The following is a 224,626-nucleotide window of genomic DNA, read 5'->3' as shown; positions in this document are numbered from 1 at the left end:
CCGTGCCGGACGAAGTCCACCGCCAGCCGGGATGCGTCCCGGTCCAGGGTCCGCACCGTGTAGGTGCGCACCCGCTCACGCTGGCCCGGCGCGAAGCTCCAGCGTCCGTCCACCTTCACGGGCAGGTCCAGCTCCGCGCCCGGAACCGGGAAATACAGCTTGATGTTCGGTACGTGCGGTCCCGCCGCCACATAGGAGGCGACGCCGGGGCCCGCGAAGACCACGCGCCGCATGCCGGGGGTGAGGTCCTCGACCGATTCGACGACCAGTCGGTGCCCGCCCTGGGCTGACCGGCTCCGCTCTCCCTCGTCCCGGCCCTCGGTGCCGGCCGATGCCGCTGCTCCGCCCGGCGCGCTCATGTCGGCGCCCCGGCTGCGGTGACCTGTGCGCCGGAGCCGGCTGCCGCCGTCGCGCCCGCCGACCGTGGCCTTGAGTCCTGTTCCAGCGGCACCACCAGCGGCCCGCCGGTGCCCGGGTCCTCGATCACCACGGCGTCGATCCCGTAGATCTCCTTCATCAGTTCCGGGGTGGCAATCTGCTCCGGCGGGCCCTGCGCCACGATCCGCCCGTCCTTCATGGCAATGACATGGTCGGCGAACCGGAACGCCAGTGACAGCTCGTGCAGCACGGTGACCAGCGTGTAGTTGCCGGATTCATGCAGCCGCCGGCACAGCCGCAGCACCTCCAACTGGTGGGCGATGTCCAGGAAGGTGGTGGGCTCGTCCAGCAGCAGCACCGGGGTGTCCTGGGCCAGCACCAGCGCCAGCCAGACCCGCTGCCGCTGCCCGCCGGAGAGCTCGTCCACGGTGCGTCCGGCCAGGTCGGCGACGCCGGTGGCGGCCATCGCGGCGTCGACCGCCGCCTGGTCGGCGTCGGACCACTGCCGCAGCAGCGACTGGTGCGGGAACCGGCCGCGGGCCACCAGGTCCGCGACGGTGATGCCGTCCGGGGCGGCGGAGGACTGCGGCAGCAGCGCCAGCCGGCGCGCGACGTCGCGGGTGGAGTACCGGCCGATCTCCCGCCCCTGCAGGAACACCTGCCCGGTCTGCGGCTTCAGCAGCCGGGACAGGGCCCGCAGCAGTGTGGACTTGCCGCACGCGTTGGGCCCGATGATCGCGGTGAAGGACCCCGGCGGGATCACCACGTCCAGGTTCTCGCTGATCGTGTGCCCGTCGTAGCCGAGGGTCAGGGCCTCGGCGGAGAGGACGTCGGACATGGATGCCTCCTTGGGAGCGGAATGCCGGGAGTCAGGGCTGCGGGTCACGGTTACACCTGCCGGGACCGGGTCAGCAGCCACAGCAGGTAGATGCCGCCGACCAGGCCGGTCATCAGCCCGATGGGCACGGCGGCCTGGATCGGCAGGTGCTGGGTGAGCAGATCGGAGCCCACCATCAGCACCGCGCCCATCAGCGCGCCGGTGCCGATGGGCACGCCGGGGGAGCGGGTGAGCCGGGCGGCCAGCTGCGGGGCGGCCAGCGCCACGAACGCGATCGGGCCGGCGGCGGCGGTGGCCAGGGCGGTGAGCCCGACGGCGGCGGCCATCGCGGTGATCCGCACCCGTTCAGTGCGGATGCCCAGGGCGCGCGCGGCGTCCTCGCCCATTTCCATCAGCGACAGCTTCCGGCCCAGGCCCAGCAGCAGCGGCAGCAGAAGCCCGACGGCGGCCAGCACCGGCAGCGCGTGCGCCCAGGTGCGCGCGGCGAGGGAGCCGGAGAGCCACAGATGCGCCTGCGCGGCCAGATCCGAGTCACCCTTGGCGAGCAGCACCGTGTTGAGGGCGCTGAGCATGGCGCCGACGCCGATGCCGATGAGCACCAGCCGGTACCCGCCGGTGACGCCGCCGCGCAGCGAGAGCAGGTACACCGCAGCGGCGGCGGCCAGCCCGCCGCCGACCGCCCACCCGGCGGTGGCCAGCGGGCCGCCGTTGAACAGGACGATCTGCGCCACCGCGCCGGTGGCGGCGCCGGTGGTGAAGCCGATGATGTCGGGGGAGCCCAGGGCGTTGCGGGAGATGGACTGGAAGGTGGCGCCGGCGGCGCCCAGGCAGGCGCCCACGGCCAGGGCAGTCACGGTGCGCGGCAGCCGGATGCGCTGCACCACGGCCTGGGTGCGCGGCTCCCCGTTGTCGAACACGGCCGCGAGGACGTCAGCGAAGGCCAGGGCCAGGGTGCCGGTCTGCATGGACAGCACCGCCAGCAGCGCCGCGGCGGCGGCCAGGGCGAAGCCGACGACGGCGGTGCGGGCCGAGACCCGCAGCCGCACCGGCCCGAGGGCCAGGACGCGCGGGGAGACGATCGGGGAGGGGCCGGCGTCGGGAGCGGCATCGGGGGCGGTGCCTGTCCGCCGCGGCGACGTTCCGATGCTCACAGTTTCACCAGCTTCCGGCGGCGGGCCAGGGCAATGAAGAACGGGGCGCCGACCAGGGCGCTCATGACACCGGCCCCGATTTCGGCGGGCGCGGCGACGGTGCGGCCGAGGATATCGGCGACCAGTAGCAGCAGCGCGCCGAGCAGCATGGAGAAGGGCAGCAGCCGGCGGTGGTTCGGTCCGGTGACCAGACGGGCGATGTGCGGGGCGGCCAGGCCGAGGAAGCTGATGGGCCCGGCGGCGGCGGTCGCGGCGCCGGCGAGCAGCAGTATGGCGCCGGTGCCGGTGAGCCAGGTGGTGCGCATCTTGACGCCGAGGGTTTGCCCCAGGTCCCGGCCGAGGGAGAGCGAGTCGAGGCTGGGCGCGGTGGGCAGGGCGGCGGCGATCGCCAGCACGCAGGCGCCGGCCACCCAGGGCAGCACGTCCCAGCCGCGGCCCTGCAGGGAGCCGGTGGCCCAGGCGGCGTAGGCGGTGAGGTTCTCTTCGGTGCCGGCGATGAGCAGGATCGAGGTGGCTGCGCCGAGCATCACCGACAGTCCCGCGCCGGCGAGGACCAGGCGCACCGGGTTGGTCCCGGCGTCGTGCGCCCGGCCCAGCAGGTAGACGACCACGGAGGCGGCGGCGGCGCCGGCGAACCCGAACCACATGTACTGCATCGGTGCGTTCGCGCCGAAGAACCCCAGGCCCACGGCGACGGCGAACGCGGCGCCGGAGTTCACGCCGAGGATGCCCGGCTCGGCCAGCGGGTTGCGGGTCAGCGCCTGCATCAGGGCTCCGGCCAGGCCGAGGGCCGCGCCGACGCAGATCGCCAGGACGGTCCGCGGCAGCCGCAGTTCGCGGACCAGCAGATGCGCGTTCCGGGTGGGATCGAAGGCGGTCAGGGCGGCCCAGGTCTCGGCGGGCGCAATGGGGCGGGAGCCGACGGCGAGGCTCACCAGCGCCAGCAGCACCAGCAGGGCCAGGCCGGAGATCCAGCCGAGGCCCTGCCGGTGCCGGCGGCGCGTTTTCTGCAGCACGAGGGAACGGTCCTTGCGGTACCTGCTACTTGGCGAAGGTGTCGCCGAACCAGGTCACGATGTCGGCGGCTGAGTACGGGTCCATCCGGAAGGAGGCCAGGCCCAGTGCGAAGACCGTGTCGTTCTGTACGGCCGGGATGTTGGCCAGGGTGGGGTCGGCCTTGAACGCGTCGACCTTCTTCTCATCGGCGCTGATCAGGAACGTGTAGTCGCCGGTGACGGAGTCGGCCAGGCCCTCGTAGGAGGTGAAGGCGAAGTCCTCGCGCTTCTGGGTGGAGGTGTCGAACTCGGCTGGCGGCTCGTTGACGGTGAAGCCGAGCTTTTCCAGCAGCTGCGCGTGCGGGCCGGTCGGCTTGCCCACGGGCGAGGTGTCGCCGGCGTTGTAGGAGACGACGGAGGTGGTCGTGCCCTCTTCGATGCCGATCTTCGCGGCGGTTTCGTCGACCAGGGCGTCGAACTCGGCGACGGCGGCTTCGGCTTCGGCCTCGAGGCCGGTGGCTACGCCGAGCTCCCCGGCCAGGTCCTGCCAGGTCTGGTCGCCGTAGTTGACCACCACGGTGGGGGCGATGCCGGAGAGCGCCTCGTACTGGTCCAGCACGGAGTCGGCGCCGGAGGTGGAGACCACGATCAGGTCCGGGTCCTGGGCGATCACGGCTTCCAGGTCGAACTCGCCGACCGTGTAGAGCGGTTCGACGTCGCGCTCGACGGCGGTTTCGGCCCACTGCGCGAAGAACCCGTTATCGTCGGTGGTGCCGGGCCGGGCCGCGGTGACGGCGGTGGCGGTGACGGGCGCGTCGATGGCCAGCAGGGTGCCGGTCACGGACAGGGACGTGGACACGATCCGCTCAGGGTGGGCGTCAATGACGGTTTCGCCGGCTTCGTGCTCAATGGTGCGCGGCCATTCGGCGGCGGTGCCCGTTGCGGGCGTTTCCGATTCGGCTTCGGCGCTGCCGCCGCAGGCGGCCAGGGTCAGCGTCAGGGCAGCGGCGGCGGCCAGGGCCGCGGTCTTCTTGGGCAGGAACAACTGTGTTCACTCCTTGTTCAGGGCAGCCGCCGGTTGGGAAAGGACGGGCGGCTGTGGCTCAAGTGCCGCGTGGGGGAAGCGGCAAAGCTAAGGCTAACCTAAGCACCGTCGGATTACGCAACATGAACGTTGCGTATTCGAGTGCCGGCACTTTGCCTCAACCCTCCGGCAGGAGTTGCACCGGGTGCAACGATGCACCTAGTGTCGTTACGTGACCGTTTCCGCCGCCTCCTCAGCACCGGACCGCCGGTCCAGCCTGAAGCAGCGCCACCGCCGCGCCATCATCGACGCCGCTGCGGCGCTGATGAGCGAGCAGGGCATGAACTTCAGCGTGGACGAGCTCGCGGTCCGGGCCGACGTCGCCCGCCGCACCGTCTTCAACCACTTCAGCTCCTTGGATGAGGTGATCGTCGAAGCCTGCAGCGAGCTCCTAGGCAGCACCCTGGACGAGCTGATCTCTCCCATGAAGCACGGCACCGGGGTTCCCGGGGGCATGGCGGACCAGGTGATCGCCGCACTGCGCGGCAGCGACGTTGTCGGCCCGATGGCCCGGCTCACCGCCATGCTCGGCGACGGCGGGCAGCTGGGGGACGCGCGCCCCTCACCGCGTTCGGCGCTGATCGCCCTGCGCTCCTTCACGGCCATCACCCGACGGATGTCGGCGGAACTTCGCCTCGCCTATCCGGAGGCGGATCCGCTCGACGTCGACCTGCTCTCCGGAGCCTTCATCGGCGGCCTCGCGGTGCTCTATCAGCACTGGAGCGCAGCCACCGGCGCGGCCGACACCCCTGAATCCCGCGAAGTCTGGACCCGGCTTCGTGAACAGTTCCTCACCGCACTCCAGTCGGGGCACGGCACCACGGCCGTCTCCCGCACGTTCCCTGTTTCACCCACCTCTGACGGAAAGTCTCCCCTTGGCTGAATTCCTTTACCGCCTGGGCGCGGCCGCCGCGCGCCGGGCCAAGACCGTGATCGGGCTCTGGCTCGCGTTGCTGGTCGCGGCCGGCGCCGCGTTTGCCATGTTCGGCGGCACCCTTGCCACCAGCTTCTCCATCCCCAACACCCCCACCGCAGAGGTCACCGAGCAGCTGCAGTCCGAGCTGCCCGAGGCTTCCGGCGGCACCGGCAGCGTGGTCCTGCAGACCGAGGACGGCTCAGCCTTCACCCCCGAGCAGCGTGAGCAGATCAGCGCGCTGGTCACGGAGACGGCTGACGTGGACGGCGTGGAGAACGCTGTCGACCCCTTCGAAACCGAGGCCCAGCGCGCCGAGCAGCGCGAGCAGATCGAGGCCGGCCAGCCGCAGCTCGACGCCGGCCGCGCCCAGCTGGAGTCCGCCCGCGCCGAGCTGGATGCCGGCCAGGCCCAGCTCGACGCCGGGCAGGAGCAGCTGGACGCCGCCCGCGCCCAGGCCGAGGCCGGCGGGATGCTCGACGCCGCCGCGCCCCAGCTGGACGCACAGCAGGCCCAGCTCGATGAGCAGCAGGCGCAGCTCGACGCCGGGCGGGCCGAGCTCGAGGCCGGCGCCGCCGAGCTCGAAGCACAGGCCGTGCAGCTGGAATCCGGCGCCTCGCTGCTGGACATGGCCGCCGAGATCCGCACCGTGTCCGAGGACGGCAGTGCCGCCATCGTGAACGTGGTCTTCTCCGAAGCGCAGCTGGACATCTCCAAGGACACCACCGACGCGCTGGTCGCCGTCTTCGAGGACCAGCGGATCGACGGCGTCACCGCCGACTTCTCCGCAGAAATCGCCGGCGGGGTGCCCAGCATCTTCGGCGTCGGCGAGGTCGTGGGCCTGGTCGTGGCCGGCATCGTGCTGGTGATCATGCTCGGCACCCTGATCGGCGCCGGCCTGCCCATCATCACCGCGCTGATCGGCGTGGGCATCGGTGCCCTGGGCTCCATGGCCTTTTCCGGCGTCGTCGAGATGGCCTCGGTGACCCCGGTGCTGGGCCTGATGCTCGGCCTGGCCGTGGGCATCGACTACTCGCTGTTCATCGTCAACCGGCACCGCCGCCAGCTCAAGGGCGGCTACGACGTCGAGGAGTCCATCGCCCTGGCGAACGGCACCTCCGGCAACGCCGTGGTCTTCGCCGGCATGACCGTGTTCATCGCCCTGCTGGCCCTGAACGTCACCGGCATTCCGTTCCTGGGCCTGATGGGCACCGTGGGCGCCGGCTGCATCGCCATCGCGGTGCTGATCGCCGTCACCCTGACTCCGGCGCTGCTGAAGCTGGCCGGCATGCGGGTGCTCAGCCGCAAGGAACGTGCCGCCCGGGACGAGGCGCACGGCACCGGCACGACGGCGGGACAGGCCCCGGCAGCCGTGCACGGCGCGCACGCGGCCGGCTCCGACTCAGACGGGTCCGACACGGCAGGGTCCGCCGATGCATCCGACGCCGGCTCGGACGCTGCCGGCTCTGCCGGAGCCTCGGTTCCGGGTGCCGCGCAGGCCAAGCCGATGGGCACCGCCCGCGCGGTGCTGACCGCCCTAGCCTGCATTGCCGGCCTGCTGCTGGTCGCCATTCCGGCCCTGGAACTGCGCCTGAACCTGCCGGACGGGTCCTCCGAGGCGACCGACTCGACCCAGTACCAGGCCTACACCGCGGTGTCCGAGAAGTTCGGCGAAGGCCAGAACGGGTCGCTGCTCGTGGTCGCCGAACTGCCCGAGGCCCCGGCCGACGAAGCCGCCGGCCTGGCCGCGCAGCAGGAGATCGCCGAGACCCTGTTCGAGCAGGACGACGTCGCCGCCGTCGCGCCGATCGGCAGCTCCGAGGACGGGCAGACCACCGCGTTCCAGATCATCCCCGAGGAGGGGCCGACCAGCGAGTCCACCGAAGAGCTGGTGCACACCCTGCGGGACCTGTCTCCGCTGAACGGTGAGTACGAGCTGGGCGTGGCCGGCTCGGCGTCGGGCAACATCGACATCTCCGACAAGCTGGCCGAGGCGCTGCCGATCTACCTGGCCGTCGTCGTCGGGCTCTCACTGATCATCCTGATCCTGGTGTTCCGCTCGATCTTCGTGCCGATCGTGGCCACGCTCGGGTTCATCCTGTCCTACTTCGGTGCGCTCGGCGGCGTCGTCGCCATCTACCAGTGGGGCTGGCTGGCCGGAGTGTTCGGCGTGGAGACGCCCGGCCCGATCCTGAACTTCCTGCCCACCATCCTGGTCGGCATCCTGTTCGGCCTGGCCATGGACTACATGCTCTTCATCGGCTCCGGCATGCGTGAGGCCTACGCCCACGGCGCGCCGGCGCGGCTGGCCGTGGTGCAGGGCGTGCGGGCCGGCCGGTCCGTGGTGACCGCCGCGGCGATCATCATGATCTCGGTGTTCGGAGGGTTCGTGTTCTCGCACAGCGCGATGATCCGGCCGATCGGCTTCGCGCTGGCCTTCGGCGTGCTGCTGGACGCCTTCGTGGTCCGCATGCTGCTGATTCCGGCGCTGATGCACCTGGCCGGCGACAAGGCCTGGTGGCTGCCGAAGTGGCTGGACCGGATCCTGCCCGACGTGGACGTGGAGGGCGCCTCCCTGGAGCGCCGCCACCCGCACGTGGACACCTCCGCTGCCGGTGACGGTGACGGCGGGCAGACGGTGGCGGCCGACGCCGAGGCGGGCTCCCGCCGCTAGCTGAACGCCGCGGCCGGCTGCGAAAGGCCGCGGTCGGGTACAGTGCACGCCGGCTGCGCAGGTGCCGCCTTCCCTCCGGGGGAGGCGGCACCTGCCGTTTTAGGGGCGGACCTTCCCCCGACCGGGTTACCTTTCCGGGCCGGTATCGGGGTTTCCGCGTGCCGGTCCGGGCGGGAAACACCGCTCCGACTAGGGTGTCTTCATGGGGAGACAACACAATGAGGGTCGGCCGCCGGCTGTTGCGGCCGCTGATCTGGCCGACGCTGCGCGGGCGATGGAAGCAGCAGGAATCCCGGATCCCAAGGCATACGCAATGACGCTGCTGCGGGCTGCCGAGACGCTCTACATCACCGGTGAGCCGGAGGAAGGCGCGGCGGCCTGCGAGCAGGCGTGGGCCTATACCGAGTCCGTTCCCGCGCTCACCTATGACCGCGAGCTTGCCATCCACCTGTTCACTGCGGCGTGGGACCTGCGCAGCCCGCGGGATCCCTACTACCTGATCGGGGCGTTCCCCCTGGCTGTGGAGGAATACGGGCCGGGCAGCCCTTGGGTCCGCTTCCTGATGCGTGAGCTGAGCCTGTACACCGAGGACATCGCCGACTGGGGACAGCTCGGGTCGGTGCAGGACGACGAGCTGGCCGCGCACCTGCAGCAGATCGCCGAGCAGGCCCTGCGCGAGTTCCCCCTCGACGGCGATGGGGCGGACGGCGGGGAGATTCGCCGGCTGCGCGCCGCCGTCGCCGGCCACGCCACCGTCCTGCTCTTCTACACGGGCAGCCACCAGTGGCGTGAAAGCGTGCTGGAATGGCTGGACGGGCCGATATACGACTACTCCTCCGGGACCGAGCAGGTGCGCTTCCTGCTGGGGCTTCAGGCTTACGAGGCGGCGCGGGCGGCGGCGGAACGCACGCTCGCCGTCGTCGACGCCGACCCGGTCGCCACCGACGGCGAGAAGGCCGGGACGGTGCTCGACGTCGCGTTCGGCATCACCATGGCGCCCGACGACGCCGGGCTGGCCCGGCTGCCGGAGCTGGAGGAACGCGCCGGGGCGCTGGCTGCGGGGCCGCTGACCGACGCCGAGGCGTACCTGGTCCGCGAGAAGATGTACCGCTATGTCGCCCAGCGGATCACCGAGGATGAGGATGAAGCGGCCCAGGCCGAGCAGCGGCAGATGTTCGAGCGGCTCCGCTTCGACCCGTTTGCGGCGCCGACGGGCGGAGAGCCGTGAGCGTGGCGCGGCTGTGACCGGGGGAGCCGGGGCGGGACCGCAGGAACCGGGCCCGGAGCCTGCTGAATCCGGCCCGGGCGGTTCGCCGGGCCGGCCCGCGGAGCCCGGGCCGGGTGCGGCCGCGGACCGACGCGCGGAGGCTGGCCCTCCCTCGTCGTCCCTCCCGCCGGGAACCCCGCTGAAGGAGTCTTTGGCGGGGGAGTGGCTGCGCCCGCGCATTGATTCGACGTGGGGCACCATGCACATCGTCGTGCCGCGTGGCTTCGAGGCGTATGCGCGGGTGTTTCATCCGGTGCAGCGCGACTGGCCGGAGGGATCGGGGTGGGACCGGCAGCCGCCGGACTGGCCTGACGTCCGGGCACCCTCGTACCGGCAGCCGACCATCGAGGACGAGTACATCGGCTGGAGTGCGGTGGCCGAGGCCATGGGAACCACCATGCACCCTCTGGCCCAGTTCACACGGCTGATCAAGCCTGGGATCGAGAGCGTATACGGCCCGCTGGATGCTCAGGGGAGGCGCTATTCGGAGCCGCAGGAGGGCAATCTTGCGGCAGATGTCCTGGCCCGGGTTGCAGGCCATCTGGCTGCCCACACCACTACGCCCGACGCCGGTGTGGCGGGGATCTGGAATGGGTACGGCGGGCTGACGGGTTCCGCCGGGTACGCTCAGCTCGAAGTCGCGTGGTTGGCTGAGGATGCTGCCCCGGAGGACGACGACGAGGAGCGAAGCGAATCCGGGGACGTGGGCGGCGTCGGGCCTGATGAAGCCGGATCTGACACCCCCGGGCCTGACACCCCCGGGCCTGACACCGTGGGGCCTGACACCGTCGCACCTAGGGCGGCCGGGCCCAGGACGGCCGGGGCGGAGGATGTGGATGCCGGCGGTGCAACCAGATGGGTCAGTCTCGAGGAAGCTTATAGCCGGGGCGTTGACCCACGTGTCGATGCTCCGCCGCCGGGGTCGGGCCTGCTGCCGGCCGACGTCGTGCTCGCCCCGACCCTGGATCTTCCGGACCGCAGCTACTACCTTTTCGCCGCCGGCGTGCGGTTCTTTCAGGATCCGGCATGGGTTGAGCGGGTGCCGTGGCACCACATGCCGTGGTTTCCGCAGTCGCCCAACCTGCTGTGGCCCGCGGACCATGCCTGGGTGCTGGTCTCGGAGATCGACTTCGACTCAACGATTGTCGCCGGCAGCAGGGAGCTCATCGCGGCTCTTGTCGCGGATCCGGAGATCGAGGCCCTTCCGCTTCCGGAAGGGGCAGACCTCTCCTGGGATGCCGACGAGCTGAACCGTCCTGACCTGTCCTGAACGTCGGAGGCGACCCGGGTCGGCCGGAACGGACCTGAACCGACCTGAGCAAGGTCAGCGGCCTGTGCGGGACAGGCGTCGGCCGAAACCGGGCTGAACCGTCGTGAACCACGTTCGTCTGAGCAGGTATTTGCCGGCTGAAAACACAGGTAAAAACTGCCGGAGGACCGGTAACGAACGGTGCTGGATAACCCCCTTTTCGGCCCTGTTTTGTCAGTGCCGGCTGAAACTCTTAACGCATGGAAAAGCCGCAGACAAACACCGGGCAGAGACTGCTTTTCGATGCTTCGGTGTCGGCTGTGCCGCCCGGACCTGTGGCCTCCTTGAGCGCGGGACCTGAGCCTACGGTGCCGTTGCTCCCAACGGGACTGCTGAACGAGCGCGGGGTCGCCCTGACCTTTAGTGCGCAGCCAGCTGCATCTTCTAATGCCCAGCCCGATGCATCCTCCACGTCCGCACCGCCGTCACTGCCTGAGGGATTCGACGGCTGGTTGTCGCTGAGAGCTGCGGAATCCCTCGATGATGCCGAGGCCGCAGCCACGCTCGCCCGGCTCGACGCCCTGATGGGGTGGGCGCAGGCGCAGCAGGCCCGGGTGGTGGCGCGGGTCGAGGAGTTGGTGGACCGAAAGGCGAAGTCCCTCCTACCTGCGGAACAGACAGAGGGAGCGGTCCTGTCCGCCACGGCCGCCGAGGTGGGCGCGGCGCTGCGGCTGCCGCACATGAGCGCCATGCGCCTGGTCTCCGAGTCCGGGAAGCTGACACGGGAACGCTCCGCCACGCTGGCGCACCTGTCGTACGGGGCCGTCACGTATCCGCAGGCCCGGGTTCTGCTGGAGGAGGTGCAGTTCGTCCCGCCGGAAGACGCCCCCGCCTTCGAGACCGAGGCGCTGCAGGCGGCCCGAAACCTGACGGCAGCGCAGCTGTCCCGCAGGGTCCGCTCCCTCCGCGAACGGCGTTATCCCGACACCATCAGACAACGGCACCGGGATGCCTTGTCGAAACGGCGGGTCTGGCTGGAACCTGCACCTGACGGCATGGCCTGCCTGGGAGCGATGATGGCCGCCGAGAAGGGCATGGCGCTGTTCGCGGCGCTCTCTGCGGCTGCCCGGGGCCGGAAAGACAGCGGCGACGAGCGGACCATGGATCAGCTGCGCACGGACCTGCTGACCGGAACCCTGCTGGGGACGTCGGGCCGGGAGGAGCTGACCCGCACCGGGGCGCCCGCCGCTTCCTCCGGGTCCGCTCCAGACGTGGCCGCCGGCGCAGGAACCCACCCGGTCCGCGGCGCTGCCGCCCGCACAGAGGGCCTTGATGCAGACACCGACACCGACACCGACACCGACACCGACACGGATTTTTCGCGGGCCAAGGCCGAGATCATGGTCATCATCAACGCAGACACGCTCTTCGGAACCGACGACCAACCCGCGGAGCTGGCCGGATACGGTCCGATCAGCGCCGACGCCGCCCGCCGCCTCGCCCGACGGAGCAGGTACTGGACCGGACTGGTCCGGGACCCCGCCACGGGAGAAATCCTGGCCGTTGGACGGCGTCGGAAAGTGCCTGCCGGCCTCTCCCGCTGGCTGCGCGCCCGAGACGGAACCTGCCGATTCCCCGGATGCAGCGTGAACGCGGCCAGGTCGGAGATCGACCACACAGTGCCCTGGTCCCAAGGGGGCCGGACAGACCATGACAATCTCGCCCACCTGTGTCCGAAGCACCATCGGCTGAAAACGCAGGGCTTCTGGAAGGCATGCCAGAGAAAGCCCGGGCAGCTCACATGGGGTTCCTCGTTGGGCGGGAGCTACACCACTGATCCTCAACTCACGCTGAGACCTCCAGGGGCTGGCGCTGTGGACGGAGAGCCGCATAAGGCAGGTGCGGCGGCCATCGCCCCGGGCACGATGCCCGGGCAGGAGGCGAAACGGGAGGCATGGCTGGAGAACGCCCGGCTCCGACGGTTTCCTGCCATGCCGCCCGTAGAGCAGTCCGGGGCTGCACCCGCCACACCGGAAATCCCGCCGCCGTTCTAGGGCGGCTCCTGGCAGCGGCCTGCATATCCACAACCTGAAGGCGCCGATGCAGGGCATCGGCGCCTTCAGCGGCGTCCTGGTTCGGCTCCGTCCGGACGGTGTGCGGCAACGCCCGCGGAGACCCGGAGCTACTTCCGGACGGTGTACGGCAACACCAGCCGGGACTGGTGTTCGGCGTCGCGGTAGATCTTGTGCGTCACCGGGCGGCCGACGGGCAGGTGGAAGGCGTCGGGCGGCAGCAGCGCGTTGTGCTCGTCGGCCAGTGGTTCATTGTTGGACAGCTCCGCCACCAGGCGATGACCGGGACGGAACGTGTTGGCGAACGGATACAGCCGCACCACATACTCCTCGACGGACCCCGGTTCCACCGGCACTGCCCGCGTGTGCGGGTGGTACGGGTTGCCCTCCGTCGTCCGCTCCTCGTCGAGCTCGCGGTGGGAGGCCTTCAGATAACCGGTGGTGATCAGCTGCCGCTTGCCGTTCGGAGCCGCGTCCCACAGCCGCAGGATGAAGTTTGTGTCGGGCTGGTCGATCTCCGCGAAGATGTGCGCGGCACCTGTGCCGATCATCTCCGTGGGCTCCTCGAACACATCGCTGCTCCAGGTCAGAATCTCCACCTTGTCCGTCACTGTGAGCGGAGCCTGATAGAAACCGTCCGGGGCGGCGTATTCGACACCCATGCGTTCAGGCTCAGCCGACAGCCTGCGACGGGTCCGCAAATACAGCGGCCGGTACTCAATCTCCTTCGGTGGCCACTGGTCGGCGGTGACGACCTCGCGGGAACCCTCCACAAACACAGACACCGCGGGCTCGTCCATGACCCCGTTGTCTATGCCCTTGATCCAGTAGTCGTACCACCGGAACATCTTGTCGTGCTCTTCGATGAACGGGCGCGACTGCATCGGCGGGTACGGGCCGATGTCGAGCTTCTTCGGACCCTTCAGGGCGTTGTAGAGCTCGATCGTCCCGTCCAGGGTCCATCCTCGGCCCTGGTCAAGCTGCAGCCACACCGGAATGTCGATATTGGGAGCCAGCGTGATCGGGTTCCGCTCCTCGTACCACTCACCGTCCAGGTCGTTCATCACGATGTCGAACCACGCCTCGTGGTTCGTCGGGTAGTTCAGCACATGCACCAGGTTCGGCCACGCCGCGACGTCCGGGTCCTGAAGCCGCCGGGCGACCAGCTTCTTCAGCTCCTCGGGCGAGTGCTTCTCGATCATCCGCGACTTCACCCGGTCAGTGAACGCCCAGCCTGAGTCTCCGCCCCGGCCCTCCCGTGCCGCACGCGGCATGAACCACATGACGCCGCCGTGATAGGTCGTTTCGTAAAAGTCGTAGTGCCCGCCGGAAACGAAAATCGCCTTCAGGCTCGGCGGCCGTTCCGCGGCAGCGAGGACCTGCATCGACCCGAAGTAGGAAATGCCGACCATGCCGACATTGCCGTCGCACCACGGCTGCGCCGCCACCCACTCGATGAAGTCGTAGGCGTCCTGGCCCAGGGACACCCCGCCGGCGTTGTAGTTGCCGATGTGTTCACCCCCGGAATCGCCGGAACCGCGCAGGTCTCCGATGACGTGGACGTAGTCCTCCTTCACGATGCGGGCAATGTCGCCGGCCTCAATGCACCCGTCCCACATGGGGCTGGGCCGGCGCTGCGGCGGCATGGTCAGGGCCAGCGCCTGCAGCTCCTTGCCGTACGGGCTCAGCGCCACCAGGGCCGGCCGCGGCTTCTCCTCCGGGCCCTGGTAGGCATCGGCGGCGAGCTCGACGCCGTCGCGCATGGGTACGCGCAGGTTCTTCCGGACCGAGATCGGCAGCCCGCCGGCGCGGATCGTCTGGAAACTGGCCATCTTGTCGTGAAACTCCTCAGTCATGACGTATGGGACGTCTGATCGAACTGGATGCGGTAGCCGTGCAGCGTGGTGAAGAACGGTGACGGTTCCAAGGCCGGGTCGGCCTCATAGCCGAGCTCTTCGGCCACCGGGGCGAAGGGGGAGTAGGCCGACCCGGTGTCCTGCAGGCCCTCCCGCAGGCAGCGGCCCACGCTCTGCCGGATCCGGTCCTCAATGGCCAGGCTTTCGGCCAGGGCGCGGGACGCTTCTCCGGCATCCAGCTCGACGCCGTACGGGGAGCCGTCAGCGGCACGGTATGGGTGGCCCAGGTACATCCGCTGCGGGCGCACCTCGTCGCGCAGGTATCGGAGGCTGGCCCGGTAGGCGTCTGGATGCGCGTAGCCGGGGAACCGATTGGCGGCGCCATGGACCTGCACCGCGTCACCGGTGAACACGGCCCCCTGGCCGTCCAGTTCGTACGCCACCGACCCGGCGGTGTGGCCCGGAACGGAATGCACCGACACCGTTACGTCTCCGCCCAGCGACAGCCTCTCGCCGCCCCGCACCAGGACCTCCGGCTCCATTTCGCCGGAAATCGCGTGCTGCACGGTCCGGGTCTGCTGCCCGACGCCGTCGGGATCATTCAGGTACCGGCCACGCCCGGCCTGATACTCGTCCACATGGGCCTGCCGGGAGCGCAGCAGGTGCGCGTCGGCTTCGTGAATGACAACCTTCGCCCTGCCGCCGGTCAGGTCATGCAGGGCCTGCGCCCCGCCGAGATGGTCGATGTGCCCGTGCGTCAGCAGGATCCACCGCACCTCGTCAATGCTGCGGCCCAGCTGTTCCAGCGCCGGAAGCAGCCCCTCCGCAGGTGAGGACGCGATACCGGTGTCCACGATCGCCGGTTCCGGCGCGTCAATGAAGTAGGAGTACAGGCCGAACCGCCCCCACGGCGAAACCAGCGGATGGACAGCGGCCCCCATCAGGCGCCCTGCCCGCGCCGCAGGAAACCAGCCGTTTCCTTGAAGGCCTCGTAGAACTCGGGAATCCAGGAGAAGTTGGCCACGAACCCGTGGTTGGCGCCCGCGTACCGCGACTGCACGACGTCGACGCCGGCCTCCGCCAGCTTCCGCGCGTACAGTTCGCCCTCGTCACGCAGCGGATCGAATTCCGCGGTGATGGCCAGGGCCGGGGGCAGGCCGGACAGGTCCGCGCGCTTGATCGGCGAGACCAGTGGGTCCGCCGGGTCGGCGCCGCTGTCCAGGTAGAACGCGTTGAACGGCTTCAGCCCGGCCGTTTCCAGCCCGTAGCCGACGGCGTTCTCCCGCAGCGAGGGGTACCGGTCGACGTCGAAATCCAGGTCGAGCGACGGGTAGAACAGGATCTGGTGGGAGATCGCGTCGAATCCGTCGTCCCTGGCCATGCCGGTGACCGCGGCGGCGAAGGTCCCGCCGGAACTGTCTCCGGCCACAGCCAGGCGGGTGCCGTCCCAGGCCAGCTCGGACCCGTGGTCCGCAGCCCACCGGAGAACTGCATAGCAGTCCCGGAGTCCGGCCGGGAAAGCCGCCTCCGGAGCGCGGCGGTATCCGACGGAGATGACCTTGAATCCGGTCTCCTTGGCCAGTGAGCGTGCCACGTGGTCATGCGTCTCCAGGCTGCCGAGGAAGAAGGCCCCGCCGTGGAAATAGACCAGCACACCGTAGGACTCCGCCTCTGCCGGGGTGTAGATCCGCACCGGAACGGCCCCGTCCGCCGTCGGAACGGCAACATCTTCGACGGCGTGCAGCGGCAGCCGGTCCTCCACGGGAGGGACCTGTGACTCCTCCCCGGCGCGCATCGCCGCCGGGTCCAGGGGGGAGCCGTCGGGCGCGGGTATGGTGGCGAGGATCTTGGCGATTTCGGGATGTACTGGCATGGCTGGCCTTCGTGTTGGTGCTGGCTTTCGCCGCCGGGCTGCCGGCGGCCGGGTCTGGATGTGCCGCTGCTCCGGCCGAGCCCCGGATCGGGGGCCGGCCGGAGCCGCTGCGTGCGGGTCCGGCTGGGGCAGGACCGTTAGCTGATGGAGGACTTTTCCGGGAACGCAGTTTCGACGGCGGCCGCGTTCCAGCCCAGCCGGGACAGGCGCTGCAGCTCGTCCGTCAGCGGCTTGCGTGCGGCCTGGTAGCGGGCCAGCGCATCCGGCACGGAGCCGGCGGCCAGCAGCGCGTCGGCCAGCCCGCCGGCGTCCTGGATGGCGGAGTTGGCGCCCTGGCCCTGGTGGTGCAGCATCGCGTGCGCGGCGTCACCGAGCAGGACCACGGAATCCGTGTGCCAGCTGTCCACCGGATCGATGTCGTATACCGAGCGGCTGGTCACGGTGGCGAGGTCGAGGTTGCGGGCGATCTCCACGATCCGCTCGTCGAACCCTTCGAGCAGCGACACCAAGTAGTCGTTGGTGATCTCCGGCGCCCAGGACTCGTCGGTGGACGGCGCGGTGATGTCGTACGAGACCTGGCCGCGGTGCCGCAGCGGCAGATTGTAGGCGATGGTGCCGTTGCGGCCCATGTAGAAGCGCGGGTTGTCGTCGATGACCAGGCCCTGGGCATCCTCGAGGGCAATGACCGCACGGTAGGCGTGCTCGCCGGCATGCACGGGCTCGTTCTGCGAAAACAGCGACCGGCGGACCAGGGAGCGGATGCCGTCGGCCCCGATCACCAGGTCGGCGTCCACCTGGACGCCGTTGTCGAACGTCAGGCGGGCCGTCGTGCCGAGGTCCTCAAGGGCGGTCAGCTTGTGGTCAAGGTGTACGACGTCCTCCGGCAGGGCGCCAAGGAGCGCGTCGATGAAGTCGCCGCGGTGGATGATGCGGGTGTGGTTGGGCTCTGCGTAATCGTTCAGCTTCGGCCACACCTCATGGGCCAGGACCTGCCCGCCGTCGCCGGTGAGGATTTCCAGGTAGTCGCTGGGGGAGCTGACGGCGGCGATCCGGTCGAAGATGCCCCACTGGCGGAACAGCTCGACCGTCGGCGGCCGTAGGCCGATGCCGGCGCCCACCTGTCCCAGGGCGGGTGCCTGCTCGTAGACGTGGACATTCTCGGCGCCGATGCTACGCAGGGCGATGGCGGCGGCTGCTCCGCCGTAACCGCCGCCGACGACGGCAATGTGGAGGTTCCGGATCTCAGAGGTTTGCATGGCTGTGTCACTTTCTGTGTGCGGCGCTTCGCTGCGCCGGACGGTGGAGGGCAGTGCCCGGCCGGCTGGAACCGGGGACGTGCGGCTGGGTCAGCTGCGGATGGTGAGGAAGTCGGCGGGGTTGTCGATAAAGAGGGTCTCGACGGCGGCGTCGTCGAGACCCGCGGCCCGCAGGTCGGGAATCAGGTCCTCGAAGATGTAGTTGACGGTGTGGCCCTTCACCCCGGGCCAGCCGAGCGGGCTGCAGTTCGCGTCGGCCGAGGCCAGCAGCTGGTTCAGGTGGCCCTTCTTCACCAGGTCCAGGAAGTGGTCGAGGCGTTCCCTGCGCGGCCGGGCCCAGAACGGCGGATCCGGCAGCTCGGTTTCGTAGCCGAAGGTGTCGAAGCCGATCCGGCCGCCCTGGCTCATGATCCATTCACTGGGCGTGTTCGGGGCGTTCAGCCCGTCGTCGGCGTGGCCGAAGAGCACCCGGTCCAGCGGCAGGCCTTCCTCGGCGAAGATCCGGATCGCCGGTTCCGGATCGATAGCCAGATGGGTCAGGATCGGTACGCCGGTGCGGACGGCGGCACGCGCCGCTGCCCGGTAGATGCGCTTGTCCAGCTCGGTCATCCGGCCGCCGCGGCTCACGCCCACCTTGATGACGCCGGCCTTGGCGCCGGTGTCGCCGATGCCGACCGTGATCTCGTGGATGAAGACGCCGGCCAGGTAATCGACCGAAGCGCGCGCGAAGTGCGGCAGGGCGGTGTCGCCGCCGACGAAACCCGTGCAGGCGACAATATGCACGCCGGTCTTCTTCGACAGCGACTTGTAGTAGTCGACGTCGCGTCCGTTGCAGATGCCGGTGGCGTCAACGAAGGTCCCTCCGCCGTACTCGTGGAACCGGCGCAGCTTCGGCACCGTCTCCGCGTAGCGCTCCTCCGGCGTCTTCCACCAGCGGCTGTCCAGCTCGCTGCCGGGCATGCCGTAGCCGATGTGCTCATGGACGGCTACGATTCCCAGCTCTTCGGCCGGGATCGTGCCCAATACAGTGTTTACCTTCGACAAACCAACACCTCGAAAACCTAGAAGAAACCGTGGATACCGGACCGACGCCGGTCAGCGCACCGTCAGCAGGGACTGCGGATTGTCCGCGAGGATGCGTCGGGTGAGCTCCTCGGACAGCCCCTGCCGGTGCAGAAGGGGAACGAAACCGGCCAGGACGTGGTTGAACGGCAGGTCGTAGTCGGGCTGGCCCTTGGCCACTCCGATGCAGTTGGAAGAGAGCAGGATTCGGTCGGCGAATCCCGCCTCGGCGAGCTCGGCGACCAGGGCAGCGCGGGCGCCGTCGTCGATGTACGCGTCGTCGTCATTCAGCCCGACGTGGTCGATGGCCACATAGGCGCCGCGGCGGGCTACTTCCAGCGGCGCACCTGCTCCCACCGCGTCCTTGCGGTCCAGGCCGCCGACGACGATCCGGTCGGCGGGAAGCTGCTCGTCCAAAACGACGTCCAGCTCACGCAGCGCATCGGCGCCGAACCGGACCGAGACCGGAATACCCGTCGCCAGGGCCGTCCTTGCGGCACCGCGGAACAGACTTTCCTCCGTGGGGGTCATCCCGGTGCGGTCGGCCGCCGTGGCGACCAGGCCGGCCGGAGCCCGCCGCTCGAACCGGGGGATCACCATGCCCTCGGTCACCTCCCGGCTGAACAGCTCCGCGAACTTTTCCGCCGGCCACGGCGTGGGCGGGTTGGTCTGCGGGGTCAGGAAGTAACCGCCGAGCATTTCCTCGGGGCCCATGCCGGTGGACGCGACGATGTGCACGCCGGTGGACCGGGACAGCGCCTCGTAGAGCAGCAGGTCCCGGCCGTGGAACATGCCGGTGCTGTCCACGATGGTTCCGCCGCCCCGGGCTCGGTAGTCGCGCAGCTTGGCGGCAAGGACCTCGAAGATCTCGGCGCGGTCCATGCTGATCTCCGGCGCGTATTCGGCGCCCGGGATCACGGAGAGCAGGGCCTCGTGGACTGCGGTGACGCCCAGTTCCGCTGCGGCAACCGGGCCAAGGACGGTGTTGACCACGGCGTTCCGGGCGGCAGAGCTGGGGGAGGTGCCGGCGTCGTCGCCTGCGAAGTGGCTCAAGGGCCTCTCCTTTGAAGCTTGGTTCGGCAGCTCAGTGATCCAAGCCACTGGCTGATGTGACCGCCATCATCACAGCTTTCTTTACATGATGTCAAGCAAACACAGTGATCCGCATCTCTCTCGATGCAGCGTAGGCAACCTTGACAAGGAGTAAAGCCTTCTTCCAGACTGAGGTCCTGTGATACGCGTCACGGCCGGGAAGGCCCGGCGCAGCGGCTCCCACCGCCCTACCGCTCCCAGCCGGCCGCCGTGGCCGGCTGGTCCTCACCCCAATCCGCAACCGACAGGAGGCCGCACGTGGCAACACCGGCTGAATCCGACATCGACCTCTGGGACGACGCCGTCCTGGTGAACCCGCATCCCGCCTACGCCGTGCTGCGTGAGACCGCTGCCGTGGTCCACCTGCCAAAGAACGGCATCTACGCCCTCACCCGCTACGAGGCCATCCGCACTGCGCTCGGCGATCCGCAGACCTTCTCTTCGACGTCCCTCGGCTTCAATCCGGTGGTGAACGAGGCGCTGCAGGGCACCTCCCTGGCCTCCGATCCGCCCACGCACACCCAGCTGCGCGCCACGCTCTCGGAGAACCTCACCCCGCGGGCGCTGCGAGGACTGAAGGTCACCATCGAGGCAAAGGCGGACGCGCTTGTCGCCGAGCTGGTCGAACGCGGCAGCTTCGAGGCCATCGACGCCCTCGCCCGCGCCTTCCCGCTCGAAATCGTCGCCGACCTCATCGGCTTCAGCGGCAGCGTCAAAGACAACATGCTGCGCTGGGGCCAAGCCGCCATGCAGGTGCTCGGCCCGCTCAACCCGCGCACGCAGGAGAACTTCCCCATCGCCGGCGAGCTGTACGCCTGGTGCTCCTCGGTGACCGCGGCGGACCTGGCACCGGGCTCCATCGGCCGCGGCATCTTCGACGCCGAAGCGCGCGGTGACATTCCCGCCGGCTCCGCCGGACACATCATCCACCAGTACCTGGGCGCCGGCGTCGACACTACCATCGCCTCCATCGGCAACATCGTGGCCTTGTTCGCCGAGCATCCGGACCAGCTGGCCCTGGTCCGCGAGCAGCCCGACCTGGTGTCCGCCGCGCTGGCCGAAGTCCTGCGTTACCAGCCGCCCATCCACGTCTGGGGCCGCACGGCCACCCGGGACGTGGAGATCGACGGCGCCCTGATTCCGGCCGGCGCGCAGGTGGGCATCCTCTTCGGCGCCGGCAACCGGGATCCGCGGCACTACGAAAATCCCGATGTGTTCGACGTGCGCCGCAACCCGGTGGACCACCTGTCCTTCGGCTACGGCCCGCACGGCTGCGCCGGACAGGGACTGGCCAAGCTGGAAGGGCAGGCCGTCATCGGCGCGCTGGCCCGCCGGGTGAAGTCCCTGGCGGTGGCGGATGAGGAACGGATCCCGGCAAACATCACCCGCAGCATCGAAAGGCTGCAGGTACTCGAGGTGGAGGCAGCATGAAAATCGAACTGGACCGGCCCCGATGCGAGGGCCACGGCCTCTGCGAGGAAGCCGCACCGCAGCTGATGCACCTGGACGACGACGGCGAACTCGTCATCGACACGCCCGAGGTCTCCGACGCCGAGGTCCCGGCGGCGCAGGCCGCGGTGCGGATCTGCCCGGTGGCGGCCCTGAAACTGGCCTCGTGAGCATGCGCCGCATCGTGGTGGTCGGCAACGGCATTGCCGGTATGACCGCCTGCCACACCCTCCGTGACGCCGGGTTCGACGGGGAGCTGACCGTCGTCGGAGCCGAGCCCCACCAGCCCTACAGTCGGCCCGCGCTGTCCAAGGCCCTGCTGCACGACGGCGGCGGGGGTGCGGTGACGGCACACGAGCTGCCCGCGCCCACCCACGGCGCGGTCGAGCTGCTGGGCATCGGTGCCGCCGGGCTCGACGTCGCCGCCCGCCGCGTCCGGCTCGAAGACGGCGGCGAGCTGCCCTACGACGGACTGGTCATCACCTCCGGGTCCTCGGCCCGGAGGCTCGCGCCGGTGTCGGGCAACGGGCCCGCCGGAGTTTCCGCCGCAGCCGGGACGGAAGCGCCCGACGCCGGGATCGGCTCCCGCGAGCTGACCCTGCGGACCATCGAAGACGCCGTTGCCCTGCAGCAGCGGGTGGGGCAGCGACCCTCCGTGGTCGTCGTCGGCGGCGGCGCGCTGGGCATGGAAGCAGCCTCCGGCTGCCTGCACGCCGGCTGCGAGGTCACGCTGGTCAGTCCGGAGCCGCCCCTGCTGCGGCAGCTCGGCCCCCGCCTCTCCCGGGTGTTCGTCGACGCGGCGCAGCGAAGGGGCCTGCGCGTGCTGACCGGCGGCCGGGCCCGGCTGCATGAGACAGCCGACAGCACCCGGGTAGTGCTCGCCGACGGCACCGCACTGGAGGCGGACCTCGTGGTTTCGGCAATCGGCGACGAGCCGAATACCGGATGGCTGGCCGGCAGCGGGCTGCCGGTGGGCAGCGCATCGGAGGGCCGGGCCGGAGGCAGGCCGGCGGGACGGAACACCGGCGCCGGGAGCATCCGGGCCGCCGGCGCACTGGCCGCCGACAGCCGCGGCCGGGTGGCCCCGGGCATCGTCGCGGCCGGCGACGTGGCCGCCTTCCCCGGCCCCCGTGGTCCGGTCCGGACTCCGCTCTGGACCAGCGCCATCGAGCAGGCCAAGGTCGCCGCTCTCGCCCTGCTGCAGGGTGGGAAGGCTCCGGAGCTGCAGTTCCAGCCCTACTTCTGGACCGAAGGCTTCGGACTCTCGCTCAAAGCCGTGGGTCCGTTGCCCGTCATGGGGCCGCCGGAGTACGAGGTGGCCGGAGACGGGCCCGGGGCCATGCTCCTGCGCTGGGAGGGCAGGGAAGGCGGCGGGACCGCCGTCGCGGTCAACTACCGTATTCCGGTTCCGAAGCTGCGCCGGCTGGCCGCCGCGGCGCCGGCGCTGTCAGCTCCGTCGGCACGGGCCTAGGCAATACGGGCACGGTCAGGGCGATGCATGGAGGCACGGCCCGGGCGGGGAGGGACGGCCCGGGCGGGGAGGGACGGCGTCGGCTCTGTCGCCGCACTCACGGGTGCCTTTGCACGCCCGGGCGGGTGCCCCGTCACGGGCTCCAAACCGCGGCCGCCGGGCCGCATTCTCGGTTAGGGTTGTTCCATGTCGTCGCTGCGAGAAGCCCAGAAACAACTGACGCGCGACACCATCGTTGAGCGGGCCCTGGAGCTCTTCACGGCCAAGGGCTACGCCGCCACTACCATCGACGAAATCGCGGCGGCGGCCGGCACCACCCGGGTGACCTTCTACGCCTACTACCCCTCCCGTACCGAGCTGATGAAGGACTTCATGGCGCGGGTCAACGCCGTGCTGGACCGCGCCTACGGGCCCGACAGCGCATCCACCGCCGCGGACCTGGTCGACGTCGTCCGTGCCGGTGAGCTGTCCGGCATCCACACCTGGCTTCAGTCGCGGGCCGCGCTCTGGCCGGTCTTCCGGCCGTACCTCGACGTGCTTGATGAAGCGGCCGCCGTGGATCCGGAGATCCGGACCATCATGGACGCCTGGCACGAAGAGGTCATTTCGGACATCGTGCGCGGGCTGGAGCTGGCCGGCCGGTTCCCTGAAGAGACCCGCCATATCCGCGGCACCCTGGCCTTCACGCAGCTGGACTACGTCGCCACCCTGTGGACCCGGCGCCGGGTGGAACCGAACCGCGAACACGCCCTCGAGGTCCTCGCCGACAGCTGGCACCACCTGCTCTGCGACGGCTCCTGAGCAGAACGCGCGCTCGCCGGCGCCGTTCCGGGCACCTCCTAGAATGGTCGGGCAGCGTCCGCTGCCAGCAGTTCCATCGTCCGGAAAGACTCATGGCCCGAGGCAAGCACCACCCACCGCGTCCCAAACCCGCCGGCAGCGAAGACTTCTTCATCGCCGGAGACCTGAAAAAGGACCGCGGCTGGACCGACGCGCAGATCAAGACCTTCCTGCCCGAGCCGGACAAGACAGCGCGCAACCCGTTCTCCCGCAAGGCCGCACCCATGAAGCTCTACGCCCGGGACCGGGTGCTGGCCGTGGAGGCCACCGCCGAGTACCAGCGGGCCCGCGAGGCCTCCCGCACCCGCCAGCTGGCCGCCCGGGAACGGGCGCTGGCGAAGAAAAAGGAAGCCGTCGCCGTCGCGCAGTCCCTGGAGCTGCGGATCGACGCTGAACCCTGGGACACGATGCGGCAGAAGGCCATTGAGCATTACAACAGCCGGCTGCGGCGCAACCAATCACCGGCCAGTCTGAAAACCGCCCCGGCACGCCTGGACCGGCTGACCGTGAACTACCTGCGCCACCGCCAGACCTCCTACGAGGAGGAACTGAAGGAGTTCAAGGGCGTGGTCGGCGTCGGCGAAGCCTATCTGGTGGTCCGCAACCGCATCCTCGATCTCATCGCCCAGGCTTATCCGCAGCTGCGCGCCGAGTGCGACAAGCAGAAGTTCGAGGAGCCGGAGCTGCCCGACGGCATCACGCTCTGACCAGCGGGGGAACCGGCAAGCCGGACCCGGGCAGCCCGCGGGGCCACCCGGACAGAGGCCCGGAAGTCAATACCTCACACAACTTTCGTCCAGATTGCTTGCCTAGTGTTGAAGGTATGACCAATCCCGTCCTCTCCGCACGTGACCTGCGGAAATCCTACGGCCGCGGCGAAACCCGGTTCGATGCGCTGAAGGGGGTCGACCTGGACATCCACCAGGGCGACTCCCTGGCCATCATCGGCAAGTCCGGCTCCGGCAAATCGACTCTGATGCACCTGCTCGCCCTGCTGGACCGCCCGGACGGCGGCACCCTGACGGTTCACGGCCAGGACGCCGCGACCCTGGGCAAAGCGGACCTGAACCGGCTGCGCAACCAGGACTTCGGGTTCGTGTTCCAGCAGTTCTTCCTGACCCCCAACGCCTCCGTGCTGGAGAACGTGACCCTGCCGCTGGCCATCGCCGGAGTTCCCGCCCGGCAGCGGCGCGAGCGCGGCATGGCTGCCCTGGAGCGCCTCGAGCTGGCGGACAAGGCGCGCAACCGCGCCACCGACCTCTCCGGCGGGCAGAAGCAGCGCGTGGTGATCGCCCGCGCCCTGGTCAACGACCCGGCGGTCATCTTCGCCGATGAGCCCACCGGCAACCTGGACACAGCCACCGGCGAGGTGGTCGAGGCCATCCTGTTCTCCCTCAACGCCGACGGCATCACCCTGGTCACCGTCACCCACGATCCGGACCTCGCCGCCCGCTGCGCCCGCCAGCTGCATATGCGCGACGGCCGCCAGGTCGACGCCCGGCAGGAGGCACGCGCATGAGCGCCTGGGACATCATCCGCCGCGCGGTGGCGAACACCTTCCGCAGCAAGACCCGCACCGCGCTGACCGTCGTCGCGATCTTCATCGGCGCCTTCACCCTGACCCTCACGACGGCGATCGGCAACGGCATCAGCTCCTACATCGATGCGCAGATGGAGTCCATCGGCGGCGAGGACATGCTGCTGGTCACCGCCGCCGCCGACACCGAAGCCGCCGGCACCGGGCCGGCACCCTACGATCCGGCCGCGGAACAGCCCGCCAACGCCATGCCCACGCTCGACGATGCCGACCTCGAGGCCATCCGCGGCACCGAAGGCGTCCGCAGCGTCGAGGCCGCCGTGATGCTCAGCCCCGACTTCATCGAATACGGCGACAACGGCAAATACGAACTGACCGTCGGCCCGGCCGCCAGCGTCGCCGATGTGGACCTCGCCGCCGGCCGCCAGCTCGACGCCGGCGCCGAGGCCCCCGAGGTCATCCTGCCCGTCTCCTACGTGGAGGCGATGGGGTACGACGACGTCGCCGCCGCCCCCGGCAGCACGGTCACCATCGGCGTCGAAGACTACGCCGGGACGCTGCACCAGCTGGAGGCCACCGTCGTCGGCGTGCAGAACGACTCGCTGTTCGCCGCCGGAGCGGGCATGAACACCTCGCTGCGCGCCGCCATCGCCGACATCGAAGCCGCCGGGCTGCCGGCCGAGCTCACCGGCGGCTACATGATGGCCTTCAGCTACGTGGAGGACGGCGCCGATGAGGCCGCCACCGCCGCGGTCAAGGACGCACTCTCCGCGCAGGGATACACGGCCCTGACGGTGTCCGATCAGATCGGAGCGGTGCAGACCGTCCTGGACGGGCTGATCGGCGTGCTCAATGCGTTCGCCGTGATCGCGCTGATTGCCGCGGGCTTCGGCATCGTGAACACCCTGCTGATGAGCGTGCAGGAACGGACCCGGGAGATCGGGCTGATGAAGGCCATGGGCATGGGATCAGGGCGGATCTTCGCCCTGTTCAGCACCGAAGCCGTCTTCATCGGCCTGCTGGGCGCCGCCCTCGGCGCCGGGGTGGCCGGCATCGTTGGCACCACCGCCAGCAATCTGCTGGCCGCCGGGCCGCTCGCCGACCTGCCGGGCCTGCAGATCGCCGCCTTCGACCCCGCAACGGTGGCCGGCATCATCGGGCTGGTCCTGCTGATCGCCTTCATCGCCGGAACGCTGCCCGCCGCCCGGGCCGCAAAGCAGAACCCGATTGACGCGCTGCGCTACGAGTAGCGCCGCGGAAAACAGAGGGCAGGCGGGCCGGTCCTGATCAGGGCCGGCCCCGCCCGCCGTTGGGCGTGCGGCGCCGCCCGCCCGGGGCAGCTCAGTCCCGGTGCCGGCGGCCGCGGCAGATCGGCGGCGCCGTGGGGAAGGCAGCTCAGTCCCGGTGCCGGCGGGCCTGGAACCGGAACCGGTCTCCGCGGAACAGTGACCGCGTCCATTCCGCCGGGCGGTCTTCGGCCAGCCCCAGCCGATGGACCATCAACAGCGGAAAGCCCATTTCCAGGCCCAGCAGCGCCACCTCGTCCGGACCGGCCAGCCGGGTCTGGACCGTGTCCTCAGCCTCCGTGATCCGTACCCCGTAGCTCTCCTGCAGCGCCGCATACAGCGATCCGGTGCGTTCCAGCGCCTCCGCCAGATCCGGCAGCTCGCCCGGCAGCAGAGCCGTCTCGTGCGCCAGCGGCTCGTCATTGATCAGCCGGATCCGCTCCACCCGGGTCAGGGGAGAGCCCTCCGGCAGCTCCAGGCGGACGGCCGCCTCGCCGTCGGCCGCCACGGTGGAGATGCCCAGCAGCCGGGAGGAGCTGCGCAGCCCCTGGGCGCCGGCGTCCTCCGTGAACGAGGTCAGCTGCCGCACATAGGTGGGCCGGTTGTACGCCACGAAGGTCCCGTGGCCCTGCTGCCGGTCCAGCACCCCCTCGGCCACGAGCTCGCCGATGGCCTGCCGGACCGTGGTCCGTGAGGTGCCGAATTGCGCGGCCAGCGCCCGCTCCGTGGGCAGCAGCGAGCCGGGTTCGCCCGCCGCCGCCAGGGTGCGCAGGTGCTCCTTGAGGCGGTAGTACTTCGGAGCGCCGCGAAATTGTGACATCACCGCGACAGCATATCGATTGACTCAGAAATTGGTCTAGGCCAAACTGAACCTCATCGACAGCCCCGGAGCCGAGGCGCCGGGAACCCTAGGGGAAGGGCAGAAATGCGTTCATCGAAAGGCACCCGGCTGCGCGCCGGGTCCGTCAGTGCGTCTCTCGCGCTGGCACTGATGCTGACGGCCTGCGGCGGCGACGACGCCGGCAACGCGGCCGACGGCACGCTCGAAGTGTGGGCCCACTCCGGCCAGGCCGCCGAGGCCCAGGCGCTGGAAGCGCTCGTGGAAAAGTTCAACGACGCCAACGACGACGTCACGGCCAACCTGACCCTGGTGCCCGAGGCGGACTACACCAGCACCATCCAGGCCACCGCGGCCGATGACCTGCCGGACATCATGGAAATGGACGCACCGACGATGGCGTCGTTCGTCTATGACCGCAAGCTCGTGCCGCTGGAGGGCATCGTCTCCGAGGAGGTGCTGGAGAACCGCATCGGCGGCGTCAAGGAATCCGGCACCTACAACGGCGAGACCTACGCCGTCGGCATGTTCGACGTCGGCCTGGGCCTCTGGGGCAACGCCTCGCTGCTCGAGGCCGCCGGCATCGAAGCGCCCACCACTGCCGAAGAGGCCTGGACCGTGGAGGAATTCCGCGCCAACCTGGCCAAGCTCGCCGAGGTCAGCCCCTCCGGCAACGCCATCGACCTGGGCGAAGCCAACTCCTTCGCCGCTGAGTGGGGCCTGTTCACCACCAGCCCCAACCTCTGGTCCGCCGGCGGCACCCTGATGAAGGACGGCGCCGCCGACGGCGTGCTCAACTCCGAGGAGAACGTCGCCGCCCTCGAGGAATGGGCCTCCTGGAAGGAATACACCGACCCGAACACCAGCGGCACCGCGTTCCAGGACGGCCAGGTCGCCCTGACCTGGACCGGCAACTGGATGTACCCCGGCTTCAGCGAAGCCCTCGGCGAGGACCTGGTCCTGATGCCGCTGCCGGACTTCGGCAACGGCACCAAGGCCGGCCACGGCTCCTGGCAGTGGGGCGCCACCCCGGCCGCCGAAGGCAACGAGGAAGCCGCCGGCGCGTTCCTGGACTTCCTGATGTCCGATGAGTCGATCACCGCGATGACCGAGGCGAACGCCGCGATCCCGGGCAGCACCTCCGCCCTGGAAACCAGCGAACTGTACGGCGAAGGCAAGCCGCTGGCGCTCTTCGCCGACAACCTGGCCTCCGCCTGCGGCTCCGAGGACGTCACCGCCGAGTGCATCGCCGTCGCCCGCCCGGTCACCCCCGGCTACCCGACCGTGACCAGCTCCGTGGGCAGCGCCCTGCTGGCCATCTGGGGCGGCGCCGATGTGAAGGACGAGCTCGACAAGGCCGCCCGCGCCATCGACTCCGACTTCGCCGACAACAACGGCTACGAGGACGAATAAGCCTGGCCGCAGCGGTACCGGGCGCCTGCGGGCGCCCGGTACCGCCGCACCCGGGACGGAGGAACGTGCCATGACCACCACGCCACTGCTGCCGCCCAAGGCCGGCAAACCCCCGACGCCGGCGCGGCCTGCCCGGCGCCGCGGCACCGCCGGACCGGCCATGGCCGCCCCGGCCATGCTGCTGCTGATCCTGTTCGTGGCGGTGCCCTTCGTGGCCGCCATCGGCTTCTCGCTCTACAACGTGCGGCTGGGGGACCCCCGCGAGCCGAACTTCATGGGCTTCACCCAGTACGTCCGGATCCTCACCGATCCGGACGTCTCCGCCCAGTTCCTCAGCTCGCTGGCGCACAACCTGATCTTCGCCGTCATCGTGGTGCCGGTGCAGACCGCGCTGGCCCTGGCGCTGGCGATGCTGGTCAAGCGGGCGCTGCCGGGCATGGCCGTGTTCCGGGCGGTGTACTTCCTGCCGGTGGTCTTCCCGATGGCGCTGGTGGCCATCATCTGGCGGCTCATCCTGGCCCGCGGCGACCAGGGCCTGCTCAACGCCACCCTGAACTTCTTCTCCGGCGGCAGCTTCGGCGCCCAGGACTGGCTCGGTTCCGAGCTGACCGCCCTCGGCTCGGTGATCGTGCTGTCCATCTGGCAGGGCTGCGGCTTCCAGATGGTCATCCTGCTCGCCGCCCTGCAGCAGGTGCCCGGCGAGCTCTACGAGGCGGCGGAACTGGACCGCGCCAACGCCTGGCAGCGGCTGCTGCACGTCACCCTGCCCGGCATCCGCACCACCCTGGTCTTCGTGGCCCTGTACACCACCATCCTGTCGCTGCGGGTCTTCGACCAGATCTACGTGCTGGCCAAATCCGGCGGCGGGCTCAACGAAGATGCCACCCGTACGGTCATGTACCAGGCCGTCACGGCGGCCTTCGACCAGAACAACATCGGCCGGGCCAGCGCCATCTCGGTCGTCTTCTTCATCCTGGTGCTGATCCTGTCGCTGATCCAGCGCCGGCTCACCCGCGAACGGGAGGCCTGAGCATGGCAACCACCACGCAGAATCCCGTCCCGTCCGGCCCCGGCACGCCGGCGGCCGCAACCGGCACGACGACGGCGCCGTCCCCGCGGCTGCGCCGGTCCAGCCCGCGGCACCGCGCCGGCATCGCCGCGCACTACCTGGCGCTGGTCGTCACCGGCCTGGTGTTCCTGGCCCCGGTGGCCTACATGGTCGCCGCGTCCTTCGCCCCGGCGTCGGACACCCTGGCCGGGTTCAAGGTCTTCGACGTCACGCAGTGGGGGCTGCACAACTACTCCGGGGTCTCCGCCAGCCTGTCCTCGGACAGCACCGGCCACCTGTGGCGGTTCTTCCTGGTCTCCTTCACGGTGACCGTCGCCGTCGTCGGCCTGGGCCTGGTGGTCAACTCGATGGCCGCCTTCGCCCTGTCCCGGCTGGAATGGCGGGGCCGCGGGCTGGTGCTGCTGGGCATCCTGATGCTGCTGATCGTGCCGTTCGAGGCCGTCGCCGTGCCGATGTTCTACCTCTACAACGACGCCCGGAACACGCTGTGGATCCAGATCGTGCCGTTCATCGGCAACGCCCTGTCGATCTTCCTGTTCTACTCCTTCTTCTCCGGCATTCCGCGCAGCATCGACGAGGCCGCGCGGCTGGACGGGGCCGGACCGTGGCGGATCTTCACGCAGATCATCGCCCCGATGAGCAAGCCCGCCTACGCCTCGGTGGCCATCCTGACCTTCCTCACCCAGTGGGGCGCGTTCCTGTGGCCGGTGCTGATGGTCTCCGAACCCAACCTGCGCCCGCTGCCCCTGCAGATCAGCGTCTTCGCCGGACAGCTGCCGCCGGCCTGGGGCCAGGTCATGGCCTTCGGCGTGCTGCTGGTGCTGCCGGTGATCGTCGTCTTCCTGCTCTTCCAGCGCTGGTTCATCGAAGGCGTGGCCAGCTCGGCGGTGAAGGGCTGAGCATGGAGGCTGTGAGCATCAGCGCCCGGGCGGACGGAGGCACGGCATGGAGGTGGTGATCCTGCCCGACGGCGACGCGGTCGCCGACCACGCGGCCCGCCTGGTCGCGGAGCTGGTCCGGTCCCGGCCCGACGCCGTGCTGGGCGTGGCGACCGGATCCTCCCCGGTGGGCACCTACCGCCGGCTGGCGGCCGCCGTCGACGCCGGAGAGCTCTCCTTCGCCCGCGCCTCCGCCTTCGCGCTGGACGAGTACGCCGGCCTGCCGCCGGAGGACCCGCACAGCTACGCCGCGTACATTGCCGGACACGTCACCGGGCCGCTGGGACTGGACCCGGCCCGGGTGCACGTGCCGGACGGCAACGCCGCCGACCTCGCCGCCGCCGGCGACGCCTACGAGGCCGCGATCGCCGGCGCCGGGGGAGTGGACCTGCAGATCCTGGGTATCGGCGCCAACGGGCACATCGGCTTCAACGAACCGTCCTCCTCCTTCGCCTCCCGCACCCGGGTCAAGGCCCTGACCCGGCAGACCCGCGAGGACAACGCCCGGTTCTTCGGCAGCCTCGCCGACGTACCCACCCACTGCCTCACCCAGGGGCTGGGCACCATCATGGACGCCCGGAAGATCGTGCTGGTGGCGCAGGGCAGCCACAAGGCGGCCGCCGTCGCCGGCGCCGCCGAAGGTCCGGTGACGGCCATGTGCCCGGCGTCCGTGCTGCAGTTCCACCCCGACGCCGTGCTGGTGGTGGACGAGGCCGCCGCCGCGCAGCTGGCCCTGACCGACTACTACCGCACCGCCTTCGAGGCGGACGACGCGAAACGGGGAACACATGGCTTTCCGCCTCAATGACCACTGGGCCTGGGACAGCTGGCTGGCCGACGACGGGGAGCAGTACCACCTGTTCTTCCTGCGCGCCTCCCGTGCCCTGCAGGACCCGCAGCGCCGGCACTACCGGGCATCGATCGGCCACGCCGTCTCCACCGACCTCGAGGACTGGTCCCTGCTGCCGGATGCCCTGGTCGCCGCCGACGCGCCCGCCTGGGACGACCTGGCCACCTGGACCGGCTGCACCGTACGGGGCGACGACGGACGCTGGCACCTGTTCTACACCGGCGTGAGCCGGGCCGAGAACGGGCTGCAGCAGCGCATCGGCCACGCCGTCTCGGAGGACCTCATCACCTGGCAGCGCCTGGACCGGCCGCCGCTGGAGGCAAACCCCCGCTGGTACGAAAAACTCGGCGAGGGCACCTGGCCGGACGAAGCCTGGCGGGACCCGTTCGTCTTCCGCGACGAGGACACCGGCCTCTGGCACATGCTGATCACCGCCCGCGCCAACGAGGGCGACCCGGCCGGCCGCGCCGTCGTCGGGCACGCCGTCAGCACCGATATGGAGGAGTGGGAGGTGCGCCCGCCGCTGACCTCACCCGCCGGCTTCGGCGAGATGGAGGTCATCCAAGCCAAGGTCGTGGATGGGCAGCCGGTGCTGATCTTCTCCTGCCTGCCGGAGTTCGCTCCCGGCGTGGACGCCTCCCGCCAGCCCACCGGCACCTGGATCGCGCCCGGCGGCTCGCTGCTGGGGCCCTGGAAGCTCGAGGAAACCGCCGAGTTCTACCTCGAGGGCATCTACGCGGCCCAGCTGGTGCAAAAGCGCGACGGCGAGTGGGTGCTGTTCGGTTTCCAGAACGGCAACTTCACCGGCGAGATCGCCGGGCCGACGCCGCTGAAGGAGCTCACCGGGGGCAGGCCGCTGTTCGGCTGAGGGCCGGGCGGGTCGGCGGCGCGGTTTCCCTCCAAGGGCCAACGATGGTAGACCATAAGTACCCTTAGTAAAACGGCGAAGGAGGACCTGCGATGCTCACTGTCCGCGAGATCATGACCGGCAACGCCGAGTGTATCGGCGAGAACGACACGCTTGAGGCCGCCGCCCGGAAGATGGCGGACCTCGACGTCGGCGCGCTGCCTATCTGCGGCGAGGACAACCGGCTCAAGGGCCTGGTGACCGACCGGGACATCGTGGTCCGGGTGCTGGCGGAGGGCACGGATCCCCGCAGCGTGAAGGCCGGCGAGCTGGGCACCGGAGAACCGGTGACCATCGGTGCCGACGCCGGCATCGACGAGGCCATCGAAACGATGAAGACCCACCGGATCCGCCGGCTGCCCGTGATCGACGGGCACGATTTGGTGGGCATGCTGAGCCAGGCCGACATTGCCCGCAACTATCCGGAGGACGAGGTCGGCGGGCTGGTCGAGTTCATCTCGTACTAGGCTGGAGGACTCCGGCGGACCGCCCGCTGCGGTGCCCGCCGGCCGACCCGGAACGACGACGGAACGAGGAGGAAGCATGGCGAGGAACACCGAAGACTCACCGGCCCTGCCCGACGGCTACGAAGCGGACCGGCTGGAGCAGGAACTGCCGGCCGTGCCCGAGGACGGGCCCGACGTCGGCGGGTCCGCTACGGATGCCCCGCTGGAAGGCGGATCGGACGCCGACCGGCACGAGCAGCAGCTGCCCGCCGTTCCCGGCGGCGGGGCAACGCTCCCGACCGGTGACGACGTGCTGCCCGGCGGCTCCGAAGCGGACCGGCTGGAGCAGGCACAGGCCCTCTCCGGCGCCGATGATGACGAGTACCCCTACGGGGCCGAGGATGAGGCGGCGTCCTATGAGGACGCCGTAGACGATCAGGATGACGAGCAGCAGTAGGCCAGCTCGGAAGCCGCCTGGCAACGGGGAGGGACGGGAATATCTCGGCCCTCCCCGTTCGTTGATATTCAGTACTGCAACTGAATACGGGGATGATCGCGGATCAGCCGCAGCGTCTGCCACGCCGGCTGGGGCCGAGAACCCCCATTTCCACGAAAAAGGGAAGCGCCGCACGCTTCCCTTTTTTGCTGCCCCGGTGTCCAGCCGCTGCCGGCTGGTGTCCCCGAATGGCTAGGATTGAAAGCCGGCGGGCGGTGCTGCCCGCATCCGGCGAAAGGGCGCATCAACAATGGAACTGCACGGGTATGCCGCAACCGTGGTGCTGCTGCGGGACGGCGCCGGCGGGCTCGAGACGCTGCTGCTGCAGCGGCCCAGCCGCAGGGGTTCGTTCGCGGGCGCCTGGGTCTTTCCCGGCGGTTTGGTGGATCCGGAAGACCACGCCCCGCAGCCGGACGGGGCGGCGCCGGTGGCGGAACCCCTGGCGGGCGGGGAAAGCGTCGATGCCGTTGTCGATGCCTCGACGGCGTCCGCCGTCCGCCGCGCCGGCGTCCGGGAAACCGAAGAGGAAACCGCCCTGCTGCTTGACCCGGCCGCCCTGGTGCCGCTGTCGTGCTGGATTCCGCCCGCCGAAGTGCCCCGCCGGTACCGGACCTGGTTCTTCCTTGCGCCGGCTCCCGAGGGCAGGATCCGGCTGAGTCCGGACGAGCACGTGGACGGTGCCTGGTTGACACCGGCCGAAGCCCTGGACCGGCACCGCCGCGGAGAGATTGAGCTGGTGACTCCCACCTGGGTCACCCTGCATCACCTAGCCGGCTTCGGCTCCGCCGAAGAGGCGCTGCGGGCCGCGGCGGCTGCGGCGCCGGAAACCTTCATCAGCAGGCAGCACCCGGGCGACGAGCCCGGCACCGCCATGGTGATCTGGCAGGGCGACGCCGCCTACCCCGGCGCGCCGGGCACCGTCCCGGCCGCCCGCCACCGGCTGGTGATGGACGGCCGGAACTGGACCTACGAACGCACCCCTGCCTGAGCACGCACCCCGGCCTGGGCAAGCGCCCGGGCCTACCGGAACGCGGGAATGCCGGTGACGTGGTTGCCGATCACCAGGGTGTGGACCTCGTCGGTGCCTTCGTAGGTGCGCACCGACTCGAGGTTGTTGGCGTGGCGCAGCGGTGAGTAGTCCAGCGTGATGCCGTTGCCGCCGAGCATGGCGCGGGCCTCGCGGGCGATCGCGATGGCTTCCCGGCAGTTGTTCAGCTTGCCCACCGAGATCTGGTGCGGCTGCAGTCCTCCGGCGTCCTTCAGCCGGCCCAGCTGCAGGGCGAGCAGGGTGCCCTTGTTGATTTCCAGGGCCATGTTCACCAGCTTTTCCTGGGTCAGCTGGTAGCCGGCCAGCGGCTTGCCGAACTGCAGCCGTTCCTTCGAGTACTCCAGCGCGGTCAGGTAGGAATCCCGGGCCGCGCCCATGGCGCCCCAGATGATGCCGTAGCGGGCCTCGTTGAGGCATTCGAACGGTCCGCGCAGGCCCTTGGCCTTGGGCAGCATGGCCGACGCCGGCAGGCGCAGGTCGGTCAGCTCGATCTCGCACTGGATCGAGGCGCGCATCGACAGCTTCTGCGTGATCGGGACGGCCTTGAAGCCCGGGGTGTCGGTGGGCACCACGAAGCCGCGCACGCCGTCGTCGGTCATCGCCCAGATCACCGCCACCTGCGCCACCGACGCCAGGCCGATCCACCGCTTGGTGCCGTTGAGCACCCAGTCCGCGTCGTCGCCGGCCCCGTCCCGCCGGGCGAAGGTCTGCATTCCGGCCGGGTCGGAGCCGGCGGTCGGCTCGGTCAGCCCGAAGCAGCCGATCGCCTCGCCGGCGGCCATCCGGGGCAGCCACTCGTTCTTCTGCTCCTCGGAGCCGTGCTTGTGGATGGCGCTCATCGCCAGCGAGCCCTGCACCGAGACGAAGGTGCGCAGCCCGGAATCGCCGGCCTCCAGCTCCATGGCGGCCAGCCCGTACTCGACGGCGGAGCGTCCGGGGCAGCCGTAACCGGACAGGTGCATGCCGAGGACGCCGAGCTGCGCCATCCGGGGCACGATCTCCAGCGGGAACTCCGCCCGCTCGTACCAGCCGGCGATGTTGGGGCGGATGTCGGTGTCCACGAAGGCGCGTACCTTGTCGCGGACGGCGATCTCCTCAGCGCTGAGCAGGCCTTCGATGCCGATGAGGTCCGAATTGTCGTTCACGGTTCTTCTTTCAGGTCGTTGGGTGGAGTCGGGGTTTGATGGAAACGGCGGTCAGCCCGGACCGGGACCGGGGCGGGCGCCGTCGATCCGCTGGGGAATGCCCCACGGGTTGTCCGGCGCGACGGGAGGCGGCAGCACTGCATCCGGTGCGTTCTGCACCGCTACCGGCCGCACGAACCGTTCCAGCGCGCCGGCGCCGACGCTGGTCGCCTCCGGCCGCGAGGTCGCCGGCCACGGGCCGCCGTGCTGCTGCGCCCAGGTGTTCGCGACGCCGGTGGGCCAGGCGTTCACCGCCACGCGGCCCACCCGGGGAACCAGGGCGGTGACGGCTGCTGCAGCGTCGGCGTCGTCGTCTCCGCCGGAAAAGACGGAGGCGGCGAGGGAGGGCTGCAGCGCTGCGGCCAGCACCAGGGCTTGGCTGAAATCCTCGTATTCGCAGATCAGGGCCACGGGCCCGAAGCACTCCTCAAGGAGCCTGGAGCCGGGCACCAGCTGCTCCGGGCGGACCTCGATCAGCTCGGGGGCGGCCTGCCAGCCGGCCGCCGTCCCGGCGTCGGTCGGCGGCGCCGGAGCGCCGGCTGCCTCGGTGAGGGCGGCAAGGCCGGTGCGGTAGCTGCCGGCGATGCCGGCGGTCAGCAGCGGGGCGGGCACGACGTCGGCCATCACGCGGCGCACGGCCTCGGGCAGGCCGGCTCCGGCGGGAGCCAGCAGGAGCCCCGGCTTGGTGCAGAACTGGCCGGCGCCCAGGGTGAAGGAGCCGGTGAAGCCGGCGGCGAGGTCGCGGACGGCTGCCTCGTCAGCAGCTGCGGCGGGGGTGACCAGCACCGGGTTGACGGTGCCCATCTCGGCGAATACGGGGACGCCGCGGCCGGCGGCGCGCTGCACCAGGGCCATGCCGCCGGCCTGGCTGCCGGTGAAGGCCACCGCGCGGATCAGCGGGGAATCCACCGCCTGCAGCCCGGCGTCGAACCCGGTGACGAGGCCGAACACACCCTGCGGCGCGCCCGCTTCGGCCAGGGCGGCGGCCGCCAGCTCGGCGATCTGCACGCTCAGGCGCGGGTGGGCCGGGTGGGCCTTGGCGACCACCGGGCAGCCGGCCGCGAGGGCGGAGGCGGTGTCATGGCCGAAGACGCCGAAGCCGAAGGGAAAGTTGCTGGCCCCGAAAACCGCCACGGGCCCGAGGGGCACCTTGAAGCGCACCAGCGTGCCGGCCGGAGTGCTGTCCCGGGCCGCGCCGAGCCAGCTTCCTTCGGCGGCCACCCGCCCGTAGAAACGGGCGCTGGCCGCCGCGCCGGCCACCTCGCCGGCCAGCCGGGGCAGCCCGAGTCCGGTTTCCTCATCGGCGAGGGCGGCCAGGTCATCGGCGGAGGCTTCGAGGGCGTCCGCGACGGCGTTCAGCCAGCGCTGCCGTTCCGCGGGGGCGACGGCGGCGACGGCGCCGGCTGCCGCGGCAGCGGCGGTGAGCAGGGCCTCGACGTCATCCGGAGCAGTGTGCGCGACGGCGCCGTGCTGTTCGCCGGTGCGCGGATTGAAGCTGGGATCGGCTGCGGTCCGGGCGTGCTGCGTGTCCTGGCTCATGGAGCCACCGTAGCCGCTGCCGGTGCGCCGGCGACGGTGCGGATGGCGCCGGCGAGCACCTGGAGTCCGTCCCGAAGCAGCTCCTCGCCGATCACCAGCGGCGGCAGGAGCCGGATGACGTTGCCGTAGGTGCCGCAGACCAGCACCAGCACGCCCTGGGCGTGGCAGGCGGCCGCGGTTTCGCGGGCCAGGTCCGGGCGGGGTTCCAGCGTCTGCGGGTCGGCGAACTCCAGGGCGAGCATGGCTCCGCGGCCGCGGATCTCCGCCACGGCGGGCACCTCGGCCTGCAGTGGTTCCAGCACCGCGCGGACGGCCTGCTCGATGGCGCGGGCGTTCGCCAGCAGGGTGCCGTCCTCAAACTGGTCGAAGACAGCCAGGGCGGCCTCGCAGGCGAGCGGGTTGCCGGCATACGTGCCGCCCAGCCCGCCGGCATGCACGGCGTCCATCAGCTCCGTCCGGCCGGTCACCGCGCTGAGCGGCAGGCCGCCTGCGAGGGCCTTCGCGGTGAGGGTCAGGTCCCCGGCCACGCCCTCATGCTCGCTGGCGAACAGGGTGCCGGTGCGGCCCATGCCGGCCTGGATTTCATCCATCACCAGCACGATGCCGTGCCGGTCCGCGATCCGGCGCAGCCCGGCGAGGAAGCCCGGGGCCGGCACGATAAACCCGCCCTCGCCCTGGATCGGTTCGATGACCATGGCCGCGAAGGATTCCGGCCCGTGCTCGGCCAGGACGGCCTCGACTCCGGTCAGCGCCTCCTCGGCCGTCCGGGGCGTTCCGCCGCGGTTCAGCGGTGCGGCGGTCGGCGCCCGGTGCACCGTGGCGGGGAAGGGCCCGAAATTGAGCCGGTACGGGTTCTCCTTGGCGGTCATCGCCATGGTGAGCAGGGAGCGGCCGTGATAGGCGTCGTCGAACACCAGCACCCGCGGCCGTCCGGTGGCGGCGCGGGCGATCTTCACCGCGTTCTCCACCGCCTCCGCCCCGGTGGAAAACAGGGCGGTGCGTTTCTCGAAGTCGCCCGGCACGTGCCGGTTCAGCCAGGCGCAGACCTCGGTGAAGGCGCTGTATTCGGTGACCATGAAGCAGGTGTGCGTAAAACGCTCCAGCTGCGCGGCGACCCGCTCGCGCACGGCGGGGTTGGCCGCGCCGACGCTGGTCACGGCGATGCCGGACGCGAAGTCGATGAGGCGGTTGCCGTCCACATCCTGCAGGATTCCCCCGTCGGCGCGGTCGATGAAGACCGGCAGGGTCACCCCGAAGCCGGCGGTCACCTCCTGCTGCCGGCGGGCGTGCAGCTCGGCGGACCGCGGGCCGGGAACGGCCGTGGCGAGATGGCGGGTCTGGGGCAGCGTCGTCGTCATGGGTTCACGCTAGCCAGCAGCCCGCGTAACAACACTGGTCAGGATGGCCCCGCAGGGGAGCCGCCGGGGATAATTCATCCAACGAACGCCCCGGCGTTCGGCGGCTTCCAAGGGAGGAACAATGATCAGTCTCGCCCAGCTCTGCGGGCAGGTGGGGGCGGACCTCCAGCCGTTCGACGGGACCCGCGTCCCGCGCCGCCAGCTCAGCGGCGTCCACATCTCCGAGCTGCCGGATCCGCTGCCGTACCTGGAGGGCGGGGAACTGCTGCTCAGCACCGGCATCCCGGTGGCAGGCAGCGCCGAGGCGACCGCCGGGTATGTGCGCCGGCTCGCCGCCGGCGGAGTCGCCGCCCTCGGGCTGGGCCTCGGTGCCGGGCTGGACACGGTGCCGACGGCGCTCGCCGACGCCTGCGCCGAGGCGGACCTCGCACTTCTGGTGGTGCCGGACGGCGTGCCGTTCCGCAACATCTCCCGCGCCTACTGGGATCTTGTGGCCCGCACCGGACAGGCGGACCTGACGGCCAGCCTCGGTACCCAGACGGCGCTGGCCCGGGCCGCCACCCGCCCGGATGCGCGGGCGTCGGTGCTGAAGGCCCTCGCCCAGGCGCTGGGCGGGTGGGCGGCGTATCTGCCGGCCGACGGCGGGAAGGTCACCTGCTGGCCGCAGTCCGCCTCGGCCCTGGTGCCCCGGCTGCGTGAAGAGACCTCCCGGCTGAACACCGCGGCCACGCACTCCGCCGCCACTTTCCAGCTGCACGGCACCGACGTGGTGGAGCATCCGATCCTGCTGGGCCGGCGCCTGGTCGGTTTCTTGGCGATCGGCGCAGGCCGCAAGCTCACCCGCGCGGACCGGCAGGTGATCCTCACCGTGTGCGTGCTGCTGTCGCTGCGGGAGCAGCAGGAGCAGCACGCGGCGGACACCGAAGCCGTGCTCGACGCCGCCGTGGCGAAACTGGTGCTCCGCGCCCACCCGGTGGCGGCCCGGACCCTGGCCGCCGAGCTGGGCCGGGCGCCGCTGGCCGAACAGGTCCGCGTGCTGGTCCTGCGCCCGCCGGCCGGAACGGAGGCGCTGCCCGCCGCGGCGGACCTCGCCCGCATCGCCGCCGGGCTGACCGTGCCGCCGGGCACCGGAACGCCGTGGCCGGCGCTCGGCCCGGCAGTCGCCCGGGCCAGGTTCCGCTACCTCGACTCCGGCCTCGCCTGCCTGCTGCTGCCGGCCGACGCCTGCAGCGACGGTGTTCACCTCATCGCGGCGGGTGCCACCCACGCCGCAGGTACGCCCCTCGCTGCGGCGGCCGACGTCGCCGAGTGGGCCGGCGCGCTCAGCGAGGCCGTGCCCCTGGACCGTGCAGCGGACCAGCTGGCCGCGACCTGCGCGGCGGCCGGCGCCGCGGCGCCCGGCACGCTGGCCATGAGCGCCGGACTGCTGGATCCCCGGGTGAGCCAGTGGGTCGCCGCGCTGCAGGCCTACGACCGGGCGGACCTGGCCGGCACCGTCCGCGCCTATCTGCGCCACCGCGGGCAGTGGGAGCCGGCCAGCCGCGAACTGGGCGTGCACCGCAATTCGCTGCGGCACCGGATCGGCGTCGCCGGCCGGCTGCTCGACGCCGACCTGGACGACCCGGACGTCGCCGCCAGCCTGTGGCTGGCCCTGCGCTCGGTTCCCGCGCAGCCGGCCGGCAGCTAGCCTTCGGGACGCCGCAGCCAGGCGCGCAGCGCCTCGCTGTGCTCGCCCAGCTGCGGCGGGGCGCCGGTGCGCGGCGTGAGCGGGGGAGTCCAGGTGGCCGGATGCCGGATCTGGCGGCCGACGGCGGTGCCTGCGGCGTCGTGCACGTCGATGGTCGGTTCCAGGCCCAGCGTCTCGGCAAAGGCGAGGCCCTCGTCGATGCCGGCCACCTGTCCGGCGGGAACGCCCGCATCGGTGAGCTTCTTCTGCCAGGCGGCCGCGCCGTCGGCGGCCAGCGCGCGCTCCAGCAGCGGAATGAGTTCGTCCCGGTGCGCCACCCGCGCGTCGTTGGTCGCAAAGCGCTCATCCCGCGCCGCCTCCGGCATGCCGAGGGCGGCCGCCAGCCGGGCGAACTGGCCGTCGTTGCCGCAGGCGACGGCCAGCGGACCGTCGGCGCAGTCGAGCAGCTGGTACGGCACGATCGAGGGATGCGCGTTGCCCATCCGGTGCGGCACCTTGCCCGCTCCGAGCCAGGCCTGGCCCTGGTTGGCCAGCGCGCCCTGCAGGCTGGAGAGCAGGTTCAGCTCCAGCCGGGCGCCGCGTCCCGTGCGCTGCCGGTTCGCCAGGGCGGCGAGGACGGCGATGGCGGTGTCCTTGGCGGTCAGCACATCCACCAGGGCGACGCCGGCCTTCATCGGCCCGCCGTCGGCGTCCCCGGTGATGCTCATCAGTCCGCCCAGGGCCTGGACCACGAAGTCGTAGCCGGGCAGGTCCGCACCGCCGCCGCTGCCGAAACCGCTGATCGAGGCGTAGATCAGGCCCGGATTCTCGGCCGAGAGCTCCTCCCAGCCCAGGCCGAGCCGGTCCAGGCCGCCGGGCTTGAAGTTCTCCACCAGCACGTCCGCGCGCCGGGCCAGGGCACGGGCCAGTCCGCGGTCCTGCGGATCGGACAGGTCCAGGCAGACCGATTCCTTGTTCCGGTTCACGGACTCGTAGTACGTGGCGCCGGTGGGCGAGTAGGGCGGGCCCCAGCTGCGGGTGTCATCGCCGGTGCCGGGCCGCTCCACCTTGATCACACGTGCCCCGAGGTCGGCGAGGGTCATGGTCGCCAGCGGGCCGGCAAGCACCCGGGAGAAGTCGGCGACGAGGATGCCCTCCAGCGGGCGGACTGCGTCCATCAGGCGCTCCCGGTGCCGGAGACGGTGCTGACACCGGCGGCCACGGCGCCGGCGGCGGACCCAGCGGCCAGGGCGGCGGCGCCGGAGTCGGACGACTCGGCGGCCAGGGCAGCGGCGGCCTCGGCGGCGGCACGGCGGCCGGAGGTGACGGCGCCGTCCATGTAGCCGTTCCACACCTCCGCGGTTTCGGCTCCCGCCCAGTGGAGGCGCCCCACCGGCTCACGCAGCGACCGTCCCAGGCGCTTCCACAACCCGGTGCCCAGGCGGCCGCCGTAGCAGCCCCGGGTGTACTCCTCCTCGCTCCAGTTCCGTTCCAGGAAGTCCAGCGGTTCGGCAGCCTCCGGCCCGAAGAGCACCGCCAGCTCCGCCAGGACCAGCTCGCGGCGCTGCCCGGGCGTCAGGTCCGCGGCGTCGCGGGCGTGGGCGCCTTCAATGAACGCCACCAGCACCCCGCAGGACGCGTCCGGCGGGCAGTTGTCGTAGACCAGGCCCACGTGGCCGTCCAGGTTCAGTGCGGTGCCGCTGAGACCGGCGTCCCGCCAGAAGGCCCGCTCGTAGGCCACCTGGAATTTGATCACGGTGCCGGCGGGCATCTGCTGGGTGAGGCTGTCCCGGTTCGCGGGCAGCGGCGGGCTGTACCGCAGCCGCCCGGCAAGCACCGGGGGCAGCGCGACGATCACCCGACGGGCGCGGACAACGCCGCCGTCGAAGTGCACGCGCACCCCGTCCTCCTCCTGCTCCAGATGCCGGACGGGGCAGCTCAGCCGCACGCGGGAGCCCAGCTGCGCGGCCATGGCCTCGGAGATCCGATGCGTGCCGCCCAGCACCCGGGAATCCTGCGCCCCGCCGATGGTGGACATCAGCCGGACCAGCCCGCCGCCGGAGCGGACATAGAACAGCAGGTGCAGCAGCGAGAACTCGCAGGTGTCGGCGGCGAAGATGGTGGCCAGCATGACGTCGTAGAACCGCCGGGCGGTCTCGTCGCGGACGTTCTCCCGCAGCCAGGCATCGGCGGTGACCCGGTCCCATCCGGCGGCATCCGGCCCGGCCCCGGGATCCGCCAGGTCCACCTGGGCGGCGAGGTCGTCAATGAGCTCCTGCACCCGGTTGAACTCGGCCAGCGCCGCCTCCGGCAGCCCGAACGCTCCGCCCTCCGCATAGGTGAGCCTTCCGTCCATCCGGAGCACGGACCGGCCGGCGTCGTACACCTGGAAGGTCTGGAGGCCAAGCTCGGCGATCAGCGCAAGCACCGCGTCCTGGCCCGGGCCGACCCACTGGCCGCCCAGCTCCACCGGAACCCCGTTGCGGAGGACGGCGCCCTCGTTGCGGCCGGCCACCCGATCCCGGGCCTCCAGCACCAGGACGTCCAGGCCCTTGGCGGTCAGCTGACGGGCGGCGGACAGCCCGGCCAGGCCGGCGCCGACCACCACCACGTCATGCATTGGCGCGTTCTGCACGTACTGCTCCTTCCGGTATCCGAGGAGTCTAGCCACGCGGTGCAGGGGAATTCCTTGGATGATTCATCCCGGACGTTGTTCAAACCGGCGGAAAGCCGGTCTTGTCCGCGGCCGACACGCCTCTGTAGCGTCGGCGCTTATCTTCATCGGGCCGAGGTCCCGAGAGGCATCCCCCCGCAAGGCCGCACCCCACGAGACCGGAGCCGATATGACCGAGCCCCCAGCAACCTCCGCCGCCCCACTCTCCGCCCCGGCACCCGCCCGGCTGAAGCGGGTCATGGGCACCCCGTCGCTGGTGGTCTTCGGCCTGGCGTACATGGTGCCGATGACGATCTTCACCACCTACGGCCTGGTCACCACCATCACCGAGGGCCATTTGTCCGCGGCCTACGCGGTGACGCTGGCGGCCATGCTCTTCACCGCGTTCAGCTACGCGTTCCTGGTGCGCGTCATCCCGTCGGCGGGCTCCGCCTACAGCTTCACCCAGCGGATCTTCGGCCGGCACGTCGGCTTCCTGACCGGCTGGACCGTGATGCTGGACTACCTGCTGCTGCCGATGCTGAACTATCTGCTGATCGGGCTGTACCTCAACGCCCAGTTCCCCGCCGTGCCCACCTGGGCGTTCACGCTGGCCGCGATCGCCCTGGTCACGGTGCTGAACGTCGTCGGCATCACCGTGGTGCGCAGCGCCAACCTGGTTCTCGTGGGCGCCCAGGCGGTGTTCGTCGTCGTGTTCGCGGCGCTGGCCCTGACCCGCGTGCGCGGGGGACAGTCGCTGCTCGAACCGTTCGCCTCCCCGGATATGTCGCTGCCGCTGATCATGTCCGGCGCGGCGATCCTCTGCCTGTCGTTCCTGGGGTTCGACGCCGTGTCCACCATGTCCGAGGAGGCGAAGGATCCGCGCCGCACCGTTCCGCGGGCCATCATCCTCACCACCCTGATCGGCGGCGCCGCCTTCATCCTGGTGTCCTGGGTGAGCCACTTGGCCTTTCCCGACTGGCAGTCGCTGACCGATCCGGACGCCGCCGCCGTCGAGATCATGGACAGTGTCGGCGGGCAGGCCCTGGTGGCCCTCTTCCTGGCCGCCTACATCGCCGGGTCCACCGCCTCGGCCATGGCCTCGCAGGCCTCCGTGGCCCGGATCCTGTTCGCGATGGGGCGCGACGGCGTGCTGCCGCGCCGGGTGTTCGGCCGGGTCAGCGCCCGGTTCCGGTCACCGGTGGGCGCCGTCCTCGTGGTCAGCGCGGTGGCCCTGCTGGCGCTGGCCGCGGACCTGGAGACCGTCGCGTCGGTGGTCAGCTTCGGCGCCCTGGCCGCGTTCTCGCTGGTCAACCTTGGCGCGGCCAAGCACTTCCTGGCCGGCCGCACGCCGTCCCTGCCGGACCTGCTGCGCTACGGACTGGTTCCAGCCATCGGCTTCCTGCTCACGGTCTGGCTGTGGTTCAGCCTGTCCGGCGCCGCCCTGATGGCCGGCCTGGCCTGGCTCGCCGCCGGCGCCGCCTACCTGCTGGTCCTGACCCGCGGCTTCCGCCGCCCGCCGCCCGCCGTCGACCTGGACGCCGAGCATGAGCCCCTCCCGGCGCCGGGGGTGCCCGCCGCCGCTCCGGCCGGGATGCGACCCGGATCACAGGAAAGGTAACGTAAAGCCGCATGAGCGTGTACAAGACAGTGAACCCCGCCACAGGCGAGACCGTCCGGGAGTTTCCCGAAGCCACCGACGAACAGATCGGGCAGGCCGTCGCCGCCGCCCACGAAGCCTTCGCCGGCTGGCGGCGCGAACCGGTGGAAACCCGGTCCAAGGTTCTCTCCCGCGTCGCGGAACTCTACCGGGAGCGGGCCGGCGAGCTGGCTGACCTGATTGCCCTCGAGATGGGCAAGCCGGTGGCCCAGGGCCGCGGCGAGGTCGCCCTGGTGGCCGACATCTACGACTACTACGCCGCCGAGGGCCCCGGGTTCATGGCCGACGAGCAGCTGGACCCCAAGGGCGGCGGCACCGCCGTCGTCCGGACCGAGCCGGTCGGCGCGCTGCTGGGCATCATGCCGTGGAACTACCCCTACTACCAGGTGGCCCGGTTCGCCGGCCCGAACCTGATGCTGGGCAACACGGTGGTGCTCAAGCACGCCAACAACTGCCCGCAGTCCGCGCTGGCCATGGAGGCGATCTTCCGGGAAGCCGGGCTGCCGGAGGGCGCGTACGTCAACGTCTTCGCCACCAACGCCCAGGCGGCCGACATCATCGCCGACCCCCGGATCCAGGGCGTCTCCCTCACCGGATCCGAACGCGCCGGCTCCGCCGTCGCCGAAGTTGCCGGCCGGCACCTGAAGAAGGTGGTGCTGGAGCTGGGCGGCTCCGATCCCTTCATCGTCCTGGACACCGCCGACCTCGACGGCGTGGTCAAGGCCGCCGTCGCGGGCCGGATGGGCAACTCCGGGCAGGCCTGCAACTCGCCCAAGCGGTTCATCGTGATGGAGGAGCTCTACGAGGAGTTCGTGGCGAAGATGGCCGGGAAGCTGGCCCGCATCCAGCCCGGCGATCCGCGCGATCCGGGCACCCGTTTCGGTCCGCTGTCCTCACAGGCCGCCGCCGACGGGCTCGTGGAGCAGATCCGCGATGCGGTGGACAAGGGTGCGCAGCTGCACATCGGCGGCGGCCTGCTGGACGGCCCCGGCGCCTACGTGGCCCCGACCCTGCTGACCGGCATCACCCCTGAGATGCGGGCCTTCTCCGAGGAGCTGTTCGGCCCCGTGGCAATGGTCTACAAGGTCGCTGACGAGGACGAAGCGGTGGAGCTGGCCAACAACTCCCCGTACGGGCTCGGCGGCGCCGTCTGGAGCACCGATGAGGACCGCGCGCTCGCCGTCGCCGACCGGCTCGACACCGGAATGGTGTGGATCAACGGTGTGGCCGGAACTCAGGAGGACCTGCCGTTCGGCGGTGTGAAGCGCTCCGGCGTCGGCCGGGAGCTGGGCCGGTACGGCATGGACGAGTTCGTGAACAAGAAGCTGATCCGCCGCCCGGGCAGTCGCTGATCCGAGCCGGCTCCCTGCACTGTGTCCCGCCTCCTCCGGTGGATTAGCTGCCGGAGGAGGCGGCCGTGCGGTCGTCGGTGCCTGTGTCGGCTTCGGTGCCGGCTTCAGTGTTGGCGTCGGAACCGCGCGGGGCGTTGAACACGATGTAGCGGTAGGCGAAGTAGCGGAACACGTTGCCCAGGGCCACGCCCACCACGTTGCCGGAGATGTTGTCCGCCACCGGGCCGGTCAGCCCAAGGACGTAGTTCGAGACCACCAGGCATCCCGCTGCGATGAGCAGGCCGACGGCGTTGGTCAGGGCGAAAAGAAGCGTCTCGCTGCGCAGGCTGCGCCCGCGGGTGTGCCGGAAGGTCAGGTAGCGGCTGCCGAGCCAGGACACCGCGGTGGCCACGGCCACGGAAATGACCTTCGCGGTCACTGGATTCCCCTGCAGCACGGTCTGGTTGAGCAGGTTGAACAGCCCGACGTCGACGACGAAGGCGACCGCGCCCACGGCGGAGAAGGAGCCGACCCTCTTGACGACCTTCCGGGCAGTCCGGTTCATGCCACCTGTTTTCCGTTCCTGCGCCCCGGGGCGCCCTGGGCGCTGCCGGGCCCGGATTCTCCGCGGGCCGCAGCGCGGTCTTCCTGCTTTGGATATTTGCACGCTGCGCAGACAGGGACAAAATCGGCCGGGGAATCGTGATGGCCCCGTGACCGGCGGACGAAATGCGTCCGGATCACCGGGCCGAACGGCTGCCGGCCTCAGTCGACCGGCAGCAGGACCGTGAAGCAGGTACCGCGCCCGGATTCGCTGCGCAGCGTGATGGTTCCGCCGTGGGCCTCGACGATGTTGCGGCTGATCGCCAGGCCGAGCCCGACGCCGGGAATCGCGGCGCGGCGTGCACTCACGGAGCGGAAGAACTTGGTGAACACCTCGGACTGCTCCGATTCGGTCATGCCGATGCCCGAGTCCTCGACCTCGATCCGGACCGCGCCGTCCTCCCGGCGGGCCCGAACGGTGGTGCGCCCGCCGTCGGGCGAGTACTTGACCGCGTTGGAGAGCAGGTTGTCCAGGACCTGGCTGATCCGCTGCCCGTCCACCACGGCGGGCAGCCGCTCCGGCATTTCGACGGCCAGCTCCACCCCGTTGGCCTCGGCGCGCGGAGCCACCGACGTCATGGCGGCACGGATGATCTCCGCCAGGTCCGTCCGGACCGGCTCCATGCTGGTCTGCCCCGCCGCTGCCGTCAGCAGGTCCGAGACCAGCTGCAACAGCTTCTCAGAGTTGCGCAGCGCGACCCGAAGGGCGGACGCCACATGGGCCGGCAGCTCCTCCTCCTCTTCAAGGGCGAGGTCCAGATAGCCCATGATCGAGGTCAGCGGGGTGCGCAGCTCGTGGCTGACGTTGGCTACGAAGTCGTCCTTGGCGGAGATGGCGCTGACCAGGTCGGTGACGTCGCTGAAGGCGATCACCGATCCGGTGAAGGACTCATCGTCGCCGCGGATGGGCCGCGCCGTCGTGGACAGCGCCCGCTGCCCTTCCCCGGTGCCCACCCAGACCAGTTCATCGGAGTAGGACTGGCCCATGGTCACCCGCCGGATCGGGCGCATGTCGGTGGGCAGCGGCGTCACCCGGTCGGGGCCGAAGAGCAGCAGCTGGCACTCGTCCGGCCGTTCCATGCCGGCCGGAACCGCACGTTTGAAGTTCGCGCGCTGGCGGGCGTTGGTCAGCACGGTGTTGCCCTCGGCGTCCACCACGGTAACGCCCACCTCCACGGTGTTCAGCACTGATTCCAGGAGGGTCTCCTTGCGCCGGCTGCTGGCCTCGGCGGCGGCCCGCGCCGCTTCGGCCTCCTCCGCCTTGCGCAGCGCGGCCACCAGCTCCCGCTCGTAGAGCCGGCGTTCGTGGGCGTTGAAGACGATGATCCGGTCCAGGTCGGGCAGCCCGCCCGTGCCCGCGGCCCGGGTGCCCGAGAGCAGCGCCGGAAGCCGGGCGCCGTCGGCGCCGCGCAGGTCCACGGCCAGTTCCGCGAACGCGCCCATGAGCCCCAGCTGGGAGAGGGCATGGGTGGTGTAGACGATGCGGTCGCCCACCGGGAGCAGGTCCAGCAGGCTGGAGCCGATCACCTCGTGGCGGCGCCGGCCCAGCCAGGCCAGCAGGGTGGCGTTGGCTTCAACGATGGTGCCGTCGGTCCTGGTGACCAGGTATCCGGACGGCGCGTCGTGGAACAACGCGGCGTAGTCGACGTCGGCGCGGGCGGGGTCGTGGGACACGGGCCTCTTTCGGTGCGTGGACGGGCGGGGCGGAGCGGCGGGAGGGTCAGGCCGGCTGCCGCAGGTAGCCGAGGATGAGGTCCGCCGTTTCCGCCGGCGCGCTGACGTGCGGCAGGTGGCCCTCGGCCTGCATCACCCGGAGGGTGCCTTCGGGCAGGCGCTCGAGCAGGTAGGAGCCGATGTGCGGGGGCACCAGCGCGTCGTTCGACGCCTGGAGGATCAGCGCGGGCACCTTGACATCCGACAGCAGGTGGCGCACATCGGAAAGGAAGGCGACCCGGGCGAAGTCACGCGCCACGGTGGGGTTGACCCGGCAGAAGCTTCCGGCGAGTTCGCTGTGCAGCTCCGGCTGGGAGGGATTACCCATGATCATCGGGGCCATGGAGTTTGCCCAGACAAAGTAATTGGAATCGAGGGCAACCAGCAATTCATCGAGGTCCGCCTGCGAGAAACCGCCCCGATAACCGTCCGCGGGATAATCCAGATAGCTCGGCGAGGGCGCCAGCAGGATAATGCGCTCAAAACGGGAGGGATCTTTGGCTGCCGCGGCAACCGCCACCATCGCGCTGACGCTGTGGCCCACGAAAGTCACCGGGCCGCCGCCCAGCAGGTCGCAGATGTCCAGCACGTCTTCGACATAGCCGTCCAGGGCGGAATAACGCGCCGAATCATAGGCATCCAGGTCCGAATTCCCCGACCCGACGTAGTCAAAGACCACGACGCGGTAATCGTCGATGAAGCGCGGCAGCACCCGCTGCCACATGCCCTGGTCACAGCCGAAACCGTGCCCGAACATCACTGTCGGCCCGTCTTCCCGCCCGAGGATTCTTACGTTGTTGCGTGCACGAATATCAGGACCCATTCACCGGCCGCCTGTCAGTGGTAATCGAAACTTGCGCTGGCGTAAATCCTACAGGTATATGCAGCGGTTATTCGGTGCGTTCGGCGGCCGGGGAGGGCGCCTGCCAACGGTCCGCCCGGATGTAGCGCAGCTCGACGGCGCCGCCGTCGAAGGCAGTGGTGGCCGCCAGGGTGAACCGCTCCGTTGGGCCGGCGACGGGCAGCAGCCGACGGCCGCTGCCCAGCGCCACCGGCATGTAGGCGACACGCAGCTCATCCAGCAGGCCCGCGTCCTGGAACTGGGCCGCGACGTTGCCGCCGCCGACCACCCAGACGTTGCCGCCCTGCGCCGCGTCCCCGGCCGCCCCGGCGATCTCCCGCACGTCGCCGGCCGCAAACCGGACCGGAGCGCCCGGGGGCGGAGCGAGGTCATGGCTGGTCAGCACCCAGCAGGGCAGCGAGCCGTAGGCCCAGGTGTCCGGTTCCTCGCGGCGGAGCCACTCGTAGGTGCCCGAGCCCATCACCAGCGCCCCGACACTGGACAGGAACCGGTCATATTCCTGTTGGAAGGCTTCGAAACCGAACGAGAGCAGCCAGTCAAGGCTGTCATCATCGGTGGCGATAAACCCGTCCAGCGAGCACGCCACGTAGTAGATGGTCTTGGGCATGCCGGAAGGATAGGCGGCGGCCCGCGCCCCGGTCTACTCCGCGAGGGCCCCCAGCGCGAGGCGGCGCACCACTTCGGTCAGCACGGCGACGCCGGCCAGCATATCGGCGTCGCTGGTCAGCTCGCGTTCGTTGTGGGAGATCCCCTCGACACTGGGCACGAACAGCATGACCGTGGGCACCACATCCTTCAGGTTCGTGGAGTCGTGCCCGGCCAGGGTGCTCACCGGGCGGGCCGGCAGGCCCAGGTCCGCCGCCGCCTTCGCCGCCAGTTCCACACCCTCCGGCTGGTAGGGGGTGACGGGCCAGCCGTGCGATACGCGCTGCTCGATCCTGACCGACGCGGCCGCCTCGATCGCGGCGATCCGCTCATGCAGCCAGGCGTCGGCCTCGGCCAGCAGCGGCATCTGCGCGCTGCGCAGGTCCAGCACCAGCTCCACGCGGCTGGGCACCACCACCGGGGAGTTGGGGTACACGCTCAGCTGGCCCACGGAGGTGATGACCTCGCCGGGGAAGCGGTCCGCCGCCTCCCGTGCGGCCACCACCAGCATCGAGGCACCCAGCAGGGCATCGCGCCGGTCCGCGATCACCGTGGAACCCGTGTGCGCCTGCTCGCCGTGCACCACGAACTCGTACTTGTTCACCGCCCAGTTGGAGTCCACCAGGCCGATCGTGATGCCGTCCCGTTCCAGGCTGCGGCCCTGCTCGATATGGATCTCCGCGCAGAAGGCCGCCGTCGGGCCCGGGCCGTCGCCCAGGCAGCCGATGGACTCCAGGGCCTCGCGCACCGTGATCCCCTGTGCGTCCCGCACGGCCAGCGCCGTCCCGGCGTCCAGCTTGCCGGTGAAGACGCTGCTGCCCAACATGGACGGCTTGAACCGGGAGCCCTCCTCGTTGAACCAGTTCACCACGGCGAGGTTGAACCGCGGCCGGGTGCCGGCGGCGGTGAACTCCCCGGCGAGCCGCAGGCAGGCGTGGGCCGAGGCGAGCACGCCGTACACGCCGTCGAACCGGCCGGCGGTGGGCTGCGAATCCAGGTGCGAGCCGGTCAGGACGTAGGGGGCGCCGGGTACCAGCTCAAGCAGAGCGAACTGATTGCCGACGCGGTCGTACTGCACCTCGAAGCCTTCATCGGAAAGCAGCTGCGCGAGCCAGCGGCGCTGCTCGCCGTCGGCCGGCGTGCCGGCCTGGCGGTCCACTCCGCCGCGTTCGGTGGCGCCGAAGCGGCTGAGCACGGCGAAATGGGCGAGGAACAACTCATCAGTGGGGGCGTGGCCGGGCACGGCGGTTCTCCTGTCGGGGGAAGGGATCAGAGGGCATTGTGGGTGAATTCGCCGCCCACGAGGGTGGCGCGGACCTGAATGTCGCCGATCTCGTCCGTGGGCACGTCCAGGGGCGAATCGGAGAGCACGGCGAAGTCCGCCAGGAGGCCGGGAGTGATGCTGCCGAGGCTGCCCCGCCGTCCGGTGGCTTCCGCGGCGTTGACCGTGTAGGCGGCCAGCGCCTGGTACGGGGTGAGGCCTTCCCCCGGTCCGCCGAAGACTTCGCCGCTTCCGCTGCGCCGGTCCACGAAGGCCTGCAGGCAGCGCATCACGTTGCCGTCCGCCACCGGGCGGTCCGAGCTGCCCGCCAGCAGCACGCCGGCGTCCACGAAGGACCGTCCACGGTAGGCCAGCCGCACCCGCTCGGGCCCCAGGGATGCGGTCATGGCGTCGCCGAGGGTGGCGAAGAACCCGGCCTGCGGAGTGACCGCGATCCCGGCCGCCGCCAGCTTCGGCAGGTGCTCGTCCCGGGTGATGGAGGCGTGTTCGATGCGGTTGGGCACCGCCCGCCGTCCGTAGGTGTGCTGGCATTCGATGAGCACGTCCAGGGCGAAGTCGACGGCGCGGTCCCCGATGGCGTGGGCGGCGATGGACCAGCCGGAACGGTAGGCGGCGAGGATCCGGGAGCGCATCTGCTCCGGGTCGTCTTGGAAGTAGCCGGTGTTCGTGCCGTGGTCGTGCCCGCAGTACGGTTCGGCCACCGCGGCGGTCTCGCTGATCAGCGATCCGTCGGTGAAGACCTTCGCCGGGCCCAGGGACAGCCGGTCGCAGCCAAACCCGGTGACGATGCCCAGGTCCAGGCCCAGCCCGGCGTCGTCGTCGGCGTGGCCGGTGAGTCCGTGCAGCGCGTCGATGGCGGGCATGACCTGGGCACGGGCATGCAGCCGGCCGCCCCGCAGCGCGGCCGTGTAGGCGGCCAGCTCCAGCGGGGAGTGGCCGATCCAGCCGCCGCCGATCCCGGCCTCCGTGAAGCTGGTGATGCCTTCGCGGGCGTAGCAGGCGGTGCCGCGGTCCAGGGCCGCCTCGATGGCGGTGAGGGAGTAGGGCTGCACCAGGTCCTGGACCAGCCGCTGCGCGGTCTCCTGCAGCAGCCCGGTGGGCGTGCCGTCGGGGTGGCGGACCACCCGCCCGCCCGCGGGATCCGGGAAGTCCGGGGCATCCACGCCGGCCAGCCGCAGCGCGGCGGTGTTGGCCACCGCCATGTGTCCGGAGTTGTGCCGCAGGTACAGCGGCCGGCCGGCGCAGATCCGGTCCAGCACCCGGATGTCGGGGAACCGGCCGCCGTGGTCCACCTGGTTGAACCCGGTGCCCATCACCCAGCCGGTGCCGGTGGTGTCAGGCTGCGCCGCGGCCGTTTCGAGCAGGGTGTACAGCTCCTCCATGTCGGCGGCGCCGGACACATCAGTTTCGGCCAGGCCCAGCCCGAACCAGGTGGTGTGGCAGTGCGTGTCGTTGAAGCCCGGCGTCATCACCGCCCCGCCCAGGTCGACCGTCTCGGCGGCGGGCAGGTGCGCGACGTCGTCGTCGAGCCCCACGATCCGCCCGTTCAGGACGCCGACGGCGGACGCTGCGGGCCGTGCCGTGTCCATGGTGATGATGCGGGCGTTGCGGATCAGCAGGTCGAGTTTCACAGGGGCCTTTCCTCGGGGATGCTCCGGCTGAGCGGGGCGCGGACCGCCGGGTCCTGCAGCACGTGCAGCACCGCCGGGCGGCCGCTGGCCGCCGCGCGTTCGAAGGCGGCGGCGAAGTCTTCGGTGTGTTCCACGCGCTCGCCGTAGCCGCCGAAGGACTGTGCCCAGGCGGCGAAGTCGGGGTTCACCAGGTCGGTGCCGGAGGGCCGGCCCGGATAGGACTGCTCCTGGTGGCCCTTGATGGTGCCGTAGCCGGCGTTGTCCACCACGATGGCGGTGAACCTGGCGCCGGCGGCGACGGCGGTGGCGATCTCCTGGGCGTTCATCAGGAAGCAGCCGTCCCCGGCTACTGAGATCACCTGCCGCTCCGGATAGGCCAGGGAGGCGGCGACGGCGGCGGGGATCCCGGCGCCCATCGCGCCGTTGCGCGGGGCGACCAGCGAATCCGGTCCGTTCAGGCTGAGGAACCGGCCGGCCCAGCCGGTGTGGTTGCCGGCTCCGAAGGTGAGGATCGCGTCCGGCTCCTTCCGTGCCTCGACCGCGGCCATGGCCAGGCCCAGGTCGACGCCGCTGACCGCGTCGGGTGCCGGGATGCGTGCGGTTTCCCAGGCGGCGCGGGCGGATTTGAGCCAGCCCTCCTCGTGGGCGGGCGCGGCGCCGGGCAGGGCGTCCAGCCGCGGCAGCGCGGCCGCGAAGGCTGCCGGGCCGGCGATGAGCTGCAGGTCCACCCGGCCGTCGTGGCCGAGCAGTTCCGGATCGGGGTTCACGACGGCGGTCACCGCCGAGCCGCCCAGCCGGTATCCGTCGGAGAGCACGTCGGAGCGGACGCAGCCGACGAACAGCAGCAGGTCGGCGCGCGCCAGGCAGGCTGCGGTGGACTCGGCGCGCCCGTAGCCGAGCCCGCCCACGTAGGCCTCGCTGGCGTGGGGCACGGAGTCGAAGGCGCGGAAGTCCGTGGCCACCGGGATCCCTCGGGCCGCGGCCCAGCCGGCGACGGCGTCCGCGGCCTGCGCCGTCCAGCCCTCGCCGCCGGCCACCAGCAGGGGCCGGCGGGAGGCGGCCAGCAGGTCGGCCAGCCGGGCCAGGGCGGCGTCGTCGGGTGCCGGGGCGGCCACCGGCCGGGGCGGGACGGTGGCCGCCGGAACCTGCCGCACCAGCAGGTCCTCCGGCAGTCCGACGACGACCGGCCCGGGCCGGCCCGACGCCGCCGTGTGCAGCGCCGCGTCGACGATCCGTGCCGTCGCGGCCGGGTCCTCCAGCACCAGCACCTTCTTTGCGGTGCTGCCGAACCAGGCGGCCGGATCGAACTCCTGGAAGGACTCCCGGCCACGGTCCGCCACCGGAACCAGTCCGATGAACAGCACCAGCGGCGTCGCGTCCTGATAGGCGGTGTGCACGGCGATGAACGCGTTGGCCGCGCCGGGGCCGCGGGTGACCATGGCGACGCCCGGCCGGTCGGTGAGCCGGCCCTCGGCCAGGGCCATGAAGCCGGCCCCGCCCTCGTGGCGGGCCACCACCGTGCGGATGGGGGAGGAGTGCAGGCCGTCGAGCACGTCCAGGTAGCTTTCCCCGGGCACCGCGTAGATGCGGGGGATGCCGGCGGCCTCCAGCTGGGCGACCAGCAGGTGCCCGGCGCTGACCGTGCCTGCTGCGCTGCTCACCGCAGCAGGCCCTTCTCCACCACCGACCAGCGCGGAATCAGCAGGCCGGAGACCGCCGTGAAGCCGGCGATCACCATCAGCAGCAGGGCGATCGGCACGATGGAGTTGGAGGCCGCGGCGAGCAGGGCGGTGGCGGCCATGGGCACGAAGCCGCTGATCACGCTGGCGGCGTTGGAGGCGATCGCGACGCCGGTGTAGCGGGTCTTGGCGGGGAACAGGCCGGTGAGCGCGGTGCCGGACACGGCGTACGGCAGCGACAGGCAGGCCACGCCCACGGTCACGCCGAGCACCACGAGGATCGGTTCTCCGCTCTGCACGGCGAGGAACACCGGGAAAGCCGCGAGGACGGCGGCGACGCCGCCCCAGAGGATCACCTTGCTGGCGCCGAACTTCTCGCCGAGCCGGCCGCCCCAGACCAGGATGGGGATTTCGACGGCGGCTGCCACCAGGGTGGCCAGCAGCATCAGGGCCTGCGGCAGGCCGAGGATGGAGGTGCCGTAGTACACCGAGAAGGTGGTGACGAGGTAGAAGCCGCCCACGCCCAGCAGGGTGGAGGCCATGCCGATGAGGATCTGCCGCCAGGACTCCAGGAAGGTGCGGCGCACCGGCGCGTGCTCGGTTTCGCCGCTGGCCATCAGCGCCTCGAATTCGGGGGACTCGCTGAGCCGGCTGCGGATCCACAGGGCCACCAGCAGCAGCGGAATGGCGGCCAGGAACGGAATGCGCCAGCCCCAGGAGTCGAAGTTGTCCTCACTGATCAGGGCGGCGACGAGGAAGAAGCCGCCGGAGGAGAGCAGGGTGCCGATGGGCGAGCCGATCTGCGGCATGGCGGCGTAGCGGGCACGCTTGGCGGGCGGGGCGTTCTCCACGGCGATGGTCACGGCGCCGGACCATTCACCGCCCACGGCCAGCCCCTGCAGGATGCGCAGGACGATCAGCAGCACGGGAGCGGCGACGCCGATGCTGGCATAGGTGGGCAGCAGGCCGATGAGGCCGGTCACCACGCCGATGCCGACGATGGTGATCATCAAGATCTTCTTGCGCCCGAACTTGTCACCGAGCATGCCGCAGATGACCCCGCCGATGGGTCGGGCGACGAAGCCGACGGCGAGGGTGCCGAACGAGTACAGGGTGGCCTGGACCGGGTCCTCGGAGATGAAGTACTGCACGTTGAACACCAGGGCCGAAGCGGTGGTGAACAGGAAGAAGTCGTACCACTCCAGGGCGGTGCCGACGAGGGCGGCGAAGGCCACCTGTCCCGCGGTCTTCTCGCTGATCTTCGCCGGCGCGGCGGGTGCCGGGCCGGCGGTGCTTGGCTGGGCCATCGGGGAACTCCAAGGTCGCAGGGTGGCGCGCATCACAGCGCGCCGGGACTGCTTTCATCCTGTCAGTGAAAAACCGCAGTTTCCCGAGTAAAACAACACGGAAACGGGCGAATAGGGTGTGCATATGCACACTTCGCTTAATCCGGAGGAGCAGGAACGGTGGCGGCAGCTGCTGGTCCTGCTCAGCGGGCGGTCGGACCTGCTCACCGAACGCTTCCTCGGACAGTTGGGCAGCATCGAGGACTACGCCGACCTCGCCCGTTCCGATGAGGTCCGGGCCACCGCGGTCCAGACTTTCCGAGGCCTGCTCAGCAGCCTGGCCACCGGCTCGCCAGCACCCGAACTGCTGGACCTGGCACGGGAACTTGGGTCCCGGCGTGCCCGCCAGCGGGTTCCGCCGGATTCGCTGACGGCGGCGGTGCGGCTGGACTTCGGGATCATCTGGAACGCCCTCCTGGAGATCTCCTCCCCGCAGGACGCGGATCTGCTCACCCGCCGGGTGGAGCGGGTCTGGCAGGTGGTGGACGACTTCGCCACGCAGACCTATCTCAGCTATTCGGCCGAGCGGATCGCCATGGCCCGGGAGGAGGCCGATGTGCGCCGCGGCTTTATCGACCGGCTGTTCGACGCGGCCCCCTCGGAGGAGGGACTGGCCGCGATTGCGCAGGCCCTGGGCGTGCGGGCACAGGACACCTTTACCGTCGTCACCGCCGCAGCGCCGGTCGCAGCCGCGCTGCGGGCCGCCGTCGACGCCGCCCGGGCCGCGGAGCGCGACGTGTTTACCCATCAGCAGGGGCAGTTCCTGACAGCTTTCTGGGTCCCGCCGACCGGCCCGGGGGCCGGCCGCCTGCTGCCCGGGCTGGAACGCCTGCCGTGCGGGCTGGTGCCGCGGGTGGCGGGCCTGCGGGCGGTGCCCGGCGCTGCCGCGGCGGCGGGGCGCCTGTCCGGTCTGCTTGACGAACGGGACCGGGGGCCGGTCAGCCTCTCGGGGGGATGGGTGCGCCTGGCCAGCCACCTGCTGCTGGATGCGGGCGTCGACCTGCGCGGTCCGCTGGATGATGCCCTGGGGCAGAGCCGGCTGAGCGAGCGGGAGCGCCTGAAGGAGACCGTGGAGCTGTACCTGGCCACCGGTTCGGTCAGCCAGACCGCGGCGGACCTCTACTGCCACCGCAACACGATCCTGAACCGGCTGCGCCGCTTCCGCGAACTGACCGGCCTGGACGTGACGGTGCCGGACCAGGCCGCCCGGGTGGTGGTGGCCTGGGCCTAGGGTCAGGATGGAAGCAGACGGAAGGAGCAGCATGAACCGGCGGATCTATCTGGACAAGCAGCACCGCGAGGCCTACCGGGCGCTCGCCGCGACCGCGGCGCAGGTCCGTGAGGCGGCGGCCGACGCCGGGCTGGACCGCCGGCTGATGGAACTGGTGAACCTGCGGATCTCCCAGCTGAACGGCTGCGCGTATTGCTTGGACCTGCACACGCGGCAGGCGCTGGAGGCCGGGGAGGAGCCGCGCCGGCTGGCTGTCCTGCCCGCCTGGTGCGACACCGAGGTCTTTTCGGACACCGAGCGGGCTGCCCTGGCCCTGGCGGAGGCGATCACCGACCTGCCGCCCAAGGCGGAACGGGAGGGGGCCTTCACCCTGCTGCGCAGCGGCCTGACCGATGAACAGTTTTCGGCTATCAGCTGGGCTGCGGTGACGATGAATGCCTTCAACCGGATCTCCATCATCTCCGGCCACCCCGTCCGGGCGGATCAACCCGCCCGCTGACCGAGGCCCGGGCCCGGACGGGCCCGGGGCGCGCCGACCCCGCGCGGCGCTCCCGGACCCAGGCTTTTCGCTAGAAGGGGTAGCGGGCGATCTCGGGACGCATGGTCAGCCACTGCGTCTCGGTGAACGCCTCGATGTTCGCGGCCGCGCCGCCGAAGCGGGAGCCGGTTCCCGAGGCGCCCATGCCGCCGAACGGCGAATTCGCCTCGTCGGACACGGTCTGTTCGTTGATGTGGACCTTGCCGGTATTGACCCGGTCCGCGACTTCCATGGCCAGCCCGACCTCGCCCAGCACGCCCAGGGAGAGCCCGTACTCCGAGGCGTTCGCCAGCTGGACCGCCTCGTCGATGGTGGAGAAGCCCAGCACGGGCGCCACCGGGCCGAAGATCTCCTCCGTCCACGCCGGGTTCCCGGGCGTCAGGCCGGTGAGCACGGTCGGCCGGTAGAAGAGGCCCTCATAGGTGCCGCCGGCGGCCACCTGCGCGCCGTCGTCCTTCGCCGCACGCACGAGCCGGTCGATGTTGTCGCGCTGGCGCTCGTCGATGATCGGTCCCAGCGCCACCTGCCCGGTGCTCGGGTCCCCGACCGGCAGCGCGGCGGCCTTCTCCGCCAGCCGGTCGACGTACTCCTGAAGCAGGGATTCGTGCACGATGTGCCGGCCGGTGGTCATGCAGATCTGTCCCTGGTGCATGAAGGAACCGAAGGCCCCGGCCGAGGCTGCGAGGTCCAGGTCGGCGCCGGGCAGCACGATCAGGGCGTTGTTGCCGCCGAGCTCGAGGTGGGCCCGCTTGAGCAGCCGTCCGGCGGTCTCGCCGACCTTGCGGCCGGCCGCCGTCGAGCCGGTGAAGGAGACGATGCGCACCTCCGGCGCCTCCACCACCGCCTGGCCCACTTCGGCGCCGCCGGGCAGCAGCTGCAGCACGCCGGCCGGAAGGCCGGCCAGCTCGAAGACGCGCATGATGGACACGCCGCCGGAGATGCTGGTCCGGGGGTCCGGCTTCAGCAGCACGGCGTTGCCGAGGGCCAGGGTCGGGGCAACGGAGCGGATCGAGAGGATCAGGGGGAAGTTGAACGGGGAGATCACCGAGACGACGCCGGCGGCGCGGCGGCGTGCGAAGGACCAGCGGTCTTCGTTGCTGGTCAGTACGTCGCCGGCCGGGTGGGCCGGGAGGGCCGCGGCCTCGTAGCACTCGTTCGCAGCAATGTGGGTCTCCAGGGCTGCCTTGGCGGCAATGGACCCGGTCTCCCGGATGATCCAGTCCTGGATCTCTCCGGCATGTTCCTCGAACAGGGCGCCGGCGCGGCGGAGCACGGCGGCGCGTTCCTCCGGCTTGGTTTTGGCCCAGGCCTGCTGGGCGGCCGCGGCCCGGGTGGCTGCGGCAAGCGCGTCGGACCGGTCAGCGGCGCCGACGGACCCCAGCATGCGGCCGGTGGCGGGTTCCACGACGTCGAGGACCCCGGCGGACCCGGCGGTCCATGCATCGGTGTGGATCTTGCCGTGCCAGGCGGAGGTGGCGAGGAGGGTCATGGCTGCTCCTAAATGCAGAGAGGGAAGAGACGGAAGTGAGGCGAAAACGGGTCAGATGATGGAACGGACAGGGTTGGAGAAGAGGCTAGGCGGTTTCGGAACCGGGCGCCCGGATCAGGCCGGCGCGGCGGCGCCCTTCTCCCGGTCGGCCGCGGCGGCTGCTCCGGCTCCGGCTCCGGCACCGGAATCGGTGTCGGCCTTGCGGACGGCGCGGGCCTTCGCCTTGCGGCGCTGGACCAGGGTGGCGGCGGAGACGGCGATGAGCAGGGCAACACCGTTGAAGATGTTCGTCACCCACGTCTTGGCGCCGAGGATCACCAGGCCGTTGGCCCCCACGGCCAGCAGGTACACCCCGGCCACGGTGCCCCAGACGTTGAAGTAGCCGGCGCGGATGGCGGTGGCCCCGAGGAACGCGGCGGCATAGGCAGGCAGCAGGAACTCCGGGCCGAGGTCGGGCGTGGCGTTGCCGGCCCGGGAGGCCTGCAGGGTGCCGGCGAGGCCGCCGAGCAGCCCGGCGCCGATGAACGCGGCGGCCAGGTAGCGCTTGGTGCGCACGCCGGAGAGCTCGGCGGCGTCACGGCCCATGCCGGTGGCGCGCAGGTAACGCCCGAACGGGGTGCGCTCCAGGACGAACCAGAGCACCAGCGCGGCGGCCAGGAAGTAGAACACCACCACCTGCAGCCCGCCCGGCAGGCGGACGCCGGTCAGGGCCGAGAACGCGTCGGAGGAGTGGGTGATCAGCGTCGAGTTGGTCAGCAGCAGGTTGAAGCCGGCCAGGATGGTGGCCATGCCCAGGGTGGCAATGAACGCGTTGACGCCGACGACGATGGTCATGAAGGCGTTGATCGCGCCGATCAGCATGCCCAGCGCCAGGGTGGCGATGAGGACCAGCGGCAGGGGCAGGCCGGTACCGGCCAGCACGATGCCGGCGATGGTGCAGATGCCCAGGTTGGCGCCGACCGAGAGGTCGAATTCGCCGGCGGCGAGCGGCAGGATGACGGCCAAGGCCAGGATGCCCGGCACGGCCTGGTCGGCGAGGATCTGCCGGAAGTTGCCGGAGGTGGCGAAGGTGTCCGGCATGAGCAGCGAGAAGACGGCGATCATCAGGACCAGGAAGACCACGATGCCGTAGTTCCTCATCAGCAGGCCGGGGTTGAAGCGGGCGTTCACTGTGGTGGCTCCTAGGAGAGGTTGGAGGGGGTAGGGGCGGCGGGCCGGGCCGGTGCGCCGGCCTGGCAGGCCAGGGCGATGGCGTCCTCGCTGATCTCCGGACCGGCCAGTTCGGCGGCGACCCGGCCGCGGTCCAGGACCACCACCCGGTCGGCCAGGCCCACGAAGTCGTCGTAGTCGGTGCTGGCGACCAGGACGGCCACGCCGTCGTCGGCGAGCTCCTTGAGCAGGCGGCTGATTTCCTGCCGGGCCAGGGCATCCACGCCCTGGGACGGTTCGTCCAGCAGCAGCATCCGCGGTGCGCCGCTGGCCGCGCGGGCGACAACGACCTTCTGCTGGTTGCCGCCCGAGAGGCTGCGGACGGGGGCGGAAAGGGACGAGGTCTTCACCAGGAACCGCCGGGACAGGTCGGCGGCGGCGGCGGTTTCCGCCGCCCGGTCCAGGAGCGGCCCGCGGGTGTACCGCTTCAGCCGTCCCAGGGTCAGGTTGTCGCCGACCCCCAGGTCCAGCACGACGCCGTCGCGGCGGCGGTTCTGCGGCACGCACGCCACGCCGTCGGCGATGGCCGCGGCGGCCGTGGCGGGGGCATAGGCCTGGCCGCCGAGGGTCATGGTGCCGGCGGACGGGCGCTGGGCGCCGGCAATCAGGCGGACCAGTTCGCTGCGCCCACAGCCGATCAGCCCGGTGACGCCCACGATCTCGCCGGCCCGGACGTCCAGGTCGACGCCGTCCAGCCGGGGTCCGCTGAGGCCGCGGGTGCTCAGCAGCACCGCGCCTTCGCGTTCCTCGGCGGGGCGGATGGCAGGGGCCTCCAGTTCGCGGCCGATCACCAGGGACACGATGGCGGCGGCGTCGCGCTCGCCGAGCGGTTCGTCGGCAACCAGCCGGCCGTCGCGCAGCACCGCAACGTTGTCGGCGATGCGGCGGACCTCCTCGATCCGGTGGCTGACGTAGACCGCGGTGCCGCCGTGGCTGCGCAGCATGTCCAGCAGCGCCAGCACGCGCTCGGCCTCATCTGCGGGCAGCGACGCGGTGGGCTCGTCCAGGACGAGGATGTTCCGGCGCAGCGCATCGACGTCGGCTGCGTCCGCACCGTCCCCGCCGTCCGGCTCGCCGGAGCGGTGCTGGAAGGCCCGGGCGATGCCGACCATGGTGCGGGTGGAGGGCGTCAGGTCCCCGACCAGCCGGCCCGGATGCTCGTTGATGCCCAGCAGCTCCAGTGTGGCGGCCACGTGGGCATATTCGAGCCGGAGCCGGACGGGGGACAGGGCGGTCCGCGCGAAGAAGCCGTCGGAGAGCGCGAAGTTGTCCGCGATGGTCAGCGCGTCCACCAGCCCCAGGTCCTGGTGCAGGAAGCGCAGGCCGGCGGCGTGCGCAGCGGCGGGGGTCAGGGGCAGGGACAGATCCTGCCCGCGGACGCGCAGCGCCCCGCCCGGGTCGGGGGAGTAGACGCCGGCCAGGATCTTGATGAGCGTCGACTTGCCGGATCCGTTCATGCCCAGCAGCGCGGTCACCGCGCCGGCCTGGATATCGAGGGTGACGTCGTCGAGCGCCCGCTGTCCGGTGAAGGTCTTGCTGATACCGCGGATGCTCAGGGCGGCGGTGGGCTGCATGTGGTGCTCCTGAAGATGGGTGCCGGGGCGGAACAGGGTGCGGCCGGCCCGGTGAGGCCGGGCCGGCCGCGAGGGGTCCGCGGAGTCAGCCCGCGTTCTCCCACAGGGCCGTGAAGGAGGACTTCCAGTCGGTGTCTCCGGTCCACGGCAGCTCGGGCAGGGTCTCCTGCAGGACCATCCGCTTCGACATCTCGATCACCTCATGGCCGGAGGAGCCGTTGGCGAAGAGCTTGTTCATCTCGTGCACGGACAGGTAGCCGGCGTGCTCCATGGGCTTGATAACGTCGGCGAACTGGCTCTTGCCGTCCTTGATCAGGTCCAGGTTGGCGGAGTTGCCGTCGTAGGACACCATCTTGATGGAGTCGCCGTTGGCGCTGCGGGCCACGGTGGCCTGGGAGGAGACAACGGCGGCGCCGGTGTGGGTCCAGATGTAGCTGATCTCCGGGTTGGCGGTGAGGGTCGCCTGGATCTGCGGCGGCAGGCCGGACTGCAGCTGGGACATCTGCGTCTCGATGGTCTCCACGATTTCGCATTCGGGGCACAGCTCGGGCAGCCACTTGGTGAACGCCTCGGTGCGGGCGGTGATGGACGGGAAGGCCGGGTCGGTGGTGACCAGCACCTTCGCGGTGCCGCCGCTGTCCTGGGCGATGGCGGCGGCCATCATCTTGCCGGAGACATCCTCGTCGGGCACGATCTCCACGTCAAAGCGGTCGTCTGCGGGGGACATGCTGTTGACCAGGAAGATCCCGGCGTCGCGGGCCTCCTGGAGGGCATCGCTGATTTGGTCGCCGACGGCGGCGGTGAAGATGATTCCGTCGGCGCCGAGCTGGATCGCCTGCTCGACGGCCTGGCGGGCCTTCTCGGGGTTGCCGGCGGGATCGATCATGCGGGTCTCCCAGCCCAGTGACTCCGCGGCCTCCATGGCGGCGTCCGCGCCGCGGGCGCAGGCCTCGGAGGAGTAGGTGCAGGGGATGACGACGATGCTCTTGTCCTCGGCGATGGCCGGCGACTCCGTGGGCACCTCTTCGTCGAGGGGCTGCTGGAATTCAGTGAGCATGGTGTCAAGCGCGGCGGTGTCGATGGAGGAGGAGCCGCCCTCGGCGGTCGGGGACTCAGCGGCGTCGGAGCCGGAGCAGGCGGCGAGGGAGAAGGCCAGCGCCGGGACGGCGAGCAGGCCGAGCAGGCGTGAAGTGTGTTTCATGGGGTCCGGAGCCTTTCGGGGCGGAGCGACACTGGGTGTGATGCAGATCCCACTGTCGCTTCGCCGCCCGCGCCGCAGAAGGGCGTGTCCGGATCAGGCAAGCCGGCGTCCGGATCAGGCAACCGCACATCTTCGCTGCCGCACATCTTCGCTGCCGCTGCCGGCGCGGCCGCTGCCCGCGCCGCGGCCGCGCCGTCGCTAGCCGCCTGCCGCCTCCCGGGCCTCGCGCGGGCTGAAGCCGAAATGCTGCCGGAAGCTGCGGGAGAAGTGCGCGGCGGAGACGAAGCCGGCCGCCGCAGCGACCTCCGCCACGGGGACGGCGGCGTTCGCGGGGTCCGCCAGCAGCCCGCGGGCCCGCTCCAGCCGGCTTTCCAGCACGTACCGGGCCGGGCTGGTTCCCTCCTCGGTGAAGATCCGGGTCAGGTGGCGCTCACTGACCCCTACGGCCCGGGCCACCCGGGCCAGGGAAAGGTCGGGCTCGCCGAGGTGTGCCCTGATGTAGTCGCGGGCCGTGGCCAGGTAGGCGCGCGACGGCGCCCGGCCGGGTTCGCCGGTGATGAGCGAGAACGTCTCCAGCACGCTTTCCTCCATGCCGGCGGTGTCGGGAACCGCGTTCCGGAAGGCGCCGAGCACGGTATTGGCGGTGCTGCGCGCGTGGACGGCGGCGGGGGAGCCGGAGATGCGCAGCACCCGCGGCCGGAAGTACTCCTCCCGGACCGACCGCTCACGCAGCAGGGTGCGAGGCACCTCGACGATGACCTGCCGCATGTCGGTGGAGAAGCCGTACATGAAGGGCCGGTTCGCGTCGTACACCACGGCTTCGCCGGCAACCAGCGTTTCGCAGCCGGCGTCGTGGTAGAAGAACGCGTTGCCTTCCAGGAGCAGGCAGAGCATGACGGCGTCCACCGGGTTCCGCCGGATGTTCTCCGGCGCGCGTTCGATGACATGGTCGTTGCCCTGGATGTGGGTGAGGCGGATGCGCGGCAGTTCAAGGTTGGTCTGGGTGGCCAGCAGGCTGCGCTCCGAGAGGGTGCTGCAGCGCAGGCTGAACAGCGCCAGCTCGTTGTATTCCTCCCAGAGGCCCAGCCGCTGGGCCAGCGGCGCCTGCGCGGTGGAGAACCGGCTGGTGCGGCCGGCGGCGTCGTCGGCCTGCCGCGGCTGCTGCGCCGTCGGGCTCGTTGAACCCCTTGAACTCGGCACGGCTTTCACCTCCAGGTGGCATCGTCGGCACGGAACGGGCAATACCCCCAAAGGGTACGTGATTGTGGCCCGGGCCACATGATGTGAAGATGCGCGTCCGGGCATGCGGCGGGGCGGCCATTGCCGGAGGCGGGGTTTCCGGTTTGCCTGCCGGTTTGGAATAGTGGTGCCCAACCATAAGCAGGCTGATGAACCGTCCGCACCGCGGGCGCGGAGGGAGTGGCATGAGCGGGAAACTGGTGGCCGACGTCGTCGTGGAGCGGCTGCGGGCGTGGAACGTGCAGCGGATCTTCGGCTACAGCGGTGACGGGATCAACACTGTCCTCGGCGCGCTTCGGCGCAGCGGGGAGATCGACTTCGTGCAGGCCCGGCACGAGGAGAACGCCGCGTTCATGGCGGTGGGACATGCCAAGTACACCGGCGAGGTGGGAGTGATGCTCTCCACCCAGGGCCCAGGGGCGGTGCATCTGCTCAACGGGCTCTACGACGCGAAGATGGACGGCGTTCCGGTGGTCGCGATCGTCGGGCAGCAGTCCCGCAGCGTCCTCGGCTCCGCCTACATGCAGGAAATCGACCTGCTCAACCTGACCCGCGACGTCGCTTCCTCCTTCCGGCAGCAGATCAACAGTCCCGAACAGGTGCCGCTGGTGCTGGACCGCGCCTTCAAGTCCGCGCTGGCCACCCGCTCGCCCGCCGTCGTGATCCTCCCGCACGATGTGCAGAAGCAGCCGGCCCCCGAACTGGAACAGGAACACGGGATCCTCTCGACCGCCCCGGTCTGGCGGCCGGCGCACGCGGTGCCCGCGGCCGACGACATCGCGGCCGCCGCGGCGCTGCTGAACGAGGCGCAGCGTCCGGCGCTGTTGGTGGGCCAGGGGGCCCGGCACGCGCAGGAACAGGTGCAGGCACTCGCGGAGCGCATCGGCGCCGGGATCACCACCAGCCTGCAGGGCAAGCCGTACATTGATGAGTCGCATCCGCTCGCAGCAGGCACCATGGGCCACCTCGGCACCGCCTCCAGCGGCTGGGTGCTCGACAACTGCGACGCGCTGCTGATCATCGGCTCCAACGACCCGTGGACCGAGTTCTATCCGGCGCCCGGCCAGGCCCGGGCCGTGCAGATCGACGTGAACCCGGCGGCGATCGGCAACCGGTATCCGGTGGAGGTCGCGCTGCCCGGCGACGCTGCGGCCGCCCTGGACGCTCTGCTGCCCCAGCTGGAGGAGCGGCCGGAGTCGGCCTGGCGTGCCCGGGTGGAGGAAGCGGTGCGGCGCTGGCACCGCCTCGCCGCAGAGCGGGCGGAGGTGTCGGCCCGGCCGGTGAACCCGGAACAGGTGGTCGCCGAGCTGAGCGCCCGGCTGCCGGAGACCGCGCAGGTGGCGGTCGACGTCGGCAGCTGCGTGTACTGGTACGCCCGGCAGCTGCGCCTGCCGGCCGGCGTCCCGGCGCATCTGTCCTCCACGCTGGCCAGCATGGGCTGCTCGGTGCCGTACGGGCTGGCCGCGAAGCTGGCCGCTCCGGACCGCCCCGTGGTGGCGCTCTCGGGCGACGGCGCGATGCAGATGGCCGGCGTCAGCGAACTCATTACGCTCAGCCGGCTGTGGCCGGACTGGGCCGATCCGCGCTTCGTAGTGTGTGTCTTCAACAACCGGGAGCTGACCGAGGTGACCTGGGAGCAGCGGGAGATGGAGGGGGATCCGCGCTATCCCGAATCCCAGGCGCTGCCGGACTTCCGCTATGCGGCCTATGCCGAGCTACTGGGCCTGGCCGGCCGGACGGTGGAGGATCCTGCCGACCTGGGCGCGGCCTGGGACGACGCGCTCGACGCCGACCGGCCCTTCATCCTCGAGGTGCTCACCGACCCGGAGATCCCGCTGCTGCCGCCCTTCCCCGGCGGGGCGGCGCAGGGGGAGTCGATGCTGTCCGCGCTGGAGCAGGAGCCCGACAGCGGGCATGCGGTGGAGCTGCTGCGGACCTACCTGGGCCAGGAACAGGGGCTGATGGACGGGATCTAGCGCCGCCCCAGGGCCGCCCCGGCCGGGGAACTACTTGGCCGGGGCGCCCAGCTCCACAGGCTCGTCGTCGTTCAGGTACGCCGACTCGGCGTGCGTGGCCAGGTCGATGCCCTGCAGCTCGCTCTCGGGCGGAATCCGCAGGCCCATGGTCATGTTCAGGACCTTCGCAATCACCCACGTGAGCACGAACGAGTACGCAAGGACCGCAGCGGTGGCCACCGACTGGACGCCCAGCAGCGACCAGCCGCCGCCGTAGAACAGGCCGCTCACTCCGTTCGGGGCGGCGTCGGTGGCGAACAGGCCGATCAGCAGGGTGCCCAGCACGCCGCCGACCAGGTGCACGCCGACCACGTCCAGCGAATCGTCGTAGCCCAGCCGGTACTTCCACTCAATGGCCAGCGAGCAGACGATTCCGGCCAGGGCGCCGATGGCCAGCGCGCCGAGCGGGCTCACCGCCCCGCAGGCCGGGGTGATGGCGACCAGGGCGGCGATCAGGCCCGACGCCGCGCCCATCACCGAGGAACGGCCCAGCCGCAGCCGCTCGGTGGCCGCCCAGCCGAGCAGCCCGGCGGCGGCGGCGACGGCGGTGTTCAGGAAGACGACGGCGGCCGCCTGGCCAGCGCTCAGCGCCGAACCGGCATTGAACCCGTACCAGCCGATCCACAGCAGTCCGGCGCCGAGGACCACCAGGGGGCGGCTGTGCGGCTTGCCGTGCGCATGCGGCCAGCCCGCGCTGCGGCCGAGCACCAGGGCCAGGGCGAGTGCCGCGATGCCGGCGTTCATGTGCACTGCGGTGCCGCCGGCGAAGTCGATGGCCCCCAGGGTGTTGGCGATCCAGCCGCCGGTGACGGTGCCGTCCCCGCTGTCGAAGGCGAACACCCAGTGCGCGACCGGGAAGTACACCAGCGAGGCCCAGAGCCCGGCGAAGACCATCCAGGCGCCGAACTTCATCCGTCCCGCGGCGGCGCCGGCCACCAGGGCGGTGGTCACGCAGGCGAACATCAGCTGGAACGCGGCGAACAGGGCGCCGGGAATCACGGCGTCGGGGTCCTCGGCCAGCAGCTGGCCCAGGCCCGCGTACTCGGTCGGGCTGCCCAGCAGGCCGAGCCCGGCAACGGAGTCGCCGAACGCCGCGGAGTAGCCGAAGGCCACCCAGAGCACGGCCACTAGGCTGGCGCTGCCCAGGCACATCAGGATCATGTTCAGGGTGCGGCGGGATCCGACCATCCCGCCGTAGAAGAAGGCGATGCCCGGAATCATCAGGCAGACCAGGGCGGCTGCGGCCAGCAGCCAGGCGGTGTTTCCAGCGTCCATGGAGGGTGCTCCGTTTCGCTACGGCGGCGGCAGGGCCGCGAAGGGCGGATGGGACCAGCTGAGACCGAGACCGGGGAACGCATCCAGCTTGCTGCCGGTTTGTTACACGCAGCAGATCCGGAGTGTTAGCAGCGCGTTAACCACTGCTGGGAGGACACTGGGCGGTCGCTGGATGCGCCCCCGCTACACTTCTCACGACGCCGGCGCAGGGCCGGCCCGCTGGGCGACAGGAAGAAGCGACCATGGACAGCACGGAGCCGGCGGTCAGCGTCCGGGGCCTGACGAAAAGGTACGGGCCCACGACGGCCGTGGACGGGTTGTCCTTCGACGTGGCACCGGGCAGTGTGTTCGCCTTCCTGGGCACCAACGGGGCGGGCAAGTCCACCACCATCTCGTGCCTGACCACGGTGCTGGGCTTCGACGCGGGCGAGGCCTCGGTCTGCGGAGCCGATGTGCGCACGGCCGCGGCGAAGGTGCGCCGGCAGATCGGCGTCGTGTTCCAGGATCCGCTCCTTGACCCGCTGCTGACCGGGCGGGAAAACCTGCGGTCCCGCGGGCGGTTCTACTCAGCGGACGCGGCGGCGAACGAGGCGCGGATTGAGGAACTGAGCCGGCTGATCGGCCTCGCGGACTTCCTGGACCGCCGCTACGGCACGTATTCCGGCGGCCAACGCCGCCGCGTCGACATCGCCCGGGCCCTGCTCCACTCGCCCGCGGTGCTCTTCCTGGATGAGCCGACCGCCGGCCTGGATCCGGCCAGCCGCGCCGTCGTCTGGTCCACCATCCGGCAGCTGCGCGAGGACAGCGGGCTCACCGTGTTCCTCACCACCCACTACATGGAGGAAACCGAGGAGGCGGACCGGGTGTGCATCATCGACCGCGGCCGGATCATCGCCGACGGCACCCCGGAGCAGCTGCGGGCCCGGTACAGCGCCTCCGTGCTCAGCATTGCCACCACGGACCGGCCGGGCCTGCTGGAGCTCGCCCGCGCGGCGGGTGCCGAGGTCCGGGCCGCGGACGACGACGGCGTGGTGCGGCTGGTGGTCGACGGCGCCGGCACGGCACGCGCCCTCCTCGCCCGGCACGGGGAGAAGGTCGTGGACTTCGAATTCCGGCACGGCACCATGGACGACGTCTTCCTGGCCCTTACCGGGCACGGTTCCGGGACGCCCTCCGGCCGCAACGAAGCAGGGACGGGAGCGGCATGAACGTCGTCGGCACACTGGTGGGCAGGAACCTGCGGCTGTTCTTCCGGGACCGGCTGGGGGTGTTCTTCTCGCTGCTTTCGGCGCTCATCCTGTTCCTGCTCTACACCCTCTTCCTGGGCAGCACGCAGGTCGAGGACCTGCAGCAGTCCTTCCCCGGCGCCACCGAGGGCGAGGTGAAGGGCTTCGTGGACAGCTGGATGTTCTCCGGCATCGTCGGGATCACCGCCATCACCACCGGGCTGGGGGCGGTGAACGTCTTCGTGGAGGACTCGGAGTCGGGCAGGTTCCGCGACTTCCTGGTCTCACCGATCAGCCGCGAAAAGCTCATCCTCGGCTACCTTGTGTCCGCCGGGATCATCGCCCTGATCATGACGACCGTGGTGCTGATCGTCTCCCTGGCCTACCTGTACCTCGTGGACGGCATCAGCTACACGGCGGCGGGCATCGCCGAAATCTACGGCTTCCTGGCGCTGAGCTGCCTGGCCTTCGCCTCGCTCAGCGCCTTCGTGGTGTCCTTTGTCCGCACGGCGGGCGCGTACTCCGCCCTGTCCACCATCGTCGGCACCATCCTGGGATTCCTGGCCGGTGCCTACATCCCGGTGGGCGCGCTTCCCGACGGTGTGCGCACGGTGGTCAATGCGCTGCCCTTCATGCAGGCGGCCGTGCCGATCCGGCAGGAAATGACCGGCGATGCCCTGCAGGCCATGGCCGGCAGCCAGCCGGGAGCGGTCGAGGAAATCGAGGGGATCTTCGGAATCACCGCGAGCGTGGGGGGCCGGGAGATCACCGGGGTGTTCGTGGTCGGTGTCCTCTGCGCCATGCTCGTCGCCTTCACGCTGCTGGCCGCGGTCCGGATCCGGCGCCGGATCCGCTGATCGGCGACGGTCATCCCCGGGGCTCAGGCGTGGCGGGCCGCGCCCCGGCCGAAGGTCAGGGCGCGCACCAGCTGGACCACCCCGAGCAGCAGCAGGAAAATCCCGCCGAAGACCACCAGTGCGGCCAACGAGCTGACCGGCAGGAACAGCACCACGACGCCGGCCAGCAGGGAGATCACCCCGTAGGTGATGGCGTACCAGCGGGAGCCGCCGGATTCGACCTCGGTCAGGGCCATGACACCTTCCACGATCCAGGCGATGCCCACGACCATGCCCAGGACCGTCAGGGAAGCCAGCGGATTCCGGATGGCCACGATGCCCACGATCACCAGCAGCACGCCGACGATGATGCTCAGGACCCGCAGCCCGGCGGAAAACGGGGTGATGATGCCGCTGATGATCCGGATTCCGCCGCTGATGACGAAATAGAGGCCGAACAGGACAGCGATGACGTCCAGCGTGGCCCCGGGCCAGAAGAGCACCACCAGTCCCAGTATCAGGCTGACGGCGCCCGTGACGCCGAGCGCGGTCCGGAAGGCCCTGAGCGCGCTCTGCGTCAGGTCCTCGACGTTCAGGTTCAGGGTTGCGCGTGGATCGAACGTGCTGCTTGAGAAGGACATGGCTGCCTCCGCTTTCGGTTGTCGGGGAACGGACGGCCGTTTCCCTGGCGCCGCGGCCCGGCTGCTGCGCTAGCGCGCCGCAGCCGGGCTCTGGCTGTGGCGTCCCGGCTCGGGCCGGGACAGGTGGTCTTCGACCATGGCGGCGACGGCGGCCATGCCCTCACGGTTCGGATGGAAGGGCAGGGGAGCGTCCTCGCCGCCCGGACGCAGCGCCGCGCTGGTCCACGGCTCAGCCGACCACGCGTGGTGCTCCCCGCTGGCATCCGCGACGGCCACCAGCTCACATCCCGCGGTTGCCGCGGCCTCCTCGGTGGCCCGCTTCAGGGCGGCTGCAAGCCGGCGTGCCCGGGCCGCCTGCCGGGCGGACAGCACCGGCACCCGGGTGCGCGGATCCGGAGGAACGACGGTCAGGTATTCCACGAAGAGGATCCTGGCCATGGGGGCCCGGCGCCGCAGCAACTGTGCCACCAGCAGCATGGATGCCGGAAGCAGGGCAAGGTTCCGCGGGGCGGCGGCAGGCACCGCCGCTGCGCGGACCAGATGTGCGGCGCGGAGCAGCGGCACGCTGCGGGCCGGCAGGCCGGCGAGCATCAGCGCTGTCGCGTAGCCGATGTCGTTGCCGCCCACTGTGACGGTCACCAGCCGGGTGTCGAACGTCAGCGCGTCCGCCTGAGGAGGCTGGCCGTGCTGCCGGGCCCACAACACCTGCGCGGTCGTCGCCCCGGAGCTGGTGGCGTCCACCAGGCGCATCCCGAGCCGTTCGGCCAGCAGATGGGGGTAGTTGCCGGTGGTCCGCCGGGCCTGGGCCACGGAGCCTGCGGCACGCGGCCCGAGGCCGGGGCCGGAGGCGAAGGAGCTGCCGAGGGCAACGTAGCGGGCGCCCCGCCACTGCGGGGAGCCGGCGGCCCCGGAAGCTTCCTCCATAGGGTCAATTGTCGATTTCAGCGCGGGCTATGGCCATCTGTCGGCACCGGTTTGGCCTGCCCGGCCCCGGATTGCGGCTTCCGGATCGCGGACCGGCGCGGAGCCTCAGCCGGCGGCGAGCAGCCCGGTCACCTCGGCGTCCGTGGTCTGCGGAAACTGCCCGTACGCCATTCCCACCGCCGCCAGGCGCGGCGGCTGGTACGGGACGACGACGTCGTCGGCCAACCCGCCGACGGCGTCGGACGCGCCCCCGCAGCTTACGGGGGCGGCGGCGACCAGCCGTTTCGCCCCGGCGGCCCGCGCGGCCAGCAGGGCCGCGCGCATGCTGGCGCCGGTGGCCAGGCCGTCATCGACCAGCAGCACCGTCCTGTCCTGCAGCGACAGCGGCCCCCGCCCCCGGCGGTACAGTTCCTGCCGCCGGTGCAGCTCGCGCTCCTCCGCCTCGGCCGCGGCCTCGAACGCCACCGCGGCGCGGGCGGCGCCGTCACGTGCCTCCCACCGCCGGTACACATCGTCGTTGACCGCGCGGACCAGCTCACCGGCCACGCCGGCCAGCGCTCCCACGGCGAGTTCGGGCTGGGCGGGATGGCCGATCTTGCGGACCAGGAGCACGTCCAGCGGCGCGTCGAGGCCGGCCGCCGCCTCCGCGGCCACCGGAACGCCCCCGCGCGGCAGGCCGAGCACCAGCAGGCCGGGCGCTCCCCGCCAGGGCTGCAGTGCCGCGGCCAGCTGCCGGCCGGCGTCGTGCCGGTCCTGATATCGCTGTGTCCCGTCCACGCTCCACACGCTAGGAGCCGCCCGCCCGGGGTTCAAGGACGCCGTAGACGATCGTTGCCAAAGTTTCCGGCAACGGCAAAGGTGTAACCCATGAGAAAAACAGCACTTGTCACCGGAGCCACCTCCGGGCTGGGCGGTGAGTTCGCCCGCCAGCTGGCCGAGCGCGGGCACGCAGTGGTCCTGACCGGCCGCAACGAAGCCCGGCTGAAGGAAACGGCGGAGGAACTGGCAGCGAAATGGCAGGTGCCCACGGAGTGGCTCGCCGCCGACCTCGCGACGGCCGACGGCGTTGCGGCCGTCGCCGCACGCGTGGCTCAGCCGGACATCGGCATCCTGGTCAACAACGCCGGCTACGGGCTGAAGAACGACTTCCATGCGAACCCCCTGCAGGACGAGGTCGACCACTTTAACGTCCTGGTGTCCGCCCCGCTGCAGCTCTCCCACGCTGCGATCAACGGCATGCTCGCCGCCGGCGGCGGCACCATTCTCAATGTCGCCTCCGTGGCCGGGTTCCTGCCGCGCGGCACCTACAGCGCCGCCAAGGCCTGGGTCATCAGCTTCAGCCGCTGGGCCAACATCCACTACAAGGGCCGGGGCGTGAACGTCACCGCCGTCTGCCCCGGTTTTGTCCACACCGAATTCCATCAGCGCATGCAAATGGACAAATCCGTGTATCCGAACTGGATGTGGCTGGATGCTCCGCGGGTGGTCCGCGAAGCGCTCGCGGACGCCGACGCAGGCAAGGCCGTCTCCATTCCCACCAAGCGGTACAAGGTGCTGGCCGCCATCGGCGCCCGCGGCCCGCAGCGGCTCGTGGCCCGGATCGCCGGCCGCGGCCGGTAGCCGGGGCAGAGCCGACAGGTCAGGCCGCCCGGTCCAGATCGGCGCGGGTGAGCCCGGCTGTCCCGGCCGGACGGACTGCGCCGGAAGCCTCCGAAGACGCGCGGGTGAGCCCGGCCGGGCGGCTCTTGCGGACGGCGTTCTTGCGGATCGCGGACTTCACCGGCGAGAGGGCGGCCCCGGGGCGCGGGCAGGTCCCGGTTCCCGGGCCGGCCGGCGCCGACGCCGGAACCAGCTGCGTCCGCGGCGCCGCCGCAGATGCCGCCCTGGACGGTGCCAGGGCCCGCTGCACCTCGGGCGTGCCGGTCGCGCCTGCAGGGACCAGGGCTGAGAGGAACTCCTCGCGCGCGGCCGAGGTTGCCGCCAGGAAGGTCCGCAGCGCCTGGGCCTCCTCGCGGCGGGCTCGAACCTCCGCCGCCCGCCGCACCCGGCCGCAGGCCAGCCAGACCAGCACCAGCAGGGCGATGCCGGTGAGGTAGATCAGCGCCAGTCCCAGGGGCAGCGAGGCCGCGCTGCCGGAGAACAGCCCCAGCGCGGCCGCGGTGAGCCAGGCGGCGGACGCTGTTCCGGCGGCCGCCCGCGCGCGTGCCTCCGGCGGGGCCTGGTGCCACCACTGCCGCAGAGCTCGGACTCCGTCAGCCGGGGAATACCGGCGAAGCACAGATGCGGCGCGGCGCACAGCGGCGAAGCGGACGGGTGCGGGCTGCCCGTCGGCAGCCGGCATCGGAACGGACACGGTGACCTACCTTCCACACAGCGTGGGCGAATGAAAGACGGGAACAGGAGAGTTAGCACTCTCCGGTTGCAAGTGCTAATCTACCGACGAAGTTGAGCGAAGCCAACTCAACTTCGGCGAAGACCTATCAGCACGATGCTTCATCGACTGCGAGTTGAAGGAGTTGATTGTTTTGGACCGATTCGATCCCATCCGCGAACTGGACCGCTTTGCCCAGGCCATGCGCCGCGAAACCCTGCGCGGGATGCCCATGGACCTCTACCGCGAAGAGAACCGGTACGTCCTCAGCGTGGACCTGCCCGGCGTGGACCCCGGCTCCGTGGACATCGACGTCGACGGCCAGCTGCTGACCATCCGCGCCGAGCGCACCCTGCACGGCGGCGAGGGCGTCCAGTGGCTGAACCGGGAACGCGAGGGCGGCTCCTTCCTGCGCCAGCTCAGCCTGGGCCGGGAAATCGACACCGCGAACATCACCGCCCACTACGACAACGGCGTCCTCAACGTCGTGATCCCGATCAGTGAGCAGGCCCGCCCGCGGCGCATCGAAGTGCAGTCCGGTTCGGCTGCCGACGCCGCCGCCGGATCCCCGACCCGGCAGGTCGAGGCAGCCACCGCGTAGCCCACGGCGGATCGGGCCCGCGGACCGGTGTCCGCGTAGCCCACAGCGGATCGGGCCCGCGGACCGGTGTCCGCGGGCCCGAAAGCGGTCAGGACCTGTCCGCAGGGACATGGACACCCTCTGGCTGCCCATGACAGCATTTCGGCCGTCGGCAGCCGAGAGGGGAGAAGCCATGGAGCGCAGCACGGCAACAGAGGAAGAGTCTGCGGTCCATGCACCGGCCAGCCATGCGCCGGTCGGCGGCGCAGCGGCCGGCAGCCGGGGCCGGGACGCCATCCGGGTGCTGGGCGCCCGCGTGAACAACCTCAAGGACGTCACCGTCGAGGTCCCCAAGCGGGCGCTGACGGTCTTCACCGGCGTGTCCGGGTCCGGAAAGAGCTCGCTGGTGTTCGACACGATCGCCGCCGAATCCCGCCGCCTGATCAATGAGACCTACAGCGCCTTCCTGCAGGGGTTCATGCCCGCCCTGGCCCGCCCCGAGGTGGACCGCCTGGAGGGACTGACCACCGCCATCTTGGTGGACCAGGAGCGGATGGGCGCCAACCCGCGCTCCACCGTCGGCACGGCCACCGACGCCAACGCCATGCTGCGCATCCTGTTCAGCCGCCTGGGGCAGCCGCAGATCGGCTCGCCCAACGCCTATTCCTTCAACGTTCCCTCGGTGCGGGCCAGCGGGGCCATCACCGTCGAACGCGGCGGCAAAACGAAGGCGGAAAAGGCGGTGTTCAACCGGCTGGGCGGCATGTGCCCCCGGTGCGAAGGCATGGGTGCGGTCACCGACTTCGACCTCACCGCCCTGTTCGACGCCGGCAGGTCCCTCAGCGGGGGCGCCCTGCTGGTGCCCGGCTACAGCATGGACGGCTGGTACGGGCGGATCTTCTCCGGCTCCGGCTTCTTCGACATGGACAAGCCGCTGGGCCGCTACACCAAGCGGGAGCTGCACGACCTGCTCTACCGGGAACCCACCAAGGTCAAGGCCGACGGCATCAATGTCACGTATGAGGGGCTGATCCCCAAGATCCAGAAGTCGATGCTCTCCAAGGACCGCGAGGCGATGCAGCCGCACATCCGGGCCTTCGTGGACCGGGCGGTCACCTTCACCACCTGCCCGGACTGTGAGGGAACGCGCCTGTCTCCGGAGGCGCGGTCCTCGAAGATCCGCGGCATCTCCATCGCCGACGCGTGCGCCATGCAGATCAGCGACCTTGCCGAATGGATCCGGGACCTGGACGAGCCGTCGGTGGGCCCGCTGCTGGCCGGGCTGCGGCACCTGTTCGACTCGTTTGCCGAGATCGGCCTCGGCTACCTGTCCCTGGACCGGCCGGCGGGCACCCTTTCCGGCGGCGAGGCGCAGCGCACCAAGATGATCCGGCACCTGGGCTCCTCGCTGACCGACGTCACCTACGTCTTCGACGAACCGACCGTCGGCCTGCACCCGCATGACATCCAGCGGATGAACCGGCTGCTGGAACAGCTGCGGGACAAGGGCAACACGGTGCTCGTCGTCGAGCACAAGCCCGAGACCATCGCGATCGCCGACCACGTGGTGGACCTCGGCCCGGGCGCCGGCGGCGCCGGCGGCACGGTCTGCTTCGAAGGCACCGTCGAGGGCCTGCGCCGCAGCGGCACCCTCACCGGCCGGCACTTTGATGACCGCGCCTCGCTCAAGGACACGGTCCGGTCCGCGACCGGCGCGCTGGAGGTCCGCGGTGCCTCCACGCACAACCTCCGGGACGTCGACGTCGACATTCCGCTGGGGGTGTTCTGCGTCCTCACCGGGGTGGCCGGATCGGGCAAGAGTTCGCTGATCAACGGCTCCGTGGCGAAGCGCGACGGCGTGGTCCTGGTGGACCAGGGGCCGATCAAGGGGTCGCGGCGGTCCAATCCCGCCACCTACACCGGCCTGCTGGAGCCGATCCGCAAGGCTTTCGCCAAGGCCAACGGCGTCAAGCCGGCCCTGTTCAGCTCCAACTCGGAGGGCGCCTGCCCGGCCTGCAACGGCGCCGGAGTCATCTACACCGACCTGGGCGTCATGGCCACGGTCGAATCCACCTGTGAGGACTGCCAAGGCCGGCGCTTCCAGCCCGCCGTGCTGGAGTTCACGCTCGGCGGGCGCAACATCGCCGACGTGCTGGCCATGCCGGTCACCGAGGCCCGGGAATTCTTCGGCGCCGGGGAAGCCCGCACGCCCGCGGCACGGAAGGTGCTCGACCGGCTCGCCGACGTCGGGCTCGGCTACCTGCACCTCGGGCAGCCGCTGACCACCCTGTCGGGAGGCGAGCGGCAACGGCTGAAGCTGGCCGCGCAGATGGCCGAAAAGGGAGACATCTACGTCCTGGACGAGCCCACGACCGGGCTGCATCTGGCCGACGTCGAGCAGCTGCTGGCCCTGCTGGACCGGCTGGTGGAGTCGGGACGCACCGTGATCGTGATCGAACACCACCAGGCGGTGATGGCCCACGCCGACTGGATCATCGACCTCGGCCCCGGTGCCGGGCACGACGGCGGCCGCGTGGTCTTCGAGGGCACGCCGGCGCAGCTGGTCGCGGACCGGTCCACGCTGACCGGACAGCACCTGGCCGCCTACGTGGGCGGCTGAGCTGGGCGCCTGAGCCGGCGGTTCAGGCCGGGACCGAGGCCGCCACGATGATTTCCCGGCTGGCGTCGGGGTCCAGTGGTCCGCCGTTCCAGTCCCCGAACCAGTCGACGCGGACAAAGCCGCCCTCCGCCAGCAGGACCGCCAGCCGGGCCGAGGACGTGAACCGCAGGGTGCTGCGGCTGGCGAAGGCCGCGCCGTCGGCCAGGAACCGGGTGCGCTCCTCGAAGGTGACCAGGACGGCGCCGTGCTCCTCCTCAGCCACATCAAGCAGCGACCGTTCACTGGCAATGTGGCCCGCCGAGGTCTCCGACAGCTCGGGCCCGTCCTCCGCCGAATCCCAGCCCAGCCAGGCCCGGGCGGCGGGGTTGCGGGATTCGAACAGGAACCTGCCGCCGGGCGCCAGCCGGCTGCGCACGGCCGCCAGGGTTCCCCGGATGTCGTCCTCGTTCGGCAGGCACTGGAACGCGTGGCCGGTCATCACCGCAACGTCGTAGGGCCCGTCCGGTGCGGCGTCGGCCGTGCCGTCCACCCAGCGCACCGTACCCGCACCGGGACGGGCCCGGCCCGCCGCCAGCATGCCCGGCGCCGGATCAACGCCTGTCACCGTATGACCGGCCGCCGCCAGCCGCACGGCGAAGGACCCGGTCCCGCAGCCGACGTCCAGCACCCGCAGCGGAGCGGTCCCGATCAGCCCCGCATAAAAGTCCGTGTCCCAGCTCCCGGCGTTCTGTTCGTCGTACAGCGCCACCAGGCGGGGCTCGGCATAGTGCAGGTCTTCCACGATCCTCCAGGGCTTGGGTCGGGCCGCGAAGTTCCGCCGCGCCGCCGAGGGAGAAGCATAGCGTCGGCGTCCGCGGGCGGGACAGGCCCGGCGCCGCAATACGTTAACAGGTGGCCGCGGGGAACCTGGACGGTTCTAGGGTGGGCTCTATGAACCAGCCCACCCAGCCCAGCAGCAGCTACCTCGACCGCCTGGAGTCGGAAACCGAGGCCCGCCGCAGCACTGCCCGCACGGAGGCGTCGCCGTTCGCCGGCGCGCCGGGGCAGCTGGCCGAGGCCGTTGAGCAGCGCGTTGACGCCCTCGCCCCGGAGCTGGCCGCGCTGGCGGCCGCGCTGCACGCCGACCCGGAAACTGCCTACCAGGAGCACCGGAGCGCTGCCCGCATCGCCGGCCTCCTCGAGCGCCACGGGATCCAGGTCCAGGCGGGAGCGCACGGCGTGCCGACGGCGCTGCGCGCCGAGGCCGGCAGCGGGGGCCCGGCCATCGCGGTCCTCGCCGAATACGATGCGCTGCCCGAGGTGGGACACGCCTGCGGCCACAACGTCATCGCGGCCGCCGGCACGGGCGCGTTCCTGGCGCTGGCCGAAACGCTTCGGGCCGATCCGCACGCCTTCCCGGGCCGGGTCGTGCTCCTCGGCACCCCCGCCGAGGAGGGCTACTCGGGCAAGGAGGTCCTGGCCCGGGCCGGCGCGTTCGACGGGATCGACGCCGCGATCATGGTCCACCCCTACGGCTACGACCTGGCGGACCAGGTCTGGCTCGGCCGGCGCCTGCTGACCGTCACCTTCACCGGCGTCGCCGCGCACGCCTCGGCGCAGCCGTTCATGGGCCGTAACGCGCTCGACGCCGCCACCCTCACCTACCAGGGCATCGGCCTGCTCCGGCAGCAGCTGCCTCCGGTGGACCGGGTGCACGCGGTCATCGCCGACGGCGGCACTCGGCCGAGCATCATTCCCGAGCGGGCCGTGATGAAGCTCTACGCCCGCTCCAAGTACCCGGAGACCCTCCGTGAGCTCAGCCGCCGGCTGGAGGACGTGGCCCGCGGCGCGGCCCTGATGACCGGCACCGGCGTGGAGCTGGCCTGGGACGAGCATCCGCCGTCGCTGCCGGTGCGCACCAACCAGGCACTGACGGGCCGCTGGGTTGCCGCCCAGCGCCGTCGGGGCCGCAGCCCGCTGCCCGGCGGCGTGGTGTCCGAGACGATCGCCGCCTCCACCGACTTCGGCAACGTCAGCTACCGGATTCCCGGCATCCACCCGCTGATCGGCATCGCCGACGCCGACGTCGCCCTGCACACCCGCGAATTCGCCGCCGCCGCCGGGTCCCCGGTCGCCGGACGCGGAGCGGTCGACGCCGCCGCCGGACTGGCCCTGACCGCGCTGGACTACCTGTGCGACCCCGCCCTGCGGGACGCCGTCGCACAGGAGTTCGCCGACGCCGGCGGACCGGTGGACGTGCCCGCCTACTTCGACTGACCCCTGCACCGTCATCCGATCTGCCCACGAGGAGGAACACCGCATGAGCGCAGCACCCGCCGGGGCAGGCCCCGGCTCTGCCCGCCGCACTGACCGCCTGCTGGCGGGCATTGAACGGGCAGGCAACAAGCTGCCCGACCCGTTCCTGCTCTTCCTGATCCTGTTTGCCGCAGTGGCCGTGACCTCCACGCTGATGGCCTGGGCGAACGTCACCGTCCGGGTCCCGGGCAGCGACGAGGACACGGTGATCAAGGGCCTGTTCACCGGGGAGGGGCTGGCCTGGTTCACCACGACGCTCGGGGAGAACTACCTCGGCTTCCCGCCGCTGGCCACGGTCCTGCCGATCCTGCTGGCGGTGGGCGTGGCCGAGAAGTCCGGGCTGCTGGCCGCCTTGATCCGCCGCGCGTTCGGGTCCGCGCCGCGCTGGGCCCTGCCCTACGCCGTCGGGCTGGTGGGCGTGGTGGGTTCGATCATGGCCGACGCCGCGTTCGTCATCATTCCGCCGCTGGCGGCCCTGGTCTTCCGCGCCGCGGGCCGGCACCCGGTGGCCGGGCTGCTGGGCGGCTTCGCCGCTGCCGGAGCCGGCTACTCCACCTCGCTGGTGGTCACCAGCCTCGACGCGCTGTTCGCAGGCATCACGACGGCGGTCACCGAGACCCTGCCCGACCCCGGGGCGCCGGTGAACCCGCTGTCCAACTACTTCTTCAACATCGCCTCATCGGTGGTGCTGATCCTGCTGGCCGGGTTCCTGATCGACAAGGTCCTGGAGCCGAGGCTGATCCGCCAGGGGATTCCGCGCGAGGAGTCGGACCCCGACGACGACGACGCGGCGGTCGCCCCGGGGACGACGGCGTCGGGCCCGGCGTCGGCGCAGCCCGCCGCCCCGACAGCCCTGGATCCGCACCTGAGCCCGGTGGAGCGGCGCGGAGTGCGGCTGGCGCTGCTGATCGGGGCCCTGACGGCCGCCGCAATCGCCGCCGCGGTGCTGGTGCCGGATTCGCCCTGGCGCAACGAGGCCGGCGGCTTCCTGCCCCGGTCCCCGCTGCTGTCCTCGATCGTGTTCGTGGTGTTCGTGCTGTTCATCATTCCGGGCCTGGTCTACGGCCGGGTGACCGGATCCATGCCGGGCGCCCGCGACATCCCGCGCGTCATGGGCGCCTCGATCAAGGACATGAGCGGCTTCCTGGTCCTGGCCTTCGTGCTGGGCCAGTTCATCGCCCTGTTCAACTGGTCCGGCATCGGCAGCTGGATCGCGGTGATGGGCGCCTCGGGCCTGGAATCCATCGGGTTGACCGGCTATCCCGCCATCCTCGCCTTCGTCGCCCTGGCCTCCCTGCTGAACCTGTTCATCATTTCCGGCTCCGCGATGTGGACCCTGATGGCGGCCGTGTTCGTGCCGATGTTCGCCCTGCTGGGCTATGAGCCGGCCTTCGTGCAGGCCGCCTTCCGGGTGGGGGACTCCGCCACCCAGGTGCTCACCCCGCTCAACCCCTACATGATCGTGCTGCTGACCATGCTGCGCCGCTACGAACCCGCAGCCGGCCTGGGCACGGTCATCGCCCGGATGCTTCCGTTCACGGTGGTGTTCTGGCTCGCCTGGACCGCCGTGCTCACCGTCTTCTACGTCCTGGACCTCCCGCTGGGGCCGGGCAACGGCATCTTCATCCCGTAGTTCTCCTCCGGGCCCGTCCGGGGCCCACTGACCGAAAGGCCCGCCCATGGCATCCGCTGCACCCCGCATCTTCGCCCTGCATGAGAACCCCGAATGGTTTCCTCCCTTTGCCCGCGCCTTCGAAGCGGAAGGCCTGCAGGTGGAGGAGTGGCTGCTGACCGACGGCGTGCTGGACCTCGACTCGGTTCCCCCGGAAGGCATCTTCTGGTCCCGGATCAGCGCCTCCGCCCACACCCGCGGGCACGGGCTCTCCAAGGACTACGCCCGGGCCGTGCTGGCCTGGCTCGAGGCGCACGGCCGCCGCACCGTGAACGGCCGCCGGATCCTCGAACTGGAGATGAGCAAGGTGGACCAGCTCACCGCCCTGCGCGCGGCGGGCATCGACACGCCCCGCACGGTGGCCGCCGTCGGACGGGAACAGGTCCTGGCCGCCGCCAAGGAGTTCCAGGCCCCCTTCATCACCAAGCACAACCAGGGCGGCAAGGGGCTCGGGGTCCGGAAGTTCGAGTCCCACGGCGAGCTCGCGGACTACGTCGCCTCGGCCGATTTCGAGGAACCGCAGGACGGCATCACCCTGATCCAGGAGTACATCCAGGCCGCCGAGCCGTTCATCACCCGCGTGGAGATCGTGGGCGGGGAGTTCATCTACGCAATCCGGGCCGACACCGCCCGCGGCGGCTTCCAGCTGTGCCCGGCCGACGCCTGCGCCGTCGACCCGCTGACCGGGCGCCCGGTGCTGCCGCCGGGGGCGACGATCACCCCGGATCCGGACACCCAGCTGTTCAGCCTGCGGGAAGGTTTCGACGCCCCCATCATCGGGCAGTACCTGGAGTTCGCCCGCCGGATGAAGCTGGAGGTCTGCGGCATCGAGTTCATTGAGGCGGCCGACGGCCGGGTACTGACCTACGACGTGAACACCAACACCAACTACAACGCCGCGGTGGAGGCCGTCGCGCCGCGCTCGGCGCCCCGCGCGCTGGCCCGGTACCTGGGCTCCCTGGCTGCCCGCTGGTAGCAGGACGGCCCGGCGCCGGGACGCGCTGCCGCCCTGACCGGGAGATATGCCGGAGCGGGCATATCGTGTTTCAGTGTGCCCGCGCGCGGTGGCTATAGTCGGGGTTAACCAAACCCGAAGGAGCTTTGCCATGACCGCTGTCCAGGAACCGCTGTGGGTGCGGAACTACCAGCCCGGCGTGCCGGCGGAGATCGAGCTGCCCACCGAATCCCTGACAGCCATGATGGACGACGCCGTGGCCCGGTTCGGGCCCAAGGTCGCCCTCGAGTTCTTCGGCGCCGAAACCACCTATGAGCAGCTGGGTGAGCAGATCGACCGCGCAGCCGAGGGCCTGCGCCGGATGGGCGTCCGCGCCGGCCACCGCGTGGCCGTCATCCTGCCCAACTGCCCGCAGTACCTGGTGGCCTTCTACGCGGTGCTGCGCCTGGGCGCCGTCGTCGTGGGCCACAACCCCCTCTACACGGAGCGGGAACTGCGCCACCAGTTCGAAAACCACGGCGCGCAGGTGGCCATCGTCTGGGACAAGGCCGTGGAGAAGATCCAGGACTTCCCCGGCGACGTCCGCGTCACCAGCATCGTCGCCGTGGACATCACCAAGGCCATGCCGCGCCTGAAGCGCATGGCGCTGCGCCTGCCGCTGCCGTCGATCCGCCGCACCCGCGCCGGGCTCACCGCGAAGACCGAACGCACCACCTCCTGGGAGCAGCTGCTCTCCGCCCCGCGCCTGGACCCGGCGCACCCCAGGCCCTCGGTGAAGGACCTGGCCGCGCTGCAGTACACCTCCGGCACCACGGGAGTGCCCAAGGGTGTGATGCTCACCCACTACAACCTGCGCTCAAACGCCCTGCAGGGCCGGGCCTGGATGCACGGCGCCGAGGAAGGCAAGGAAGTCATCTACGGCGTGCTGCCGATGTTCCACGCCTTCGGCCTGACCCTCTACCTGACGTTCTCGGTGCTGATGGGCGCGAGGCTGGTGCTGTTCCCCAAGTTCGACGTCGACCTGGTCCTGGCGGCGGCGAAGAAGTCCCGGCCCACCGTGTTCTGCGCCGTCCCGCCCATCTATGAGAAGACCGCGCACGAGTCGAAGGAACGCGGCATCGACCTGTCCACCATCCGCTACGCGATCTCCGGGGCCATGACTCTGCCCGCCTCCACCGTCAAGCTGTGGGAGGAGGTGTCCGGCGGCCTGCTGGTCGAGGGCTACGGCCTCACGGAATCCTCGCCGGTGGCGCTGGGCAACCCCTTCGCCGAGACCCGCCGGAACGGCACCATCGGCGTCCCCTTCCCCAGCACGCTGATGCGGGTGGCGGATCCGGAGCACCCGGAGCAGGACGTGGCGCAGGGCACCCCCGGCGAGCTGCTGGTCAAGGGACCGCAGGTCTTCGCCGGGTACTGGAACAACGCCGAGGACACCGATGAGGTGCTGCTGCCCGGCGGCTGGCTGCGGACCGGCGACATCGTCACGGTGGATGAGGACGGCTTCGTCAAGGTCGTGGACCGGCGCAAGGAACTGATCATCACCGGCGGCTTCAACGTCTCCCCGTCGGAGGTGGAGGAAGTGCTGCGCAGCCACCTGGACGTCGCCGAAGCCGCCGTCGTCGGTCTGCCGAGGCCCGACGGCGGCGAAGAGGTGGTGGCCGCCGTCGTCATGAATCCCGACGCCGAACTCGATGAGGCCGCGCTGCGCACCTACTGCCGCGGACGCCTGACGCCGTACAAGGTGCCGCGGCGGATCGTGGCTATCAGGGAGCTGCCCAAGTCGATGCTGGGCAAGGTGCTGCGCCGCCAGGTGCGCACCCAACTGCTGGAAGCGGAGTAGCCCGCGCTGATCGGCGTCACCTATTGACGCTCCCTGCCCTGCGGTCTGCAATGGTAAGTAGGCTTGGGATTGCCGGAAGGGACCCTTCCGGACATTGGGTTCCAGGCCGTGCGACCCCCATTCGCTGCGGCAAGGAGAACAGGATGATCAACAATCAGCAAGTCGAAGGTCTTATGTCAGGGTCCGGCAACGTCCTCGGCCCGAACGGTGACCGGATCGGCGCCGTCGGGACGTTCTATCTGGATGACCAGACCAACGAACCGGCGTGGGTGACGGTCAACACCGGGCTGTTCGGCGGCAATGAGAGCTTTGTGCCGCTCAGCGAAGCCACGGTGGAAGGCGTCGACGTCCTGGTTCCCTACAGCAAGGATGAGGTGAAGAACGCTCCGCAGGTCGAGTCCGACGGGTCGATCAGCCCGGAGGAGGAGGTCATGCTGTACCGGTACTACGGCTTCAGCTATGACGACGGCTCCTCGGATTCCTCCGGCACCTCGGGCACGGACTCCTCGGGCACGTCCGGTGGACTGGGCACGGACACGTCCGGAACCCACACCGGCATGTCGGACACCTCGTCGGGCCTGTCCGGGGCCGACACCGGCACGCACAGCTCCGGAACCTCCGGACTGTCCGGGACCGGCACCTCCGATGCCTCGAGCACCCGCGGCGCGAACATCGACGACGCGATGACCCGCTCCGAGGAGCGCCTCGACATCGGCACCCAAAAGCGCACGGTGGGCAAGGCGCGGCTGCGCAAGTACGTCGTTACCGACACCGTCACTCAGCAGGTTCCGGTCAGCCGGGAAGAGGTGCGGATCGAGCGGGAGCCGATCACCGAGGAAAACATGGATGCCGCCCTGTCGGGGCCGGAAATCACCGAGAATGAGTACGAGGTCACCTTGGAGGCCGAGGAACCGGTCGTGTCCAAGCACACCGAGCCCGTCGAGCGGGTTCGGCTGCAGAAGGAGAAGGTGACCGGCACCAGCAACGTCTCGGAGGATGTGCAGAAGGAGCGGATCGAGACCGACGTATCCGACTCCGAAAGCAGCGGCCGGCACGTTTCGGGGAACTCCTCCGGTCTGGACGACTCATCGGGAATGGGCGGCTCGGGCGGCTCCGGCGGTTCGTCCGGCCATGGGTCCGGTTCGGGGGACAGCCGCTAGGGACAGGGCAGAAGAAAGCCCCGCGGGAACCGGCAGCAGCCGGTGCCCGCGGGGCTTTCCGTTGTGTCCGCTCAGGCGGCGAACAGCTCGAACTCGTCGGTGCTGATGGCGACGGCGCCGCCGGTGTCCTCGTCGCGCAGCCAGATCGTGGACAGGCCAGGGGCGGTATCCCTGACTTCTCCGCGATAGGCTACGCGCCCGCCGGCGCGCGCTTCGATCAGGTCGCCGCGGTGAACGGCACGGGGGTTGCGGATCCGTCGCATCCGCGGGGCAGGTGTCGGGGTGTTTTCATGCAGGACAGGAACAGACAAACGTTCTCCCTAGGGTTCGCTGGATAAGGGGTGCAGCTCTCGCAGGCGGGCAGCCGCGCGGCGGGCCTGCACCTGACCCAACCTCCGTTTTGGGCAAAATATTCCCGGTACGGAATCGAGCCGCTGACGGCTGCGGCGCTGCGGCGTAGCATCATCGCCATGGACATCGTGGATTTCCTCCTGTCCCGCCTCGAGGACGAAGCCACGGAGTCGCGCAAGCTCCTGGCGCGGTCCGACCTCCCGCTCTCCGACAGGTGGTACGAAGAACGGCTGCTTCGCGAGTGCGAGGCCAAACTCACGCTGCTGGAGATCATCGGCGCTGCCCGGCGCAGCACGCTGGCCCGGCTGCTCCTGGGCGGCACCGAGGAGGATGGGCAGCACCCCTCGGAGCTGGAATGGACCACGCTCGCCCTCGCCGCCCTTGCCGAGCCCTACGAGGAGCACGACGACTTCCAGGACGCGTGGCGCCTGACCCGGCGGACCCGCTGAAGCCCCCGACGGCCCCCCTCCCGCGGCCCGGCGTCGGCCTGCCGGCGGAACCCGGCACCTGCGGACCCGGCGGGATTCGCCTAGATTGGTCGCATGACTGATAAGCACGCTGACGAAACGCCCGACGCCGATCTGCTCCGCCTCGCCGAGAGGCACCGCGTGGCCACCACCTTCACCGGGTGGAACGGCGGCGAGGAACAGGTCGGCAGGGCAACCCTGCTGCGCGTGCTCGAGGCGCTGGGGATCAGCGCCCACACCGAAGCCGAAGTGCGGCGTTCACTGGCCGAAGCGGACGCTGCTCCCTGGCGCCGGCCGCTGCCTCCCACGGTGGTGCTGCGCAGCGGCCACCCCTCCACTGTGGCCGTCCACCTTCCTGCGGGCGTCCGGGCGGACATCACCCTGCGCCTGGAGGGCGGCACACAGCAGGTGCTGGACCTGCCCGCCGCCCCGGCGGACCGTCGGGAGGTGGACGGGCGGAACCTGGAACGCTACGAACTGGAGCTGCCCGGGGACCTGCCGCTCGGCTGGCACCGGCTCCATCTGGAGGGCGGCGGCCTGCAGGCCGAGGCAGCCCTGGTGGTGACCCCCGACCGGCTGAGCACGGCGGACCGGCTTCGGGAACACCGGCAGTGGGGGCTGATGGCCCAGCTGTACTCCGTCCGCTCATCGAAGTCCTGGGGCATCGGTGACCTGAGCGACCTCGCCGAACTGGCCGCGACCCCGGCCGGCGGGTTCCTGCTGATCAACCCGCTGCATGCCGCCGAGCCCGTGCCGCCCCTGGAGGACTCGCCGTACCTTCCGGCCACGCGCCGGTTCTTCAATCCCCTTTACATCCGGGTGGAGGACATCCCGGAGTGCGCCCTGCTTTCCGAAGCCGATCGGCAGGCTATCGAAACGGCCGCCGCGGAGCTGGGCCGCGCCAACGCCAGCGATGCCCTGCTGGACCGGAATGCGACCTATGCGGCCAAGCTCGACGCGCTCGAGCTCATCCACCAGGTGCCGCTGGAGGAGGTCCGCCGGCAGGACTTCGAGCGGTTCGTCCGCGACGAGGGTCCCGGCTTGGAGGATTTTGCGCTCTGGTGTGCCCTGGCGGCCGAACTGCCGCCCGGGGATCCGCGCTGGGAGGAGGCACAGGCCCCGGATTCGCCCTATGTGCGGGAGCACCGGGAGCATCTGGAAGTCCGGGCCGGGTTCTACAAATGGCTGCAGTGGATCTGCGACGGCCAGCTGGCAGCGGCCGGGCGGGCTGCCGACAGCGCCGGCATGCCGATCGGCATCGTCCACGACCTGGCGGTGGGGGTGCATCCGCAGGGTGCCGACGCGTGGTCCCTGCGCGGCGTGCTGGCCCAGGGTATCTCCGTGGGTGCTCCGCCGGACATGTTCAACCAGCAGGGCCAGGACTGGAGCCAGCCGCCGTGGCACCCGGAGCGCCTGGCGGAGGCGGGCTACGCCCCGTACCGGGACATGGTCCGCACCATCCTGCGCCACGCCGGCGGCATCCGGGTGGACCACATCCTCGGCCTGTTCCGGCTCTGGTGGATTCCGGAAGGCGGTTCGCCCGCCGAAGGCGCGTACGTGTACTACGACCATGAAGCACTGGTGGGCATCCTGGCGCTGGAGGCGGAGCGGGCGGGTGCCGTCGTCGTCGGCGAGGACCTGGGGGTCTTCGAGCCCTGGGTCCAGGAGTACCTGGCCGAGCGCGGCGTGCTGGGCACCTCCATCCTCTGGTTCGAACGCAGCGGAGATGAGCCCAGCCGCCCGGAGCAGTACCGCGAAGGAGCGCTGACCACGATCGGCACGCATGACCTGCCGCCGACCGCCGGGTACCTTGCGGGCGAGCATGTGGAGCTGCGGAGCAGCCTGGGTCTGCTGGGTCGGCCCGTGGAGGAGGAGCGTGCCGCCGACGAGGCGGCCCGCCGGGACATCCTGGGCCTGCTGGACCGGCTCGGGCTGCTGCCGGACGGCGCGGTCAGCCCGGCGTCCGGGCTTCCCGACGACGAGGACCAGGTCCGGCAGGTCGTGGAGGCGCTGCACCGCTTCATCGCGCAGACACCGTCGGTCCTGCTGGGCGTCTCGTTGGCGGACGCCGTGGGGGAGCGGCGCACCCAGAACCAGCCGGGCACCTCCGACGAGTACCCCAACTGGCGGATACCGCTCACGGGCCCGGACGGGAAGGCCGTGCTGCTTGACGGCCTGGCCGGCAACGCACGCTTCCGGGCCCTCGTGGCACTGATGCGTGACGCGGTGGAGGGGAAGGGCTGACCAAAAAACTGTTGACAGTTTCAACTATTTAAGTTCTCATGATTTGACCGAGGCCCGGCAGGCCTGCGGCCTGCCGGGCGGGTCCACCGCCCACCTCAAGGAAGAGGACAGTCATGAGGCAAGTCAACGCGCGTACGTTCGCCCGGACCTTCGCCGGCGGAGCAGCCCTGATGCTGGCGCTGGCCGGATGCGGATCCGGCTCGCTGTCCGGTCAGGAGGGCGCCTCGGAATCCGCCTCCGGCGGCAGCGGCAACGGCGAACTTGAGCACGTGGTGGTGGGGATCCTCACCATTGCTCCGTCGTCGGCCGTGCAGTACGGCATTGACGAGGGCATCTTCGAAAAGCACGGCCTGGATATCGAGCTGCAGACCGGCACGGGCGGCGCGGCCATGCTGCCGGCGGTGTCCACCGGCGACATGCACTTCGCCGTCGGCAACCCGCTCACGGTCATGGTGGCCAAGGACAAGGGCCTGGACATGAAGATCGTCTCCGGGTACTCAAACTCCTACCGCGAGGGCAACGACATCAACGGCGTCGTGGCCCGGGCGGATTCGGGCATCACCTCCTTCGCCGACCTTGAGGGCAGGACGGTCTCCGTCAACGCCGTCAACACGCAGGGCGACCTGACCATCATGGAGAGCGCGGCGCTGGCCGGCGCCGATCCGACCGCCATCAGCTTCAGCGAGATGCCGTTCCCGGACATGGAGGCGCAGCTGGAGCTGGGCAACACGGAGGCCGTCTGGCTGCCTGAGCCGTTCCTCAGCCGGGCGCTGGCCGACCCCGCCAATGTCCTGGTCGGCTATCCGAACCAGGAGGCGCTGCCCGGCATGCCGACCATGGTTTCCTTCACCTCCGGCCGCTTCGCGGAGGAAAACCCGGAGGTGGTGGCCGATTTCAGGGCCGCCATGAAGGAAACCCTGGAGCAGGCGGAGGCCAACATCGACGATGTCCGTGCCGTGCTGCCGGCCTTCATGAGCATGGATCCGGCGGTCGCGGAAAAGCTGACCATGGAGGAGTTCGATCCGCAGATCCGCACGGAGGAGCTCAGCCAGCTGGGCAGCCTGATGCGCAAGTATGAATTCGTCGGCACGGAACCCGACGTCGATGCCATGACGGCCAGGTAGGGCGCCGCCATGCTGAACCAGGGGATCGGGGCATGGCCCGGCCGGCTGCAGCGGAAGTTCGGGCCCAAGCCTGCGGTCGTCTTCAACGGTGAGGCCCTGACCTACTCCGCGCTCCACCGCCGGGCCCTGGCCCTGGCCGGTGCCCTCAGGGCCCGGGGCACCGCGGCCGGAGATAGGGTCGCGTTCCTGGGCGAGAACCACCCGTCGTTCCTGGAGACGTTCTTCGCGGCCGGGATCCTGGGGGCGGTCTTCGTGCCGCTCAACACGCGGTTGGCGGCGCCCGAGCTGGAGTATGCACTGGCCGATTCCGGTGCCGGGGTCCTGGTGCACAGCGCCGGCCTCGGGCCCCTCGCCGTTGCCGGCAGCGCACAGGTCCAGGTCCGCCGGCTGGTGGTGCCCGACGCCGGGGCCACCGGCGCCCCTTCTCCGGTTCCACCGGAAGGGCAGGACGACGCGGGGGAGGACTATGAACAGGCCCTCGCCGCCGCGGCCGCCCCCGACGCGGAGACGCCGGTGGACCTCGCGGATCCGGCAATGATCCTCTACACCTCCGGCACCACCGGCCGGCCCAAGGGGGCGGTGCTGACGCACGGCAACCTGACCTGGAACTGCTTCAACGTGCTGGTGGACTACGACCTGGGCAGCAGCGACACGGCCCTGATGATCTCTCCGCTGTTCCACGTCGCCTCGCTGGACATGGGCGTGCTCCCCACCCTGCTGAAGGGCGGAACGGTGATCCTCGAACCGAAGTTCGACGCCGGCCGCGCCCTGGAGCTCATCGAACAGCACCGGGCCACCTTCATCAGCGGCGTCCCCACCACCTACCAGATGCTGTGCGAGCACCCGGACTGGGCCAAACGGGACATCGGGTCGCTGCAGAAGCTCACCTGCGGCGGCTCCGCGGTGCCGCTGCGGGTGATCGAGGCCTACGAGGCGCGCGGCCTGGCCTTCTCCTGCGGATACGGGATGACCGAGACGGCCCCCGGAGCCACCGCGGTTCCGGCGGACCGGTCCCGGGACAAGGCGGGATCAGCCGGGCTGCCGCACTTCTTCACCGGCGTCCGGGTGGCGGCTGCCTCCGGGGAGCCGGCACGCGCCGGTGAAGTGGGCGAGGTGCAGATCACCGGCCCGAACGTCATCCGGGAATACTGGCAGCGCCCCGACGCCACTGCAGCCGCCTTCGCGGACGGCGGCTGGTTCCGGTCCGGGGACCTGGGGTACCTGGACGACGACGGCTTCCTCTTCATCGTCGACCGGCTCAAGGACATGATCATTTCCGGCGGTGAGAACATCTATCCGGCGGAGGTGGAGCAGGCCATCCTGGCCCTGGAGCAGGTGACCTCGGCTGCGGTCATCGGCGTGCCGAATGAGAAATGGGGCGAGGTCCCGCACGCCGTCGTTGTCCTGCGGGAGGGCGCGGAGCTGGACGGCGACGCCATCCGGGCGCACCTGTCCGGCAGGCTGGCCCGCTACAAGATCCCGCGGACCTTCGAGTTCGTTCCCGAGATGCCGCGCACCGCCAGCGGCAAGATCCGCAAGACGGATCTGCGCCGGCGGCACGAGGGCTGAGGGTTAGGCCGGTTCGACCGGACGCGGCGCGGTCAGGCGGCCGTCGCGCATTTCGGCCACGCCATCGGTCAGTTCGACGAACCCGGTGTCGTGGGTGACCATCACGGTGGCCGTGCTGAACCGATGCGTCAGGTCCGCCAGCAGGCGCACCACCGACTCCGACCGCTCCTGGTCCAGGGCCGCCGTCGGCTCATCGACCAGCAGGACGGCGGGCCTGCCCATCAGGGCGCGGGCGATGTTGACCCTCTGGCGCTGCCCGCCGGAGAGCTGATGCGGCCGCTTGCCGGCCTCCCGGGTCATCCCCACCTCGTCGAGCATCCGCCGGGCCCGTTCCTCGGCGCTGCGGCGCCGCCGCCGCAGCCGTTCGGCGACGACCAGCTGTTCCAGGGCCGTCAGCGAGGGCAGCAGGTTCGGCTGCTGGAAGATGATGCCGATCTTCTCCCGGCGCAGTTCGGCCCGGTCCTGCTCATTGAGGAGCACGGTGTCCGCGCCCTCGATAAGTACCCGGCCCGACGTGGGCCGGATCAGGGTTGCCGCTACGGCAAGCAGGGAGGATTTGCCGGAACCGGAGGGGCCCACGAGCGAGAGCAGGCGGCCGTGGCCGACGTCGAGGCTGACGTCGTCGAGGGCCAGGAGGCGGGCCTCGCCGTCAGGGTATTCGAGCGAGACCGACTGCAGGGACAGGGGAGCGGGTTCGTCGGGGCGGCCGAAGCCGGTGGCTGCGGAAGCGTGCATGAGAGGAGTCCTTTCAGGAATTGAAGCGTGGGGCGGAGCGCCGGGCGGGGACGCGGCGTCAGCTCCCGCCCAGGGCGAGCAGCGGATCGACCCGGGTCACGCGGCTCACGGTGACCGCCGCCCCGGCCAGGCCCAGCAGTACGACTCCCAGGACGGGGAGCAGTACGGTGGCGGCCGTCAGCACGAACGGTGCCACCCCGGCGACGGCCAGCCCGGCGCCCGCCGCCACGAGGCCGCCGGCTGCTGCACCGCCGGCCAGCACCAGGCCCGCCTGGCCCAGCGCGTCGCCCAGCACGAAGCCGGAGCCGGCGCCCAGGGCCTTGAGGACGGCAATGTCGCGGGTGCGCTGGACCGTCCAGACGGCGAGGAATGCCACGATCACCAGCGCGGAAATGCCGTACAGGAAGGCCTGCATCATCAGCAGGGAACCGTTCTCGGAGCTGTAGGAGGGCAGGCCCGCAAACGAACCGCGCACGTCGGTCGAAACGGTGCCGGCAGCGGCGTCGGCTGCCTCGGCGGCATCAGCTGAGGCATCACTGACGATGGCGGTGGCAATCGGTGCCGGCCCTGCCCCCGTTTCGTCCAGGTGGGCCAGCTGCTGCCAATCCGCCAGTGCGATCCAGGCCACCGGAGTATGGCTGTAATACGTCTCCGCGGCCAGGGCGGCGACCCGCAGCCGGGCCCCTCCGACGGACAGGACGTCGCCCGGAGCGACGCCGAGAGCCTCGGCGGTTTCGGCGCCGAGGACAGCCTCTCCGGCAGCGATAGGTGACGGCGGCAGGGAGCTGCCTGCTTCGGTGCCGAACAGCGCTACCGAGGCAGTGGCGGCTGCGGTGGCGCGGGACTGAAGGATCCCGAGCGGCTCGGCGGAGGCGCCGCCGGCCCGGTGTGCCTCAAGCTGATCCGCGGTCACCTGGGACTCCGTGAAGGACACCTTCGGGTCGTTGCCGGGCGGAGCCCCGAACGTCACCCGCTGGAAGCCGGCGGTCCTCAGCCCGTCGATGGCCGAGGTGTTCTGCCAGGCCAGCCCGGCCGTCAGGCCGGAGAGCATCACCAGCAGCAAGGTGATCAGGGCGATGACGCCCCCCATGAGGATGAAGCGGCCTTTGGCGAAACGGATGTCACGCAGTGCGAGATACACGGTGGTTCCTCCTGGGCCTGGGGCCCGGTTGTCGGTACCTTTCCACCCTTTCGCCGATACGGGTGCCTTCCATCGCCGGCCCGGTTGATTCCGCGCATCCGATCGGGCGGGCCTTCGTTCAACCAATTGGACGATGCCGGTCCCGGCGCCGCGCCCTAGGGTGGGATTATGACCTCCTTGGGCGGCGGCTCGCCGGCGGACACCGTGCTGCGCGTGCTTCGGGTGGCGCTGCATCTGGCGTTCGCCGGGCTGCTGGTCCTGGCCCTGGTCCAGATGGGCCTGTCCCGCCCGCCGCTGCCGCTGCTGTGCGCCGTATATCTGGTGGCAGCGGTCCTGGCCGGTGTCTACCTGGCCGGTACGGTGGCTGAAAAGCGGTTTGCCGCTTCCGGGCGGGGCCCGGACCCGGGCCGCTGGGCGCACGTCTGGCTGGCTGCGGTGACCGTGCTGTGGCTGGCCCTGCTGCTGATCAGCGTGGAGTTCTCCTGGCTCGCCTTTCCCCTGTTTTTCCTGGACCTGCATCTGCTGCGCCGGGGGCCGGCCCTGGCAGCGGTGGCCGCTACGACCCTGGCGGTGATCGCCGCTCAGTGGGATGCAGCCGGATCCCTGAGCCTGCCGCTGGTCCTTGGGCCGTTGATCGGCGCCCTGTTCGCCGTCGTCATGGGCTTCGCGTACTCGAGCCTGCACACTGAAAGCATCAACCAGCGCCGTGCGCTCGAGGAGCTGCGCCGTACCCGCGGGGAACTGGCGGCATCCCAGCGGGAGTTCGGGGTGCTGGCGGAACGGGGGCGCCTGGCCCGGGAGATCCATGACACCCTGGCGCAGGGATTCTCCAGCATTGTGCTGATTGCCCGGGCCGCGGACTCGGCGCTCGCTGCCGGCAACACCGATCTGGCCCGGGAACGGCTGCGCACCGTGCAGGCCACTGCGGCGGAGAATCTTGCCGAAGCCCGCCGGTTCGTCACCGGGTTGTCCGCGGATGCCGGCGGCGCGCTGCTCGCGAACCTGGAACGGCTCTGCGCCGATGCCCGGCAAACGGCCGAGGCGAGCGGGAAGCCCGTGGAGTTCAGCCTTCGGGTGGACGGGGAGCCGGGGTCGGTGGAACCGGAAACAGAGGCGGCGCTGCTACGGGCCGCGCAGGCCTCCGTCGCCAACGTCCTGAGCCATGCCCACGCCTCCCGCGCGGTGCTCACGCTGGGCTGGACGCCGGACGCGGTCACCCTGGATGTGTACGACGACGGCTGCGGGTTCGATCCCGCAGCACTGCCGCACGAACCGCGCCCGGATGGCAGCGGTTTCGGGCTGCTGGGATTGCGCAGCCGGGTCCTGGGGCTGGACGGTAGTTTCGCCGTGGAGTCGGCCCCAGGCGAAGGCACCGTGGTCGCAGTGCGGGTTCCCCGCCGCTCCGGCCCGCCGGCGGGATCGGAGGAGCGGCAATGACGGAACAGGACATCCGGATCCTGCTGGTGGACGACCACCCGGTGGTGCGCGCCGGGCTCAGGGCCATGCTGGAGGATTTTCAGGGTATGAAAGTGGCAGCGGAGGCAGCCGACGGCGCCGCCGCCGTCGCCCAGGTGCGCCGGCAGGCGGCCTTGGGCACCCCGTTCGATCTGGTGCTGATGGACCTGCAGATGAAATCCGGGATGGACGGCGCCACCGCAACCCGTGAGATCCATGACCTTGGCGGCCCGCCGGTGCTCATCCTCACCACTTACGACACGGACGCCGACATCCACGCCGCCATCGGGGCGGGGGCTGCCGGTTACATGCTCAAGGACGCGGATCCGGAGGAGATCCGGCTCGCGGCGACCGCCGCGGCCGCCGGCCGCAGCGCGCTGGCTCCCCGGATCGCCGAACGGCTGATGGGCCGGCTGCGCCGGCCTGCGGTGGAGCTCAGCGCCCGGGAACTGGAGATCCTGCAGCTGCTGGCCACCGGCGTCGGCAACCGGGCCATCGCCCGGCAGCTGTTCATCTCCGAAGCCACGGTCAAGACCCACCTGGTGCACATCTACGGCAAGCTCGGCGTCGACAACCGGACGGCGGCGATCGCGGAGGCACAGCGGCGGCGCATCCTGCGCGGCTAAGGCGCGTGCCGGCAGGACGACGGCGGCGCGCCTCCCCGGTGGGAGACGCGCCGCCGTCGGCACGGGCCTGAGGGCTAGGACTCCAGCTTCATCGCCTTGCGCAGGGTCAGCGCCCCGCCGCTCTGCATGACGGCCCGGCGGTAGATCCGCTCGCCGAAGCGCAGCAGGCCGTAGGCCGCCACCAGCGCGATCAGCAGCGAGACCAGGGGCTGCCACAGGGGCACCTCGCCGTTGAGCATGCGCACCGGCATGGCCACCGAAGAGACCACCGGCACGAACGATGCGGCAACCAGCAGCTGACCCTTGGCGAACAGCCCCGCGAACAGCGCCACGATGATCACCGTGAGCACCGGACCGGAGCTGTTGTTCAGGTCCTCGCTGCGGCTGGCCATCGAGCCGATCATCGCCCAGGCGGATGCGAGGATCAGGAACCCGGCCAGGAAGAAGACCAGGAACCAGCCCGACGCCGGGATGATGCTGCCGACCGTTTCCGCGGTGCCGGTGAGGTTCAGGGCCAGCAGGGCGGCGCCGGCGTAGAGGGCCAGCTGGACCATCGCGAGGATGGTGTTGCCGGCGACCTTGCCGTAAAGCAGCTGCCGGATGGGAATGGCCGTGGCCAGGATCTCCACCACCCGGTTCTGCTTTTCCTCCAGCACGGAGGTGGCGATCGCCATGCCGAAGATGATCGCCGCCATGTAGAACAGGAACGCGAACACGAACCCGACGATGGTGGCCAGCAGCTGGTTCTCGGCATCGCCGTTCAGCAGGTCGGTCTGGAACTCGCTGTTCTCCAGCAGGGCTTCCGACGTGGTTCCGGCGTTGGCCGCATTGATCTCCAGGACGTGGGCGCGCAGCGCCTCGGCGAGACCCTGCTGCAGGTCAGTTGGCAGTTCTTCGTTGCCGACCAGCGTCCAGCCGTCGTAGGCCACCAGGAGCGCGGCGTCGGCCTCCCCCGAACGGACCAGCTCCCTGGCCGCGTCCGGATCCTCGGCTTCGACGGCCTCAAAACGGGTGTTGCCGCCGTTGGCTTGGCCGGCCTCATCGGCGGCCTCGACGATCTCCTGCCCCTCCGGGACGGTCACCGTGATGTTGTCATTCCCGTTCGTCACGGCAACCGTGTACTCCTCGCCGCGGGAGCTCATGAAGGCGTTGAACAGCACGGTGCCGACGATGATCAGCACGGTGACCAGGGTGGAGATGAGGTAGCTGCGGTCGCGGGCCTTCACCATCACCTCGCGGAGGGTGACGATGGCCCAAGGGGCGGTGGAACGTTCGGCGCTCATGCTGTGACCTCGCGGTAGATCTCGCTCAGGGACGGGCGGATGGGGGCGTACTCCTCCACGGAGCCGCGGGAGAGGGCGGCGGCCAGCAGGCGCTGCCCGGCGGCGTCGTCGTCCAGCTCGACGACGGCGGTGGGCCCGGCGACGTCGATGACCCGTACGCCGGGATCCTCCCGGATCCAGCCGGCGTCCGGGTGCACGGTGATGCGGTGCCGGTTCGCGGCGCGGGCCCGCAGGTCCTCCCCGGTGCCGGAGGCGATCATCCGGCCCTTCTGCAGCACCACCAGGTTGTCGCAGAGCCGGTCCACGAGGTCCAGCTGGTGGCTGGAGAACAACACCGGCACGCCCTGGGCGGTGTAGTCGCGCAGCAGTTCCACCATGGAATCGACGGCCACCGGGTCCAGGCCGGAGAACGGCTCGTCCAGGATCAGGGCGGTGGGCCGGTGCATCAGCGAGGCGATGATCTGCACGCGCTGCTGGTTGCCCAGGGAGAGTGATTCCAGCTTGTCCTTGGTGCGGTCGGCGAGGGTGAACCGCTCCAGCATGTCCAGGGCGGAGGAGCGGGCGTCGTTCTGGCTCATGCCGTGCAGCTGGCCCAGGTAGACCAGCTGGTCCAGGATCGGCTGCTTCGGGTAGAGGCCGCGTTCCTCGGGCATGTATCCGAACCGGGAGCGCATCTTCGCGTCCAGCGGTACGTCGTCCATCAGCACCTCGCCGGAGCTGGGGCTGAGCACGCCCATGATCATGCGCATGGTGGTGGTCTTGCCGGCACCGTTGGCGCCGACGAAGCCGGTCATCTTGCCGGAGGGAACGTCGAAGGTGACGTCGTCGACGGCGGTCTTGTCGCCGAACCGTCGGGTGAGGCTGCGTATCTGCAGCATGGCGGCTGCTCCTTTCCCGGCGGGCCGGGTGCGTGGGGGACCATCTGCTTCGACTTTAGGCAGAGGGACCCGCGCAGCGGATCGGCCGCGGGAGGGAAAGCGCCGGCTCAGCCCTCCGCGGGGCTGTCCCCCGCAAGGATGAGCCCCGATTCGTAGGCGAACACCACTGCCTGCACCCGGTCCCGGACCTGGATCTTCGCCAGCAGGTTGGACACGTGGGTCTTCACGGTGGCTTCGGCCACGAACATCTGCCCGGCGATCTCCGCGTTGGAGAGCCCGCAGGCCACCTTGGTCAGCACTTCGCGCTCGCGGGCGGTGAGCGTCTCCAGCAGCCGGGCACGCGCCGGATCAGGCTGCTGCACTACTGCTGCCGGGGCCGGGCCGGTGCCCGCAGGGCCGGTCTGCTCGGCGTCGAGCTGCCGGGCGAAGCGTTCGATCACCCGGACCGTGACCTCCGGGGCGAGCAGGGCGTGGCCGCTGGCCACGGCGTGGACGGCGTCGACCAGGTCATCGGGGTCTGCGTTCTTGAGCAGGAAGCCGCTGGCGCCGGCGCGGATGGCGTCGAAGAGGTAGTCGTCGCGTTCGAAGGTGGTGAGGATGATGACCTTCGCGGTGTCGGCGGCCGTGATCTGCGAGGTGGCGGCGATCCCGTCCAGCACCGGCATCTGCACGTCCATGAGGATGACATCCACCGGGTTCGCGGCGGCGAACTCCACCGCCTCCCGGCCGTTGGTGACCTGGCCGACCACTTCGATCTCGTCCTCGACGGAGAGCATCATGGCGAAGCCAGCGCGGACCAGCGCCTGGTCATCGGCCAGCAGGACTCGGGTCGGTTCCATGGACGTTTGCCTCTTTTCACGCACTGCATGCTTCGCATGACGGCCGGCGGGCCGCCCCCGCTCCACCGTAGCGCGTGGGGCCGCCGGTCAGGGAAGCGTGAAGCGCACCCGCACCCGCCACCCGCCGTCGGCGCGGGGTCCGATCTCGGTGCAGCCGCGGTGCAGGGCGGCGCGTTCGCGGATGCCGCGCAGCCCGAACCCGGAACCTCCGGTGGCGCCCTGGCGGGGCCGGCCGTCGTCGACGGTCTCCACCTCCACCCAGCGGGCGCCGTCCGGGCCGCCGGTGCGCAGCGCGACGACGGCGTTCCCGGCGGTGGAGTGCCGGCGGATGTTCGCCAGGGACTCCTGGACCGTGCGGTAGATGCTCAGGGCCAGCGGGGCCGGCACAGCGGCCAGGGTGCCGGGAACGTCCTCGGCCTCGGCGTAGCGGACGGCAAGGCCCAGCTCCCGGTGCTCCTCGATCAGTTCGGGAATCTGCGCCAGCCCGGGCTCGGGGCGGCGGGCGGCGGTGTCACCGCCGTCGGCGTCGGCGTCGGCGGACCGGAGCACCCCGAGCAGCGAGCGCATCTCCGTCACGCCCTGCCGGGAGGCCTCCTCGATGGTCTGCAGCGCGGCGGCGGCCGCCTCGGGCTTCTTGTCCAGGACCCGGCGGGCGGCGCCGGCGTGCACCCCGATCACGGAGACGTGGTGGGCGACGACGTCGTGCAGTTCCCGGGCGATGCGCAGCCGTTCGTCGATGACGGCCTGCCGGGCCAGCTCGGCGGACTGGGCGGCCAGCTGGGCGGACTGCTCACGCAGCTGCCGGCGCTGGTGCGCGCTGCGCCAGGAGCGCAGGCCGAACATGATCGCCCCGCCGAAGTAGGCGGTGTTGATGATCAGGTTGTAGATCGCCAGGCTGAGCAGCGGCGGCAGCAGGCCGGGCTGCCCGCCGTCCTCCTCGTACACCTCCTCCAGGAAAGTGTCGTAGGCGTTCGAGACAGTGAAGGAGAGCAGGATCCAGAGTGCCATTCCGGCGATCACGAGGATCATGGAGACCCAGAGCAGCCGGCGGTCGCGGGCCCAGGCGAAGGCGCTGTATATGACCGCGAAGTAGGCGATCTGGAAGCTGGGATGCGCGCTGATGGGCGGCACGGCCAGGCCGAGGACGATAAACAGGGCGCTGCTGAGCAGCAGCATGGCGATGGGGTACCTGCGCCGCCAGGCCAACGGAAGCACCATCAGCGCCATCACCAGGTGCTGGGCCCAGACGGGGGCGTCCGTCCCGGACAGGTAGTCCATGCCGCGGGCGACCTCGAGGATCCCGGCGCTGAGCACCACGAAGATCAGGGTGCCCAGCAGGTCGCGGCGCAGCTGCTCCCGGGTGGGCCGGGGGCGTTCCCAGGTTTCGGTGCTGCGCCCGGGCTGGGACACCTTGGAGAACAGGGTGCGGAGGGCGGGGCCGCGCCGGGCGGGCGCCGGCGCCTCGGCGACGTCGATCATGGGGTCCAGTCTAGGTCGCGGGGTGTCCTGAGGAGTTCCGTCGCAGGGATGAGGATGGTTTACTGGCGGCACAGTTCCCAGCTGTTGCCGGCCCCCACTCGCAGCGGCGTCACCGCTACCCAGGAGTGCCATGCCGTTTCTTGCCGAAAGCCAGTCCCTGCTGCCGAAACTTGTCGCCCTCCGCCGCGAGCTGCATGCCGATCCCGAGGTGGGGCTGGACCTGCCGAACACGCAGAAGCGGATCCTGGAAGCGCTGGAGGGCCTGGACCTGGAGATCACCCTCGGTGAGAACTGCAGCTCGGTGACCGCCGTGCTGCGCGGCGGGGAACCGGGCCCGGCCGTGCTGCTGCGCGGTGACATGGACGCGCTGCCGGTCGCGGAGCTGACGGACCTCGAGTACGCGTCGAAGAACGGCAGCATGCACGCCTGCGGGCATGACCTCCACGTGGCCGGGCTGGTGGGTGCCGCGCACCTGCTGGCCGCCCAGCAGCGGGACCTGGCCGGCAGCGTCATCTTCATGTTCCAGCCGGGGGAGGAGGGCTTCCACGGTGCGGAGACGATGATCGCCGAGGGGGTGCTCGACGCCGCCGGCGAACGTCCGGTGGCGGCGTACGGCATCCATGTCCGGCCCGGCCCGCTGGGCGTGTTCCGCACCAAGCCGGGAACGCTGATGGCCGGCGCCAACGAACTGCGCATCACCGTGACAGGCTCGGGCGGGCACAGCTCCCAGCCGCAGGCCGCCCTGGATCCGGTGCCGGCCGTTGCCGAGATGGTCACCGCCCTGCAGAGCATGGCCACCCGCCGCTTCTCCGTGTTTGATCCGATCGTCCTCACGGTGACGCAGCTTGAGGCCGGTGAGGCGATCAACGTCATTCCCGACACCGCAAAGCTGGGCGCCTCGGTCCGCACCCTGTCCGAGGAGTCACTGAACCGGGTGATCATGGAGACCAAGGCCCTGGCAGAGGGGATTGCCTCCGCCCACGGGCTACACGCCGAGGTGGACTTCAACGTGCTCTATCCGGTGACGGTGAACGACGCCGCGCGCACCGATGAGACGCTGCGGGAGCTGCGCGAGCTGTTCGGCATGGACCGGGTCATCCAGTCCCGGGACCCGCTCATGGGCTCGGAGGACTTCTCCCTGGTCCTGGAGCAGGTGCCTGGCACTTTCATGTTCCTGGGGGCCACGCCGCCAGAGGTGGATCCGGCGACTGCCGACTGGAACCATTCCCCGCGCGTGCTGTTCGACGATTCGGTGCTCGCGGACCAGGCGGCCGCGCTGGCGCAGCTCGCCTACAACCGGCTTACGGAGGACCTGGGCGCGGAGCAGGAACTCTGAGCGCGGACGCGGGAACCGACGCGCCCGGAGAACCTGCCTACCAGCTGGTCCGCGCCGGGAGTTCGGACGCCGACGTCGGCCTCCCGACGCTTGCCGAGCTGCTGTCGCTGTATGACTCCGTCGGCTGGGGCGCCTACACCAAGGAACCCCGCGTCTTGGCTGCCGCGCTCACCGGGTCGGCCGCCGTCGCCGTCGCCCGGGTGGACGGGCAGCTGTCCGGCCTGGCCCGCGTGGTGTCCGACGGTCACACGATCTGCTATCTGCAGGACGTGCTGGTGCGTCCGGGGTTTCAGGGCCGGGGGATCGGGCGGCGGCTGGTGGAGATGGTGCTGGAGCCGTTCGCCCGTGTGCGGCAGAAGGTGCTGCTGACGGACGACGAGCCCGGGCAGGCAGCCTTCTACGCAGCCCTTGGTTTTGCCCGGGTCGGCGCCGGCGCCGGCGGGGCGGGGCTGCGCTCCTTCGTGCGGTTTGACTGAACTGCGCGGTTCGACTGAACGCCGTTCCGCCCTGGACTCGGAACGCGCTCCGGACGGCAGCGCAGGCGAATGGCAGAATCGGCCCATGCGATCCGCGCTTGTCCTGATCCTCTGCGCCGTCGGCTTCGTCCTGGGCATCGCGCTGTTTATCGCAGGCGGGGCCGACGACTCTCCCGGGCTGCAGGGGATTGGAGCCCTGGTCGGCATAGCTTCGGTGCTCGCCTGGATCCGATCCGCCCGCAATGCCCGGGCCGGAGGCAGGGGCGGGAAGCCGGACAGCTGAGCCGCGGGGCCGCCGTCGTCCACTGTGGACGCAGCCCAACCTGCTACCGTCTGCCCATGTCCCGATTCAGCTCAGCCGTCGTCCGTGCAGTCAAGGCTCCGGCGGCCAGGACCTCGAAGCCGCGCCGGGCCGCCGCCGTCGTGCTCGGCGCGTTCCTGACCTTTGCGGGCATCTCGCATCTGTCGTTCGCCCGCAGCGAGTTCCAAGCCCAGGTGCCGGACTGGGTTCCGCTGGACAAGGACCTCGTGGTTCTGCTGTCGGGTGTCGCGGAGATCGGGCTGGGAGCGTCGCTGATCCTGTGGCGGAAGCGCCGGGTGCCGGTGGGCCTGGCTGCTGCCGCGTTCTTCATTGCGATCTTCCCGGGCAACATTTCCCAGTACGTCACTCAGACCGACGCCTTCGGCCTGTCGACGGACCGGGACCGGCTGATCCGGCTGTTCTTCCAGCCGCTGCTGGTGCTCTGGGCACTGTGGGGCACCGGTGCGTGGAAGGCGCTGCGGGCGGAGCAGGAGAAGCAGTAGCCCGACGGTCTGCCTCTCACGGCACCTAAAATGTCAGGAATCCTTGACTTCCAATGTCAAGGATTCCTAACATCGCTGCATGGTTCCTCGAAAGGCTCACTATGCGAGTCCGGTGCGGGAGCGCCGGAAGCTGCAGCGGATGACACAGGCAGAGCTGGCTGAGCAGGTGGGCGTGAGCCGGCAGACAGTGATCGCCGTCGAGCAGGGCGACTATGCGCCGTCGGTCTATCTGGCCCTGAAGATTGCCCGGGCCCTGGGCGGAACCGTCGAGGAACTCTTCACGGACGAGACGGGAGACCGGAAATGACGCGCAGGACGAGCAGGCTCGACCGGGCCGCTGAGAAGATCATGGACGTCGACAGCCCGGCCTACGGGGACGAGCGGGAACGGGCCGTGATCATGGAATCCAATGCCTTCGGGTTGACGGCGGCACTCTACATCGGGCTGCTGGGCGCGCTGGTCGCCGCCTCTTTCGGACTGTTCCTTCTTCCGGTGGCCCTGCTGGTGCTGACCGGCATGCTGCCCTCGGTGGCGGCCCTTTGGTACGCGAAGCGGCGCGGAGTCAACCCGCAGAAGCTCGCCGAAACCGCAGGTGCCCGGTCAACGATGGTGGGTATCACCGTCTTTGGCATCGGCATGGTCCTGACCTCTGCCGCGATCGCCTACACGGTGTTCGCAGGCCAGCCCCTGCTCACCCCGCCCCGGTTGGACGTGACTCCCGGTGAAGGGTTCTTCGGCGGCATGGCGCAGGGTGCTCCCATCGGCGGCATCATCGGCGGCCTGGTCGCCGTCCTTGGCGGGGTGCAGGGCTACCGGCGGGCAAACCGGATGCGGGGCGCGGGAGAGGGGTAGCGGGCGCCGCTGTCTAAAACCGTGCCGGCTCTTGCCCAGAATGTCGTCCATGCCGGGTAGGCTCCCGGAAACGGAGGGAGCAAAGCGCCCCTTCACAAACACCGGGGGAAGTTATGCAGCTGCCTGCCATCCTGGGCGACGGCCACCAGTCCGAGGCCGCAGGGCTCGTTAGCGAGTACTACACGGGAGTCCTCAACTCGGGTCGGGTGCGCACCGGGGCCCGCTTTGACACTTGGGCCGGAGGTGGTGACGCACCGGAGGTGATGAACCGGGTCACCGCTGATGACCTGCTGGCCGCATCGTTCCTCTCCGTTGATTTCTCCCACCGGGCGGCGATCGGGATTCTTGAGACGCGGCGCACCGACATTGCCGCCCTTCTCTCCCGCATTCCGGCGGACCTTGACCTGGCCGATCTAGGGCAGGATGAGTTCAAGTCCGTACTCGGGGAGGGCAGCCCTGCCTGGGAACTGTGGGACCTGCTTCGGGGAAAGAGCGAAGGCAAACCTGACGAAAAGTGGGGGATCGGGCCTACCAAGGCGAGCAAGATACTGGCCCGGAAGCGCCCTCGGCTGATTCCGATCTGGGACTCCATCGTCTCCAAGGTCACCGGTGTTGATTCGTCGCTGACTCAGTGGACGGACTGGCACGCGGAGCTGACCGCTGAGGACAAGAAGCTGGCGAAGCAGCTCGATGACATCCAAGCGCAGGCACACGTTCCTTTCGCGTTCTCCCGGCTGCGAACGCTGGACGTAGTCCTCTGGATGCATGGCAAGGACACCGGGCTGCACGAGTCCGCCTTGGATGTGGAGAACGAAGACTGAAGACGGCAGAACACCTTCTCACCTGAGCCGCAGACGCTGGCGCATCCGGCTTGCGGAGCAGTCAACCCTACGCAGGGTCTTTCCAGCAGCTCGGCGCAGCGGGACCATGGAGGAAGCTGTGCAGCGGCGCAGCCGATCCGGCGCTGAAACACCAGCGAAAGGAGCACCGGCAGGCAACCCGTCCCCGAGGCGAATGAGGTCTTGCTCTTGTTGGAATTCCTGGCCGACCGCTATCCGCAGATCCTCTTTGCCGGGTGGCAGCACTTCAGCCTCGTCTTCCAGTGCCTGGTGCTCGCCACGGTCCTCGCGATAGTCATCGCGGCACTCACCTACCGCAGCGCGACCCTGAACGGCATCGCCAACGGCATCTCCGCCGTCGGGCTGACCCTGCCGTCCTTCGCCCTGATCGGGCTGCTGATCGCCCCGCTCGGCTTCGGCACGCTGCCGGCGATCATCGTCGTCGCGTTCTACGCCACCCTGCCGATCCTGCGCAACGCCCTCGTGGGGCTCTCCGGGATCTCCCCGGCCGTCGTCGAATCCGCCCGCGGCGTGGGCATGGGACGCGTACGGTCCCTGCTGCGGGTGGAACTGCCGCTGGCTTGGCCGGTGATCCTGACCGGCGTACGCGTCTCCGCGCAGATGGTGATGGGCATCGCCGCAATCGCCGCATATGCGCTCGGCCCGGGCCTGGGTGGCTTCATCTTCAACGGCCTGTCCCGCCTGGGCGGCGCCAACTCGCTTGAATCCGTCGTGGTCGGCGTCGTCGGGGTCGTCCTCCTGGCCCTGATCCTCGACCTCCTCCTGCTCGGTCTCGGCCGGCTGACCATCCCGCGAGGTATCCGTGTCTGAAACCCTTCCTTCCGCATCCAACGGGCCCGACGGCGGTGCTCCCGCCGGCGGCGCCGGCATCCTCCTGGACGAGGTAACCAAACGCTATCCCGGGCAGGACCGGCCAGCGGTGGACGGCCTGACCCTGGAGATCCCGCACGGCAGCGTGGTGATGCTCGTCGGGCCCTCCGGCTGCGGCAAGACCACCACCCTGAAGATGATCAACCGGCTCATCGAACCCACCAGCGGCCGCATCATCCTCGACGGCGACGACGTCACCGGCATGGACGGTGACCGGCTGCGCCGCGGCATCGGCTACGTGATCCAGGCCGGCGGGCTCTTTCCGCACATGACCGTGGAAGCGAACATCGCCGTCGTGCCCAGGATGCTGGGCTGGAGCAAGGACCGGATCAGCGGCCGCGTGGACGAACTGCTGGAGCTGGTCTCCCTCGATCCCGCGTTGTACCGGGGCCGGTATCCGAAGGAGCTCTCCGGCGGTCAACAGCAGCGGGTGGGCGTAGCCCGTGCCCTGGCCGCGGACCCGCCGGTGCTGCTCATGGACGAGCCGTTCGGCGCGGTGGACCCGATCACCCGGCAGCGGCTGCAGGAAGAGCTGCTGCACATCCAGTCGGAGCTGCACAAGACCATCGTCGCCGTCACCCACGACTTCGACGAGGCCGTGAAGCTGGGAGACTGGATCGCCATCTTCCGCGAGGGCGCCCGCCTGGTGCAGTACGACTCGCCGGAGCGGATCCTGGCCAACCCCGCCGACGAGTTCGTGGAGAACTTCATCGGCTCCGGCGCCGGGCTCAAGCAGCTCACGCTGACCCGGGTCAACGAAGTGAAGCTGAGCGGGGCGGTCACCGCCCGGGGCGGCGAGCCGGCCAGCGACGCGCTGTCCCGGCTGCAGGGCGCCGGCGAGCAGAACCTGGTGGTTTTGGACAGCCGTGACCGGCCGCTGCAGTGGCTCTCCCGCCGCCAGATCAGCCGGCTGGACCGGCTGCCCGCGACGGCGGACCCGAAGCTCCCGGTGATCGGCGCCCGGGCGACCCTGAACGACGCGCTGGACACGATGCTCGGCTCCAGCACCGGAGCGGCACTCGTCACCGGTCCGCGGGACGCGTTCAAGGGCCTGGTCACCGTGCAGACCGTCATGGACGCGATCACGGCGGCACAGGCCGCCGCCCGTGACGATTCCGCCGCACCCGTGGGCGTCAACACCGGCACGACGCCGCGGCATGAGACACCAGGACCCGCTCCGGCTCCGGCCGGCGCCACAGCAGCGGAGGACAGCTGATGAGCGCCGCGGGTGCCGGTGCCGCCGGCGGTGCGGCTGCGGCCTCCACCGCAAAGGGCACGACGGCGGCAGGTGCGCGAGGTGCCCGGACGGGCGCAAGGGCGACGCCCCTGGCCGAGACCGTCGATACCGCCCCGGGTCTGTCCTGGCGGCCGCTGCTGCTGCAGCTCGCCGGCATCGCCGTCGCCTTCGGGGTGCTGGTGCTCTGGCTGGCCAACGCCGATCTCAGCGCAACCGAGCGCGCCACCCTGGAACCGGTAACGCTCTGGGGCTACACCCTGCAGCATCTGGCGCTCACCGTGGTCTCGGCGGCGATCGTGCTGGCGGTGGCGATCCCCCTGGGCATCCTGCTGACCCGGGGCCCGCTGCGCCGGGTCAGCGGCCCGGTCCTGGCCGTCGCGAACCTGGGCCAGGCCGCCCCGGCGATCGGCCTGCTGGTGCTGCTGGCCTTCTGGCTCGGCTTCGGCTTCTGGCCGGCCATCGTGGCCCTGGTGCTCTATGCCGCCCTGCCGGTGCTGCGGAACACCATGATCGGTATCCAGCAGGTCGATCCGCGCGTGGTCGAGGCCGGACGCGGGGTGGGGATGAGCGCCGTCGGCGTCCTCTTCCGCCTGGAGCTGCCGCTGGCGGTGCCGGTCATGCTCTCCGGGGTGCGGACGGCGCTGGTGCTGCTGGTCGGCACCGCGACGCTTTCCACGTTCATCAACGGCGGCGGGCTGGGCATCCTGATCACCACGGGGGTGAACCTGAACCTGGAGGCGGTCCTGGTCACCGGCGCGCTGCTGGTGGCGCTGTTGGCCCTGACCGTCGACTGGATCGGCCGCGTCATCGAGCACGTCGCCCGGCCGAAGGGTCTCTGATGCGCAGCACCCCTACCCGGCCCGCCGTCCGCCCTCCCGCCGTCCGCCCTCCCGCCGTCCGCCCTCCCGCCGCCTGCCGGAGGAGGCGGCTGGCCGCGCTCGCCGCCGTCGTCGGGCTCCTCGCCGCCGGCTGCGGGCTGCAGCCCGCCGACTCCTACGTGCCCGAAGCCGAGCCGGGGGAGATCCAGCCCATCGAGGGCCTGCCGCAGGACGCCCCGCTGACGATCACGGGCAAGAACTTCACCGAACAGCTGGTGCTGGGCAAGATCGCGGTGATCGCCGCCAAGGCCGCCGGCTTCGACGTCACCGACCTCACCAACGTGCCCGGCAGCCAGCCGGTCCGCGAGCTGATGGTCTCCGGGCAGGCGGACATGACCTATGAGTACACCGGCACGGCCTGGATCACCTACCTGGGCCAGGGCACCGGCATCCCCGACCAGGAGGAACAGTGGCAGGCGGTGTACGACGCCGACCTGGCGAACGGACTGACCTGGGGGCGCCCCGCGCCGTTGAACAACACGTACGCGTTTGCGATCCGCAGCGAAGCCGCCGAGGAGCTCGGCGTCACGCGCATCTCCGACATCGCGGCGCTGCCGGTCGAGGAGCGCACCTTTTGCCTCGAGGCGGAGTTCAACTCCCGGCCGGACGGCATGAACCCCCTGCTGGAGGCCTACGACCTGCCCCGCGGCTCACCGGACGGCGTGCCCGAGGCGAACATCGGCATCTACGACACCGGAGCCGTGTACACCGCCACCGACACCGGGGAGTGCAACTTTGGGGAGGTCTTCGCCACCGACGGGCGGATCGATTCGTTGGGGCTGACTGTGCTGGAGGATGACCGGGCGTATTTCCCGGCCTACAACGTCGCCCCGGTCTTCAACACCGAGGCCCTGCTTCGCTATCCGGAACTCGAGGACGTCTTCGCTCAGATCAGCCCGCTGCTCACCGACCAGGAGCTGCGGAAGATGAACCTGGCGGTCGACGTCGAGGGCGGGGAACCGGCCGACGTCGCCTTCGACTGGATGGTCTCGGAGGGCCTGGTCACCGTTCCGGAGTGAGCGGGTGCCGGAAAGCGGACCTGAGGTTGCCTGTTGTGAAACATTAGGTGCGGTTTCCCCGCGCCCTATACCGTAGTGCGCCCAATCACTCCGCATCGCCTTTCAACGGGCAGAGCATTACAGGAAGGGGGCCCGGCATGGCGCAGCAGTCCGCCACCGAACCCTCATTGAAGAAAGTCCTTGGCCGGCTCGACGTCCTGGCCCTCGGCTTCGGCGCCATGATCGGCTTCGGCTGGGTCGTCCTCACCGGCGACTGGCTCAGCAACGCCGGAACCCTCGGCGCGGTCACCGCCATGGTCGCCGGCGGCACCATCATGGCCGTCGTCGGGCTGACCTACGCCGAACTCTGTGCGGCGATGCCCAAGGCCGGCGGGGAGCACAACTACCTCCTGCGGGCCATGGGGGCCCGTACCTCGTTCATCGGGTCCTGGGCCATCATCGGCGGCTACGTCACCATCGTCGCCTTCGAGGCCGTCGCCCTGCCCCGCACGGTGCAGTACATCTTCCCGGACCTCAGCCAGATTCCGCTGTGGACCATCGCCGGGTTCGAAGTAAACCTGACCTGGGCGCTCGTCGGTGCGCTCGCCGCCGTCGTCATCATCTGGATCAACATCCGCGGCGTCAGGGAAGCCGGCATCGTCCAGAACTTCGTGGTGCTGTTCCTGCTCGCCATCGGCCTGGTGATGATCGCCGGCGCGTTCACCGGAGGTTCCGCGGAGAACATGGAGCCGTGGTTCACCGGCGGCATGAACGGCTTCTTCGCCGTGCTGGTCGTGGTGCCGTTCCTGTTCATCGGCTTCGACGTTATTCCGCAGTCCGCAGAGGAAGTGAACATCCCGGCCCGGCAGATCGGCCGCCTGGTGGTCCTTTCGGTTCTCCTGGCCACGGCCTGGTACGTGATGGTCATCCTGACGACGTCCTCCGCCATGCCCGCCGGGGAGCTGGCCGGAGCGGACATCGCCACCGCCGACGCCGTCGGCGCGATGTTCGGCTCGGACCTGATGGCGAACATCCTGATCGCCGGCGGCATTGCCGGCATCCTCACTTCGTGGAACTCGCTGCTGCTCGGCGCCTCCCGGCTGATGTACTCGCTGGCCCGTGCCGGCATGCTGCCGGCCTGGTTCGGGCGGCTGCACCCGAAGTACCACACCCCGCACAACGCGCTGTTATTCATCGGGGCGCTCAGCTTCCTTGCGCCGTTCTTCGGCGCGGAAATGCTCGGCTGGCTGGTCGATTCCGGGGCACCCAGCATCGTGGCGGCCTACACCCTGGTGGGCGTGGCGTTCCTGATCCTGCGCCGCCGTGAACCGGAGATGGAGCGTCCACTGCGGATCGGCGGCCGCGGGCGCGGCGGCGTCGTCATCGGTGTCGCTGCCACCATCCTAGGTGCCGCCCTGTTCAGCCTTTACATGCCGGGCATGCCCGCGCAGCTGGGCATGGAACCGTGGATTCTGTTCGGCATCTGGTGGGTGATCGGTCTGGCGTTCTTCTTCCGGGTTCCGGGCGGCATCACGCCCGGGGCCGACGCCGAGGAGTGCGTCCTCGAGGCGGTCCGCGCCCGCCGTACCGCGCGCGCAAAGTAGGCCGACGGCAGCCAAACATGAGTACGACGACGGCGGCGCACCTCCGGGGGAGGGGCGCCGCCGTCGCTCTTGCCGCCCGGCTCAGGCGCCGTCAGGGTAGTACCGGCTGCTGATGCCGTACTCGGGGTCCAGTTCGGAGCGCAGCATCTGATGCTCGTCCGGATGCTCGGTGCAGTCGGTCGTGGCCAGGATTTCCACGCTTTCGGCGACGTCACCGTTGCGCGCATATACGGCGGAAAGGTCCATGTCGCCCTGTTGAAAACTCAGCACCCGAACGTCCCCCACTTCGTTCCCGGGATCGTCGGTTTCGCTGATGAGTGACCACCCATCGGTTTCGAGGGCTGCCCGGATGCTGTCGAGGGCGGCGTTCGCTGCGGCCGCATCGGCGGGCAGGCCTTCCAGCGATCCAATCCATCGGGTTTTCGTCTGCTGTTCCTCGATTTCGATACGGAGGCAGGACTCTTCACGGACTGCCACGACTTCCAGGTCGACCGTTTCCGCGGTTTCCTGCAGCAGCAGGGGAACCACGCGTTCCAGCGTGATTTGGGCGTCGGGTGCCGCGGCGTTTTCCGCGGGTCGGGTTTCCGCCGGTGCTGGCGGGGCGCAGGCGGTGGAGGACAGGGTGAGGACGGCGCCGGCGCAGAGCAGCCGGGCGCCGCAGCGGAGTCGGGTGTGGCGGCGGACCATTATTCTTCCAGAGCCTTTCACGGGAACAGTTCCACTTTCCTCGGGAGAATTCGTCGGAGCGGGCAAGCCGGCGGGAAAGACCGGCTCTCGGGCGCCTGAACCGTCTCGTCTCGGGGACAGCGTAACGCGGGGGAATGCACTCCCCGTATGGTGCAGGACTTCGCTACTGGCTGCTTACCTGACGCGATCAGGTCACCACTTATTCAGGGGAGATAATTGCCCTTGCGGGTCCTCAAACCAACTTCTAGCCTCGAACACATGTTCGAATATGACAGTGGAGGCAGCCCCTCAGTCCTTGCGCCCGACAGACCTGTGAGCGGCGTCGATAATGGGCCGCCGGCGCTCCTGCTTCCCATGTCTTCTCTGTCGTCCTTGCGTTCTCTGTCCGCAGCCGCCGTACAGGCAGTGACCGATCTCGTCGAGCGGCTGGGAGGGGAGCAGGCTGCCTTGCCGGTTCCGGAACCCCTCCACGCAGCGGATCTCATTGACCTGATCAGGTCCATGGAGGAACTGAAGGGCACGGCCGCGGCCGTCCAGGCGGTGGCGGCCGTCCGCTTCGACGAGATGCAGCGCAGGGAGCAGGCGGAGGCCGGCCTGCGCCCGCAGGATCTGGGACGCGGCGTCGGGGCCCAGATCGCATTGGCCCGGCGCGAATCGCCCCTGCGCGGAGGACGGTACCTCGGGCTGGGCAAGGCATTGCTGCATGAGCTGCCCTGCACGTTTCGGGCCCTGCGGGAGGGCAAGCTCAGCGAGTGGCGGGCAACGCTCGTGGCACGGGAAACCGCCTGTCTCGAGCCCGAGGACCGCGCCGCGCTCGACGCCGCCGTCCTGGGAGATCCCGACGAGGCGGAAAAGCTGGGGGACAGGGCCCTGGTGGAGCGGCTGCGACGGGGGACGTACCGGATCGACCCTGCTGCGGTCGTCCGGCGGGCCCGAAAGGCAGAAAACGAACGCTATGTCTCCTGCCGGCCGGCTCCCGACACCATGACCTGGGTGACCGGCCTGCTTCCCGTGGCGCAGGGGGTGGCCGTCTACGCCGCGCTGTCCCGGGAGGCGGACCGGATGCGCTGCATGGGCGATCCGCGCGGCCGCGGGCAGATCATGGCCGACACCCTGGTGGAACGGGTAACCGGTACACCGGCTGCGGCCGGGCCGCGGATCGAGGTGCAGCTCATCCTCACCGACCGCACGTTGCTTCGGGGGGCCAAGGAGCCGGCCGTACTGGCGGGCTACGGAACAGTCCCGGCCGACTGGGCGCGCGCGATGATTGGCAGCGCATCGGAAGCGGCGCTGCGCCGCCTCTACACCGCTCCAGCCAGCGGAGAACTGATGGCCATGGACTCCCGGGCGAGGACCTTTCCGCAAGGGCTTGCCCGGTTCATCACCACCAGGGACCAACGCTGCCGTACCCCGTGGTGCGGTGCGCCCGTCCGCCACATCGACCACGTGCAAAGCCACGCCGCTGGAGGTGGCACCTCGGCGGAAAACGGTCAGGGACTCTGCGAGAACTGCAATTACACGAAAGAGGCGCCGGGATGGTCATCGCATGCAGTTGGCGTCCATCCGGGCGGGCGATCAGCGGCTGGTGCCGGGGCGTGGCGCCAACGGGCCGACGACGGCCCGCCGGGGGAGCAAGGAGGTGGCGGTGACAGCCGGACGCAGCGCCGGCCGAACCTGGACAGCCGCTCCGGTCAGCGGGGCGGGGATGACAGGCATACTCAGGAGCCGGAGCAGGCGATCGAAATCCGGACACCAACGGGGCATCGCTACGTCTCCGCCCCGCCGTCCCTCCCGGGGACCGCGGATGCTCTGGCGCACGCCCACTCGCCCGGCTAGGGTTTGGGCGATCGCTGAAAAACCATTCCACGTAGCGATAAAGTGTTGCCCTACCTGGAAGGAAAGACATGGCTGAGCGCAGTGCCGCCGGCGGGGTGCAGTCCGTTGAGCGCGTCTTCGAGCTGCTGGAACTGATCAGCGACGCCGGCGGGGCAGTGACGCTCAGCGAGCTCGCCGGCTCCACGAACCTTCCCCTCCCGACCATTCATCGCCTGCTGCGGACCCTGGTCGGCCTCGGCTACGCCCGCCAGCTGCCGAACCGGCGCTACGCCCTGGGTCCACGGCTGATCCGGCTCGGCGAAGCCGCCAACAAGCAGCTCGGGGCGCTGGCCCTTCCGCATCTGAGCAGGCTGGTCGACGAGCTGGGGGAAAGCGCCAACATGGCCGTCCTCGATTCGGACATGGTCGTGTACATCGCCCAGGTGCCGTCCCGGCACTCAATGCGGATGTTCACCGAGGTCGGACGCCGGGCCCACCTGCACGCCACCGGCGTCGGAAAGGCCATCCTCGCCCAGCTGTCGGACGAGAGCGTTCGCGGCATCTGTGAACGGACCGGGATGCCGGCACCCACCAACCAGAGCATCGGCACCGCCACGGAACTGCTGGCTGAGCTGCAGAAAATCCGGGACCGCGGCTATGCCGTCGATGAACAGGAGCAGGAGCTGGGGGTGCGCTGCTTCGCCATCGCCGTTCCTGACGCCCCCACTCCCACGGCCATCTCCGTTTCCGGCCCCATCTCCCGCGTCGACGAGGCCTTCGCCGAACGGGCGGTGCCGCTGCTGCAGGAGGCGGCCCGGGCTGTCGGACAGGAACTGAACCCCCGCGCCTCCGTCCCGGGCACGCCCGCGCAGCGCTGACTTACACCACCCGGGCGTCGATCAGGACCGGGCCTTCCGTGCGGAGGGCCTTCTGATAGGCGGCGTCGAATTCCTCCCGCGTGGTCGTGCGGGTACCCGGAACGCCGTACCCCTCGGCCAGTGCCACGAAGTCGATCGCTCCGAGCGTCAGGCCCGGCACATCGGGCACGCCCATCCGCTGGGCGAAGCCGGCCAGGGCGCCGTAACCCGAATTGTTGACGATGACGAACACCGTCCGGGTGCCCCGCTGGGCCGCGGTGTACAGCGCGGTGATGCCGTAGTTCGCCGAACCGTCGCCCACGGTGGCCACCACGGTCGCCTCCGGAGAGGCCAGGGAGATCCCCACGGCGGCCGGCAGGCCGAAACCGAGTCCGCCGGACGCCGGGAAGTGGTAGCGTCCGGGCCGGTCGATGGCGATCCGCTCGAGGTAGTCCAGATCCAGCGTGGTCGTTTCGTTCACGTACACCACGCCGTCGTGCACGTGGGCGTTGAGCACCTCCAGGATCTCCGCCCCGGTCATGCCGTCAGGCGAGCCCGCCGCTGCGGTCAGCCCACGCGGCGGGCGACGCGTGCCGCGGTCCCGCACGCCGTCGGCCAGGACACCGATGGCCGCGGCGACGTCGGCGACGACGGCCGTTCCGAAAGGCGCCCGGGTGGCCTCGGATGCGTCCTGGGTGAGGTGCCACAGCCGGGTGCCGGCATCCAGGTAATCTCCCGGCTCCCACCGGTGGTACCGGAAGACCGGCGCCCCGATCACGAACACGGAGTCATGTCCGGAGAGTCGGCGGCGCACTGAATCGATCCCCGGGACCATGACACCGCCGAAGTTCGGATGCGTGGTCGGGAACGGGCAGCGGGGCGGGGACGGCGCGACGTACACGGTCGCATCGGCCTTCTCGGCCAGCCGCACAATCGCCTCGAACACCGCCGGATCCCGGACGGCGGCCGCGTCCACCTGGGGGCCAAGCACCAGCGCCGGGTTCTCCGACTGCTCGACGGCGGCAACGAGTGCGGCTGCCAGTTCGGGGGAGAGGCCGCCCGCCACCGTGACGGAGCGTTCCCGGAGCAGGGCATCATCCCGCAGCGCCGGCTCGTTCCAGTCATCCAGCGGAACCGACACGTAGACGGGCCCCTGCGGATGGGAGGAGGCCTCGAGGATGGCCTGCGAGAGCGTGCGTGGCACGTCCGCCGCGGCCAGCGGCTCGTGGGCAAACTTGGTCAGCGGAGCGGTCAGCGAGCCGGCCGCCACGTTCGCGAGCATCGACTCCTGGCCCACAGTGCGCCGGACCTGCTGGCCGGCCAGCAGCACCAGGGGTACGTGCGCGTACCTGGCGTTGGTCAGCGCGCCCATGGCGTTTCCGGTGCCGGACGCCGCGTGCAGATTCACCAGGACGGGCCGGCCGGTGGCCCGCGCGTAGCCTTCGGCCATCCCCACCACGGCCTGCTCGTGCAGCCCCAGGACGAAGTCGAAGTCCTTCCCCAGCCCGGCCAGGAAGGGCAGCTCATTGGAGCCGGGGTTGCCGAAGATCGTCGTCATCCCGTGAGTGCGGAGCAGGTCCGCCGAGGCTGCCAGGACCGTCCTGTCGTCTGCCATGAATCTTTTCCCATCGGTTGTGCGGTAGGGGTCGTCACGCCTCCGGCGGCCGGCGTCGACAGGCGGTGCCCCGCTCGGAAGGCTGTGACGTAGATCATTCTTAGCACCAATTTTCGAGTCGGCCGTTTTGGGTCAGCGCGGATGACCCCGGCGACAGCCGCGGCATTTCCATGCGCAGATGACGGGAAGGTCACAACTCCGCATGATCCCGGGAAATCCTTGACGGGATGTGATCCAGCTCATACGGTTGAAAAAAGAACACATGTTCACCATGCGAACAACTCAGCGCCACAGCCGTCGCCGGGTCACGGAACGGAAGCAAGCTGCCGCATGTCCTCTCGAATTCCCAGGAGCCACCGTTGAAACGCAGCCCGCTTCTCCTCGCCGCAGCCGCAGCCGCCGCCCTGACCCTCTCAGCCTGCGGTGGAGGTTCCCTCTCCGGCGGATCCACCGGGGAAGCGACCGGTGACGGCGCTGCCGCCGGCGAAGGGCTCACCGAGGTCTCGGTCGGCGTCATTCCGATCCTGGACACGGCGCCCATCTGGCTCGGCAAGGAGCAGGGCTTCTTCGAGGAGGCCGGCCTGGACCTGAACATCACCGAGACCTCCGGCGGCGCCGCCGCGGTTCCCGGCGTGGTCAGCGGGGACTTCCAGTTCGCCTTCGGCAACATCATTTCGGTCATGGTGGCCAACGACAAAGGCCTGGACCTGGAGTTCCTTGCCAACGGCATCTCCACCAGCGGCGACACCACCTCCGACGTCGGAGCCGTCGTCGTCCCCGCGGATTCGCCCATCCAGGCCGCCGCCGACCTGGCCGGCAAGACAGTCTCGGTGAACAACCTTTCCAACATCGGCGACACCACCATCCGCAGCGTGGTGGAGGAGGACGGCGGGGACCACGAATCGATCCGGTTCGTGGAGGTCGGCTTCCCCGACGCCCCGGCCGCACTGGCGAACGGGCAGGTCGACGCCGCGTGGATCCTCGAACCCTTCCTGACCCAGGCGCTCGACGACGGTGCCCGGGTGGTGTCCTACAACTTCGCCGACATGCATGAGGGGCTCGACGTCGCCGGGTACTTCACCACCAGCTCCTACGCCGAGGAAAACCCCGAGATCGCCGAAGCCTTCACCGAGGCCATGAACAAGTCGCTCGAATACGCGCAGGAGAACCCGGACGCGGTGCGCGACATCGTCGGCACCTACACCTCCATCGGTGACGAGATGCGGGCCCGCATGGTCCTTCCCGCCTACCGCTCCGACTTCAACCGCGAAGCGGCCGAAGCCCTGGGCTCCGCGGCGACCCGGTACGGCACCCTCTCGAAGGAACCGGACCTGGACGCCATGCTGCCCTCCGGCTCCTGACCCGCCGTGCACGCCAACCTCGGAAAGCGCCCATGAACCTCACCTCCCGTCGGCTGGCCGGGCCCGCGCTGGGCCTGGCCGGCATCCTCGGATTCCTGCTGATCTGGGAGCTCGTGCCCCGGCTCGGCATCGTCAACCCCACCTACCTGCCGCCGGCGTCGCAGGTGCTGGAGGTCTTCCTCGGCAACCTCGGGCTCGCCGCCTTCTGGCGGGCCGTCGGCCAGACCATGACCGGCTGGGCCCTGGGCCTGCTGATCGCGTCCACCGCCGCCGTCGTCCTCGGACTGCTCATCGGGTCCAGTCCGTTCCTGCGCCGGGCCACCCACTCCACCATCGAGTTCCTGCGCCCGGTGCCCTCGGTCGCGCTGATTCCGCTGGCCGTGCTGCTGTTCGGCATCCACCTGGAATCCACGCTGCTGCTGGTGGTCTACGCCTCCTTCTGGCAGGTGCTGATCCAGGTGCTCTACGGCGTGGCCGACGTCGATCCGGTCGCCGGGAACACCGCCCGCAGCTACGGGCTGGGGCGGCTGGCCCGCATCCGGTACGTGGTCTGGCCGACCACCCTGCCGTACCTGATGACCGGCATCCGGCTGGGCGCCGCGGTGGCGCTGATCCTGGCCGTGACCGCGGGGCTGCTGATCGGCACACCCGGCCTGGGCAACGAGATCACCCGCGCCCAGTCCGGCGGCGCCGTCGCCCAGATGTACGCGCTGGTGCTCACCGCCGGGGTGCTGGGCATCCTGATCAACGCCGGCATGCGCTTCATTGAGCGGCGGGCCCTGGCCTGGCACAGCTCGGTCCGTTCGGAGGTGGCCCTGTGAAAATGATCCGTACCGCGGGCTACGCCCTCGGCCTGCCGCTGGCGCTGATCCTGATCTGGTGGGCCGCCACGCTCGGCTCCACGAGCTTCTTCGTGCCCAAGCCGGGCGAGCTGGCGACCACCCTGGTGGACGTGTGGGTGGGGGAGCGGTTCTTCCAGGACATCCTGCCCAGCGTGGGCCGGCTGCTGCTGGGAGTGGCGCTGGCGATCCTGCTCGGCGTGGCCCTGGGCACCGCCATCGGCACCATCCGCTGGCTGCGCAGCCTGCTCGAACCGCTGCTCGAGTTCTTCCGCGCCATTCCGCCGCCGGTCCTCATCCCGGTGCTGATGCTGCTCATCGGCGTCAACAACCAGATGAAGGTGGGCGTCATCGTGATGGGCTGCATCTGGCCGGTGCTGCTGAACACCATCGAGGGCGTCCGCGCCGTCGACGGGACCCTCAGCGACACCTCCCGCACCTTCCGCATCTCCGGGGCGGCCCGTCTGCGGTACCTGGTGCTGCCCAGCGCCGGCCCGCAGATCATGGCCGGTGTGCGGCAGAGCCTGTCGATCGGCCTGATCCTGATGGTGATCAGCGAGATGTTCGCCTCCAGCGAGGGCCTCGGGTTCACCATCGTCCAGTTCCAGCGCAGCTTCGCCATCCCCGAGATGTGGAGCGGCATCGTGGTCCTCGGCCTGATCGGCGTGGCCATGTCCCTAGTTTTCCAGTGGTCCGAACGGCGCATCCTCGCCTGGTACCACGGCCAGAGAGAGGTTGAGCATGCAGAGTAACGTTACGAACCCCGACGGCGCGGCGCTGCTCTCGGTCCGCGGCATCCAGAAGGTCTACAAGGTCGACGGCGGTGAGCTCGAGGCGGTCCGGAACCTCACCTTCGACCTGGCCGACGGCGAACTGGTCTGCCTGGTCGGGCCCTCGGGCTCCGGCAAGACCACCCTGCTGAAGATCATCGCCGGCCTGATGGCCCCGACCTCCGGCGAGGTGCTGCTCGAATCGAAGCCGGTGACCGAACCGCCCAAGGACATGGCCGTGGTCTTCCAGGAGTACGGGCGCAGCCTGTTCCCCTGGATGACGGTCCGGGCCAACGTGGAGCTGCCGCTGAAGAACGCCCGGGTGCCCAAGGCCGAGCGCGACCGGCTGGTCGAGGAGGCGCTGGCCGCCGTCGGGCTGGCGCACGTGCCGCGCAGCTACCCGTGGCAGCTCTCCGGCGGCATGCAGCAGCGCGTCGCGATCGCCCGCGCCGTCGCCTATCAGCCCAAGGTGCTGCTCATGGACGAGCCGTTCGCTGCCGTCGACGCCCAGACCCGCGCCGACCTGGAGGACCTGGTCCGCAAGGTCTGGAAGGACCTGGGCGTGACCATCCTGTTCGTCACCCACGACATCGACGAGTCCGTGTACCTGGGGCAGCGGGTGGTGGTGCTCTCATCCTCGCCGACCGTGGTGCAGGAGGACATCCTGATTGATCTTCCGGCCGACCGGGACCAGCTCACCACGCGTTCACTGCCCCGGTTCGTCGAGCTTCGGAACCACGTCTACGAGCAGATCCAGATCGCCAAGGCCGGTGCCCGGACCGGGGCCGGCACCGGGAGCGCGCCGGCAGCCGAGGCAGCCGCCGGCGCATGATCCCCGGCCGCCGGGACCGGCGGCCGGATAGGCGGCGGAGCGGGCAGGTGCTAGCGGCCTGCCCGCTCCGCCGTGAACTCCTCGGTGTCGACGTCGGCCTGGGCGGCGTCCGAGTAACGGGCGCCGCGCACGGTGTGCTGGTTGATCAGGTGGCCGGCACGGCGCAGCACCGACTCGGGAAGGTCCAGGTGCGCGGCCGCCATGTTCTCCGTCAGGTGCGCCGTGTCCGTGGTGCCCGGCAGGGCGATCACGTGGCTGCCCTGGTCCAGCACCCAGGCCAGCGCCAGCTGGGCGGGGGTGACGGCGGCCTGCCGGGCGAGCAGTTCCAGTTCCTCCACCAGGTAGAGGTTGGCGGCGAAGTTGGTGCCCTGGAAGCGGGGCATGCCGCGCCGCAGATCCGCTTCGAGCAGTGTTCCGGGATCCCGCAGCGCGCCGGCCAGGAAGCCGCGGCCGAGCGGGCTGAACGCCACGAACGCGGTGCCCAGCTCCTGTGCGGCCTGCAGCACCCCGAGCTCGGGGTTGCGGGTCCACAGCGAATACTCGTTCTGCACGGCGGCGATTGGATGCACGGCGGCCGCCCGCCGCAGCGTCTGCGCCGAGACCTCGGATAGGCCGATGCCGCCGATCTTGCCTTCCCGAACCAGCTCGGCGAGAGCGCCCACGCTGTCCTCCACCGGAACCGCGGGGTCCAGGCGGTGCAGGTAGTAGAGGTCCAGATGGTCGGTGCGCAGCCGGGCCAGCGCCTGCTCGGCGGTGGCCCGGATCGTCTCCGGCCGCCCGTCGATCACCCTGCGGCCGCCGAGGTCGGTCATGCCGCATTTGCTCGCCAGGAAGTACTCGTCGCGGCGCGGCCCGAGGACCTCGCCCACCAGCGCCTCGTTGGCCGTGGCACCGTAGATCGCGGCGGTGTCGAAATGCCGCACCCCGTTGTCCAGCGCGTGGAGCAGCAACCGGGCGGCGTCCTCACGCGTGAGTGGCCGGCCGTAGGCATGGTTGATGTTCATGCACCCCAGGCCGATCGCCCCGACGTCCCGCTGCCCTATGGTGCGGCTGCCAGCAGCCATGAAGTCCCCGTTTCCGGACCCGCGGTCCTGTTGCGGTGCAGATGTGATCGTTCCTCCCTTGATAGCACGCGGGACGCCGGCCGGACATGTACGCGCGGTCCGCCGTCGCCCCGGTGCCCAGGGACGGGTGGCTAGACTGCCCGCAGAGGTTCCGCCGATTGGAGACGCTGCCATGGATCTGCCCGTGATGCCCCCGCTCGCTCCCATGCTCGCCAAGGCCGTGGCCCGGGTTCCGGCCGGAAACTACGGCTATGAGCCCAAGTGGGACGGGTTCCGGACCATCGTGTTTCGGGACGGCGGCGAGGTGGAGATCGCCAGCCGCAACGGCCGGGCCATGAACCGCTACTTTCCGGAGCTGGAGGAGGCCTTCCGCCGGCTGCTGCCGGTGCGGTGCGTGGTGGACGGGGAGATCGTGCTGATCGACGACGCCGCCCGTCGGCTGGACTTCGACACCCTCCAGCAGCGCATCCACCCTGCCGCGAGCCGGGTGCGGAAGCTGGCGGAGGAGACGCCGGCGGCCTTCGTCGGCTTCGACCTGCTCGCCCTCGGGGACCGCAGCCTGCTCGCGGAACCCTACGAGCGCCGTCGGGCCCTGCTGGCCGAGACCTTCGCGCAGCTGCCGCCGCCGCTGTACCTCACCGCCGAGACCCGCGACCGGGCGGTCGCCGAGGAGTGGTTTGACAGCTTCGAGGGCGCGGGGCTGGACGGGGTGCTCGCGAAGGCCCTGGACGCGCCGTACGAACCGGGCCGGCGGACCATGCTGAAGATCAAGCACGAACGCACCGCGGACTGCGTGCTGGCCGGTTACCGGACACACAAGAACGATCCGAAGGCCGTCGGTTCGCTGCTGCTGGGCCTGTTCGACGACGACGGCGCGCTGGTGCACGTGGGCGTCGCGAGCTCCTTTCCCATGCCGCGGCGTCGGAAGCTGTTCGAGGAGCTGCAGCCGCTGGTCACCGACGCGGCCGGGCATCCCTGGGCGCCGGCCGAGCAGCAGACCGGCACCCGCACGCCGCGCAACGCCGAGGGCAGCCGCTGGAGCGGTGACAAGGACCTGTCCTTCACATTCCTGCGTCCGGAACGGGTGGTGGAGGTCAAGTACGACCACATGGAAGGCGAGCGGTTCCGGCACACGGCCCAGTTTCAGCGCTGGCGGCCGGACCGGGACCCCGGGTCCTGCACCTACGCCCAGCTGGAGGAGCCCGTGCGGTACGACCTGGACGATGTCCTCAGAACCGGCGCGTAACGATGCTTGCCAGCTATGTTACTGCTCAGTAACATAGCGGCATGCACCTGCTCCTGCGCACCATCCTGACTCTGCTCCGCTCCCGCCGCCGACCTCCGCTGGATGTATTCGGGGTCTCCTCCGTGCCCATGCGGGTGCTGCCGACCGACATCGACGTCGCTATGCACGTGAACAACGGAATGTACCTGTCCCTGATGGACCTGGGCCGGTTCGACCTGATGGCCCGCAGCGGGCTCTGGAAGACCATGCGCCGCCGCGGCTGGACGCCCGTGGTGGGCAACGAGACCATCAGCTTCCGCAAATCCCTGCAGCTGTGGCAGCGGTACAGCATTGAAACCCGGATCATCGGCTTCGACGAAAAGTCGATCTACTTCCAGCACCGCATGGTGGTGGACGGCGAGGTTTACGCCGAGGCGCACGTCGCCGGCCGGCTGGTGTCGAAGAAGGGCCCGGTGAGCAACGATGAGATCTTCGAAGCCGCGGGCCGTCGGCCCCCGGCCGAGATGGTGCTGCCGGAATGGATCAAGGACTGGCGGCTCAACGTGGCCCTGCCCTCCACCCGCAAGCCGGCACCGCACACCTGGATGTCCTGAGCTGCCCGGGAGGCCTGCTCTCCCGAGGCGGTCGGTTGTGAGGTGCTGTCGGCCCGTTCCTGAACGTCTGCCGGGAACGGCCGGTCCGGCGTCCTGCTCTGGTGCCCGCACGTTCCGGCGACTACGTTGGGCGGCGCGGGTTACCGCCCGCTCCTTTCCCGGAAATCCCCGTCCAACGGAAGCCAGGAGCCTCATATGTCCAGTCTGTTCGCCCGCTCTGTCCACGACCTCACCGCCGCCGCATGGTTCGGCGGCTCCCTGATGGGGGCCGTCGGCCTTAACGGCGCAGCCGCCGAAGCCAAGGACCCGAGGGAACGCACCCGCCTCTCCAGCCTCGGCTGGAAGAAATGGGCCCCCGTGCAGTCCGCTGCGATCTTCGCGCATATCGCCGCCGGACTTCCCCTGATCTGGGACAACAAGGGCCGGCTCGCCAATCAGCAGGGCGTCGCCGCCTCCGCTGCCGTCAAGACGCTGGTAACCCTGGCTGGCGCCGGGGTGACCCTCTACGCCGGCATCCTGGGCGGCAAGGTCGAGAAGCTCTCCGAGCAGGGCGCCGAAGGCGCAACCGAGCCCTCGCCGCACGCCTCCGACGAGCTCAAGGCCGCGCAGAAGCAGCTCAAGATCCTGCAGTGGATGATTCCGGTGTTCTCCGGCACCGTCGTCGTCCTCGGTGCCCAGCAGGGCGAGCAGCAGCGTCCGACGCAGGTCAAGAAGGGCCTGTTCCATTGAGCGGAGGCGACCGCGCCCGGGACCCCGAGGACGGCGCCGCGCGAGACCCCGACGGTGAGGGCGCTCCCGAAGACCGCACCTGGGCCGGGGAGGGCGGCGCCGAAGGCGGCAGCCGGGACCGCGACGCCGGCGGCCCGGCTGAGGAGGACGTCAATCCGACGGGCGAGAAGGACCCGGGCGACAACCCTCCGTTGCCCCGCGAGTGGAACTAGGCTGGTCGCGGACACGCAGAAGGGGCGGATGCTGAGCATCCGCCCCTTCTGTTGTGTCTGGCCGGGAGTCCGGGCGTTCTCGGGCTAGTGCTGGGCCCGGCGGCGTCCGCCGAGCATCAGGACCAGCGGAATGGCCAGCAGCACCAGCGGGATGATGACCGCCAGGACAGCGGGGGAGGTGAAGATCCCGCCGGGCGTCATGGCGGAGGTGCGCTCCATCATGGTGTTGGCGCCGTCGGAGATTTCACCGTTGCCGCCGGCGAGGGTCTCGGTGCCCTCGGCGAGCGTCTCGGTGCCTTCGGCCAGGGTGGCGGCGCCCTCGTCGAGGTCGCCGGTGCCCGTGCTGAGCGTCTTGGCCCCGTCGTCGAGCTTCACGATGCCCTGATTCAGGGTGTCGCTGCCGGTCATCAGTCGGCCCGTGCCTTCGGAGAGGGTGCCGGCTCCGGTGGCGAGCTTCTGGTTTCCGGCGGCCAGGGTGCCGGCACCGGTCTGCAGGGTGTTCAGGCCGGTGGCCAGGGTGTTGGCTCCGGCGGCCAGCTGTCCGTTGCCGTCGGCCAGGGTGTAGGCACCCGACTCGAGTGTCTTGATGCCCGTATTCAGGTTGGTGGCTCCGGCGGATAGGTTGCCTGCACCGGCATAGAGCTCTGCGATTCCGTTAGCTGCGTTTTGGGCGCCTGCGGCGAGAGCCGGAGCCCCCTCCTCCGGGTGGTTCAGCTGAGCGAGACCGCCTGCCACCAGTCGCGATCCTGTAAGGAGGCCGGGTGAGCCGTCGGACTCGTCCTTCAGTCCTTGGTCAATGGTGTGAACGACCTCGGAAAGCCCTTCCAGCTTGACGGCGGCAACACGAAGACGGGCGGCACCGTCATTCAGTGCCTTGATGTCCTCGCCAGTGGGCAGCGTGAGCCCAGGGAACGAGATGGGAAGCCCGGCGACGGGTTCCAATTGCTTAGCAAGCGCCTCCAGCTGATCCGCGGCTGCAATAAGGTCCCTTGCCCCTTGGGAGTCGCCCGACGCGCGGTCAATGGCAACTTGACCCGCTACAGAGGACTCGCCAACGCCGGGAACTTGCGGAGTATTCAGGCCAGCGTACATCCGCTCTATTCCGGCATTGAGTGCAGCGGCGCCAGGAGCCAGTTGCTTGACGCCGTCCGCGGCTTTGGCTGCGCCTGCAGCCAAAGTAGGGGCGCCCTCAGCCAACGGCTTCATCTCCGTGTAGAGCTGGTTGGCGCCGGCAGCCAGCTGGTCCGAGCCTTCCCGCGCGTTGGTGGCACCGGCGGCGAGCTGCCCGGCGCCGTCGGAAGCGCTGGCAGCACCGGCGGCGAGCTGCTGGGCGCCGCTGTTGGCGCTGGCGGCACCGGCGACGAGCTGGCCGGCGCCGTCGGCGGCACTGTTCGCGCCGTCAAGCAGCTGGGCCGCCCCGTCATTTAGATCCACAGCGCCGTCCTTGAGGGACTGGGCTCCGGTGCGGGCCGTGCCGAGGCCGTTCGACACGGTCTGGGCGCCGTCGTCGACCTTGGTGGCGCCGGCGGAGAGCTCGGCCGCGCCGTCCCGTGCCCGGGCCGCGCCGTCGCGCAGCTCAACAGACCCATCGGAGGCACGTTCGGCTCCTTCGCTCAGCTGCGTCGCTCCGCTGGCAACCTGGTTGCTGAACAGCACGAAGAAGGCCAGCAGAAGGATCAGGAACAGGGCGAGAAGGCCCGTCAGAATTGCATGCGGCCGGCTTGAAGCGCGGCCGGAGGTGGAACTCGTCATTGATATTCCCCATTTGCTGTGAGTGATGCGAGTGGCCAAGAGACCAGGTGCGGCAGGCAGCGCAAGCCGTCCGCCTTTGAGCTCAGGGAGCTTTCCGCAGCGCAGGAAAATCGTGCGGCATACCCCCGGAATGTGATGTCCGTTACATCTAAGCTACTGATGGGTAACAAATCAAGGGCTCCGGAAAAATTTGTTACCGGCGGGTAGGTTGCTTCCCCTAGGCGTTCCGAAAGCCCGAAAGGTGTGTCGGCGCTTTGCTCTCCTGCCCGCGTAGGCAATGCTTCTGACCCAACGATTGCGCCTCGGACAAGGGAGTTTCGATGAGCTGGCTGGACAGGGACAGGACCATTGCGCCGCCGGGATATAACCGCTGGCTGATACCGCCGGCGGCGCTGGCGGTGCACCTGTGTATCGGGCAGGTCTACGCGACCAGCGTCTACAAGACGGCGCTCGTGGACTACTTCGACGCATCGCTGACCCAGATCGGCGTGATCTTCTCGGTCGCCATCGTGATGCTTGGCCTCTCGGCCGCCGTCATGGGCACCTGGGTGGACAGCAACGGTCCCCGCAAGGCGATGTTCGTCTCCGCCGTCTTCTGGTCCGGCGGGTTCCTCGTGGGTGCCGCCGGCATCTTCACCGGCCAGCTCTGGCTGCTCTACCTCGGATACGGCGTCCTGGGCGGCATCGGCCTGGGCATCGGCTACATCTCCCCGGTGTCCACCCTGATCAAATGGTTCCCCGACCGGCCCGGCCTCGCCACCGGCATGGCCATCATGGGCTTCGGCGGAGGCGCGCTGATCGCCAGCCCGCTCTCCTCCGCCCTGCTCTCGCTGTACGACCCCAACTCCGGCACCCCGGGCTGGGTGGCCAGCGGCGACGCCGTCGGCAAGCTTTTCCTGACCTTCGCCGTGGTGTTCCTCGCCTATATGCTCTACGGGGCATGGAGCATCCGGGTGCCCGCCGCCGACTGGAAGCCCGCAGGGTTCGACCCCGCCAAGGTGGCCTCCAAGCCGCTGGTGACGACGGCGCAGGTCTCCGCCTCGAACGCGGTGCGGACCCGCCAATTCTGGCTGGTCTGGATCGTGCTGTTCTGCAACGTGACCGCCGGGATCGGCATCCTGGAGCAGGCCGCGCCGATGATCCAGGACTTCTTCCGCCAGCCCGACGGCGCGTCCCTGGTCACCGCGGCGGTCGCCGGCGGTTTCGTGGGCCTGCTGTCCATCGGCAACATGGCCGGGCGCTTCGCCTGGTCGGCCACCTCGGACGTGATCGGCCGCAAACGGATCTACATGGTCTACCTCGGCGTCGGCGCGGGCCTCTACGCAGTGCTGGCGCTGTTCGGCAACGCCAACACCATCCTGTTCGTGCTGCTGGCCTTCGTCATCCTCTCCTTCTACGGCGGCGGGTTCGCCACCGTTCCGGCCTACCTGCGGGACCTGTTCGGCACATTCCAGGTCGGTGCGATCCACGGCCGGCTGCTCACCGCATGGTCGGCCGCCGGCATCGCCGGGCCGCTGATCGTCAACGGCTTCCTGGACTCGCAGGGCACCCCCGGCGAGCTCACCGCCGGCGCCTACCGCCCGGCCCTGCTGACGATGGTGGCACTGCTGGTCATCGGCTTCATCGCGAACCTGCTGATCAGCCCGGTGGCCGCCAAGTACCACGAACCCCAGAAAAACCGCCCGGACGCTGACGACGCAGGCGGCGGTCCGGCTCCTGCCGACGTCGGGACCGGCCCCGGCACGACGACGGCGGCGGGAGAGCCGCAGTCCGCCGACGGCGCGGGCGCGCCGGAGAGGGAGGGAAACCGATGAACGCGCAGATGAACCATTCCGGGGACGACGGCCGACCGGAACACGGCGGGGCCGTCCGCGCCCAGCTGGTCGGCAGCTGGATCCTCGTGGGCGTGCCCCTGGGGTACGGGGTGTTCCAGACCCTGACCCGGGCGGCGGCCCTGTTCGGCTGACGGGAGCGCTTCGAGGGGGCCCGCCCCTGTGGCTGCCGCTGTCCGGGTGCAACCATTAATCAGCGAGTCACCAGCCAGCGACCCATCCACGACCGCGCCGGTACGCCCGGCACGGAGATCAGGAGAACGCCATGAAGGCTCTGCAGTACCGCACCATCGGCCAGCCGCCCGAAGTGGTGGAGATCGAAACTCCGGAGCCGGGGCCCGGGCAGGTGCGGCTGAAGGTCACCGCCGCCGGAGTCTGCCACTCGGACTCGTTCATCATGTCGCTTCCCGAAGACCAGTACATTTACGGGCTGCCGCTCACCCTGGGGCACGAGGGAGCCGGCGTCGTCGACAAGCTGGGCGAGGGCGTGGAGTATCTGGAGCTTGGAACGTCCATGGCGGTCTACGGGCCGTGGGGCTGCGGCCTCTGCTACGAATGCGCGCAGGGGCGCGAGAACTACTGCGTCAACGCCGCCAAGTACGGGATCCTGCCGCCCGGGCTCGGCTCGCCCGGAGCGATGGCGGAGTACATGATCGTCAACAGCCCCCGGCACCTGGTGCCGCTGGGGGACCTGGATCCCGTGAAGAACGTGTCCCTGACCGATGCCGGCCTGACCCCGTACCACGCGATCAAGGGCTCGCTGGAGAAACTGCACGCCGGCGCGACGGCCGTCGTCATCGGTGTGGGCGGGCTGGGGCACGTTGCCATCCAGATCCTGCGGAGCATGACCTCGGCGCGCGTGATCGCCCTGGATGTCAGCGAGGAGAAACTGACCTTTGCCACCGACGTCGGCGCTCACCAGGCCTTCCCCTCGGAGCCCGGGGCTGCGGTCGCGGTCCGGGAGGCGACCAACGGTGAAGGAGCGAACGTGGTGTTCGACTTCGTGGCGAACCAGGCGACGATGGACCTGGGGCAGGCGATGATGCGGGCGCAGGGCGATCAGGTGCTGGTGGGTGTGGGCGCCGGGACCCTGCCGGTCGGGCTCATGGCCGCACCGTATGAGACGAGCATCCGGTCGCCGTACTGGGGCTCGCGGTCTGAGCTGTACGAGGTGCTGGACCTGGCGCGCGGCTCGGGTATCGACGTGCACACCGAGGTGTTCTCGCTGGACAACGCCCCGGAGGCGTACGAGAAGCTGCACAACAACCAGCTGCTCGGGCGTGCGGTGATTGTGCCGTAGCTGCGGCCGCGTCGGGCCAGGCGGAAGGAGAGGGGTGGGAGAGGTCAGTCAAAGGCCACGCCCGGCGGGCCTTCGGGCACGTCGAGCGTCACCACGTTCTCGGCAATCCACCCGGTGGCCGTGTAGCGCGCCGCCATGCCCTGCAGGACGGGCCATTCCGTGCCCTCGTCGGTACCCAGCAGGACCCGGCCCGGTGCGTAGTACTCGATGTCGTCCTGGTTCAGGTTGACGTAGGCGACGTAGTGGCCGGCGTCGAGCTTTTCGAACTCAGACCATGAGTAGTTGATATCGACGTCGCCTCCCGTCATCCAGTCGTCGTCGCGGTAGCCCATCGCCACCCCTTCGGCCACGCGGCTTGCGACCTGGCAGTTGGGTCCGCTGATTCCTTGCAGCGGGCCCGCATCCCCCGTCTCGTAGGCATAGTTGACCAGCGCGTACCAGTACTCCGCGAACGCGAGCAGCCCCTCTTCAGTCTCGGGCCGTGCCTCCGCAGGCATTTCGGGAAGCCGTACGTTCAAGGCAGCACCCCGCGCGGTTCCGGGGCTGTACTTGGGGGTTGGACTGGATGAAGGTGTGGGTGTCGGCGTTGACGAGGTCGCTGCGGAAACTCCTGCCGGGACGGGCGAAGGGTCCTGCTGCGCCGATGGCGCCGTCGAGCCACAGGCGACTGTCCCCAGTAGTATCAGTGCTGCTGCGGCGCTGAAACCTGTTCGTCGGACCAACATAACCACCCCCGGGTGGGCCACTGCCCGGGGATCGATCCGGGCGACTGCAGCTGAGGGTATGGTGTGCGGCGTGCTTGCGGGCTGTGTCCACAGCAGGTATTTGTGGCTGCTCACCCGAGCGTGACAACATTTTCCGCTATCCACGCTCCAGCAACGTAGCGGCACTCCAAGAGCTGCGCGAAGGACAAATCCGGGCCCGGGCTTGTGGAAAGGCGCCCCTCGGGGGAGTGAAACTCGAGGTCGTCTTGCATGATGTCGACGACTGCCTGATACCGGCCTTCAGCCGTCTCAACGAAGGTGCTGCTGGCTGCCTTGACGCTGATTTGTGCGCCGGCCATCCAATCGTCGTTCGCGAAGCCATCTCCCACTTGGGTGACAACGAAGTTACACATCGTGCACCGCGGTCCGCCGACCGCCTTCAAAGGGCCAACATCCCCGGTTTCGTAGGCGTAGTTAACGAGGGCGTACAAGTGCCGGGCGAAGGCTTCCAAGCCTTCCTTCGTTTTCTCCTTCGCGATCTCGGGACTGAGCGGCAGAGGGACGTTCTGCGCCGGGCCGGCAGCAGAGGCGGGGCTGTAGGCCGCTGAGGGCCTGGGAGGTGGCGATGGAGTAGGGGAAGCGGACTTGGAAATGGTGGCGGAACCACCCGACTGGCTTGTCGTCGGTTCTTCTGCATCGGCGCCGCGGTCGGCACAGGCAGCGCTGCCCAACAGCAGCAAGGATGCCAGGCACGGGACGGCCAATTGCCGGGCAATAGAAGAGCAGCCCGTTGAACGCGAAGACATCGCTACCCCCGAAAGGAAACAGGACCGCCAAGCTGAGCCTTGACGGTCAGAGACTGCCGCTCAGAATACGCAGGACGCCTACGAACTCCACCGTATTCGGGGCCCTGTGCAACCGATACCCGCTGGAGGTAGTTCAGATGCGGGCTCTGCAGCGGGGCGGAAAGGGAGGAGCGGCGTCGATGGTATCGGGACCCGCCGCCGAACCGCCGCCACCGACCGCGGCGTCTCCGACTGCGCAGGAACCGGTGGGGGTCGCCCCGTGGCGTGTGGTCAGACCTAGCCAGCGTCGATCAGCAACCGATGCCGGAGGGATTGGTGATGCAGTCATCGGCGACGTTGCGTGATTCGGAGCGCCAGATGCTGACGGTCTGCGCCGGTGTGGAGACGGTGGCCCGGCCATCGATGGGGATCATGGGGCCGCCGTTGACGGAGTATTCGCCCGAGAAGTAGGTGGTGACGGACACGGGGTAGTCCCCGGTGCGTGTATAGACATGGCTGGTGGGCGTTTGTTCTCCCCATCGGTCTTCAGGCAGGGGGCCGCCGGGGACAGGGCTGGGGCCGAAAGAGGTGCCGTCCCCGTAGAACCACTCGAACTCAGTGGGAGTGGCGACGATGCGCAGGTTCTGCCCGAGGAGCTCCATGTCAAAAACCTGCTCGGCGGCGTCCACGAACATGTTGGTGTGCATGCCGACCAGGGAGTGGGGGCCGGGCTGAATGGTCACAGTGCTGGCAGCGAGGGGGCGTTGCTGGAACTCGGAAAGAATGACCTCGGCGATGCGTTGGCTCACGTCACCCGGGTCCTCCGTGTAAACGCAGCTGGGGCCTCGGTAGGGGCGCCAGAGAGCAGGGTCAGATAGTTTGGACCCGCGGTACCACTGGACCGCACGGCCGCCAGGGGCTGCGTCGCAGCGTATGCCCAAACCGCTGAAGCACTCCAGGTACCCGATGTCGCCCTCCCAACAGAGCAGCTCATGCCTGTAACCGTAGGGATCGTCTGCAATTCCTACCGGTACATCTACGAAAAGACCGGTCTCGGGATCCTGATCCCAAACCTTGGCAGACACCCCATCATCAAAAAAATCGGTGTCGTGTTCGGGCGCGGCTGTTGAAGGGGGAGTGTGGGCCAGGAGCATGCCTAGTACCAATGCCGTGACCACAGCAGCCACAGTCGATCTATTGGCCGATTGTGACGACTTCATCGGCTATCCATCCGGTTTCGCCATAGCTGGCTTCCATCATTTGTATAGCTGATTCATCTCGGCCGTTGGTGGTGCCAAGATGGCCGGAAGCACCGAAATACTGCAAGTCCTCTTGGGTAGCCTCAATCACGACTTGGTGTCTTCCCTCAGCTGTCTCTACGAAGGTGGAGACTGCAGAAATGACCTCCAGTGAGGAGCCGGCCATCCAGCCCTCCCCGGAAAAGCCGTCTTCCACCACTGGATACCACTTATTGCAGGCAAAGCAGTCAGGTCCGCTGATAGCCCGCAGTGGCTCAGTCTCTCCTGTTTCGTAGCCGTAATTGACGAGCGCATACCAGTGCCTTGCAAACGCCTCCAAGCCTTCCTTCGACTTCTCCTTCGCGATCTCGGGCATGACCGGAAGCGGGACGTTCTGCGCCGGACCGGCAGCGGAAGCAGGGCTATACGTCGCTGAGGGCGTGGGAATCGGCGATGGAGTCGGAGAAGCAGACGCGGCAGTGGCGTCGGAACCATCGGACGAGTCCGCCATCGGTTGCTCCGCATCGGCGCCCTGGCCGGCACAGCCGGCGCCGACCAACAGCAGCAGGATTGCCAGACACGGGACGGCCAGTCGCCGGGCAACGGAAGAGCGGCCGACCGTGGAACGCGAAGTCATTGGATACCCCCGAAAGGAAACAGGACCGCCGACGTGAGCCTCGGCGGAGAGACTGCCGCTGAGCATACGCAGGACCTCTACGAACGCCACCGTATTTGGCTGTGCCGTAAGGCCGAGCGGGAGAAGGGCCGTAGCGCCACCACCAGGAATAAGGCGATTGTCCATGGCCTACCCAAGGATCATGCTCCCCGTGCCCCACAAGGGCCGAACGTATCCGAGGGTACTCGCCGCGTGCATCATGCGGACGATATCCACAGGAGGTAGTCCGGAAACAGACGGTCTGCTTACGGGCCGCTGTGGCTCGGACAAGCGGCTGGGCGAGGTTCTGTGGCATGGGTCTTCCTCGGGCTTTCCGTCTCCGAGCATCACGCATAGGACGTCGGAGCGGCGGCGAGCGAGGCCGATGACCGCTTCGTTGTGGCGCTTGCGCACGGCGCCTTTTGCGCTTCTTGTTGCCCTGCCCGCAGCGGCTGCCGAAGGGGCAACTGGGAAGTGAGTAGACGGAAGGCCTCCTTACCTGCTGATGGTGACGACCTCGTCCGCGATCCAATTGCCATCGCCGTACACGCCTTTCATTAACTGAGCATAGGGGTGCTCGTCTCCTGGATGTGTTCCCTGGAGACCCGCGGGGCCGTAGTACTCGATCGGTTCCTGTTGCATCTCGATGAGGACCTGATAGGTGTTTTCATCGTTATTGAAGTACTGCAGCTCTACTCCATAGACCTCGACCCGCGCCCCCGCCATCCAATCGTCCCCTTGGTACCCACTGGTGACTTGGCGAATAACAAAATTGCACGCAACACAGTTTGGGCCGCTTGCTGCTCTGAGAGGCTCCAAGTCGCCGGTCATTACGGCGTAGTTCACTAATTCGTAGAAGTATCTGGCGAAGGCCACCAAGCCTTCCTGCGACTTTTCCTTCGCCAACTCAGGCATAAGCGGAAGTGGGACGTTCTGGGCAGGGCCCGCACCGGATGCAGGGCTGTACGAGGCCGAAGACGTGGGGGAGGGCGATGGCGTAGGCGAGGCCACGGCCGAAGTGCCGGCTGAGACTGTTGGGGCAGTACGCGTCGGACCTTCTGCACCAGCTCCGTTCCCGGCGCAGGAAACGCTGCCGATCAGCAACAGAGAGGCAAGAGACAGGATGCCTGCCCGTCTGACAGCGTTGGTTAATGTGTTCAGCGAAGTCATGGATACCTCGGGATGATGAGGGACCGCCGGCATCCGTCCCGGCGGTCAGAGACTGGCAGTTAGATCTGCAGGACGCATCGCGCGGAAGATATACGCAGGTGGAAGTCCAGATGCGTGCGGTCTGTTTTCTGGAGTGCCATGGCGGCGGGCCGTCCGCCGGACCGTCCATGGGCGGACGAGGAAACGGCTCGCAACCAATACCGTAAATGCCTGCTGTCGCTCCTAGCGCCCGAGTGAAACAACATTCTCCGCGGTCCACCTGCCTTCTGAATAGCGTCCCTCAAACAGCTGAGCGAAGCTCTCTGCGGTACCAGTGTTGGTTTGTAAATGTCCAGCGGGTGAATGAAACTCGATGTCTTCCTGTTTCAAATCGGCGAGGGCCTGGTATAGGCCGTCAGGAGTTTCAACGAAGTCCGAAACGACAGCTCGGATGTCCAACTGGCCTCCCGCAATCCAGTCCTCCCCTGCGAAGCCGATCTGAATCTGGTTGACAGCAAAGTTGCACGCAACGCAGTCTGGTTCGCTGATGTTTTTCAGCGGCTCGATATCACCGCTCTCATAGCCGTAGTTCACCACTTCGTAGAAGTATCTGACGAAAGCTTCCAGGCCTTCCTTCGATTTCTCCTTCGCCGCCTCAGGCAAGACTGGAAGCGGGACGTTCTGCGCTGGAGCTGCAGCGGAAGCTGGGCTGTATGTTGCTGACGGGCGGGGGAAGTGCGATGGGAAGGCCGAAGATGTGTTGCTCCGCGGGCTTTCAGAGCCAGGCGCGGCGTGCTCCTGTGCACCTTCATCATCGCCGTCGGAACAAGCGACGCTGCCCAGCAGCAACGAGACCAAGGACATGGCGGCCAGGCTCCGCGCAATGGAAGCGCGCACAAGTGAGGCACGCCAAGTCATTAGCGTCCCAGGAGTGGTACCTGTGGGTATCCGGCCTGTATCGTGTCTCAATGGCTGAGAGTGATGACGTTGTCAGCCTTCCACGCGCCATCCGTGTAGATGCCTTCGATGAGTTGTGCAAAGGACTCGGCAGGGCCGGTGTTGGTCCCAAGATGTCCCTCAGGAGCGGGAGCATAGAAGTCGATATCCTCTTGTTGCACGTCAGCCAGAACCTGATAGCTCCCGTGCTCAGTTTCGATAAACTCTGAGTCGACCGACCATACCTTCAAGCGGCCGCGAGCGATCCAGTCGTCTTCAAGGAACCCCTTTTCCACCTGATTCAAAATAAAGTTGCAGGTGACGCAGTTTGGTCCGCTTATGGCTCTAATGGGCGCTAGGTCGCCTGTCTCATAGGCATAACTGGCAGTTTCATAAAAGTAGCGGGCAAATGCCTCCAGCCCCTCCTTCGATTTCTCCCTCGCTATGTCCGGCATCACCGGCAGAGGCACATTCTGTGCGGGCCCTGCCGCGGACGCAGGACTGTACGTCGCAGATGGGGTGGGAGTCGGCGACGGGGTAGGAGAAACAGAAGCGGACTCGGCGCTTGGCCCGGCTGATGAGCCTGCCGTAGGTTCCTCCGCACCCGCGCCGTTGCCGGCACAGGAGGTGATTCCCCACGCCAGGGCCAGACTGAGGCCGGCAGCTGCAGTGCGCCGCAGGACGGCGAAAGCGCCGGTCGTGGATGTGCCGGTCATAGGGAACCCCCGAGGAAGGCGACAGGACCACCGGCAACCTGCCCGGCAGTCAGAGACTGCCGCCGACGATACGCAGGCACCCCCAAAACGCCACAGTAATGGTCGTTCTCGAGGCGGTACCGTCAGGAATGCGCCGGTGTGCGCACCACCCTAACGTCCAGGCCACACAGCCCGGAGAAATCCACAGCACGAAGTTCGACGACCTGCGCGGCCGTGACCGACGCCGCGGTCCCCGCCCGCCGCCGCCCGCTACCGCCCGGCAGCTTTCCTGGCGTCCGCCAGCAGCTGCGGCACCCCTGCTTCCAGAGCGGGAGCGAAACGGTCACCGGGCCGTTGCCCGCGCAGCCACCGGGTGTAGATCGCCTCGCAGAAGATGGCAGCCTTCCACAGCGCCAGCGCCTGGTACCAGGGCAGGGCATCCACGTCCAGGCCGGTGCCGGCCCGGTACCGGTCCACCAGCTGCGCGCGGGTCAGGTATCCCGGCGCCCGGGTGACGGAAGTGAGCTCCATCGGACTGGTCGCGCTGCCCGGCTCGGCATAGGTCGCCGTGAGGTAGCCCAGGTCTGCCAGCGGATCACCGATCGCCGCCATCTCCCAGTCCAGCACCGCCAGCACCCGGGCCGGCGCAGACGGCGCAAACATCAGGTTGCCCAGCCGGAAATCCCCGTGCAGGACGGCCGCAGCCTGGCTGTCGGGCATGTTGTCCGCCAGCCATTCGGCCAGCAGCCCGACGTCGGACAGGCTGCGCGTGGTGTTCACCTCCCACAGCCCGGCAAAGCGCTGCACCTGGCGGGACAGATACCCGTCGGCCCGCCCGAACGAAGCCAACGGGCCGGCGGTGGTGTCCACACCGTACAGCTGGACCAGGAAGTCCACCAGCGCCTCGGACGTCGCCGCCCGCTGCTCCGGCGCGGACAGCGCCTGCGGCACCGCGTCGGTGATGACCAGCCCCTCCAGGTGCGCCATCACGTAGAACGGCACGCCCAGAAGCGACTCGTCTTCGCAGACGGCCAGAATCTCGGGAACGGACAGTCCCTCGGCGCCGAGCATCTGCTGGATCCTTGCCTCACGCACCATGTCATGGGTGGAGCGGGGCAGCGGCGGCCGCGGCCCGCGGCGCAGCACAAACGTCTCCGCTCCACGCCGGATCCGGTAGGTGACGTTCGACTGCCCGTCCCCGATCCGTTCCCAGGCCAGCGGCCCCGATCCCAAACCCTGCGCGTCCAGCCAGGCCTGAACCGGCTCGAGCACCAGCAGCGGGGGAGACTCCAGCCCCGCCGCCTCCTCCGGGGTGCGGACCGTCTCGACGCCGTCGGGAACCGTGTGCATCATTCTCCTGCTCCGCCGCGCGCGGCGTCGGGGTGGGCGGCCGCGGCGCCGGCGCCGTCGACCCGGTCGAGGGCCGGTTCCCCGGCGTCGGTGCGCCGACGGCGGGCCGCCGCCGCCCGTCGGGCTATGGCCCACTTATGCGTCTCGTTCGAACCGTCGTAGATGCGGAACGCCCGCACCTCGTTGAGGTAGGAGGCCAGGGGCAGCCGGTTGGACACCCCGTCGCCGCCGCACAGCTGCAGGCTGCGGTCGATCACCCGGTACACGGCTTCGGAGACGTGCGCCTTGGCCACGGAGGACAGGGCGCTGCCGGCCCTGGGGTCCTCCTGCAGCAGCTGTGCGGTCCGGCTGATGATGGCGTCGGAGGTTTCAATGTCGATGACCGACTGCGCGATCATCTCCTGCGCGATGCCCAGCTCCGCCAGCTGCGAGCCGAACAGCTCACGCCGGTTGGCCCGGTCCAGCGCGATGTCGTGGGCCCGGCGGGCCAGCCCAAGCCAGCGCATGCAGTGGGTGAGCCGTGCCGGGCCCAGCCGCACCTGCGCGTACCGGAACCCTTCGCCCGGCTTGCCTAGCACGGCGTCGTCGGGCACGCGGCAGTCCTCGAAGTGCACGTGCGGGTGCCCGCCGGCAATGGCGTGGTCCAGGGTCTCAATGTGCTCCCCGACCCGCACGCCGGGATTGTCCATGTCCACCAGGAACATCGTCGCGCCGGCGGGGGCGCCGTCGGCGGCCCCGGTGCGGGCCATCACGATGCAAAACCCGGCCAGCTGCGCGCCGCTGATGAAACGCTTATGCCCGTTGATCCGCCACCCGTCCGGCACCTTCTCCGCGGCGGTGGCCAGCGCGGCCGGATCGGACCCGGCGCCCGGATGCGGTTCGGTCATGCCGAAGCAGGAACGGACCGTGCCCGCGGCCAAGGGCACCAGCCAGCGCTCCTGCTGCTCCGGGGTGCCGATCAGTTCGAGCATGTGCATGTTGCCCTCATCGGGCGCGGAGCAGTTCAGCACCGCCGGGCCGATCAGCGAGTAGCCCGCAGCCTGGAACACCGGGGACCAGTCCGCCAGGGGCAGGCCCTGCCCGCCGAACCGGACCGGAACATGCGGGGCAAAGACTCCGGCGTCCCGGGCGGCGGAGCGCAGCCGGGCCAGCTCGGCCTCGTCCAGCGTGGTGCCGGGCACGGGCTCGGCCGGGATCACGACGTCGCGGATAAACGCAGCGGTGCGCTCGGCCAGGCTCCGGGCGGCGACGGCGTCGGCTCCGACGGCTCCGTCGGCCGCCCCGTCGGCGACGGGAGTGCTCGACGGCGCCATGCCCGTCACGCTGATCCCCCGGCCACCAGCAGGCCGCCGTCAAGGTTCAGGACCTGCCCGGTGACCCAGCCGGCGTCGTCGGAGGCGAGGAAAGCCACCGCGCCGGAAACGTCCTCCGGTGTGCCGAGCCGCCCCAGCGGGTAGTTCGCGGACACCGTGTCCTCCCGGCCTTCATAGAGGGCGCGGGCGAAATCGGTTTTCACGACGGCGGGTGCGACGGCGTTGACGCGGACCGTGGGTGCCAGCTCCACGGACAGCGAGCGGGTCAGCTGCTCCAGGGCCGCCTTGCTGATGCCGTAGAAGGCGATGTTCGCGGCTGGGGTCTGCGCGCTGACCGAGGACAGGTTGATGACCGATCCTCCCCGGCCGCGGAGATCGAGCTTCGGATGCCGGCAGGCCTGCTGCACCCAGGCCAGGGAGCTGAGCAGGTTGACCTCCAGGATCCGCCGCGCGGCGTCCAGGTCCAGATCGACCAGCGGGCCGTACACGGGGTTGATCCCCGCGTTGTTCACCAGGATGTCCAGCTGCCCGTACTCGGCGGCGATTGTGTCCAGCACGTCGGCCTGGTGGTCCGGGTCGTCGGACTTGCCGGCCACGGCCAGGACCGAGCCCTCGGGGAAGGCCGCGGCGGCTTCGGCGAGCGGCTCCGGCTTGCGTGCGGTGATCACCACCCTGGCCCCCTCGGCAACGAAGCGCCGGGCGATGGCCAGGCCGATGCCTCGGCTGGCGCCGGTGATGAGGGCGGTCCGGCCCGCAAGCCGGGGAGCAAAGCTGTCCGTCATTGAGTCTCCCGATACTCGTCGCATACCGATCAGTTGCTCGGTAGACTGACAGTCTCGTGACGGCGGGACAATGTGTCAAGGGTCACGGCCTGCCGGAAGTGCGCAGCGGCGGCAGGGCAGAATGGACCTGAATCAAAACCAGGGGGGACGGAGCGGGATGGACAGGGCGCCGGAAAGCGTGGGCATCGCGAAACCAGATGGCGGCAGCTGGCGGCGCTACGACGCCGCGGCGCTGCCTCCGGTGCTGCAGGCCGCCCTCGACTGTTTCGGCGAGCACGGCTACCACGGGACCACCATCCGGGAAGTCGCCGCCCGCGCCGGGCTCTCGGTGCCGGGCATCTACCATCACTATCCGTCCAAGCAGGCGCTGCTGGTCGGCATCGCGCAGGAGGCCATGACCGAACTGTACGAGCGCACCCTCGCGGCGGCGGAGGAAGCCGGCGATGATCCGGTGGACCGTATCCGCGCCGTCGTGGAGTCCCTCGTGCTCTTCCACGCCCACCGGGGGCCCTCGGCGTTCATCGCGGCCAGCGAGATCCGCAGCCTGGACGGCGCTGCCCGGGCCGCCCACATTGCCGCGCGGGACCGGCAGCAGCGGCTGCTGTCCGACGCCGTCGACGCCGCCGCCGCGGCCGGGCGGGTCGGCACCCCGGTTCCGCACGAGGCGATGCGCGCCGTGACGACTATGTGCACCGCCGTCGCCCAGTGGTACCGGCTGGACGGTCCGCTGCGCCCCGAGGAGCTGGCGGCCACCTATGTCCAGTTCGCCCTCGACCTGCTGCGCATCGGCGGCGCCGGCCCTGCCTAGCGGTGCCCGCGTCATATTGACCGTTCCGGCGGCATTGCCGTTGACCCGCCGAAATGCAGCTGCCTAGGCTGCTGACAAGGAGGTTCCCCGTGGCTGTCTACGAATACCGCTGTCCGGACTGTACCGACTTCGAGGCCGTCTTCCCGATCGGCGAGGCTGCGGAGACCGTCCCCTGCCCCGCCTGCGCCGGGCCGGCCGGCCGCCGGATCAGCTCCCCGTTTCTCTCCCGCTCCGGCTCGTCCGCCTACCGGCTCATCGACGCCACGAAGCGCAGCGCGGATGAGCCCGCCGTCGTCTCCTCTCCCGGCCCCGGCACCCGCCGCCCCGCCCCCGTCACCACCAACCCGCTCCACCGAAAGCTGCCCCGCCCCGACTGAACCCCCGCCCCCCACCCCCCACCAAGGAGAACCGATGCCTGAGGTCCTGTTTCCCCTGGATTCGTCCAAGAGCTTCGAAGAGCAGCAGAAGCTCGGCCACAACCGCTGGCATCCGGACATTCCCCCGGTCGCCACCGTCAAACCGGGGGACTCCTTCCGGGTCGAGTGCCGCGAATGGTTCGACGGCGCCATCCGCAACGACGACTCCGCCGAGGACATCCTCAACGCCCCGCTGAACACCGTGCACAAGCTCAGCGGCCCGTTCGCGGTGGAGGGCGCGAAGCCCGGAGACCTGCTGGTGGTGGACATCCTCGACGTCGGGCCCATCCCACAGGAGGACGCCGGGCCGCTCGCGGGCCAGGGCTGGGGCTACACCGGCATCTTCTCCCGCAACAACGGCGGCGGCTTCCTCACCGACCAGTTCCCGGACGCGTACAAGGCGATCTGGGACTTCTCCGGCCAGACCGCCACCTCGCGCCACGTCCCCGAGGTCTCCTTTCCCGGCCTGATCCACCCCGGGCTCATGGGCACCGCGCCGTCGGCCGCCCTGCTCGCGAAGTGGAACAAGCGCGAAGGGGACCTGATCGCCACCGATCCGCACCGGGTGCCGCCGCTGGCGCTGCCGCCGGAGCCCGACGGCGCCGTGCTCGGTTCGCTGCCGCAGGAGGACTTCGGCCGGGTGGCCGGGGAGGCGGCCCGCACTGCTCCGCCGCGCGAAAACGGCGGCAACCAGGACATCAAGAACCTGTCCAAAGGCAGCCGGATTTTCTATCCGGTGTTCGTGGACGGCGCCAACCTTTCGGTCGGGGACCTGCACTTCTCCCAGGGCGACGGCGAGATCACCTTCTGCGGCGCCATCGAGATGGGCGGGTTCATCGACCTGCGGGTGGACCTGATCAAGGGCGGCATGGACACCTACGGGGTGAGCGAGAACGCGATCTTCATGCCCGGCACCACGGATCCGCAGTTCAGTGAGTGGATCGCGTTCTCCGGCACCTCGGTGACCCTCGACGGCGAGCAGCGCTACCTCGACTCGCACCTGTCCTACCAGCGGGCCTGCCTGCACGCGATCGACTACCTGACCAAGTTCGGCTACAGCCCGGAGCAGGCCTACCTGCTGCTCGGCGCCGCGCCGATCGAAGGCCGGCTCTCCGGCGTCGTGGACATCCCGAACTCCTGCTCCACGGTCTACATCCCGACGTCGATCTTCGACTTCGACATCCGCCCCTCCGCCTCCGGCCCGCACCGGATCGATCCCGGCATCGGGGCGCCGCGGGCGGCCAACCGGTAGGACGGCACCTCCGCACCTCCGCACCTCCGCACCTCCGACCACGAAACGGGGCGGCTGCCTGCCGGCAGCCGCCCCGCTCGCCTTTCCACCCCGCCGTTCTCCTCTACCGGTACCGGCGGTGCAGGTTCTCCTTCGGCTCCGGGCCGGCCGCCGTGGGCGAGATCCACGGCCCGGTGCCTTCGGACAGGTCGATGATGCCCTCCTCCAGCCATGTGTAGCGGTCCGCCAGCACCTGTTTCGCCAGCCGGGCGTCCTGCGCATCGGAGTTGCGCCAGAGCCCGTCAAACAGCTCCTCGATCCGCACCCGGGACTGGGCGCTGAACGCGTCGGCGAGCTCGACGGCGGCGGCGCCCTCTTCGGGATCGCGCTGCCGGATGGTGTGTGCACGCATGCAGGCCGCGGACAGCGCGAAGATCTCCGCGCCGATGTCCACGATCCGGCCCAGGAACACCTGGTGGTGCTCCAGCCCCGCCTGCCAGCGGGCCATGCCGTAAAAGGTCTGCCGCGCCAGCCGGCGCGCAGCCCGCTCGGCGAAACGCAGGTGCCGGGCGAGCACCCCGAACTCCGCATACGACGTCGGCCTCATCCCCGGCCCGGCGGCCAGCGTGGGCAGCCAGCGTCCGTAGAACCGGCTGGCCTTCACCGCGGAGCGCGCCTTGGCCGGCAGTGAGGAGTCGGCGACGGCGAGGTCGCCGGCCGCCTTGAGGTGGGCGTCCACGGCCTCCCGGGCGATGAACAGGTGCATGATCTCCGTGGAGCCCTCAAACACCCGGTTGATCCGCAGGTCCCGCAGCTGCTGCTCGGCGCCCACGGCACGTTCACCGCGCGCAGCGAGCGAATCCGCGGTTTCAAAGCCGCGCCCGCCGCGGACCTGCACGAGCTCGTCGGCGACGTTGTACGCCATTTCGCTGGCCCAGAGCTTGGCCAGGGCCGCCTCGATCCGGATGTCCTTGGTGCCGGCCTCCGCCATTTCCGCGCTGAGCTCGAAGACCGCCTCCATGGCGAAGGCGGTCGCGGCCATGAAGGCCACCTTCTTGCCCACCGCCTCGTGCCGCCACACCGGCCGGCCCCACTGCTCGCGGGCTCCGGTCCAGCCGCGGGCAATCTTCAGGGACCACTTCGCGCCGGCCGCGCACATCGCCGGGATCGACAGCCGCCCGGTGTTGAGCGTGGTGAGCGCGATCTTCAGTCCCTGCCCCTCCCGGCCCAGGCGGTTGGCGGCCGGCACCAGCACCTGCCGGAACCGGGTGACGCCGTTCTCGATGCCGCGCAGGCCCATGAAGTTGTTGCGGTTCTCCACCGTGATTCCCGGCGAGTCCATCTCCACCACAAATGCGCTGATCCCGCCCTTCTGCCCGTCATGCGGCGGAACGGCGGCCATGACCACCACCAGCTCGGCGATGACGCCGTTGGTGGTCCAGAGCTTCACTCCGTCCAGGACGTAGCCGCTGCCGTCGGGGGTGGGGACGGCGGTGGTGCGCATCCGTGCCGGGTCCGAGCCGACGTCGGGCTCGGTGAGCAGGAACGCCGTCACCGCGCCCGCCGCGCAGCGCGGCAGGTACCGCTCCTTCTGCGCCTCGCTGCCGAAGGTCTTCACCGGTTCCGGCACGCCGATGGACTGATGTGCGGACACCAGCGCACCCAGGGACGGATGGACGCTGCCAAGCACCATCAGCGCCCGCCCGTACCAGAGCAGCGACAGGCCGAGCCCGCCGTAGCGCCGGGGAATCTTGATCCCGAACACGCCCAGGTCGGCCAGGGCGCGCAGGTACCCGTCGGGAATGACGCCGGTCCGCTCGATCAGCCGGCCGTCCATGGTCCGGCAGTATTCGGTCAGCGCGTCGAGGAAATCCCGCCCACGGGCGGCCTCTGCGGGGTCTTCGGGCCGGTGCCGGATGAGGTCGAGGTCGTAATCGCCGAGGTAGAGGCCCTTGGCGAAGCTGGGGCGCTGCTCACCGGGGTCGCGGGCCTCCTCGGTGGCGGCCCGGGCATCATGTTCGGTAACCACCCGGTCCCGGACGGCAGCCGCGCCGTCGGGGTTCACGGCGTGGCGCAGTTCGGTGGAATCCATGGGGGAGCTTCCCTCCGTCGGGGCCTTCCGCGGGCCGGCCGCGGCTGCTGCGGCCCATTCTCACGCGGCGTTCCCGGGAGGTAAAGAGGGGTGCGGCCTGCACCTGTCCGAGGGGCCGGAACCCGGCCCCGGCTTGACAACACCCCCGTCCCTCGGCATCAAATGGTAAGCACACTGATTATCTCGGTGTTTGTCGTATATCGCTAACCGAAGTCAACTGAGGGAAGCAGGAATATGCAGGATGAGGGGGACTGGGAGGCAGTCCGGCTGCTGTCGACGGCGGCCCGGCTGGTGCGCAGGCATATGGACAACAGGCTGCGGAGCCTGGGGCTGACGCAGGAGCGCATTACGGTGCTGCGGGTGCTGATGGCCGGCGGGCCGCTGCGCCGGGCCGAGCTCGCCCGGCGGCTGCGGGTCACCGCGCAGACGCTGGGCACCTCCCTGGTTGCGATGGCGGACCAAGGGCTGGTGAAGGAAGTCGGCGAGGGCGAGGGTGCCAGCCGCAGGGCCGTGACCGTTACCGACCACGGACGCCGGATGCTCCATGAGGCCGAGGAGATCGAGCAGGGCGGATTCGTCGCGGAACTCGATCCGCGCCTGCGCAAGGAACTGGTGGGACTGATCCGCCAGCTGGAGGTCGGGCGGATGTCGGTCCAGCAGCGCCGCTGACTCAGGCCCGAAGAGGGCCGCTCCGGGCCGGTGCGGGCTACGGCGTCGTCAGCGGTAACGTGGAAGGCGGAAGCAGACCACTGCATGGCCCCGGGCCAGGACAGGAGAACCGTGAGCGAGGGCATCCGCGTAGCCGCCGTCGATGAGATCGACGAAGGTGAGGCCGTCGTCGTCGACGCCGAGACCGCCGGCACCGATGACGACATTTCGGTCTTCCACAGCGAAGGGCGCTTCTACGCCCTGAACGACACCTGCACCCACGAAGAGGCCTCCCTGGCCGAGGGCTGGATCGAGGACGGCGAGGTGGAGTGTCCGGTGCACTCGGCCCGCTTCTGCCTGCGGGACGGCAAGGCCCTGTGCCTGCCGGCAACGGTCGACGCGCGCACCCACCGGGTGGCGGTCGTGGACGGCGAGGTCTTCCTCTATCCGGGCGAGCCGCCGGCCGAGTAGCGGCGGGCGGCACGGGGCGCCGCAGCAGCCGGTGCCGGATTCACGGAAGGCCCGGGATTAGGCCATATTCATGTTGCGTAATTGGGTTGAACGTAGGTTAGCCTTACTTCGTAAACCACCGTTACGTCGTCCAAGGAGCCCCCATGGCCCTGTCCCGGATGCGCCGCGCTGCGGCCGCCGCCTGCATCGCCGTCCTCTCGCTGTCCGCCTGCTCCACCGGTTCCTCCGGCGGCCAGTCCCCGTCCGGCAACGCAGCCGGCGCCGAGGATGAATTCCCGGTCACCATCGAGCATGCCTTCGGCGAGACCGTCATCGAAGAGGCTCCCGAACGGGTTGCCACCGTCTCCTGGGTCAACGCCGACACCGCCCTTGCGCTCGGCGTCGTGCCCGTGGGCATGCCCGTCATCGACTACGGCGGAAATGACAACGGCACCACCCCCTGGATCGACGATGCGCTCGCCGGGCTGGACGCCGAGATCGGCAGCGAGAACGCGCCCGTGCAGTACTCAGAGACCGACGGCATCGCCTTCGACGAGATCGCCGCAACCAGCCCCGATGTGATCCTGGCGGCCTACTCAGGCCTGGACCAGGAGGACTACGACCGGCTGTCGGCCATCGCCCCCGTCGTCGCCTACCCGGAGGCTGCCTTCGGCACCGCGTGGCAGGAATCCACGACCATGATCGGCGAGGCCCTGGGCCGCAGTGCCCAAGCCGAGGAGCTGGTGGCCGAGACCGAACAGGCCATTACCGACGCCGCTGCCGAGCACCCCGAACTGGAGGGCAAGACCTTCATCTACGGGAACCTGGACCCCGCCGCCGCGGAGTCGATCTACGTCTACACCGCCGGCGACAACCGGCCCCGGTTCCTCACCGAGCTGGGCATGACCCAAGCGCCCGTGGTGGAGGAGAACACCACCTCGGAGGCCTTCTACATCACCTGGTCGGCCGAGCGCGCCAACGAGCTGGAATCCGACGTCTTCGTCACCTGGGTGCCCGACGCCGCGACCAAGGACGCGATCGCCGCCGATCCGCTGCTGAACCAGATTCCGGCGGTCCGCTCCGGTGCGCTGCTGGCCGACTCGGACAACACGCTGACCCTGTCCATCTCCGCCGCCAGCGTCCTGAGCATTCCCTACGCGCTGGAAAACTTCGTCCCGCTCCTGGCGGAGGCCGCCGGCAACGCCGGGTAGGTTCCGGGCTGGGCGGGCCTGTCCTGTCGGCGGCTTCCACTGGCCGCCGATTGGACAAGCCCCCCGCCCGGCCTGACAGCATAAAACCCATGGATGAACTGGTCTCCTCCCTGTCCGGCTTCGAACCCGTCATCGCCGTCGCGCTGGCCATCGGCGCCGCCCTGCTGGCGGCCCGGCTGGTGCGCACCGGAGTCACCCGCCTGTTCTCGAAGGTGCCGGGCATCCGCCAGATCACCACTCTGGGCCGCAACCCCCTTCGCCTTGCGCTCGCGCTGATCGGCACCCGGATCGCCCTGAACGCCACGGCCTCAGGGCAGCCCTGGTTCGGCCCGGTGGACTACGTGCTGGTCCTTGCCCTCATCGCGTCCCTGGCCTGGCTGGCGATCGTGCTGCTGCTGATCATCGAAGCGGTGATCCTCACCAAATACAGCACCGACACCAAGGACAACCGCCGGCTGCGGCGGTTGAAGACCCAGGTCACGCTCGGGCGCCGGATCGCCGTCGCGCTGGTGGCGGTGATGGCGGTGGCCGTGGTGCTGCTGACCATTCCCGAAGTCCGCGCGCTTGGAGCCGGCATCCTTGCCTCGGCGGGTGTGGTCTCCATCGTGGCCGGCCTCGCGGTGCAGAGCACGCTGGGCAATGTGTTCGCCGGAATCCAGATCGCCTTCACCGACTCGATCCGGGTGGACGACGTCGTCGTGGTGGAGGGGCAGTGGGGCACCATCGAGGAAATCACCATGACCTACGTGGTGGTGCACATCTGGGACGACCGCAGGCTGATCCTGCCCTCCACCTACTTCACCACCACGCCGTTCGAGAACTGGACCCGCCGCCAGTCCGCGATCCTGGGCACGGTGGAGCTCGACGTCGACTGGCGGGTTCCCGCCGCCGACCTGCGGGCCAAGCTCACGGAGACGCTGGAAGGCACGGAGCTCTGGGACGGACGCACCGGCGTCCTGCAGATCACGGACGCGGTGGCCGGCCTGGTGCGGGTCCGCATCCTGGTCAGCGCCGCCGACAGCGGCACGCTCTTCGACCTGCGCTGCCTGGTCCGCGAAACCATGGTCACCTACCTGCAGCAGCACCACGCCTACGCGCTGCCGCGCCAGCGCTGGGAACAGGTGCGGGCCGAGCCGCAGCCCCGGCGGGGCGGCCAGGTGCCCGCCGAGGAGACCGGCGCCTCGCAGATGTTCACCGGCTCGCTCGAAGCGGTGAACCGGCGCCGGGCCTTCTCCGGCCCGGGAGAGCACGCCTATGAGGACCGCAGCCAGGACGAGCCGCTGCCGTCCGCCGACGGCGCCCGCGGTGCCTGATCCGGCCCCCGGCCGCCCCTGATCCCGCCCGCACCGCCGCGCCGCGTTGACACGGGGAGCGCGCTGGGGCTGGATGGAGTCACCCTGTTTCCGACCGGAACGGGGAACTTCATGCAGGAGCCAGCAACCAGAGGCGAGGGGACCGGCCATGACCGACCAGTACGAGATCCATCAGATCCAGGGCGCCAACGTGTGGGCGAACGACGGCGAGCGGCTCGGCCTGGTCAGCGAAGTGCACCTGGACCGCGACACCGGGCGGCCGGTGTTCATCACCGTCGCGCTGGGCCTGTTCGAGTCGAGGCAGTACTTCGTGCCGCTGGCCGGCGCGCGCCGGGACGGGCAGGACAACATCTACGTCGCCTTCTCCAAGCAGGCGATCAAGGACTCCCCGGAGCTGCAGCCGGACGGGGCGCTCACCCCGGATCAGGAGAAGGCGCTGCAGGACTACTACGCCCGCGCCTGACGCCGGCTGCCGTCCGACGGCGTCGAGCGGCGTCTATGATGCTAAGTTCACTTATGAAGACGTTGCAGTGAACTGCCAGACAGATCAGGGAGGCCGCCATGGCGCAACAGGAGACCGGCACACCCGGGTCGGCACCGGACCCCGAGGACGCCCGCAAACCGGACGATCCCACCGAGGTCACCAAGCCCAGCTGGAAGTACATCTTCCGCAAGACCATCCGCGAGTTTTCCAAGGACCAGTGCACCGACCTCGCGGCGGCGCTGACGTACTACATGGTCCTGTCCCTGTTCCCCGCCCTGCTGGCGATGGTCTCCATCCTCGGACTCGTCGGCCAGGCCGAAAGCACCACCAACACTCTGCTGGACTACGTTCGGCAGGTCGCTCCCGAAGACGCCGTCGGCCTGCTTGAAGGCCCGATTACCCAGCTCACCAGCTCGCAGGGGGCCGGGCTCGCCCTGTTGGTTGGTATTGCCGGCGCCCTGTGGTCCGCGTCCGGCTACGTGGGCGCCTTCGGCCGGGCCATGAACCGGATCTACGAGGTCGAGGAAGGCCGGCCGATCTGGAAGCTGCGCCCGATGCTGCTGCTCGTCACCCTGGTGATGATCCTGCTCGCAGCGGCGCTGCTGCTGATGCTGGTGATCAGCGGCCCGATCGCCGAAGCCGTGGGCGACGTGATCGGCCTCGGCAGTCAAGCCGTCATGATCTGGAACATCGCCAAGTGGCCGGTGATGGTGCTCTTCGCGATCGTGATCATCGCGATCCTTTACTACGCCACCCCCAACGTGAAGCAGCCCAAGTTCCGCTGGATGAGCATGGGTGGGTTCATTGCCCTGGTCGTCCTGGCCATCGTGACCGCGGGCTTCGGTTTCTACGTCGCCAACTTCGGCAACTACAACGCCACGTACGGGACCATCGGCGGCGTGATCGTGCTCCTGCTGTGGCTCTGGCTGGCCAACCTCTCGCTGCTTTTCGGCGCCGAGTTCGACGCCGAGATGGAGCGCGGACGGGAGCTGCAGGCCGGCATCCAGGCCGAGGAGTCGGTGCAGCTGCCCCCGCGGGACACGCGCCAGATCGACAAGCGCCAGGAGCAGGAGGAGAAGGACATCGAGCAGGGCCGGAAGCTGCGCCAGCAGCACGCCGGCAAGGACTACGACGACGACCTGCACGAGTAGCCGCACCCCGGCAGCGCATGGAAGAGGCCCCCGCCGATGCGGCGGGGGCCTCTTCCCTGTCCGGGCGGCCGGGTTCAGTCGGCAGCAACGGTGGGGCGGACGCCCGCTCCCGGGCCTTTGACCGACCGGCGGATGACGTAGAGCACGGCGCCCACGGCAAGCAGGATGCCTGCGCGGAGCCAGATCCCGGCGTCCTGCTGGATCAGCAGCACGATGCAGGTGGCGATGGCCAGCAGCGGAAGCACCACCGGGGTGCGGAAGTGGGAATGGTCCACCTTGTCCTTCTTCAGCACCAGCACCGCCACGTTGGTGCTGAGGAAAACGATCACCAGCAGCAGCACCACGGTCTCGGCCAGTGCCGCCAGGCCCCCGGTCAGGGTCAGGATGATGGCCACCGCAGTCGTGGCGGCAATCGCTACCCACGGGGTGCGCCGGTTGGGCAGCACCTTGCCGAAGACGCTGGGCAGCAGGCCCTGCTCCGCCATTCCGTAGGCCAGCCGGCTGGACATGATCATGGTCAGCAGGGCGCCGTTGGCCACCGCCACCAGGGCCACCAGGCTGAACAGTTCCGCCGGCACGCCGAAGCCGGTGGCCTGCACCACCGCCAGCAGCGGACCCGAGGAGCCTGCAAGCTCGTCGGTGGGAAGTGCGACGGCGGCCGCCAGGCCGATCAGCAGGTACACGACGCCGGCGGTCAGCATGGCGCCGAACAGGGCCCGCGGATACACGCGCCGCACGTCGCGGACCTCCTCGGCGACGTTGGCGGAAACCTCAAAGCCCACGAACGAGTAGAACGCGATCACCGACGCGGCCAGGATTCCGGAGGCGGGGCTGACGTCCTCGCGGAACTGCAGCACCTGCTCCGGGTAACCGTCGCCCCGGCCGACCATGAGGGCCACGAGCACGATCACCAGGACCAGGCCGGAAAGCTCGATCACCGTCATCACCACGTTGCTGCGGACCGACTCCTTGATGCCCCGGGCGTTCAGCAGCGCCACCAGGAGCAGGAACACAATGGCCGCAGGTACCGCCGGCACGTCCAGGAACACGGCGAGATAGTCTCCGGAGAAGGCGAGGGAGAGGCCTGCAGCGCTGGTCACGCCCGCCGCCAGCATGGCGAAGCCGACCATGAAGGACACGATCGGCAGCTTGAAGGCCCGCTCGGCAAACACCGCCGCCCCACCGGCCTTCGGATACTTGGTGATCAGTTCGGCGTAGGAGGATGCGGTCAACAGCGCCATGGCCAGGGCCAGGACCAGCGGTGCCCAGATGGCGCCGCCCACGGCGCCCGACACCTCTCCGACCAACGCATAGATGCCGGCTCCCAGGACATCGCCGAGAATAAACAAATAGAGCATCTTCCCGGTGATGCCCTGTTTCAGTTTGCTGGGCGCTTCGGCCCTCTTCTCACTCATGGTGTGGATTCTAGGCCACTGTAAGGGTGCTGATGATCGGGTCCGGTCTGCAAGAATGGGCAGATGAAGGAAACCGGAGTCGACAGCTATGACGTAGTGGTGGCCGGAGGCGGCATCGCAGGCCTCACCACCGCCCTTGTCCTGGGCCGCGGCCGCCGGCGGGTCGCCGTGGTGGACGCCGGCTCGCCGCGCAACTCAGCTGCCGGCCATGTGCACGGCTACCCGGGGCGGGAGGGTATGCCGCCCCGGGACCTCATCGCCGAGGTCCGCCGCGAAGTCCAGGGGTACGGCGTGCAGCTGGTGCACGGCACCGTGGCCTCCGCGCAGGTCCCCGCCGCGGGGCCCGGCGAGGTGCGGCTGGGGGACGGACGCCGGCTGGCGTTCCGGCACCTGGTGCTGGCCACCGGGCTGCGTGACGTGATTCCCGATCTGGCCGGCGCCGCCGAGCGCTGGGGCCGGGATTTGCTGCAGTGCCCGTACTGCCATGGCTGGGAATCGGCGGACCGGCCGCTGGCGGTCCTCGGCACCGCCGAAAGCTCCATCCAGCAGGCGCTGCTGGTGCGCACCCTCTCCGATGACGTCACGCTGATTGTCCAGCCCGGCCTGGAACCCGACGCCGAGGCGCTGGAGAAGCTGAAGGCGATGGGGGTCGCCGTCGTCAGCGGCGCGGCATCCGCCCTTAAGGCACCCAACGATGCGCTGGCGGCCGTGGTGCTCGAGGACGGGCGGGAGGTGCCGTGCGAGGCCGTGTTCTGCGAGCCCGGCGCCGACGCCTCATCCGCCCTCGTGGAGGACCTGGGCTGTGCGCTGAACGAAGACGGCACCATCCACACCAACAGCCTGGGCGGCACCAGCGTCTCCCGGGTCTGGGCTGCGGGAAACGCCGCCGACCCGGCCCGGCAGGTGGTGACCGCCGCCGGGGACGCGTACCGCATGGCCGTGGCGCTGAACGCCATCCTGCTGGAGGAGGACGTCGAGCAGCGGCTCGCCGCCTACCGCCAGCCGGCCGCGCCCTAGCCGTATCCGATACACCCGGCCCTGCGGCTACTTCCGCCGCGGCGCCATCAGGTCCGAGCCGCGGACGCCCTCGCCGGAGGCCATGCCGTCCAGTACGTACTGCAGGGCCTGCAGGCTGGACACCGTCGGCGTCCAGCCCAGCACCTCCCGGGCCCGCGTGGTGTCCATGACCGGAGCACCGGCGGCCATGTCCACCCAGCCCGGGTCGGTCCGCTGGAGGCCCATCGCCCAGGTGGCGCCGACGACGGCGCGGATCAGCTTGGCCGGCACGTTCAGGATGCGGCGCGCGCCCAGGACCCCGGCCAGCAGCTCGGGCGTCACCACCGGGTCGGCCGCGATGTTGAACGGGCCCTCGGCGCGCTGTTCGATCACCCGCCAGTAGGCGTCGGCGATGTCGTCCGCGTGCACCACCTGGAAGCTGAAGCTGGACGGCAGGGGAATCAGGGGCAGGCTCAGCCGGTTGAGGAACGCCTTGGGGATCAGCGGGCCCAGGAAGTAGTTGCCGATCTCCGTTCCCGCCTCCGTGGAGAAGATCAGCCCCGGCCGCAGCCGGGCCACCGGAATCTCGGGATACTGCCGTTCGAACCGGTCCAGCAGGGCCTCCTGCTCACCCTTGTGCCGGCTGTAGTGCGAGCTCTCGATGCCGCGGGCCGGCCAGTCCTCTGAGGTCAGCCGGTCCTTGGGTGCGGGGGAATAGGCGCCCACGGAGGACGCGCAGACCACCTGGCGCACCAAGGCCGCCCCGGCGGCGTCGAGCACGTTGGCCGTGCCGTCCACGTTGATGCGGTGCAGCAGGTCTTCGTCCCGGTTGGGCTGGATGGCCCAGGCCAGGTGCACCACGGAGTCGACGCCGGCGAGCACCTCGGAAAGCTGCGCGACGGCGTCGGGGGCGGTGATGTCGATGCTGTGCCACTGCACGCCGTCATAGGGCGGCCGGGACGCATCCGGAAGACGGCGGGCGACGCCGACGATCTCCAGCGGTTCGCCGGACTCCGGGCGGGCCTTTGCCAGGCGGCGCAGCAGGGCCGTGCCCATGTTCCCGGTGGCACCAATGACGGCGATACGCATCTGCGCACGTCCTTTCAGATCCGGCGGCGGTATCCACGAAACGATACCGGTTCGTACCGGCGGCACGGGAGACGGCGAACGCGCGGGGCTTAGGCTGGGGGCATGGCCAACGAGAGCGTCCAGGCGGACCCCCACAGCACGCGCGGCTCCTACGTCACCGGTGGAACCGAGTACACCCGCGACACGAACTACATCGAAACCCGGATCACCCGCGACGGCCGGGACGGCTATCCGGTGGAGGCCGGCCGCTACCGGCTGATCGCCGCCCGCGCCTGCCCGTGGGCCAACCGGACCATCATCGTCCGCCGGCTGCTGGGCCTGGAGGACGCCATCTCGCTGGGCACCCCCGGCCCCACCCACGATGCCCGCAGCTGGACCTTCGACCTGGATCCGGACGGCAGGGACCCGGTGCTCGGCATCGAACGGCTGCAGGAGGCCTTCTTCAAGCGCGTACCCGGCTACACCCGCGGCATCACCGTGCCCGCCGTCGTCGACGTGCCCAGCGGTGCCGTGGTGACGAACAACTTCCCGCAGATCACCCTGGACTTCTCCACCGAGTGGAAGGACTTCCACCGCGAGGGCGCCCCGGACCTGCTGCCGGCCGAGCACATGGAGGAAATGGAGCAGGTCAACAGGCGCATCTTCACGGAGATCAACAACGGCGTCTACCGCTGCGGCTTCGCCGGTTCCCAGGAGGCGTACGACGCCGCCTACGACCGGCTCTGGACGGCCATGGACTGGCTGGAGGAGCGGCTGTCCAGGCAGCGCTACCTCATCGGGGACAGCATCACCGAGGCCGACGTCCGGCTCTTCACCACGCTGGTGCGCTTCGATGCCGTCTACCACGGCCACTTCAAGTGCAACCGCAACAAGCTCAGCGAAATGCCTGCCCTGTGGGGCTACGCGCGGGACCTGTTCCAGACTCCGGGCTTCGGCGACACCGTGGACTTCGAGCAGATCAAGGCGCACTACTACATCGTCCACGAGGACATTAATCCCACCGGCATCGTGCCCAAGGGCCCGGAGCTGTCCGGCTGGCTCACCCCGCACGGCCGGGAGGCGCTCGGCGGGCGGCCCTTCGGAGACGGCACGGCCCCCGGCCCGGTCCGTCCCGGCGAGGAGGTCGCGCCCGGCCACGGCGCCGACCGCTAGGTGTTATTTACGCAACTGAAGTCTTTCGTAACTCCCGCCTGCGTAGGTTAGCCTTACTTTAGCCATACGCGGGGAGGGAGGGTCCAGCATGAGCATGTCCGCTGCGGACGTTGCCGCCGCCCGCCCGATGCACGCCCACCGGCCCCCCGCCTCCGCGGTTCGGGGCCGCCGTGCGGCGGGCCTGGCAGCCGCGGCAGTGCTCCTGCTGCTCGCGGCCCTGGCCTCCGTCGCCTTCGGCGCCCGGCAGGTGTCCTTCCCGACGGTGCTCGAGGCCCTCACCGCCTTCGATCCCGCCAACGGCGACCACGCCGTCGTCCTCTCCCGGGTGCCGCGCACCGTGACCGGGCTGCTGGTCGGGGCGGCGCTCGGCCTGGCCGGGGCCGCCCTGCAGGGCGTGACCCGCAATCCGCTGGCCGATCCCGGCATCCTGGGCCTGAACGCCGGCGCCGCGTTCGCCGTCGTCACCGCCATCTACGTCTTCGGCGTCACCAGCCTCACCGGCTACGTCTGGTTCGCCCTCGCGGGCACCGCGGCCGCCGCAGCCGTCGTCTACGCCGTGGCCTCCCTGGGCCGGGAAGGCGCCACCCCCGTGAAGCTGGCCCTGGCCGGAGCCGCGCTCTCCGCCGGGCTGACCTCGCTGCTCTCCGCCGTGCTCGTGGGCAGCCAGCAGACACTGGACACCTTCCGGTTCTGGCAGGTCGGCTCGGTCTCCGGCCGAGGCTGGGACATCCTGGCCCCGGTGGCGCCCTTCCTTGCCGTCGGGGCGCTGCTGGTGCTCGGCGCCGGCCGGGTCCTCAACGGCCTCTCGCTCGGTGACGACGTCGCCCGCGCCCTGGGCCAGCGGGTGGGCCTGACCCGCGGCATCACCGCCCTCGGCATCGTGTTCCTCTGCGGCGCAGCCACCGCCGCCGCGGGACCGATCGCCTTCCTGGGCCTGGTGGTGCCGCACGCCGTGCGCGGGCTCACCGGGCCGGACTACCGGTGGATCCTGCCGTTTTCGGCGCTCCTGGCACCTGCGCTGCTGCTGGTGGCCGACGTCGTCGGGCGGCTGGTGCTGCCCCCGGGCGAAATCCCGGTCGGCATCATGACGGCCGTGCTGGGTGCGCCCGTGTTCATCTGGCTGATCCGGCGCCGGAAGCTGGCGGCCCTGTGAGCGCCCCGGTCCTGACACACGCCCCCGACGCCGCCCTCCAGCAGGTCCGGGCCGCCCGCCGCACCGGCCGCACCCGGCACGTGCGGGTCGCCGCGGTGCTGGCCGCGGCCGTCACGGCGGCCTTCTTCGTCAACATCCTGCTTGGCAGCTACACCGTCACGATCCCGGACTTCCTGCGCATCCTCGGCGGCGAGCAGATTCCCGGCGCCACCTACATCGTGATGGAGGGCAAGCTGCCCCGGGCGGTGACCGGCCTCATGGTCGGCGCGGCGTTCGGCATCTCCGGCACGCTGTTCCAGACCCTGCTGCGCAACCCGCTGGCCAGCCCCGACATCATCGGCATCAGCTACGGAGCGAGTGCCGCCGCAGTGGCGGCGCTGGTGTTCTTCGGCGCTTCCGGCAGCACGGTCTCCCTTGCCGCCCTGCTCGGAGCGCTGGCGGTGGCGCTGGCCATCTACCTGCTCTCCCGCCGCGGCGGCGCCGGCGGCTACCGGCTGATCCTGATCGGCGTGGGGTTCGCCGCCGTGCTGCAGGCCGTGGTCAGTTTCCTGCTCACGCGCACCGACGTGCGCACCGCCTCCGAGGCGCTGGTCTGGCTCAGCGGCTCCCTGAACGCCGCCACCTGGGAGCGCGCCGGGCTGCTGGTCCTGGCGCTGGCCGTGCTGGTTCCCGCCGCCGCGGCCCTGTCCGGACGGCTGCGCGCCCTGGAGCTGGGCAACGACACCGCCGCCGGGCTCGGCGTGCCCGTCGAACCGGTGCGGCTGGGACTCGTGATGACCGCCGTCGCGTTGGCCGCCGTCGCCACCGCCGCCGCAGGGCCGGTGGTGTTCGTCGCCTTCCTGTCCGGGCCGATCGCGGCCCGGCTGCGCGGCGGAGCGGCCAGCCTGCCCGCCGCGGCGCTGACCGGCGCGCTGATCGTGCTCGCCGCCGAGTTCACCGCCGCAAACCTGCTGCCGGCCACCAGCCTGCCGGTGGGCGTGATCACGGGCGCCCTGGGTGCCCCGTTCCTGCTGTGGCTGCTCATGCGAACCAACAAATCGGGAAGAGGCTAGCGATGCCCAACCTGCTGGAAGCCGAGAAGCTGGTGCTCTCCTACGAGGACCGGGTGGTGGTCGACGGGCTGGACGTCCAGCTGCCCGCCGGGAAGATCACCATCATCGTGGGGGCCAACGCCTGCGGAAAGTCCACGCTGCTGCGCGGCATGGCCCGGCTGCTGAAGCCCGCCGGGGGAGCCGTGACCCTGGACGGGCAGGACATCCACTCGCTGCCCGGCCGGGAGGTGGCGCGGAAGCTGGGGCTGCTGCCGCAGTCGCCCACCGCCCCCGAAGGCATCACCGTGGCGGACCTGGTCGGCCGCGGCCGGTACCCGCACCAGGGCTTCTTCAAGCAGTGGTCCGCCCGTGACGAGCAGGCCGTCGCCGCGGCGCTGGAAGCCACCGGCACCGCGGAACTGGCCGGACGCAGTGTCGACGAGCTCTCCGGGGGTCAGCGGCAGCGGGTGTGGATCGCCATGGCACTGGCCCAGGAGACCGGCATCCTGCTGCTGGACGAGCCCACGACCTTCCTGGACGTGACGCACCAGGTGGAGGTGCTGGACCTGGTCAGCGACCTGAACCGGGAACGCGGCACCACCGTGGCGATCGTGCTGCACGACCTGAACCTCGCCGCCCGCTACGCCGACCACCTGGTCGCCATGAAGTCCGGCGCCATCGCCGCGCAGGGGGCTCCGGACCAGGTCATCACCGCAGACCTGGTCCGTGACGTGTTCCGGCTGGACTGCGAAGTCATCTCCGACCCGGTCTCCGGAACTCCGCTGGTGGTTCCCGTGGGCCGCCACCATTCCCGCAGGAGGCCGCAAGGACGCGGCTACCTGCCCAACCCCGACGACCGTCTTCGCCGCGAGCCGGCACCGAACAATCTGGAGGCCGCCTCATGAGCCCAGCCGACCGCGCCCCCGCCGCGCGCCGAACCCGCGCCGCCGGCGCCATCATGTGCTTCGACGTCGAAGTGCGCCGCGTGAGCCGCATCGGGGCGAACTTCCAGCGGATCACCTTCGCCGGATCCTGCCTCGCCGAGTTCGGGGTGCAGGGCCGCACCGACGACCTGCGGATCAAGATCGTGCTGCCCTCCCGCACCCCGGACGGCCGCATCCTCCCGCTGCCGGACTTCGACTGCTCCGACCCGCGCTGGTACCAGGACTGGCTGCAGCTGGACCCCTCGGTCCGCGGCGCCATGCGCACCTACACCGTGCGCGCGGCCCGCTGCTCCGGGCCGGAACCGGAGATCGACGTCGACTTCGTGCTGCACTTCGACGCCGACGGCGTGGGCGGTCCGGCGTCCAGCTGGGCTGCCGAGGCGCAGCCGGGGGACCGGGTGGCCATCATCGGGCCCAACGTCGCGAACTGCGTCACCGCCGAGGCCTACGGCGGCATCGAATGGCGCCCGGGCCTGGCCCGCCACGTGCTGCTCGCGGGCGACGAGACCGCGGTCCCGGCCATCACCGCCATCCTGGAGCAGCTGCCCGCAGACGTCACGGGCTACGCCCTTCTGGAAGTGCCGGATCCCGCGGACATCCAGCCGGTCCGCACCGCCTCCGGCGTGGGCGTCCGCTGGCTGCCGCGGGAGGGACGCCCCCACGGCACCCTGCTCGAAGGGGCGGTGCGCACCGCCGTCGCCCTTCCCGGCGGGGCCCTGCCGCTGCCCCGCACCGGGCAGGAACCCGAAGAGGTCGACGTGGACCAGACCATCCTGTGGGAAACCCCCCAGCGGCTGGACCCGGAGGTGCTGAAGTCCAGCGCCAACCCGCACGCCCCGGCCGGCGCGCTGCCGTTCTACGCCTGGATCGCCGGTGAAGCCGCCGTCGTCCGCGGCCTGCGCCGCTACCTGGTCCGGGACGCCGGCATCGACCGCAAGCAGGTGGCCTTCATGGGCTACTGGCGGGAGGGCCGGGCCGAGGGGTAGCCCGAACCTCCGCGGAGGGAGGCTGTGAGCGGCCTCCCTGCACCCAGCCGCGCCCGGCTGGGGAGTTGCTCACAAAAACCTTCCGGTGAGGGGTTGACAACCCGGAGAATGGAATCGGTGCCGCGGGCGGGAGCCCGCCGCCATTCGCACCCCTGAGGCCAACCGATCCCGACCGCGCCTCACACTGGAATGATGCTTTGACCAGGAACCACACTTTTTTCTTTTCCCCTTCATCCTCCCTGGACGCCCTCCACACCGTTGGCTCGGCTATCGAATCGGAGGCGGACGCCGTCCGTGAAACCTCCCGCGCCGCGGCCGAACAGGTGCAGCAGCGCGGCCGCCGCGCCCGCCGTCGTGCCCTGCGCTGGGCCGCGGGCTCTCGCGGGGGCGGGCTGCCCGCCGGGCTGCAGCGGCGCCTGGGCGAGGGCACCCGGCGCCTGGTGATCCTCGGCGGGTCCGCCGCCGTCGCCCTCGGGACCGCCGTGGCCGGCACCGCCTCAGCCGCCCAGCCGCCGCTTCCGCTGATGCGGGCCGTATCGGTCGAGGACCTCGACCAGGCCGACGACGGCGGCGAACCCTCCGACGGCACCGCAGGCGAAGGCACCGGCAGCGGGGACGCAGGCGGGGACGGCGGAGGCACCGGGTCCACGCAGCCGCTCGAGGCCCCGACCGCGGAGCCTGCACCGGAACCCGCCCCCGAAGACGGCGCTCCCCGGCCCAACGTGCCGCTGGACTCCATGGAGATCACGTCCAACTTCGGCTGGCGCAACATCTTCGGCTCGGAGTTCCACACCGGAACCGACTTCAGCGCTGTGACCGGAACCCCGGTCAAGGCCGCCCGCGCCGGAACGGTCGTCTACGCGCACTGGCACTACGAGGGCGGCGGCGGACTGAGGATCGTCATCGACCACGGCGACGGCTTCACCAGCACCTACAACCACCTCAGCGCCATCGACGTCAGCGAGGGCCAGTGGGTGGACTTCAACCAGCACATCGGCGCGGTCGGCTCCACCGGCAACTCCACCGGCCCGCACCTGCACTTCGAGGTGCTCCGCAACGGCGACTACGTGGACCCCATGGCCTGGCTGGCCGCCTGACCGGCCGGAAGCCGGGCTCAGGGCTCCGGGTTGGTCAGGACCGCCGGGTCCTTCTTCCCGTAGGGCATCCGGATGCGCAGGGCGTTGGGATCCATCTCGAACAGGATGTGCGTGGCGTCGCCGAGATGGTCCCCGTCCATCTCGAACTCCAGCGGCGAGTCCGCCCACACCTCGGCCCGCTTGCACTGGAAGTACTCCACGGCCGTGCCCTTGCCCCTGCCCCTGCGCAGCAGCCCGGCCACCACCCCGATCCAGCCGAGCCGGCCCTTGGGTGCCAGGGTCAGGATGTCCAGCAGCCCGTCGTCGATCCGGGCGCCCGGGAAGATCTCCAGCCCGCCGGTGATCTTTCCGCAGTTGCCGCCCATGACGCTGCGCAGCCGGCGCTGGATCGGCTTGCCGCCGTCGATCGAAATGGTGGTCCGCACCGGCTTGCCGGGCAGGTTGCGGATGCCGGCGTCGACGTAGGCCAGCCAGCCAATGCGGTCCTTGAGCTCGTCGCGGGTGTCGGCCATCATGCCGGCGTCGTAGCCCAGGCCCGCCATGACCAGGAAGATGTCGCTGTCCACGGCCTCGTCCACGGTCACATGCACGACGTCGATGCGCCGCTCGGTGCCGGTCAGCGCGGCACGCACCGCCTGCGCCGGGTCGTCGACGCCGATGTCGAGGTTGCGGGCCAGCAGATTCCCGGTGCCCAGCGGCAGCAGCCCCATCGGGGTGTCCGTTCCGGCGAGCTCCGCGGCCACGCAGCGCACCGTGCCGTCACCGCCGGCGGCGATGACGAGGTCCACCTGCTCCTCGAGTGCCCGGCGCGCCTGGCCGTGTCCGGGGTCCTCCACCGTGGTCTCGAACCACAGCGGCTCCTCCCAGCCCTCCTCGCGGAAGACCTGCGCGGTCAGAGCCCGGATGTCCACGTCGGTCCGCTTGCTGGGATTGACGACGACGGCGGCGCGTCGTCCGGCCGGAGCTGAGGGTGCCATGGAGTCCTTTTTCGGTCGTGGGGCAGTCGCGCCCGGCAGGCCGGGCGCGCCGTCGCGGTGGTTCGAGTCTAGACGCACGCGGCCCGCGGAAACGGGACGGGCCCCCAAGTGGAAGTACCCTGACTAGGTGAGATTTACGCATCGATACGTGGCATTGGGAGATTCGTTCACCGAGGGAGTGGGGGACTGGGACGACTCCCGGCCCAACGGGGTACGCGGCTGGGCGGACCGGGTCGCCGAGCAGCTCTCCGCTGCCGACCGGGGCTGGGGATACGCGAACCTGGCGATCCGCGGCCGCAAGCTGCACCAGGTCCTGGCGGAGCAGATCGAGCCGGCCCTGGCGATGGAGCCGACCCTGGTCACCATCTACGCCGGAGGGAACGACATCCTCCGCCCCAAGGTGGACATCGATTCCCTGGTGGCCGCCTACGGCGAGGGCGTGGCCAGGCTGCGTGCCTCCGGCGCGGCGGTGCTGGTCTTCACCGGCTTCGACTCCGGCTCCGCCCCGCTGATCGGCGCCACCCGCGGCCGCACCGCGATCTACAACGAGCTGGTGCGTGAAATGGCCGAGGAGCAGGGAGCCGAGCTGGTCGACTACTGGCGGATGCGGCAGCTGCAGGACGAGCGCTACTGGGACGTTGACCGGCTGCATATGTCCGCAGCCGGGCACATCCTCGTGGCCAAGAAGGTCCTGGAGGTGCTGCGCAGCGCCGACACGATCGACGTTCCCGAACTTGAAACGCAGGCGGCCCGCGGCCGGCTCGACCAGCTGCGGCACGACGCCCGCTGGGCCAGGGAATACTTCGGGCCCTGGATCGGGCGCCGGCTGCGGGGCGTCTCCTCCGGCGACGGCATGAGCCCGAAATACCCCGAGCTGTGCTCACTGCAGCCGGTCGGCTGAGCCCGCCGGATCAGGGGCCGCCCCGAGCCGGGCGGCACCCCTGAACCGGCCCCCGATTTCGTCAGTGTGCTGATGATTCCCTAGAATCAAGTGCTTATCCGGTGAATTGCCGGGGTTAAGCACTGCCCGCACACGCATGAGGGGGAACCAAATGCCCGCCGAGCCGCCCAGCAATCCGCCCGCAGCCGCAGCCGCGAGGCAGCGCCGCCTTCCGCTCCGACGGCGCCGGCTCGAAGTCGAAGACGTCAACGTCGTCGACCACGCCATGATGAAAAAGGCCGTCGGCGGCACCGTCGTGGGCAACACCATGGAATGGTTCGACATCGGCGTCTACGGCTACCTGGCCGTCACCATGGGCGCCGTGTTCCTGTCCGACGCCGATCCGCAGGCCCAGCTGCTGTTCAGCCTCGGCGTCTTCGCGGCCACCTTCATCGCCCGGCCGCTGGGCGGTGTCGTCTTCGGGCGCATCGGGGACCGGATCGGCCGGCAGAAGACCCTGGCCGCGACGCTGATCATGATGGCCGCATCCACCTTCGCCATCGGCCTGCTGCCCGGCTACGCGCAGAGCGGCGTCGCCGCGCCGGTGCTGCTGGTGCTGATGAAGCTGCTGCAGGGCTTCTCCACCGGCGGCGAGTACGCCGGCGCCACCACCTTCGTCTCGGAATACGCCCCGGACAAGCGCCGGGGCTTCCTGGCCAGCATCCTGGACCTGGGCAGCTACATGGGCTTCGCCCTGGGCGCCGGCGTGGTGTCCGCGCTGCAGCTGACGCTCAGCGAGGAAACCATGCTCGAGTGGGGCTGGCGCATTCCGTTCCTCATCGCCGGGCCGCTGGGCGCCGTCGCCATCTACTTCCGCCTGAAGATCGAGGAATCCCCGGCCTTCCAGGCCACCCTGGACGCGCAGGAGGAAAGCGCCGCCACCGCAGCCGGTAAGGACCGGGACGCCGTCGCGCAGGGAACCTTCGGCATCTTCCGCACCTACTGGCGGGGCATCGTGCTGGCCATGGTGCTGGTGGCCGCCGCCAACACCGTCGGCTACGCACTGACCTCGTACATGCCCTCCTACCTCACCGAGGCCAAGGGCTACGACCCGCTGCACGGCACCCTGCTGACCATCCCGGTGCTGGTGGCCATGGCCCTGTGCATTCCGCTCACCGGCCGGCTCTCCGACCGGATCGGCCGCCGGCCGGTGCTGTGGATGGGCGCCGGTTCCACCATCGTGCTGGCCGTGCCCGCCTTCCTGCTCATCGACCGCGGCCCGGTCTGGTCCACGCTGCTCGGCCTGGCCCTGCTGGCCGTGCCGGTGACCTTCTACGTCGCCAACCTCGCCTCGGCCCTGCCGGCCCTGTTCCCGACCGCCAGCCGCTACGGCGCCATGGGCATCGCCTACAACTTCGCGGTCGCCATCTTCGGCGGCACCGCCCCGCTGATCATGCAGGGCCTGATCGCCGCCACCGGCGACGACATGATGCCCGCGTACTACCTGATGCTCACCTCGGCCATCGGCGCCATCGCGATCGGCGTCATGAAGGAATCGGCCCGGCGCCCGATGCCCGGGTCCATGCCCAGTGTGGCGACCGAGGAGGAGGCCCGCGAACTGGTGGCCGGCCAGGACCGGAATCCGCTGCTCGACGTGGACGAGCTGCCCTTCGACCTGGTTGACGCACAGCGTGCGGAGGGATCCGCCGAATCCCCGGCCAACCGTTGAAGCCTCAACCAGCTGTGGAAGAATTGGACCATGGATGACGCATCCGGGCAGCCCGGCAGCCAGGAGGCCCCGCGCTGGCTGGCCCCCGAGGAACGCAGGGCGTGGCTCGCCCTCTACGGGGTCACTCAGTGGCTCCCTGGCCGGCTCGACGCCGACCTCTTCCGCCGGGCCCGGATCACGCTGTTCGACTACCACGTCATGGCCATGGTCTCCGAAACCCCGGAACGCAAGCTGCCCATGAGCGAGCTGGCCGCCCGCTCCAACGCCTCCCTGTCCCGGCTCTCGCACGTGGTCAAGAAGCTCGAGGGCCGGGGCTGGATGCACCGCGCACCCTCGCCCGACGACGCACGGGTCACCACCGCCGAGCTGACGGACGAAGGGTTCGACGCGATCCGGGAACTGGCCCCCGGCCACGTCGAAGCCGTCCGGACCGCCGTGTTCGACGGCCTGGACGCGAAGGACATCGCGGACCTGGAACGGGTCGGGAGCAGGATCCTGCGGCGCCTGGACCCGGGCAACACCTTCATGTCCCGGCCGGACGCCTAGGCCCCGGCAGGCTCCGCCGCCGTCGACCATCAAACGCCGACCCCGAGAGGAAACGCACCCATGCGCACCCCACGGATACTGAGCATCATCCTCGCCGGCGGCTCCGGAGGCCGCCTCGGCAGCCTGACGGACCACCGCGCCAAGCCGGCCATGCCGGTCGCCGGCTCCTACAGCCTCATCGACATCGCCCTGTCCAACCTGCACAACAGCGGGTTCGGCGATGTCTGGATCGTGGAGCAGTACCAGCCCAAGTCCCTGAACGACCAGCTGGTCAGCGGCCGGCCCTGGGACCTGGACCGCACCAACGGGGGGCTGCGCGTGCTGCCGCCGTTCCAGGGCGGGGAGGGGGAGGGCTTCGCCGAAGGCAATGCCGATGCCCTGCACCGGCAGGCGGACTACATCCGCGAGTTCGATCCCGACCTGGTGCTGGTGCTCAGCGCGGACCACTTGTATTCCCTGGACTACCGCGACGTCGTCGAGACCCACCGGAACGCCGGCGCGGACCTGACCGTCGTCACCAACCGGATCCGGAACAACCCCTCACAGCACGGGGTGGTCGAGGTGCGGGACGGGCGGGTCACCGGGTTCGAGTACAAGCCCGGGGAGCCGAAGAGCGACCTGGTGGCGGCGGAGGTCTTCCTCTACGACGCCGCCGTGCTGCTGGACACCATGGACGCGCTGGCTGCCGAACACGGGCAGCTGGAGGACTACGGCGACCAGCTGGTGCCCTGGCTGGTGGAGCACCGCACCGTGGCCGAGCACCGGCTCGAGGGGTACTGGCGGGACATGGGCACCCCGGCCAGCTACCACGAAGCGCACATGGACCTGTTGGAGGGCCGCGGCCTGAACTTCGACGACCCCCGCTGGCCGATCCTCAGCGCCAGCCCCCGCCGGCTGCCCGGCTTCGTGGGGGAGCAGGCCGAGGTCCGCACCAGCCTGCTGGCTCCCGGGTCACGGGTGGACGGCACGCTCGTCCGCAGCGTGGTCGGCCCCGGAACCGTGATTGAAGCCGGGGCGGAGGTGGACTCCTGCGTCCTGCTGGACAATGTGATGGTTCCCTCAGGTGCCCGGCTGCGGAACCTGGTGGTGGACTCCGGCGTCGAGGTCCTCGCGGACGCGGTGATCGACGGCGCCGGCGGCGACACCGGCATCGGCGTCGTCGCGCGCAACGGCGACGTGGAGCGCAGCTGACCTGCTGTGCCGCGGCCCACAGGGCGGCCCTGCCCGGCGGGCCGCCCGCAGGCCCGGTTTGAATGATTCGGCCCGGCACCCTATGATGGTGGGGCGTTAACCCACGTCGTGGACCGCCCTGCTTGGCAGGGCGTCATTTGCGTGGGCGTCCGTTTGAACCTAGAATTGAAGGCTGTTGTCGGGCTCCCCGGCGGCTGCCCGAACTTCACCGTCTTCCCCGCGGCGAGGCACTTCGGCTGGATCTCACCCCGCCAGGTCAACCTCCGGAAAGTCGCAGTAATAACGGTGTCAAAACTGGTGGCGGGACGCTCTTCGTGAGGGACCGCCATATTTACTACTACTGGAGGAGAGATCATGGCAGCTTACTGCCAGGTAACCGGAGCCGTTCCCGGCTTTGGTCACAGCATTTCGCACTCGCACCGCCGCAACAAGCGCCGGTTCGATCCGAACATTCAGAAGAAGCGCTACTGGGTTCCGTCCCTGCGGCGCAACGTGACGCTGCAGGTTTCGGCCCGCGGCATCAAGACCATCGACGTGCGCGGCATTGACGCGGTCGTCGCGGAACTGCTTGCGAAGGGCGTGAAGCTGTAGTGGCCAAGGACAAGGACGTACGTCCGATCATCAAGCTGAAGTCCACCGCCGGCACCGGGTACACCTACGTGACCCGCAAGAACCGCCGCAACGATCCGGATCGTCTGGTCCTGAAGAAGTACGACCCGAAGATCCGTCAGCACGTCGAATTCCGCGAGGAGCGCTAAATGGCAAAGAAGTCCAAGATTGCCCGCAACGAGCAGCGAAAGCTCGTCGTCGAGCGCTACGCCGCCAAGCGCGCTGAGCTGAAGAAGACCCTGGTCGATCCGAACGCGACCGACGAGGCCCGCGAAGAGGCCCGCCTGGGCCTGCAGAAGCTGCCCCGCAACGCCTCCCCGGTTCGCCTGCGCAACCGCGACCAGATCGACGGGCGCCCCCGCGGCACCCTCCAGAAGTTCGGCATCTCCCGCGTGCGCTTCCGCGACATGGCGCACGCCGGCGAACTGCCCGGCATCAAGAAGTCCAGCTGGTAGTCAACGCCTGACCGCTGCGGAAGGACGGCACCCCGTAAGGGGCGCCGTCCTTCCGGCGTTAACGGCCCTGCCGGCCGGTTCACCCGTTCGCCGCGCATCCGGGGCCCCAAACGCGCGGAAATCCGGAAAAACCCCCGAAAATCAGCGGAATTTGGCGTCCGGCGTCCTGCCAAGCTGGTAAGTTTCCAACAGAGGCGGAACCGCAGAAGCGGACCGCACATGCACCGCCGCACACCAAAGAGTCCAGGAGGACATAAATTGGCTATGAACCGCAGTGAACTTGTTGCCGCTGTCGCTGAGAAGTCCGGCAACAGCCAGACCGCAGTGAACGGCGTCCTCGACGCAGTGTTCGATATCTTCGCCAACTCCGTCGCCAACGGCGAGAAGATCACCATCCCGGGCTGGCTCGCCGTCGAGCGCACCGACCGTGCCGCCCGCACCGGCCGCAACCCGCAGACCGGCGAAACCATCCAGATCCCCGCCGGCCACAGCGTCAAGCTGACCGCCGGCTCGAAGCTGAAGGCCGCCGTCGCCAAGAAGTAGTTCTCTCAGAACACCACGGCAGGGGCCGGTGCATCTGCACCGGCCCCTTCGCCGTCTCCGGCCCCCCGATTGGCCCGCCTGGTTCCGGGGGTAGAGAATGGATACCGTGCCAAACTCTGCCAAGACCGAGACTGCCCGGCGCCCCGACGGCGCCGCCGCGGGGACCGAATCCGCCGGGCCGGGACTCAAGCCGGGCTGGCTTGCCGCGGCGGCCGCGGCCCTGCTGCTGGCGATGACCGCCGCGCTGCTGTTCAGCGGCGCCGCAGCCGCACAGCAGCTCGCCGACCCGGGGGCCCTGACCCGGTGGGCCCTGCCGGTGGCGAAGGGCCTGAACAACGTGGCCATGGCCGCCGTGATCGGCGCCCTGGTCTTCGCGCTGTTCATCCTCCCCAAGGACCGCGCCACCGGCCGCGGGCACAAGCCCCGCCCCGACGAGCCCGAGCACCCCGCCTTCACCCGAGCCCTGTCGCTGGCCGGCGGCGCCGCCGCCGTCTGGACCATCGCGGCCCTCGGCGTGCTGGTCTTCACGTACTCCGATGTCTCCGGCCTGCCGCTGAGCGCGGACCCGGCGTACACCTCCGGCCTGGCCTCGTTCCTGACCGACTTCGCCGTGGGCCGGGCCTGGCTTGCGGTCAGCATCCTCGCCGCCGTCACCGCAACTCTGACCTTCGGCGTCCGTTCCCTGGGCGGACTGGCCTTCACCGCCGTCCTGGCGTTCGCCGCCCTGCTGCCCATCGCCTTGACCGGCCACTCCGCCGGCGGCGACGACCACAGCGCCGCCGTCAACTCCATCGGCCTGCACCTGCTGGGCGTCTGCCTCTGGATCGGCGGCATCATCGTGCTCGCCTTCATCTCCCGCCAGCTGGACGGGTTCCTCGAGTCCGTGCTGCGGCGCTACTCCGCGCTGGCCGGATTCGCGTTCTTCCTGGTGCTCGCCTCCGGCGTGATCAACTCCCTGCTGCGCATCACCACCCTGGAGCAGCTCGGCAGCCGCTGGGGCATGCTGGTCGCCGTCAAGGCGGCCCTGACCCTGCTGCTCGGCGTGCTGGGCTTCATGCACCGGCGATGGGTCATCCCGCAGCTCGGCCGTATGAGCGCCCGGCGGGTCCTGTGGCAGCTGATCACCGTTGAACTGCTGATCATGGGCGCCGTGTCCGGCGTCGCCGTCGCCCTGGGCCGCACGGCCACGCCCCGGCCGGAGGAACTGCCGCCGGACGCAACGCCCGCCCGCATCCTGACCGGCTACGACCTGCCGCCGGAGCTGACCGGGGAACGTTACCTGACCGAGTGGCGGTTCGACTGGCTGTGGGTGGCCATCGTGATCACCCTGGCCGTCGCCTATCTCCGCGGGGTGTTCAAGCTGCGCCGCCGCGGCGACAAGTGGCCGCTGCACCGCACCGTCCTGTGGCTGATCGGCCTGGCCGCCCTCACCTATGTAACCAGCGGGGCTCCCGCCGTCTACGGCGCGGTGCTGTTCAGCACGCACATGCTCGGCCACATGGCGATGACCATGGTGGTGCCGCTGTTCCTGGTCCTGGGGGCTCCGGTCACCCTGGCGCTGAAGGCGCTCACGCCGCGCGGCGACGGGACCCGGGGGCTGCGCGAGTGGATCCTGATCTGCGTGCATTCGACGTACTCGAAGGTCATCACCAACCCGATCTTCGCCGCCGTCAACTTCGCCGGCTCGATCATCATCTTCTATTACTCGGATCTTTTCGGCTTCGCGCTGCGCGAGCATGTGGGGCACGAGCTGATGGTGGTCCACTTCGTGCTGACCGGCTACATCTTCGTCCTGACGCTGATCGGCATCGACCCGCTGCCGAAACGGCTGCCGTATCCGATGCGCCTGGTGGTGCTGCTGGCCACCATGGCCTTCCACGCGTTCTTCGGGGTGGCCGTCATGGGCCAGACCACCCTGATCCAGGCGTCCTACTTCGGCTCCATGGGCCACGACTGGGGGTTCAGCGCCATTGAGGACCAGCAGACCGGCGGCGCCATCATGTGGGGCGTCGGCGAGGTTCCCGTGGTGATCATCGCCATTCTGGTGGCCCTGCAGTGGTCCCGGGAGGACGCCCGCGAAACAAAACGCAGTGATCGGGCGGCCGCACGGAATAATGATGCGGACCTGGCTGCTTACAACGACATGTTCGCCAAGCTGGCCGAACGTGACGCCAGGACCGAGAACCGAGGAGATCGTCCATGACCGAAACCGTGCACGCCGGATACCGGGTGCGTGCCTCCGAACTGGTGGGCCGCAACTGGCTCAACACCGGCGGAGCGCAGCTGCAGCTCGAGGACCTGCGCGGCAAGGTCGTACTGCTGGACTTCTGGACCTTCTGCTGCATCAACTGCCTGCACGTGCTCGATGAGCTGCGCCCGCTCGAGGAGAAGTACTCCGACGTCCTGGTGACCGTGGGCGTCCACTCGCCCAAGTTCGAGCACGAGGCGGACCCGGAGGCGCTGGCCGCCGCCGTCGAACGCTACGAGATCCACCACCCCGTCCTGGACGACCCCGAACTCGCCACCTGGCAGGCCTACACCGCCCGTGCCTGGCCCACGCTCGTGGTCGTGGACCCGGAGGGCTACATCGTCGCCCACCTGTCCGGCGAGGGCCACGCCGCCGGGCTGGACTCGCTGGTCGCCGAGCTGGTCGCCGAGCATGAAGCGAAGGGCACGCTGCACCGCGGCGACGGCCCCTACGTCCCGGCCGAGCCCACCGCCGGAGACCTGCGCTTCCCGGGCAAGGCCGTTGCCCTGCCCGAAGGCAGCTTCCTGGTCGCCGACACCGGCCACCACCGGCTCGTGGAGCTGGAGTCCGACCTGGCCACCGTCCGCCGCGTCATCGGCGACGGCACCAAGGGCTGGCGCGACGGCGATGCCGCCACCGCCCGCTTTAACGAACCCCAGGGCCTGGCTGTGCTTCCCGCAGCCGTCGCCGAGAAGGCCGGGTACGACGTCGTCGTCGCCGACACCGTCAACCACCGGCTGCGCGGGGTGCGGCTGGCCGACGGCACGGTGACCACGCTTGCCGGCAACGGCGTGCAGCGGCTCCTGGACGCCGGGCAGGAGCTGGGGCCGGACCCGCTGAACGTCAGCCTGTCCTCGCCTTGGGACGCCCTGTTCTCCACGGCGCTCGAGACCGTGGTGGTGGCCATGGCCGGCACCCACCAGATCTTCAGCTTCGATCCGCTCACCGGCGCCGTCGCCGTCCTGGCCGGCACCGGACTGGAGGGCCTGCTCGACGGTCCCGGCTCCGAGGCCTGGTTCGCCCAGTCCTCCGGGCTGGCGCAGGACGCCGCAGGCCGGATCTGGGTGGCCGACTCCGAAACCTCCGCCCTGCGGGTGCTGACCCCGCAGCCGGACGGCACCGTCCAGGTGGACACCGCCATCGGCAGCGGACTGTTCGACTTCGGCTTCCGCGACGGCCCCGCCGCCGAGGCGCGTTTGCAGCACCCGCTGGGCACCGCCGTCCTGCCTGACGGCTCCGTGGCCGTCGCCGACACCTACAACGGCGCCGTGCGGCGGTACGACCCGGCCTCCGGCACCGTCTCCACCCTGGCCCGGGGGCTGGCCGAGCCCTCCGGCGTCCTGCTGGACACCGCGGCCGCGGAGCCCCTGCTGATCGTGGTCGAGGCCAACCGGCACCAGCTGGTGCGGGTGCCGATCCCGCGCGAGGCGCAGTCGGTGGACGAAGGCGCGCGCCAGACGCAGCGCCCGAAGACCGCCGTCGCGCCGGGCCCGCTGGCGCTGACCGTACGTTTCAAGGCCCCCACGGGCCAGAAGCTGGATGACCGCTGGGGCGATCCCACGCAGCTGAAGATCTCCTCGTCGCCGGAGTCCCTGCTCATCTCGGGAGGGGGCACCTCCACCGGCCTGGTCCGCGAGCTGGTCCTCTCCGATGAGGTGGCGGAGGGGGTCCTGCACATCACCGCCCGGGCGGCGGCCTGCGACGGGGAGCCCGGCGGCGAGATCCCCGACCACGCGGCCTGCCACCTGTACCAGCAGGACTGGGGCATCCCGGTCAGCATCGAGGCCGGAGGGGCCAGCGAGCTGACCCTGGACCTGCGCGGCATGGACTGAGTCCGCGGGGCCGGTGAACCGGCAGCTGATGCACAGGAGGCCCTCCCCGGCGGGGAGGGCCTCCTGTCTTGTTTGCGGCCGGTGGGGCCGCCCTAGTCGACCAGCGGCGTGAGGACGGCGGAGTCCTGGCCCACCGAGAGGCGGGCGGCGAAGCTGAAGTCCGTCTCGGCCACCAGCGGCTTCTTCGCCCCGGTGAACAGATCGGTTTCGGTGGCGGTGACCTTGGCGCGCCCGTTCAGCGGCGCCACCACCCAGGCCTGGTTGCCTGCGGAGATCTCCACCTCCGGATACTCGGTGATCTCCCAGGTGATGGGCTCCTCCACCCGGTTGTTCGTGAAGTGGTAGAAGGGGCAGCCCGGCGGGGCCAGGCGGCTTTGTCCGTCCGTGCAGCCGTCGAGGAAGGCCCGCACCTGTTCCTGCACGTCCTCCACGAGGGCCGGCGTCGCCCGGGTGCTCAGGGGCAGGCGCGCGGAGGCATCGGAGGATTCGACGACGGCGGCCTCCTCCGGCGCTTCGAAGTACTTGCTGGCGTAGGAGGCACCCACCCGTCCGGGGTAGAACGCCGCGAAGGTGCCGTTGCCCTCCGGCAGGGCCACCCGCGCGCCGTTGACGCCGGCCTCGGCGAGGTTCGGTGCGCTGACCTGCACCGTGGGCAGGGTGGACGGGACGAACTCCCATCGGGTGAAGAACAGCCAGCTGGTGCCGGCCCGGCGGAGGGGGAATTCGGTCCTGCCCTCGGAGCCGTCCAGCGTGTAGGTCACGGCCACCGGCACCTGGTCACCGGACGCACCTCCGGCGGAGATGTCCTGCACCTGCAGATCCCTGACGGACTGCGCCAGGGGTTCGCCGTCCAGCAGCGCCGCGTCCGCCCCCTCGGGGACCGCCGCGTTGAGCAGTCCGAGGGCGAGCCCGCCGTCACCGGCGCGCAGCGCGTCGAGGTACTCCTCGACCTTCGCCTCGGGCCCGTAGACGCGGGTATTGACGAGGTAGATGCTGACGGTCGCCGCCGCGACGGCGAGCATAAGCGCTGAGAGCCACGTCGTGACGGTCCGGACCAGTGGTGATGTTGCCTGCACCCGCTCAAGGTTACCTGCAGGACAGGCCCCGGCGCGGCGCGCAGGAGACCCGGCGGCGGGGATGAACCCCGCCGCCGGGCACCTGTACAGGCCGGGTCAGTCCTGGGCCGTGGCTACCTCCTGCTCCTGTTCCTCCCGCGCCATCGCGATCTCCTCGGCGCGCTGGCTGTTGGCCTCCTCGGTGAGCCGGGCACCGGCGTCGGCGTCCCGAGTCAGGTTCTCGCCCGTCTCCGGATCGAAGATGTGGATCTTGCGGGTATCCAGCCACAACTCGGCGTCGCGGCCGCCGCGGATGCGGCTTGCCGCGTCCAGGGTGACGACCACCTGCGGGCGCAGCTCGTCGGCATCCATGTCCCGGGCGAGGCTGTTGAGAAGCTCACGCACCTCGGGGGTCGGATCAAAGTGGATGTAGCCGTACTGCTCGTTGCCCAGCCACTCGGTATGGGTGATCGGGGCGGTAAAGGTGGAACCGTGTGCCCGCTTGGACTCGTCGACCAGCGACGCGTCCTCGAAGAACTCGGGCCGGATGCCGACCAGCACGACCTTCTTCCCGGCGGCCTTGGCTGCCTTCTCCGGGGGAATCCGGATATCGCCGACGGCGGTGCTCAGCGTGTTCTCGCCGGCGGGGGTGGCCGGCAGGAAGTTCATCGACGGCGAGCCGATGAAGCCGGCGACGAACAGGTTGACCGGCTGTTCGTAGAGTTCCCGCGGCGAGGCCACCTGCTGCAGTTCGCCCTTCTTCAGCACGGCGACCCGGTCGCCCAGGGTCATGGCCTCGGTCTGGTCGTGGGTGACGTAGACGCTGGTGATGCCCAGCCGGCGCTGCATCTGCGAGATCTCCGAGCGCATCTGGCCGCGAAGCTTGGCATCAAGGTTCGACAGCGGCTCGTCGAACAGGAACGCGTCGGCCTGCCGGACGATCGCCCGGCCCATGGCTACGCGCTGCCGCTGGCCGCCGGAGAGGTTGGCCGGCTTACGGTCGAGGTGATCGGTCAGTTCCAGTGTGGATGCGGCGTCGGTGACCAGCTTCCGGATCTGGTCATCGGAGTATTTGCCCTTCTGCAGCCGCAGCGGGAAGGCGATGTTCTCGAAGACGGTCAGGTGCGGGTAGAGGGCGTAGTTCTGGAACACCATGGCCAGGTTGCGGTCCCGGGGCGCCTTGTCGTTGACCCGCTCACCGTTGATCAGCAGGTCCCCGGAGGTGATGTCCTCCAGCCCGACGATCATCCGCAGCAGGGTGGACTTTCCACAGCCGGACGGGCCCACCAGGATAATGAACTCGCCGTCGGCGATGTCCAGGGAAACGTCGTTGACGGCCGGGAACCCGTCGCCGTACTTCTTGACCAGGTTGTTGAGGGTGATGGATGCCATTTTGTTCGTGATCCTTTTCTATGTCCGGACGGCAGGGCGTCAGCCCTTGACGGCGCCCTGGGTGAGGCCGGAAACGATCTGCCGCTGGAACAGCAGCACCAGCACGACGACGGGGATGGTCACGATGATCGCCGCTGCGGAAATTGCGCCGGTCGGCTCCTCGAACTGCGACGCACCCGTGAAGAACGCGAGGGCGGCGGGCACCGGGCGGGCGGCTTCGGTGGAGGTCAGCGAGATGCCGTAGACGAAGTCGTTCCAGGCGATGAAGAAGGCGATGATCGCCGTGGTGAACACGCCCGGGGCGGCCAGCGGCACGATGGCCTTTCGGAATGCCTGCCACGTGGTGGCGCCGTCCACCTGCGCAGCCTGCTCCAGCTCCCAGGGGATCTGGCGGAAGAACGCGGCGAGGGTCCAGATGGAGATGGGCAGCGTCAGCGACAGGTAGGGGATGATCAGGCCCGGCCAGGTGTCGTAGAGGCCGATGTTCCGCCACAGGTTGAACAGCGGGGTGACGATCGAGATGACGGGGAAGATGGACACGCCCAGCGCCGTGGTCAGCACCAGCCGTTTGCCGGGGAAGTCCAGGCGGGCGATGGCATAGGCGCACAGCGTGGCCAGGATGACGGCGATGAACGTGGCGATCAGGCAGATGCCCACCGAGTTCCGAAGGGCCGTCAGGAACAGCTCCTGGGCGTCGCCGACCAGGATCTGCTCGTAGTTGCCGGTGGTCCAGGTGGTCGGCAGGAAGGTGCCCGAGGTGAGCCCCGCGGGGGTCTTGAACGAGGTCGCCAGGATCGAGGCCACCGGGAACAGGGCGTAGAGGATGACCAGGACGGAGATGACCCCCCAGACAACCCGCTGGCGGGTGGATGATTTCTGCATCTAATTACCCCCTCGTGCACCGGACAGGTCCACCTTGAACAGCTTGATGGCGATGAAGCAGATCAGGATCACGCAGAGGAACAGCAGCACGGACACCGCTGAGCCGAGGCCGATTTCCAGCCTGCTGATCGACGTCCGGTAGGCCAGCAGCGAGAGCACTTCAGTGCCGTAGGCGCCGTTGGTCATGATGTAGACGTTGTCGAAGATGCGGAAGGCATCCAGCGCACGGAACAGGACGGCGACCATGATGGCGGCCTTCATGTTCGGGATGATGACCTTGCGCATCCGCTGCCACCAGGTGGCGCCGTCGACGGCGGCCGCTTCGGTCAGCTCCCCGGGCACCTGCGCCAGGCCGGCCAGCAGCAGCAGGGAGATGAACGGCGTCGTCTTCCAGATCTCGGAGGCCATGATCACCGTGATGGCGGTGCCGAAGTCCGCGAACCAGTTCAGGTCCGGATTGATGCCGGGCACCCAGCTGAACCAGCTGTTGATGTACCCGGAGTTGATGTCGAAGGCGTAGAACCAGGCGAACGCCGAGACCACGGTGATGATCCCGTAGGGCACCAGGATGGCCGTGCGCAGCCAGCCGCGCACGGATTTCAGGGCACTGTTCATGACCAGGGCCAGGGCGAAGCCGAGGACAAGTTCGATGACCACCGTGACCACGGTGATCAGGGTGGTCACGCCCAGGTCCCGCCAGAAGACGCCGTCGGACAGGATCACCGCGTAGTTGGTCAGGCCCACGAACTCACGCTCCCCCGGAGCGGTGAGCCGGTACCGGAAGAGTGAATCCCACAGTGCCAGCAGGATGGGATAGGCGGTGACGGCCAGCATGATGATGAACGCCGGGCCGGCCAGCCAGAACCCGAGCCGGCGCTCGGCCCGGGCGCGGTCGCTCAGCTTCTGCCGGCCGTTGCCGCCGCCGGTCTCCGCCGGCCTGCCGCGAAGGGTCTCAACGGAAGTGCTCACAGCAGTTTCTCCCCTCTGAGGACGGCCAGGATGAACTCCTGGCTCGTCTCCGGCGTGGTCTGCGGATCAACGTCGGCCGGCGGCGTCCAGGTCTGCTGGATGCCGGTCGAAACCTCGTTGTAGTACGGCGTCTGCGGCCGGGGCTTGGCCAGCTCCAGCGACTCGCGGATGGTGTCCGCCATCGGGAAGGACTCGAGGGCGGCCTGGTCGTTGTAGGCGTCGGTGTTCGCCGGCGGGTTGCCGTTGCTGACGAAGTAGTACGCCTGGTTCTCCGGCTGCACGATGCACTCGATGGCGTCGTAGGCCAGGTCGGGGTACCTGCTGTCGGCGCCCACGCCGAGGTCGATCCCGCCCAGCGGAGGAGCTGTCTCCTCACCGGCGTTGACCTGGGGATAGAGCGCCCAGCCGATGTCGTCGATCAGCGTGGCCGGCAGCGACCCCTCCTCGACCGCGGCGTTGGTGGCGGGCCAGACGAACGGGTAGTTCACCATGAACGACCCCTGGTCGCCCTGGAACTGGACCATGGAGGTGTTTTCCGTCTGTGTAGGCAGGCCCGGCCCGCCCAGCCCCTCGGTGCCGATGGTCGAGACGATCTCAGCGGCCTGGGTGCCGGCCTCGGTGTCCAGGCCGAGCCGGATCTCGTCGGCCGGAGCCTCCGGGTTCTCCACAATGGCGCCGCCGGCCGATTCGACCAGCGCGTTGACCCACACGGTCATGGACTCGGCCCGGGCGCCCTGCACGCCCAGGTACTTGCCCTGGCTGCGCGCCGCTTCCATGATCTGCTCCCAGGTCACGGGCTGGGTCATGTCCAGGCCGGCCGCCTCAGCCACCGACTTGCGGTACCAGAGGATCTGGGTGTTGGCCCAGAACGGGACGGCCACGATTTCGTCGTTCCAGGTGGCGCCCTGCAGAGCGCCTTCCACGATGTTCTGCGTGGTGCGCTGGGCGACGTCCTCGGGCACGGGCGCCAGGAAGCCCGGCTCGGCCAGCTCGGGCACGAACGGCGGGTCCAGGCTCATGATGTCCATCGTCTGGTCTCCCGCTGCCAGGCGGCGGGCCAGCTGCTCCCGCTGCGAGGCGGCGTCGCTGGGCAGGAGCGAGGTTTCGATGCGGTATTCGCCCTCAGCTGCGTCGGTGCAGCGTGAGGCGAGTTCGGCCTGCCCGCCGTCGTCGGGATTGATGTACCAGGTCAGTGTCGGAGTGCCGTCATCCGCGGCGCAGCCGGTCAGGAGCGTGGCACCGACGGCCAGGACCAAGCCTGCTGCCGCCCGCGTTCCCCCTCGGCTGGAGCCCCGTTGTCTTGCAACCTTTGCCATGGGCGTGTGCCTCCACGTCGTTGTCGGCACGGGCTGTTCTCCCGTGGGCCGCAGGAATCGTCAGCAGCCTGTCGACTGACAGTATGCCCAAGACAGGAGGATTTTCCACTGAAAACCGGGCAAAGCCGAAGAAAACCCATAGCCGCGGGCGTGATCGCCGGAAACCGTGGAAGGGGCGGGTCAGGCCAGCAGTGCGGCGATGGCGGCCAGGACCGGCAGGGAGGCAATGGTGGTCAGCAGCACCGTGTCCTTGGCGATCACGACGCCGCGATCGTAGCGGGAGGCCATGACGAACAGGTTCTGGGCCGTGGGCAGGGCCGCGCAGACCACCACGGTAAACAGCAGGTGCCCCTCGAGGCCCAGCACCCAGCGGGCCAGCAGGAAGGCCAGGGCCGGCTGGACGAACAGCTTGAACGCCGACGCCAGCAGGACGTCCGCGCGCCGGCCGGCGGCCTTCTCCAGGGGCCGGGAACCCACCAGGGAGATCCCGAAGGCCAGCAGCATCGCCGGGACCGCGGCCCCGCCGATCAGGGTGATCGGCTCCAGCACAATGGTCGGCAGGGTGGTGCCGGTGGCCGAGAGCAGTAGGCCGATCAGCGTGCCGATAATGATCGGGTTGCGGCCCACCTGCGCCGCGACGGCCCGGACGGAGGGGCCCCGGGCTCCGCCGGTGGCGTCCATCAGCAGCAGGAACACCGGGGTGTAGGCGGCGAGCTGGAAAATGAGCACGGGGGCGATGAGCGCGGCGTCACCCAGCACGTAGACGGCGATGGGAAGGCCCAGGTTCGCGGCGTTCACCAGCGACGCCGACATGCCGCCTACCAGCAGCTCCGGCAGGGTCCGGCGCAGCCACCAGCGGGTGACCAGGAGGTAGAGGAGGGCGGTCGACACCGCCGATCCCGCGGCGACCAGCAGCGGCAGCGAAAACACCTGGTGCAGGTCGGCGTCGCTGAGCGTGACCAGCAGCAGGGCAGGGGAGGCGACGAAGAAGGCCAGCCGGCTCAGTACCTGCTGCGCGCCGGGGCCCAAAACCTGCAGCCGGCCCACGGCATAGCCGACGCCGATGATGATCCAGACAACGGCGAATCCGGTGAGTACCCCCAGCACCGGCGGCGCGCCTAGGGCAGGCGGTGCAGCGAGAGCGGGGGTGCCTCGACGCCGGCGGCGAGGGCCTCGGCCGGGTCGCTGCCCAGGGCCAGCACCCGGTTTTCTGCGTCCACATGGACCACGGTGGGCACGAAGGCGCGCGCCTCGGCGTCCTCCATCGCGGCGTAGGTGATGAGGATGACGGTGTCGCCGACGTTGACCAGGTGGGCGGCGGCGCCGTTGATGCCGATCACGCCGGAGCCGCGCTCGCCGGCAATCGTATAGGTCTCCAGGCGTGCGCCGTTGGTGACATCGACGATGGCGACCAGCTCGCCGGGCAGGATGTCGGCGGCTTCCAGCAGGTCAAGGTCCACCGTGACGGACCCGACGTAGTGCAGGTCCGCGTGCGTGACAGTGGCGCGGTGGATCTTGGACTTGAACATTGTGCGTTTCATCGGCGCCCATTCTACGCCCGCCCCGGCGGGGCGGGTTCTCTTGCAGGGAAGCGCGGGCTCCGGCCGGAGCGGCCGCCGCGGCGGAAGACCCATGAACGAGGAAAACCCCGGCCGCGGGGCCGGGGTTTTCCTCCGGCCGGAGCCGGAAACGAGCGGGCGACGGGAATCGAACCCGCGTATCGAGCTTGGGAAGCTAGCGCTCTACCATTGAGCTACGCCCGCGCCGCCGCGCCCTGGCGCGGCAACGGACCCTACTTTACATGCAAGCACGGGCAGTCGGCGAACCGCCCGGCGGGGGTGCGTCACGGACGGCGCCGGCGGGGCTCAGCCGCGGCTGCCGCCCCCGCCCGGCCGGCCGCCGTCGCCTGCCCGGGCGCGCTCCACGAGCTCCCGCCACGGGCCGGTGAGGCGGGCCTCGGGGATGGTCACCGCAGCTGGGCCTACGGAGATCTCATAGGTAAAACGGTCGGCCCCGGCGTCGTCCGCGTCCGGCGGGTGCCGGAACAGCGGCAGCCACTGCTGCTCGGCCTCCTCGGAGCTGAGCTGCGCGCTCCACGTCCGACGCATACCGGCCAGCCCGCCGCTGCGCACGACAGTGAGTCTCATAGCATGACGTTAACCGCTTCCCATGCGGCCTGCACAGCCGAGGTTTCAACCGTCCCGACGCCGTAGCGCTTTTCCGCCGCGGCCACAGTGGCCGCAGCGAAGGTCCGAAAGGTGCAGTCCCGGGGCAGTTGCTGCTCCGTCAGGGTGTCGAACCAGATCTGGCCCGCCCGTTCCCAGGCAAAGCCGCCCAGGCGGGCCGCGGTCAGGTAGAACGCGTGGTTGGGAATGCCGGAATTGATGTGCACGCCGCCGTGGTCGGAGGACGTCTGCACGTAGCCGGCCATAGTGGCCGGCTGCGGGTCCCGGCCGAGCACGTCGTCGTCGTAGGCAGTGCCCGGCGCCTTCAGGGAGCGCAGGGCGGCCCCCGAGACCTGCGGGGTGAACAGCCCGGCGCCCACCAGCCAGGCGGCGTCGTCGGCTGCCTGCCGCCCCAGGTACTGCTCCGCCAGGACCCCGAAGACATCGCACAGCGATTCGTTCAGCGCCCCGGCCTGGTCCTGGTAGTCCAGGGGAGAGGCGAACTGGACCAGGCCGTGCCCCAGCTCGTGCGCGATGACGGTCAGCGACACGGTGAAGCGGTTGAACACCTCGCCGTCACCGTCGCCGAAGACCACGCGGCTGCCCTCCCAGAAGGCGTTGTCGTACTCGCGCCCGTAGTGGACGGTGGCGTCCAGCCCGTAACCTGCCCCGTCCAGCGAGGAACGGCCGTACGCCGTTTCCAGGAACGAATAGAAGGCGCCGAGCCCGTCGTAGGCTTCGTCGACGGCGGGGTCGCCCGCAGGCGGGTCCCCTTCGCCGCGCACCGGCACGCCGGGCAGCTCCTCACGGCTCCGGGCGTCGCTGACCTGGCGGCGCAGGGTGGCGGCCACGGCGGTGCCGCCGCGGCGCCCGACCGACGCGCCGGCCTCCCGACGGGCCCGGTTCAGCGGTTCCAGTTCCGACAGGGCCCGGCGGGCGGCGTCGGCCGCGACCGGGAGGCGGGGGTGGGCCTCGGCGATCCGGGCCAGTACGTACGGGGGAACGATTGCACATTTCACGGTTCAGCCCTCCTGGTGAGGGTCCAAGACTAGGCCCGGGTACCGACACCGCAAGGAGGGCGGACGAATCAGCCGCTGACCTGCACCGAAATGTGACCGGCCGGGGGAAAGCGGGTGGAAACAGGTAAACCGCCCGCAGCCCGCCGTCGGCTGCTAGGCGTCGGTGCCGGGGGTGCCCGCACCGCGTTCCACGGCCTGCCCGGCCGCCTGGACGATGGCCTCCACGCCCTCCGGGCCCAGTTCCAGGCCAAGGTCGGAACCGGGGTTGATCGCGAGTCCGTAGCCCGGCGCGATGCTGCGGATGGTGGCCTGCCCCGAGGCGCGGACGATGACCGGCGCGGCATCGCGGATCTTCGCCGGAATGCGGTCCTCCTTGGTGAAGGTGGCCGCCACCGGGGCGCCGCCGTCGGGAGCCTTCAGCACCAAAGCCTGGAACGTGTCCGGGTTGCCTTCCTCCTCCAGCCGGCCCACGGAGAGAATCTCCGCGGTCCAGATCACGCCGAGCAGCTCCTGGGAGCTGAGGCGTCCTTCCCGGCCGGCCTCGATGGCCTCCTCCAGTGCGTCTCCTGCGGGGTTCGGACTGCCGGTCGGCACGGACAGGTCCATGGGGGCCTCCTTGGGATCGTTTTCCATGGCAGCCCAGTCTTCCACACCGCGCCGGCCGGCGGCGCGCGGGTCCGGAACCGTGCGTGGGTCCGGGCTGCGCGCCGGGCCCGCGGGTGCCGATGCGTTATTTTTAGAAGGTGCTGATTTCCGACCGCGACATCCGAGCCGAAATCGCCGCCGAGCGGATCGGCCTGGACCCCTTCGACCCCGATATGGTCCAGCCTTCCAGCGTCGACGTGCGGATTGACCGCTACTTCCGGCTCTTCGACAACCACAAGTACGCCCACATCGACCCCTCGCTGGACCAGCCGGACCTCACCCGGCTGGTGGAGGTGGCTCCGGATGAGCCCTTCATCCTGCACCCGGGGGAGTTCGTGCTGGGGTCGACCTTCGAGACGGTGACCCTCCCGCAGGACATCGCCGCCCGGCTGGAGGGCAAGTCTTCGCTGGGCCGGCTGGGCCTGCTGACCCACAGCACGGCCGGGTTCATCGACCCGGGCTTCTCCGGCCACGTCACCCTGGAGCTGTCCAACATGGCTACCCTGCCGATTAAGCTCTGGCCGGGGTCCAAGATCGGCCAGCTGTGCTTCTTCCGGCTCTCCTCGCCGGCCGAGTACGCCTACGGGTCCGAGCGGTACGGCAACCGTTACCAGGGCCAGCGCGGCCCCACCGCCTCCCGCAGCCACCTGAACTTCCACCGCACCGGCGTCTAGGCCTGGGCGCCGGCACGGCCGCCGGTCCCGCCGCCGGTCAGGGCAGCGGCACCTCGGCCTTCGGCGTCCGGCCCGGTGCCTTGACCGGCAGCAGCGCCGCCAGCCCCAGCGCCAGGACGATGAGGATGCCCAGGATGCCGTACCGCTGGGCCCCGAAGATGGCGATGCAGGCGCCGAAGAGGGTCGGCGAGAGGAAGCTGACGGCACGGCCGGTGGTGGCGTAGAGACCGAACAGCTCGCCTTCCTCGCCCTCGGGTGCCAGCCGGGCCAGGAAGGCCCGCGAGGCGGACTGGGCGGGGCCGACGAAGAGGCACAGCAGCAGGCCGAAGACCCAGAACGTGGTGTCCCCGCTCCACTCGGTGCCGAAGAAGCTGCGCGTTTCGGGTCCCAGCACCAGGACCGCCGTGCCGCTGACCAGCAGGCCGATCAGGGAGGCGACGATGACGGCCTTGGGACCGGCCCGGTCATCCAGGAAGCCGCCGATGACGGAGCCGACCGCCGCTACCACGTTGCCGGCGATCGCGAACATGATCACCTGCGTGAGGTCCCAGCCGAAGGTTCCGGCGGCGATCACTCCGCCGAAGGTAAAGACCGCCGCCAGCCCGTCGCGGAACACGGCGCTGGCGAGCAGGAACCAGATGGTGTGCGGGCTGGTCCGGTAGATCGCCTTGATCCGCCGGAACAGCAGGCGGTAGGAGGCGCCGATGCCCATGCGTTCGGCGCGCTCGAGCCGCGGCACCTCCGGCACGGCGAACATCACGGGCAGGGCGAAGATCAGGAACCAGGCCGCGGAGAACAGGGCGACGGCGCGCAGGTTCTCTCCGTCGTCGGCGGTCACGCCGAACCAGCCCACCTCGGGGTTCACGAAACCGACCAGGACCAGCGCCAGGGCCGCGATGCCGCCCACATAGCCCATGGCCCAGCCGAAACCGCTGACCCGGCCAATGGTCGCCGGCGTCGAGACCTGGGTGAGCATGGAGTTGTAGTTCACCGCGGCGAACTCGCTGAACACATGGGCCAGGGAGATCAGGGCGACGCCGAGGAGCAGGTACCCGGGCGAGGGGTAGACGAACCAGCAGAGCCCGGTGAGCAGGCAGACCGCCAGCGTGTTGGCCGAGAGCCAGAGCCGGCGCCGCCCGCCGAGGTCCGACCGCTGCCCGGCCACCGGAGCGGTGAGCGCAACGGCGAAACCGGCGGCTGCGAGGCCGAAGCTGAGCACCGAGGTGGCGTGGTCCTCGCCGCCGAAGGCGTCGCTGGTCAGGTACACGGTGAACACGAAGGTGGTCATGACCGCGTTGAAGGAAGCCGAGCCCCAGTCCCAGCTGGCCCAGGCCAGGACGCGGAGACGCTGCACGGGCGGCGAGGCGGGCGCGGCGCTGCGCCCCTGACCTGTTGCTTTGGAGACCATAGGCAGAGCCTAGCGGCAGTGCGGACGCCCGCGGGGTTTTTCCGTCGGGAATTTCGCCGCCCCTGCGGGACGTTGCCCCTTGTGGATGCGCTGTTGGTGACGCCCATGTTTATGCCCCGGGTAGAATAGATCCAAGGGCTTTGCTCCGGAACGCCTTGACATCTTGATATCCGCACGGCCGTGGCAGCGGCCGCGACACCTCGCTCGCCAGAGAGAGATTGGGAGAAACCTAGTGCTCGTTGTGCTCACCGTCCTGTTCACGGTGGCATTGGCGGCGCCCGTATTCTTCCGCTGGTTTGGCCGATCGGCCTTCTACATCCTCGCCGCAGTCCCGGCAGGCGCTTTCGTCTGGCTGATGGCGACGTTCCCCAGCTACACGGGCGCCGACCAATCGCTGGAATCCGGGGCGCCGAACGCCCCGCCGGCCGTGATCATCCCCTGGATCCCCGACCTGCGGGTGGAACTCGCGTTCCGCATGGACACGCTCGCCGCAGTCCTCTCGATCCTCATCCTCGGCGTAGGCGCGCTGGTCCTGTTCTACTGCGCCCGCTACTTCCGCCCGGAGGACCCGAAGATGGGTTCCTTCGGCGCCCAGCTGCTGGCCTTCGCGGCCTCGATGTTCGGCCTGGTGACCTCCGATGACCTGATCCTGCTGTTCATCTTCTGGGAAATCACCACGATCCTCTCCTACCTGCTGATCGGCTATGCGTCGAACCGCCTCTCGGCGCGCCGGGCCGCGCTGCAGGCGCTGATCGTCACGACCTTCGGCGGGCTGACCATGCTGGTCGGCATGATCATGCTGGGCCAGGCGGCCGGCACCTACCGGATCTCCGAGATCCTCGCCGCCGCACCCGAGCTGCTGGCCCGGGGAACCCTGATCGACATCGCCGTCGCCCTGATCCTGGTCGGCGCGGTGTCCAAGTCCGCTCTGGTGCCCTTCCACTTCTGGCTGCCGGCCGCAATGGCGGCGCCCACCCCGGTCAGTGCCTATCTGCACGCCGCGGCCATGGTCAAGGCCGGCATCTACCTCGTCGCCCGCCTGGCCCCGGGATTCGCGGAATCCCCGCTGTGGCATCCCATGGTCTTCGGCCTGGGCCTGCTCACCATGCTGCTCGGCGGCTGGCGGGCGCTCCGCCAGCATGACCTCAAGCTGATCCTGGCGTACGGTACGGTCAGCCAGCTCGGCTTCCTGACCATCGTCACGGGCCTGGGCACCCGGGAAGCGGCCCTGGCGGGCCTTGGCCTGCTCGTGGCCCACGGCTTCTTCAAGGCCACCCTGTTCCTGGTGGTCGGCATCATCGACCACCAGTCCGGCACCCGCGACATCCGCAGACTTTCCGCCGTCGGACGCGCGGCTCCGCTGCTGGCCGTGGTGGCGGCCATCGGCGCCGCGTCCATGGCCGGCATCCCGCCGCTGCTGGGCTACGTCGCCAAGGAGTCGGTGTACGAGACCTTCGTCCACTACGCCGAGACCGGCCCGGTCGGGACGCTCATGCTGATCGGCGTGGTGGTCGGCTCCATCCTCACCTTTGCCTACAGCGCCCGCTTCGTGTGGGGAGGCTTCGCGGCCAAGCCAGGCGTGGACCCGATCAGCTTCAAGCCGGTCCCGCCGGCGTTCCTCGCCGCCCCCGCCGTCCTGGCCGCGGCCAGCGTGCTCTTCGGCCTCTGGCCGGCACCCCTGGACAAGGTCATCGCCTCCTACGCGGGTCTCTTCCCGGCCGACGGACCCGACACGCACTTGGCCCTGTGGCACGGCTGGACCCCGGCGCTGGGGCTGACCGCCCTGACCCTCGCGGCCGGCGTCGTGCTGTTCCTGCTGCGTGACCGGGTCTTCCGCGCGCAGCGCGCCCTCTCCGTCCCGCTCGAGGCCGAGCGCTCCTACCGCGGTCTGATCGGCGTGCTGGACGACGTCGCCGTATGGGTCACCGGCCGCACCCAGCGCGGTTCGCTGACCTTCTACCTGTTCGTGATCCTGAGCGTAGCGACGGCCGCCCCGGCCATCATCCTGCTCCGCGGCGGCGTTCCGGGCCTCGGCGAGTTCCACTGGTTCGACAATCCGCTGCAGGTGGTGATCGCCCTGGCCATCGCCGCCGGCGCCATCGGTGCGGCCCGCGCCAACAAGCGCTTCCTCGCGGTGCTGATGGTCAGCGTCTGCGGCTACGGGCTGGCACTGCTGTTCGCCCTGCAGGGAGCCCCGGACCTCGCCCTGACCCAGACCCTGGTGGAGACGATCGTCCTGGTGGCCTTCGTCCTCGCCCTGCGGTCGCTGCCCGCGCGGATGTGGAAGCGGGAGCCCGTCGGCCAGCGCGCGCTGCGCGCCGCCCTGGGCATCGCGTTCGGCGTCACCATGATCATCATCGCCATGTCCGCGATGGCGGCCCGCACCGCAGCGCCGATCTCGCTGGAGTACCCGCAGCTGGCCTATGAGGGCGGCGGCGGATACAACATCGTGAACGTCACGCTCGTGGATCTCCGCGCCTGGGACACCTACGGCGAGATCGCCGTGCTGGCCATGGCCGCCACCGGCATCGCCTCGCTGATCTTCGTCCGCGGCCGCGGCGACCGCCGACGCCGGGCCGAGCACATCGCCACCGGCTCCGTGGACCGGGGGCGTGAACTGCTGGCCAGCCCGCGGCGCGAGGCCACCCTCGCCCTGGCCCGCAAGTTCTCCGCCGTCCGCCGCAATCCCTGGCTCGTGGCCGGCCGGACGCTGGCACCGGAGCGGCGCTCGATCATCTTCGAAGTGGTCACCCGGCTGCTGTTCCACACGGTGATCATCTTCTCCGTCTACCTGCTGCTGGCCGGGCACAACCTGCCCGGCGGCGGCTTCGCGGGCGGCCTCATGGCCGGGCTGGCCCTGACCATCCGCTACCTGGCCGGCGGCCGGTTCGAGCTGGCCGAAGCCAGCCCGGTCTCCGCCGGCACCCTGCTCGGCTGCGGCCTGGGCCTGGCCGCCCTCTCGGCCGCCGGCCCGCTGCTGCTGGGCGGACAGGTGCTGCAGAGCGCGATCCTCGAGTTCACGCTGCCGGTGTTCGGCGACGTCAAGTTCGTCACCAGCACCATCTTCGACATCGGCGTGTACCTGGTCGTCGTCGGGCTGGTGCTCGATGTCCTGCGCAGCCTGGGCTCCGAAATCGACGAGCGCAGCGAAGACGGCAACGACAACGACGACGCCGGCGGCCAGCTTGTCGAGCCGGAACCGCAGCTCGTCAATGAAGGGGAGGTGGCCCGATGAGCGTGAATCTCACCCTGTTGCTGATCATGGGAACGCTGTACGCCGCCGGCATCTACCTGCTGCTCGAGCGCAGCCTGACCCGGGTGGTGCTCGGCCTGTCGATGCTGGGCAACGCGACCAACGTGCTGCTGCTGACCACCGGAGGGTATGAGGGCCTGGCCCCGCTGTTCAACGCGGACACCCCCGCGGAGGCCTACAACGATCCGCTGCCGCAGGCGTTCATCCTGACCTCGATCGTCATTTCCTTCTCGGTGACGGCGTTCATGCTGGGCATCGTCTACCGGTCCTGGATCCTGGGCCGGCAGGACGAGGTCCAGGTGGACATCGAAGACCGCCGCGTTGCCAGCCAGTCCAGCTTCGACGCCGAGGACGACGCCGACGTGCCCGAGGACACCACCGAGTTCACCCCGCCCGAAGAGGCCGAGGAAGCGCCCGGTTCGCTGCGCGTCGACAACCCGAACACGACAGGAGAGGCCCGCCGATGAGTCCGAGCCTTGCCCCCCTCGCCGTCGTCCTGCCGATCTTCGGCGCCGCGGTCACCTTCCTGCTGATCCGCCATCAGCGCTCCCAGCGGATCGTCAGCGTGAGCCTGCTCAGCCTGACCCTGCTGCTGGAGTGCCTGCTGCTGGCCTCGGTCTGGGAGACCGGCGCGCAGGCCGTCAACCTCGGCGGCTGGCTGCCGCCGTTCGGCATCACCATGGTGGTGGACCAGTTCTCCGCGATGATGCTGGTGATCTCCTCCGCGGTGAGCCTGGCGGTGCTGATCTACGCCACCGGCCAGGGCATGACCGACGGCGACGAAGACGGACCGATCTCGATCTTCCACCCCACCTACCTGATCCTGGTTGCCGGCGTCTCCAACGCCTTCCTCGCCGGGGACCTGTTCAACCTCTACGTGGGCTTCGAAATCCTGCTGACCGCCAGCTACGTGCTGATGACGCTCGGCGGGACCACCCCCCGGATCCGGGCCGGCGTCACCTACGTGGTCGTCAGCGTGGTCTCCTCGCTGCTGTTCCTGATCGCCATCGCGATGGTCTACGGAGCCACCGGCACGGTCAACATGGCCGACCTGGCGCTCAAGCTCGGCGAGCTGGACCCGGATACCCAGATGGTGCTGCACGTGATGCTGCTGGTCGCGTTCGGCATCAAGGCCGCCGTCTTCCCGCTGTCCTTCTGGCTGCCGGACTCCTACCCGACGGCGCCGGCACCGGTGACCGCGGTGTTCGCCGGCCTGCTGACCAAGGTCGGCGTGTACGCCATGGTGCGGACGGAGACGCTGCTGTTCCCCGGGGACCGGATCAATTCGCTGCTGATGGTCGTTGCCGGGCTGACAATGGTGGTGGGCATCCTCGGCGCGCTGGCGCAGACCGACATCAAGCGACTCCTGTCGTTCACCCTGGTCAGCCACATCGGCTATATGGTCTTCGGCCTGGCGGTCTCCTCAGTGGTCGGAATCGGTTCCGCAGTGTTCTACGTGGTGCACCACATCACCGTGCAGACCAGCCTGTTCCTGGTCACCGGGCTGATCGAACGCCGGGGCGGGACGGCCAACATGGACCGCCTGGGCGGCCTGGCGAAGCTGTCGCCGCTGCTGGCGGTGCTGTACTTCATTCCGGCGATCAACCTGGCCGGCATTCCGCCGTTCTCCGGATTCCTCGGCAAGCTCGGCCTGATGCAGGCCGGCGTGGACCTGGGCACGCCGCTGGCCTATGCGCTGGTCGCCGCCGGCGCCGTCACCAGCCTGCTGACCCTGCTGGTCATGGCCCGGGTCTGGAACCGCGCCTTCTGGCGCACCCCGGAGGACGCGGTGCACCCGGACCCGATCCTGCTGGCGGTGGGCCCGGACGGGCGTAGCCTGAACAGCTCGGTGGACGTCACCGACCACGACAGCGGGCGGTTCTCCGGACGCGACGCCGTCACCCTGCTGCCCAAGAGCATGGTCGGCGCCACCCTGGGCCTGGTCGGCCTGGGTCTCGCCCTGACCGTTTTCGCGGGTCCGCTCTATGAGCTCAGCGACAACGCGGCGATGGACCTGCTGGAGCGCACCCCGTACATCGAAGCGGTCCTGGGAGAGGGGGCCATGCCGTGAGCCGCAGACGACGCCACCTTTCGGTCATCAAGGAACTGCCGCTGCTGATCTGGCTGGTCTTTGTCTGGGGAGCGCTCTGGCAGGACTTCAGCCTCTCCAACCTCGCGTTCGGGGTGGTCATCGCCGCCGTGGTGATGCGCATCTTCTACCTGCCTCCGGTGCAGCTCAGCGGCAGGTTCAACCTGCTGTACGCACTCGGCTTCGGCCTCCGCTTCCTGTACAAGCTGGTGCTGGCCAGCTTCGAGGTGCTGTGGCTGGCGATTCGGAAGGGCCCGCGGATCCGCAACGCGGTGGTGGCGGTCAAGCTGCGGACCCGGTCCGACCTGCTGACCACCGCCACCGGCCATGCGCTGTCGCTGATTCCCGGTTCGCTGGTAGTGGACGTGGACCGCTCCACCTCCACCCTCTACCTGCACTGCCTGAACGTCGCGAACGAGGAGCAGGCGGAGGCGATCCGACGGGACGTGCGCAGCACCGAGGCCTGGCTGATCCGGACCATGGGCAGCCGCGAGGACCTGCAGCTGCTAAGGACCGATGAGCAGCGCACCGACGGGAAGCTCGACGACGCACAGCAGGGAGCAGGCGCATGATGAACGTATTTACGGTGATCGTAGCCGTCATGCTGGCGGTGTCGGCGTTCGGCGCCATCGGCCGGATCGTCCTGGGCCCGTCCATCCTGGACCGGGTGCTCGCGGCGGACGTGCTGCTGGCGGTGGTCGGCGCCGGCCTGGCCACCGACATGATCGTCAACCGGCACCTTGACTACCTGGCGCTGCTGATCTCGATCTCGCTGGTCGGCTTCATCGGCTCGGTCACCGTCGCCCGCTTCGTCACGGACAGGAGGTAACCATGTCCCAGAACCTCCACGACGCCGTCGTCGGCCTGCTCATGATCGGCGGGGCCCTCATGTCGCTGGCCGCCGCGATCGGCCTGATGCGCTTTCCGGACCTGATGAGCCGCATGCACGCGGCGTCCAAGCCCCAGGTGCTGGGCCTGCTGCTGTTCCTTTCCGCGATGGCGGTGGAGTTCGCCAGCTGGAAGCTGCTGCCGGTCCTGTTCCTGTGCTGGCTGCTCATGCTGCTGACCGCCCCGGTCAGCGCCCATATGATCGGCCGCGCCGGCTACCGCACCAAGCACCTGCGGCCGGAGCTGCTGAGCATCGACGAGCTGGACGACGTCGTCGAGCGCGCCCAGCGCTACATCACCGAGGCGCAGGAGGCTGAGGAGGGCGCCGACGCCGATCCGCAGGTGGACGACGTGCACCAAACCGGGAACCTGTCCGCCGAGGAGCTGGCTGCCGCCCGTGAAACGGACGGAGCCGGCGGCAGCCGCAGCCGCCGCCGGCTCGAAGGATAGGTCCGCGGGTCAGACGACCTCGGGGGTGCGCTTATAGCGCTGGATGGCCTTCTGGGTGCCCCGGTTGGTGAGGACGCGGATCGCGGAGCTGACCGCGCCGGAGACCAGCGCGAAGACGACGGCCGAGCGCAGCGAGGCCTCGAGGCTGCCTTCGGCGTCCTTCGGCGGCTCCTGCCCGGTGGCCTTCTCCCAGACGAAGTCCAGGGCCTTGGCGGAGACGATGCCGGCCAGGATGCTGACGCCGGTGCCGAGCAGTTTGAGGATCACGTTCATGGGCATTCCTTCGCTTGTGGGGCTTTGACCCCACCCTACGACACAGCCGCCCCACGCGTCCCGATCGGATGTACAGTGGTAGCGCCAACACACGACAGGGGAGCGCCGCCGCGGACCGGGACACCGGGCACGGCACAGGGCGCTGAGAGTGCGGATCACCGCAGACCCTCGAACCTGATCCGGTTAGTACCGGCGAAGGGAGTCGAGATCTCAGGGGCGGCGCCGGTTCCGGCGTTCTCCCTCCCCTCCTGCAACCCAGGAGGATTTCCATGCAGAACACTTCCGGCAGCGCGCCGCAGCCCCGCTCCACCCCGCCGGCCCCGAGCCCGGACCCGCACCCGACGCCGTCGCCCGGCCCCCGGTGGGGCGCCCGGTTCGCCGCATCCTGGCGCGCCTCCGCCCGCTGGCGGGTGGTGGACATCGTCACCGCGTCGGTGCTTTCCGTCGCCGTGGGCGTGGTCTTCTGGGCCTGGTCCCTGGGCGCCGGCGGCATCGGCGCCCTGACCGCCGCCTTCCCGCCCCTGCTCGGCCTCTACAGCGGAGGCTGGCTGATCGCCGGCGTCCTGGGCGGGCTGATCATCCGCAGGCCCGGCGCCGCGATCTACTGCGAGGTCCTGGCCTCGGCCGTGTCCATGGTCCTGGGGACCAGCTACGGCCTGTCCGTCCTGCTCTCCGGCGCCGTCCAGGGCCTGGGCGCGGAACTGGTCTTCCTGCTCTTCCTCTACCGCCGGTACACCCTGCCGGTGGCGCTGCTGGCCGGGCTGACCGCCGGGGTCTTCCTGGGCGTCAGCGAGAACATCCTCTACAACGTCGAATGGGCCGCACAGTGGCAGGGCCTCTACGTGCTGTTCGCCGCGGTGTCCGGACTCGTGATCGCGGGCCTGCTCTCCTGGCTGGCGATGCGTGCACTGGCGCGGACCGGCGCCCTGTCCCAGTTCGCGGCCGGCCGCAGCGCCGATGCCTGATCAGCCCGCCGCCCCGGCCGAAGTCCGCGCCGAGGGGTTCGGCTGGCGGCACGCCGGGCGCCGCCGGCCCGCGGTCAGCGGACTGGACCTGCACATCCGCGCCGGCGAGCGGGTCCTGCTGCTCGGAGCGTCCGGCGCAGGCAAGTCGACGCTGCTGCACGCGCTGGCCGGCATCCTCGCCGATGACGAGGGCGACGGCGGCGGCGAGCAGTCCGGGCGCCTGAGCATCGACGGCGCCGACCCGCGCAGCGCCCGCGGCCGCGCCGGCCTGGTGCTGCAGGACCCCGAGAGCCAGGTGGTGCTCTCCCGGGTGGGCGACGAGGTGGCGTTCGGTGCCGAAAACCTGCGCGTCCCCGCAGCCCAGATCCCGGCCCGGACCGCGCGGGCGCTGGAGGACGTCGGACTGGGGCACCTGCCGGCCGGGCATCCCACCGCCGCCCTCTCCGGCGGCCAGAAGCAGCGCCTGGCCCTCGCCGCCGTGCTTGCCATGCAGCCGGGCCTGCTGCTGCTGGACGAGCCCACCGCCAATCTGGATCCGGCGGGAGTGCTGGAGGTCCGCGACGCCGTCGCCCGAACGGTGGAACGCACCGGGGCGACCCTGATCGTGGTCGAGCACCGCACCGCCGTGTGGGCCCCGGTCGTGGACCGGGTGCTCGTGCTCGCGGCCGACGGCGGGCTGCTCGCCGACGGTCCGCCGGAGCAGGTGCTGGGCGGGCAGGGCGTCCGCAGCCAGCTGGCCACCGCAGGGGTCTGGGTGCCCGGCCTGGATCCGCTGGCAGCCGACGGCGGCCCGCCGCTGCCGGCCCCTGGGGCCCCGGGAGATGCGCTCCTGACCGCCGAGGACCTGGCCGTGGCACGCAGCCGGCACGCCGGACCCGTGCTGGCGGGCGTGGACCTGCAGCTGAAGGCGGGCACCGTGCTCGGCGTCGTCGGGCCCAACGGCGCCGGCAAATCGACCCTCGCCCTGGCACTGGGCGGGCTGACCCCGCCCCGGGCCGGTTCGCTGCACGCCGAGCCGGCCCTGCGCGGAACGCTGGCGGCGGAGCCGCGGCGGTGGAAGCCGCCGCAGCTGATCCAGCGGATCGGATCGGTGTTCCAGGAACCCGAGCACCAGTTCCTCACCGGTAGGGTACGGGACGAGCTGGCCTACGGGCCGCGGCGCATCCGCCGTGAGCGGAGCTCCGTCGTCGAGGAGCTGGCCGAACGGCTGCGGCTCGGGCACCTGATGGACGTCAACCCGTTCACCCTCTCCGGCGGCGAGAAACGCAGGCTGTCCGTGGCCACGGTCCTGGCGGCGGCGCCACAGGTGCTGCTGCTGGATGAACCCACCTTCGGCCAGGACGCCCGGACCTGGGCGCAGCTGGTGCGCCTGCTCGCCGAGCAGGCCGCGGGCGGCCGCGCCGTCGTCGCCGTGACGCACGACGACGACTTCCTGGCCGCGCTCGACGCCGCCCGCCTGCAGGTGGGCGGGGGCAGCGCCGCGGCCGCCGGAGGGCCGGCCGCTGTCCTGCGGGGGGCCGGGGCATGAACACGTTGCGCCGCGCCAACCCGCTGTCCCTGCTCGCCGCGGCCGTCGCCGTGACCCTGGCCGTGCTGGCCACCGTGGACTGGGTCAGTGCGGCGGTGGTGCTGGCCGGCGAGCTGGCCCTGCTGCCGCTGCTGCGGATCCGCCCGGCCATCCTGCTGCGGTTCTGGCCGGTGCTGCCGGCGGCCCTGCTGGCCGGATACGCCACCGCCCTGCTCGCGGAGAAGACCGGGGAGGTGTTGCTTCAGGCGGGGCCGCTGCTGTTCACGACGGATTCCGTCGCGGCCGGCACCGCCATCGCGCTGCGCGGCCTGGCGATTGCCCTGCCCGGCTTGTTCCTGCTGACAGCGGTGGACCCCACCGATCTCGCCGATGCGCTGGCACAGAAGCTGAAGCTGCCCGAGCGGTTCGTCCTGGGCGCGCTGGCCGCCGTGCGGCTGGTGGGGCTGCTGGTGGAGGAGTGGCGAACCTTGGGCCTGGCCCGGCGGGCGCGCGGGGCCGGCAGCTCCTCGGGCCCGGCCCGGCTGAAGGACTTCCCGGGCCAGGCGCTGGCGCTGCTGGTGCAGGCCGTGCGGCGGTCCTCCCGGCTGGCGGCGGCCATGGAGGCCCGGGGATTCGGCGCCGGGCCGCGCACCTGGTCCCGGACCTCGGCCTTCAGCCCCCTGGACGCGGCGGTGGCCGGCTACGGGGTGCTGCTTGGCGGCGGAGCCGTTGCGGCGGCCCTGGCGGCGGGGACGTTCAACTTCATCCTCAGCTAGCCCCGCCCGCCCGGGCCCGGGCGGCTAGAGGATGTCCTCGACCAGCGCCGACAGTTCATTGGTGAGCCGCTGCGAGGTGCGGATCGGCTCGCCGTCGATGTGCGTGACCGGCGCCAGCAGGCGGATGCTGGAAGCCAGCCACACGGCGTCGGCCTCCAGCAGGTGCGACGGCTCCAACGGCCCGTAGCCCAGGGCCCAGCCGGCCTTCCCGGCGGCGTCGAAGATCGCGGCCTGCGTGGTGCCGGCCAGAATTCCGCTTTCCAGCTCGGGGGTGAGCAGGGTCCGCACCCCGTCCTGCTCCATGGCCAGCAGCACGGTGGAGGTGGCGCCTTCCAGTACCCGGCCGTCAGAGGAGGTAAAGATGACGTCGTCGGCACCGTTGGCCTTCGCATGCCGGATCGCCGCCATGTTCACCGCATAGGAGAGGGTCTTGGCGCCCAGCAGCAGCCAGGGCTGCCGGGGCGCGTCCAGGCTGTCATAGCCGCGGTCCAGCAGCAGGACCTTCACCCCGTGCTCCCGCTGCGCCAGCGTGGCGGCCGGCATCGGCGCCGCGGAGACCCAGGCGGTCGGGCTGCCGGCGCCCTCCGGCCCGCGGGTCAGGAACAGGCGCACGACGGCGGGGCCGTCGCCGTCGGCGCGGACCTGCCGGGCGAGCGCGGTGGCGATCGCCCGTTCCCAGGCCACAGCGGGCGGGGCCTCGATCTGGAGGGCGGCGGCCGAGCCCGCCAGCCGGGCCAGGTGGGCCGGCAGCTTGCGGGGCCGGCCGCCCACCGCGAGCACCGACTCGAAGACGCCGTCGCCGCGGGTCACCCCGAGGTCGGTGGCCAGCAGCTGCGGTTCGGCGGCGTCCGCCGGGCGGCCGTCCTCAAACGCCGGATCGAGGAACACCAGAGTGGTCATGACCCCACCCTATCGCCCGGCCCGCGGCGCGGGACGGCCCGGTGCGTCCACTAGTCTTGATCAGAGGCAGGTGCCGGAGGGAGCAAGCTGTGTGGTGGACGATTAGCCCCCCCGGGTGGATCGCGACGATTCTGACGATCATCGATTTCGGCATCCGGATCGTGGCGCTGGGCGTGGTGCCGGGCAACCGCCGGCCGACGACGGCGATGGCTTGGCTGCTGGCGATCTTCTTCCTGCCCATTCCGGGCATCATCATCTTCGCCCTGTTCGGCAACAACCGGCTCAACGAATCCCGGGTGCGGCGGCAGGCCGCGATCAACCGGGCGGTGCGTGAGAACACCCGCGAGCTCGAGGCCGAAGGCAGCAGCTACGCCGGCCCGGAATGGGTCCTCTCCGCCGCGGAACTGAACCGGCGGCTCGGCTCGCTGCCCACCCTGGACGGCAACCGGGTCACCCTGCAGCGCGACTACCGGCAGAGCATCAGGGACATGACCGCCGCCGTCCGTGCCGCGGACAAGCATGTGCATGTCGAGTTCTACATCATGAGCTACGACGACGAGACGCGGGAGTTCTTCACCGCGCTCACCGAGGCCGCCGCCCGCGGAGTCACGGTGCGGCTGCTCTTCGACCACATCGCCACCCTGCGCATCCACGGGTACCGGCAGCTGCTGCGTCAGCTCAAGGCCTCCGAGATCCAGTGGCACCGGATGCTGCCCATCCAGCCGTCCCGCGGCAACTGGCGCCGCCCGGACCTGCGCAACCACCGCAAGCTGATGGTGGTGGACGGCAGGATCGGGTTCACCGGGTCGCAGAACCTCATCGAACCGGGCTACCGCAAGCGCGCGAACCATCGGATCGGGCGCCGCTGGGTGGAGCTGATGGCCCGGCTCGAAGGCCCGGTGGTCGATGAGCTGAACGTCGTGTTCGCCACGGACTGGAACGCCGAGACCGACGAGAACCTGGAGCGGGAACTCAGCCTGTACGAATGGGAGTCCGAGCCCGGCGGGGTCACCTGCCAGGTGGTGCCCAGCGGGCCCGGGTTCACCACCGAGAACAACCTGCGCCTGTTCACGTCGCTGATCTATTCGGCCTCGGAGCGGATCTCCATCACCAGCCCCTACTTCGTGCCGGACGACTCGCTGCTGTACGCGATCACCACTGCGGCCCAGCGCGGGGTGCAGGTGGAGCTGTTCGTGTCCGAGAAGGGCGACCAGTTCCTGGTGGACCATGCGCAGCGCTCCTACTACGAGGTGCTGCTGGAGGCCGGGATCCGGATCTACCAGTACCCGAAGCCGCTGGTCCTGCATGCCAAGCACTTCACCGTGGACGACGAGGTGGCGGTGCTGGGCTCCTCCAACATGGACATGCGCTCGTTCTCGCTGAACCTGGAGGTGTCGCTGATGATGTTCGGCGGCGGGATCGTCGAACAGATGCGCCGGGTGGAGGACACCTACCGGAACCTCTCGCGGGAACTGCACCTGGAGGACTGGCGGAACCGGCCCCTGCTGGAACGCTACGTGGACAACGTGGCCCGGCTTACCGCCACCCTGCAGTAGCCTCCGGGGTCAGTGCGGTCCCGGGGCCGGACAGCAGGGCCAGGACCGCCGCGGCGTTGCCGGGCGCACCGCCGTCGAGCACCAGGTCCGCAGCCGCCGCCGCGTCGTCCGAGGCGGCCCACGCGCGTTCCTGCGCGGCCCAGCGCTCCCAGTGCGGCGCGTAGGTCCCGCCGTCCCGGGCCAGGGCCCGACGGCGGCGCAGCCCGGCAGGTGCCTGCAGCCAGATGCCCGCGTCCAGCAGCGGACGGGCGGCGGCGTGGAAGGCGCCCACCCCCTCGCAGAGCACGACGCCGGCCGGTTCAGTGGTCCGTTCGGCACCCCAGCAGCCGGCCTCCCAGTCCCAGGCGCGCCAGCGGGCGGGCCGGCCCGCGGCGAGGGGCTCGAGCACCTGGCGGCGGTAGCAGTCCATTCCGGCCGCGAGGCCGTCCCAGCCCGGGTAGATGTCCTCGAGCCGGAACAGGGCGGCGGGAACTCCGCGTTCCGCGAGGGTGCGCATCAGCTCATCGGCCAGGGTCGACTTGCCCGCCCCGGAGAACCCGTCGACCGCCACCAGCACCGGGCGGATCCGGCTCACGCCCGCAGCTCTTCGCGCACGGCGGCGACCACTCCCGGGGCAGCCGCCTCGATCAGGGCGTAGGCGGCGTCGAAGTCCATGTCCTCGCCGAACCAGGGATCGGGGACGTCCAGCTCCTCATGGGGCAGGCCGGAAACGGCGGGGTCGAAGGAGCGCAGCAGCCGGACCCGGTGGCGGTGTTCCGGCGGCGCCCAGGCGAGCAGCCGGTCCTCGTGGCCGCGGTCCAGCGCCAGCAGGAGATCGAGCCCGGGAATCCGCTCCTGCCGGAACGGACGGGCGACAAACCCGGAGACCTGCTCCTCGGAGAAGCCGTTGCGCAGCAGCACGGCGGAACTGCGCGGATCCATGGGTACATCCGGATCCCAGGCGGCCAGGCCGGCCGAGGTGATCACCACGCGGTCCGCCAGTCCGGCGTCGCCGAAGGCGCGCTGCAGGACCAGCTCGGATATGGGGGAGCGGCAGACATTGCCGGTGCAGACCACCTCGATGCGGTACATTCCTCCAGCCTAGCGAGGGATGTGCCCCGGTACAGGGGGAGCAGGGCACAGGAGGTGAGGCGCAGGGGATCAGGCCCGGGCGAGGATCTCGGCCGAAGGCATCAGGAACCAGCCCGCCGGGTCCTCCGCCCAGCTGCGCCACCCGGCGCTGATCCGCTCCAGCGCCGGCCGGTCGGCCAGGTTCCGCTCCAGCGCCTGTTCGGCGAACGCGGAGTGCAGCACCCGCTCGGCCCAGGACCCGCCGTGCTCCCGGCGTCGCTGCGGGGTGGCGTACAGCCAGTTCGAGGCGGAGGGGTCGACGTCGGTGAAGCCGGCGGCCAGTGCCCAGCCCAGCAGCCTCCGGCCGCCGTCGGGCTCGGCGCCGTTGCCGCGGGCGATCTGCTGGTACAGGTCCATCCACTCCTCCAGTTCCGGCAGCTGCGGGTACCAGGACATGGCGGAGAAATCCGCCTCGCGCACGGCAACGAGGCCGCCGGGGCGGGTCACGCGCCTCATCTCCCGCAGCGCCGCCACCGGGTCCGCAAGGTGGTGCAGCACCTGGTGGGCGTGGACGACGTCGAACGATGCATCCGGCCAGGGCAGCTCGTAGACGTCCCCGGCGCGGAAGCGGGCATTCTCCACGCCCTGTTCCGCTGCGGCCAGGGCCGCCAGGCCCACGACCTCCTCCGAGGCGTCCAGCCCGGTCACCATGCCCGGAGCCACGGCCTGGGCCAGGCCCAGCGTGATGCTGCCCGGGCCGCAGCCGACGTCGAGCAGGTCCATTCCGGGGGACAGGAGGGGCAGCAGGTAGGCGGCGGAATCCTCTGCCGTCCGGCCCGCGTGCGTCCGGACCACGCTCTCATGATGTCCGTGTGAGTACGTTTCCTGGGGCATGAACAGGACCCTACGCCGGGCCGGCGGCCGCGGCCATGGTCCGGTAACGGCACGTCATCCTCCGTCAAGAGGCCGGCGCCGACTTGAGCGTACTCGGCTCAAGTTTGTTGACATTCACCGCCGCTTCGGTAAAGTTGAGTGCAGAACGCTCAAGACATGCCGGGCTTCGGGCCGGCAGGCGACGTTTTCCCAAGGAAAGAGGAAGCAATATGTCACGTGCAGTAGGTATCGACCTCGGCACCACCAACTCCGTGGTCTCCGTCCTCGAAGGCGGCGAGCCCACCGTCATCGCCAACGCCGAAGGCGGCCGCACCACCCCGTCGGTCGTGGCCTTCGCCAAGTCGGGCGAGGTCCTGGTCGGCGAGATCGCCAAGCGCCAGGCCGTGAACAACATCGACCGCACCATCTCCTCCGTCAAGCGCCACATGGGCACCGACTGGTCCAAGGAGATCGACGGCAAGAAGTACACGCCGCAGGAAATCTCGGCCCGCATCCTCATGAAGCTGAAGAACGACGCCGAGGCCTACCTCGGCGAGAAGGTCACCGACGCGGTGATCACCGTTCCGGCCTACTTCAACGACGCCGAGCGCCAGGCCACCAAGGAAGCCGGCGAGATCGCCGGCATGAACGTGCTGCGCATCGTCAACGAGCCCACCGCCGCGGCCCTGGCCTACGGCCTGGACAAGGGCAAGGAAGACGAGCTGATCCTGGTCTTCGACCTCGGCGGCGGCACGTTCGACGTGTCCCTGCTCGAAGTGGGCAAGGACGAGGACGACTTCTCCACCATCCAGGTCCGCGCGACCGCCGGCGACAACCGCCTCGGCGGCGACGACTGGGACCAGCGCATCGTTGACTACCTGCTGGGCCAGGCCAAGGCCAAGGGTGCGGATCTGTCCAAGGACAAGATCGCCCTGCAGCGCCTCAAGGAAGCCGCTGAGCAGGCCAAGAAGGAGCTGTCCTCCGCGACCTCCACCAACATCTCCCTGCAGTACCTCTCGGTCACCCCCGAGGGGCCGGTGCACCTGGACGAGCACCTCTCCCGCGCCAAGTTCCAGGACCTGACCAAGGACCTGCTGGACCGCACCAAGAAGCCGTTCAACGACGTCATTTCCGAAGCCGGCATCAAGGTCTCCGACATCGACCACATCATCCTCGTGGGCGGTTCCACCCGCATGCCCGCCGTGTCCGAGCTGGTCAAGCAGCTGGCCGGCGGCAAGGAACCGAACAAGGGCGTCAACCCCGATGAGGTCGTGGCCGTCGGCGCAGCCCTGCAGGCCGGCGTGCTGAAGGGCGAGCGCAAGGACGTCCTGCTCATCGACGTCACCCCCCTGTCCCTGGGCATCGAGACCAAGGGCGGCGTGATGACCAAGCTGATCGAGCGCAACACGGCCATCCCCACCAAGCGCAGCGAGACCTTCACCACCGCCGACGACAACCAGCCGTCCGTGGCCATCCAGGTCTTCCAGGGCGAGCGCGAGTTCACCCGCGACAACAAGCCGCTGGGAACCTTCGAGCTGACCGGCATCGCCCCGGCTCCGCGCGGCGTCCCGCAGATCGAGGTCACCTTCGACATCGACGCCAACGGCATCGTGCACGTCTCCGCCAAGGACAAGGGCACCGGTGCCGAGCAGTCCATGACCATCACCGGCGGTTCCTCGCTCTCCAAGGAGGACATCGACCGCATGGTCCGCGAAGCCGAGGAGCACGCAGCCGAGGACAAGAAGCGCCGCGAGGCCGCCGACGTCCGCAACTCCGCCGAGCAGCTCGCCTACTCCGTGGACAAGCTGCTCACGGACAACGACGACAAGCTGCCCGAGGACGTCAAGACCGAGGTCAAGGCCGACGTCGACGCCCTGAAGACGGCCCTCGCCGGAACCGACAACGACGACGAGGTCAAGAGCGCCTTCGACAAGCTGCAGGCCTCGCAGACCAAGCTCGGCGAAGCGATCTACGCCTCCGCACAGGCTTCGGGCGACGCCCCGGGCGCCGGTGCTGCCGGCGGCGCCGGAGCCGGAACGGATTCCGCGTCCGCAGGCGATGAAGACATCGTGGATGCCGAAGTCGTCGACGACGAAGAGAAGAAGTAGCCATGGCGCAGGACAACGGCGCGAACCCGGACCCGGGTTCCGACGAGGCCCGCGGCACCCCCGATGACGCGGCTTCGCAGCCGGCCGGTGCGGACAGCTCCGCATCCGGCCCGGCTGCCGAGGGTGACGCCCTCTCGCAGGCGGAGCAGATCCTGAACAGTGCCGAGGTTCCTGGCGCGCCCAAGGCAGCCGGAACCCCGGAGGCCGAGGAGCTGCGCAGCGATCTGCTGCGCCTGCAGGCGGAGTACGTGAACTACCGCCGGCGGGTGGAGCGTGACCGTGACGTCGCCCGGGAGATGGCCGTGATCGGCGTGATCAACGCACTGCTGCCGACCCTGGACGACATCGAGGCCGCGCGTCAGCACGGCGACCTGGCGGAGGGCCCCTTCGCCGCGATCGCCAAGAAGCTGGAAAGCGCGCTGGGCACCTTCGGGCTGACCCGGATCGACGAGACCGGAGTCGACTTCGATCCGAACATCCACGAGGCGCTGATGCAGCAGCAGAGCGCGGACGTGCAGTCCGACACCGTGACGCAGATCCTGCGGATCGGCTACAAGGCCGGGGACCGCGTGCTGCGCGCGGCCCAGGTTGTGGTCTCAGTACCGGAGCAGTAGCGGCAGGGCCCGGGGCGGCAGGCGCCCCGGGCCTTCCGTGCCCCGCCGGGCACGGACTGGAGACTGGAACGAGAAAGGGACGCCATTGGCTAGCCAGGACTGGGTCGACAAGGATTTCTACAAGATTCTGGGCGTCCCCAAGGATGCCTCCGAATCGGACATCAAAAAGGCATATCGGAAGCTGGCCCGGAAGTACCACCCGGACCAGAACCAGAACGACGCCTCCGCGGAACGCATGTTCAAGGACGTCTCCGAGGCCTATTCGGTCCTTTCCGACGCCGAGGAGCGCCAGCAGTACGACGCCATCCGCGCCATGGGCAGCGGCGCCCGCTTCAGCGCCGGCGGTGCCGGCGGACCGGGCGCAGGAGCGGGAGCCGGCGGGTTCGAGGACCTGTTCGGCGGCCTGTTCGGCCAGGGCGCCGGGCCGCGCGGAGGTTCCCGCCGCACCACCTTCAGCACCGGCGGCAGCAACATCCCGCCGGAGTTCGCCGACCTCTTCGGCGGCGGCGGAGGCTTCGGGGGCGGGTTCGGCCAGGCTCCGCCCACCAAGGGCGCGGACCGGACGGCAACCACCACGATTTCCTTCGCCGGCTCCATCAACGGCACGGTGATCGGCCTCCGCGAGCCCTCGGGCGAAGTCATCGAGGTGCGTGTCCCGGCAGGTGTCAGGGACGGCCAGACCATCCGCGTCCGGGGCAAGGGCCAGCCCGGTCCCGCCGGCGCGGGCGACCTGATGGTCACCGTCCACGTGACGCCGCACGACTTCTTCAAGCGCGACGGCAACGACATCCGCATCCACGTTCCGGTGAGCTTCCCCGAGGCCGCGCTCGGCGCGACCATCGAGGTGCCCACCCTCAGCGGAGACACCGTGCGGCTGCGCGTGCCGGCGGGCACGCCGTCGGGCCGGACGCTGCGGGTGAAGGGGCGCGGAGTGAAGACCGCCAAGGCCACCGGCGACCTGCTGGTCACCGTGGACGTCGCGGTCCCGCAGAACCTGAGCAAGGAGGCGAAGGACGCCGTGGAGGCCTTCGCCCGGGCCACCACGGGGGAGAACCCCCGGGCATCCCTGGCGGCCAAGGCACGCCTGTGAGTCCGGAACCGGCTTCCGCCCGGGAACCGGCGCTTTGACCTATGATCACTGATCACACCCCACAGCCGACGTCGTAAAGGAGGATCCTGTGGCCATCGACGCGAACGCGCCGATCTTCGTCATCTCGGTCGCGGCCGAGCTGGCGGAGATGCACCCGCAGACCCTCCGGCAGTATGACCGGATGGGCATCGTCAGCCCGTCGCGGGCACCCGGCCGCGCCCGCCGCTACTCGCAACGCGACATCGAGATGCTCCGGCAGGTCCAGCGGCTCTCCCAGGAGGGCGTCTCCCTCGAGGGGATCAAGCGGATCATGGAGCTGGAAAAAGAGGTGCTGGGACTGCGGGCCCGGGTCGAGGAGCTCTCGGCCGAACTCGACCAGGCCCAGCAGCGCCAGCCCGACCTGGGCAGGATCTTCGCCGCAGGGCTGGGCGGTGACGTCGTGCCCCTGGCCCGCGGTCAACGGCCGCCCGCGTCGGCGGCCTTCAAGCCGCTGGGGCTGGTCTCGCTCGTCCAGCGGCACAGCCGGCTGCGGGCGCTGCCGGCCGGCAAGCCCCAGTCCCGGGACTACGCGAACGGCTACGCGGCCTCGCTCTGAGGCCGAGCCCGCAGCCGGGCGCCGGGGACGCCGTCTGTCCGGCTGCAGGCGCGCCGGTCAGCGGAAGCGCCGGCCCTGGTCCCGCCGGTTGGCCCAGACCGCACCGGCACCCAGCAGCAGCGTCCAGGCCAGGAAACACAGCACCGCGGTCAGCTCAAAGGGTTCCCCGGAGAGGGCGGACACGGACAGGTCCCGGGCCGCCCGCGACGGCAGGAACCGCGAAAACGTGTCCAGTCCCGGAGAGAAGATTTCCGGCGGCAGCATCATGCCGCCGGCGAACGCGAGCGGGAAGAAGACCACCTGCGTGACGGCGATGGCCACCTTTGAGGTGCACAGATAGCCGATCAGCAGGCCGAGGCACAGGAACGGCAGCCCGCAGACCAGCCAGACTCCCACCGCCAGGGGCACCCGCCACCAGGGCAGGGTTCCGTCGGTGTAGAGGTCCATGCCCGCCGTCGTCGCGGCGCCCACCACCAGGACCGGGATGAGGGCAAAGAAGGCGAACATCATGGCTGTGAGCGCCCGCGCGATCGTCGGCGGCAGCGCGCCGACCGGCAGGGTGCGCACATAGCTGCTCCACGGGTTGGCCCGGTCCTCCGCCACTCCGATCCCGTAGTTGAACAGGAAGGCGCTCATCACGCCGAACACCGCCAGCTGGGCGATCGACATCAGCGAGGCGACCGGATTGGAGGTCACGGCCGTCTGCGGCAGCACAAAGAACACCAGCGCCAGGGTGGGGAAGACGGTGGAGGAGAGCACGGCCACGGGAATCCTCAACTGCTCCAGTACCTGCGCCCGGGTGTGGACGCGGACCAGACGCAGCTGGGTGCTGTTGCTCCGCACTGAGGGGGAGGTGCTCATCCGACGTGCCTTTCCGCTGAGGGTCCTGCCGGGGTGCCGGCATCCGGTGCCGGTGGGGCTTCCCGGCCGGAGATGGAATGGGTGAGGGCTACGAAGGCCTCCTCCAGGCTGGCGGCATGGACCTCCAGGCCGCGGAAGTCGGCGCCCCTGCCGACCAGCATCCGCACCGTTTCGTCGGCGTCGTGGCTGACGATGGTGGTGGCGCCGGAGGCCGTGACGTTCACGGAGGCGGTGCCGGGCCAGGTCCGGAAGGCCTCGGCGGGCAGGGAGGTATGGAAGGACACGCGGCTGACGCTGACCCGGCTGCGGATCTCGTCCACGTTGCCATCGGCGATGACCGCGCCGTCGTTGACGACGACCACCCGCCCCGCGAGGGTCTGGATTTCGTCCAGATAGTGGCTGGTGATCAGCAGGGTTCCGCCACCGGCCCGGTAGGCGGCGAGCTGCTCCCACAGGTTTTCCCGGGCCTCGACGTCCAGCCCGGTGGTCGGTTCGTCCAGGACCACCAGGCGGGGCCGGCCCACGAGGGCCAGGGCCACGAGCAGGCGCCGCTGCTGCCCGCCCGACAGGCCGCCGCACTGCTTTCCGGCGGCCGCGGCGAGGCCGAACCGCTCCAGCAGCTCCGCCGTCGGAACGGGGTCGGGATAGTGGGCCGCCACGAAGTCCACGGTCTCGCGCACCCGCAGCGTTGCGGGCACCGAGGTGGCCTGCGGCGTCGTGCCCAGCGCCCGGCGGGCCTGCGGAGACCGGGGATCCTGCCCGAAGAGCTCCACCGTTCCTCGGTCCGGCTGGCGCAGCCCGGTCAGCAGGCTCAGCAGAGTGGACTTCCCGGCCCCGTTCGGGCCCAGCAGGCCCACGGTCTCTCCGGCGCCGATCCGGAAGTCGACGCCGGAGAGCGCCGCCACGGCGCCGAAGGACTTGTGGACGCCACGGGCCCGGGCGAGGATCTCCGGGGGATCGGGGTCTGGTCTGTTGATGCTCATGGATGGGTGCTCCTGGGGATGACGGGCGCCGGAAGGGCGCGGGACGGCGGGCTCAGGTGAGACCGGACAACAGGTCCTGCAGGTTTTTGCGGTACCGGGCGTACGCGGCACGGCCCTCCGGCGTGATGCCCACGTAGGTGGCCGGGGTGCGGCCTTCGATGGTCTTGGCGACCTCGACGTAACCGGCGGTTTCCAGCTTGCGCAGGTGCGTGGAGAGGTTGCCGGCCGTCATGCCGAGCATCTTCTGCAGCTTGGTGAACGCCACCCGGTTGTTCTCGCCGACTTCGTTCAGCATGGTCAGCGTGCGCAGCCTGGACTCGGCGTGGATGACGGGATCGAGCTCAGGCACGGAACGCCCCGCTCCGGCGGCGCCGCGTGCGCAGGTGCTCGATGACGGCGCCTGCCAGCAGGCCGGTGGCGCCCAGCAGGAGGAACACGGAGAGGAAATGGTCCGGCCCGGTGACCAGGCCGATTACGGTGACCACCAGCAGCCAGATGCCCAGGAACGACTGGGCCGGATCGTTGAACGTGGTGCCGCCGGTGATGTAGAGCAGGCCGACGATCAGCACGGAGATCGAGTTGATCAGCAGCCCGCGGAGCCAGAAGTCCTCAATGGCGCTCGTGATGACCCCGCTCAGGGCGCCCATCACGGTAAAGCCGAGGGCCCAGGCGGCTCCGTACAGCCCGCCCTGGATGGCGGACCGGCCGCGGATGCCTCGGCCGCCCCGGGCGAACACGGCCACGGTGCTGATGCTGGCCGCACCCAGTGCGACGCCGAGGACCAGCAGCGCGGTTTCCGGCGCCAGGGGCAGCCACTGCTGTTTGCTCGCCAGCAGCGCACCGTAGCCGACCACCCAGGTCAGTCCCCAGAGGAGGTAGACGAAGGCGGTGTTGCCGCTGAGCTGTCGGCGGGCTGAACGCTCCGCGTCCTCGACCACGGCCAGGGCGGCGCGGAGATCGAGTGTCTCGGTGCCGTTCCCACCTTCGGCTGCGGCGCGCTGTGACGAACCCGGGACGGATGTGCGGGCGGATAGTCCGCCGGCCAGTTCTTCGCTCATGCAAAGTAGTTTGCACTGCAAAGTTCGGCGGCGCAAGAGGATGCGTCATCTTCGGGTGAAGAATCGGCAGCCGAAGCCTCCCGGCGGCCGCCTAGCTGCGGGCCGGGTCCGCGGCCTCCGGCCGCAGACGGATCAGCCGCTGCGGGCCGTCGTCGTTCAGCTCCACGAGGTCGCCGTGGGAGGTGAGGAAGTCGGTGAAGGAGCGGAACCCGAGCGGCTTTTCATTGAAGGAGGGATCCATGCGGCGCATCTGGTTCTTCACCGTGCCGGTGTTAAGCCATTCGTCGGCGTCGCCCTTGGCGTGGGCGATCTTCAGCGCCCGCATGAGCAGTTCGGTGGCCAGGGTCTGCGGATCGATGTCCTCGACCGGCTCCGGGTCTTCGAAGACCGCATTGCCCATGTGCGAGAACATGGGTACCGCAGTCAGCTGCCGGGCCTTGTCTGCGCCCTGGGCAGCGTCGGGGGCCGCCGTCGTCGCCGGCTTGCCGGCAGCCGCCGGCGGAGCGGCGTCCGCCTTCGCGACGCCGGGCAGCGAGTCATAGTCCTCGAACTCGTCGCAGGCTGCAGCCAGGGAGGTGCTGGTGGAGCCGGCGACGCCGATGCCCACCACGAAGCGCCCGAGCCGCTTGGATTTCTGGGCCAGCGCAATGTAATCGGAGTCACCGGCGACGATGATGACGTGGGTGAGGTCCGGCAGTCGGAAGAGGTCTTCGACCACGTCCACGGCCAGCCGGATATCCGCACCGTTCTTGGTGCCGCGCGTGGTGGTGGTGAACAGCTGGGTGAGGTCCACTGCCCGGGACATCAGCTGGCGCTGGTAGCTGGCGTTGACCGGCACCGACCAATCGGCGTAGGCCCGGTTGACCACCAGCGTGCCGAAGGAGGCGGCGAAATCGATGATGGCGTTGAAGTCCACGGTGGCGGCGGTGAGGCGGGCGGCGATGTCCGGATCGGCGTCGCGGCTGTGCCGGTCAAAGTCGCGGATGCCGTCCCGCTGGAACGCGTTCCTGCCGTGCAGCTGCTGGTAACGGGAAATGACGATGTTGTCGAAGTCGATGTAGAGGCCGACGCGTGCATCGCTCGGTTCAGGCATGGGGAAAAGTCCTATGGGGTGGCGGAGGGTGTGGGTTACAGGCGGCGGAAGGTCAGGTCGAAGATCAGCCGACCGGCCTGGTGGGCCTTGTTCTCGAAGCTGGTGAGGATCCGGCCCTCGAAGCGGGGCGCCCACCCGCCGCGGGTGTCGACGTCGTCCGAGGGTTCCCGGCCTTCGAGGCCTTCGGCCTGCACCCGGGTCAGCGGGCTGTCGTCGCCGGCGCGCTCGCCGGCGTGCAGGTTGGCGAAGTCGGCGGAGGCCTCGAGGACCTCGCGCATCTGCACCGCGTAGTCGGACCAGTCCGTGGCGAGCCGCCAGAGGCCGCCGGGGACCAGCACCCGGGCCGCGAGCTCATCGAACCCGGGCTTCACCAGCCGGCGCTTGTGGTGCTTGGTCTTGTGCCAGGGGTCGGGGAAGAACAGCCACAGCTCCTCGACGGAGGCCGCGGGCAGCATGGTGCCGAGCACCTCGGGGGCATTGGCCTGGACCACGCGCACGTTGGTGAGCCCGCGCTGGCCGATGCGCTGGAGGGTGTGCGCCAGGCCGGGGCGGTAGACCTCCACCGCAAGGTAGTTCCGGTCCGGATCCTCAGCGGCCGCGTGGACCACGGCTTCGCCTAGGCCTGAACCGATTTCGACGACGAGCGGGGCCTTGCGCCCGAAGGCCGCCTCGGCGTCGAACACGTAGCCGGGATCCACGGAGGTATCTGCCTGGACCCGGGGGACGTCGATCACGAAGCGGTCGGCCAGCTCATCCCAGGCCTGCTGACGGCGGCCCTGCAGCCTGGAGCCGCGGCGGACAAAGGACACCGGCTGGGTGCGGTAGCCCGGGGAGTCGGGGCCGGGGAACGGCCCGGAGCGGTCGGGGGAGGGTTCAGTGCTCATCACTCCCATGGTAGCGAGGCTGGATGCCCTCCGCCGCGGCAGGGCCGGACGCCCGGCCGGATGGCGGGCCGGAGGGCGGCGCCGTCCGGCCGCCCGGAGGGGCCGATGCGGGGAAGGCGGCCGGGATGGGCTACACTGGGGAAGTTGCTGTGCCGAAGGATCACCGTTCCGCTGCACAGCCGGCGTCGATGAACGCTCTCTTCCGTCCCGCGGATCGGCCGGCCTCCATGGCCAGGCCCGCGGTGGACGCAGTCTGATTTTTCTTCGGCGAACCCCGTGCCAAACGGCCGCGGGGACACCAACCGAAAGTGGCTTTCCGTCTTCATGACCACCTTTGCTTCCCTGGGCGTGCCCGGGGCACTGTCCGACACCCTTGCCGAGCAGGGCATCACCGAAGCGTTCCCCATCCAGGTGAGCACCCTTCCCGACACCCTGGCCGGCCGCGACGTGCTCGGCCGCGGCCGCACCGGCTCGGGCAAGACCCTGGCCTTCTCGCTCCCGCTGGTCTCCCGGCTTGCCGAGGCCGGCGCCGTCGCCCGCCGTCGGCGCGGCCGTCCGCTGGGCCTGGTCCTGGCACCCACCCGCGAGCTGGCGAACCAGATCAACAACGTCGTCGAGCCGCTGGCCAAGGCCCTGGGCCTGAACACCACCGTGGTCTACGGCGGCGTCTCCCAGGCCCGCCAGGAAAAGGCGCTCGGAGCCGGCGTGGACATCGTCATCGCCTGCCCCGGCCGGCTTGAGGACCTGATGAAGCAGGGCATCGTGTCCCTGGAGTCCGTCGAGGTCACCGTCCTGGACGAGGCCGACCACATGGCGGACCTCGGCTTCCTGCCGGTGGTCAAGCGGCTGCTGGACCGCACCCCCGAAAAGGGCCAGCGCCTGCTGTTCTCGGCCACCCTGGACAACGGCGTGGACAAGCTGGTCCGCCGCTACCTGCACAGCCCGCTGACCCACTCGGTGGACGACCCGCAGGCCGCCGTGACCACCATGGAACACCGGGTGTTCCTCACCCAGGACGTCACAGCCAAGAAGCTGCTCGTCAAGGAACTGGCCTCCGGCCGCGGTCGGCGCATCATGTTCATGCGCACCAAGCACCACGCCCGGAAGATGGCCAAGTGGCTGACCGACCAGGGCATCCCCGCCGTGGACCTGCACGGCAACCTGTCCCAGAACGCCCGTGACCGGAACCTCGGCGAGTTCGCCGCAGGCGACGTCCGGGTGCTGGTGGCCACCGACGTTGCCGCCCGCGGCGTGCATGTGGACGATGTGGAACTCGTGGTGCACATCGATCCGCCCACGGAGCATAAGGCCTACCTGCACCGCTCGGGCCGTACCGCCCGGGCCGGGTCCGACGGCACCGTGGTCACCCTGACCCTGCCGGAGCAGAAGGGTGAAGTCACCAAGCTGCTCAAGGCGGCCGGCGTGAACGTCGCCATGGAGCAGGCCAGCCATACCTCCGCGGCGGTTGCCGAGCTGGTGGGCGAGAAGGCCGACCCGGTGGCTCCGCACGTCCGCGCCGAGGCGCTGGCGGCCAAGCTGCCCCGCCAGGGCGGCGGACAGTCCACCGGCGCCAACGCCAAGCGTAAGCGCGCTGCCCGCACCGGCAGCGGCAACGGCCGCGGCGGCGCAGCTGCCGCTCCCGCCGGCCGGGGTGCCGGCCGCGGCTCCGAGGAGGCCCGCCCGCAGCGCCGCCGCGAGCAGGCAGCTGACGGCGCCCGCCAGGGCGGCCGGGGACGGCGTCCCGCGGAGGCAGGCTCGGCCCGTGCCGCCGGTGGCTCCCGGAGCAGCGGACCCCGCACCTGGACCTCGGAGACCCCCTCGGCGGCTGCTCCGGCCCGTACCCGGCGCGGCCCGCGCCGTGCCACGGCGCCGGCGTCGAACGAACGCCGCAGCTGATCTGCTGATCGGGTCCCGGCTACTCCGTCCGGGACCCGCGCTGCTGCACGATGTGACGGCGCGCAGACGACGCAATCATGAAGCGCCGTCCGTCCGTCTGTGCAGGTTCAATGCGCACAAAATGGTTCTTTTCGCCGTCCTGCCACGGGTAAATGGGCAACTGGTCGGAGTCCAGGACCTCCTCGATGGCCTCCAGCTGCCGGGCCGTGCCCTTCAGCACCACTGACCAGGCCGAACCGAGCCGGTCATCGTGGCCGTCCACCTCGAAGGCCACCGGACCGCCCGCCAGGGCTCCGGCCAGCTTGGTTCCGGACGCCGTGCGGAAGACCACCGACCCGCGGTCCACCGCGAAGTTGATCGGGAAGATCTCCGGCTGCCCGTCGACCAGCACGGCAAGCCGGCCCACGGCCGCCTCCCTCAGGTACTCCCAGCATTCGCTGACGGTCAGTGTGAACGGGGCATCATTGCGGCTCGTCATGGCCTCATTGTAGCCACCGGGGGAATGGCCCCGGCCGGGGTTCCGGGCCACAATGGGGGGATGAACGCCATCCTGAACGTGATCTGGCTCCTCTTCGGCGGCATCTGGCTGGCCCTGGGCTACGCCGCCGCCGGCATTGTCTGCTGCGTGCTGATCGTGACGATTCCCTTCGGAATCGCCTCGTTCCGCATTGCGGCGTATGCGCTGTGGCCGTTCGGCCGCACCATCGTGGACCGCGGCCGCGGCCCCGGGGTGCTCTCCACGCTGGGGAACATCATCTGGCTGCTGGTGGCCGGCATCTGGATTGCGCTGGGGCACATCGCCACGGCCATTCCGATGTTCCTGAGCATCATCGGCATTCCGCTGGGCATCGCCAACCTGAAGATGATCCCGGTCTCACTGATGCCGCTGGGCAAGGCCATCGTGCCGACCGGCCGGCCCGGGATCACCCCCTACGGGCAGTACCGGGGTCCGTACGGTCAGGCCCCGTACGGCGCCACCGCCTACCCGGGGCGGGACGGGCGCTTCTAGCCGGCGGCGCCGGCCAGGAACGCACGCATCAGCGGTCCGCCCGACGTCGAGCCCAGCTCGCCTTCCTCGACGAACACGACGGCGGCCAGGTCGCCCTGGGTTGCCGCAAACCAGGCGTGCGTGCGGGGAGGCGTTTCGCTGCCGAACTCCGCGGTGCCGGTCTTGGCGCCGGCGGGCTCGCCGGGGAGGTCCAGCAGGACCTGCCCGCCGCCGTCGGTGACCACGGCCCGCATCATGTCCTGCAGGACCGAGGCTTCGGCCGCCGTCAGTTTCGACGCGGCAGGCGCCTCGGTGCCTTCGTCGGTACCTTCATTGGAGCCATCGGCCCGCACCAGGACCGGGCTCACCCGTTCGCCGGCCGCCACGGATGCGGCGGCCACCGCCATGGCGAGCGGAGACACCAGCACCTGGCCCTGTCCGATCAGCGAGGCGGCGTGGTCGGTGCCCTCGGCCTCGGCCGGAACCGCACCGAAGAAGGCGCCCGTGCCCAGCGGGGCCTCGACGCCGATGCCCAGGTCCGCGGCGGCGTCGGCCAGCTGCTGCTGGGAGACCTCGTCCCTGGCGTTGATGAACGCCGTGTTGCAGGACTGGGCGAATGCCTGGCGCAGCGGAATCTCTCCCACATAGGCCGTCGGATAGGTGGAGGCGTTGCCGAACCGGCGCCCGTCAACGCTCACCTCGGCCGGGCACTGCACGGTCGTGTCGGCGGTGGCGCCGCCGCGGAGCATTGCCAACGAGGTGGCGATCTTCAGGGTCGAGCCCGCCGGGTACTGGCCGAGCAGGGCGGTCTGCTGGCCCTCGCTGCCGGGCCCGTTTGCCGCAGCGAGGACCTCACCCGTCGAGGGCCGGATGGCGACGATGGCCGAGGCCGAGGGTTCCTCCGCCAGGACCTCTTCGGCCAGGGTCTGCAGCCGGGCGTCGAGGGTCAGCTGCACCGGCGTGCCTGCGACCGGATCCACCTGGTGCAGCGGGGACGGCGTCCCGTCGGAGCGGACGGCCATGATGGCGAGCCCATCGATGCCGCGCAGCTGGTCGTCATACTGCTGCTGCAGGCCCGACAGGCCGACCTGGCTGCCCGGCAGCAGCGCACCGTCGGATTTTTCGATGAGCTCGGCCGTGGCTTCTCCCACGCTGCCGATCAGGGTCCGGGCGAAGGTCCGCGTGGGGGCCAGCTCACGGGTGGTGGGCAGCGCAACAGCTCCCGGGATGTCCGAGATCCGTGCTTCGATGCCGGCGTTCTCATCGTCCTGGCGCAGGACGATGGCCTCCACGAAGGCCTGCGGGCCGTTGGCCTCGACCTGCGCGGCGTAGGCCTCGGGGTCCAGGCCCAGCTCCGCGGCGAGGGTTCGGGCGGAGGCGTCGAGGGCGTCCAGGCCCAGCGTGCTCTTGTCCAGGCCCACCCGCCAGACCGGGCGGTCCGTCACCAGCGGCTGCCCGTCCCCGCCGAGAATTTCAGCCCGGTCGGCGCCGTAGGTCTGCAGCTGCAGGGCGTGCCCGTCCTCCAGCATCGGATGCACGAGGGAAGGGTGCCAGCGGCCCCGCCACCGGTCGTCGTCGGCGTCCTCGTCGCGGTCGAGCCGGAGGGTGGTGGTGTAGGTGAAGTCGTCGTCGGTATCCGGCAGGTCCCAGGTCCAGTCCAGCTCCACGGAGGCCGTCGCCGGGTCCTGCTTGCTGATTTCGCCGGCAGTGACCGTGGGATCCGGCAGGTTGGACAGGCCGCCGGTGATGTTTTGCAGCTCGAGGTCCGGAGGAGTGTCGCTGTCGGAATTGAAGGGCTCCTGCGAGATGTTCAAGCCGGACAGGGCCGCGGCGAGACTGTCCGCCGCCTGCTGTGGATCAGGTTCGGACCGGCAGGCGGTCAGCGGCAGCAACGAAACGGACAGCACGGCTGCTGCAGCGAGCAGCTTCTTCTTCCCCATCCGCACAGGGTACCTGCTGGGCCGATGGGCACCGCGCCTGTTAAGGCGTCCGGGCGGCGCCGGGAGTTCCGACGCCGCCCGAAAGGTGCGGTGATGAAGTGCGCAGGCTAGCCGGCGGCGGCCTCGGTGAGCGACGCCCGGCGGTCGGCCTTGATCAGTTCGGCGGCCCGCTCTCCGATCATCATGGTGGTGATGTTGGGGTTGACGGTCACCAGCTCCGGCATGACCGAGGCGTCGGCGACCCGCAGCCCGGTGACGCCCTTGACGCGCAGCTGGGGGTCCAGCGGCGCCATCGCGTCGTCGGCCGCGCCCATCCGGACCGTGCCGGCGGGGTGGTAGACGGTGTTGTGCGTCTTCTTGATGTATTCGATGATCTGCTCGTCCGTCTGCACGTCCTTGCCCGGGTACAGCTCTTCACCCACCCATTCGGCCATGGCCGGCTGGGCGACGATCTCGCGGGCCTTCCGGATCCCGTAGACCATCACGCGCATGTCGTGCGGGTCGGTGAAGTACCGCGGATCGACCATCGGCTTGTCCCGGTAGTCCCGGCTGCGCAGCCGCACGGTGCCGCGCGAGCGGGCGTGCGTGACGTTCGGGGTCAGGCAGAAGCCGTTCTCCGTGGTCGGGTAGCCCTGGCGCAGGGTATGCATGTCGAACGGCACCGCCCCGTAGTGGAACATGAGGTCGGGTCGGTCCAGCCCCTCCTCGGTGGGGGTAAAGATGCCGATTTCCCACCACTGGGTGGAGGATTCGGGCATCGGCTTCTTCGCCTCCCACTGGATCACGCCCTCGGGGTGGTCCTGCAGGTTCTCGCCGACCCCGGGGGAATCGACGCGGACCGTCACGCCGCGCTCCTCGAGGTGCTCCTTCGGGCCGATGCCGGAGAGCATCAGCAGCTTCGGGGAGTCGATGGCTCCGGCGGAGAGAATGACCTCCCGGCGGGCGCCCAGGTGCTTGGCGCGTCCGAACGGGTTGTCGACGACGTCGACGCCGGTGCAGCGGTTCGCGTCGTCGAAGGTCAGTTCCTTGGCGAGGTACCCGGTGAGCAGGGTGAAGTTTTCCCGCTCCATGATCGGGTGGATGTAGGACACCGACGAGGAGGAACGGGTGCCGTCGGCGCGGCGGTTGATCTGGAAGAAGTTCGCGCCGTTGATGACCGTTTCGCCGGTGTTGAACTTTACCCGCGGGATGCCGGCCTGCTCGCAGGCGTCCAGCAGGGCGACGCCGCAGGGGTCGTCGGCGGGAATGTTCATCAGGTGCACCGGGCCGGAATCGCCGTGATGCGGGGCATCAGGGCCCGCGTCTTCGTTGCTCTCGAGCTTCTTGTACAGCTCCCAGGCCATCTTGGCGTTCCAGCCTTCGGCGCCGAACTTGGCCTCCCACTCGTCGATGTCCTCGCGGGGGGCCCAGAAGGCGATGCAGGAGTTGTGGCTGGAGCAGCCGCCCAGGACCTTGGCCCGGGCCTGGCGCATGAAGGAGTTGCCGTTCTCCTGCGGCTCGATCTGGTAGTCCCAGTCGTAGCCGGATTCGAGCAGCTCCATCCAGCGGTCCAGCTGCAGGACCTCGTCAACGCCGCGGTCGTCGGGGCCGGCTTCGACCAGGGCCACCTGGACCTCGGGGTCCTCGCTCAGCCGTGCGGCCACGGCGGCTCCGGCGGAGCCGCCGCCCACCACGATGTAGTCGAATTCAGTCTGTTCCAGGGCGGTCATGATGCCTGGCCGTCCTTTCCGTTCTCGTTCTCGTGATCGGTGAACCAGTTGGTCACCTGGGGGTTGGTGTTGTGGTAGATGTGCTTGGCTTCCTGGTACTCGGACAGGCCGGCCAGGCCCAGCTCGCGGCCGAAGCCGGAGCGTCCGTAGCCGCCCCACTCGGCCTGCGGCAGGTACGGGTGGAAGTCGTTGATCCAGACCGTTCCGGCGCGCATCCGGCGGGCCACGCGCTGGCTCTTGCCGGCGTCCTGGGTCCAGACGGCGCCGGCCAGGCCGTAGTCGGTGTCGTTGGCCAGCTTCACGGCCTCGTCTTCGCCGTTAAAGGTCTCCACGGTGACGACCGGGCCGAAGGCCTCTTCGAGCAGGGCAGTGGATCCGCCCTTGACGTTGTCCAGCACGGTCGGCAGGTAGAACCACCCCTTGGCGAGGTCGCCTTCGCCCCAGGTGCCGCCGCAGCGCACGCGGGCGCCTTCCTCCACGGCCTTGGCGACGTAGGCGGTGACCTTCTCGCGGTGTTCGGGGCTGATCAGCGGGCCGGTCTCGGTGGCTTCGTCGAAGGGGCCGCCGAGGCGGATCTGCTTGGCGCGGCGCACCAGCTCGTCCACGAAACGCTCGGCGATCGGCTCCTCGACGAGCAGCCGGGCGCCGGCGGAGCAGACCTGGCCGGAGTGCACGAACGCCGCGTTCAGCGCATTGTCCAGGGCGGCGTCGAAGTCGGCGTCGGCAAAGATGACGTTTGGGTTCTTGCCGCCCAGTTCCAGGGCGATCTTCTTGACCGTCTTCGCGGCGGACTCGGCGATGATCCGGCCGGTGGATACGCCGCCGGTGAAGGAGACCAGGTCGACGTCGGGGTGCTCCGAGAGGGGAGCGCCGGCCACCGCGCCGGCACCGAGGACCAGGTTGGCGACGCCGCGGGGCAGGCCGAGCTCCTCGAGGACCTGCATCATCAGGATGGAGGTGTGCGGGGTCAGCTCCGAGGGCTTGAGGATGAACGTGCAGCCGGCGGCCAGCGCCGGGGCGATCTTCCAGGCGGCCTGCAGCAGCGGGTAGTTCCAGGGGGCGATCAGCCCGCAGACGCCCACCGGCTCGTATTCGATCCGGCTGACGACGGACGCGTCGCCGGCGTCGACCACCCGGCCGGCGTTGGAACCGGCCATCTTGCCGAAGTAGGCGAAGGCGTTGGCGATGTCGTCCATGTCGATTTCGCTCTCCACCAGCCGCTTGCCGGTGTCGAGCGTCTCGGCCATCGCGAACTCGTCCTTCCGCTCGCGCAGCCGGGCGGCCACCTTCAGCAGGAAGTCGCCGCGCTCCGGGGCGGGAACGGAGGACCAGTCGCCGCGGTCGAAGGCCGCACGGGCAGCGGCGATCGCCTTCTCGGTGTCCTCGCGGGTGGCTTCGGAGACCAGGCCGACCAGCTCGCCGTCGGCCGGGTTGCGGATTTCCCGGGTTCCGCCGTCGGAGGACGCCGTCCAGGCGCCGTCGATGAACAGTGTCGCTGTGTCCGTGCTTGCAGCGGTCATGCTTTCTCCTCCTCGCTGGCGAAGTCGGCATCCCAGTTGTCCTTGGATACCTGCTCTTCGCTGATGGATGTTCCTCCCGGCACCTCACGGTTGAGGTGCAGGAATTCCAGATGGGTCTCGTAGTGGTCCAGGACGTCGGTGATGACCTGTTCGCGGGTGTAGCCGAGCAGGTCGTAGCCGTGGCTGCCTTCGAGCGAGAAGACCTCCATGCGGTAGTACTTGCTGTCCGCCGAGGCGTTGCGCACCGCGTAGGAGGGGGTGTCGTACTGCACCGGGTAGATCTGGTACTTGAATACCCGTTCCTCGCCCATGCCGACCTGCAGGTCCACGCAGCGGATCCGGTGCGGGCCGGCCTCACCGACCGAGAGCGCGACGTCCGCGCCCTGGGACTTGAGCTCGTCGTGGACTTCGCGCAGGGCGGGCAGCGCGACGGCCTCCACGAAGCGCTCGGCCTGCTTCGGGCCCGGGTAGGTCATGACCCGGGCCAGACGCTGGCGCCAGCTGCGACCGCCGCGGGCCTCGCCGCTGCGTCCGGCGATGATGTTGGGCAGGGAGGCGCGGTAGCTGTCGGTCAGGGTGTTCTCCACCCGGAGCGCCTTGTAGACGCCGAGCATGATGAACACCAGCAGGATGGACAGCGGCAGGCCCATGATGATGGTGGCGTTCTGCAGGGTGGTGACCCCGCCGACCATCAGCATGGCCAAGGTCAGCACGCCGGTGGCCACGGCCCAGAAGATGCGCAGCCACTTGGGGCCGTCGGAGTCCGCGTCCTTGAGGTGCGAGGTGAAGTTGGCCATCACCAGGGAGCCGGAGTCGGCGCTGGTGACGTAGAAGAGCAGGCCGGTGAAGGTGGCGATGGCCATGGTGGCCGGGGCCCAGGGCATCTGCTCAAGCAGGCCGTAGAACGCCCGTTCCGGCTGGTTCATGGCCACTTCGCCGAACGCCGCGTTGCCGCCCATCACCAGGTCCAGCGCGGAGTTGCCGAAGATGGAGATCCACAGCAGGATGAAGGTGAACGGAACGATCATGGTGCCGAGCACGAACTCGCGGATGGTCCGGCCGCGGGAGATGCGGGCCAGGAACAGGCCGACGAACGGTGCCCAGGCGATCCACCAGGCCCAGAAGAACAGGGTCCAGGCGCTCATCCATTCGTCCGGCCGGTCGTAGGCCATGGTGTCCATGGTCATGGCGGGGAAGCGGCTGAGCACGTCGCCGATGTTCTGGACGATGCCGTCCAGCAGGAAGTTGGTCTTGCCTGCGATCAGCACGAAGAGCATCAGCCCGACGGCGAGGATCACGTTCAGCTCGGACAGGCGCCGGATGCCCTTCTCGACGCCGGAGACCACGGAGACGGTGGCCATGATGACGGACAGGCCGATGAGGGCGATCTGCACGGTCAGGTTCTCCGGCAGGTCGAACAGGACCGCGAGGCCGTAGTTCAGCTGCACCACGCCGATGCCCAGGGAGGTGGCGATGCCGAAGATGGTGCCCAGCAGGGCCGCCGTGTCGACGCCGTGGCCCAGCGGGCCCTCGATCTTCTTGCCGAAGATGGGGTACAGGGCGGAGCGGATGCTCAGGGGCAGGTTGTGCCGGTAGGCGAAGTAGCCCAGGGCCAGGCCCATCAGGGCGTAGAGCGCCCAGCCGGTGATGCCGTAGTGGAACAGGGTCCAGACCAGCGCCTGGCGGGCGGCTTCGGCGGTGGAGCCGTCGCCCTGCGGGGGAGCGAGGAACTGGGAGACGGGTTCGGAGACCGAGAAGAACATGAGGTCAATGCCGATGCCCGCGGCGAACAGCATGGCGCCCCAGGTGAACAGGCCGAACTGCGGCTTGGAGTGGTCGGGGCCCAGCTTGGTCCTGCCGACCCGGGTCAGGGCCGTGGTCAGGACGAAGACCACGACCAGGCTCACCACCAGGAAGTAGTACCAGCCCATGTTGGTGGACACCCAGCCCACCATGGAGCCGATGACGGCCTCGGCGCCGTCGGTGTCGATCATCGCCCAGAGGGCGATGGCCAGGATCCCGACGGCTGAGCCCGTGAAGACCGTCCAGTTGGCCCTGGTGCGGGGTTCCGGGGCCTCTGCGGGCGGTTCCGTGCTGCTGGTCGTTTGCTTCGCTGGACTGCTCATGTGGTCCTTGGATCGGCGACAGGGGCGGGCGCGCCGTTGCCCTCCGACACTGCGGAGCGACTCACGCGGCGGGCCGTGCCGGCCCGGCCGTTGCGGGCAGGGCCGGCCCCGGCGACGGCGTCAGCCGTGGCGCGGGAATACTTCGAACTTATCCAAAGCATGCTGGGGATGCCATTTCTTAGAGATCGGTCACACTTCACAAACGCCCGCCTCACAGACTTCGCGGAGTGCGGCCCGGCCATGGCCAAGCGGCGTCCGGCAGCCGGGACCCCTGTCACCGCGGGGCCAACCCTGCTACCGTCGAAGCAATCCAGCAGTGACAGCCGCCACAGCCGTCGGCTGCGGCGGCCCGGCTGCAGGCCCTGACCGGGCGGCAGCAGCAAGGAGTCGAAACATGCCTGAACTTGAGGTCAAGCTCAACGAAACGGAGAGGGGATTCGGTCTTCGGCAGATCCATGCCGGGCACGCCGTCATGGTCGTGATCGCGCGGAGCCTGCCGCATCCCATTGAAGAGGTCTGGGACGCGTTGACCGACCCCGGGCGCCTTGCCGTGTATCTGGTGGAGCCCGAGGGGGACTTCCGCCGGGGCGGCGAGTATCGGATGCCGGACAATGCCACCGGCGTCATTGAGCGCTGTGATCCGCCGCGGCTGCTGACCGTGTCCTGGATTCCCGGGCACGGACAGGCGGGCGAACTGGAGATCCGTCTGGCGGCCGAGGATTCCACCACCCGGATCGAGCTGCGGTACGCATCGGTCCGCAAGCGCTTCGTCTACGCGGATCCGGGGGAAGAGGAGTGGCCCGCAGGGCCGGGGTGGGAGTTCGTCCTGGACCGGTTGGCCGCTTATCTCGAGGGGTCCCTGACAACCCCGGCACAGTCCCTGGCGCTTGCGGACATCGGCGGCGAGGACCGCGAACTCTACGAACACCGCAACCGGCTGTGGGCCGAGGCGAAGCTGGAGTTCGACCGCGAACACCGGAGCAACGCGCGCCGCTAGGCACGGGCGGGGGCCGGGCGGCTTCGGCCCGGTGAGGGCCCTGCATCCCTGTGGAGGAGGCTGTGGATAACTTTACAATTCAAGTTGAGTTGATTACACTCAACTTTGTTGCGTTCGGTGGGTTTAGGGCCCGTACTGCTGGGCCTGCTCTCCGCCGGAAGCTGTAGGAAGAGTTTCTGAGCCAGGGAGGAACCGCCGTGGAACCGAAGTTCACGAACAAGAGCCAGGAGGCTCTCTCGGCCGCCGCGATGAACGCGAATACGGCCGGTAACCCGCAGATCGAGCCCGCCCACCTGCTCAAGGCGCTGATGGACCAGCGCGACGGCGTGGCCGTGGCCCTGCTCAAGGCGCTGAACGTCAATGTGGACGCCGTCAGCGTCGCAGCGTCCAACGCCATCCGGCAGCTGCCCTCCACCTCCGGCTCCAGCGTGTCCCAGCCGCAGTTCTCCCGCCCGCTGCTGCAGGTCATCAGCGGCGCCCAGCAGGAGGCGGAAAAGCTCGGCGACGCGTACGTCTCCACCGAGCACCTGCTGCTGGGCCTGTCGCTGGACAGCGGCGCGGCCGGCAAGGCGCTGCGGGACAACGGCGCCGGCCATGACGAACTGACCACCGCCCTGCCGGCGGTGAGGGGAGACCGCAAAGTGACCAATGCAGACCCGGAGAACACCTTCCAGGCACTGGCGAAGTACAGCACCGACCTGACCGAGCTCGCCCGCACCGGCAAGCTCGACCCGGTCATCGGCCGCGACGCGGAGATCCGCCGGGTGATCCAGGTGCTCAGCCGGCGCACCAAGAACAATCCGGTGCTGATCGGCGAGCCCGGCGTCGGCAAGACCGCCGTGGTGGAGGGCCTGGCCCAGCGCATGGTCGCCGGCGACGTGCCGGAGAGCCTGAACAACAAGACCCTCGTCTCCCTCGACCTGGGATCGATGGTGGCCGGCGCCAAGTACCGCGGCGAGTTCGAGGAACGGTTCAAGGCGGTGCTGGAGGACATCGGCAACTCCGACGGACAGATCGTGACCTTCATCGACGAGCTGCACACCGTCGTCGGCGCCGGGGCCGCCGAGGGCTCCATGGACGCGGGGAACATGCTCAAGCCGATGCTGGCCCGCGGGGAGCTGCGGCTCATCGGGGCGACGACGCTGGATGAGTACCGCGAGAACATCGAAAAGGACGCCGCGCTGGAGCGCCGCTTCCAGCAGGTGTTCGTGGGCGAGCCGTCCGTGCCGGACACCATCGGCATCCTCCGCGGCCTGAAGGAGCGCTACGAGGCGCACCACAAGGTCGCCATTGCCGACTCCGCCCTGGTGGCGGCCGCGAACCTGTCCAACCGGTACATCACCGGACGGCAGCTGCCGGACAAGGCCATCGACCTGGTCGATGAGGCCGCGTCCCGGCTGCGGATGGAGATCGATTCGGCGCCGGAGGAGATCGATGAGCTGCGCCGCGCCGTCGACCGCCTCACCATGGAGGAGCTGGCCCTGGCCAACGAAACCGACGAGGCCTCGGTGGAACGGCTGGAGGCGCTGCGCGAGGACATGGCCAACAAGAAGGAACAGCTGGCCGCGCTCAATGCCCGGTGGGAGGCCGAGAAGGCCGGCCTGAACCGGGTGGGCGACCTTAAGGCCCGCATCGACGAGCTGCGCGGGGTGGCCGAGCAGGCCCAGCGCGACGGCGACCTGGCCGAGGCGTCCCGCATCCTCTACGGCGAGATCCCGAACCTGCAGAAGGAGCTCGACGTCGCGCAGAAGGCCGAGGAGGAGGAATACGGCGGCCAGGCCCGCGAGCTCATGGTCTCCGAGGAAGTCACGGCCGATGACATCGCCGACGTCGTGTCCGCCTGGACCGGTGTTCCCGCCGGACGGATGCTGCAGGGCGAATCCCAGAAGCTGCTGCACATGGAGGAGGCCCTCGGGTCCCGGCTGATCGGCCAGAAGCGCGCCGTCACCGCCGTCTCCGACGCCGTCCGGCGCTCGCGGGCGGGCGTCGCCGATCCTAACCGGCCGACCGGGTCGTTCCTGTTCCTGGGCCCGACCGGCGTCGGCAAGACCGAGCTGGCCAAGTCCCTGGCCGAGTTCCTGTTCGACGACGAGCGGGCCATGGTGCGCATCGACATGAGCGAGTACGCCGAGAAGCACTCGGTGGCCCGGCTGGTCGGTGCCCCTCCGGGATACGTGGGCTATGAGGAGGGCGGCCAGCTCACCGAGGCCGTGCGGCGCCGTCCGTACTCCGTGATCCTGCTCGATGAGGTGGAGAAGGCGCATCCGGAGGTCTTCGACATCCTGCTGCAGGTGCTCGACGACGGGCGGCTCACCGACGGGCAGGGACGGACCGTGGACTTCCGGTCCACCATCCTGATCCTCACCTCGAACATCGGGTCTCAGTTCCTGGTGGATCCGGGGCTGAGCGATGAGCAGAAGCGCGACGCCGTGATGAACATGGTCAACAGCAGCTTCCGGCCCGAGTTCCTGAACCGGCTCGACGACGTGATCCTGTTCGATCCGCTGAGCCTGGAGGACCTGTCGCGGATCGTGGACCTGCAGGTCCAGGCGCTGGCGGAGCGGCTCCGCGACCGCCGGCTGGTCCTGGACGTCACCGACGCCGCCCGCGAATGGCTGGCGCTCACCGGCTACGACCCCGGCTACGGTGCCCGGCCGCTGCGCCGGCTGGTGCAGCGCGAGATCGGGGACCAGCTGGCCAAGGGCATCCTGGCCGGCAGGATCAGCGACGGCGACACGGTGCTGGTGGACCGGCCGGAGGAGAGCCTGGATGTCTCCGGCGACGGCGGCCTGTCGGTGGGGCCGCAGGGCCTCACGGTCGAGGCGGCGCGCGCGTAGCCGCACGGCCCCGGCGAGACGCAGGAGGGGAGGCACCCGTGGGTGCCTCCCCTCCTGCGTCTACCCGGTTTCCTCAGTGCTCCGGGATCAGGGTGCGATCATCGACGCTTCCAGCTCGTCTCCGTTCGGGGAGACGACGAAGCAGTCGATACGGCGGTCGCCGCGCTCCCAGCTGCCCTCGGTCGGGATCGCCCGGTTGAGTTCCAGGTCCGGGTAGTCGGACACGGCCGCCGAATACGGGGCAGCGGAGCACAGCTGCTCCGCCCGTTCGGACAGCTCGTCCGCGCCGGGGAAGCCGTCGTCGTCCGGGTAGGTTTCGCTGGCCACGAGCTGGGCGTTGTGCGGGGTCTCGCAGGTGACAACGTCCACAGTGCTGCTCACGCCTTCATATCCGCGCAGGCAGTCTCCGGCGGTCAGGTCATTGGCGGCCACACCCTGCCGGAGCACTCCCTCCCCGGGTTCCCCGGGGCCGAGAATCCGGGTCAGCAGCAGCACGGCCAGCAGCACCAGGATGCCCGCGAGGCCGATCATCACCAGGGTGCGGCGGTTGGCGGCACCCTTCCGCTGCGGCGCCTCCGCTTCCCGCCGGGCGCGGCGCGAGTCCGACGCCGGGACCGGGCTGGCCACCACGACGGGCTCTTCCGGACCGTCCGCGTCGTTCGGCGCCGCCGTGAGCCGGCCGGTGACCGGCGCCGCAGCGGCGATCCCTGCGGTGTGGGACGGGCCGGCGTCCCGATCCTCGGCAGGAGCCGGGGCCGATTGCCCTTCCTGCCCGGCTTCCTTGGGTCCGGTGCCGGATTCGGCGGCGGAAGCGCCCGCTGCGGAAGCGCCGGTGGCGGAACCATCCGCCGCAGAATCGCCTGCGGCAGCCGTGCCGGCCGCGGAAGCGGTGTCGGCTTCGGTGTCGGTATCGGTGTCGGTATCGGTTGGCAGCCCGTCGGCCGACGGATCGGCCACAGTCTCCGCGGCGGCGTCGACATCGGTGTCCGTGTCCGTCTCGGTGCCGGTGTCTGTGTCGGATTTCGTGTCAGCGTCCGACGTGATGTCGGCCGGCGACGTGGGTTCATCCGCGTTGGCCTCGGGACGTGTGTCGGGATCGGAGACTTCCGCCTCTGCTCCTGCCTCCGCCTGGGTTCCGGGCTTGGCGTCGGCGTCGGCGTCAGCGGCGGTTTCGGCGTCGGTGTCGGAACCGGCCTCTGCGTCAGGGCCCACGTCAGCACCGGGCTTGGAACTGTCCTCCCCGTCCTCGGCCTCAGCATCGTCGGCGGACCCCGGAGCATCGGTGGAATCCGCACCAGCGGATGGCCGGGCCGCAGGGAAATCGGAGCCCGGCGGAAGGGGCTCACCGCCGGCGACGATGCGGCCGGCTTCGGCAGCCTCCTCTTCAACCGCACGGGCTTCCTGGGTCGCGTCGCGGACTCCTGAGGCTTCCGCCACGTCTGCGCTGACGGCGGCACCCGCAAGCGTGGGTTCCTCAAGCTGGATGTCCTCAGGATTCGTGACCTGGACGTCCTCGTCGGCGGCTGCGGGATCGGGCGGGGCAGCTGTGCCATCCGCGGGCGCGCCGTCGCCGGCAGCCTCCGAGGCGCCGGCTTCCCGGCCGGTATCAGCCGCATCCGCAGCGTCGGAGGAAGCGCCGGTGGGGAACTCCGTACCCGGCGGCAGGGGCTGCCCCCCGGCCGCGAGCCTTCCCGCCTCAGCGGCTTCCTCTTCCACCGCGCGTGCCTCCGAGGACGCGTCCTCCACACCCGCAGCCGCGGCTGCGTCGGCGCTGATGGCGGGCTCGGCCAGCGTCGGTTCCTCCAGCTGAAGGTCGTCCGGAGCGGTCACGGCAGCTTCGGCTTCCGCCACGGCGGCTTCCGGTGCCACGGCGGCGACAGCCGGCGCCGCCGTGGCACCGGCGACGCCGGCCGCCTCGGCCGCCTCGGCGGCGGAGGTCTTTCCGGCGTTGTCGGCGTCGCCTGCCCTGTCGGCGTCGCCGGGCTCAGCGCCCGCCGCGTCGGTGGACGTGGCATCAGTTGCCCCGCCGGCCGGCTCACCGTCCGGTGCCTGCACCTCGAAGGCCTGGGTCCAGGTGTCGACGTCGTGACCCCCGTCGGCGGACAGCCAAGCCGGGGGAGCGGTGTGCGAGGCGAGATCAATCAGCCCGGTAGCGGGAGCAGGGTCGGAGGAAGCGGTCGGGGTCCCGGTGTCCCCGGCTCCGGCGTCCCCGGTGTCCACGGTCCCGTCGGCGCCCGCCGCCGGCGAGGCTGATGCGTCCTCATCGGCTGCGACGTCGGGTCCGGCAGCCTCCTGTGACCCGTCAGCCTGGACGCCGGCTGCCGCCTCCTGCGACGCGTCAGCGGTGGGGGTTGTGCCGTTCGCAGCAGCCGCGGACTCCTGGACGTCGAAGGCGGCTGTCCAGGTCTCGGCGTCGCGGCTGTCGTCAGGGGAGAGCCAGGCCGGAGCAGGAGTATGGGCCACCAGATCGATCATGCCGGTTGCCGGGGCTGCATCGGCAGCTGCGGAGGGCGCCGGCTCTGAACCGGTGGACTCTGTGTCAGCAGCATCGTCCGGCGAGCCGGACGCAGCGGGGGAGGCGTCGGAGACCGGGCCGGGGGCAGGGGCGTCGGCCCCCTCCTTCGCAGCCGTGTTCCCGGCGTCGGTGCCGGCTGGAGCGTCCGCTGCGGCAACGGTGCCGCCCTCGGGGCCTGTTGCCCTGTCAGCGTCAGGGTCCGCGGCGGCCGGATGCCCGGTCTCCCCGGCCGTGCCCTCCCGGGCTGCACCGTCCTGCCGGTCATCCTTGCCCTTGCGCCGGCCGAACAGGCTGCGCGCCAGTCCCTTCAGTCCACCGCCCTCCGGCTCGGGACGGCCAGGCGTCTGCTCCGGGGAGGGATCCTCTCCGGGTGTGTTCTTCTGATCGCTCATGGTGAACGCCTGATCCTCCCTGTCGGGGGCACACGTGTGCCCCGCAAAATCCTTCTCACCCCCGACTTTAGCCAATGCCGGCCCCGCAACGCAGGATGGTGGCGTACCCGGTTCCCGGCCGATGCGGGCCTCAGGGGCACCGGACGCCGTCGCGCGCCCACAAGGCAGCCGGAAAGCATGTAACCTGTAGTTACGACAAATTGACCAATTATTCCGGGGCCTCGCTCGTGCCCGAGCGACCTCTTCCGGATCGACGCAAAAAGGGGGTCACGCCATGGGGCGCGGCCGTCAGAAGGCAAAAGCTACCAAGCAGGCTCGGGAGATGAAGTACTTCACCCCGGCCACGGACTATTCGGCGCTGCAGCGTGAGCTGTCGGGTCCGTCGAATCGTCCCTCGAGTCGCTACCCCGAGGAACCGGCAGAGCCGGACTACTCGGTGTATGAAGACAAGTACGCGGATCAATTTGGCGACGATAACGATGATGAGGACACCCGCCGCACCGGCTAGCCGCGGCAGCAACTTTTCAGGCGTTGGCGACCAGCCATACTTCAGCGGATCACCCATCGGGCGGATCCGCTGAAGGCTGTTAACGGGCAGTCCGCGCCTGTGTGCCGCTTCAGGCCTGCAACAGCGCCGCCGTCTCCCCGCCGGCGGGGAGGATCCAGGAGACCGGAAGGCGGGGACCCGGTGGATCCCCGCCTTCCGAATGCTGCTGAGGTTTAGCCCGGCTGGCCCGCGTAGCGGCCGACGAGCCTGACGGCGCCGCCGTCCACGCCCTTGGCTCCCTGCACATAGTCGGGGTCGGACCCCGGTGCGGACTCCGCGGCGCCCACGGTGCCCATGACCCAGGCCGGAACGCCACGTGCGGCGAGGCGGGCCAGGGCCGCATCGGCTCCGCCGGCGTCGACGATCGCGACCATGCCCACGCCCAGGTTCAGGGTGCGCTCCAGGTCCGGCAGCGGCACGTTTCCGAGTTCGCTGACCAGTCGGAAGATCGGCGGCAGCTCCCAGGTGGAGCGGTCCACGGTGGCCTGCAGGCCCTTGGGCAGCACTCGTGCCAGGTTGGCGGCGAGCCCGCCTCCGGTGACGTGGCTGAAGCCGTGCACTCCGGCGGGCTCGTGGCGGGCCAGGTCCAGGCAGTCGGCCGCATACACGCGGGTCGGTTCCAGCAGCTCCTCACCCAGTGTGCGCCCGAGTTCGGAGACCTGCCGCTCCAGCTGCCAGCCGGCATGGTTGACGACGCGGCGGACCAGTGAATAGCCGTTGGAATGCAGGCCGGAGGAGGCCATCGCAATGACCACGTCACCCTCGCGGACCCGCTCCGGGCCCAGGAGCTGATCAGCTTCGACGACGCCGGTGGCGGCGCCGGCGACGTCGTACTCATGCTCGCCGAGCAGTCCGGGGTGCTCGGCGGTCTCCCCGCCGACCAGGGCGGTGCCGGCCACCTCGCAGGCGGCCGCGATGCCGCGTACGATGCCCGCAATCCGTTCGGGAACGACCTTGCCGCAGGCGATGTAGTCGGTCATGAACAGGGGCTCGGCGCCCACCACCACGATGTCGTCGACGACCATGCCGACCAAGTCGAAGCCGATGGTGTCGTGGATGTCCATGGCCTGCGCGATGGCCACCTTCGTGCCGACCCCGTCGGTGGAGGTGGCCAGCAGCGGCTTCCGATAGGTGAGCAGCCGGGAGACGTCATAGAGTCCGGCAAATCCGCCGACCCCGCCGAGGACCTGGTCATTGTGCGTGGCCTTGATGGCTGCCTTCATCAGCTCCACGGCGCGGTCGCCCGCTTCGACGTCGACGCCGGCGGAGGCATAGGTGATGGCGTTCTCGCTCATACGGATTCTTTCTTGTCGGATGCGGTGACGAGGGGTTCAAGTTCACTGTCCGGGCCGGGATCGCAGCCGTTGGAGCCGGCGGCCTGCGCGGCCGGGCTGCAGCCGCCGGCCGATTCGAGCAGGTTCTTGCCGAGCCGGTCCGCGGACGGAAGGGGAATCGGGTAGCTCCCGGTAAAGCACGCGGTGCACAGGCGTTCGCGCGGCTGCTCTGTGGCGCCGATCATCCCCTCCTCGGAGATGTAGGCCAGTGAATCCGCACCGATGGAGGTGCAGATCTCCTCGGTATCCGCCCCGTTGGCGATCAGCTCCGCGCGGGAGGCGAAGTCGATGCCGTAGAAGCAGGGCCACTTGACCGGCGGCGAGGAAATCTTCACGTGGACCTCGGCGGCGCCCACCTCGCGCAGCATCCGCACAATGGCCCGCTGGGTGTTGCCGCGCACGATCGAGTCGTCCACCACCACCACGCGCTTGCCGCGGATCACCGACTCCAGCGCGTTGAGCTTCAGCTTGATGCCCAGCTGCCGCAGCGTCTGGCTGGGCTGGATGAAGGTGCGGCCCACGTAGGCGTTCTTGACGAAGCCGTGCGCAAACGGAATTCCCGATTCCTCGGCGTAGCCCACGGCCGCGGGCGTGCCGGACTCCGGAACCGGAATGACGATGTCGGCGTCGTGCGTGTTCTCGCGGGCCAGCTGGCGGCCCATTTCCACCCGGGATTCGTAGACCGAGCGCCCCGAGATGCTGGCATCCGGGCGGGCGAGGTAGACGTATTCGAACACGCAGCCCGCCGGCGTCGCCGGGGCGAAGCTCTGGGAGCGCACGCCGGTTTCGTCGATTGCAATGAACTCGCCGGGCTTGATCTCCCGGATGAAGCTGGCGCCCACCGTGGCCAGCGCGGCCTGCTCGGAGGCCACCACCCAGCCGCGCTCGAGCCGGCCCAGGACCAGCGGCCGCACCCCGTAGGTGTCGCGGGCGGCGTACAGGGTGTGCTCGTCCATGAAGACGAAGGAGAACGCTCCGCGCAGGGTCGGCAGCAGGTCCAGGGCGGTCTGCTCGAGGCTCCGTCCGTCGTTGCCGTTGAGCAGTGCGGTGACGAGCGCGGTGTCGGAGGTGTTGCCCTGCGCGATTTCGCCCTGCCGCGGGCGGCCTTCGCGTTCAAGGATCCGTTCATAGAGCTCGGCCGAGTTGGTCAGGTTGCCGTTGTGGGCCAGGGCGACCGTGCCCTCGGAGGTGGCGCCCAGGGTGGGCTGGGCGTTGGCCCAGTGCGAGCCGCCCGTGGTGGAGTAGCGGCAGTGGCCGATCGCGATGTGCCCCTGGAGGGTGTTCAGCGTGGATTCGTCAAAGACCTGGGACACCAGGCCCATGTCCTTGTAGACGCTGATCCTGTTGCCGTCACTGGTGGCGATGCCCGCGGACTCCTGTCCACGGTGCTGCAGCGCATACAGCCCGTAATAGGTCAGTTTGGCGACTTCCTCCCCGGGGGCCCAGACGCCGAAGACGCCACAGGCGTCTTGGGGTCCTTTTTCTCCGGGAAGCAGGTCATGGGAAAGCGTACCGTCACCGCGTGCCATGCGAGCATTCTCTCACGGGACGGGGGCCGGGACGCCCCCGTGCGCAAGCGTTACGGCGCGGTCGGACCGGAGCCCTCGGCGTCGTCGTCCGCGTCCGCCTCGACGACGGCCCGGCGGGTGCGGCGGACACTGATCCGGTCCATCAGCAGCACGGCGAGTGCGGCCAGGCCGACGCCGATCAGGGCGAACAGGATGGTGAACAGGCCCAGCGCCGCCTCCCGGGTGTAGTCCGGGTGCGCCGGGCCGGTGTAGGCCACCACCAGGGCCGCGAGGAAGCCCAGCAGGGCGCCGAGGGCAAGGAACGGAGCGTACTTGGGGGCGCGGCGGATCGTGATCTCGCGGCGCTCGGGGCCGGGCTGGGGGGAACTCATGGAGGAAATTCTACCGGGGGTAGAGACGCCCGCGGACGTTTCCGCCGGCGGCGGAGCGGCCCCTCCTCACGCCGCCGATGTCCAGCTCAGGCGCCGGGGAAGAGCGGCAGCCACTCGGTGAGGTCCGCCCGAAGGCCGGACGCCGACACCTTGCCGGCCGCGGTGGCTTCCGCCCAGGTGGACCGGCCGGTCACCAGCTCCAGCCAGGTGGCGGCGTCGGTCTCCACGACGTTCGGGGGAGTGCCGCGGGTGTGCCGGGGCCCCGGCACGCACTGCGTCACGCCGAACGGCGGCACCCGCACCTCCACGCTGTTGCCCGGCACCCGCTCGGCCAGTTCCTCCAGGGTGTAGCGCACGGCCATGGCCTTCGTGGCCCGGGGTGCGTCGGGGCCGGCTGCGGCGAGGGCCGCGCGGCCGTCTTCGGGGCTGATCCGCCGTCGTGCCATGTCTGTCCGGTCCTCAGCCCAGCAGGGCCTCGTCCAGCACCGACGCGACCGGGGCGCCCAGGCGCAGCTGGCCGACCGGCTGCCCGCCGCCGAGCACCGGCGGCACCACCTGTTCGAGCGCCCGTACCGTGGCTTCGGGGTCGACGACGCCGGTGGCGGCCAGCAGGGTCAGGCCCACCAGGGTGGCGGCGCGGGTGTTGCCGTCCAGCATCTTCAGCGCCACCGACACCCCGGTGGGCGTGCCGAGCACCAGCACTCCCTCCGCACCATTCTTGGCGATGACGCCCAGCTCCTCCATCACCACCGTGTTCTCCCGGCCGTGGCCGTGCACCGCCCACGGGTAGTCCAGCATGGCGGTGGCGACCGTCGCGGCGCGGGCGTCGCCCTCCTTGGCCGAGGGCGCCTTGGCCAGCCGGCCGATGCCGCGGGCCAGGCCGGTGAGGGAGACTGCGGCCAGCGGGGCGCCGCAGCCGTCCACGGCCCAGTGCGCCACGGGTTCGCCGCAGAACTCTTCGATGACGGCGCCGACCTGCTGCTGCAGCGGGTGGCTGCGCTCAAGGTAGGTGGCGTGATTCCAGTTGTTTTCGGTGCAGGCCCACAGGAAGGCTGCGTGCTTGCCGGAGCAGTTGAAGCTGATGCGGCGCTTGCCCTGCCCGGAACGGATCAGTTCGAACCGCATCGCCTCGTCCTGCGGCCAGTCGGCCGGGCACTGCAGGTGCTCCTCCGTCACGCCGGCGGCGGTCAGCATGGACTCGACGACGTCCTGATGCTCGCGGGCGCCCACGTGGCTGGCTGCGGCCAGGGCCACCTGCGGGCCGCGCAGCGGAACGCCGGAGCGCATGGCGGCGATCGCCTGGAACGGTTTCAGGGTGGAGCGGGGGAAGATCGGCGAGGTGATGTCGCCCAGCTGCGTCACCACGGTCCCGTCGCCGGCCATCACGACGGCGGAGCCGACGTGGCGGGATTCAATGAAGCCGTTGCGTTCCACAACGGCAAGCTCGACGGCGTCGGACGCGGTGAAGGTAGCTGCCATAATGCCAGTCTACGGAGGATCGACGGATGCTCCGGGACGCGGACCCGGCCGAAGCGCCGGCCGGTCGCGGCGGGGGAGCACAGGCGGGGTACGCGGCCGGGGGAACGTCATCTACGCAGGCGGCTTTCAGCGCCCGCCCGGCGGTTAGTAGGCTGGCTCACTGTGAAGGTTCTCGTTGTCGGCCCCGGTGGCCGCGAACACGCCATTGTCCGGGCCCTGCTGGCCGACCCCTACGTTGAAGAAGTCCACGCGGCGCCCGGCAACGCCGGCATCGCCGCCGTCGTCCCGGTCCACCCGATCGACGCCTCGGACCCCGCCGCCGTCACGCTGCTGGCCCGCCGGCTGGACGCGGACCTCGTGGTCGTCGGACCGGAGGCCCCGCTGGCTGCCGGCGTGGCGGACGCACTCGCCGCCGCCGGCATTCCGGTGTTCGGGCCCTCGAAGGAGGCCGCCCGGCTGGAGGCATCGAAGTCCTTTGCCAAGCAGGTGATGGCCGCCGCCGGCGTGCCCACCGCCATGGCGCACGTCGCAGCCAACCGCGCCGAAGCCGAAGAGGGCCTGGATATGTTCGGTGCCCCCTATGTGGTCAAGGACGACGGCCTGGCCGCTGGCAAGGGCGTGGTGGTGACCAGCGACCGGGACGAGGCCCTCGCCCACGCCCAGGCGTGCTTCGAGGCCGGCGGCACCGTGGTCATCGAGGAGTTCCTCGACGGCCCCGAGGTCTCCCTGTTCGTCCTCTCCGACGGCCGGCACGCGGTCCCGCTGGCGCC

The 224,626-nt window shown here is 70.0% G+C and carries 207 protein-coding genes, 1 tRNA gene, 1 pseudogene and 1 riboswitch (2 of these 210 running past the window's edge); of the genes and pseudogenes, 114 read left to right on the top strand and 95 right to left on the bottom strand.

Annotation, left to right across the window (positions count from 1 at the left end):
• The 5 genes in view from AC5RUW_RS01305 to fepB are tightly spaced (at most 50 nt apart) and all read right to left on the bottom strand, a layout consistent with a single transcriptional unit that may run on beyond the window.
• On the bottom strand, positions 1–359 hold the beginning of the coding sequence (locus AC5RUW_RS01305; protein WP_494159020.1) for a siderophore-interacting protein. It extends 604 nt beyond the left edge of the window; 359 of the gene's 963 nt are visible here — the first part of the coding sequence; its start codon is at positions 357–359; the stop codon falls past the left edge of the window.
• Positions 356–1,216 carry an ABC transporter ATP-binding protein gene (locus tag AC5RUW_RS01300; RefSeq protein ID WP_494159019.1) on the bottom strand — a complete coding sequence of 287 codons (861 nt, stop codon included), beginning with the start codon at positions 1,214–1,216 and terminating at the stop codon, positions 356–358. Before AC5RUW_RS01300 ends, AC5RUW_RS01305 begins: the two co-directional genes overlap by 4 nt.
• A 50-nt stretch (positions 1,217–1,266) precedes the next feature.
• A complete protein-coding gene (locus tag AC5RUW_RS01295; protein WP_494159018.1) occupies positions 1,267–2,367 on the bottom strand; it encodes a FecCD family ABC transporter permease in 1,101 nt (366 codons plus the stop codon).
• Entirely contained in the window at positions 2,364–3,383 is a 1,020-nt protein-coding gene (locus AC5RUW_RS01290) for a FecCD family ABC transporter permease (RefSeq protein WP_494159017.1), read from the bottom strand. Before AC5RUW_RS01290 ends, AC5RUW_RS01295 begins: the two co-directional genes overlap by 4 nt.
• Positions 3,384–3,408: 25 nt before the next feature.
• Positions 3,409–4,407: a Fe2+-enterobactin ABC transporter substrate-binding protein gene (fepB, locus tag AC5RUW_RS01285; RefSeq protein ID WP_494159016.1), complete on the bottom strand. Its 999-nt coding sequence runs from the start codon at positions 4,405–4,407 to the stop codon at positions 3,409–3,411.
• 211 nt (positions 4,408–4,618) lie between these two features.
• Between fepB and AC5RUW_RS01280 the strand changes: the two genes are divergently transcribed.
• The 5 genes from AC5RUW_RS01280 to AC5RUW_RS01260 all read left to right on the top strand — a co-directional run bounded on the left by AC5RUW_RS01280 (position 4,619) and on the right by AC5RUW_RS01260 (position 12,603).
• On the top strand, positions 4,619–5,329 hold the full coding sequence (locus tag AC5RUW_RS01280) for a TetR/AcrR family transcriptional regulator (RefSeq protein WP_494159015.1): 711 nt from the start codon (positions 4,619–4,621) through the stop codon (positions 5,327–5,329).
• On the top strand, positions 5,322–8,033 hold the full coding sequence (locus tag AC5RUW_RS01275; RefSeq protein WP_494159014.1) for an MMPL family transporter: 2,712 nt from the start codon (positions 5,322–5,324) through the stop codon (positions 8,031–8,033). Before AC5RUW_RS01280 ends, AC5RUW_RS01275 begins: the two co-directional genes overlap by 8 nt.
• Before the next feature lie 313 nt (positions 8,034–8,346).
• A complete protein-coding gene (locus AC5RUW_RS01270) occupies positions 8,347–9,261 on the top strand; it encodes a hypothetical protein (protein WP_494159013.1) in 915 nt (304 codons plus the stop codon).
• Positions 9,262–9,451: 190 nt separating this feature from the next.
• Entirely contained in the window at positions 9,452–10,570 is a 1,119-nt protein-coding gene (locus AC5RUW_RS01265; protein WP_494159012.1) for a hypothetical protein, read from the top strand.
• Positions 10,571–11,061: 491 nt separating this feature from the next.
• Positions 11,062–12,603, top strand: coding sequence for an HNH endonuclease (locus AC5RUW_RS01260; protein ID WP_494159011.1), 1,542 nt, complete (start codon positions 11,062–11,064; stop codon positions 12,601–12,603).
• 128 nt (positions 12,604–12,731) lie between these two features.
• Here the strand turns inward: AC5RUW_RS01260 and AC5RUW_RS01255 are convergent, their stop codons facing one another.
• From AC5RUW_RS01255 to AC5RUW_RS01230, 6 genes are all read right to left on the bottom strand, one after another.
• Complete coding sequence (locus AC5RUW_RS01255) at positions 12,732–14,477, bottom strand: CocE/NonD family hydrolase (protein WP_494159010.1); 1,746 nt, start codon at positions 14,475–14,477, stop codon at positions 12,732–12,734.
• Entirely contained in the window at positions 14,474–15,418 is a 945-nt protein-coding gene (locus AC5RUW_RS01250; RefSeq protein WP_494159009.1) for an MBL fold metallo-hydrolase, read from the bottom strand. Before AC5RUW_RS01250 ends, AC5RUW_RS01255 begins: the two co-directional genes overlap by 4 nt.
• Positions 15,418–16,350, bottom strand: a complete 933-nt coding sequence (locus AC5RUW_RS01245; protein ID WP_494159008.1) for an alpha/beta hydrolase — start codon at positions 16,348–16,350, stop codon at positions 15,418–15,420. The genes AC5RUW_RS01250 and AC5RUW_RS01245 overlap by 1 nt, the downstream gene beginning before the upstream one ends.
• Positions 16,351–16,487: 137 nt before the next feature.
• On the bottom strand, positions 16,488–17,606 hold the full coding sequence (locus AC5RUW_RS01240) for an FAD-dependent oxidoreductase (RefSeq protein WP_494159007.1): 1,119 nt from the start codon (positions 17,604–17,606) through the stop codon (positions 16,488–16,490).
• Positions 17,607–17,696: 90 nt separating this feature from the next.
• Positions 17,697–18,650 carry a phosphotriesterase family protein gene (locus AC5RUW_RS01235; RefSeq protein ID WP_494159006.1) on the bottom strand — a complete coding sequence of 318 codons (954 nt, stop codon included), beginning with the start codon at positions 18,648–18,650 and terminating at the stop codon, positions 17,697–17,699.
• Between the two features lie 51 nt (positions 18,651–18,701).
• Positions 18,702–19,721: a phosphotriesterase family protein gene (locus AC5RUW_RS01230; RefSeq protein WP_494159005.1), complete on the bottom strand. Its 1,020-nt coding sequence runs from the start codon at positions 19,719–19,721 to the stop codon at positions 18,702–18,704.
• Between the two features lie 297 nt (positions 19,722–20,018).
• Here AC5RUW_RS01230 and AC5RUW_RS01225 point away from each other — a divergent pair, with 297 nt between their 5' ends.
• The 7 genes from AC5RUW_RS01225 (at position 20,019) to AC5RUW_RS01195 (ending at position 26,307) form a co-directional block, all read left to right on the top strand.
• Positions 20,019–21,191 (top strand): cytochrome P450, encoded by a 1,173-nt coding sequence (locus AC5RUW_RS01225; RefSeq protein WP_494159004.1) that lies wholly within the window; start codon positions 20,019–20,021, stop codon positions 21,189–21,191.
• Positions 21,188–21,379 carry a ferredoxin gene (locus tag AC5RUW_RS01220; RefSeq protein WP_494159003.1) on the top strand — a complete coding sequence of 64 codons (192 nt, stop codon included), beginning with the start codon at positions 21,188–21,190 and terminating at the stop codon, positions 21,377–21,379. Before AC5RUW_RS01225 ends, AC5RUW_RS01220 begins: the two co-directional genes overlap by 4 nt.
• A 2-nt stretch (positions 21,380–21,381) precedes the next feature.
• Positions 21,382–22,680 (top strand): NAD(P)/FAD-dependent oxidoreductase, encoded by a 1,299-nt coding sequence (locus AC5RUW_RS01215; RefSeq protein WP_494159543.1) that lies wholly within the window; start codon positions 21,382–21,384, stop codon positions 22,678–22,680.
• Between the two features lie 186 nt (positions 22,681–22,866).
• Entirely contained in the window at positions 22,867–23,481 is a 615-nt protein-coding gene (locus tag AC5RUW_RS01210; RefSeq protein ID WP_494159002.1) for a TetR/AcrR family transcriptional regulator, read from the top strand.
• Positions 23,482–23,573: 92 nt separating this feature from the next.
• Complete coding sequence (locus AC5RUW_RS01205; RefSeq protein ID WP_494159001.1) at positions 23,574–24,227, top strand: hypothetical protein; 654 nt, start codon at positions 23,574–23,576, stop codon at positions 24,225–24,227.
• A 116-nt stretch (positions 24,228–24,343) separates the two neighbouring features.
• Positions 24,344–25,039: an ABC transporter ATP-binding protein gene (locus tag AC5RUW_RS01200; protein ID WP_494159000.1), complete on the top strand. Its 696-nt coding sequence runs from the start codon at positions 24,344–24,346 to the stop codon at positions 25,037–25,039.
• Positions 25,036–26,307, top strand: coding sequence for an ABC transporter permease (locus AC5RUW_RS01195; protein WP_494158999.1), 1,272 nt, complete (start codon positions 25,036–25,038; stop codon positions 26,305–26,307). Before AC5RUW_RS01200 ends, AC5RUW_RS01195 begins: the two co-directional genes overlap by 4 nt.
• 145 nt (positions 26,308–26,452) lie before the next feature.
• Here the strand turns inward: AC5RUW_RS01195 and AC5RUW_RS01190 are convergent, their stop codons facing one another.
• Positions 26,453–27,163, bottom strand: a complete 711-nt coding sequence (locus AC5RUW_RS01190) for a GntR family transcriptional regulator (protein ID WP_494158998.1) — start codon at positions 27,161–27,163, stop codon at positions 26,453–26,455.
• 105 nt (positions 27,164–27,268) lie between these two features.
• Here AC5RUW_RS01190 and AC5RUW_RS01185 point away from each other — a divergent pair, with 105 nt between their 5' ends.
• The 8 genes from AC5RUW_RS01185 to AC5RUW_RS01150 all read left to right on the top strand — a co-directional run bounded on the left by AC5RUW_RS01185 (position 27,269) and on the right by AC5RUW_RS01150 (position 34,288).
• Complete coding sequence (locus tag AC5RUW_RS01185) at positions 27,269–28,594, top strand: ABC transporter substrate-binding protein (protein ID WP_494158997.1); 1,326 nt, start codon at positions 27,269–27,271, stop codon at positions 28,592–28,594.
• Between the two features lie 70 nt (positions 28,595–28,664).
• The gene (locus AC5RUW_RS01180) at positions 28,665–29,624 is read left to right on the top strand and encodes a carbohydrate ABC transporter permease (RefSeq protein WP_494158996.1); all 960 of its coding nucleotides are present in this window, start codon (positions 28,665–28,667) and stop codon (positions 29,622–29,624) included.
• A gap of 2 nt (positions 29,625–29,626) precedes the next feature.
• The gene (locus tag AC5RUW_RS01175) at positions 29,627–30,562 is read left to right on the top strand and encodes a carbohydrate ABC transporter permease (protein ID WP_494158995.1); all 936 of its coding nucleotides are present in this window, start codon (positions 29,627–29,629) and stop codon (positions 30,560–30,562) included.
• Positions 30,563–30,608: 46 nt separating this feature from the next.
• The gene (nagB, locus tag AC5RUW_RS01170) at positions 30,609–31,409 is read left to right on the top strand and encodes a glucosamine-6-phosphate deaminase (RefSeq protein WP_494158994.1); all 801 of its coding nucleotides are present in this window, start codon (positions 30,609–30,611) and stop codon (positions 31,407–31,409) included.
• Positions 31,390–32,319, top strand: a complete 930-nt coding sequence (locus tag AC5RUW_RS01165) for a glycosyl hydrolase family 32 (protein WP_494158993.1) — start codon at positions 31,390–31,392, stop codon at positions 32,317–32,319. The genes nagB and AC5RUW_RS01165 overlap by 20 nt, the downstream gene beginning before the upstream one ends.
• Positions 32,320–32,411: 92 nt before the next feature.
• Entirely contained in the window at positions 32,412–32,825 is a 414-nt protein-coding gene (locus AC5RUW_RS01160) for a CBS domain-containing protein (RefSeq protein ID WP_494158992.1), read from the top strand.
• 76 nt (positions 32,826–32,901) lie between these two features.
• On the top strand, positions 32,902–33,261 hold the full coding sequence (locus AC5RUW_RS01155) for a hypothetical protein (RefSeq protein WP_494158991.1): 360 nt from the start codon (positions 32,902–32,904) through the stop codon (positions 33,259–33,261).
• Positions 33,262–33,550: 289 nt separating this feature from the next.
• Positions 33,551–34,288 (top strand): NUDIX hydrolase, encoded by a 738-nt coding sequence (locus AC5RUW_RS01150; protein WP_494158990.1) that lies wholly within the window; start codon positions 33,551–33,553, stop codon positions 34,286–34,288.
• A gap of 32 nt (positions 34,289–34,320) precedes the next feature.
• Here the strand turns inward: AC5RUW_RS01150 and AC5RUW_RS01145 are convergent, their stop codons facing one another.
• From AC5RUW_RS01145 to gabT, 3 genes are read right to left on the bottom strand one after another with little or no spacing between them, the layout of a single operon-like run.
• Positions 34,321–35,493, bottom strand: coding sequence for an acyl-CoA dehydrogenase family protein (locus tag AC5RUW_RS01145; RefSeq protein ID WP_494158989.1), 1,173 nt, complete (start codon positions 35,491–35,493; stop codon positions 34,321–34,323).
• Between the two features lie 51 nt (positions 35,494–35,544).
• Positions 35,545–37,071 carry an aldehyde dehydrogenase family protein gene (locus tag AC5RUW_RS01140; RefSeq protein WP_494158988.1) on the bottom strand — a complete coding sequence of 509 codons (1,527 nt, stop codon included), beginning with the start codon at positions 37,069–37,071 and terminating at the stop codon, positions 35,545–35,547.
• Positions 37,068–38,429, bottom strand: a complete 1,362-nt coding sequence (gene gabT / locus AC5RUW_RS01135) for a 4-aminobutyrate--2-oxoglutarate transaminase (RefSeq protein WP_494158987.1) — start codon at positions 38,427–38,429, stop codon at positions 37,068–37,070. The genes AC5RUW_RS01140 and gabT overlap by 4 nt, the downstream gene beginning before the upstream one ends.
• Positions 38,430–38,550: 121 nt before the next feature.
• Here gabT and AC5RUW_RS01130 point away from each other — a divergent pair, with 121 nt between their 5' ends.
• Positions 38,551–40,116, top strand: coding sequence for a PucR family transcriptional regulator (locus tag AC5RUW_RS01130; RefSeq protein ID WP_494158986.1), 1,566 nt, complete (start codon positions 38,551–38,553; stop codon positions 40,114–40,116).
• On the opposite strand, the gene AC5RUW_RS01125 is transcribed toward AC5RUW_RS01130, so the two are convergent.
• The gene (locus tag AC5RUW_RS01125) at positions 40,113–41,273 is read right to left on the bottom strand and encodes a CaiB/BaiF CoA transferase family protein (RefSeq protein WP_494158985.1); all 1,161 of its coding nucleotides are present in this window, start codon (positions 41,271–41,273) and stop codon (positions 40,113–40,115) included. The genes AC5RUW_RS01130 and AC5RUW_RS01125 overlap by 4 nt on opposite strands.
• Positions 41,273–42,730: a flavin monoamine oxidase family protein gene (locus tag AC5RUW_RS01120; RefSeq protein WP_494158984.1), complete on the bottom strand. Its 1,458-nt coding sequence runs from the start codon at positions 42,728–42,730 to the stop codon at positions 41,273–41,275. The genes AC5RUW_RS01125 and AC5RUW_RS01120 overlap by 1 nt, the downstream gene beginning before the upstream one ends.
• A 208-nt stretch (positions 42,731–42,938) precedes the next feature.
• Here AC5RUW_RS01120 and AC5RUW_RS01115 point away from each other — a divergent pair, with 208 nt between their 5' ends.
• The gene (locus tag AC5RUW_RS01115) at positions 42,939–44,369 is read left to right on the top strand and encodes an APC family permease (protein ID WP_494158983.1); all 1,431 of its coding nucleotides are present in this window, start codon (positions 42,939–42,941) and stop codon (positions 44,367–44,369) included.
• A gap of 11 nt (positions 44,370–44,380) precedes the next feature.
• On the top strand, positions 44,381–45,760 hold the full coding sequence (locus AC5RUW_RS01110) for an NAD-dependent succinate-semialdehyde dehydrogenase (protein WP_494158982.1): 1,380 nt from the start codon (positions 44,381–44,383) through the stop codon (positions 45,758–45,760).
• 43 nt (positions 45,761–45,803) lie between these two features.
• Here AC5RUW_RS01110 and AC5RUW_RS01105 read toward each other — a convergent pair whose 3' ends face one another.
• From AC5RUW_RS01105 to AC5RUW_RS01070, 8 genes are all read right to left on the bottom strand, one after another.
• On the bottom strand, positions 45,804–46,304 hold the full coding sequence (locus tag AC5RUW_RS01105; RefSeq protein WP_494158981.1) for a GtrA family protein: 501 nt from the start codon (positions 46,302–46,304) through the stop codon (positions 45,804–45,806).
• 200 nt (positions 46,305–46,504) lie between these two features.
• A complete protein-coding gene (locus tag AC5RUW_RS01100; RefSeq protein ID WP_494158980.1) occupies positions 46,505–48,016 on the bottom strand; it encodes a sensor histidine kinase in 1,512 nt (503 codons plus the stop codon).
• Between the two features lie 46 nt (positions 48,017–48,062).
• The gene (locus tag AC5RUW_RS01095; RefSeq protein WP_494159542.1) at positions 48,063–48,812 is read right to left on the bottom strand and encodes an alpha/beta fold hydrolase; all 750 of its coding nucleotides are present in this window, start codon (positions 48,810–48,812) and stop codon (positions 48,063–48,065) included.
• A gap of 133 nt (positions 48,813–48,945) precedes the next feature.
• Positions 48,946–49,524, bottom strand: coding sequence for a dihydrofolate reductase family protein (locus AC5RUW_RS01090; protein WP_494158979.1), 579 nt, complete (start codon positions 49,522–49,524; stop codon positions 48,946–48,948).
• A gap of 33 nt (positions 49,525–49,557) precedes the next feature.
• A complete protein-coding gene (locus tag AC5RUW_RS01085) occupies positions 49,558–50,805 on the bottom strand; it encodes a M20 family metallo-hydrolase (RefSeq protein WP_494158978.1) in 1,248 nt (415 codons plus the stop codon).
• Positions 50,806–50,831: 26 nt separating this feature from the next.
• Positions 50,832–52,475, bottom strand: a complete 1,644-nt coding sequence (locus tag AC5RUW_RS01080) for an amidohydrolase (protein ID WP_494158977.1) — start codon at positions 52,473–52,475, stop codon at positions 50,832–50,834.
• Positions 52,472–54,136 carry a thiamine pyrophosphate-dependent enzyme gene (locus AC5RUW_RS01075; RefSeq protein WP_494158976.1) on the bottom strand — a complete coding sequence of 555 codons (1,665 nt, stop codon included), beginning with the start codon at positions 54,134–54,136 and terminating at the stop codon, positions 52,472–52,474. Before AC5RUW_RS01075 ends, AC5RUW_RS01080 begins: the two co-directional genes overlap by 4 nt.
• On the bottom strand, positions 54,133–55,461 hold the full coding sequence (locus AC5RUW_RS01070; RefSeq protein ID WP_494158975.1) for an MFS transporter: 1,329 nt from the start codon (positions 55,459–55,461) through the stop codon (positions 54,133–54,135). Before AC5RUW_RS01070 ends, AC5RUW_RS01075 begins: the two co-directional genes overlap by 4 nt.
• 124 nt (positions 55,462–55,585) lie before the next feature.
• On the opposite strand from AC5RUW_RS01070, the gene AC5RUW_RS01065 reads away from it, so the two are divergent.
• Both AC5RUW_RS01065 and AC5RUW_RS01060 read left to right on the top strand, forming a co-directional pair.
• Positions 55,586–56,731 carry a helix-turn-helix domain-containing protein gene (locus tag AC5RUW_RS01065; protein WP_494158974.1) on the top strand — a complete coding sequence of 382 codons (1,146 nt, stop codon included), beginning with the start codon at positions 55,586–55,588 and terminating at the stop codon, positions 56,729–56,731.
• A gap of 31 nt (positions 56,732–56,762) precedes the next feature.
• Positions 56,763–57,230, top strand: a complete 468-nt coding sequence (locus AC5RUW_RS01060; protein WP_494158973.1) for a carboxymuconolactone decarboxylase family protein — start codon at positions 56,763–56,765, stop codon at positions 57,228–57,230.
• A gap of 70 nt (positions 57,231–57,300) precedes the next feature.
• On the opposite strand, the gene AC5RUW_RS01055 is transcribed toward AC5RUW_RS01060, so the two are convergent.
• The 5 genes from AC5RUW_RS01055 to AC5RUW_RS01035 form a co-directional block, all read right to left on the bottom strand.
• A complete protein-coding gene (locus AC5RUW_RS01055; protein ID WP_494158972.1) occupies positions 57,301–58,758 on the bottom strand; it encodes a benzaldehyde dehydrogenase in 1,458 nt (485 codons plus the stop codon).
• A 114-nt stretch (positions 58,759–58,872) separates the two neighbouring features.
• On the bottom strand, positions 58,873–59,928 hold the full coding sequence (locus tag AC5RUW_RS01050; protein ID WP_494158971.1) for an ABC transporter permease: 1,056 nt from the start codon (positions 59,926–59,928) through the stop codon (positions 58,873–58,875).
• Positions 59,929–59,939: 11 nt separating this feature from the next.
• Positions 59,940–61,541 (bottom strand): sugar ABC transporter ATP-binding protein, encoded by a 1,602-nt coding sequence (locus AC5RUW_RS01045; RefSeq protein ID WP_494158970.1) that lies wholly within the window; start codon positions 61,539–61,541, stop codon positions 59,940–59,942.
• 85 nt (positions 61,542–61,626) lie between these two features.
• Positions 61,627–62,742: a sugar ABC transporter substrate-binding protein gene (locus AC5RUW_RS01040; protein WP_494158969.1), complete on the bottom strand. Its 1,116-nt coding sequence runs from the start codon at positions 62,740–62,742 to the stop codon at positions 61,627–61,629.
• A gap of 198 nt (positions 62,743–62,940) precedes the next feature.
• Positions 62,941–63,942 carry a helix-turn-helix domain-containing protein gene (locus AC5RUW_RS01035; protein ID WP_494158968.1) on the bottom strand — a complete coding sequence of 334 codons (1,002 nt, stop codon included), beginning with the start codon at positions 63,940–63,942 and terminating at the stop codon, positions 62,941–62,943.
• A gap of 224 nt (positions 63,943–64,166) precedes the next feature.
• Between AC5RUW_RS01035 and AC5RUW_RS01030 the strand changes: the two genes are divergently transcribed.
• Positions 64,167–65,957, top strand: a complete 1,791-nt coding sequence (locus AC5RUW_RS01030) for a thiamine pyrophosphate-requiring protein (protein WP_494158967.1) — start codon at positions 64,167–64,169, stop codon at positions 65,955–65,957.
• 30 nt (positions 65,958–65,987) lie between these two features.
• On the opposite strand, the gene AC5RUW_RS01025 is transcribed toward AC5RUW_RS01030, so the two are convergent.
• Positions 65,988–67,271, bottom strand: a complete 1,284-nt coding sequence (locus AC5RUW_RS01025; protein ID WP_494158966.1) for an ammonium transporter — start codon at positions 67,269–67,271, stop codon at positions 65,988–65,990.
• 242 nt (positions 67,272–67,513) lie between these two features.
• On the opposite strand from AC5RUW_RS01025, the gene AC5RUW_RS01020 reads away from it, so the two are divergent.
• Entirely contained in the window at positions 67,514–68,479 is a 966-nt protein-coding gene (locus AC5RUW_RS01020) for an ABC transporter ATP-binding protein (protein ID WP_494158965.1), read from the top strand.
• Complete coding sequence (locus AC5RUW_RS01015; protein ID WP_494158964.1) at positions 68,476–69,354, top strand: ABC transporter permease; 879 nt, start codon at positions 68,476–68,478, stop codon at positions 69,352–69,354. The genes AC5RUW_RS01020 and AC5RUW_RS01015 overlap by 4 nt, the downstream gene beginning before the upstream one ends.
• Positions 69,355–69,377: 23 nt before the next feature.
• Here AC5RUW_RS01015 and AC5RUW_RS01010 read toward each other — a convergent pair whose 3' ends face one another.
• From AC5RUW_RS01010 to AC5RUW_RS01000, 3 genes are all read right to left on the bottom strand, one after another.
• The gene (locus AC5RUW_RS01010) at positions 69,378–69,974 is read right to left on the bottom strand and encodes an HdeD family acid-resistance protein (protein WP_494158963.1); all 597 of its coding nucleotides are present in this window, start codon (positions 69,972–69,974) and stop codon (positions 69,378–69,380) included.
• Positions 69,975–70,043: 69 nt separating this feature from the next.
• Positions 70,044–70,898: an SGNH/GDSL hydrolase family protein gene (locus AC5RUW_RS01005; protein ID WP_494158962.1), complete on the bottom strand. Its 855-nt coding sequence runs from the start codon at positions 70,896–70,898 to the stop codon at positions 70,044–70,046.
• Positions 70,899–71,003: 105 nt separating this feature from the next.
• On the bottom strand, positions 71,004–71,675 hold the full coding sequence (locus AC5RUW_RS01000) for a phosphoribosyltransferase (RefSeq protein ID WP_494158961.1): 672 nt from the start codon (positions 71,673–71,675) through the stop codon (positions 71,004–71,006).
• A 90-nt stretch (positions 71,676–71,765) separates the two neighbouring features.
• On the opposite strand from AC5RUW_RS01000, the gene AC5RUW_RS00995 reads away from it, so the two are divergent.
• A complete protein-coding gene (locus AC5RUW_RS00995; protein ID WP_494158960.1) occupies positions 71,766–72,518 on the top strand; it encodes an SDR family NAD(P)-dependent oxidoreductase in 753 nt (250 codons plus the stop codon).
• Between the two features lie 19 nt (positions 72,519–72,537).
• Here AC5RUW_RS00995 and AC5RUW_RS00990 read toward each other — a convergent pair whose 3' ends face one another.
• On the bottom strand, positions 72,538–73,251 hold the full coding sequence (locus AC5RUW_RS00990; protein ID WP_494158959.1) for a hypothetical protein: 714 nt from the start codon (positions 73,249–73,251) through the stop codon (positions 72,538–72,540).
• Positions 73,252–73,423: 172 nt separating this feature from the next.
• Here AC5RUW_RS00990 and AC5RUW_RS00985 point away from each other — a divergent pair, with 172 nt between their 5' ends.
• A complete protein-coding gene (locus AC5RUW_RS00985) occupies positions 73,424–73,870 on the top strand; it encodes an Hsp20/alpha crystallin family protein (protein WP_494158958.1) in 447 nt (148 codons plus the stop codon).
• Positions 73,871–74,042: 172 nt separating this feature from the next.
• Positions 74,043–76,469: an ATP-binding cassette domain-containing protein gene (locus AC5RUW_RS00980; RefSeq protein ID WP_494158957.1), complete on the top strand. Its 2,427-nt coding sequence runs from the start codon at positions 74,043–74,045 to the stop codon at positions 76,467–76,469.
• A gap of 22 nt (positions 76,470–76,491) precedes the next feature.
• On the opposite strand, the gene AC5RUW_RS00975 is transcribed toward AC5RUW_RS00980, so the two are convergent.
• The gene (locus tag AC5RUW_RS00975; RefSeq protein WP_494158956.1) at positions 76,492–77,250 is read right to left on the bottom strand and encodes a class I SAM-dependent methyltransferase; all 759 of its coding nucleotides are present in this window, start codon (positions 77,248–77,250) and stop codon (positions 76,492–76,494) included.
• 149 nt (positions 77,251–77,399) lie between these two features.
• Between AC5RUW_RS00975 and AC5RUW_RS00970 the strand changes: the two genes are divergently transcribed.
• The 5 genes from AC5RUW_RS00970 to AC5RUW_RS00950 all read left to right on the top strand — a co-directional run bounded on the left by AC5RUW_RS00970 (position 77,400) and on the right by AC5RUW_RS00950 (position 84,391).
• Positions 77,400–78,725: a M20 family metallopeptidase gene (locus AC5RUW_RS00970; protein ID WP_494158955.1), complete on the top strand. Its 1,326-nt coding sequence runs from the start codon at positions 77,400–77,402 to the stop codon at positions 78,723–78,725.
• A gap of 43 nt (positions 78,726–78,768) precedes the next feature.
• Entirely contained in the window at positions 78,769–80,397 is a 1,629-nt protein-coding gene (locus AC5RUW_RS00965) for an AbgT family transporter (protein WP_494158954.1), read from the top strand.
• A gap of 46 nt (positions 80,398–80,443) precedes the next feature.
• Positions 80,444–81,412 (top strand): ATP-grasp domain-containing protein, encoded by a 969-nt coding sequence (locus AC5RUW_RS00960; protein ID WP_494158953.1) that lies wholly within the window; start codon positions 80,444–80,446, stop codon positions 81,410–81,412.
• 130 nt (positions 81,413–81,542) lie between these two features.
• The gene (locus tag AC5RUW_RS00955) at positions 81,543–83,231 is read left to right on the top strand and encodes a long-chain-fatty-acid--CoA ligase (RefSeq protein WP_494158952.1); all 1,689 of its coding nucleotides are present in this window, start codon (positions 81,543–81,545) and stop codon (positions 83,229–83,231) included.
• Positions 83,232–83,374: 143 nt separating this feature from the next.
• Positions 83,375–84,391 (top strand): DUF2382 domain-containing protein, encoded by a 1,017-nt coding sequence (locus AC5RUW_RS00950; protein WP_494158951.1) that lies wholly within the window; start codon positions 83,375–83,377, stop codon positions 84,389–84,391.
• Between the two features lie 71 nt (positions 84,392–84,462).
• Here the strand turns inward: AC5RUW_RS00950 and AC5RUW_RS00945 are convergent, their stop codons facing one another.
• Positions 84,463–84,702, bottom strand: coding sequence for a hypothetical protein (locus tag AC5RUW_RS00945; RefSeq protein ID WP_494005954.1), 240 nt, complete (start codon positions 84,700–84,702; stop codon positions 84,463–84,465).
• A 159-nt stretch (positions 84,703–84,861) separates the two neighbouring features.
• On the opposite strand from AC5RUW_RS00945, the gene AC5RUW_RS00940 reads away from it, so the two are divergent.
• The 4 genes from AC5RUW_RS00940 to AC5RUW_RS00925 all read left to right on the top strand — a co-directional run bounded on the left by AC5RUW_RS00940 (position 84,862) and on the right by AC5RUW_RS00925 (position 90,146).
• Positions 84,862–85,191, top strand: a complete 330-nt coding sequence (locus tag AC5RUW_RS00940; protein WP_494158950.1) for a DUF6221 family protein — start codon at positions 84,862–84,864, stop codon at positions 85,189–85,191.
• A gap of 93 nt (positions 85,192–85,284) precedes the next feature.
• Positions 85,285–87,453 carry a 4-alpha-glucanotransferase gene (gene malQ / locus AC5RUW_RS00935; protein WP_494158949.1) on the top strand — a complete coding sequence of 723 codons (2,169 nt, stop codon included), beginning with the start codon at positions 85,285–85,287 and terminating at the stop codon, positions 87,451–87,453.
• 113 nt (positions 87,454–87,566) lie between these two features.
• The gene (locus AC5RUW_RS00930; protein WP_494158948.1) at positions 87,567–88,577 is read left to right on the top strand and encodes an ABC transporter substrate-binding protein; all 1,011 of its coding nucleotides are present in this window, start codon (positions 87,567–87,569) and stop codon (positions 88,575–88,577) included.
• A 9-nt stretch (positions 88,578–88,586) separates the two neighbouring features.
• Positions 88,587–90,146 (top strand): acyl-CoA synthetase, encoded by a 1,560-nt coding sequence (locus AC5RUW_RS00925; RefSeq protein WP_494158947.1) that lies wholly within the window; start codon positions 88,587–88,589, stop codon positions 90,144–90,146.
• Positions 90,147–90,149: 3 nt separating this feature from the next.
• Here the strand turns inward: AC5RUW_RS00925 and AC5RUW_RS00920 are convergent, their stop codons facing one another.
• Positions 90,150–90,881, bottom strand: a complete 732-nt coding sequence (locus tag AC5RUW_RS00920) for an ABC transporter ATP-binding protein (protein WP_494158946.1) — start codon at positions 90,879–90,881, stop codon at positions 90,150–90,152.
• Between the two features lie 58 nt (positions 90,882–90,939).
• On the bottom strand, positions 90,940–92,022 hold the full coding sequence (locus AC5RUW_RS00915) for an FtsX-like permease family protein (RefSeq protein WP_494158945.1): 1,083 nt from the start codon (positions 92,020–92,022) through the stop codon (positions 90,940–90,942).
• 168 nt (positions 92,023–92,190) lie between these two features.
• Between AC5RUW_RS00915 and AC5RUW_RS00910 the strand changes: the two genes are divergently transcribed.
• A complete protein-coding gene (locus tag AC5RUW_RS00910; protein WP_494158944.1) occupies positions 92,191–93,459 on the top strand; it encodes a sensor histidine kinase in 1,269 nt (422 codons plus the stop codon).
• Positions 93,456–94,103: a response regulator transcription factor gene (locus AC5RUW_RS00905; protein WP_494158943.1), complete on the top strand. Its 648-nt coding sequence runs from the start codon at positions 93,456–93,458 to the stop codon at positions 94,101–94,103. The genes AC5RUW_RS00910 and AC5RUW_RS00905 overlap by 4 nt, the downstream gene beginning before the upstream one ends.
• A 74-nt stretch (positions 94,104–94,177) precedes the next feature.
• On the opposite strand, the gene AC5RUW_RS00900 is transcribed toward AC5RUW_RS00905, so the two are convergent.
• The 4 genes from AC5RUW_RS00900 to AC5RUW_RS00885 form a co-directional block, all read right to left on the bottom strand.
• Positions 94,178–95,386, bottom strand: a complete 1,209-nt coding sequence (locus AC5RUW_RS00900; protein WP_494158942.1) for an ABC transporter permease — start codon at positions 95,384–95,386, stop codon at positions 94,178–94,180.
• Complete coding sequence (locus tag AC5RUW_RS00895; RefSeq protein WP_494158941.1) at positions 95,383–96,264, bottom strand: ABC transporter ATP-binding protein; 882 nt, start codon at positions 96,262–96,264, stop codon at positions 95,383–95,385. Before AC5RUW_RS00895 ends, AC5RUW_RS00900 begins: the two co-directional genes overlap by 4 nt.
• Positions 96,265–96,371: 107 nt before the next feature.
• Positions 96,372–97,103 (bottom strand): response regulator, encoded by a 732-nt coding sequence (locus AC5RUW_RS00890; RefSeq protein WP_494158940.1) that lies wholly within the window; start codon positions 97,101–97,103, stop codon positions 96,372–96,374.
• A gap of 87 nt (positions 97,104–97,190) precedes the next feature.
• On the bottom strand, positions 97,191–98,582 hold the full coding sequence (locus tag AC5RUW_RS00885; RefSeq protein WP_494158939.1) for a sensor histidine kinase: 1,392 nt from the start codon (positions 98,580–98,582) through the stop codon (positions 97,191–97,193).
• 130 nt (positions 98,583–98,712) lie between these two features.
• Here AC5RUW_RS00885 and AC5RUW_RS00880 point away from each other — a divergent pair, with 130 nt between their 5' ends.
• The 12 genes from AC5RUW_RS00880 (at position 98,713) to AC5RUW_RS00825 (ending at position 108,497) form a co-directional block, all read left to right on the top strand.
• Entirely contained in the window at positions 98,713–99,918 is a 1,206-nt protein-coding gene (locus AC5RUW_RS00880; protein ID WP_494158938.1) for a M20 metallopeptidase family protein, read from the top strand.
• Between the two features lie 44 nt (positions 99,919–99,962).
• A complete protein-coding gene (locus tag AC5RUW_RS00875) occupies positions 99,963–100,394 on the top strand; it encodes a GNAT family N-acetyltransferase (RefSeq protein WP_494159541.1) in 432 nt (143 codons plus the stop codon).
• Between the two features lie 85 nt (positions 100,395–100,479).
• Positions 100,480–100,677, top strand: coding sequence for a hypothetical protein (locus AC5RUW_RS00870; RefSeq protein WP_494158937.1), 198 nt, complete (start codon positions 100,480–100,482; stop codon positions 100,675–100,677).
• A gap of 56 nt (positions 100,678–100,733) precedes the next feature.
• Complete coding sequence (locus AC5RUW_RS00865; protein ID WP_494158936.1) at positions 100,734–101,198, top strand: DoxX family protein; 465 nt, start codon at positions 100,734–100,736, stop codon at positions 101,196–101,198.
• A 79-nt stretch (positions 101,199–101,277) separates the two neighbouring features.
• Entirely contained in the window at positions 101,278–101,505 is a 228-nt protein-coding gene (locus AC5RUW_RS00860) for a helix-turn-helix transcriptional regulator (protein WP_494158935.1), read from the top strand.
• Positions 101,502–102,050 carry a hypothetical protein gene (locus AC5RUW_RS00855; RefSeq protein ID WP_494158934.1) on the top strand — a complete coding sequence of 183 codons (549 nt, stop codon included), beginning with the start codon at positions 101,502–101,504 and terminating at the stop codon, positions 102,048–102,050. Before AC5RUW_RS00860 ends, AC5RUW_RS00855 begins: the two co-directional genes overlap by 4 nt.
• 113 nt (positions 102,051–102,163) lie before the next feature.
• Positions 102,164–102,871, top strand: coding sequence for a DUF6308 family protein (locus AC5RUW_RS00850; RefSeq protein WP_494158933.1), 708 nt, complete (start codon positions 102,164–102,166; stop codon positions 102,869–102,871).
• A 207-nt stretch (positions 102,872–103,078) separates the two neighbouring features.
• On the top strand, positions 103,079–103,720 hold the full coding sequence (locus tag AC5RUW_RS00845) for an ABC transporter permease (RefSeq protein WP_494159540.1): 642 nt from the start codon (positions 103,079–103,081) through the stop codon (positions 103,718–103,720).
• Positions 103,713–104,996 carry an ABC transporter ATP-binding protein gene (locus AC5RUW_RS00840; RefSeq protein WP_494158932.1) on the top strand — a complete coding sequence of 428 codons (1,284 nt, stop codon included), beginning with the start codon at positions 103,713–103,715 and terminating at the stop codon, positions 104,994–104,996. Before AC5RUW_RS00845 ends, AC5RUW_RS00840 begins: the two co-directional genes overlap by 8 nt.
• Positions 104,996–105,856 carry an ABC transporter permease gene (locus tag AC5RUW_RS00835; RefSeq protein ID WP_494158931.1) on the top strand — a complete coding sequence of 287 codons (861 nt, stop codon included), beginning with the start codon at positions 104,996–104,998 and terminating at the stop codon, positions 105,854–105,856. Before AC5RUW_RS00840 ends, AC5RUW_RS00835 begins: the two co-directional genes overlap by 1 nt.
• Complete coding sequence (locus AC5RUW_RS00830) at positions 105,856–106,914, top strand: glycine betaine ABC transporter substrate-binding protein (protein ID WP_494158930.1); 1,059 nt, start codon at positions 105,856–105,858, stop codon at positions 106,912–106,914. The genes AC5RUW_RS00835 and AC5RUW_RS00830 overlap by 1 nt, the downstream gene beginning before the upstream one ends.
• Before the next feature lie 137 nt (positions 106,915–107,051).
• Positions 107,052–108,497, top strand: a complete 1,446-nt coding sequence (locus AC5RUW_RS00825; protein WP_494158929.1) for an APC family permease — start codon at positions 107,052–107,054, stop codon at positions 108,495–108,497.
• Positions 108,498–108,578: 81 nt separating this feature from the next.
• Here AC5RUW_RS00825 and AC5RUW_RS00820 read toward each other — a convergent pair whose 3' ends face one another.
• The gene (locus AC5RUW_RS00820; RefSeq protein WP_494158928.1) at positions 108,579–109,184 is read right to left on the bottom strand and encodes a hypothetical protein; all 606 of its coding nucleotides are present in this window, start codon (positions 109,182–109,184) and stop codon (positions 108,579–108,581) included.
• A gap of 258 nt (positions 109,185–109,442) precedes the next feature.
• Between AC5RUW_RS00820 and AC5RUW_RS00815 the strand changes: the two genes are divergently transcribed.
• The gene (locus AC5RUW_RS00815) at positions 109,443–111,020 is read left to right on the top strand and encodes an HNH endonuclease (protein ID WP_494158927.1); all 1,578 of its coding nucleotides are present in this window, start codon (positions 109,443–109,445) and stop codon (positions 111,018–111,020) included.
• A gap of 68 nt (positions 111,021–111,088) precedes the next feature.
• Complete coding sequence (locus AC5RUW_RS00810; RefSeq protein WP_494158926.1) at positions 111,089–111,877, top strand: IclR family transcriptional regulator; 789 nt, start codon at positions 111,089–111,091, stop codon at positions 111,875–111,877.
• A 1-nt stretch (position 111,878) separates the two neighbouring features.
• On the opposite strand, the gene mdlC is transcribed toward AC5RUW_RS00810, so the two are convergent.
• On the bottom strand, positions 111,879–113,471 hold the full coding sequence (mdlC, locus tag AC5RUW_RS00805) for a benzoylformate decarboxylase (protein WP_494158925.1): 1,593 nt from the start codon (positions 113,469–113,471) through the stop codon (positions 111,879–111,881).
• 359 nt (positions 113,472–113,830) lie between these two features.
• Between mdlC and AC5RUW_RS00800 the strand changes: the two genes are divergently transcribed.
• Genes AC5RUW_RS00800 through AC5RUW_RS00785 form a run of 4 tightly spaced genes read left to right on the top strand, consistent with a single transcriptional unit; the run spans position 113,831 to position 117,273 of the window.
• Positions 113,831–114,832 (top strand): ABC transporter substrate-binding protein, encoded by a 1,002-nt coding sequence (locus AC5RUW_RS00800; RefSeq protein ID WP_494158924.1) that lies wholly within the window; start codon positions 113,831–113,833, stop codon positions 114,830–114,832.
• 32 nt (positions 114,833–114,864) lie between these two features.
• On the top strand, positions 114,865–115,653 hold the full coding sequence (locus AC5RUW_RS00795; protein WP_494158923.1) for an ABC transporter permease: 789 nt from the start codon (positions 114,865–114,867) through the stop codon (positions 115,651–115,653).
• Positions 115,650–116,423 carry an ABC transporter permease gene (locus tag AC5RUW_RS00790; RefSeq protein ID WP_494158922.1) on the top strand — a complete coding sequence of 258 codons (774 nt, stop codon included), beginning with the start codon at positions 115,650–115,652 and terminating at the stop codon, positions 116,421–116,423. Before AC5RUW_RS00795 ends, AC5RUW_RS00790 begins: the two co-directional genes overlap by 4 nt.
• Positions 116,413–117,273 carry an ABC transporter ATP-binding protein gene (locus AC5RUW_RS00785; RefSeq protein WP_494158921.1) on the top strand — a complete coding sequence of 287 codons (861 nt, stop codon included), beginning with the start codon at positions 116,413–116,415 and terminating at the stop codon, positions 117,271–117,273. Before AC5RUW_RS00790 ends, AC5RUW_RS00785 begins: the two co-directional genes overlap by 11 nt.
• A gap of 50 nt (positions 117,274–117,323) precedes the next feature.
• Here AC5RUW_RS00785 and AC5RUW_RS00780 read toward each other — a convergent pair whose 3' ends face one another.
• A complete protein-coding gene (locus tag AC5RUW_RS00780) occupies positions 117,324–118,337 on the bottom strand; it encodes an aldo/keto reductase (protein WP_494158920.1) in 1,014 nt (337 codons plus the stop codon).
• Positions 118,338–118,509: 172 nt separating this feature from the next.
• On the opposite strand from AC5RUW_RS00780, the gene AC5RUW_RS00775 reads away from it, so the two are divergent.
• The 4 genes from AC5RUW_RS00775 (at position 118,510) to AC5RUW_RS00760 (ending at position 121,117) form a co-directional block, all read left to right on the top strand.
• A complete protein-coding gene (locus AC5RUW_RS00775) occupies positions 118,510–119,583 on the top strand; it encodes an ATP-dependent DNA ligase (protein WP_494158919.1) in 1,074 nt (357 codons plus the stop codon).
• A gap of 41 nt (positions 119,584–119,624) precedes the next feature.
• On the top strand, positions 119,625–120,176 hold the full coding sequence (locus AC5RUW_RS00770) for an acyl-CoA thioesterase (RefSeq protein WP_494158918.1): 552 nt from the start codon (positions 119,625–119,627) through the stop codon (positions 120,174–120,176).
• Positions 120,177–120,371: 195 nt separating this feature from the next.
• On the top strand, positions 120,372–120,905 hold the full coding sequence (locus AC5RUW_RS00765) for a hypothetical protein (protein ID WP_494158917.1): 534 nt from the start codon (positions 120,372–120,374) through the stop codon (positions 120,903–120,905).
• On the top strand, positions 120,902–121,117 hold the full coding sequence (locus AC5RUW_RS00760) for a hypothetical protein (protein ID WP_494158916.1): 216 nt from the start codon (positions 120,902–120,904) through the stop codon (positions 121,115–121,117). The genes AC5RUW_RS00765 and AC5RUW_RS00760 overlap by 4 nt, the downstream gene beginning before the upstream one ends.
• An 84-nt stretch (positions 121,118–121,201) precedes the next feature.
• Here AC5RUW_RS00760 and AC5RUW_RS00755 read toward each other — a convergent pair whose 3' ends face one another.
• Positions 121,202–122,869: a hypothetical protein gene (locus AC5RUW_RS00755; protein ID WP_494158915.1), complete on the bottom strand. Its 1,668-nt coding sequence runs from the start codon at positions 122,867–122,869 to the stop codon at positions 121,202–121,204.
• A 320-nt stretch (positions 122,870–123,189) separates the two neighbouring features.
• Here AC5RUW_RS00755 and AC5RUW_RS00750 point away from each other — a divergent pair, with 320 nt between their 5' ends.
• From AC5RUW_RS00750 to AC5RUW_RS00740, 3 genes are all read left to right on the top strand, one after another.
• Positions 123,190–124,683 (top strand): OFA family MFS transporter, encoded by a 1,494-nt coding sequence (locus AC5RUW_RS00750; protein WP_494158914.1) that lies wholly within the window; start codon positions 123,190–123,192, stop codon positions 124,681–124,683.
• Positions 124,680–124,835, top strand: a complete 156-nt coding sequence (locus tag AC5RUW_RS00745) for an MFS transporter small subunit (protein ID WP_494158913.1) — start codon at positions 124,680–124,682, stop codon at positions 124,833–124,835. Before AC5RUW_RS00750 ends, AC5RUW_RS00745 begins: the two co-directional genes overlap by 4 nt.
• A gap of 131 nt (positions 124,836–124,966) precedes the next feature.
• A complete protein-coding gene (locus tag AC5RUW_RS00740; protein WP_494158912.1) occupies positions 124,967–126,001 on the top strand; it encodes an NAD(P)-dependent alcohol dehydrogenase in 1,035 nt (344 codons plus the stop codon).
• Positions 126,002–126,045: 44 nt separating this feature from the next.
• Here AC5RUW_RS00740 and AC5RUW_RS00735 read toward each other — a convergent pair whose 3' ends face one another.
• The 10 genes from AC5RUW_RS00735 to AC5RUW_RS00690 form a co-directional block, all read right to left on the bottom strand.
• The gene (locus AC5RUW_RS00735; protein ID WP_494159539.1) at positions 126,046–126,726 is read right to left on the bottom strand and encodes a DUF6318 family protein; all 681 of its coding nucleotides are present in this window, start codon (positions 126,724–126,726) and stop codon (positions 126,046–126,048) included.
• A gap of 110 nt (positions 126,727–126,836) precedes the next feature.
• The gene (locus AC5RUW_RS00730; RefSeq protein WP_494158911.1) at positions 126,837–127,511 is read right to left on the bottom strand and encodes a DUF6318 family protein; all 675 of its coding nucleotides are present in this window, start codon (positions 127,509–127,511) and stop codon (positions 126,837–126,839) included.
• 290 nt (positions 127,512–127,801) lie between these two features.
• A complete protein-coding gene (locus AC5RUW_RS00725; RefSeq protein WP_494158910.1) occupies positions 127,802–128,299 on the bottom strand; it encodes a hypothetical protein in 498 nt (165 codons plus the stop codon).
• Positions 128,300–128,684: 385 nt separating this feature from the next.
• Positions 128,685–129,365, bottom strand: a complete 681-nt coding sequence (locus tag AC5RUW_RS00720; RefSeq protein ID WP_494158909.1) for a DUF6318 family protein — start codon at positions 129,363–129,365, stop codon at positions 128,685–128,687.
• A 513-nt stretch (positions 129,366–129,878) separates the two neighbouring features.
• Positions 129,879–130,553 (bottom strand): DUF6318 family protein, encoded by a 675-nt coding sequence (locus AC5RUW_RS00715; RefSeq protein ID WP_494158908.1) that lies wholly within the window; start codon positions 130,551–130,553, stop codon positions 129,879–129,881.
• A gap of 222 nt (positions 130,554–130,775) precedes the next feature.
• Positions 130,776–131,396, bottom strand: a complete 621-nt coding sequence (locus tag AC5RUW_RS00710; RefSeq protein WP_494158907.1) for a DUF6318 family protein — start codon at positions 131,394–131,396, stop codon at positions 130,776–130,778.
• 101 nt (positions 131,397–131,497) lie between these two features.
• Positions 131,498–132,184, bottom strand: a complete 687-nt coding sequence (locus tag AC5RUW_RS00705) for a DUF6318 family protein (protein WP_494158906.1) — start codon at positions 132,182–132,184, stop codon at positions 131,498–131,500.
• A gap of 249 nt (positions 132,185–132,433) precedes the next feature.
• A complete protein-coding gene (locus tag AC5RUW_RS00700) occupies positions 132,434–133,513 on the bottom strand; it encodes a phosphotransferase family protein (protein WP_494158905.1) in 1,080 nt (359 codons plus the stop codon).
• Positions 133,513–134,826 carry an acyl-CoA dehydrogenase family protein gene (locus AC5RUW_RS00695; protein WP_494158904.1) on the bottom strand — a complete coding sequence of 438 codons (1,314 nt, stop codon included), beginning with the start codon at positions 134,824–134,826 and terminating at the stop codon, positions 133,513–133,515. Before AC5RUW_RS00695 ends, AC5RUW_RS00700 begins: the two co-directional genes overlap by 1 nt.
• 5 nt (positions 134,827–134,831) lie before the next feature.
• A complete protein-coding gene (locus tag AC5RUW_RS00690) occupies positions 134,832–135,608 on the bottom strand; it encodes an SDR family oxidoreductase (protein ID WP_494158903.1) in 777 nt (258 codons plus the stop codon).
• Positions 135,609–135,765: 157 nt separating this feature from the next.
• Between AC5RUW_RS00690 and AC5RUW_RS00685 the strand changes: the two genes are divergently transcribed.
• The 3 genes from AC5RUW_RS00685 (at position 135,766) to fmdA (ending at position 138,084) form a co-directional block, all read left to right on the top strand.
• Positions 135,766–136,416 (top strand): TetR/AcrR family transcriptional regulator, encoded by a 651-nt coding sequence (locus tag AC5RUW_RS00685; RefSeq protein WP_494158902.1) that lies wholly within the window; start codon positions 135,766–135,768, stop codon positions 136,414–136,416.
• An 89-nt stretch (positions 136,417–136,505) separates the two neighbouring features.
• A complete protein-coding gene (locus AC5RUW_RS00680; RefSeq protein WP_494158901.1) occupies positions 136,506–136,793 on the top strand; it encodes an FmdB family zinc ribbon protein in 288 nt (95 codons plus the stop codon).
• A 34-nt stretch (positions 136,794–136,827) separates the two neighbouring features.
• The gene (gene fmdA, locus AC5RUW_RS00675) at positions 136,828–138,084 is read left to right on the top strand and encodes a formamidase (RefSeq protein WP_494158900.1); all 1,257 of its coding nucleotides are present in this window, start codon (positions 136,828–136,830) and stop codon (positions 138,082–138,084) included.
• 103 nt (positions 138,085–138,187) lie between these two features.
• Here fmdA and AC5RUW_RS00670 read toward each other — a convergent pair whose 3' ends face one another.
• Positions 138,188–140,155 carry an acyl-CoA dehydrogenase family protein gene (locus tag AC5RUW_RS00670; protein ID WP_494158899.1) on the bottom strand — a complete coding sequence of 656 codons (1,968 nt, stop codon included), beginning with the start codon at positions 140,153–140,155 and terminating at the stop codon, positions 138,188–138,190.
• 234 nt (positions 140,156–140,389) lie between these two features.
• Here AC5RUW_RS00670 and AC5RUW_RS00665 point away from each other — a divergent pair, with 234 nt between their 5' ends.
• The 6 genes from AC5RUW_RS00665 to AC5RUW_RS00640 all read left to right on the top strand — a co-directional run bounded on the left by AC5RUW_RS00665 (position 140,390) and on the right by AC5RUW_RS00640 (position 145,412).
• Entirely contained in the window at positions 140,390–140,824 is a 435-nt protein-coding gene (locus tag AC5RUW_RS00665) for a MarR family transcriptional regulator (protein WP_494005906.1), read from the top strand.
• A 111-nt stretch (positions 140,825–140,935) separates the two neighbouring features.
• Positions 140,936–141,274 (top strand): bifunctional 3-phenylpropionate/cinnamic acid dioxygenase ferredoxin subunit, encoded by a 339-nt coding sequence (locus tag AC5RUW_RS00660; RefSeq protein ID WP_494158898.1) that lies wholly within the window; start codon positions 140,936–140,938, stop codon positions 141,272–141,274.
• A 143-nt stretch (positions 141,275–141,417) separates the two neighbouring features.
• Entirely contained in the window at positions 141,418–142,464 is a 1,047-nt protein-coding gene (locus AC5RUW_RS00655; protein WP_494158897.1) for an iron-siderophore ABC transporter substrate-binding protein, read from the top strand.
• 89 nt (positions 142,465–142,553) lie between these two features.
• On the top strand, positions 142,554–143,777 hold the full coding sequence (locus AC5RUW_RS00650; RefSeq protein ID WP_494158896.1) for a mechanosensitive ion channel family protein: 1,224 nt from the start codon (positions 142,554–142,556) through the stop codon (positions 143,775–143,777).
• Between the two features lie 148 nt (positions 143,778–143,925).
• Positions 143,926–144,240, top strand: coding sequence for a PRC-barrel domain-containing protein (locus AC5RUW_RS00645; protein ID WP_494158895.1), 315 nt, complete (start codon positions 143,926–143,928; stop codon positions 144,238–144,240).
• Positions 144,241–144,338: 98 nt separating this feature from the next.
• The gene (locus tag AC5RUW_RS00640; RefSeq protein WP_494158894.1) at positions 144,339–145,412 is read left to right on the top strand and encodes a YihY/virulence factor BrkB family protein; all 1,074 of its coding nucleotides are present in this window, start codon (positions 144,339–144,341) and stop codon (positions 145,410–145,412) included.
• Between the two features lie 74 nt (positions 145,413–145,486).
• Here AC5RUW_RS00640 and AC5RUW_RS00635 read toward each other — a convergent pair whose 3' ends face one another.
• A complete protein-coding gene (locus AC5RUW_RS00635; protein WP_494158893.1) occupies positions 145,487–146,827 on the bottom strand; it encodes an APC family permease in 1,341 nt (446 codons plus the stop codon).
• Positions 146,828–146,890: 63 nt separating this feature from the next.
• On the opposite strand from AC5RUW_RS00635, the gene AC5RUW_RS00630 reads away from it, so the two are divergent.
• Positions 146,891–147,844, top strand: coding sequence for an NAD(P)/FAD-dependent oxidoreductase (locus AC5RUW_RS00630; RefSeq protein WP_494158892.1), 954 nt, complete (start codon positions 146,891–146,893; stop codon positions 147,842–147,844).
• A gap of 27 nt (positions 147,845–147,871) precedes the next feature.
• On the opposite strand, the gene AC5RUW_RS00625 is transcribed toward AC5RUW_RS00630, so the two are convergent.
• Entirely contained in the window at positions 147,872–148,912 is a 1,041-nt protein-coding gene (locus AC5RUW_RS00625; RefSeq protein ID WP_494158891.1) for an NAD-dependent epimerase/dehydratase family protein, read from the bottom strand.
• Between the two features lie 102 nt (positions 148,913–149,014).
• On the opposite strand from AC5RUW_RS00625, the gene AC5RUW_RS00620 reads away from it, so the two are divergent.
• The 6 genes from AC5RUW_RS00620 to AC5RUW_RS00595 all read left to right on the top strand — a co-directional run bounded on the left by AC5RUW_RS00620 (position 149,015) and on the right by AC5RUW_RS00595 (position 155,275).
• Positions 149,015–150,064, top strand: coding sequence for a glutathione S-transferase family protein (locus tag AC5RUW_RS00620; protein ID WP_494158890.1), 1,050 nt, complete (start codon positions 149,015–149,017; stop codon positions 150,062–150,064).
• Between the two features lie 127 nt (positions 150,065–150,191).
• Positions 150,192–151,217, top strand: coding sequence for a FecCD family ABC transporter permease (locus AC5RUW_RS00615; RefSeq protein WP_494159538.1), 1,026 nt, complete (start codon positions 150,192–150,194; stop codon positions 151,215–151,217).
• An 80-nt stretch (positions 151,218–151,297) separates the two neighbouring features.
• Complete coding sequence (locus AC5RUW_RS00610) at positions 151,298–152,269, top strand: FecCD family ABC transporter permease (RefSeq protein ID WP_494159537.1); 972 nt, start codon at positions 151,298–151,300, stop codon at positions 152,267–152,269.
• Between the two features lie 2 nt (positions 152,270–152,271).
• A complete protein-coding gene (locus AC5RUW_RS00605; RefSeq protein ID WP_494158889.1) occupies positions 152,272–153,153 on the top strand; it encodes an ABC transporter ATP-binding protein in 882 nt (293 codons plus the stop codon).
• Positions 153,150–154,178 carry a siderophore-interacting protein gene (locus AC5RUW_RS00600; protein WP_494158888.1) on the top strand — a complete coding sequence of 343 codons (1,029 nt, stop codon included), beginning with the start codon at positions 153,150–153,152 and terminating at the stop codon, positions 154,176–154,178. Before AC5RUW_RS00605 ends, AC5RUW_RS00600 begins: the two co-directional genes overlap by 4 nt.
• Positions 154,179–154,375: 197 nt before the next feature.
• Positions 154,376–155,275, top strand: coding sequence for a M23 family metallopeptidase (locus tag AC5RUW_RS00595; protein ID WP_494158887.1), 900 nt, complete (start codon positions 154,376–154,378; stop codon positions 155,273–155,275).
• Between the two features lie 17 nt (positions 155,276–155,292).
• Here AC5RUW_RS00595 and AC5RUW_RS00590 read toward each other — a convergent pair whose 3' ends face one another.
• Positions 155,293–156,252, bottom strand: coding sequence for a diacylglycerol/lipid kinase family protein (locus AC5RUW_RS00590; RefSeq protein WP_494005892.1), 960 nt, complete (start codon positions 156,250–156,252; stop codon positions 155,293–155,295).
• A gap of 127 nt (positions 156,253–156,379) precedes the next feature.
• Here AC5RUW_RS00590 and AC5RUW_RS00585 point away from each other — a divergent pair, with 127 nt between their 5' ends.
• From AC5RUW_RS00585 to AC5RUW_RS00540, 10 genes are all read left to right on the top strand, one after another.
• Positions 156,380–157,153 carry an SGNH/GDSL hydrolase family protein gene (locus tag AC5RUW_RS00585; RefSeq protein ID WP_494158886.1) on the top strand — a complete coding sequence of 258 codons (774 nt, stop codon included), beginning with the start codon at positions 156,380–156,382 and terminating at the stop codon, positions 157,151–157,153.
• 151 nt (positions 157,154–157,304) lie between these two features.
• Positions 157,305–158,861 (top strand): MFS transporter, encoded by a 1,557-nt coding sequence (locus AC5RUW_RS00580; RefSeq protein ID WP_494158885.1) that lies wholly within the window; start codon positions 157,305–157,307, stop codon positions 158,859–158,861.
• A 30-nt stretch (positions 158,862–158,891) separates the two neighbouring features.
• A complete protein-coding gene (locus AC5RUW_RS00575) occupies positions 158,892–159,407 on the top strand; it encodes a MarR family winged helix-turn-helix transcriptional regulator (protein WP_494158884.1) in 516 nt (171 codons plus the stop codon).
• Between the two features lie 60 nt (positions 159,408–159,467).
• A complete protein-coding gene (locus AC5RUW_RS00570; RefSeq protein WP_494158883.1) occupies positions 159,468–160,598 on the top strand; it encodes a glucose-1-phosphate adenylyltransferase family protein in 1,131 nt (376 codons plus the stop codon).
• A gap of 354 nt (positions 160,599–160,952) precedes the next feature.
• Complete coding sequence (gene rpmB / locus AC5RUW_RS00565; RefSeq protein WP_494005887.1) at positions 160,953–161,189, top strand: 50S ribosomal protein L28; 237 nt, start codon at positions 160,953–160,955, stop codon at positions 161,187–161,189.
• Positions 161,189–161,356 carry a 50S ribosomal protein L33 gene (gene rpmG / locus AC5RUW_RS00560; RefSeq protein WP_003798558.1) on the top strand — a complete coding sequence of 56 codons (168 nt, stop codon included), beginning with the start codon at positions 161,189–161,191 and terminating at the stop codon, positions 161,354–161,356. Before rpmB ends, rpmG begins: the two co-directional genes overlap by 1 nt.
• Entirely contained in the window at positions 161,357–161,662 is a 306-nt protein-coding gene (rpsN, locus tag AC5RUW_RS00555; RefSeq protein WP_494005886.1) for a 30S ribosomal protein S14, read from the top strand.
• Between the two features lie 258 nt (positions 161,663–161,920).
• Positions 161,921–162,205: an HU family DNA-binding protein gene (locus tag AC5RUW_RS00550; RefSeq protein WP_494005885.1), complete on the top strand. Its 285-nt coding sequence runs from the start codon at positions 161,921–161,923 to the stop codon at positions 162,203–162,205.
• A 97-nt stretch (positions 162,206–162,302) separates the two neighbouring features.
• Complete coding sequence (locus tag AC5RUW_RS00545; RefSeq protein ID WP_494158882.1) at positions 162,303–164,408, top strand: bifunctional copper resistance protein CopD/cytochrome c oxidase assembly protein; 2,106 nt, start codon at positions 162,303–162,305, stop codon at positions 164,406–164,408.
• Positions 164,405–166,285, top strand: coding sequence for an NHL domain-containing thioredoxin family protein (locus tag AC5RUW_RS00540; RefSeq protein WP_494158881.1), 1,881 nt, complete (start codon positions 164,405–164,407; stop codon positions 166,283–166,285). Before AC5RUW_RS00545 ends, AC5RUW_RS00540 begins: the two co-directional genes overlap by 4 nt.
• 92 nt (positions 166,286–166,377) lie before the next feature.
• On the opposite strand, the gene AC5RUW_RS00535 is transcribed toward AC5RUW_RS00540, so the two are convergent.
• From AC5RUW_RS00535 to AC5RUW_RS00485, 11 genes are all read right to left on the bottom strand, one after another.
• Positions 166,378–167,361 (bottom strand): hypothetical protein, encoded by a 984-nt coding sequence (locus AC5RUW_RS00535; RefSeq protein WP_494158880.1) that lies wholly within the window; start codon positions 167,359–167,361, stop codon positions 166,378–166,380.
• Between the two features lie 96 nt (positions 167,362–167,457).
• Positions 167,458–168,732: an ABC transporter ATP-binding protein gene (locus AC5RUW_RS00530; protein ID WP_494158879.1), complete on the bottom strand. Its 1,275-nt coding sequence runs from the start codon at positions 168,730–168,732 to the stop codon at positions 167,458–167,460.
• Positions 168,733–168,771: 39 nt separating this feature from the next.
• Entirely contained in the window at positions 168,772–169,614 is an 843-nt protein-coding gene (locus tag AC5RUW_RS00525; RefSeq protein WP_494158878.1) for a carbohydrate ABC transporter permease, read from the bottom strand.
• Positions 169,615–170,583, bottom strand: a complete 969-nt coding sequence (locus AC5RUW_RS00520) for a carbohydrate ABC transporter permease (RefSeq protein ID WP_494158877.1) — start codon at positions 170,581–170,583, stop codon at positions 169,615–169,617.
• Entirely contained in the window at positions 170,580–171,899 is a 1,320-nt protein-coding gene (locus tag AC5RUW_RS00515; RefSeq protein WP_494158876.1) for a sugar ABC transporter substrate-binding protein, read from the bottom strand. The genes AC5RUW_RS00520 and AC5RUW_RS00515 overlap by 4 nt, the downstream gene beginning before the upstream one ends.
• A gap of 180 nt (positions 171,900–172,079) precedes the next feature.
• On the bottom strand, positions 172,080–173,006 hold the full coding sequence (locus AC5RUW_RS00510; RefSeq protein ID WP_494158875.1) for an AEC family transporter: 927 nt from the start codon (positions 173,004–173,006) through the stop codon (positions 172,080–172,082).
• A gap of 11 nt (positions 173,007–173,017) precedes the next feature.
• The gene (gene panD, locus AC5RUW_RS00505) at positions 173,018–173,440 is read right to left on the bottom strand and encodes an aspartate 1-decarboxylase (RefSeq protein ID WP_494158874.1); all 423 of its coding nucleotides are present in this window, start codon (positions 173,438–173,440) and stop codon (positions 173,018–173,020) included.
• A 151-nt stretch (positions 173,441–173,591) separates the two neighbouring features.
• A tRNA-Gly gene (locus AC5RUW_RS00500) sits at positions 173,592–173,662 on the bottom strand.
• Between the two features lie 102 nt (positions 173,663–173,764).
• The gene (locus AC5RUW_RS00495) at positions 173,765–174,046 is read right to left on the bottom strand and encodes a protealysin inhibitor emfourin (RefSeq protein ID WP_494158873.1); all 282 of its coding nucleotides are present in this window, start codon (positions 174,044–174,046) and stop codon (positions 173,765–173,767) included.
• Positions 174,043–175,083, bottom strand: coding sequence for a M4 family metallopeptidase (locus AC5RUW_RS00490; RefSeq protein ID WP_494158872.1), 1,041 nt, complete (start codon positions 175,081–175,083; stop codon positions 174,043–174,045). The genes AC5RUW_RS00495 and AC5RUW_RS00490 overlap by 4 nt, the downstream gene beginning before the upstream one ends.
• Before the next feature lie 153 nt (positions 175,084–175,236).
• Complete coding sequence (locus tag AC5RUW_RS00485; protein WP_494158871.1) at positions 175,237–175,716, bottom strand: SseB family protein; 480 nt, start codon at positions 175,714–175,716, stop codon at positions 175,237–175,239.
• A gap of 110 nt (positions 175,717–175,826) precedes the next feature.
• On the opposite strand from AC5RUW_RS00485, the gene dcd reads away from it, so the two are divergent.
• Positions 175,827–176,402, top strand: a complete 576-nt coding sequence (gene dcd / locus AC5RUW_RS00480; protein WP_494005872.1) for a dCTP deaminase — start codon at positions 175,827–175,829, stop codon at positions 176,400–176,402.
• Between the two features lie 37 nt (positions 176,403–176,439).
• On the opposite strand, the gene AC5RUW_RS00475 is transcribed toward dcd, so the two are convergent.
• Positions 176,440–177,810: an MFS transporter gene (locus AC5RUW_RS00475; protein ID WP_494158870.1), complete on the bottom strand. Its 1,371-nt coding sequence runs from the start codon at positions 177,808–177,810 to the stop codon at positions 176,440–176,442.
• A gap of 232 nt (positions 177,811–178,042) precedes the next feature.
• Here AC5RUW_RS00475 and AC5RUW_RS00470 point away from each other — a divergent pair, with 232 nt between their 5' ends.
• Genes AC5RUW_RS00470 through mnhG form a run of 6 tightly spaced genes read left to right on the top strand, consistent with a single transcriptional unit; the run spans position 178,043 to position 184,490 of the window.
• Positions 178,043–181,045 carry a Na+/H+ antiporter subunit A gene (locus tag AC5RUW_RS00470; protein WP_494158869.1) on the top strand — a complete coding sequence of 1,001 codons (3,003 nt, stop codon included), beginning with the start codon at positions 178,043–178,045 and terminating at the stop codon, positions 181,043–181,045.
• A complete protein-coding gene (locus AC5RUW_RS00465) occupies positions 181,042–181,530 on the top strand; it encodes a Na(+)/H(+) antiporter subunit C (RefSeq protein WP_494005869.1) in 489 nt (162 codons plus the stop codon). The genes AC5RUW_RS00470 and AC5RUW_RS00465 overlap by 4 nt, the downstream gene beginning before the upstream one ends.
• Positions 181,527–183,134: a Na+/H+ antiporter subunit D gene (locus AC5RUW_RS00460; protein ID WP_494158868.1), complete on the top strand. Its 1,608-nt coding sequence runs from the start codon at positions 181,527–181,529 to the stop codon at positions 183,132–183,134. The genes AC5RUW_RS00465 and AC5RUW_RS00460 overlap by 4 nt, the downstream gene beginning before the upstream one ends.
• A complete protein-coding gene (locus AC5RUW_RS00455) occupies positions 183,131–183,724 on the top strand; it encodes a Na+/H+ antiporter subunit E (protein WP_494158867.1) in 594 nt (197 codons plus the stop codon). Before AC5RUW_RS00460 ends, AC5RUW_RS00455 begins: the two co-directional genes overlap by 4 nt.
• The gene (locus tag AC5RUW_RS00450) at positions 183,721–183,981 is read left to right on the top strand and encodes an MrpF/PhaF family protein (protein ID WP_494158866.1); all 261 of its coding nucleotides are present in this window, start codon (positions 183,721–183,723) and stop codon (positions 183,979–183,981) included. Before AC5RUW_RS00455 ends, AC5RUW_RS00450 begins: the two co-directional genes overlap by 4 nt.
• Positions 183,982–183,983: 2 nt before the next feature.
• Positions 183,984–184,490: a monovalent cation/H(+) antiporter subunit G gene (gene mnhG, locus AC5RUW_RS00445; RefSeq protein ID WP_494005865.1), complete on the top strand. Its 507-nt coding sequence runs from the start codon at positions 183,984–183,986 to the stop codon at positions 184,488–184,490.
• Between the two features lie 9 nt (positions 184,491–184,499).
• Here the strand turns inward: mnhG and AC5RUW_RS00440 are convergent, their stop codons facing one another.
• The gene (locus AC5RUW_RS00440; RefSeq protein ID WP_494158865.1) at positions 184,500–184,763 is read right to left on the bottom strand and encodes a DUF4235 domain-containing protein; all 264 of its coding nucleotides are present in this window, start codon (positions 184,761–184,763) and stop codon (positions 184,500–184,502) included.
• Between the two features lie 86 nt (positions 184,764–184,849).
• Positions 184,850–184,981: riboswitch (TPP riboswitch) on the top strand.
• A gap of 51 nt (positions 184,982–185,032) precedes the next feature.
• Between AC5RUW_RS00440 and AC5RUW_RS00435 the strand changes: the two genes are divergently transcribed.
• Genes AC5RUW_RS00435 through AC5RUW_RS00425 form a run of 3 tightly spaced genes read left to right on the top strand, consistent with a single transcriptional unit; the run spans position 185,033 to position 188,011 of the window.
• Positions 185,033–185,728, top strand: a complete 696-nt coding sequence (locus AC5RUW_RS00435) for an ECF transporter S component (protein WP_494158864.1) — start codon at positions 185,033–185,035, stop codon at positions 185,726–185,728.
• Positions 185,721–187,256 (top strand): ABC transporter ATP-binding protein, encoded by a 1,536-nt coding sequence (locus AC5RUW_RS00430; protein WP_494158863.1) that lies wholly within the window; start codon positions 185,721–185,723, stop codon positions 187,254–187,256. Before AC5RUW_RS00435 ends, AC5RUW_RS00430 begins: the two co-directional genes overlap by 8 nt.
• The gene (locus tag AC5RUW_RS00425; RefSeq protein WP_494158862.1) at positions 187,253–188,011 is read left to right on the top strand and encodes an energy-coupling factor transporter transmembrane component T family protein; all 759 of its coding nucleotides are present in this window, start codon (positions 187,253–187,255) and stop codon (positions 188,009–188,011) included. Before AC5RUW_RS00430 ends, AC5RUW_RS00425 begins: the two co-directional genes overlap by 4 nt.
• A gap of 24 nt (positions 188,012–188,035) precedes the next feature.
• Here AC5RUW_RS00425 and AC5RUW_RS00420 read toward each other — a convergent pair whose 3' ends face one another.
• Entirely contained in the window at positions 188,036–188,911 is an 876-nt protein-coding gene (locus AC5RUW_RS00420; protein ID WP_494158861.1) for an aminodeoxychorismate lyase, read from the bottom strand.
• A gap of 89 nt (positions 188,912–189,000) precedes the next feature.
• On the opposite strand from AC5RUW_RS00420, the gene cls reads away from it, so the two are divergent.
• Positions 189,001–190,467, top strand: a complete 1,467-nt coding sequence (gene cls, locus AC5RUW_RS00415; protein WP_494158860.1) for a cardiolipin synthase — start codon at positions 189,001–189,003, stop codon at positions 190,465–190,467.
• On the opposite strand, the gene AC5RUW_RS00410 is transcribed toward cls, so the two are convergent.
• From AC5RUW_RS00410 to AC5RUW_RS00400, 3 genes are all read right to left on the bottom strand, one after another.
• Positions 190,448–191,041, bottom strand: coding sequence for a nucleoside/nucleotide kinase family protein (locus AC5RUW_RS00410; protein WP_494158859.1), 594 nt, complete (start codon positions 191,039–191,041; stop codon positions 190,448–190,450). The two genes, cls and AC5RUW_RS00410, sit on opposite strands and share 20 nt — an antisense overlap.
• Positions 191,038–191,538: a low molecular weight protein-tyrosine-phosphatase gene (locus AC5RUW_RS00405; RefSeq protein ID WP_494158858.1), complete on the bottom strand. Its 501-nt coding sequence runs from the start codon at positions 191,536–191,538 to the stop codon at positions 191,038–191,040. Before AC5RUW_RS00405 ends, AC5RUW_RS00410 begins: the two co-directional genes overlap by 4 nt.
• Before the next feature lie 69 nt (positions 191,539–191,607).
• A complete protein-coding gene (locus AC5RUW_RS00400) occupies positions 191,608–192,411 on the bottom strand; it encodes a class I SAM-dependent methyltransferase (RefSeq protein WP_494158857.1) in 804 nt (267 codons plus the stop codon).
• Positions 192,412–192,620: 209 nt separating this feature from the next.
• On the opposite strand from AC5RUW_RS00400, the gene dnaK reads away from it, so the two are divergent.
• The 4 genes and pseudogenes from dnaK to AC5RUW_RS00380 all read left to right on the top strand — a co-directional run.
• Positions 192,621–194,498: a molecular chaperone DnaK gene (gene dnaK, locus AC5RUW_RS00395; RefSeq protein ID WP_494158856.1), complete on the top strand. Its 1,878-nt coding sequence runs from the start codon at positions 192,621–192,623 to the stop codon at positions 194,496–194,498.
• Positions 194,499–194,500: 2 nt separating this feature from the next.
• A complete protein-coding gene (locus AC5RUW_RS00390; RefSeq protein WP_494158855.1) occupies positions 194,501–195,112 on the top strand; it encodes a nucleotide exchange factor GrpE in 612 nt (203 codons plus the stop codon).
• Positions 195,113–195,197: 85 nt separating this feature from the next.
• Positions 195,198–196,202, top strand: coding sequence for a DnaJ C-terminal domain-containing protein (locus AC5RUW_RS00385; RefSeq protein WP_494005853.1), 1,005 nt, complete (start codon positions 195,198–195,200; stop codon positions 196,200–196,202).
• 88 nt (positions 196,203–196,290) lie between these two features.
• Positions 196,291–196,674: pseudogene (locus tag AC5RUW_RS00380) on the top strand (heat shock protein transcriptional repressor HspR); the annotation flags it as partial.
• A 180-nt stretch (positions 196,675–196,854) separates the two neighbouring features.
• Here AC5RUW_RS00380 and AC5RUW_RS00375 read toward each other — a convergent pair.
• The 6 genes from AC5RUW_RS00375 to trmB form a co-directional block, all read right to left on the bottom strand.
• Positions 196,855–197,658: an ABC transporter permease gene (locus AC5RUW_RS00375; RefSeq protein ID WP_494158854.1), complete on the bottom strand. Its 804-nt coding sequence runs from the start codon at positions 197,656–197,658 to the stop codon at positions 196,855–196,857.
• A complete protein-coding gene (locus AC5RUW_RS00370; RefSeq protein ID WP_494158853.1) occupies positions 197,655–198,641 on the bottom strand; it encodes an ABC transporter ATP-binding protein in 987 nt (328 codons plus the stop codon). The genes AC5RUW_RS00375 and AC5RUW_RS00370 overlap by 4 nt, the downstream gene beginning before the upstream one ends.
• Before the next feature lie 52 nt (positions 198,642–198,693).
• Positions 198,694–198,990, bottom strand: coding sequence for a transcriptional regulator (locus AC5RUW_RS00365; RefSeq protein ID WP_494158852.1), 297 nt, complete (start codon positions 198,988–198,990; stop codon positions 198,694–198,696).
• Positions 198,983–199,699 carry a hypothetical protein gene (locus tag AC5RUW_RS00360; RefSeq protein ID WP_494158851.1) on the bottom strand — a complete coding sequence of 239 codons (717 nt, stop codon included), beginning with the start codon at positions 199,697–199,699 and terminating at the stop codon, positions 198,983–198,985. Before AC5RUW_RS00360 ends, AC5RUW_RS00365 begins: the two co-directional genes overlap by 8 nt.
• A 91-nt stretch (positions 199,700–199,790) precedes the next feature.
• Positions 199,791–200,792 carry an NYN domain-containing protein gene (locus AC5RUW_RS00355; protein WP_494158850.1) on the bottom strand — a complete coding sequence of 334 codons (1,002 nt, stop codon included), beginning with the start codon at positions 200,790–200,792 and terminating at the stop codon, positions 199,791–199,793.
• Positions 200,793–200,827: 35 nt separating this feature from the next.
• Positions 200,828–201,676, bottom strand: a complete 849-nt coding sequence (gene trmB / locus AC5RUW_RS00350; RefSeq protein ID WP_494158849.1) for a tRNA (guanosine(46)-N7)-methyltransferase TrmB — start codon at positions 201,674–201,676, stop codon at positions 200,828–200,830.
• A gap of 324 nt (positions 201,677–202,000) precedes the next feature.
• Here trmB and AC5RUW_RS00345 point away from each other — a divergent pair, with 324 nt between their 5' ends.
• Complete coding sequence (locus AC5RUW_RS00345) at positions 202,001–203,572, top strand: DEAD/DEAH box helicase (protein WP_494158848.1); 1,572 nt, start codon at positions 202,001–202,003, stop codon at positions 203,570–203,572.
• Positions 203,573–203,591: 19 nt separating this feature from the next.
• On the opposite strand, the gene AC5RUW_RS00340 is transcribed toward AC5RUW_RS00345, so the two are convergent.
• Positions 203,592–204,050: a pyridoxamine 5'-phosphate oxidase family protein gene (locus AC5RUW_RS00340; protein WP_494158847.1), complete on the bottom strand. Its 459-nt coding sequence runs from the start codon at positions 204,048–204,050 to the stop codon at positions 203,592–203,594.
• A gap of 60 nt (positions 204,051–204,110) precedes the next feature.
• Between AC5RUW_RS00340 and AC5RUW_RS00335 the strand changes: the two genes are divergently transcribed.
• The gene (locus tag AC5RUW_RS00335) at positions 204,111–204,581 is read left to right on the top strand and encodes a YccF domain-containing protein (RefSeq protein ID WP_494158846.1); all 471 of its coding nucleotides are present in this window, start codon (positions 204,111–204,113) and stop codon (positions 204,579–204,581) included.
• Here AC5RUW_RS00335 and AC5RUW_RS00330 read toward each other — a convergent pair.
• The 4 genes from AC5RUW_RS00330 to betT form a co-directional block, all read right to left on the bottom strand.
• The gene (locus tag AC5RUW_RS00330; protein ID WP_494158845.1) at positions 204,578–206,500 is read right to left on the bottom strand and encodes a penicillin-binding transpeptidase domain-containing protein; all 1,923 of its coding nucleotides are present in this window, start codon (positions 206,498–206,500) and stop codon (positions 204,578–204,580) included. The two genes, AC5RUW_RS00335 and AC5RUW_RS00330, sit on opposite strands and share 4 nt — an antisense overlap.
• A gap of 107 nt (positions 206,501–206,607) precedes the next feature.
• A complete protein-coding gene (locus tag AC5RUW_RS00325; protein WP_494158844.1) occupies positions 206,608–208,209 on the bottom strand; it encodes a GMC family oxidoreductase in 1,602 nt (533 codons plus the stop codon).
• On the bottom strand, positions 208,206–209,729 hold the full coding sequence (locus AC5RUW_RS00320) for an aldehyde dehydrogenase family protein (RefSeq protein WP_494158843.1): 1,524 nt from the start codon (positions 209,727–209,729) through the stop codon (positions 208,206–208,208). Before AC5RUW_RS00320 ends, AC5RUW_RS00325 begins: the two co-directional genes overlap by 4 nt.
• Entirely contained in the window at positions 209,726–211,855 is a 2,130-nt protein-coding gene (gene betT / locus AC5RUW_RS00315; protein WP_494158842.1) for a choline BCCT transporter BetT, read from the bottom strand. Before betT ends, AC5RUW_RS00320 begins: the two co-directional genes overlap by 4 nt.
• A 394-nt stretch (positions 211,856–212,249) precedes the next feature.
• Between betT and AC5RUW_RS00310 the strand changes: the two genes are divergently transcribed.
• Both AC5RUW_RS00310 and clpB read left to right on the top strand, forming a co-directional pair.
• A complete protein-coding gene (locus AC5RUW_RS00310; RefSeq protein WP_494158841.1) occupies positions 212,250–212,852 on the top strand; it encodes an SRPBCC domain-containing protein in 603 nt (200 codons plus the stop codon).
• Between the two features lie 197 nt (positions 212,853–213,049).
• A complete protein-coding gene (clpB, locus tag AC5RUW_RS00305) occupies positions 213,050–215,689 on the top strand; it encodes an ATP-dependent chaperone ClpB (RefSeq protein WP_494005837.1) in 2,640 nt (879 codons plus the stop codon).
• 87 nt (positions 215,690–215,776) lie between these two features.
• On the opposite strand, the gene AC5RUW_RS00300 is transcribed toward clpB, so the two are convergent.
• Complete coding sequence (locus tag AC5RUW_RS00300; RefSeq protein ID WP_494158840.1) at positions 215,777–218,596, bottom strand: septum formation family protein; 2,820 nt, start codon at positions 218,594–218,596, stop codon at positions 215,777–215,779.
• A 274-nt stretch (positions 218,597–218,870) separates the two neighbouring features.
• On the opposite strand from AC5RUW_RS00300, the gene AC5RUW_RS00295 reads away from it, so the two are divergent.
• Positions 218,871–219,104 (top strand): DUF3073 domain-containing protein, encoded by a 234-nt coding sequence (locus tag AC5RUW_RS00295; RefSeq protein ID WP_494005835.1) that lies wholly within the window; start codon positions 218,871–218,873, stop codon positions 219,102–219,104.
• 212 nt (positions 219,105–219,316) lie between these two features.
• Here the strand turns inward: AC5RUW_RS00295 and purM are convergent, their stop codons facing one another.
• The 5 genes from purM to AC5RUW_RS00270 form a co-directional block, all read right to left on the bottom strand.
• Positions 219,317–220,438 (bottom strand): phosphoribosylformylglycinamidine cyclo-ligase, encoded by a 1,122-nt coding sequence (purM, locus tag AC5RUW_RS00290; protein WP_494158839.1) that lies wholly within the window; start codon positions 220,436–220,438, stop codon positions 219,317–219,319.
• Positions 220,435–222,006, bottom strand: coding sequence for an amidophosphoribosyltransferase (gene purF, locus AC5RUW_RS00285; protein ID WP_494158838.1), 1,572 nt, complete (start codon positions 222,004–222,006; stop codon positions 220,435–220,437). The genes purM and purF overlap by 4 nt, the downstream gene beginning before the upstream one ends.
• 50 nt (positions 222,007–222,056) lie before the next feature.
• Complete coding sequence (locus tag AC5RUW_RS00280) at positions 222,057–222,377, bottom strand: hypothetical protein (protein WP_494158837.1); 321 nt, start codon at positions 222,375–222,377, stop codon at positions 222,057–222,059.
• A gap of 86 nt (positions 222,378–222,463) precedes the next feature.
• A complete protein-coding gene (locus AC5RUW_RS00275) occupies positions 222,464–222,823 on the bottom strand; it encodes a sterol carrier family protein (protein WP_494005831.1) in 360 nt (119 codons plus the stop codon).
• A 13-nt stretch (positions 222,824–222,836) separates the two neighbouring features.
• On the bottom strand, positions 222,837–223,856 hold the full coding sequence (locus tag AC5RUW_RS00270) for an asparaginase (protein ID WP_494158836.1): 1,020 nt from the start codon (positions 223,854–223,856) through the stop codon (positions 222,837–222,839).
• Between the two features lie 162 nt (positions 223,857–224,018).
• Here AC5RUW_RS00270 and purD point away from each other — a divergent pair, with 162 nt between their 5' ends.
• Positions 224,019–224,626, top strand: partial view of a phosphoribosylamine--glycine ligase gene (purD, locus tag AC5RUW_RS00265; RefSeq protein WP_494158835.1) — the start only. The gene runs 703 nt beyond the window's last position; only the first 608 of its 1,311 coding nucleotides appear in the window; it begins with the start codon at positions 224,019–224,021; its stop codon lies off the right edge, out of view.

Source organism: Arthrobacter sp. Y3222053, from assembly GCF_059092805.1.
Note: the sequence above shows the minus strand (reverse complement) of the source record. Positions and strands in the feature narration are given on the sequence as shown.

What these genes read in the sequence shown, in the direction of transcription:
- AC5RUW_RS01300 (WP_494159019.1), bottom strand. Translation starts at nt 1,216, where the DNA reads ATGTCCGACGTCCTCTCCGCCGAGGCCCTGACCCTCGGCTACGACGGG.
- AC5RUW_RS01270 (WP_494159013.1), top strand. Translation starts at nt 8,347, where the DNA reads ATGACGCTGCTGCGGGCTGCCGAGACGCTCTACATCACCGGTGAGCCG.
- AC5RUW_RS01255 (WP_494159010.1), bottom strand. Translation starts at nt 14,477, where the DNA reads ATGACTGAGGAGTTTCACGACAAGATGGCCAGTTTCCAGACGATCCGC.
- AC5RUW_RS01250 (WP_494159009.1), bottom strand. Translation starts at nt 15,418, where the DNA reads ATGGGGGCCGCTGTCCATCCGCTGGTTTCGCCGTGGGGGCGGTTCGGC.
- AC5RUW_RS01245 (WP_494159008.1), bottom strand. Translation starts at nt 16,350, where the DNA reads ATGCCAGTACATCCCGAAATCGCCAAGATCCTCGCCACCATACCCGCG.
- AC5RUW_RS01240 (WP_494159007.1), bottom strand. Translation starts at nt 17,606, where the DNA reads ATGCAAACCTCTGAGATCCGGAACCTCCACATTGCCGTCGTCGGCGGC.
- AC5RUW_RS01220 (WP_494159003.1), top strand. Translation starts at nt 21,188, where the DNA reads ATGAAAATCGAACTGGACCGGCCCCGATGCGAGGGCCACGGCCTCTGC.
- AC5RUW_RS01215 (WP_494159543.1), top strand. Translation starts at nt 21,382, where the DNA reads ATGCGCCGCATCGTGGTGGTCGGCAACGGCATTGCCGGTATGACCGCC.
- AC5RUW_RS01210 (WP_494159002.1), top strand. Translation starts at nt 22,867, where the DNA reads ATGTCGTCGCTGCGAGAAGCCCAGAAACAACTGACGCGCGACACCATC.
- AC5RUW_RS01205 (WP_494159001.1), top strand. Translation starts at nt 23,574, where the DNA reads ATGGCCCGAGGCAAGCACCACCCACCGCGTCCCAAACCCGCCGGCAGC.
- AC5RUW_RS01200 (WP_494159000.1), top strand. Translation starts at nt 24,344, where the DNA reads ATGACCAATCCCGTCCTCTCCGCACGTGACCTGCGGAAATCCTACGGC.
- AC5RUW_RS01195 (WP_494158999.1), top strand. Translation starts at nt 25,036, where the DNA reads ATGAGCGCCTGGGACATCATCCGCCGCGCGGTGGCGAACACCTTCCGC.
- AC5RUW_RS01190 (WP_494158998.1), bottom strand. Translation starts at nt 27,163, where the DNA reads ATGTCACAATTTCGCGGCGCTCCGAAGTACTACCGCCTCAAGGAGCAC.
- AC5RUW_RS01185 (WP_494158997.1), top strand. Translation starts at nt 27,269, where the DNA reads ATGCGTTCATCGAAAGGCACCCGGCTGCGCGCCGGGTCCGTCAGTGCG.
- AC5RUW_RS01180 (WP_494158996.1), top strand. Translation starts at nt 28,665, where the DNA reads ATGACCACCACGCCACTGCTGCCGCCCAAGGCCGGCAAACCCCCGACG.
- AC5RUW_RS01175 (WP_494158995.1), top strand. Translation starts at nt 29,627, where the DNA reads ATGGCAACCACCACGCAGAATCCCGTCCCGTCCGGCCCCGGCACGCCG.
- nagB (WP_494158994.1), top strand. Translation starts at nt 30,609, where the DNA reads ATGGAGGTGGTGATCCTGCCCGACGGCGACGCGGTCGCCGACCACGCG.
- AC5RUW_RS01165 (WP_494158993.1), top strand. Translation starts at nt 31,390, where the DNA reads ATGGCTTTCCGCCTCAATGACCACTGGGCCTGGGACAGCTGGCTGGCC.
- AC5RUW_RS01160 (WP_494158992.1), top strand. Translation starts at nt 32,412, where the DNA reads ATGCTCACTGTCCGCGAGATCATGACCGGCAACGCCGAGTGTATCGGC.
- AC5RUW_RS01155 (WP_494158991.1), top strand. Translation starts at nt 32,902, where the DNA reads ATGGCGAGGAACACCGAAGACTCACCGGCCCTGCCCGACGGCTACGAA.
- AC5RUW_RS01150 (WP_494158990.1), top strand. Translation starts at nt 33,551, where the DNA reads ATGGAACTGCACGGGTATGCCGCAACCGTGGTGCTGCTGCGGGACGGC.
- AC5RUW_RS01140 (WP_494158988.1), bottom strand. Translation starts at nt 37,071, where the DNA reads ATGAGCCAGGACACGCAGCACGCCCGGACCGCAGCCGATCCCAGCTTC.
- gabT (WP_494158987.1), bottom strand. Translation starts at nt 38,429, where the DNA reads ATGACGACGACGCTGCCCCAGACCCGCCATCTCGCCACGGCCGTTCCC.
- AC5RUW_RS01130 (WP_494158986.1), top strand. Translation starts at nt 38,551, where the DNA reads ATGATCAGTCTCGCCCAGCTCTGCGGGCAGGTGGGGGCGGACCTCCAG.
- AC5RUW_RS01125 (WP_494158985.1), bottom strand. Translation starts at nt 41,273, where the DNA reads ATGGACGCAGTCCGCCCGCTGGAGGGCATCCTCGTCGCCGACTTCTCC.
- AC5RUW_RS01115 (WP_494158983.1), top strand. Translation starts at nt 42,939, where the DNA reads ATGACCGAGCCCCCAGCAACCTCCGCCGCCCCACTCTCCGCCCCGGCA.
- AC5RUW_RS01110 (WP_494158982.1), top strand. Translation starts at nt 44,381, where the DNA reads ATGAGCGTGTACAAGACAGTGAACCCCGCCACAGGCGAGACCGTCCGG.
- AC5RUW_RS01105 (WP_494158981.1), bottom strand. Translation starts at nt 46,304, where the DNA reads ATGAACCGGACTGCCCGGAAGGTCGTCAAGAGGGTCGGCTCCTTCTCC.
- AC5RUW_RS01095 (WP_494159542.1), bottom strand. Translation starts at nt 48,812, where the DNA reads ATGTTCGGGCACGGTTTCGGCTGTGACCAGGGCATGTGGCAGCGGGTG.
- AC5RUW_RS01090 (WP_494158979.1), bottom strand. Translation starts at nt 49,524, where the DNA reads ATGCCCAAGACCATCTACTACGTGGCGTGCTCGCTGGACGGGTTTATC.
- AC5RUW_RS01070 (WP_494158975.1), bottom strand. Translation starts at nt 55,461, where the DNA reads ATGGCCCAGCCAAGCACCGCCGGCCCGGCACCCGCCGCGCCGGCGAAG.
- AC5RUW_RS01065 (WP_494158974.1), top strand. Translation starts at nt 55,586, where the DNA reads ATGCACACTTCGCTTAATCCGGAGGAGCAGGAACGGTGGCGGCAGCTG.
- AC5RUW_RS01060 (WP_494158973.1), top strand. Translation starts at nt 56,763, where the DNA reads ATGAACCGGCGGATCTATCTGGACAAGCAGCACCGCGAGGCCTACCGG.
- AC5RUW_RS01055 (WP_494158972.1), bottom strand. Translation starts at nt 58,758, where the DNA reads ATGACCCTCCTCGCCACCTCCGCCTGGCACGGCAAGATCCACACCGAT.
- AC5RUW_RS01045 (WP_494158970.1), bottom strand. Translation starts at nt 61,541, where the DNA reads ATGCAGCCCACCGCCGCCCTGAGCATCCGCGGTATCAGCAAGACCTTC.
- AC5RUW_RS01040 (WP_494158969.1), bottom strand. Translation starts at nt 62,742, where the DNA reads ATGAAACACACTTCACGCCTGCTCGGCCTGCTCGCCGTCCCGGCGCTG.
- AC5RUW_RS01030 (WP_494158967.1), top strand. Translation starts at nt 64,167, where the DNA reads ATGAGCGGGAAACTGGTGGCCGACGTCGTCGTGGAGCGGCTGCGGGCG.
- AC5RUW_RS01025 (WP_494158966.1), bottom strand. Translation starts at nt 67,271, where the DNA reads ATGGACGCTGGAAACACCGCCTGGCTGCTGGCCGCAGCCGCCCTGGTC.
- AC5RUW_RS01020 (WP_494158965.1), top strand. Translation starts at nt 67,514, where the DNA reads ATGGACAGCACGGAGCCGGCGGTCAGCGTCCGGGGCCTGACGAAAAGG.
- AC5RUW_RS01015 (WP_494158964.1), top strand. Translation starts at nt 68,476, where the DNA reads ATGAACGTCGTCGGCACACTGGTGGGCAGGAACCTGCGGCTGTTCTTC.
- AC5RUW_RS01010 (WP_494158963.1), bottom strand. Translation starts at nt 69,974, where the DNA reads ATGTCCTTCTCAAGCAGCACGTTCGATCCACGCGCAACCCTGAACCTG.
- AC5RUW_RS01005 (WP_494158962.1), bottom strand. Translation starts at nt 70,898, where the DNA reads ATGGAGGAAGCTTCCGGGGCCGCCGGCTCCCCGCAGTGGCGGGGCGCC.
- AC5RUW_RS00995 (WP_494158960.1), top strand. Translation starts at nt 71,766, where the DNA reads ATGAGAAAAACAGCACTTGTCACCGGAGCCACCTCCGGGCTGGGCGGT.
- AC5RUW_RS00980 (WP_494158957.1), top strand. Translation starts at nt 74,043, where the DNA reads ATGGAGCGCAGCACGGCAACAGAGGAAGAGTCTGCGGTCCATGCACCG.
- AC5RUW_RS00970 (WP_494158955.1), top strand. Translation starts at nt 77,400, where the DNA reads ATGAACCAGCCCACCCAGCCCAGCAGCAGCTACCTCGACCGCCTGGAG.
- AC5RUW_RS00965 (WP_494158954.1), top strand. Translation starts at nt 78,769, where the DNA reads ATGAGCGCAGCACCCGCCGGGGCAGGCCCCGGCTCTGCCCGCCGCACT.
- AC5RUW_RS00960 (WP_494158953.1), top strand. Translation starts at nt 80,444, where the DNA reads ATGGCATCCGCTGCACCCCGCATCTTCGCCCTGCATGAGAACCCCGAA.
- AC5RUW_RS00955 (WP_494158952.1), top strand. Translation starts at nt 81,543, where the DNA reads ATGACCGCTGTCCAGGAACCGCTGTGGGTGCGGAACTACCAGCCCGGC.
- AC5RUW_RS00950 (WP_494158951.1), top strand. Translation starts at nt 83,375, where the DNA reads ATGATCAACAATCAGCAAGTCGAAGGTCTTATGTCAGGGTCCGGCAAC.
- AC5RUW_RS00940 (WP_494158950.1), top strand. Translation starts at nt 84,862, where the DNA reads ATGGACATCGTGGATTTCCTCCTGTCCCGCCTCGAGGACGAAGCCACG.
- malQ (WP_494158949.1), top strand. Translation starts at nt 85,285, where the DNA reads ATGACTGATAAGCACGCTGACGAAACGCCCGACGCCGATCTGCTCCGC.
- AC5RUW_RS00930 (WP_494158948.1), top strand. Translation starts at nt 87,567, where the DNA reads ATGAGGCAAGTCAACGCGCGTACGTTCGCCCGGACCTTCGCCGGCGGA.
- AC5RUW_RS00925 (WP_494158947.1), top strand. Translation starts at nt 88,587, where the DNA reads ATGCTGAACCAGGGGATCGGGGCATGGCCCGGCCGGCTGCAGCGGAAG.
- AC5RUW_RS00920 (WP_494158946.1), bottom strand. Translation starts at nt 90,881, where the DNA reads ATGCACGCTTCCGCAGCCACCGGCTTCGGCCGCCCCGACGAACCCGCT.
- AC5RUW_RS00910 (WP_494158944.1), top strand. Translation starts at nt 92,191, where the DNA reads ATGACCTCCTTGGGCGGCGGCTCGCCGGCGGACACCGTGCTGCGCGTG.
- AC5RUW_RS00905 (WP_494158943.1), top strand. Translation starts at nt 93,456, where the DNA reads ATGACGGAACAGGACATCCGGATCCTGCTGGTGGACGACCACCCGGTG.
- AC5RUW_RS00900 (WP_494158942.1), bottom strand. Translation starts at nt 95,386, where the DNA reads ATGAGCGCCGAACGTTCCACCGCCCCTTGGGCCATCGTCACCCTCCGC.
- AC5RUW_RS00895 (WP_494158941.1), bottom strand. Translation starts at nt 96,264, where the DNA reads ATGCTGCAGATACGCAGCCTCACCCGACGGTTCGGCGACAAGACCGCC.
- AC5RUW_RS00890 (WP_494158940.1), bottom strand. Translation starts at nt 97,103, where the DNA reads ATGGAACCGACCCGAGTCCTGCTGGCCGATGACCAGGCGCTGGTCCGC.
- AC5RUW_RS00885 (WP_494158939.1), bottom strand. Translation starts at nt 98,582, where the DNA reads ATGATCGACGTCGCCGAGGCGCCGGCGCCCGCCCGGCGCGGCCCCGCC.
- AC5RUW_RS00880 (WP_494158938.1), top strand. Translation starts at nt 98,713, where the DNA reads ATGCCGTTTCTTGCCGAAAGCCAGTCCCTGCTGCCGAAACTTGTCGCC.
- AC5RUW_RS00870 (WP_494158937.1), top strand. Translation starts at nt 100,480, where the DNA reads ATGCGATCCGCGCTTGTCCTGATCCTCTGCGCCGTCGGCTTCGTCCTG.
- AC5RUW_RS00865 (WP_494158936.1), top strand. Translation starts at nt 100,734, where the DNA reads ATGTCCCGATTCAGCTCAGCCGTCGTCCGTGCAGTCAAGGCTCCGGCG.
- AC5RUW_RS00860 (WP_494158935.1), top strand. Translation starts at nt 101,278, where the DNA reads ATGGTTCCTCGAAAGGCTCACTATGCGAGTCCGGTGCGGGAGCGCCGG.
- AC5RUW_RS00855 (WP_494158934.1), top strand. Translation starts at nt 101,502, where the DNA reads ATGACGCGCAGGACGAGCAGGCTCGACCGGGCCGCTGAGAAGATCATG.
- AC5RUW_RS00850 (WP_494158933.1), top strand. Translation starts at nt 102,164, where the DNA reads ATGCAGCTGCCTGCCATCCTGGGCGACGGCCACCAGTCCGAGGCCGCA.
- AC5RUW_RS00835 (WP_494158931.1), top strand. Translation starts at nt 104,996, where the DNA reads ATGAGCGCCGCGGGTGCCGGTGCCGCCGGCGGTGCGGCTGCGGCCTCC.
- AC5RUW_RS00830 (WP_494158930.1), top strand. Translation starts at nt 105,856, where the DNA reads ATGCGCAGCACCCCTACCCGGCCCGCCGTCCGCCCTCCCGCCGTCCGC.
- AC5RUW_RS00825 (WP_494158929.1), top strand. Translation starts at nt 107,052, where the DNA reads ATGGCGCAGCAGTCCGCCACCGAACCCTCATTGAAGAAAGTCCTTGGC.
- AC5RUW_RS00820 (WP_494158928.1), bottom strand. Translation starts at nt 109,184, where the DNA reads ATGGTCCGCCGCCACACCCGACTCCGCTGCGGCGCCCGGCTGCTCTGC.
- AC5RUW_RS00815 (WP_494158927.1), top strand. Translation starts at nt 109,443, where the DNA reads ATGTTCGAATATGACAGTGGAGGCAGCCCCTCAGTCCTTGCGCCCGAC.
- AC5RUW_RS00810 (WP_494158926.1), top strand. Translation starts at nt 111,089, where the DNA reads ATGGCTGAGCGCAGTGCCGCCGGCGGGGTGCAGTCCGTTGAGCGCGTC.
- mdlC (WP_494158925.1), bottom strand. Translation starts at nt 113,471, where the DNA reads ATGGCAGACGACAGGACGGTCCTGGCAGCCTCGGCGGACCTGCTCCGC.
- AC5RUW_RS00795 (WP_494158923.1), top strand. Translation starts at nt 114,865, where the DNA reads ATGAACCTCACCTCCCGTCGGCTGGCCGGGCCCGCGCTGGGCCTGGCC.
- AC5RUW_RS00785 (WP_494158921.1), top strand. Translation starts at nt 116,413, where the DNA reads ATGCAGAGTAACGTTACGAACCCCGACGGCGCGGCGCTGCTCTCGGTC.
- AC5RUW_RS00780 (WP_494158920.1), bottom strand. Translation starts at nt 118,337, where the DNA reads ATGGCTGCTGGCAGCCGCACCATAGGGCAGCGGGACGTCGGGGCGATC.
- AC5RUW_RS00775 (WP_494158919.1), top strand. Translation starts at nt 118,510, where the DNA reads ATGGATCTGCCCGTGATGCCCCCGCTCGCTCCCATGCTCGCCAAGGCC.
- AC5RUW_RS00770 (WP_494158918.1), top strand. Translation starts at nt 119,625, where the DNA reads ATGCACCTGCTCCTGCGCACCATCCTGACTCTGCTCCGCTCCCGCCGC.
- AC5RUW_RS00765 (WP_494158917.1), top strand. Translation starts at nt 120,372, where the DNA reads ATGTCCAGTCTGTTCGCCCGCTCTGTCCACGACCTCACCGCCGCCGCA.
- AC5RUW_RS00755 (WP_494158915.1), bottom strand. Translation starts at nt 122,869, where the DNA reads ATGACGAGTTCCACCTCCGGCCGCGCTTCAAGCCGGCCGCATGCAATT.
- AC5RUW_RS00750 (WP_494158914.1), top strand. Translation starts at nt 123,190, where the DNA reads ATGAGCTGGCTGGACAGGGACAGGACCATTGCGCCGCCGGGATATAAC.
- AC5RUW_RS00745 (WP_494158913.1), top strand. Translation starts at nt 124,680, where the DNA reads ATGAACGCGCAGATGAACCATTCCGGGGACGACGGCCGACCGGAACAC.
- AC5RUW_RS00740 (WP_494158912.1), top strand. Translation starts at nt 124,967, where the DNA reads ATGAAGGCTCTGCAGTACCGCACCATCGGCCAGCCGCCCGAAGTGGTG.
- AC5RUW_RS00735 (WP_494159539.1), bottom strand. Translation starts at nt 126,726, where the DNA reads ATGTTGGTCCGACGAACAGGTTTCAGCGCCGCAGCAGCACTGATACTA.
- AC5RUW_RS00730 (WP_494158911.1), bottom strand. Translation starts at nt 127,511, where the DNA reads ATGTCTTCGCGTTCAACGGGCTGCTCTTCTATTGCCCGGCAATTGGCC.
- AC5RUW_RS00720 (WP_494158909.1), bottom strand. Translation starts at nt 129,365, where the DNA reads ATGACTTCGCGTTCCACGGTCGGCCGCTCTTCCGTTGCCCGGCGACTG.
- AC5RUW_RS00715 (WP_494158908.1), bottom strand. Translation starts at nt 130,553, where the DNA reads ATGACTTCGCTGAACACATTAACCAACGCTGTCAGACGGGCAGGCATC.
- AC5RUW_RS00710 (WP_494158907.1), bottom strand. Translation starts at nt 131,396, where the DNA reads ATGTCCTTGGTCTCGTTGCTGCTGGGCAGCGTCGCTTGTTCCGACGGC.
- AC5RUW_RS00705 (WP_494158906.1), bottom strand. Translation starts at nt 132,184, where the DNA reads ATGACCGGCACATCCACGACCGGCGCTTTCGCCGTCCTGCGGCGCACT.
- AC5RUW_RS00700 (WP_494158905.1), bottom strand. Translation starts at nt 133,513, where the DNA reads ATGCACACGGTTCCCGACGGCGTCGAGACGGTCCGCACCCCGGAGGAG.
- AC5RUW_RS00695 (WP_494158904.1), bottom strand. Translation starts at nt 134,826, where the DNA reads ATGGCGCCGTCGAGCACTCCCGTCGCCGACGGGGCGGCCGACGGAGCC.
- AC5RUW_RS00690 (WP_494158903.1), bottom strand. Translation starts at nt 135,608, where the DNA reads ATGACGGACAGCTTTGCTCCCCGGCTTGCGGGCCGGACCGCCCTCATC.
- AC5RUW_RS00685 (WP_494158902.1), top strand. Translation starts at nt 135,766, where the DNA reads ATGGACAGGGCGCCGGAAAGCGTGGGCATCGCGAAACCAGATGGCGGC.
- fmdA (WP_494158900.1), top strand. Translation starts at nt 136,828, where the DNA reads ATGCCTGAGGTCCTGTTTCCCCTGGATTCGTCCAAGAGCTTCGAAGAG.
- AC5RUW_RS00670 (WP_494158899.1), bottom strand. Translation starts at nt 140,155, where the DNA reads ATGGATTCCACCGAACTGCGCCACGCCGTGAACCCCGACGGCGCGGCT.
- AC5RUW_RS00665 (WP_494005906.1), top strand. Translation starts at nt 140,390, where the DNA reads ATGCAGGATGAGGGGGACTGGGAGGCAGTCCGGCTGCTGTCGACGGCG.
- AC5RUW_RS00655 (WP_494158897.1), top strand. Translation starts at nt 141,418, where the DNA reads ATGGCCCTGTCCCGGATGCGCCGCGCTGCGGCCGCCGCCTGCATCGCC.
- AC5RUW_RS00650 (WP_494158896.1), top strand. Translation starts at nt 142,554, where the DNA reads ATGGATGAACTGGTCTCCTCCCTGTCCGGCTTCGAACCCGTCATCGCC.
- AC5RUW_RS00645 (WP_494158895.1), top strand. Translation starts at nt 143,926, where the DNA reads ATGACCGACCAGTACGAGATCCATCAGATCCAGGGCGCCAACGTGTGG.
- AC5RUW_RS00640 (WP_494158894.1), top strand. Translation starts at nt 144,339, where the DNA reads ATGGCGCAACAGGAGACCGGCACACCCGGGTCGGCACCGGACCCCGAG.
- AC5RUW_RS00635 (WP_494158893.1), bottom strand. Translation starts at nt 146,827, where the DNA reads ATGAGTGAGAAGAGGGCCGAAGCGCCCAGCAAACTGAAACAGGGCATC.
- AC5RUW_RS00630 (WP_494158892.1), top strand. Translation starts at nt 146,891, where the DNA reads ATGAAGGAAACCGGAGTCGACAGCTATGACGTAGTGGTGGCCGGAGGC.
- AC5RUW_RS00625 (WP_494158891.1), bottom strand. Translation starts at nt 148,912, where the DNA reads ATGCGTATCGCCGTCATTGGTGCCACCGGGAACATGGGCACGGCCCTG.
- AC5RUW_RS00620 (WP_494158890.1), top strand. Translation starts at nt 149,015, where the DNA reads ATGGCCAACGAGAGCGTCCAGGCGGACCCCCACAGCACGCGCGGCTCC.
- AC5RUW_RS00615 (WP_494159538.1), top strand. Translation starts at nt 150,192, where the DNA reads ATGCACGCCCACCGGCCCCCCGCCTCCGCGGTTCGGGGCCGCCGTGCG.
- AC5RUW_RS00605 (WP_494158889.1), top strand. Translation starts at nt 152,272, where the DNA reads ATGCCCAACCTGCTGGAAGCCGAGAAGCTGGTGCTCTCCTACGAGGAC.
- AC5RUW_RS00600 (WP_494158888.1), top strand. Translation starts at nt 153,150, where the DNA reads ATGAGCCCAGCCGACCGCGCCCCCGCCGCGCGCCGAACCCGCGCCGCC.
- AC5RUW_RS00590 (WP_494005892.1), bottom strand. Translation starts at nt 156,252, where the DNA reads ATGGCACCCTCAGCTCCGGCCGGACGACGCGCCGCCGTCGTCGTCAAT.
- AC5RUW_RS00580 (WP_494158885.1), top strand. Translation starts at nt 157,305, where the DNA reads ATGCCCGCCGAGCCGCCCAGCAATCCGCCCGCAGCCGCAGCCGCGAGG.
- AC5RUW_RS00575 (WP_494158884.1), top strand. Translation starts at nt 158,892, where the DNA reads ATGGATGACGCATCCGGGCAGCCCGGCAGCCAGGAGGCCCCGCGCTGG.
- AC5RUW_RS00570 (WP_494158883.1), top strand. Translation starts at nt 159,468, where the DNA reads ATGCGCACCCCACGGATACTGAGCATCATCCTCGCCGGCGGCTCCGGA.
- rpmB (WP_494005887.1), top strand. Translation starts at nt 160,953, where the DNA reads ATGGCAGCTTACTGCCAGGTAACCGGAGCCGTTCCCGGCTTTGGTCAC.
- rpsN (WP_494005886.1), top strand. Translation starts at nt 161,357, where the DNA reads ATGGCAAAGAAGTCCAAGATTGCCCGCAACGAGCAGCGAAAGCTCGTC.
- AC5RUW_RS00545 (WP_494158882.1), top strand. Translation starts at nt 162,303, where the DNA reads ATGGATACCGTGCCAAACTCTGCCAAGACCGAGACTGCCCGGCGCCCC.
- AC5RUW_RS00540 (WP_494158881.1), top strand. Translation starts at nt 164,405, where the DNA reads ATGACCGAAACCGTGCACGCCGGATACCGGGTGCGTGCCTCCGAACTG.
- AC5RUW_RS00530 (WP_494158879.1), bottom strand. Translation starts at nt 168,732, where the DNA reads ATGGCATCCATCACCCTCAACAACCTGGTCAAGAAGTACGGCGACGGG.
- AC5RUW_RS00525 (WP_494158878.1), bottom strand. Translation starts at nt 169,614, where the DNA reads ATGCAGAAATCATCCACCCGCCAGCGGGTTGTCTGGGGGGTCATCTCC.
- AC5RUW_RS00515 (WP_494158876.1), bottom strand. Translation starts at nt 171,899, where the DNA reads ATGGCAAAGGTTGCAAGACAACGGGGCTCCAGCCGAGGGGGAACGCGG.
- panD (WP_494158874.1), bottom strand. Translation starts at nt 173,440, where the DNA reads ATGAAACGCACAATGTTCAAGTCCAAGATCCACCGCGCCACTGTCACG.
- AC5RUW_RS00495 (WP_494158873.1), bottom strand. Translation starts at nt 174,046, where the DNA reads ATGAGACTCACTGTCGTGCGCAGCGGCGGGCTGGCCGGTATGCGTCGG.
- AC5RUW_RS00485 (WP_494158871.1), bottom strand. Translation starts at nt 175,716, where the DNA reads ATGGAAAACGATCCCAAGGAGGCCCCCATGGACCTGTCCGTGCCGACC.
- AC5RUW_RS00475 (WP_494158870.1), bottom strand. Translation starts at nt 177,810, where the DNA reads ATGGTCTCCAAAGCAACAGGTCAGGGGCGCAGCGCCGCGCCCGCCTCG.
- AC5RUW_RS00465 (WP_494005869.1), top strand. Translation starts at nt 181,042, where the DNA reads ATGAGCGTGAATCTCACCCTGTTGCTGATCATGGGAACGCTGTACGCC.
- AC5RUW_RS00460 (WP_494158868.1), top strand. Translation starts at nt 181,527, where the DNA reads ATGAGTCCGAGCCTTGCCCCCCTCGCCGTCGTCCTGCCGATCTTCGGC.
- AC5RUW_RS00450 (WP_494158866.1), top strand. Translation starts at nt 183,721, where the DNA reads ATGATGAACGTATTTACGGTGATCGTAGCCGTCATGCTGGCGGTGTCG.
- mnhG (WP_494005865.1), top strand. Translation starts at nt 183,984, where the DNA reads ATGTCCCAGAACCTCCACGACGCCGTCGTCGGCCTGCTCATGATCGGC.
- AC5RUW_RS00440 (WP_494158865.1), bottom strand. Translation starts at nt 184,763, where the DNA reads ATGAACGTGATCCTCAAACTGCTCGGCACCGGCGTCAGCATCCTGGCC.
- AC5RUW_RS00435 (WP_494158864.1), top strand. Translation starts at nt 185,033, where the DNA reads ATGCAGAACACTTCCGGCAGCGCGCCGCAGCCCCGCTCCACCCCGCCG.
- AC5RUW_RS00430 (WP_494158863.1), top strand. Translation starts at nt 185,721, where the DNA reads ATGCCTGATCAGCCCGCCGCCCCGGCCGAAGTCCGCGCCGAGGGGTTC.
- AC5RUW_RS00425 (WP_494158862.1), top strand. Translation starts at nt 187,253, where the DNA reads ATGAACACGTTGCGCCGCGCCAACCCGCTGTCCCTGCTCGCCGCGGCC.
- AC5RUW_RS00420 (WP_494158861.1), bottom strand. Translation starts at nt 188,911, where the DNA reads ATGACCACTCTGGTGTTCCTCGATCCGGCGTTTGAGGACGGCCGCCCG.
- AC5RUW_RS00405 (WP_494158858.1), bottom strand. Translation starts at nt 191,538, where the DNA reads ATGTACCGCATCGAGGTGGTCTGCACCGGCAATGTCTGCCGCTCCCCC.
- AC5RUW_RS00400 (WP_494158857.1), bottom strand. Translation starts at nt 192,411, where the DNA reads ATGCCCCAGGAAACGTACTCACACGGACATCATGAGAGCGTGGTCCGG.
- dnaK (WP_494158856.1), top strand. Translation starts at nt 192,621, where the DNA reads ATGTCACGTGCAGTAGGTATCGACCTCGGCACCACCAACTCCGTGGTC.
- AC5RUW_RS00390 (WP_494158855.1), top strand. Translation starts at nt 194,501, where the DNA reads ATGGCGCAGGACAACGGCGCGAACCCGGACCCGGGTTCCGACGAGGCC.
- AC5RUW_RS00375 (WP_494158854.1), bottom strand. Translation starts at nt 197,658, where the DNA reads ATGAGCACCTCCCCCTCAGTGCGGAGCAACAGCACCCAGCTGCGTCTG.
- AC5RUW_RS00370 (WP_494158853.1), bottom strand. Translation starts at nt 198,641, where the DNA reads ATGAGCATCAACAGACCAGACCCCGATCCCCCGGAGATCCTCGCCCGG.
- AC5RUW_RS00360 (WP_494158851.1), bottom strand. Translation starts at nt 199,699, where the DNA reads ATGAGCGAAGAACTGGCCGGCGGACTATCCGCCCGCACATCCGTCCCG.
- AC5RUW_RS00355 (WP_494158850.1), bottom strand. Translation starts at nt 200,792, where the DNA reads ATGCCTGAACCGAGCGATGCACGCGTCGGCCTCTACATCGACTTCGAC.
- trmB (WP_494158849.1), bottom strand. Translation starts at nt 201,676, where the DNA reads ATGAGCACTGAACCCTCCCCCGACCGCTCCGGGCCGTTCCCCGGCCCC.
- AC5RUW_RS00345 (WP_494158848.1), top strand. Translation starts at nt 202,001, where the DNA reads ATGACCACCTTTGCTTCCCTGGGCGTGCCCGGGGCACTGTCCGACACC.
- AC5RUW_RS00340 (WP_494158847.1), bottom strand. Translation starts at nt 204,050, where the DNA reads ATGACGAGCCGCAATGATGCCCCGTTCACACTGACCGTCAGCGAATGC.
- AC5RUW_RS00335 (WP_494158846.1), top strand. Translation starts at nt 204,111, where the DNA reads ATGAACGCCATCCTGAACGTGATCTGGCTCCTCTTCGGCGGCATCTGG.
- AC5RUW_RS00330 (WP_494158845.1), bottom strand. Translation starts at nt 206,500, where the DNA reads ATGGGGAAGAAGAAGCTGCTCGCTGCAGCAGCCGTGCTGTCCGTTTCG.
- AC5RUW_RS00325 (WP_494158844.1), bottom strand. Translation starts at nt 208,209, where the DNA reads ATGACCGCCCTGGAACAGACTGAATTCGACTACATCGTGGTGGGCGGC.
- AC5RUW_RS00320 (WP_494158843.1), bottom strand. Translation starts at nt 209,729, where the DNA reads ATGACCGCTGCAAGCACGGACACAGCGACACTGTTCATCGACGGCGCC.
- betT (WP_494158842.1), bottom strand. Translation starts at nt 211,855, where the DNA reads ATGAGCAGTCCAGCGAAGCAAACGACCAGCAGCACGGAACCGCCCGCA.
- AC5RUW_RS00310 (WP_494158841.1), top strand. Translation starts at nt 212,250, where the DNA reads ATGCCTGAACTTGAGGTCAAGCTCAACGAAACGGAGAGGGGATTCGGT.
- AC5RUW_RS00300 (WP_494158840.1), bottom strand. Translation starts at nt 218,596, where the DNA reads ATGAGCGATCAGAAGAACACACCCGGAGAGGATCCCTCCCCGGAGCAG.
- AC5RUW_RS00295 (WP_494005835.1), top strand. Translation starts at nt 218,871, where the DNA reads ATGGGGCGCGGCCGTCAGAAGGCAAAAGCTACCAAGCAGGCTCGGGAG.
- purM (WP_494158839.1), bottom strand. Translation starts at nt 220,438, where the DNA reads ATGAGCGAGAACGCCATCACCTATGCCTCCGCCGGCGTCGACGTCGAA.
- purF (WP_494158838.1), bottom strand. Translation starts at nt 222,006, where the DNA reads ATGGCACGCGGTGACGGTACGCTTTCCCATGACCTGCTTCCCGGAGAA.
- AC5RUW_RS00280 (WP_494158837.1), bottom strand. Translation starts at nt 222,377, where the DNA reads ATGAGTTCCCCCCAGCCCGGCCCCGAGCGCCGCGAGATCACGATCCGC.
- AC5RUW_RS00275 (WP_494005831.1), bottom strand. Translation starts at nt 222,823, where the DNA reads ATGGCACGACGGCGGATCAGCCCCGAAGACGGCCGCGCGGCCCTCGCC.
- AC5RUW_RS00270 (WP_494158836.1), bottom strand. Translation starts at nt 223,856, where the DNA reads ATGGCAGCTACCTTCACCGCGTCCGACGCCGTCGAGCTTGCCGTTGTG.